The following is a 230,686-nucleotide window of genomic DNA, read 5'->3' on the forward strand; positions in this document are numbered from 1 at the left end:
GGCTGGCTCGTCCGGTCGGTGCAGACCGGCATGTCACCGACCAGCCCCAGCGCCCCCAATATCAGCGCGCCCGAACATTGCGACCCGATCAATTGCCGCGCCGGGTCCAGCCGGATGCGCGCCATCAACGCCGCATCATTGGCCACCTCCAACCGCCGCGCCCCGCTGCCGACCAGCACCACATCCGCCTCCGCCGCCCATTCCAGCGGCTGCTGCGTCCGCACCTCGACCCCGTTCAACGACGTGACCATGGCATCCGGCGCACAAATCTCCGCCCGCCACCCCTTGACCCGGTTCAGCAACGCCAGCGCCACGAAACTGTCCAGCTCATTGAACCCATCAAACGTCAAAACCGCAACCCGCATCAAATCCTCCTGTCGATCCGATGCCCCTACCCCATCGCCAACCACCCCGCCCGATCCGATCCCCAGACATTGGCCCGCAAAACCTTCTCCCCCACGGGGAGAAGGATACGAAGCCTCAGCGGCGCAGCCGCCTAGGCGAAGTTGGAAGAGGGGGCTCAACGCCCCCACCTTGACCCCCAACCATATGAACCATATACGATCCATATCCATTCCATATATCAGGACACTCCATGGGCATCGTAAAAATCGCCGACGACCTCCACGAACAAGCCCGCCGCGCCAGCGCGCCGATGTGCCGCTCCATCAATGCGCAGGCGGAATATTGGATGAAGATCGGCATGTTGGCCGAAGCCAATCCCACCCTCTCCTTCAACGACATCGTCCGCCAGCAATATGCCGCGGCCCATGTCGAACTGGCGCAACGGGCCGCCGCCTGAGATGGTCAAAACCCCCGACGAACTGGCGCTGATGCGGCAATCGGGCCAGCTGCTTGCTGCGGTCTTCACCATGCTCGACCGCCAGCCGCTCGCGGGCCTCTCGACCATGGCCGTCAACGATCTGGTCGAGCGCTATATCACCCTGGACCTCGCCGCCCGCCCGGCGAGCAAAGGGCAGTACGGCTTCCAATATGTGCTGAACTGCTCGATCAACCATGTCGTCTGCCATGGCGTGCCCGATGCCGACACCATCATCCGCGATGGCGACATCATCAATCTCGACATCACGCTGGAAAAAAACGGCTTTATCGCCGATTCCAGCAAAACCTACCTCGTCGGCGATGTCGCCCCCGCCGCCCGCCGCCTCGTCCGCGTCACCCAGGAAGCGCTATGGCAGGGCATCGCCCAGGTCCGCCCCGGCGCGCATCTGGGCGATATCGGCTTTGCGATCGAGCGCCATGCCAAGCGCAACGGCTATAGCGTCGTGCGCGACTATTGCGGCCACGGCATCGGCCGCGAAATGCACGAAGACCCGCAAGTCCTCCATTTCGGCCGCCCCGGCACGGGCCTGCCCTTGCGCGAAGGCATGGTCTTCACCGTCGAACCCATGCTCAACCAGGGCAGCCGCAAAGTCTCGACCCAGGATGATGGCTGGACCGTCACCACCAACGACGGCAAACTTTCCGCCCAATTCGAACACACCGTCGCCGTCACCCGCACCGGCGTCGAAGTCCTAACCCTCCGCCCCGACGAAACCCCACTCTCGGCGCGCCGGGTGTAGTAGAACAAGTTGCACCCACTCACTCCGTTCGTCCTGAGTAGCTATTGAGCTTGTCGAAATAGCGTATCGAAGGATAAGCGCTACGCGGATGCTTCGATACTTGAACAGGTGAACATGCCCCTGGCATGTTCAGGACCATCCGGGGGATGGTCCGGCCTGTTCAACTTCGACTTCGCTCAGCCCCTACTCAGCACGAACGGGCATTTGTAAGTACGAGGCGACAAATCCCACCCCCCAAACCTTCTCCCCCACGGGGAGAAGGATACGCAGCCTCAGCGGCGCAGCCGCCTAGGCGAAGTTGGAAGAGGGGGCTCGACGCTGGCGCATCACCACAACCCCGTTCGGGGCTGAGCCTGTCGAAGCCCTCTTACTCGGTCAAATTTTGCGCAAGCCATCGTTGAAAAGGCAATACCCTCCCCGCTCAGATGCTGACATGTAACAATGCTCACACCATTTAATTTAGGAAGATGGGGAGCTACTGGCCTAAATCGAGTAATCTCCCCTGTGAGTAGATCGAAGCACGGATGAGCGCTGGCTTCAAGAAGGCACTGGCACCTGGAGGAAATCCGAAGGTTATCTACCGCGAAGCTGATCCCGGATCTTCTTCCTCTCCTCGCGAGACGGCGCGCGTGAGTGGTAAATCGTCACAGGCGGCTTCGCGGGTTTAGGGGGTTTGGTCGGCGCTGCGGCTACCTTTACCCAAACTGCTAGGGCCAGTAGCAGTCCGAGAATGCCCATGACGGTATAGATTACACCGTCCTCCCCAATGAATGACCCGACCCATAGAATGGGGATGAGGATAAGAAACATGGCGCAGCCCAGGGTCATTGTGTTGGCGAGAACGCCTTTCACTGCCGCTGCTCCAAAGAGCATGATACAAACGATCAGCACCAACAGCGCAATTAATATCATAACCTTCCCCGCGTTCGCCCGGCTGGAGCCGGAATACGTTCATCCACGCCCCACTCACCCCCCAACCCGTCCCCCCGACCGGGTATAATCGATCCGTATCCGCACCCAACTCCCCACCTGCGGCTTGCCATTCACGCGCGGGGGGCGGACCAGGAATTGCCAGGCGGCCAGCCGGACCGCGCGGGCATAGCCCGACCCCAGCGGCGATTCGCCCAATATCTGGCAGTTTTCCACATGATAATGGTCGACCGTCTTGCACGCGACCAAGCCCCAGCCTTCGGGCGGCGCATTGGCGGGGATGTAGGTGGACAGCTCGCTATTGGTCGGCCGCCGATACCATTCGGCGTTGAACAATTGCACCCCGCCCGGCCCCTCGCCCGGCCCGGCGACCGCCGAACTGTCGCCCTGTCCCGCCGCCGCGCCCTGCGCTGCCTTGGGCATAGTGCCGATGTCCGCCGCCGCCATCTGGTCGCGGCTCATCATCAGGAAGGGAAAGGGCGCGGGCGGTTCCTCGACCGGCTGCTCCGTCGGCCGGGGCGGGCGCACCACCGCCTCGGCCTGTTTGGGCGGGCTGGCCTCGTCCTGCTCGCGCTTCTCCGCCTTGGGCGCGCGTTTCTGCTCCTGCTCGGTCTTGGTCCCCGTCTCGACATCGAACGTCACCGGCAGCCGGTCCTCGACCTTTTTCGGCTCGAACGAGGGCGACAAGGTGAAAAGCCCCAGCAGCAGGATGGCGTTCAGCACCAGCGCAAACGCGATACCGCCCGCGCGCTGCCGCAGCCTGGCCCAGGGAATGGAAGAAAATGTCAAACGCGCGAACCGAACCGAACAGGGGAGAAGGGGTCTTGCCCAGACGGTGCCGCCCCGTCAACGCCGTCGCACCAATTCGCGATAGGCGGTGCCTTATCGTACAGTGGGTCGGCGCTTGGCGTGCCGTCACATAACAGCACCACCCCCTCCCCCGTTCGCCCTGAGCCTGTCGAAGGGCTTTCTTTCTTTGAGGAGAAGGACGGGGCTTCGACAAGCTCAGCCCGAACGGACGCGGGGTTTGCTCTCCCCGCAAAGCGTACATTGTCCCCCCGCAAAGCGTACAACCTCCTCCCACCCCAAAACCCCGCCACCACTGTCCGCATCGCTGACCGTTTCACCCCGCCAAAATCGCTGGCGACCCGCTCCGATCTCGGCTAGGTCGCCGCCCATGCTCAACAGGCTCTATCAATGGACGCTGGCCAAGGCCGCCCATGCCCATGCCGAACGCTGGCTGTTCGTCATTTCCTTCCTGGAATCGAGCTTCTTCCCCATCCCGCCGCATCCGCTGCTCGGCCTGATGTGCCTCGCCCGCCCCGAACGGGCGATCCGCTTCGGCCTCATCTGCACCATCGCTTCGGTGCTGGGCGGAATGCTGGGCTATGCGATCGGTTTCTTCCTCTACGAGACGGTCGGACAGCAATTGCTGAGCGCGCTCGGCCTCGCCGACAAATTCCCCGTCGCCGCCTGCTATCTGCGCGAATATGGTGCGGAGATCATCCTGATCAAAGGCGCGACCCCGATCCCGTTCAAGCTGATCACCATTACCGCCGGTTTCATCGGCCTGCCGCTCTTCACTTTCTTCTGGGCCAGCGTCGTCAGCCGCGCCTTTCAGTTCATGTTGGTCGGCTTCCTGTTCTGGAAATTCGGACGGCCGATCAAAGCCTTCATCGAGAAATATCTCGGCTGGCTCTCCGCCCTGTTCCTGGTGCTGATCGTCGGCGGTTTCCTCGCCGCCTCGATGCTGACCGGCGGCAGCGGCAAGGGCGACAGCTGCAGCCAGGCCACCATGGCAACGATCGGCTGACCGCCCCCATGCGCGCCCTGCTCGATCGTCACCCCCGCCTCGCCGCACTGCTGGCGGGCCTCGCCTCCGCCACCGGCTTCGCGCCGCTGTCGCTCTGGCCGGTCACGCTTCTCGCCCTCGCGCTTCTCATCCACCTGACCCAGAGCGCGCCCGACCGCCGCTGCGCCTTCACCTATGGCTGGCTGTTCGGCGTCGGCCAGTTCACCCTCGCCCTCCACTGGATCGCCCACGCCTTCACCTTTCAGGACGCGATGCCCCATTGGCTCGGCTATGGCGGCGTCCTCCTCCTCTCCCTCTACCTCGCCCTCTTCCCTGCGCTGGCGACGTCAGGGGCGTGGTGGCTGTCCAACCTCGTCATCCCCGCGAAGGCGGGGACCCATCTCCCAACCTTCATCCGGGGGAAGGCGGCAGAGAAGACAGCCCGCCATCGCGGCAAGGATCAACCTTTAGGCACAACCACCCTCCCCCTCCTCCTCGCCGCCCTCTGGATCGCCACCGAATATCTCCGCGCCACCCTCTTCACCGGCTTCGCCTGGAACCCGATCGGCATCATCCTGCTGCCCAGCGGCGCGGCCATCGCCGCCACCCTTGTCGGCACCTATGGCCTGGGCGCCCTCGTCATCCTCGCCAGCGCCGCACTCCTCCTGATCGCCCGGCGGCAGGTCGCGGCCCCCGCCGCGCTGCTCGCCCCGCTCCTCCTCGCCGCGCTATGGGGCTGGCTCTCCCCCGCGCCCGCCACCCCGCCCGGCGCGCCGCGCATCCGCGTCGTCCAGCCCAATATCGGCCAGGATGAGAAATATTCGGTCGAGCGCGAATTTGCCAATTTCCGCAAGCTGACCGCCCTCACTGGCCAGCCCCGCCCCGCCCCGCGCCTCATCTTCTGGCCCGAAGCCGCGATCCCCGCCTATCTCGACATGGAGCCCGACTGGCGCGCCCGCCTCGCCAGCCTGCTCGGCCCCGGCGACCTGCTGCTGACCGGCGCGGACAAAGTCTATTTCAAGCCGGTCGAGCAGGACGGCATCCTCGTCAACAAACTGGCCGGTGCCAATAACAGCGTCTGGATCGTCACGCCCCAGGCGACGATCGCGGCCCGCTACAGCAAGGCGCATCTCGTCCCCTTCGGCGAATATCTGCCGCTGCGCTCGGTCCTCGAACCGATCGGCCTCTCGCGCCTAGTCCCCGGCGATGCCGACTTCTGGCCCGGCCCCGGCCCGCAAAGCCTGACGCTCCCGGCTACCACCGGCCGCCCCGCCCTCAGCATGGGCGTGCAAATCTGCTACGAGATCGTTTTCTCAGGCCAGGTGGTCGATAGCGCCAACCGCCCCGCCTTCCTCTTCAATCCGTCCAACGACGCCTGGTTCGGCCCCTGGGGTCCGGTCCAGCATCTGGCCCAAGCCCGCCTCCGCGCCCTGGAGGAAGGGCTGCCGATCATCCGCTCGACCCCCACCGGCGTCTCGGCGATCATCGACGCCCGTGGCCGGGTCGCCCATGCGCTGGGCCTCAACCGCGCCGGTTTCCTCGATTCCGGCCTGCCGCCACCGCTCCCCCCCACGCTTTTCGCACGGGTCGGGAACTGGGCACCCTTCGCCCTCATGCTGGCGCTCTTTGCCCTCGCCATTGCCATCCGCCCCAGCAGAAGCTAATAGGCACATAAACTATTCTTTATGTCGTTTACCGCCCCAGCATTCTATGGGAGTCCCATGCGCAATCAATTTCTCTTCACCTCGGAATCCGTGTCCGAAGGCCATCCCGACAAGGTCGCCGACCAGATTTCCGACGCCATCGTCGATCTCTTCCTGTCGAAAGACCCCGAAGCCCGCATCGCCTGCGAAACGCTGACCACGACCCAGCTTGTCGTCCTCGCCGGTGAAATCCGCTGCAAGGGCGTTTATGAAAATGGTGCCTGGGCACCGGGCGCACAGGAAGAGATCGAAGCGACCGTCCGCGAAACGGTCAAGCGCATCGGTTACGAGCAGGACGGCTTCCACTGGGAAACCTTCCGCTTCGAAAACAACCTCCACGGCCAGTCCGCCCACATCGCTCAGGGCGTCGATGAAAGCGGCAACAAGGATGAAGGCGCTGGCGATCAGGGGATCATGTTCGGCTATGCGTCGGACGAAACCCCCGACCTCATGCCCGCCACCCTCTATTACAGCCACAAGATCCTCGAACGCCTGGCCCATGATCGCCACAACAAGGTGGTCGACTTCCTGGAGCCCGACGCCAAGAGTCAGGTGACGCTCGAATATATCGATGAAAAGCCGGTCCGCGCCACCGCGCTGGTCGTGTCGACCCAGCATGCCCAGGGCATGGACAATGACGACAGCCGCGCCAAGCTGCGCGCCTATGTCAAAGGCGTGATGACCGAAATCCTGCCCGAAGGCTGGATGCCCGACGACGCCAGCATCTATGTCAACCCGACCGGCCTGTTCGAAATCGGCGGCCCCGACGGCGACGCTGGCCTCACCGGCCGCAAGATCATCGTCGACACCTATGGCGGCGCCTCGCCCCATGGCGGCGGCGCATTTTCGGGCAAAGACCCCACGAAGGTCGATCGCTCGGCCGCCTATATCACCCGCTACCTCGCGAAGAACATCGTCGCCGCCGGCCTCGCCCGCCGCTGCACGATCCAGCTCAGCTACGCCATCGGCGTCGCCGAGCCGCTCTCGCTCTATGTCGATCTGCACGGCACCGGCACCGTCGAAGCCGCCGCGATCGAAGCCGTGCTGCCGACCCTCGTGCGCCTGACGCCCAAGGGCATCCGCACGCATCTCGGCCTCAACAAGCCCATCTACCAGAAGACCGCCGCCTACGGCCATTTCGGCCGCACCCCCGAAGGCGACTTCTTCCCCTGGGAAAAGACCGACCTGGTCAACGCCCTGAAAGCCGCGCTCTGACCTTTAAAGTCATCCTAGATACTCCGTTCGTGCTGAGTAGGGACTGAGCTTGTCGAAGGCCCGTATCGAAGCATCTGGCGCAGCGCCCGATCCTTCGATACGCCATTTCGACTTCGCTCAATGGCTACTCAGGACGAACGGATTGGGGATTATAGCCGGGCTCTAAGCAACCGGCCACCAACGGCAAAAAGGGCGCGGGATCAACCCCCGCGCCCTTTTGCATGTCAGCTCAAAAACAAACTCACCAGATCCGCCGACGAAATCCCTGCCGACCGCAAAAACCCCTGATAAAAATCGCACCCCTCGCGCGCCAGCAGGTCGAGCTGCTGCTCGGTCTCCACCCCTTCGGCGATAACTTTCAGCCCCAACGACTTGGCCATATGGATGACCCCCCGCACGATGATCCGGTCGCGCGCCGTCCCGGCAATATCCTGCGCCAGCCCGCTATCGATCTTCAAATAATCGAGCGGCAGGCTCTTCAAATAAGCCAGGCTCGAATAGCCCGTCCCGAAATCGTCGATCGCCACCGCCAGCCCCTCGGCCCGCAGCGCCCGCAGCAGCGCCGACGCCGCGCCGATATCCTCGATCAGCCCGCTCTCGGTAATCTCGACCGTCAGCCGCGATCTTGGGAAACCGCTGCCATCGACCATGCGTAACAGCTCACTCATGAAGCTCGGCTGGGCGATGTCCGCCGCCGTCACATTGATCGACAGCCGCAGCGCCGACAGCGCCCGTGGCCACGCCGCCGCCTGCCGCAACGCCTCCGCCTGGATATGCGCCGACAGCGGCAGCATATAGTCGGATCGCTCGGCGGTCGCGAACAATATGCCCGCGCCCAGCGGCCCATAATGGGGGTGGTTCCACCGCGCCAGCGCCTCGACCCCGCTGATCTGCGCCGAATGGACCGGATATTGCGGTTGGAACACGATGCCGATCTCGCCCCGGTCCAGCGCCAGCCGCAGGTCCGTCTCCAGCCGGTCGGCATCGACCTGGCGGCTCTGCTTGTCGGCCGACAGGATGCGGATGCCCTCGCCCCCCGCCTGCCGCGCATCGGCCAGCGCCGTGCCCGCCCGGCGCAGCATCAGCGTCGCATCATCGTCGCTCCGCGCCTGCGCAATGCCGCACCGCGCGATCAGGCGGATGAGATGATCGCCCGCACTGAATGGCCGCCCGATCGCCCCGATCAACTGCCGCGCCAAGAAGGTCGCCCGGTCACCCCCCGCCGCCTCGCCGGTCAGCCCGACCAGAAATTCGGTCCCCGCAATCCGCGCCACCATCGCGCCGGGCGCGACATCGTCGACCAGCCGCTCGATCCGCCGCGCGATCCGCCCCAGCAGCGCGTCGCCCACCACTTGGCCATAGGCCGCGTTCATCCGCTCGAACTGGCTGATCGACAGCAGCAGCACGGTCGTCGGCAAACCCTCCCGCTGCTCCAGCCACGCCAGCGCCGCCTGCCGCGATCGCACCCCGGTCAGATAATCGCGCGACGCACTCTCGCGCTCATGCCCCTCAGACAGCCATTCGACATCAGCCGCGACCATCCCTTCCTCGACCCGCAGATGATGGACCAATCGATCGCCCGGCCGTCCAGGCAGCCCATGCGCCAGCGCATCGGGCGTCCCGCTGCGCAGCATCGCCCGCACCGCCGCCAGCACCGCCCGCCGCTCCCCGCGCGGCAAGCGCCGCACCAGCGAGGCAGGCGTCACCAGCGCGTCCGCCAGCCCCAGATGTGCCATCAGCCCCGCGCTCAGCCGCAGCCGCCCGTCGCGCTCCAATTGCCAATAAAGCGCATCGCCCCGGCGGATACGTTGCGCCCGCTGGCTATGCTTGGCCCCGCCACCCAGCCGTTCGACCAGCCGATGCGCCGACGCCAGCACCGCACGCAATCCCGCATCGCCAAAGGGCGCGAGCAGGAAATGCGTCGCCCCCGCCTCCATCAGCGCGGGCACCCGCCCCTCGTCACTCCCGTCGATCAGCACGATCAACGCGCCGCCACCCGCCTCCATCGCCGGGACCAAGGGCGCCATCAACCGCGCGGCGTCACCGCTCTGGCGCATATCGACCAGCGCCACCTGCGCCTCGCTGCGCAGAAAGCGCTGCGGCGCATCGCCCGGCCGCCGTGCCCCGATCGCGCGCCATCCCGCCAGCCGCGCCGCATGGCACAGCCCGTCGCGGTCGCCCGGTGACAGGATGAACAGGCTGCGCTGGCCGTCTGCGGCACTTTCTCCGCTCACTATACTCGTCCCCCGGCGCCGCGCATCGAAACGGCTTAACAGCGATGCGTTACCGACCTCTTGCCCCCGCTGCAACCGGAGCGCTTGCGCCGCTCCTGCCCATCGCCTACCTATCCCCCATGTTTCCGGCCCCTCCCCCGCGCACGCCGCTGACCGACGGCCTTGGTCGCCGGATCAGCTATCTGCGCATTTCGGTGACGGATCGCTGCGACCTGCGCTGCCGCTATTGCATGGCGGAACGGATGCAGTTCCTGCCCAAGAACCAGGTGCTCACCCTCGAAGAAATCGCGCTGCTGGCTGACCTGTTCATCGCGCGCGGCATCACCCGCATCCGCCTGACCGGCGGCGAGCCGCTGGTCCGCCGCGACATTAGCGATCTGGTGCGCCGCATCGGGCGGCATCTGGGTAACGGGCTGGACGAACTCACCCTTACCACCAACGGCACCCGCCTCGCCGATCATGCCGCGACGCTGGTCGATGCCGGCGTCCGCCGCATCAATGTCAGCCTCGACAGCCGCGACCCCGCCCGCTTTGCGCATGTGACGCGCGGCGGCGACATCGCCACCGTCCTGCACGGCATCAGGACGGCTCGCGACGCAGGCCTCGCGATCAAGATCAACATGGTCGCGCTCAAGGGCGTCAATGAGGATGAAATCCTCCCCATGCTGCACTGGTGCGATGCGGAGGGGCTGGACCTCACCCTCATCGAAACCATGCCCTTGGGCGACACCGGCGAGGACCGCACCGACCATTATCTCCCGCTGACGCAGGTCGCCGCCGCGATCGACGCCGCCCACCCGCTGACGCCCGTGCCCGACCGCACCGGCGGCCCGGCGCGCTATCACCGCGTCGATGGCCTGCGCGCCCGGCTCGGCCTCATCACCCCGCTCACCCAGAATTTCTGCGCCGACTGCAACCGCATCCGCATGACCTGCGAGGGCAAGATTTTCATGTGCCTCGGCCATGAGGATCATGTGGATTTCAAGGCCGCCCTGCGCGACGGCGGCCTGGACGCGGTCGAACCACTGATCGACCGCGCGCTCCGCCTGAAGCCTGCCCGCCATGATTTCCGCATCGGCGCGGGCGAAACCGGCCCCGCCACCCGTCGCCACATGAGCGTCACCGGCGGATGATCGACGAGCCGCGGCGCGCGCTCGTCGCGTCCCCCACCAACGCCGCCAGAGCCGCCGAAGAGCGGCTTCGCGCCGCCTATGACTTCGTGCCCATTGAACAGGCCGACATGGTCATCGCGCTCGGCGGCGACGGCTACATGCTGCAAACCCTCCACGCCATGCTGGAAGCGCGGCGGATCGTCCCCGTCTTCGGCATGAACTTAGGCACCGTCGGCTTCCTGATGAACGAATGGCGGCTCGAACGGCTCGACCAGCGGCTGGAAAAAGCCAAGAGCTTCAAGGTCCATCCGCTGCGCATGGTCGTCGATACCGTCGATGGCGAACAATTTTCCATCCCCGCCATCAACGAAGTCTCGCTGCTGCGCGAAACCCGCCAGACCGCCAAGCTTGAGGTGCAGGTCAATGGCCGCGCCGTGCTGCCCGAACTGGTGTGCGACGGCGTGCTGGTCGCCACCCCGGCCGGGTCCACCGCCTACAACCTCTCCGCCCATGGCCCCATCCTGCCGCTGGGCTCGGGCCTGGTTGCGTTGACCCCGATCAGCCCCTTCCGCCCCCGCCGCTGGCGTGGCGCGATCCTGCCCGAAAACACCGTCATCCGCTTCACCGTGCTTGATCCGGTCAAGCGCCCGGTCAGCGCCGTCGCCGACCAGCGCGAAGTGCGTGATGTCGCGCAAGTGGAGGTCCGCATCGACCGCGCGACCCCTTTGACCTTGCTGTTCGACCCCGAACATACGCTGGACGACCGCATCGCCGCCGAGCAATTCATCGCCTGATCGCAAGCCAAAAAAATCATCAGATTAACGCTTGCCATTCCGCAAAACCCGCTGCTATAGGCGCGCTCTGCCCGGTGAGAGCCGGGCTGCTCCCTGATAGCTCAGCGGTAGAGCATTCGACTGTTAATCGAATGGCCGTAGGTTCGAATCCTACTCAGGGAGCCAATTTTTTCCGCTAAGCTGTTGAAAAACAACCTAAATTGGCGAGGGCATGGTTGCCCACCCTAAAACCCTTCATAACATAATTCTGAACGTGGAATCGCATCTACCTTTGATGAAGTGCTTCCCATTCATCGTTTATGAGTGTTCGTTGTGGCAATTCATTCGCACGGCGCTAGGCAAGAAACGACCATCGCTTGCGCAATGGCCCACATCAGCACGTCTTTGGGCACCGGCACGCTGACGCTGACATAACCCACATTGACCGCCCGTCGCGTCCCGTAGCGCCTGATCCATTCCTTCCCATGCTGACGCCATGCGCGCTGGAGCGGAACGACCGGCAGCAGATAACAGACCCCTGACGGCGCGAATGCATAGGCAATGAAGTCGCAGGCCAGCGGCTTCTGCACCCAGCCAGGAATGCGCCGGGCCTCGTCGCTCCATCGCTCCAGCAAAATGTCAGGCCAGTCCTCCATGCGGACCTTCTCGTCCACGGTGTAGGTTCGGCCGCAGTCGAGGGTCAGGACGCGATCGATGCCGCCGCGCTGCGCCCAACCATCGTTGCGCACGGCAATGGCAGAGACGAGCTTGGGGAATGCCCGGCGGTACATGTCGATCCACCACGGCGCATCGGTAAAGCTCTCGGACAGGGCGAGACTGTCATGAAAACGATGGCGACGGGGCCGCGACTCCGAAATGCCCCGATCCTTTCGAACCGGGGCACGTGGGTTGCTCAATGCCGGTAAAGGGCGGCTATTCGGGTTCGCGTTCATATCTCCAATAGCGGACGCCATTAATCCCGATCTGTGCGCAGCCGCCATCCCCAGCTAAGCATCGATCTATAGTGTTATCCTTTTCCAGATCCGCGACCGGGCATCCTGCATAGCCCTGCCAGTCGGCATTCTGACGGTGGAAGTCATCCTCCCCCCTGCTGCCTTCCAGTTCGTCGCCATCGGGGCCAAGGTCAGGATCGCCGTCAAGGTCGTCCATCCGGTCGATGGCCTGTTGAACAAGCCGGGCAAGCGATTGGCGGGGAAGCGACGGGATGACCGCCAGCATGCTTTCGAACGAACCGACAGGCACTATTCGGCGACGATCACGTTTGCGCCGCCAAGGCTGATCGTGACGAAGGCGGTGGCGTGTGACTTGAGAGGCGTTGCTAGCCATGGGCATTCTCCCCCTTCTCATGCGATTCGCCCGTCATTCGACCAGTTCCTTGCCCACGCCCGCCAGAATGATCGCCTTCACGGCATCACGCTGGAGGGGATCGAAGCGGACGCCGCGCTCGTGGGCATGAAGGGCCGCCTCGTCTACATCACCCTTGATAGACCAGTGCAGCCATACCGCGTCACCGATGACGGAATAGCCGCCGCCGAGTTCGACATAGTGAGCAAGCCATTGGGCAGGGTCGAAGACGGCGGATAGGCCTGCCGCTTTTTTGCTAAGGTCCATGGATTCATTCCTCCACGGAACCGGTGCGATACCGGCGTTTCCAGAGTGCTTGGCTTGCTCCCTCTTGAAAGGCGGCACCAACCTTTCCGTGATCTGTATCGATCTCGCAACACATGAAATCGAAGACAGTATCAATCGCGGTTTGCAGCGCCTCCTTCTCCGCTTCGGGCGGCTCTCCGGCGCAATTGGCATGCATGTCGAAGGCATTGACGATGTGGAACTGGAGGATCATCACCTCCTTCCAAATTACCGGCACTTGATGGAGAATGGCGACGCGAAGCGCGTCTGTTTCTCGCGTGAGGGCCTTCAGTGCCTGCGAATAACGGCTCTGGTGGTAATCGTCCTCGTCCTTTCGAGCAGCGCCCTCGGCCTGATCGACGATATTGTACTCCGCCATCGTCTGCTCGTACCGTGCATGCATCGATAGGATGGGCGTCAAATCCAGAAGTTGACTGTCGCGCAAGCTGTCTATCGTGTCGCCGCCAGCTTTTTTAGGCTTGGGCGTGGCTGCCTGTTGTCGGATGCTGCTGATCACAGATCTACTCCTTCGAGTAGGTCGGGGACGACGCTCATCAACTTCGAGCCCCTTGCGATCCCGGCATCAAGCAGCCCCGTCGCCTCGTTCATGATGGTCAGGACATCGCAATCGCATCGAATGCTGTCGCCACTCCCATCGACGCCCGCAAGGTCGAGCTTAGTCAAGCTGTCTGACAGGGTGCGCGCAGGCAGCGCCATGATGACCTGGATTGCCGCCGTGATCGCATCGGTAGCGGCGTCCGCCTGTGCGTTGGTATAATCGTCGCCAAGCGCGTCCAGGGCGCTTTGGACATCGCTCACGTCCTCGAATGCCTTGGACCAGATTGCATCAAGGGGATGCGGCTTTGTAAGGATGATGCAGGTCATCAGTTCGCTCCCGCCAGCCGTTCGATGTCAGAAATTATCCCGGCGAGGAGGTCGTTTGCCTGATCCGACCCGTCGAAAACCCAAAACTGGTGGGCCGAGCGCAGCTTATGCGCGATTGCATCGTAGGTCGGTGCGGGCGTGAGCAGCAGTGCATTGAGCGCTTCATCGTGGGCGCTGCGAAGATTGGCGTAGGCTGCCTCTTCATGCTGAATGGCCTCGAAAGCGGTTTCCCCGCCTCCATCGTTGATCACGCCGGATTGCATATGCAGGGTCCAGTAAGCCTCTTGCTCCTGATAGGCGTCGCGCTCCGCCTGCACGGCGGCATGCCATTTGGGATCAGGCAGGATGGACGAAGGCCTGGCGGCGATGGCCATCGTGGGGACAGCTGCAACGGACAGAGTAGCAAGCGCGCGCATGACATCGCGCCGCGAGGACGTTAGGGTGTGCATAGTCGTTTTCCCTCTTCATCAGGGGTTTCGATCAGGCCGGGTGCGGGAGCTTCCACCTTCCCCATCCGGCCACTCAATTCCTTGAGTGATAACATTGTTATCAATGATGCATCGTTGCGTCAATCGACTTGTGATACTATGGTTATCAGCATGTCACCTGAGCAATCACGAATGGCCCGCGCCGCGCTGGGCTGGTCACTTACAAAGCTAGCCGCCAAGGCAGGTATCGGTCGTGCAACTGTAGCCAGATTTGAACTAGGTGAGTCGGTCCAGAACGAGAACGTTGCATCAATCGCGCGGTCATTCGAAGATGCAGGGCTAAAAATAATTGCCGCAGGAGAGGTTTCAGAATCAGCCGGGGAAGGTGTTCGCTTTCAGACAGTGCATCCGGACTAACCCTAAAATGGCGCAGGCTAGACATCTCCGGCGAAGTTTGAGGATACCAGGGTGCGCGGCACCGTGTCGCCCCCATGATTCTGGCCTTGAATTTCCTGAAGGTCTGAGCGCAGAATGTGTTGACCGAACTTAGCCGCATTCAGCCTTGATCCCCCATCATCCATTTCACCAGGAAGAGACTTCGTAGTTCTCCCCAATTCCGGGGAATATTCCGGCAGGGGCCAATCTCTCTCGGTTCATGGACTATCGGCATCGACGGGTCTTCAGTATGCAAACAGGCGAATCGCGGCGACCCATTGAAGTGAGCGGCCCAGGCGGAGGTGTTCGGTGACGACAGAAATTGCTGTGATCAACCGACTTGGAGTGGCCTTGGCTGCGGACAGCGCAATCACAATCTCCGGCTTCGGAGTTCAGAAGGTTTTTGACACCGGCGACAAACTCTTCGAACTTTGCTGTGATCACCCGGTAGGCATTATGGTCAACGGCAATCTAGATTTCCTCGGCGTGCCTTGGGAAATTATCATTAAGGATTTTCGAAAATCCGAGTTTGACGTGCCGACATCCATCGAAGGATGGGCACAGGCTTTCCTTGCTTTCGTGGTGCAGCACCGCGCCGTGAGTGAGCGCGAGGTCGGCTTGTGGATGCAAAGAACGGTGAGAGTGCAGCTTGACAGCATCCGTGCATCAGTCCGCGCTATAATCGATGAGGCGCTGAGTCGACCGAACCCACCTGCCATAGATCCCGCTGCCATCTATGCCTTCATTATTTCCGAAATTCATCGTCGTCTTCAGGAAGTGGAATCCCGCCCGCGCCTGCACAGTCTCCACGATCTTGTTGGAGGAGGGTTGAACGAAACGATTGAGCCACTCATTGTTAATTTTCTCTCAGAGCTTTTTGCGGACTTGGAATTCACGGCTGACGACCGCGTAGCAGTGGAGCAATTGCTCTCAACCTCGCTACTGGTCGAAATGTCGGACGATCGGAGCACCGGCCTGATCGTTTGCGGCTTTGGTGGCGACGATCTTTTCCCGTCCTTATTTTCCGTTGCAGTTGACGGGGTCGTCTGCGGGAAGCTTCGCTACGAGGTAACTCATAAAGTTGAAATCACTCGCGATCCGTCTGGCCAAGACGGCACATCAAAGGAACTCGGCACGGCAATTTCATTTGCGCAAACCGATGTAATCGATCGATTGCTCCGCGGTGCAGATCATCGGGTTTTTGCTAAGTCCCGTGAATTTATGGAGAACACAATCCGCAATGTATGTGATCAGCTTTTCAACCAGGCTGGTTATCAGATGCAGGGGCCGGATGGTGCCGCCATAGATATTGGAGTTTTTTCATCTTTCCTCGGTGCCAACATTGCTGAGGAATATGACGTGTTCAGCGGCAGGATTGCTGATACCATAGAGAGCGAATTTAAACGGACGATCGCGTTGATGCCTAAACAGGAGTTGATAGAACTCGCGGAGGCTTTGGTCAGCATAACTGCTGTGGAGCGTAAGGCGTCTTACGACGCAGGAACCGTCGGCGGGCCGATTGATGTCGCATTGATAACGCGATCTGAAGGATTTGTATGGATTAAGCGGAAGCATCATTTTCGGGGGGATCTGAACCCTCGGTACATGTCACGTGTTCTGGCATCGAGTAATCAAGGAGGACCGGCACAATGAAACAGTCCCACCATTCGCGTTACGATAGGCATCCGCCTGCCAAAAAGGGCACCTCGCTGGACGACCGTGTCAACGAAGTTACCAGGAATTCTGTTGATCGAGCATCTTCCGAAATTGCCCGCAAGGCAACCAAGGCTCTAGAGAGTTGCCCCGCTTAATCAATGCGTTGCCAGAAAGCCTGTCGGCACCCGGAAGCCTTTCTGCTTGATGTTATGGGCGCTGGCGGTCGTCCTAATCGGGGGATTTGTGGATTAGTCCCCTTAAAAGCTCAGGCAATCGCGACGAGGTAACGGGTTCCGAATGCGCCTCCGTAACGGTCGGAACATGCGCATCTTCTGCGGGTTGGTTGGGTTCAAGCCTAGTAGGAGCGCAAGATGAACACCGAACAAATCCCAGGCGAGAACGATCAGGCTGACATGGCTGGTACGTCCATGAACGATCTGCCCGGCACCGATGCTGACGTTGATGTTGATGTCGATTCGGAGGAAGAGGACGAAAAGGCTGACGCCATGGAAGATGCGCAGGAAGATGCTGCACATGAGCGTGAGGATGAGGGCGGCTATCAGTAACGGCAGCGACCATGGGCTGCAGCCCTCTCCCTTCGCACGGGTGGGTCTCATTCATCGTACGCAGTGGTTGGCTGCGTCGCCTCTGAGGGTTATAAACCTCATCGATATGCACTGGCATATGACTTGCTCCACCCCAAGGAGCATCCGCTATGCCCAGTTCGCTCTCATTCCCCCGTTCACGTCATGATGATTTCCGCCACGTCAATTGCCCCGATGGGGAGCCGCCTAAAGCAAACGGATGGCAAGCACGAAGCCTGGACGCTTCTTCCGGACTCCTTGCCGATGATCGGCCAGACAGTAGAGTAGAGAGGAAGATTCGGGAGGGTGAAATGTCAGGCATGTTCGCACGTTGGAGAGAGGCCCGCCGGATCGCGCGCACGCAACGGGGCTTTGACGATGCCTTCAACGAGGTTTTTGGCGAAGGTGACCGGGTCAACCCCCGCACACTGAAGGATCGCGAGCTTCACGCCCGGCTGGCGCGCCCGGACCTTGGCCCGGTAGCGCGAGGCATGGCCAGTCAGGAACTTCGACGGCGAGAGGCCTGGGCAGCGCCCGCCGGGCGTGCCTACTGGATTTCAGCAGCAGCACTGGTAGTTGCGATCGCAGCATTTGGCGTATCGGTTTTGACCTGATGATGGTCAGACCGCTGCCACCGCCCCCGCGCTGTCCTTCGTCTTGAGGCTGCTATCTGCACTGTCCCAAAAGAGCGTGACCACGCCAGTGGGGGGCGTGGCGACAGAAGCGGCTGCGACGGCGCGCAGATTGATACGGCCGCTCGTCACCAGGGATAACGCCGCCGTCTGCTGCTGCAAAATGGTCCATCCATTTGCCCCATCGCAAACGAACGTGGCCAGATCGCCGATCTCGCGCAAAAGGATAAGCGTTGTGGAGGCAACATTTTTCACCGCGACAGCGCCGGTGCTGGACCCCGCCGCCTTGCGCACGATCGCTATCTCGCCGGATCGCCCGCCGGTCCAGAGCGTGGCGTCGATCGTTGAACCGGATGGGGGCTGCACGTCGATGATGCGACCGGCCAGTGTCCCCGACAATGTCGCGCTCGCGGTGATCGCCGTGCTGTCAGTAACCCGGCGATCGAAGGATGACAGATAGCGCTCAGCGACCGTCCAGCTGCCGACATTCTCGCAAACGAACCAGGCGATGTCATTGATGTCGCGCAGTCGCTCTATTGTCACTCCAGATGGGAGCTTCACGTTCACGAACTTATCGCTCGAACCCGTCCACTTAATGGCCGCCATACGATCGCCGGGCTTGCCATCGGGCAAGGTGATGTCGATATTTGCGGAGGATGGTTGCACGCGGATGATGCGCCCTAGCGGGACGCTCGTCAGGACCGTGCTAGCCGTCCGAACAGACCCGAACAGCGTCCTGACGGGAGAGGCATCAACTCCGCCCATCAGCACTGTTGCTTCGCCCGCAATGTCATATTCGTATCGGGTGAAAGCGCCAGACGTTGTGCCGGGGGAGACAACGTCCACGAGTTTCAACTTGATGTCGTTGTTGTTGCACGTCGCGCCTTCGTCCAGGCCGTTGTAGACGCCAGTGGCAGTGCCGCGAATGACGCAGTCCTGCGTCGGTCGGCCACCATTGGAGACAAGCCGAACCGCATAATGGTCGGATGCCGTTGCGCCTTCTACCCTACCGACAAAATCAACCCGGATGGCCTTGCATCCACCGAGCGATATCATTGCCGCGAGGTCAACCTTAGTCGTGTCGAGCCGATAGCCGAACGTTCCGCCGATCACCGCCCCATTGATATTGGCATCCTCGCAACCGCGCAGATCGATGCACTTGGCTTCCATATTCTCGAATTGCGGTGCGCTAATCGATACCTTGCGCCCCTCGCCGATTTCGGACGCGGGCGTGGTGGCAGGGCCGTTGAAGCACTGGTTGAAATACTCACCGACGCTGCGGATATACTCAAATTCGCGCTTGAACGACCAGGCATTGCGGCAGCCGTAGTATTCGTTTCCGATCAGCAGCGCGCTACGGTTGTCCAGCGATCCATCGACGTTCGCCGAGCCGTAAATAGCCAAGTCAGGCGCGCCCCAGAATCGACACCTTGCAACGGTCACACGGTTTCCGGACGGGAACAGGCAACTATCGCCGCCAGGAGACAGGCTATAGTGCGCGCCAAGGTAGAACCGGCAGCCGATATAATTCTGCTCTGCAAAGCCCGTCGCGTAACACAGGTCATTTGCGGTAAGCGGCAGTCCCTCCTCATTAAAAGATGAAGGCGGCATATATCGCCCATCAAGCCATAGATCCTCGACCGTCAATTTCAGGGATCGCGAAGCGGTTGAGCCAACCGTCGATGAGTTGCGAGGATTTAACAGCCCTGTGTCACAATTCGGCCCGCCGATCAGCGCGCCGTTGCCCATCCCCTTGATGTGCAGATTGCGGCCCTCGCCCGTAACGGGTGCAGAACTGTTGCGGTAGATCGGCTCCGAAATGATGAGAGGATAGCCCAGCTTTGTTGCCTTGAGAACCGCAGCAACGAGGGCGGGACCATCATCGACCAGAACCGATGGCGAGCCGCCGATTTCGGCCGCGACCTGGGCGAGCATAGCAGCGCGCGTGCGGAACGCCGGGTTACTCGATTTGAAGCCGACGCCAATAACCGACTGCACGCCCTCCGGGGTGTAGGTGTCGGGATCATAGCCCAGCAACTCGCGGCCGATGATCGGGATTGCGCTTGCGCCTTGCTGAAAAACCTTAGCCAGCGATTTGCCGATCTTGCCAACTGGATAGTCGGTGCGAGCTTCATCGAATTCGATAATTTCAGCGCCAGATGCGCCAACCAGTGCATAGCGCGCGTCCATGGCCGCCACGGTTGGCTCATAAATCAGTCCAGCATCATACAGACGGCGCTCTGCACCATATCCCTGCGCGCCGCGCTGAATGACGATGGTTGCGCCGGGCATGGCTACCAGCTCGGTGACCGGGAAATTGGGGAGCGAAATCGGCTCATCGACGGGAACGCCAGAGCCTTCATCGACCGTAACCGGAAAACTATGCCGAAAAGTTCCGCCAACCTCCGTGATGTCGCCCCGGAGCGCTCGTGACCGCCCCGCCTCATAAATGGCTGCCGCGTTAGCGCTGGACACCAAGAACGAAACAGAGAAATGATCATCCGCCAACACCCCCGCAACACTCAGGAACGGCTCGCTTGCGCGGGAAAGGCGAAACGAAAGGACAAACGATCGCCCCAACAGATCCTGGCTTTCACCCGCCCCGTTCTGCAAAATCAAAGGCAGGGCCAAGGCTTCGCCGGAACGCACCATGAGCGCTCCGGAGAGCGTGAATCCCGCTTGGTCTGTCATGTTTTATCCCTCAACTCGTCAAGCTGCGCGCGAATGGATGGTGCGATTGCCATGGTAGGTTCCTATTGATGAAGCCGGTGCCCCCGGCAGCACCACGCCGCCGGGGTATAGGTGCGGTCTGGCGTCCGCTGCCTAGTGAGGTGGAGTGCCTTGGTGGCCACTGACCGGACCATGGCGGGCATCTCTTTCTGAGACAGCCGTGGCGGACGTGCCATCGGCCAGCAGCGGCTCTACCCCATAGTATCCCGTCAAGATCAGCGATCGAATGTCCTTGCGCCGCTCGGCAATCCATTCGGGAAGGTAGGCGCTCTGCGCGGTCAGTATTTCCCGCACATCTTCCCGGCTATGGCCGTTGGAGTGAAGGTCCATGGCGGTTGCCGCCATGGCCTGCTGAATAGTCTCCATCAACTTGGACATCCACGCGCTTTCAAGTCGGTCGATCTCGGCGGGGATCATAGGGCTGCCCCTGTGCCAGCCTGTTCTCGCTCCAGTTCCGCAATGCGCGTCCGAAGCCGCTTGTTCTCGGCCTTAAGCGGGTTAACGGCATTGTCGATATATCGGCAAACCAGTTTCATGATGTCCGCGCCGATCGCGCTTGCCTGCTCCATGGGCGTGTCCTTATTCTGAGAGGGGGGGGTTCACGGGCGCAAATCCTTGCCGTCGCGGCCCCGCTTGACGCACAAGGTCCACGCTTTTGAAGCGTCGCCGGGGCGCTCTTTGGTCGCCTCATTGCAGTGCCAGAGCGAACCGCCGTAGGTGGCCGTATTGCCCGGATCATAGGTTTCGCCATCGGCAAAAACGCCGCGATAGATCATCGGCGGTGAAGCCTTTTGGGCTGCCTGCTCCAATCGGACGATCCTCGCGGCCATTTGCTGAACAACGCTTTGCACATCGGTCGTATGGCCAATGGCCAACGCGATTAGGTCTAAAAAGGCCCAGTGGTCCTTTTGCCGGTAGGTGCAGGGAAGGTCGCCCTTTGTGTCATTGTGAACGTCCTGAAAGGCGCTCATCCATTTACCAACATCGGCGCGCATTTTTTGCGCTTCTCGCATCTCAGCATCGTCGTCGCCGTGTGCTAATGCGATCATCGCTCGATATTCTTTTATGCCGATATCATCGCCAGGCTTGGCCTTCCGGCGCGACTTGGGAGCTGTGCGCTTTGTGGTCATACTGGTCAAAGCTGGACGACCTTATGGCGACGGATATTCCCAATTTTCACAACGCGCACCGGCTCCGGAATACCAAGTCGCGCGCGACGCTGCCTAGCTTCCTTCGCGTTGCGCGAATGCACCGTCAGCAAAGCGGCCACCTTGCACTCTTGCTCAGTCAGTCGGACTGTCCTTCCGCCGCGCACTGATTTGAGGCCAGTGATCTTCGCGTCGGGCTGCGCGGGGATCGCGCACGCAGAAAGCTCCAGCCATTCCCACGAGAGGAACCGCGCGCCGCCTTCCGCCATCATCTCATATTCGATCGGGCGAAAACCGATTGAGACGTATTTGCGAAGGCCCGCCTTCAGCAGCGACCATGCCTTATCAACTAGATCCTTTGCAGCGCCAGGTTCGGAAATCTTCTTTATACGTGCGCGGAAACGAATGCCCGTCGCGGTGACCTCTGCAAGCTCGACCTCGCCAACGGCTAACGTGTGGTCGTGGTCCAGCAGGAAAGGGATCGGAAGCTCATAGGCCGCGCCTTGGCTCTCCACGATGTCTCCGGCACGATCGATACGGGGGGTCGAGGCAATGCCCTCGATTATACGCTGGTCCTCATCGACCGATCGGATCTGAAAATTACTGAAAACGCGGTTCATTGGCTGGCCTCATGTTTCCTGCATAATCGGCTATGGCGCGCGCGGGAGAAAGGCACTGACGGTGACTAACGGTGACTCACGGGCACTTCAGAGCGGATTATTTTCGATACTCAGCGCTGCCGATTGGCAAAGATCGACAAGCCCATATTCGACCCGGCGACCGGATCGACGGAAGGGAATGGGGCGGTCCAGCGCGCGACGGTTGCGCAAGGTCGAAACCGCACGGCGTAACAGTCGCGCCGCGTCCGCCTCGCTCACATAGCCGTCCCATGATATAGCAATGCCCATGGCAACGCAGGCCGTGCGCATGGTGACGACCGCCTCAGAAATGCTTGGCGAGTTTGTCGGAGCCTGCGGCCAAGGCCGATTGCAGTGGGGACAACAGGTCATTCGACTGGCCACCCATCGCTACCAATGACAGCCTTTGGTGCCTTCCATCCATTGTCTGCGCGGGTCTTTGCATCGTGGCACGCGACGCAAACCGGCTGTAGGTTCGTGATGTCATAGAGCGGCGCGCCCGGCGGCAAATCCGCGATCTGGGTGATATGATCAGCGATCGTTGCAGCGGTCACGCGCGGCGGGTTCTTTTGAGCGCACAGCCTGCATAGAGGCTCCTGCGCCAATAGCTGCGCGCGCAGTCTGACGTGCTGCGCCCCATAGCCGCGCTGATGGCGGCTCTCCTTGCCGACGTGCTGCCACGCCTTGCGGTTAGACATGGCCAGCATCCTTGCCGCTCTCAGGCGACGCGGCGTCGAAACGCCCTTCGGCCCATGGCAGCGCGTCCGGGACGGCAAGGTCGGCGGTTCGCTCACTCCACCATTGCAACAGCGCGTCGCGATTGCGGGCCCAATCGGCCCTCATATCGGCCATGGCCAGCGCCTGCGCGCTTGCATCCATCTGGTTGAACGTCGCGGTTGTGAGATACCCAACGCCTGCTAATAGGCAGGCGTCCGGGCCTTCCAGCAGTTGCTGGCGGCGATATTCGTCCAGGCGCAGGCTGCGCTTTGCCTTCGTCCGCTTCACCGGCATGGCGGCTCTCCGAACGTCTCCACCGCCCACGGCTTCCGCGCAGGATCAGGCTGCCGCCCCTCCATGAACTGCGCGCCCAAGCGAAGCCATGCAGCTCGCGCCATCGCTTCATCCGGCCGCCCATGCTCATCGAGCAGGACGCCGATGCCGGATAGGTCGCCAAAAAAGTCATATCCTGAATCAAAGGCATCAGCCCACGCCGCCGCCTCTATGGCAGGGTCTATGCGCCGCTTATGGGCGCGTCGCTTGACTGGCATGTCAATCTCTCCTGTTTGAATGAAGGGCGGGCGGACGCTTGCTTTCAGATGGTGCGCCCGCGTCTAGATCGAGTTCCCGAACCAGCCGGGCGTAGGCAATCCGCGCGTCCCGCTCGATCGCGACGGCGGGGTGCGTCTTCAGGTCGCCATTTGCCCCTGTGAAGGTCAATGCGCCATGATCGGCCAGCGCTTGCCGCGCCTGTTGCATCCGGTCCCACGCCTCTGCAGCGGATTGCAACAGGCGGACGTGGTGCGGCTCTAGATCGTAATCGGCGATCACCTGTTGCCACCACTGCGCCGCTTCAACGGACAGGTGCGGCGGCGGTTGTGGCTGGCTATAATCCTTGCTTTGCGGCGCTGCGTTGTGTGGCCGGGCCTCCAGTGTCACCCCTGTCTTACGTCCGGGCTTCGTCATCTCGTTCTCCTTCGTTTTGAGGCTGATTCGCGCGCACGGGACCAACCGGGGCAACGCGCATGTGAAATTAGGGAGGCGGCGGTCCCCTAGGGCTCGGCCCGCCATCGCTTCGATCACCCCCCACCGGTGCGCAGTGCGCAGACAATCAAACACCCGCACCCCGCGCACCTTCGGGCACAAGTCGCGGAATTGCTGGCGTTGGGCCGGTTCGAAGCGGTGCGCAGAATGAAAAGTGCGCACTGAAAATTCATACCGCAGGAAAAAATCCGCGCGTGCGAACGGAGCCGGTGGGCAGGGATGGGGTTGCCCGGACTTTGGGCCGCCCCCCCCCTTTGACCGTAAGGGTCGCAAGGGACGCTTAGGGACGGATAATCCCTATGACCCTCCATGTGCGCGCGTGCGTGTGGGCGATAATCGGAAAGACGCGACCCTATACGACCCTTGCGACCCTTACGCACGGCCAGCATCCCGCCTGAGCAGCGAAATGCCACCATAGGACCGAATGCCGTTGCTCTTGCGATCCCGGAAACCCGCCCTTTTCAGCTTACTGCTCATCGCCCTTTGTGAGCCAGGATCATCGCCAGCGGCGCGGGCATAATCTGCCCAATCATTATAAAGCGGTGTCGGCATTTCCCATTTATTGGCTCCGCATTCGCAGCGATCCGCAATCCACTGCCCGAACAAATCCTGATCCTCGAAGTAATCCTGTGTCGCGGCCGTCACGATCTCCGGGCGCGTCAATCGGTTGCGTTGCCAATCAAGGCACCCCTCGATTGCCCAGCCAAGGATGCGCCCAGCTTCCGCTTTCAGCTTTTCATCCAAGTGCGGGTCAGGATGGACCGGCTTTTGAGTGAATGGTACGATGTTGAAGCGCCTGCGGGCGGCATCATCTACATTGGCAAGCACAGGGGCATGATTTCCAACAATCATAAGCTTGAAGGCGGGCGTGAACTCGAAGAAGTCCTGCCGCATGAAGCGCGCACTGATCTTGTCGCCGCCCGTTATCTGCTTAATCCGGCTCTCTGCCCAAGCACGCCCTTCCTCAGTTTCGCTGGCCGATACCAGCCGCGCGCCTTTGAGCATTGCCAAATCGGTAGGATGCTTGTCGTTCTTGCTTGCTGTGAAAGTTTCCATGCTAGCCGTGGTGGCGTAATCACCAAGGATGTAGGTCAGCATGTTCAGGAACACGGACTTGCCATTGCCGCCAGGGCCGTAGATGAAGAACAATGCGTGCTCATCGGTTAAACCGGTAAGGCAGTATCCCGCGACCTGCTGAAGGAACCGCATCAAATCTTGATCGCCTGCTGTCGCCTCGTGCAGGAACTGGAGCCAGCGCGTCGGCGCTCCCCGTTCCGGTGCAACACCGGCCAGTTTGGTAATATGATCCCCCGGCCGCGAAGCCGAATATTCACCCGCGCGCAAATCGATCGTGCCGCCGGGTGTGCCGAGAAGCATCGGGTCGCTATCCCAAATATCGGATGTCACCGCATGGACAGGATCGGCGCGCGCGAACTTTTCCACGCCGCCAGCAAATGCAGCCTTCCCGCCGCCTCCCTTGATCCGCGCCATGGTCCTGGCGTAGGTGAACGCCCGGTGGCAGCTATCCTTGTGCCACCGCTTGCCGTTCCATTCATACCATGCACCCATGTCATGATCGAAGCGCAGCGTCTCGCCGTGTGCCTGTGTGAAGGCCAGAGCTACATCATCCTCTGACGGCTCATCGGATTTGCGTTTGGGGCGGTTGGCGACATCAAGAGCCGCCGGTGTGAGGCTAAGCGGCTGCACGGCGCGCCTCCTTCCGATATATCATGTTCGGAAGGCGGGCGGGCTTGGACAGGACGGCTAGCAATCTGCGCCCGACCATTTCGTCTGTCTCGACCGCTTCCAACGCTGCCATTTCGCGAATTTCAGGTGCGTTCCAATCCAGGATGCACATGCCATGCCCGGCGCCGGCCATCCATTCCAGCGGGGTTGCGAACAGACGAACTGGCCCGTCATCCCACCGCGGTAAAAGCCAGTCGGTGCCAAGCGCCCAACCGAGACCGGTGCGCCAGAACCAACGAGCGGGATTGGTTGTTCTCCAGGCAATCAGGTCGATCATGTTGCCCATATCGATCACCGGCATCACTACATGCGGCGGACCATCGCCCGGCTGATAGTGGCGCGACGGTTCAGGTAGCGCGTGGGAAATGCCGAATACGGGTTGGATCGCGCCCAAATCCGCGATCGACGCGCCGGGCACTCCAAGGGCAAGTAGCCGATCGATATGCTCTTGGCGGACGCGAGAAATGGACGAAGCCATTTCCGCTTCAAGGTAGGAGCGCGTCATGCCGCACCTCCTGACGGATCGAAGGCAGAGCCAAGGATTTCGTCCAAGGTGAAGCGCGCTGGCCGTCGTGTCGGGTGACGCGCGCCTTGCGCAGCCGCCCGCCGCTGGTTTTCGCGACGCTGTTGCGCAGCGCGCCAGTGACCCACGTCGAGAATGATTGCCGTCCGATCAAACATGGCCCGTCGCTCCGAAAGCGATCGGCGCGATCAACGCGGCGCGATGGATGGAAAGCCCGTGACGCGCAGCCAGATATTGGATGCGTCTACGAGTCGTGCTATGTGCGTCAGTGTCAACCGCCAGAAGACACTCGACGCCTTCACCCTCGCGGGTGGGGGCGTTTCGCTTCGGCATAGTTTTACGCCGCAGCTTTATCGCGGGCGTTAATGCGTTCCCGCACCCAGCCGACAACTTCATCGCGACAGAAGGCAATGCGTTTTTCGCCGACCGGCACGGCGCTCGGAAAGCGACCGTCAGCCCGAAGGCGATTTATCATGGTGCGGCTCAACGAGGTGATTTCACACGCACGGTTGAGACTGATAAGCTGCGGAACATCGGACATTTACCGCTCCCTCCATGTTGGAACGGTTGCCCACTTGGACCATATTAATCGGTTGAAAAATCTCGCGGCGATTTAATATGCATTTTTTTTGGACGGCCTCGCGCATTTGCCGATTTAGTCAGATATTGCCAGTCCGAGGGACGAATGCGGCTTTCCAGCGCCATGATATAAAAATCGTTTGCTGAAAGGGTGTAAAGTTCAGCCAGAGCTAGATTGTCCGCACCAAGGGCTTCCAGTCCGTTTTTGGCATTCCGGTACGCCTCACGCCAACTGACTCTGCCCGCTGCCATATCATCTCGAGTGCGGCGCTCCGCTGCGACGTCGCCAACCCACCAACCTGGGGAAGGAAGGTTTTTGCCGGATTCTGTTTTCTTTAAAATGGCTGTCAAGCGGCGTTCCATCGCATCCTTATCCATTCAGAAAGCCCTCCCACGCCTTCATCAGTTCGCGCCGCTTCTCTAGCGCGTCGCCGCGACGATAAGCCCGCTCTGTCTCGTCGCCGACCGCATGGGCAAGCGCTGCCTCTGCGACTTCGCGCTGAAACGTCGTCGCCTCGCCAACCCAATCGCGGAAACTTGACCGAAAACCATGTACGGTGAAGCCGTCGCCTGCTGCTGCATGGAGCGCTTTCAATAATGTCATGTCCGATAGAGGTCGGACAGATCGCTGGCCAGGGAAGACGTGATCACCCTCCGACCGCGCCTTGGCTTCTGCCAATATCGTAACCGCGCGTTCTCCAAGAGGCACGCGATGAACCTTCCCCGATTTCATCTTGTGTGCGGGGATAGTCCAAGTTGCCGTGGCCGTGTCTATCTCGTCCCAAGTCGCCGCGCGCGTTTCACCGGAACGCGCGGCAGTCAGGACGGTGAATTCCAGCGCCCTCGCTCCCACGGCAGCGCTGTTCCGCAGCTTCGCTATTAACGCTGGCACGTCTACATAGGGCATCGCTGCATGATGCCCGCGCTTCAGCTTGGACGGTGTTGGGAGTATTTGGTCGAGATGCCCTTTCCAAGTCGCCGGGTTATCGCCCTGCCGTAGCCCGCGCGCCTTCGCGTGATCCAGCACCATACGTATGCGGTCGCGCACTTTCGTCGCGGTCTCCGGCTTGCTATGCCAAAGGGTACGCAGGACTTGGACAACATCATCCGTTACAATCTGATCGACCGGCATTTGGCTCAGCGCCTTGGTGTAAGTCGTGGCGAACCTCTGCCAGGCCGCGACCGTCTTCGCTCCGCGCCACTTGGGGGCCATGGTCTCGATATATTCTGCCACAACTTCGCCGAAGGTAGGTGCCCGGTTCGCTGCCTGCCGCTCGGCCATTTCTACTTTCGGGTCGCCGCCAGCCCCGACGATTAACCGCGCTTCATCAGCCTTCCCCCGCGCAATCGCGAGCGACACATGCCCAGCGCCCGCGCCATATCGGCCCAACCCAATCTCCCGCCTGACACCACAGCGACGCCAGATGAATATCCAGCTCTTGCCGCCTGATTTCTGTACGCGCAGATATAAGCCGTCACCATCGCCGTAAACGCCTGGCGCGACCGCCGCCTTCACTCTGCTATCGGTTAGCTTGTTTCGTGCCATTCATAACCCCTACCATAACTTGCATAGTTGCTACTATGGTTAGCCACCATGAACATGATGGCAACAAGGTTATGAAAATCAGGCACATGTTGTCAATAAAGATAGCAATAACAGAGATTTGTTTTCTACTCAGGGAGCCAACATCCTTCTCTTGCGAAGGATCAGCCAGCACCAACGATCTGGCCCGCATCACCCCCCGACGTCGCAATCAATCGCGCCCGCAACCAGGACAAACCCCGGTCGGCCGCCCGCGCGCTATGAAACTGCATCATCTCGCGCATCGCGGGCAGCGGAAAGGGCGGCTCGCACAAGATCAGCGACAGTTGCGGGGCCAGTTCGCGCGCCAGCCGCTCATGCATCAACGCCAGCCGCGTCGTGCCGGGCAGCATCCAGGGCACTTGGGTAAAGGCGGCGCAGATGATCTCGATCCGCCGCTGCCGCCCCTGATCGCGCAGCACATCGTCGATAAACGTCCCGTCCCGCGACACGCTCACCACAATATGCCCGCTATTGTAAAAGGTGTCGGCATCCAGCGGCTGGTGCAGCACCGGGTTGTTGGCGCACCCCACCACCACATGCCGCTCTTCGAACACCAGTTCGCGCGGATGTATGGGACTGAGATATTTTTCCGGCGAGATGATCAGGTCGATGTCGCCATCGTCCAGCCGTTCCAAAATGTCCGATCGCGGCAGCGTGATCTCGATCTGCACCCCCGGCGCTTCGGCCTGCAAAGACCGCAGCGCCGGGCCGAGCAGCACCGTCGTGATATAGTCCGACGCAACGATCCGAAACCGCCGCCGCGACTGCGCCGGATCGAAATGCATCCCGCTCGCCAAGATGCCGCGCAGATTCAGCACCGCCGCCGCGACATGCGGCGCGAGCGACAGCGCGCCCGGCGTCGGCACCATCCGCTTGCCATGCTGCACCAATATGTCGTCGGAAAAAGCCTCGCGCAGCCGTTTCAGCGCTGCGCTCATCGCCGATTGCGTCAGGTTCAGCCGCTCCGCCGCCCGCGTCACGCCGCGCTCCTGAATCAACACGTCGAAGGCGATCAGCAAGTTCAGATCAAATTGGTCGAGCCGCATCCATCAATCCTATTTGTGGAACTGCATTGAAACAAATCGTTATGATAATTTTACCGAACTTGCCACAGGTCAATGCGAAGGCGCTGCCCGATACGACGCGCCGCATGGGAGGATATCATGAAAACATTGCTTCTGGCTGGAACTGCCGCCATCCTGACTTTCGGCATCGCGCAGAGCGCCTCGGCCCAACAGGCCGATGTCGCCGTGCAGGACAGCGCCGAACCCGCCAATGACGGCCTCGCCGACATCGTCGTCACCGCCCAGCGCCGCACGGAATCGCTGCAGCGCGCCGCGCTTGCCGTATCGGCCGTGACCGGTGACGATCTCGCCAAGTCGGGCATCACCGAAACCGCCAATCTCGGCAAGCTGGTCCCCTCGCTGGTCGTCCAGCCGACCGGCGGCACCACCAGCTTCTTCCTGCGCGGCGTCGGCACCAGTTCGCAGAACAGCTTTTCCGAAAACGCCATCGCCTTCAACTTCAACGGCGTCTATGTCGGCCGCCCGACGGCCCCTGCCGGCGTCTTCTACGATCTGGAGCGGGTCGAAGTGGTCAAGGGACCGCAGGGCACGCTTTATGGCCGCAACGCCACCGGCGGCGCCATCAACGTGCTGCCGAAAAAGCCTGAACTGGGCAAATTCGGGGCTGAAGGCCTGTTCGAATATGGCAATTACGACAGCAAGAAGGGCTTTCTGGCGCTCAACGTGCCGATCGGCGACACCGTCGCCCTGCGCGTCGCTGGCCAGATCGTCGATCGCGACGGCTATATCTCGGACGGCTATGACGACGACAAGGGCGAAGCCGTCCGCGCTTCGCTGCTGATCGAACCATCCGATATGTGGTCGATGACACTGGTCGCCGACTATTATCGCCAGCATGGCAAGGGGGCCGGTGCCGTCCTGCTGCCCAGCGCCGCCTTCGCCGTGCCGGACCTTGATGATCGCGTCAGCGTGTCCGACCCGCGCGCCCAGGCCGCGATTGCAGGCTATGCCGCCACCATCTTCGCCCCGCCCTTCTGCGGTGGCTTTGGCGGCTTCGTGCGCAGCGGCTGCGTGGCGCAAGCAGGCTCCGACGGTTTCCTCGACAATAAATTCTACGGCCTCAGCGCAACGATCGTCGGCGACATGGGCTTTGGCACCCTGACCGTCATTCCCGCCTACCGTAAGTCGGACGTGAAGTTCCGCACCTATCTGCCGGGCTTTGCCGGCGATTTCACCGATCTCGCCGAGCAGGCGTCGCTCGAAGTCCGCTTGTCGTCGAAGGAAGATCAGCGACTGCGCTATGTCTTGGGTGCCTTCTATTTCGGCGAAAACCAGGAGACCGAAAACTTCTTCCGCCAGGGCAATATCTCGACCACCCGCTTCACGCCTCGGCTCGATACTGAAAGCGTCGCCGCCTTCGGTCAGCTGACCTTCGACGTGACCGATGCGTTGCGCCTGGTCGCTGGCGGTCGCTACACCCGCGAAGACAAGCGGCAGCTGACCTCGACCGCTGCGGGCGGCCTGCCCGGCCCGATCAATCCGCCGCTCAGCGCACCCTTCACCGGCGACCTGAGCTTCGAGAAATTCACCTGGAAGGCCGGCGTGGAGTTTGACGCAGGCCCGGCCTCGCTCGTCTACGCCAATGTCGCGACTGGCTTCAAATCGGGCGGTTTCTTCGTCGCCCAGCCGCCAAACAACACCTTCGCGCCCGAAACGCTGACCGCCTATACGGTCGGTGCCAAGAACCGCTTTTTCGACAATAAGCTGCAGCTGAACTTCGAAGCCTTCTACTGGGACTATAAGGATCAGCAGATCACCTTCGTCGGCGGCGTGCCCACCGGCAACGGCCTGTTCGCGCAAGGTTCGACCACGGTCAATGCGGGCAAGTCGAAAATCTACGGTGCCGAATTCGAAGCCCGCTTCGCCCCCAGCCGCAACGACCTGTTCAACCTGAACGTCCAGTTCCTCAAGGGCAAATATGACGAGCTGGTCACCGCCAACTTCTCGCCCACCGGCGCGCCGGTGACGACGGGTTGCACCACGCTGGGCAGCCGCCTCGCCAATCCCGGCGTCAACGGTGCGCGCTTCTACGACATCGACTGTTCGGGCAAGCCCACCGCCAATGCGCCGAAATGGGCGATCAATGTCGGCTATGAGCGGACCTTCCCCCTGTCGGACGAGCTGTCGCTGGTTGCGGGCGCACGCGCCAATATCGAATCCAGCCGCTACATGAACACCAACTATCGCGAGGAAGAAAAGCAGGACGGCTTCGTGATGGCGGATGCCTTCCTGACGCTCGACAGCCGCGGTGGCTGGAACATCACCGGCTTCATCAACAACATCACCGACAAGGAAGTCCTGGCCCGCGCGGGAACCCGGCCGATCCTCGACTTCCCGGTCGGCACCCTGCGTCCGCCGCGCACCTATGGCGTCCGCCTCGGGTTCGACTTCTGATGCGCGTGCGTCTCTCCCGGCTGGCCCTTGCGGCACTGATGGCGACCTCTCCCGCCTTCGCGCAGCAAGCGGCGGTCGGGGGAGACGCCTTCGTGACGCTCGGCACGATGGGCGGCCCGGTCCCCAGCCGGGACCGGTCGCAGCCCGCCAATGCGCTGACGCATGACGGGCGCGTCTATCTGGTCGATGCGGGCGACGGCACGGTGCAGCAACTGGCGCGGGCAGGCATCCTCCTGCCAGCGGTCAAGTCGGTGTTCCTCAGCCACCTGCATGTCGATCATACCGGCGGCCTGTCGGCGGTGCTTGGCCTGCGCAACCAGACCAATATCAACGATCCGCTCACCGTCTATGGCCCACCCGGCACACGCGAACTGGTCGCGGGCATGGTCGCCTCGATGCAACCCGCCGCCCGCGTCGGCTATGGCATTCCCGGCAAGCCCTGGACGCCCCCTGCGCAGACCGTGGACGTGATCGAACTCACCGATGGCGAGAGCATCAAGGTCGACGGCATGACCGTCACCGCCGCGCAGAACAGCCATTATGACTTCGCCCCCGGCAGCGTCGAGGATCGCAACTACCAGTCGCTCTCGCTGCGTTTCGACCTGCCCGGCCGGTCGATCGTCTATACCGGCGACACCGGCCCCAGCGCGGCGGTCGAAAAGCTGGCCAAGGGCGCGGACCTGCTGGTCAGCGAGATGATCGACATGGACGGTACGCTGGCCAATGTCGCCCGCAACTCGCCGAACATGCCGGCCCCCGCCAAGCAACAGCTCGAACAGCATCTCTCCACCCATCATCTGACCCCCGACGCGGTCGGGCGGCTCGCGGCTGGCGCAGGCGTCAAGTCGCTGGTGGTCACCCATTTCGCCGCAGGCACGCCCGATCCCGCGCGCACCCGCAGCTATGTCACCCAGATCCGCACGCATTTTCGCGGGCCGATCGCCATCGCCAATGATCTCGACCGTTTCTGAAAGGCACTTCATGCAAGCCTGTAATATCCTCGTCATCGGTGGCGGCATCGGTGGCCTGACCGCCGCCATCGCCCTGCGCGCGCGCGGCTTTGCTGTCACGGTGATCGAACGTGATCCCGACTGGTCGGTCTATGGCGTCGGCATCATCCAGCAATCGAACGTCATCCGCGCCATGTCGCAACTTGGCCTCATCGACGAATATGTCTCGGCCGGCGTCGGCTTCGACGCGGTCGAAATCTACACCCCCACTGGCGTCCGCGTCGCGCGCGTCCCCACCCCCCGGCTGGTCGATGGCTATCCCGCCAATATGGGCATCGGCCGTCCTGCCCTGCACAAGATGCTGGGCGACCGCACGATCGCCAGCGGCGCGCATGTGCTGCTGGGCGTCACCGCGACCGAATGGAACGACGATGGCGAAGGCGTGGACGTCCGCTTCTCGAACGGCTCGTCGGAACGCTACGACCTGGTGATCGGTGCCGACGGCGTCTATTCGCAGACCCGCGCCATGCTCTTCCCCGACGCTCCGCGCCCCGAATTTACTGGTCAGGCAGTCTGGCGCTACAATCTGCCCCGCCCGGCCGATCTCGACGCGCTGCACGTCTATAACGGTCCCACCGGCGTCGGGCTGGTGCCGATCTCCAACGACCTCATGTATATCTATGTGACCACCCCTGAACCCGGCAACCCGCGCTACCCGCGCGAGGGGCAGGCGGCACTGATGCGCTCGAAGATGACCGGCTGCGCGCCCTTCATTCAGCAACTGGCCGAACAGATCGTCGATGATGCAGGCGTCGTCTATCGCCCGCTCGAAGCGATGATGATCGACGGGCCCTGGCACAAGGGCCGGATCGCGCTGCTGGGCGATGCCGTCCACGCCACCACCCCGCATCTCGGCCAAGGCGCGGGCATGGCGATCGAGGACAGTCTGGTGCTGGCCGAAGAACTCGCCACCCATGACGATATCGAAGCGGCCTTGAGCGCCTATCATGACCGTCGGCTGGAGCGCTGCGCCTATATCGTCCGTTCCAGCATCGCCATCTGCATGGGCCAGATCGGCAAAGGCCCGCCGGTCGACAATGCCAAGGCGACCCAGGAGATGTTCGACGTCGTCGCGCAGCCGATCTGACCTCGAAGCAGGAGCAAGGCCGATGCGAGAAGCGACAACCCGCCATGGCGTGATCCTCATGCTGGCGGCGGTGATGCCGACCATGGCGATCATCGCGCTGGTCCCCGTCCTGCCCTTGCTGCTGCGCGAATTTGCCGACGTGCCGGGCGCGGCGGTGCTGGTGCCGATGGCGCTGACCGTGCCCGCCCTCTGCGTGGCGCTGTTTTCGCCGCTCGCGGGCTGGCTGTCCGACCGACTGGGGCGCAAGCGGCTGCTGATCGGCGCGCTGCTGGGCTATGCGGGCTTTGGCTTGCTCCCACTCCTGCTCGACAGCCTCTATGCCATCTTCGCCGTGCGCGTTGCGCTGGGATTGGCCGAAGCGGTGATCATGACCGTCGCCACCGCCATGGTCGGCGATTATTTCGAAGGCGAACGGCGCGAACGCTGGGTGTCGATCCAGATCGCGACCGCCAGCGTCAGCGCCATCGCCCTGATCGCCATGGGCGGCGCGCTGGGCGAACTCTTCGGCTCGCGTGGGCCGTTCTGGATGTATCTGCTGGCCCTGCCGGTAGCCGCAGCCGCCGCCATCATCCTGTTCGAACCGCATCAGGTCGCCAAAGCGCGGTCTGGACTGCCCGACCCATCGGTGCTGCGGAGTATCGGTGGCCTTGTCGCCATCACCTTCGGCATCGGCCTGCTCTTCTACACGATCATCGTGCAACTCGGCCCGGTGATCGAGGCGACCGGCGTAACGTCCCCCGCGCTGATCGGCGTGGCCGGGGCCGCCGCCAATGTCGGCGTCATGCTCGGCTCGCTGCTGTTCGGTCGGGTCAAGGCGCGGCCCGCGCCGCACCTGCTCGCCTGGGGCTTGCCGCTGGTGGCGCTCGGCTATGTCGGCGTCGCCCTATCCACGGATTTCGCCCTGACGGTCGCGTCCGCCGTCGTCATCTGCATCGGCAACGGGCTGATGCTGCCGACCATGTTGGCGTGGGTATTGCGCCGACTGCCGCCCGCCACGCGCGGGCGCGGCACGGGTGTATGGACCGGCGCCTTCTTCCTGGCCCAGTTCATCGCGCCGATCGTGGCAACCGCCTTGTCCAGCCTGCTCGGCGGGATGGCAGGCACCTTTCTTTTCTTCAGCGCAGCCGCAGCGATCGGTGCAGGCATCGCCCTGCTGCGCTACGGACAAGCACAGCCAAATCTTCAAGGAGTAACATCATGACCACCCCCGTTCGCCGCGTCGTGACCGGCCATAATGCCCAAGGGCTGGCCATCATCCAGGAAGATGGCGCTGCGCCGCGCGTCCAGCAGGTCGGCGGCCCGGCAGGACCGATGTTCCACGAAATCTGGAATACGCAGGCAACCCCCGCGCCGATCGACGCCGCGTCGGGCGAACCGGCCGAAGACGGCATCAAGCTCGCCCCGCCCAAGAACGGCACCCGCATCCGCGTGCTGGACATCCCGCCCGAAGGCGACACCATCCGCACCATGTCGCCCGAAGAGGCCCGCGCCCATTTCGCCGAAGTGGGTGCCAGCGACGCCTCCGCCCATAGCGGCGAAACCACCCGCCATGCCCTGATGCACCGCACCGAAACCATCGATTATGGTATCGTGCTGGAAGGCGAACTGGTCTTGATCATGGACGAAGGCGAAACCACCGTCCGCGCGGGCGACATCGTCATTCAGCGCGGCACCAACCATGGCTGGTCCAACCGCTCGGACAGCAATTGCCGCATCGCCTTCATCCTGATCGACGGCACGTTCGAGCCAGATCTGCAGCGGTAATGCGGATCGCCATCACCGGGGCGGCCGGGTTCGTCGGCCAGGCGGTGGTCCGCCAACTGCGCCAGCGCCGCCCCGATGTGGATCTGCTGCTGGCGGATCGGGCTTTCACCGGCCCGTCCGCCTATCTGACGCTCGTCGGCGACCTGACCGACCCGGCGATCGTCCGCGCGCTATGCGGCCCGGAAACCGACGTCCTGCTGCACCTCGCCGCCCTTCCCGGCGGCGCAGCGGAACGCGATCCGCAAGCATCGCGGGCGATCAATCTGGACGTGCCGCTGGCCCTTGTCGAAGCGATGGCGGGCCGCCGCCTGATCCTCGCCGGGTCGATCGCGGTATTCGGCGGCACATTGCCGACACAGGTTGACGATACGACCCCACCAGCCCCGGCCAGCGTCTATGGCGCGCACAAATATATGGTCGAAATCGCCTTCGCCGATGCCGTCCGGCGCGGCGCGATCCAGGGCATGGCCCTGCGCCTGCCCGGCATCGTCGCCCGCCCGGCAGCCGCTGGCGGCTTCGGCTCGGCCTTCCTCAGCGACATCTTCCACGCGGCAAAGGCGGGCACGCCCTATGCCATCCCCGTCGCCCCCGTTGCGACCAACTGGCTCCTGTCCGCCCGCGCCTGCGCCGCCAATCTGGTCACCGCCGCGCTGGGCGATGCGACCGCGCAGGACGCCGTCACCCTCCCGGCCTTGCAGGTCAGGATCGGCGATCTCATCGATATGCTCGCCCGCTTCGGCGACGTACAGCGATTGACCTTCGAAGAGGACGCCACCACCCGCCGCACCTTTGGCAGCTATCCGCCGATCGCCACCCGCTACGCGGATGATCTCGGCTTCCAGCATGACGGCAGCTTGACCCAATTGGTGGAGACCGTGCTTGCAGACCTCTGACCCACTCGCGGCCTTCCGACTGGAGGGCAAGACAGCGCTTATCACCGGCCCGACGCGCGGCATCGGCCACGCCATAGCCCGCCTGTTCGCTGGCGCGGGTGCCAGGCTGGTACTGGCCGATATCGACGCCCCGGCCTGCGACGCGCTCGCGGCGACTCTGGGCGGCCTGTCCCTGCCCACCGATGTCAGCGACGCCGCCGCCCTCACCCGCCTGGCGGACCAGGCCGAAGCCCAAACCGGCGGCATCGATATCTTGGTGTGCAATGCAGGCATCGCCGGAACGCCAGCGCCGATGCACGCCATGGCGGAGTCCGACCGCGACACGCTCTATGCGGTCAACCTCCTCCACCCGCTCCGCCTCACCGGGCTCATCGCCCCCCGCATGGCCACGCGCCGACGCGGCAGCATCGTCCTGCTGTCCAGCATCGCGGGCCTGCGCGGCAATGCGATGCTCGGCCATTATGGCATGACCAAAGCGGCACTGGCGCAGCTCGCGCGTAATCTGGCGGTCGAATGGGGACCATCGGGCGTCCGCGCCAACGCCATCGCGCCGGGCCTTATCGAAACCGAATGGGCGGGCGCGATCCTCTCCAGCCCCGACCGCGCCGAACGCCGCCTCGGCCTCACCCCGCTCCGCCGCGCAGGCTCCCCCAAAGAAGTCGCCGCGACCACGCTCTATTTGGCCAGCGACGCAGGCGGTTTCACCACCGGCCAGACGATCGTGGTCGATGGCGGCACACTGATTTCCGACGGCAGCTGATTACCCCGCCACCACCCGCTGATCGATAACGCCGAAGGGTGATGCCCCCTCGCCTGCGCGCATCGCGACGCGGCTGCCGAAGGGGAGGAAGGCGGTTTTGGGGGCGCCATGGGCGATGATTTCGATCGCGCGGCGTTCGGACAGGCAGGTGGAGCCGACCGTTTCATGCTCCGCATTGGACACGGTGCCGGAGCCGATGATCGTGCCGGCCGGCAGCGATCTCGAACGGGCGGCGTGGGCGATCAGTTCGTGAAAGCCATAGGCCATCGCCGCGCCATTGGGATGACCGAACCATTCCCCGTCCACCTCGACCGTCAGCGGCAAGCAGACGCGGCCATCGCGCCAGGCATCGCCAAGGGCATCGGGCGTCACTGCGAACGGCGCAACGCTGCAGGCGGGCTTGGCCTGCACCCAGCCAAAGCCGGTCTTCATCTCCACTGGAGCGATCGCGCGCAGCGACCAGTCGTTGATCAGGACAACGAACCGGACATGGCCGAGCGCATCGGCGGCGCAGCAGCCCATCGGCACGTCATCGGTGATGACGCCAAACTCGCCCTCGAAATCGATGCCGTCCGCTTCGCTGGGCAAGGGCACATCGTCGGTCGGTGCGATAAACTGGTGGCTCATGCCCTGATACATGAGTGGCAGGTCGGTTTCGATCGGCGGCATGTTGAACGCCGTTTCCATCAATTTGGCGTGGTTGGTGAAGGCCGATCCGTCCAGCCATTGCCAGGCACGCGGCAGGGGCGCAGCGAAATCGGCGGGTGCAACCACTTCGCCCGACGCTGCATCCTGCGCGGCTGCGGTCAGTGCATCTTGCGCCGCGTCCCAATCGTCCAGCGCCGCCTGCAGCGTGGCATAGCCTGTGACCGGTGCGACCCGCGCGCCATCGTCGCTGACCGCTACCAGCGTGCCGTCACGGCCGCCGCGCTTCAATGTTGCCAGACGCATTGCTCAACTCCCCTGCAAAAAAATCGGCGACGGCGGGATCATGGCCCGCCGTCGCATTTATCATGTTGCGATAATCCGCGCGCTTAGCCGGCGTGGCCGTCCAGCGTGTCGGCGAACCAGTCGGCGATATAGTCGCAGCCAAAGCTCATATTGTCGGCCCCGACATGTTCGACCCCGCCTTCCCGCTCGGTGAACAGCTTGAGTTCACGACGTGGCGAATTGACGAGTTGGTCATAGCAATCCTGCGCATAATCGACGCTGATCTGCCGGTCCTTCGCGCCATGGGTGACCAGGAAGGGCACCTTCACGCCATCCATATGGCCGCCATTCAGGTTCATGTCCTTCGCCTTTTCCAGGAAGTCTTCCATGGTGTCGGCACCGAAGGCCCACATGACATGCGCCCAATAATGGGGGACGGGATTTTCGCCTTCGCGGTTCAGCCGCTTTTGCTGCACCTCGGCCCAATTATGATTGGCACCCCAGCAGGCACCGCTGGTGAAGCGCGGTTCATAGGCGACAGCGCGCGGCGCGAAATGGCCGCCCAGCGAAATGCCGGTCATGCCGATACGCTTGGGATCGGCGTCGGGCTGGGTTTCCAGCCAGTCGACCGCCTTGCTCGCCCAATTTTCGCTATGCGGATCGACCGGCAGATTCTGCAAGCGCAACGCCTCGCCACTGCCCGGCTGGTCGACGCTCAGCGTCGAAATGCCGCGCCGTGCCAGCGCTTCTGGCAAATTCGACCAATAGAGCAGTTCCTTGCAGCTATCGAGACCATTGCAATAGACGACGACCGGATGCGGCCCTGGTCCGGGCGCACGGGTATAGAGCGCAGGCATGGTGCCCTGCGCCAGCGGGATTTCCACCCGCTCGCGGTTGATCTTGCCCAGTACCGTCGAGCGATCGAAGATGTCGCGCGCCTTGGCATAGGTTGCTTCGCGGCCCGGAGCGCCATGGCCCTGCATCCGTTCGGCCACGAACAGATAGAGCGCCGCGCGCTCCATCTTGTCGGAGGCGGAGAAAGCGCGCCCGGCGGCGATGTCTTCATCAGCGAGGCCGATCAGCCGCTCGGCCATCGCGACCCACTGGGCCATGAACTGGGGCGTGCCCGCATCCGCACCGGACGCCGCCGCGTCGCGGATCGGCTGGCACATATCGACGATTTCGCCAATCTTGCCGCCGCTTTCCAGCGCGATCGAAACCGACAGATTCCAGATATAGTTGGGGAAATACTCAAACAAAGCCATGGCTTATACCTCTACTGGCTGAAACAGGCCCTTGTCGGCCTCTGGATGGGGCATGGTCTGGGGTCCGCCGACGCCAACGCCCCACTGATCCATCACGGTCGGTCCAGGCACATGGACCTGATCGACATGATGCTCGAAATCGACCTCTTCCAGTTCCGACGTATATTCGACGGCAAAACCATTGGGCGTCGTGAAATAGCTGAACGTGTTGTTCCCGGCGGTATGGCGCCCCGGACCCCACAAAATGTCGGTGCCCTTTTTGCGCAGGCGGCTGATGCCGCGCATCATGTCGTCCACCGTCAGCATGTCATAGGCGACATGGTTGAGGCAGGCCGGCCCCGGCAAGATGGCAATCCGGTGATGCGCGCTGTTACAACGCAGGAAGCACATGAAGTCGCCCAGCCAGTCGCTGACCCGCATGCCGAGCACATCGACGAAGAATTGCACCATCGCCTTGTGATCGGGCGAATGGAGAACGATGTGGCTGATCTTCTGCGGCACGCCGTCCCAGCGGTGCATTTCGCGCGCGGTGCCGCGGGCGACATCGCTAGAAATCTCGAACGGCAGGCCATCGGGCGAGAAGAAGCGGAAGCCATAGCCGCCGCCCAGCGTGGTCAGGTCACGCGGCGCGAAGATGATCTGGCATCCGGCTTCCGTCACCTTTTGATGCAGGGCATCGACATCGGCGCGGCTGTCCGCCGCCAGGGCGATGACATCGACGCGCTTGTCCTCGGCGGCACGCAGGCGGACGACATGATGTTCGTCATTCCCCTCTGCGGCGAAGTGCAGCATGCCATCCTGCATGCCGACATCCTTCAGCCCCCAGACGTCGCGGTAGAAGCTCTGTTCGGCTTCCAGATCAGTGACGGCATAGCCGACAAAGCGAATTTCAGTGACGCGGCTCATAGCGATCCTGCTCCGATAATGATGGGTCGGTTCGTCCACGGACGACCTCGTCGCAAGCATATAGGGCGGTTATGCACGATTGATAAAAGGATTGTTTTGATGCAATTCAATTCATATCGTGAATGGAGAGGCATGTGCGTTTCAAGGGTTTGGACCTCAATCTGCTGGTGGCCTTCGACGCGCTGATGGTCGACCGCAGCGTGTCGCGCGCGGCGCAGCGCGTGAACCTCAGCCAACCCGCGATGAGCAACGCCCTCTCGCGGCTGCGCGCCTATTTCGGCGATGACCTGCTGATCGCGCATAACAAGCGCATGTATCCGACGCCCTTTGCCGAAACGCTGATCCCGCAGGTGCAGGCGGCGCTCGCGACGATGGAAAGCGTGGTGGCGACCTCCCGCCATTTCGATCCCGCAACGTCCAGCCGCACCTTCCGGGTCATGACGTCGGACTATATCGCCACCGCCGTTCTCTTCCCGATGATCACCCGCCTCGCTTCGGCCGCGCCGGGTGTGCGGGTCGAACTGCTCCTACCCAGCCAGAGGCGGATCGAATTGCTCGACAATGGCAATATCGACCTGCTGATCACACTGGAAGCCTATCTCACGCCCGAACTACCGTCCGACTTCCTGCTGGAGGATCGCTACTGGCTGGTCGGCCGGGCCGACCATCCCGCGCTGGTCGAGGGGATCACGCTGGAGACGATGCAGGCCTATGAGCATGTGATGGTCGCGATCGGTGAGGAACGATTGCCGAGTTTCGGCGATGCCTATCTCGACCGGATCGGCATCCAGCGGCGCGTGGCGATGACCGCGCCCAATTTCGCCATGCTGCCCTGGCTGTTGCAGGAAACCGACTGGCTGACGCTGATGCAGGGGCGGCTCGCGCATCTGATGCAGCGCAATTTCGCCATCGAAATCGTCCCGCCGCCAGTGCCGATCCCGCCGCTCGTCGAAATGGCGCAATATCATGTCACGCGCAGCAATGACCCCGGCCTGCGCTGGTTGATCGACACGATCCGGGCGCAGGCGGCGGACACCGCCTGATCCTATACCCCGGTCATGCCCGCCGTGGATGCTCCGTCGATCGCATATTCGCCGCCGGAGATGAACGCCGCTTCGTCCGACCCTAGAAACGCCACCAGCGCGGCGATTTCCTCGACCCGGCCCATCCGGCCCAACGGCGACATCCCTTCATAAGCGGCGCGCGCGGCGTCGGGCGATGGCGACTTGGCGATGATCGCGCTGATCATCTCCGTCTCCACCACGCCGGGCAAGATGGCGTTGCAGCGGATCGGCAGCTTTTCCGTGGCGCAGTGGATGGCGATCGACTTGGCCATCGCCAGCACGGCGGCCTTCGTCACCGAATAGGCCATATAATTGCCCATCACCTTATGCGCCGACATGGACGAATTGATGATGATCGACCCGCATGGCCCGCCCGGATTGGCGCGCATCAAGCCCAGCGCCGTGCGCGCGGTCAGCATCACCCCGGTCTGGTTGACCCCGATGATGCCGTTCCATCCGTCCATCGAGATGGATTCGACGCTGCCGTCGTTGCTTTCGGTCCCGGCATTGGCAAAGACGATATCCAGTCGGCCGAACTCGGTGGCGATCAGGTCCGCGACCCGCGCCCAGTCGGCCTCTTCCTGCACCCGCGCCTTGACGAAGCGCGCGCCCGTCTCCGCGCTCAAGGTCGCGGCGGCATCCTCCTTCGATCCGGTGAACACCAGTTGCGCGCCATCGCGCGCCAGCCGCTGCACCGTCGCGCGTCCGATGCCCGACGTGCCGCCCGTGACCAGCGCCACCTTGCCCGTTAGATCAGCCATGTCGTTTCCTTGTCCTTCAGTCAGCCATCAGCGTGCCGGACGCCCGCGCGATCAGTGCCGTGTCGAAATAATAGGGGGTGATGCCGCAAAATTTGTCGCCGCGCAGGTGAAATACTTCGCATAGCGGCAGGGTCAGACGCTCGCCATTATACCGCGACGTCGCTTTGATCGTCACCATCACGATCGCATGATCGTCCGATACCGTGACATCGCCGGTTTCCAGCGCCGCATCGTCCCAGAAGCTGAACACCTTGGTATAGAGTTCGCGCAGCGCCGCCTTACCCAGATATTCCCCGCCAAAGGGCAGGCTGTCGGCCTCGACGATGCGGAAATCGTCGGTCATCATCGCTTCGGCCGCGTCCCATTGGCCAGAGCCGGTGAGCGCATAAATCTGTTCGACCATCGCCTTGACGGCGGCATAGCGTTGCGGGTCCATCTCTCTCTCCCAAAACAAGGCTGCCCCCGACCATCGGCCGGGGGCGCAACCTATCAGAACCTGGTGCTGAGTTGCACCATCACTGTGCGCGGCAGCGTGCCAAAGCCCAGCTGGTCGGCATGGGCGGGGACTGCCCCGCCCGATGCGCCGCCGGTCGAGGGACCATCGACCACGCCGGTCACATAGAAGCGGTTGGTCAGGTTCTTGCCGATCAACGCCACCTGCCAGCGATCATCCTCAGCCCCGACGCGAATGCCCGCGTCCAGCGTCGCATATTTGCTCTGGCGCGAGTCGGGATTACCAAAGCCGGAGGGCAGATAGGAACCGCTGTAGCGCACGTCGGCATTCAGGCCGAGCATCAGCCCATTACCCATCGGCGTGTCATAAGAAGCCCCGATCGTCCCGGTCCATTCCGGCGCGACCGACAAGGCCTGGCCGCTCAGATCCTGGCGCACGCCGCCGCCCGGCAGCACGATGTTGCACCCTTCGCCCACGCTCTGCCCGGCATAGCAGGGGGCCTGCGGGAAGCTGGTATAGCGGGCGCGGTTATAGTTGATCGACCCATGGATGTTGAGGCCTGCTACGGCGCGTGGCGCATATTCGAAATCGACCTCGACGCCCTTGGTCCGCGCGTCGGCGGTCAAGGTCTGGAAGGCGAAGATGGGCGAGTTGAAGAAGTCGACCTGCAAATCCTTATAGGCATAGCTGTAGATGCTGAGGTTCAAGCGCAGTTGATTGTCGGCCAGCGTCGTCTTGACCCCGCCTTCGAAACCGCGTGCCCGTTCGGGATCGAAGGTCAGATCGGCGACCGGGTCGGCCGACAGCTTGGAATTGATGCCGCCGTTGGAAAAGCCGCCCGACTTATAGGCGGTCTTGTAGGCGCCATAGACCAGCACGCCGTTGACCGGCTTCCAGGTGATCGACGCTTCGGGCGACCAGTTGTTGAACGTCTGATCGGCGGTGATGACGCCCAGGCCATCGGGGTCGTTCTGGTCGCGGAAGATCGCCGCCACACCGGCATTATTATAGGGCTGGGTGAAATGGCTGTCCTTGGTCTCATGGGTGTAGCGCGCACCCACCGCCAGTTCGAGCGTCGGCACGATCTTCCACGTCGCCTGCCCGAACAAGGCAACCGTCTCGCCATCGGTGAAGCTGGTCTTGCGCGTGGCGAGATATTCATCCTCCGGCGCGGCGGCGCTGTTGGTCAGGCCGCCCAGCACGATATATTGGTCGAAGGTCCGCTTGGTCTTTTGATACAAGCCGCCGACCATCAGGTTGACCGGCCCGTCGAAGCTGGTGAGCGCCCGGAACTCGGTCGAAAAGGCGTCGAAGGTCGAATTTTCGGTCGCCCAGTTGGACGCCACGCTCGACTGGAAATCGCAGGCGCAGGCCCAGCGGTTGTTGTTCCAATTATAGTTGGTCACCGACGTCAGCGTGACATCGTCCAGCTCATAATTGATGTTCGCGGTAACCGCCCAGCTCTTGTAGCGATTATAGAGGCTGCCGTCCGATTTGGCATAGGGGATCTGCGCCGCGAACTCGGCGGGCAGTTTGTTCTGATGCGTCACGAAATCGCGGGCGCAGGCATAGCCGTTGAGCTGGCTCTCGCCGCTGGGGCAATTATAGGCGACATAGTTCCAGCTGTTGTTGTTGGTCTTGTTATAGGAACCTGACGCCTTGAGCGTCGCGGTCAGCCGGTCGGTCGGCTCCCATTTCAGCGTGACGCGGCCGAGCAGCTCCTTCTCGCCGGGCTGTTCTTCCGGCGCGGGGTTGGCGACCGCAAAGCCGGTCGCGCCCGTCGCGATGTCGAAGGTGGGATAGTCGATCGGCGTCGAGACGTTACGATAATAGCCGCCATACATTTTCGATGCGCGCACCGCGACGCGCACGCCCAGCGTGTCGGTCAGCGGCCCGGACCCGACAAATTCGGCCTGCGCCTGCTGCGCCTTGAACTCGTAACCGGCGCGCGCCTTGAACTCCGGCGTCGATGTCGGATCGGCGGTGGTCAGCGAAATGACGCCTGCGGTCGCATTCTTGCCGAAGAACAGGGCCTGCGGCCCTTTGAGGATTTCCACGCCGCCAAGGTCGAAAAAGCCTTCGTTAATGATCCGGCCCTGGCCATAATAGACCCCGTCAACCACTACCGCGACCGACTGTTCGATGCCGATGGAGGTGGAGGACGAACCGATCCCGCGCAGCGTCAACTGCGCGCCCGACCCGTTGGAGGCGCGTCCGACATTGAGGTTGGGCGTGCGCGCCGCGATCTTTTCGATCGAGGTCAGATCCTGGCGCTGGATCAGTTCAGCGGAAATGGCCGTGACGGCGACCGGCACATCCTGCACGCTTTCCTCGCGCTTGCGCGCGGTGACGACGATGTCGGTCAGGCCGCCTTCCTGCGTCGCCTGCGTCGCTGCCTGCGGGGCAACATCCTGCGCGAACAGCGGCTGGGCAAGGCCCATCGACAGCGCCATGGCGCTGGTCGCCATCGCATAAGCTGATCGTTGCGCGAAAATCCTGGTCATTATTAAACCCTCACCTGATTATATTCTCGAAATCGCATCGGGATGTGGCACGCCGTAACGGCACGCCTGCCCGTCGGCCCTCAATGCGCGTATCGTCCCAGGAGCGAACCTGCAAAAAACGGCAGGTGAAGCAAAGGCGCGCAGGGCGGACAAGCAGGGGTGCAAAAGACGCGCCCATGTGAGGGCGGAACGGGAAGGGAATGGCTATGGCAGGACGATTGGACGGACGCGTGGCGCTGGTATCGGGCGCGCTTAGGGGGATTGGCCATGCCATCGCGCAATGCCTGGCAGCCGATGGCGCGACCACCATCATCACCGATCTGGACGCGCCCGACAGCCAGCCCGTCACCGACATTCTCGCGGCGATGCCGAACGCCCGCTACCTCCGCCTCGACGCGACCGAGGAGGCGGCATGGCAGGCCGCGCGCGACGCCATCGAGGCCGATCATGGCCGACTCGACATCCTCGTCAACAATGTCGGCGCGGACCTGACCGGCAAGGTGCAGGATATCGAACTGGCGTCGTGGCGGCGGCTGATGACGCTCAACATGGATACGGTATTTCTGGGCACCAAGACGTTCCAGCCGATGCTCGCCCGGACCGGCGCGACAACGCCCTATGGCTCCAGCATCGTCAATATTAGCTCGATCATGGGCCTGGTCGGCATGGGTGAGGTATCGGCCTATAATGCGTCCAAGGGCGCGGTGCGGCTGTTCACCAAATCCAATGCGCTCGAATTTGCCGATGCGGGCGTGCCGATCCGCGTCAACTCCGTCCATCCCGGCTTCGTCGACACGCCCCTGCTGCGCAAGGGCATGGAGCGCTGGGCCGAACGCGACGGCACGGTGACCGCGCAGGAACTGATCGCGCAAATGGCCGAAACCACGCCGGTCAAACGGCTCGCCCAACCGATCGAAATCGGCAAGGTCGTCGCCTTCCTCGCCAGCGACGACGCCAGCTATATGACCGGCAGCGAAGTCGTGGTCGATGGCGGCTGGACCGCGCGCTAAACCAGAAGGATAGTTTATGAGCAATTTCGATTTGACCGGCACGGTCGCGCTGGTGACGGGTGCCAGCGGCGGCATCGGCAGCGCCACTGTCCAGGCGCTCGCCGACGCGGGCGCGCGCGTGATCGCCACCGATATGGCGCAGACGGCCACCGTGGCGGGCGCTACGGACTATCGCCCGCTCGACGTCACCGACGAGGATGGCTGGGCTGCGCTGGCGGCCTATGTCGATGCCACTTATGGGCGGCTCGACATATTGGTGAATAATGCGGGCATTTCCGTCACCGACGCGATCGCCGACACCAGCCTCGCCACCTTCCGCCGCTGCATGCAGATCAATGTCGAGGGCATTTTCCTCGGCACCCGCGCCATGGCCGACCTGTTGGCCAAAAGCGGGGCGGATCGGCGCGGCGGATCGTCGATCATCAACCTGTCGTCGGTCGGGGGATTGGCGGGCGCGCCCTTCATGTCGGCCTATTGCGCGTCCAAGGGCGCGGTGCGGCTCTTCACCAAATGCGCCGCGCTGGAATATGCCGCGCTCAAGCAGCCGATCCGGGTGAACAGCGTCCATCCCGGCGGCATCGACACCAACATGATGGACACCATCTACGCGCGCTATGTCGAAACCGGCGCCTTCCCCGACGAAGAAACCGCCCGCGCCACCGTTTCGGCGGGCCATGCGCTTGGCCGCATGGGCACGCCGCAGGAAATCGCCGACGGCATCGTCTATCTCGCCGCGCCGGCCGCCAGTTTCATGACCGGCTCCGAACTGGTCATCGACGGCGGCATGACTGCGCAATGATCGGCTGCGATGCTATCGGTCCGTTCGTCCTGAGTAGCCATTGAGCGAAGTCGAAATGGCGTATCGAAGGATTGGGCTAGGCGCAGATGCTTCGATACGCGCCTTCGACAAGCTCAGTCGCTACTCAGCACGAACGGTCATTTCAAAGTCAGGGACTTCAGGCCTAAGCCAAAAAAGACCCGGTCGCTCTCAAGCGGCCGGGTCAATTCCTACCCCCTCATGGAGAGCGAGCGGGCGGGAATAGCGCCTGTTGTCAGGTCTGGTGGATGATGGTGAAGGACCGGCTCTGGAAGAACCATTGCCCGTCGCGCTTCACCAGCTTGTCATTGTAACAGGCCCGCGCCCGCTTATCCTTGCCCGTCTCCGGCTCGGCATAGACTTCGGAAAAATAGGCCCGCGCCTCCGCGCTATCGCCATCGACGCGGATCATGCCGGGATTCACCAGGAAACTGAGCTGGGGGTAATGCGGCATTGCGCCCGCCCACAGGGCGACGATCGCGTCCTTGCCCGACACGACGCCCAGCTCGGGATAATGCGACAAATCCCAATGGCTGTCCTCGACCCAGAGCGACGCCCAAAGATCCTGATCGACGCGATTGACCGCATCGGCATAGGTTTCCAGCAATTCGCGGATCGCGATCCGGTCCTCGATCGGCCCGGTAAAATTGGCGGTCAAAACCTCTCTCCTTATCCTGTTTTGTGAGAGGATAGGCGGAGACCGCGCAACCGGAACCTGCCGGAAATCGCAGGTTTTAGCGGCAAATCGGTTGGTGCGATGACTTCAACCCCACCCGTTCGTTTCGAGCGAAGTCGAGAAACGTTGCGCGGCGTTTCTCGACTTCGCTCGAAACGAACGGAGGTTGAGTATTTCGACCCGAAGTCATCGCATTCTATCGATAGTCATCGCGCAGCAGGCGGCGCAATATCTTGCCCGATGGGTTGCGCGGCAGGTCGCTGCGGAACTCCACCGTCTTGGGCGCTTTGTAGGCCGCGATCCGCTCGCGCGCCCAGGCGATGAGCGCGGCAGGATCGGGCCTTTCTCCTTCGACCGGCACGACGATCGCCTTCACCGCCTCGCCCCATTTCGCGTCCGGCACGCCGATCACCGCGACATCGGCGACGGCGGGATGGCTGTAGAGCGCATTTTCGACCTCCGCCGGATAGACATTCTCGCCGCCGGTGATGATCATGTCCTTGATCCGGTCGGCGAGATACAGATAGCCATCGGCATCCATCCGGCCTGCGTCCCCCGTGCGCAACCAGCCTTCGCCATCCAGCGCCTGCGCCGTATCGTCGGGTCGGTCGAAATAGCCGATCATGCAGGCCTGCGACGCCACCATGATCTCGCCAATCTCGCCCACCGGCAGCGTTTCGCCTGCCTCGTTCGCGATCCGCACCCGCACGCCGGGCAATGGCACGCCGATGCCGCGCATCCGCTCGCTGCCCTGCGGGTCATGATCCTGCGGCGGCAGGCCGATGATCGTCCCCGCCGTCTCGGTCATCCCGTACATTTGCGCGAAGCCGCAGCCGATCACCGCGATCGCCTGCCGCAACAGGTCGAGCGGGATCGCAGAGCCACCATAGCAGATGGTCTTGAGGAAGCTGAAATCCGTGTCGGCGGCCTGGGGATGATCGCACAATATGCGCAGCGCTGTGGGCACCAGCATGATCTTGGTAATGCGGAAGGTGACGAGCAGGTCCAGCACCCGCGTCGGGTCGAACTCGCGCACAACCACCCCGGTCGCGCCATGCTGCAAGGTCCATAGCCCCCAGCCCGACCCGCTGATATGGAAGATCGGCATCGCGATCAGCGACACATCTTGCGCCGTCCAGCGATACCAGTCGGGCAGCTCCGCCGCAGGGACCGAGGCGCGCAGGCCAAGCAGGCTGCGGTTGGACAGCATTGCGCCCTTGGGATTGCCGGTGGTGCCCGATGTGTAGAGCATCAGCACCGCCTCGTCATAGCCGACATCGCGGCGCGGATCGGCGGCATCCTGCGCATCGCGCCAGTCGGGAAAGAGCGGATGGCCCTCGCCTGCATCAGTGAGCAGGATGCTCGCCGCGCTGTCCGTCACCCGGTCGAGAAACTCCGGCTCCACGACGATCAAGCGCGGCCGCGCGTCGGCGAGGATATAGGCGACCTCCGGCGGGGCGAGCCGCCAGTTGACCGGCACCATCACCAGCCCGGCCTTCACGGCCCCCAGCCACAAACCGAAATAATCGTCGCGATTCTTGCCGAGATAGGCGATCCGATCGCCCACGCCATAGCCCGCCGCGATCAGGCCATTGGCCACCCGGCTCGCCTGCCTATCCAGCGCAGCATAGCTGGTTTCGCGCCCTTCGAAGATCAGGGCGATGGCGTCGGGCGTCGCGGCGGCATGCGCCCTGACATGGTCCGCTACTCTGATCGCATCCGTCCCCATATACCCTCCATTCAAGGCCGCAGCATAGCGGCAAAAGCCGCGCCGTCCCCCTCTCACAATCGCTAAGGGTCATATCTTGGGCGCCAACGCCCCTGACGCTTTTGCCAGTGCAGCGGCGCCCCTTTGCCGATAAACAGGCGGGCAAATGCAGTGTGAACAGGAAAGGATGCCGTCATGGACATTGGTCTGAAGGGGCGCAAAGCCATTCTCGCAGGCGCCAACGCCAGCATCGGCCGGGCCGTCGCCAAGGTTCTGGCCGCCGAAGGCTGCGACGTGGCGCTGTGCGGGCGGACGCAGGACAAGGTCGACGCCGTCGTGGCCGAAGTGCAGGCGCTCGGCGTGCGCGGTATCGGCGCGTCGGTGGACGTGACCGATGCGGAAGCCTTCCCCAATTGGGTCAGCAGCGCCGCGCAGGAACTGGGCGGCTGCGACATCTTCATTTCCTTCGTCTCGGTCAATCCGGGGGTGGACACCCCCGAAGCCTGGACCACGGTGCTGAACGGCGACATCTTGCCGCTGGTGCGCGGCATCCACGCGGCCCTACCCGCGCTCGAACAGTCCGATGCCGGGTCGATCGTCACCATCTCGTCCACTGGCGCGCTGGAGGAATTTATGGGGCCGCAGCCCTATAATGCGCTGAAGGCCGCAGTCATCAACTACAGCGCCGCGCTGGCGCAGAAACATGCGCCGCAGGGATTACGCGTCAATTGCGTCTCGCCTGGCCCGATCTACACCGACGATGGCCCCTGGGCCTATATCAAGAAGAATATGACCGATTTCCATGACGGCATCCTCCAGCAGATTCCCTTCGGCCGCATGGGCACGGGCGAGGAACTCGCCAAGGCGATCGCCTTCATCGCGTCGCCCGCCTGCCGCTACATGACCGGAGCCAACATCCTGATCGATGGCGGCATCACCAAGGGCGTGCAATATTAAGCGGGGACGATAGCATGAGCGAGACACAGCCCGCCCGCATCAATTGCGTGCTGATCGTCGGCGGCCTTTATCACGACATGGACTTCGCCCGGCTGGAGTTGTTGAAGCTGCTGGGCGAAGACCCGCGCGTGCGGACTCGCGTGTTCGAGGATTATGGCAATCTCGACGCCATCCTCGCCGCCGACATGCTCATCACCTACACCTGCGACGTGGTGCCGCCCCTGCCCGCGCAGGAAGCGTTGCGCCAATGGGTGCGCGATGGCGGCCGCTGGTATGCGCTGCACGGCACCAATTCGGTGCTGCGCCTGTTCGACAATGGCTTGTATGGCAGCCCGCGCTGGGCACCGTTGATGATGGAAACACTGGGTAGCCAGTTCATCGCCCACCCGCCGATCGCCCCCTATCGGGTCGAAGTCGCCGACCCCGATCACCCGCTGACCCGCGGCATCGAACCGTTCGAAACGACCGACGAGCTGTATCTGATGGAACGGCATGGCGATCTCCATGTCCTGCTCGACACCGAATTTGCCGGCGAAGCGACCGGCTTCGACGAGCATCAATGGGCGCAGGACCGGCACCCTGTCCTATATATCAAGGCGCAGGGCGAAGGCGCAGTCCTCTACAACACGCTCGGCCATTGCCGCAGCCATTATGACATGCAGCCCTTCCTCGACTGGTGGCCCACCATCGACCGCTGCGCCTGGGATCTGCCGGTGTTCTACGACCTGCTGCGGCGGGGCATTGCGTGGTGCAAGGGGGAGTAAATTACCTAAAATCCTCCCCTGGCAGGGGAGGTGGCAGGGCGTAGCCCTGACGGAGGGGTGTCGCGCTATCGATAGGGCGACACCCCTCCACCACTTCGTGGTCCCCCTCCCCTTACAGGGGAGGATTTAGCCCCCCGCTTCACCCCAACGGCTTGACCGGCAGATGCTCGGCGCCCGGCGCTTCGTCCGGTACCGCCACCTCGATCCATCCGTCGGCGCTCTCGCGCCATGGGTAGAGTTTGAGCGCCTTGTAACCCGCCCCGCCCAGACATTCGCCATTGTCGAGCTTGAACCGTGCGCCGTGCAGCGGGCACATCACTGCACCGCGCCGCACGCGGCCGCCCGGTGCCAGTTGTGCGGCGGCGTGGCTGCACCGGTTGATGAGGGCATGGACCTGCCCCTCATCCTTGCAGAGCAGCACCGGCCAGCCATTGACGATGAAGGGCATCATCGCCCGCTCCTCGATCGCGCTGGCCTCGACCACCCGATGATAGCTTTCCGTCATGCGCGCGCCTGATCCTCTCGTGCGGCCTTGGTCGTCATCGTCCTATAGGCGTCCATGTCATGATCCACATCGCCAAGCAGCGTGACAAGCGCCATCACCCGCTTGAACGCCTGACCCACCAATAATTCCTCGGTCGTGCCGATGCCGCCATGCAATTGCACCGATTCTTCGCCGATATGCACCGCGCTCTGGGCGATATAGGCCTTGGCGCCGATGATCGCTGCCGCCCGCCCGTCCGCGCCAGCCCCCGCCGCGCGATAGAGTTGCGACCGGCTGAGTTCGAGCCGCGCATAGCAATCGGCCATGCGGTGCTGCAACGCCTGGAAACTACCGAGCGCCTGGCCGAATTGCTGCCGCGTCTTGAGATAGTCGAGCGTCGCGGCGAACATCATTTCCATGAGGCCGAGCAGTTCGGCGCTGACCGCCAGCCGTGCCTGATCCATCACGCCTGCCAGTTCCGCCTCGCCACCCGCCATCGGTTCTGCGGGCGTATCGGCAAAGCGAACATCGGCGGCATGCGAGCCATCGACCAGCCGATAGGGGTCGATGCTGACCCCCGGCGCGCCCGCCTCGACCAGATGCAGCGTCAGCGGTGCGCCGTCGCCTGCGCGCGCGGCGACGATGAACCGATCGGCATGGCCGCCGCCCAGCACCATCTGCTTGATCCCGCTGATGCGGCCGCCGGTCACCCGCGTCCGCAATCGGTCCAGGCCAAAGCGCGCCTGCGTCTCGAACAGCGCCAGCGCGACGATCGCTTCGCCGCCGACGATAGCGGGCAGCAGCGCATCCTTCTGGTCCTGCGTGCCAGCCGCCGCCACCAGCCCCGCGCTCAGGATCAGCGCGGGCAGCACCGGCTCCACCGCAACGAAGCGCCCCAGCGCTTCCATCACCGTGATGATGTCCACCGGCGAACCGCCAAAGCCACCCGCCTCTTCGGGCAGCGCGAACGCCAGCAGGCCCGTTTCGGCCAACATCGCCCAATTGGCGTCGGCAAAGCCGCGCGGTTCACGCAAATAGGCCAGCCGCTTGGCCGCGTCATAGCGGTCCGCCCCGAACCGTTGCACAAGGTCGCGAAGCATGGCCTGCTCATCGCTGAGATCGAAATTCAAGCCACCATCCCCCGGATTGTCATGGCTGGACCGCGCGCTGCGCCGTCCGGCTGTTGCTGTTTCATGACGCATTTATGCACGGGCAGCGGGCAGGGCGTGGACTGGATATTCCGCTAGTTTCACCATGGGCACGCTGCGCCCCGAAAACCTAACGCTAGTCATAGGTTTTTGTCGCTTGCCCGCACCCCCTGCCCATAATAGCATCTGGCCCATGGAGAGATCAGGTGACACGCTCGTCGCCCCCCGCAAGGATGCCGGACAAGCCGCAAAAGTGGCGACCGATTTCCGTTCGGGCAGGCAGGTTCCAACCGCTATTTTCGCGCCCGCCGACATAAGGCCGGCGGCGGAGGCGTTGCGCGATATTGCCCGCGACCTGGGCAATTTCCGCGTCGCGGCCTGCGCCAATATCGCTTCGCGATCGCCGATGACCGACGCGGAAGGCGAAGTGCTGGCCAGCGCCGTGTTCGGCTGGCCCTCGACCAAGGAACAATGGTGGCAAAAGCCGCTACTCGCGCTCAGTTCGCCCCTGCCCTTCGCCTGCCGCTACGAAAATGAACCCTTCTGGGCCAATGCCCATGGCATCCATACCCGCGCGCCCAATCCGCTGCTCGACCAGATTGACCTCAGCCTCTTCGAAGGCGAAGTGAATGCCAAGGCCGTGATCGTCGTGCCGGTGCATATGTCCTTTGGTCAGATCGCGGCGATCAGCTTTTCGCCGATCAACGACAAGCGCGACGACCTGTCGCGCGAGTTCGACCTCTATAGCGACCAGCTCGAATATCATGCCCGCCGCTTCGTCAACGGCTATACCCGCGTCAGCAGCCAGCGCCCCTGGATTCCCAAAAATTGCCGCCTCTCCAAGCGCGAAGTGGAATGTCTGCGCTGGGCGGCGGTGGGCAAGACGGACGCCGAAATTGCGATGATCCTCAGCCGCAGCTGCGCCACCGTGCGCTTCCATATCCACAATGCCGCGATCAAGCTGGAGGCCGTCAACCGCAGCCAGACCGTGTTCAAGGCGACGCAGCTTGGCTATCTCGGCAATGTCGCCGCCGTCATGGTCCCGCATCTGCCGCATGAAACGCAGGCGTCGGCCGCCGCGAAATAAAGTTTCTCCCCCTGAGAAAGTGTGCGGCCAGCCGGGCGACCGGCTGGCCTTTTTTTTTGTGCCCGCGCGTCCAACGACGCTGCCAACCTATGCTTTCTTACAGAAGCCTTCGCCCGTTCCGCTTCCCATAGTGGCCCCACACAAGAATGAGAGGGCTTAGACGTTGGGCGCATCAGCGATAGCGCAGGGACTGTTTCGGGAAACGCCCGAACCGACCCTGATCGGCGGGCGGCACCGGGATACGGGGCGGATCGTCTTTCCCTGCCCGGACGATGCCGCGCGCTGGGAGCCGATCGACCTGCCGCGCCGGGGCACGCTCTGGTCCTGGACGGTCCAGCGCTTCCGCCCCAAATCGCCGCCCTATATCGGGCCGGAAGCATTCACTCCCTTCGCCATCGGCTATGTCGAACTGCCGGGTGCGACGATCGTGGAAACGCAGATCGTGGGCGCGGACTTCGATAGCCTGACGATCGGCATGGCGATGGACCTGGTCACGACCGACTTCGCCACCGCCGCCAATGGCGATGCGATCCGCCTCTACGCCTTTACCCCCGTCACGGAGGCCTGATCGATGCAGGACGTCTATATCGTCGGGATCGGTATCCACCCCTTTGGCCGCACCGAAGGCTTGAGCGGCCTGCAACAAGGGGCCAATGCCGCCCGCGCCGCCATGGCCGACGCTGGCCTTGAGTGGCCCGACATGGAGTTCGGTTTCGGCGGATCGGATTCGGCGGGCAATGCCGACACGATCGTCAACGAGCTTGGCCTGACCGGGCTGCCCTTCATCAATGTCAAAAATGGCTGCGCTACCGGCGGATCGGCGCTGATCGGTTCCTGGCAGGCGATCGCGTCGGGCGCGCATGATGTCGGCATCGCCATCGGCTTCGACAAGCATCCGCGCGGCGCGTTCAACGCCATGCCCGCTGAATATAGCCTGCCGGAATGGTATGGCGAAGCGGGCTTCATGGTCACCACGCAATTCTTCGCGATGAAGCTGCAACGCTATATGGCGCTGCACGGCATCAGCCCGACGTCGCTCGGCCGGGTCGCGGAAAAGGCGTTTCGCAACGCGGTCCATGCCGACCACGCCTGGCGACGGTCGCCGGTCGATCTCGACACCATCCTCAACGCCCCGATGATCAGCGACCCGCTGACCAAATATATGTTCTGCTCGCCCGCCGAAGGCGGCGTCGCGCTGGTGCTGGCCAGCGCCAAGAAGGCGCGCGAACTCGGCCGCGATCAGGTGCGGATCAAGGCGGCGGTCATCCGCACCCGCCCGCCCGGATCGTTCGAGGTCTTCGCCCCGTCGATGGACATAGAACGCGGCGGCGCACCGACCCTGCTCGCCAGCAAGGCTGCCTATGAGATGGCAGGCATTGGCCCTGAGGATATCGACCTCGCCCAGTTGCAGGACACCGAGTCCGGCGCGGAAATCATGCACATGGCCGAAAACGGCTTTTGCGCCGATGGCGATCAGGAAGAATGGCTGGCCAATGGCTGGACCAATGTCGACGGCCGCCTGCCCGTCAACACCGATGGCGGGTGCCTCGCCTGTGGCGAGCCGATCGGCGCGTCGGGCCTGCGCCAGGTCTATGAAAATGCGCTGCAACTGCGCGGGCTTGGCGGCGGGCGGCAAGTGCCCGGCGATCCGCGCACGGCCTATTCCCATGTCTACGGCGCGCCCGGCATTTCCGGCGTGACCATTTTGGAACGATAAGATGGACCTTGATTTCTCTCCTCAGGATCAGGCCTTCCGCGCCGAAGTCCGCCGCTTCCTCGACGACAATCTGCCCCAGCATCTGCGCGAAGGCATGCGCGCGACGCCGGGCGTGTTCGTGGAACCCGACATTGGCGGCGAGTGGCAGGCGATCCTGCGCGCCAAGGGCTGGCTTGCCTATAATTGGCCGACCGACTGCGGCGGCACCGGCTGGACGCCGATTCAGCGCTATATTTTCGAAAAGGAATGCGCGCTCGCCGACGCGCCCAGCCTGCCGGTGCTGAGCCTCAAGCTGCTCGGCCCGGTCATCTGCCATTTCGGCACCGAGGAACAGAAGGCCTATTTCCTGCCCCGTATCTTGGATGGCACGGATTTCTGGTGCCAGGGCTTTTCCGAGCCCGGCTCCGGCTCCGACCTCGCCAGCCTCAAGACGCGCGCCGACCGCAAGGATGGCCATTATGTCGTCAACGGCCGCAAGCTGTGGACCACCCACGCCCATCACGCCTCGCACATCTTCTGCCTCGCCAAGACCGATCCCACCGCCAAGCCGCAGCGCGCGATCAGCTTCCTGCTGATCGACATGGCCCAGCCCGGCATCGAAGTGCGGCCGATCATGGGGCTGGCGGGCGATCATGAGGTGAACGAAGTCTATCTCGACGATGCCACCACCCCGCTCGACCATCTGGTGGGCGAGGAAGGCCAAGGCTGGACCATTGCCAAATTCCTGCTCGAAAATGAGCGCGGTGGTGCCTGCCACGCCCCCAAATTGCTGTCGGACATCGCCAAGCTGCGCACCGCCGCCCTGACGGAACCCGACGGCAAGGGCGGCTGCATGGCCGATGATCCCCTCTACATGGCCCGCCTTGCCCGCGCCGAGCTGGAGGCGCAGGCGCTCGAAATGACCGAAATGCGGGTGCTGGCCGAAATGGCCAAGGGCTTGCCGCCGGGTCCGCAAACCTCGCTGTCCAAGCTGGTCGCCTCCACCCTGCGCCAGCAGGTCGATGGCCTCGCGGTCCAACTGTACGGCTATGCCGGCATCGCGCTGGAGGAACAGCGGCCGCTCTACGGCAATCAGGCGCCGCCCGCGCTCCATGGCAAGCCCGCGCAACTTGCCGCGCCGCGCTATCTTAATTCGCGCGCCTGGACCATCTTTGGCGGGACCAATGAGGTTCAACGCAATATCATAGCCAAAACGGTGCTGGGGCTGTGACCGCCACCGGAGTCGATCGACCAGGAGAAGATAGATGCAATTGAGCCGCGAGGCACTGATCCGGGCCTATCGTCAGATGAAGACGATCCGCCTGTTCGAAGAGCGTCTGCACGATGAGATCGCGCTGGGCGAAATCGCCGGCTTCACCCATCTCTATGCGGGCCAGGAGGCCTGCGCGGTGGGCGTGTGCGAGCATCTGGGGCCGACCGACTATATCATCTCGACCCATCGCGGCCATGGCCATTGCATCGCCAAGGGCTGCGACGTCATGGCGATGATGAAGGAAATCTATGGCTCGCGCGATGGCCTGTGCAAGGGCAAGAGCGGCTCCATGCACATCGCCGACATTGGCGTCGGCATGCTCGGCGCGAACGGCATCGTCGGCGCGGGCGCACCGATCGCGGTGGGTGCTGGCATCACCGCCAAGAGCAATGGCACCGTCTCGATCGCCTTTTCGGGCGATGGCGCGTGCAACCAAGGCACGACATTCGAAGCGATGAACATGGCGGTGGTGCTGAAACTGCCGGTCATCTTCGTGTTCGAGAATAACCATTATTCCGAACATACCGGCGAAGCCTATGCCGTCGGCGCGGAAAGCATGACCGTCCGTTCCGCTGCCTTTGGCATGAAAGCGATCAAGGCCAACGGCATCGATTTCTTCAGCGTCTATGACGCGATGCGCGAGCTGATCGACTATTGCAAGGCAGGCAACGGCCCCGCCTCGATCGAGCTGGATTGCGAACGTTTCTACGGCCATTTCGAGGGCGATCCGCAGCGCTATCGCGGCCCCGGCGAACTTGACCGCATCCGCGAAGAGCGCGACTGCCTCAAGACCTTCCGCACGCGGGTCACCGAGGCCAAGCTGCTCGACGGGGCCGAACTCGACGCGGTCGATGCCGAAGTCACCGACCTCATCGACCGCGCGGTTGCCGAAGCGCAGACCGCCGCCCGCCCCACCGCTGCCGACGTCCTGGAAGACGTCTATATCAGCTACTGACGCCAGAGGGATCGACATATGGCTATCAAGATGATCCGCGACGTCATTCGCGACACGATCGATGCGGAAATGGAACGGGACGACAGCGTCATCATGCTGGGCGAGGATATCGTCGGCGGCCATGGCGCACCCGGCGGCCCCGAAGCGATCGGCGGCATATGGGGCACATCGGGCGGGCTATGGGCCAAATATGGCTCTGACCGCGTCATCGACACGCCCATTTCGGAAAGCGCCATCATCGGCGCGGCGTCGGGCGCGGCGCTGACCGGCAAGCGCGCCATCGCCGAAATCATGTTCGCCGACTTTATCGGCGTGTGCATGGATCAGATCTGGAACCAGGCGGCCAAGTTCCGCTATATGTTCGGCGGCAAGTCGAAATGCCCGCTGGTCATCCGCATGCCCTATGGCGCGGGCTTCAACGCCGCACCCCAGCATAGCCAGGTGATCCATCAATTCGTCACCGCCATGCCGGGGCTGAAGGTCGTCATGCCCTCCACCCCCGCCGATACCAAGGGGCTATTGACCCAGGCGATCCGCGACGATGATCCGGTGATCTTCCTTGAACATAAGGCGCTTTATGGCGTGAAGGGGGTGTAAGCGCAATTTAGAGATGTCACTCCCCGCAATTTAGAGATGTCACAACCGGGACGTCTTGCGGTTCCGGTGGCATGTTCTCCTGCATGCGGGAGGACACGCTTATGACGGTGGTGGCAATGAGCCATGGCGAGCTTTCACGGTACGATACACTGCTTCGTTTCGACCGTGGTGAACTGAGGGTCGAGGATGCAGCGATGCTGCTTGGGGTATGTCGCCGCCAGGTGTACCGGTTGCTCGACCGATTACATACAGACGGCCCTGAAGCACTTGTGTCTTGGAAGCGCGGCCGCCCTAGCAACCGCGCCTTCAAGGAGGACCTTCGCACACGCGTTCTCGACCTGGTGCGCCAGCACTATCATGATTTCGGTCCGACGCTGGCGACCGAATATCTCGCCGAGCGGCACCAGATCACGATTTCGCACGAGACTTTACGCAAGTGGATGATTCAGGCCGGATTCTGGAAGGACCGTGACGCCCGTCGCCCTCGCCCGTATCAACCGCGTTATCGGCGGGACTGCCGGGGTGAGCTGATCCAGATCGACGGCTCAAAACATTGGTGGTTCGAAGACCGCGGCCCACAATGTACTCTGCTGGTCTATATTGACGACGCTACCAGCGAGCTGATGCACCTCCAGATGGTCGAGAGCGAGAGCACCTTCGCCTATATGGAGGCGACGCGCCAATATATAGAGCGACATGGCAAGCCGGTGGCGTTCTATTCCGACAAGCACAGTGTTTTCCGCAATGCCAAAGCCAGCGCAGCGCGCGGGGATGGCATGACGCATTTTGGTCGCGCGCTGGATGCTCTGAACATCGAGATCATCTGCGCCAACTCGCCGCAGGCCAAGGGCCGGGTCGAACGGGCCAATGCCACCTTGCAGGATCGCCTGGTCAAAGCGATGCGCCTGGAAGGCATCTCATCGATCGAGGACGCCAACACCTTCCTCGACAGCTATAGGACCAGGCACAACGAGCGGTTCGCCCGACCCGCCTTCCATGCCCGCGATCTGCACCGCCCCCTCGCCCCACATGACGATCTGTGCTCGATCATGGTCTGGCGGGAGCAGCGGACCGTGACGGCTGCACTGACGCTGCATTACAACAAGGCGATGTTCATTCTGGAACCGAACGATGTCAGCAAAAAACTGGCGCGCAAGCGGGTGACGGTCTGTGAATATCCCGACGGCAGGCTGGAGATCGAGCATGAGGGCCATGTCCTGCCCTATCGTCAGTTCGACAAGATGCGGCAGGTGAACCAACCTGCCATTGTCGAGAACAAGCATCTCGACGCGGCGCTGATGTTGGCCAGACAGATGCAAGCGATCATGCCGCATCACCGTAAACGCAATAATGACGCCCCTGCCCGCCGCGACCAGCCCATGCATATGTTCCCCGAGCCAGAACCGCCCGCGAAGATCGATCGCCGCAAACTGGGTGGGTCAAAGCTCAAGCGCGGTCCCAGGCTGAGCGACGCAGAGTTGCGCGAACGCGGCACGCTCAGGTTCGTGCAGAGGACATGACCGCGCCCACTGCTCACGCAGCGGGTCCATGGTCCACCAGCCCGTGGTCAGCGCATCAGCAGGGTCTGCGCTGCGCTATCCCGAGGGCTCCACGCAGCCCCTGCTGTCCTCAAGCCTGTGACATTTCTATATGGCTCAGATAGTGACTTCTCTAATTAGCAGGAACAGGGGGAAGTGCCCGATGGCGACTATACTATCCCCTTCGGCCATGCCCGGCATGTGACGCAGGGCGACGACATCACCATCCTCGCCACCGGCATGATGGTTGGCTTTGCCGAAAAGGCGGCGGCCCAGTTGGCCCAGGACGGCATCGGTTGCGACCTGCTCGACCTGCGCACCACCAGCCCGCTGGATGTCGAGGCGATCCTCGACAGCGTCGAGCGTACCGGCCGCCTGCTGATCGTCGATGAAGCCCCGCCGCGCTGCTCCTTTGCGACCGACCTGTCGGCGCTGGTGGCGCAAAAGGCCTTCGCCTCGCTCAAGGCACCGATCGAGATGGTGACGCCGCCGCACAGCCCCGTTCCCTTCGCACGGGAACTTGAATCCGCCTATCTGCCCTCGCCCGACAAGATCGTGGCGGCGGCGGTGCAACTCCTATCCTATCGGCGGGGATAAGCATATCATGGCCACTCTGCGCGCATATGCGATGCCCAAATGGGGCATAGAAATGACTGAAGGCGTCGTTGCCGAATGGATGGTCGCCGAAGGCGTGCCGTTCAAGAAGGGCGACCTGCTCGCCCTCATCGAAACCGACAAAATTACCAACGAAATCGAGGCCGAGGCCGACGGGATGTTCCCGCGCCTCATCGCCCAGCAGGGCAGCGCCTATGCCGTCGGTGAACTGATCGCCGTGCTGGCGGGGCCGGACGACAAGGTCAGCGCCGACGAGGTCGATGCCTTCGTCGCCGGGTTCAAGCCCGCCGACACCAAGGTCGCGTCCAAGGCTGGCGCAGCCCCGCCACCGCCCGCTACGCCGGAACCGGAACCAGCACCGGCACCGGCACCGGCACCACAGGTCGCTATCGCCGACGACGCGAATATCAGCCCCGCTGCCCGCGCCTTTGCGCAGGCGAATGGCGTGGACATCACCGCGCTCACCGGCTCCGGTCCCAATGGTCGCCTGACCTTCCAGGACGTGCAGCAGGCCAGCCTGCCCCCGGTCGCGATCGGCGGCGGCGCGGCGGTGGACCTGACGCCCGTCGGCAACGAATTGGGCGAGGTTTTCGCCAGCCCGCTCGCCAAGCGCCTCGCGGTGCAACATGGCGTGGACCTCCATGGTCTGACCGGCACAGGCCCCAAGGGCCGGATCGGCAAGGCGGACGTGCTGGCCAAGGTCAAGCCGGTCGAAGCCCCCGCCGCTGCGCATGCCGCCCAAGCCCCGGCCCCCGCCGACTTTGCCCGGCCACCCGCTGGCAGCGCAGAGGTCGTCAAAATGTCGCCCATGCGCAAGGCGATTGCCAAAGCGCTCAGCCACAGCAAATCGACCATCCCGCATTTCTACCTGCGTTCGGGCGTCAGGATTGACGCAATCCTGGGCCTGCGCGCACAAGCAAAGGCGGCGACCGGCGAAGCGCCCAGCATCAACGACTATCTCGTGCGCGCCTGCGCCCTGGCGCTCGCCCGACATCCCGATGTCAATGTGCAGGTCCATGGCGATGAAATCCATCGCTTCGCCAGCGCCGACATCGCCGTCGCCGTCGCGACCGACAAGGGCCTCATCACCCCGATCGTGAAAGGCGCCGATACCCTCTCCGTCGCCGCCATTTCGCGCACGGTAAAGGCGCTGGCCGACAAGGCCCGCACCGGTAAGCTGCAACCCGACGAATTCCAGGGCGGCAGCTTTTCGATCAGCAACCTCGGCATGTTCGGCATCGACCAGTTCGATGCGATCATCAACCCGCCGCAGGGCGCGATCCTGGCCGTAGGCGCTGGCAACCGCCAACCGATCGAAATCGGCAACGCGCTGGCCTTCGCCACCATCGTCCAGTTCTCCCTCTCTTGCGACCACCGCGCAATCGACGGCGCAGTGGGTGCGGACTTCATGCGCACGCTCAAGGGATTGATTGAGGAACCGACGCTGCTGGTTGGGTAGGCGCCAAAAAACACCGTTCAGGCTGAGCCTGTCGAAGCCTCTTCCTTTCTTCAAGAAGGGAAACCCTTCGACAGGCTCAGGGCGAACGGACCGGGAAGCCAGCCCGGTTCGCTACCGCCCCGCCATCCAAGCCCGCGTCGTCGCCAACATCCGCGCCGCCCGTTCGTTAAGGTCCGGCCACCCCTCCCGCAACGCGATCGACCGTTCCTCGACAGCCACTGGCAGCCCCCGCGGCATCGCCTCCAGCAGCGCCCCGACCGGCAATCCCCCCGCGCCCAGCGCCACGCGCCCGTCGATCGCCTCGGTCAGGATCGCGTCCGCGTCGGCCGGGTCCGCGCCGGGGTTGGGCGCGTCGCATAATTGGACATAGCTCAGCCACGCAGGCGGCACCGCGGCCACCTCCGCCACCGTCCCGCCCGACCGCCGCCAATGCAGCGCGTCGATCAACAGCCCCATCGCCGGATGATCGATCGCACGCAGGATCGCGCTCGCCTGCCCGATCGTCCTGACCTCGGTAAAAATGCCGAATTCCAGATTGATGCGGATCGCATCGCCCGCCCGCTCGGCCAATATCGCCAGCTTGTCGCGCGTCGCCGCATCGTCGGGATCGCTGCTGACGCACAACACATTCCGCGCGCCCAGTTCCATCCCCACATCGACCAGCCGCAGATGATCGGGATCGGGCGGCCCCGGCTTGATCCACACCACTTCGATGTCGATCAGCGGCAGGCCCGTGTCGCGCAACGCGGCCTTCACCTGCCGCGTCGTCGCATCCGTCCACTCCGCCGCCTCGAACCACATGCCGCCATAATCGAAACCGGCCCGTGCCGCTGCCTCCACCAATTGCAGCGGCGTCGCGTCGGGCATGATCCCCGACGCCATGCAGAGTGGTGGCAAACGATCCCGCGTCACGCCCCGGCGGCAGCCATCGCGGCGGCAACTGACGCCTCGATATCCGCCTTGGTCGGATTGGCGCGCAGCGTCAGCCCGCCATTCACCTGCAAATTCTGCCCGGTCATGAAACAGGCGTCACTGGCCAGGAACACGCACGCCTCGGCCACATCCTCAGACGTGCCATAACGGCCCAGCGGATAGCCCTTGCGAAACGCATCCATCAACCCTGGCACCGCCGCCGCATCCGCTGTCATCGGCGTTTCAGTGATGCCGGGCGACACGCTGTTGGCGCGAATGCCCATGCTCCCAAATTCATTGGCGACGGTACGGACCAGATGGTCGGTCCCCGCCTTGGTCGCCATATAGGCGGCATGGTCGTGGAACATGATCGTCGCGGTCGCCGAACTGATCTGGATGATCGACCCGCCGCCGCGCCGCTCCATCGCCGGGATCAGTGCCTGGAAAAACTGGAACGGCCCGCGCAGTTGCAGCGCATACATGGCGTCCAGATCCGCCTGCGTCGTCTCTAGAAACGGCTTGAGCAGCCCCCAGCCGGTCGCGTTGATCGCAATATCGACCCCGCCCAGTGCCGCTTCGGCATCGGACACCGCCGCTGTTATGCTCTGCTGATCGGTCATGTCGCAGGCGACGGCCACCCCGCCAATCTCGTCGGCAAAGGCGGACAGCGCGTCGGCCTTGCGCCCCGCCACCGCAACCCGCGCCCCTTCGGCGGTCAGGCGGCGGGCGATGACCTGCGCCATATTATCCTTGCCCGCTGCACCGACCACCAATGCCGTCTTGCCGTTCAACCTGCCCATCATCTCATCCTTCGCGCGTCTATTTTACGCGCCAAGGTAACGGGCCGGGGCGATGCGCCAAACTCGGCTTTATGCTAGGCCACCCGTCCCAGTCCGGTGAAGCCCGCGCCGACGAAATCCACCATCCGCTCGACCATCGCGTCCAGATCACTGGAGCTGAACCGCCCGCCCGACTGGCGATCCAGCATCCCGCTTTCGGCCAGGATATGCGTGATCATCGCCTGGAAGAAAAAGAAGCCCCACTGCACATCGCCCTCGTCCATCTCCGGGTGCAGCGCGCGCAATGCCTCGACATAGGCGGCGATCACATCGTCGAAATGCTGGCGAAACGGCGATATGAACGCCTCTTGCTGCGGCATGTTCGCCACCAGCGCCATCAGCCGGATATAATTTTTCCACCCCGCCCCGCCGCGCATCGATCGGTCGACGATCGGCGTGATGAAGGCGCGGATGATCGCGCGGCGGCGGGTCGCCTGATCGCCCGCAACCTGCCGCGCCTGCACCAGCGCGTCCGCCATGCCCGCCACATGGGCGTCGGCCCGCCGGTCGATCACCGCGCCGAACAAATCTTCCTTCGACCCGAAATGATAATGGGTCAGCGCCACCTGCACCCCGGCCTGCGTCGCAATGTCGCGCAGCGACACACCATGATAGCCCCGGATCGAAAAGAGCGACTCCGCCGCGTCCAATATCCTGGCCGCCGTGTCCGGTGCCCGCCGCCGATCGAGTTTCGGCGCCGCCGCCCCCTCCGGCCCACCTGTCGTTTCCGCTAGTTTCAACGCTTTCCTGCCCATCGGACAGCTATGGCGAAGATATTGACAGGCAGCAACCGATCGGAGTAAATTTAGTCGATCGTTCAACTAAAAAATAGCGAGAGGGTATCATGACCATCGAGTCTTTCCTGGGCCGCGCCATTGCCGCCTATGATCCGCCCGTGCGCGGTGACCGTATCACGGGCGAACGCTATCATGAAAAACGCTGGGCGGACGCTGAATGGGCGCATGTCTGGACCAAGGCCTGGCATATCGGCGGCATGGCCGCCGACCTTGAGGAAGCGGGCGACTTCCTGACCCATAATATCGGCCGGGAATCAGTCGTCATGCTCTGTCAGGAGGATGGATCGGTCAAAGCCTTCTACAATGCCTGCAAGCATCGCGGCTATCGCCTCGCCTGGACCGAAGTTGGCGGATCGCCCTTTCTCACCTGCGGCTATCATGGCTGGAAATATGCGCCCGACGGCACGCTCGCCCATGTCCAAGACCCCGATGATTTTCCCGGCGGCTCCCCCTGCGGCAAGGTGAAGCTGGAGGAAATTCCCTGCACCGTCTGGGGCGGCTTCGTCTGGTTCACCATGGATCGCGATGCCGCGCCGCTCAAGACATGGCTGGGCGCAGCGGGCGAACAGCTCGAACAATGGCAGATGGGCAAGATGACGCGCGTGCTGGCGCTCAGTTCCGACGTGCCCTGCAACTGGAAGATCATCCGCGACAATTTCAACGAAAGCTATCACCTCCCTAATCTCCACCCGCAAATCGCCGGGTCGATCGATGACGCGCTCGAAGGCACCATCTTCGAGATGAACCCCGAAGGCCATAATTGCATGATCATGCGCGGCCTCAAGCCATCGGGCCGCTATCCCACCTCCGACATCCTCGAAATGCCGCTCGCCCAGGCGCTCGAATATTGGGAGCTGGACCCCAAGGATTATGAAGGCCGCGCCAGCCAGGCGCGCGACGCCATCCTCGCGCAAAAGCGCAAGCTGGGCGCGGAAAAGGGCTATGCCCATTATGCGACCATGGGCGACAGCGAGATTGTGGATTATCACCACTATACGCTCTTCCCCAACATCACCTTCACCATGTGGCCGGACGGGTTCCAGCTATTGCGCTCCGAACCGCACCCGACCGACCCGGAACGCTGCATCTTCGACCATTGGTTCATGGCGCATGCAATGCCCGGCAGTGATGTCGTGATGGGACCGATGGGGCCGACCCCCTTCCAGCATGTCGAGCGTGAAAAGATCGAATTCGGCACCAAGTCGCTGGGCGATGTCGCCGATCAGGATATGAGCGTCGCGATCGGCCAGCAACTCGGGCTCCATTCGCGCGGCTTTACCGGCGGCATCCTGCCCAATCAGGAAAAGCGGGTGCAGATGTTCCATGAGAAACTGAACGACGTCTGCGGCATCCATGACTGATCCCGCGCTGATCGACGCCCTCGTCGCGAAGCAGCAGATTGCCGACCTGACCGCCGCTTATTGCCGGGGCGTCGATCGTGCCGATGCGGCGTTGCTGGGTTCGCTCTTTCATGCCGACAGCCATGTCGAAAGCGGCCCCTTCAACGGCAGCGGCCAGGATTTCGCCCGCGAAATCTGCGCCATCGTCCGCACCGTCTTTACCCAGACCAGCCACGCCAATGCGCATCAATGGGTGGAGGTCGATGGCGACAGCGCAAAGGGCGAAACCTATGTCACCGCGCTCGCCACCCCGCGCGGGCAAGAGGGCGAACCCATCCATATGCTGACCGGCGGCCGCTATCTCGACCGCTTCGTCCGCACCAACGGCACCTGGCAATTCATCGAAAGGCGCTTCGTGTGCGACTGGGTCGTCCGCCAGCCCGCCGGTGGCGGCGACGACCTTTATGCCGGTTTCCTGCGCGGCGCGCAGGGACCGTCCGATCCCGTCCATAGCCTCTGGGGAAACACCGCATCATGACCGCCTCCGTCAATCGCCGTTTCCTCCTCGTCTCCCGCCCCGACGGCTCGCCGCGCGAAAGCGACTTTCGGCTGGAGGACAGCCCGGTCCCCACCCCCGGCCCCGGCGAAATCCTCATCCGCAACCATTATGCCTCGCTGGACCCCGCGATCCGTGGCTGGCTTGACGATGCGCCAAGCTATCTGCCCCCCATCGCGATCGGCGATCCCGTCCGCGCCTCCACCATTGGCACGGTCGAGGCGAGCGGGGTCGATCGCTTCAAGCCCGGCGATTGGGTCATGGGGCTGAACGCGATTGAAGAATTTAGCCTCGTCACCCCCAATGACTTCATGCACCCGATCGACGTGTCGGCGGCCCCGTCGGTTACCAGTTACCTCTCCGCCATGGGCGCGGTCGGTCTCACCGCCTGGTTCGGTGTCAGCGACGCGATGCAGCCCCGTCCCGGCCAGACCGTGCTGGTCAGCGGTGCGGCGGGCGCGGTCGGCTCGATGGTCGGGCAACTCGCCAAGCTGCGCGGCGCGCGCGTGGTCGGCATCGCCGGGGGCGCGACCAAATGCGCGCGGCTGACCGATCGCTATGGCTTCGACGCGGCGATCGACTATCGCGGCAAGGACGAAGCGGCACTCGCCGATGCCATCGCCAGCGCCTGCCCGGACGGCATCGATCATGTCTTCGAAAATGTCGGCGGCGCCTGCCTCGACGCCGCCTTGCGCCACATCAACCAGGACGCACAGATCCTCCTGTGCGGCCTCATCTCCGAATATAATGGCGATCCCCACGGCGCGCGCAACATCTGGCAGCTGATCGTCAAGACCGCCACCATGCGCGGCTTCCTCATCGCCCGCTATGCCGACCGCTTCCCCGAAGGCAGCCAGGCCATCGCCGCGCTGATCGGCGAGGGCAAGCTGGTGTTCGACGAACATATCGAACAGGGCATAGACAACGCCTACCCCGCCTTCATGCGCCTCTTCGACGGCACCAACGACGGCAAGATGATCCTTAAACTCACCTGAAATCCGGCGGCGTAAGGGGGGCGTTGCGCAATGCGCACCGCCCCCCAATTTCGTCATCCCCGCGAAGGCGGGGACCCATCTCCCAACCCAAAATCAGGGCGATAAGGTGGGAGATAGGCTCCCCCCCTCACACCCGCAAAATCTGCTTCCCCCGGTTCGCGCCCGTGAACAGCCGCGCCAACGCCGCCGGGGCCGCTTCGAACCCCTGCTGCTCATCGACCTGCCATCGCAGCCGCCCCGCCAGCACCAGCGCCGCCAGCCGGTCGCGCATCGCGCCCCAGCGTGGCTGTTCGTCCAAAATGATGAACCCCTCCATCCGCGCCCGCCGCAGGATCAGGTTGAAATAATTGCCTGGCCCGGCAATCTCGCCGCCCTGTTCATAACGGCTGATCCCGCCGCACAGCACCACCCGCGCGCCGATCGCGAGTCGGCCCAGCATCGCGTCCAGCACCACGCCGCCGACATTGTCATAGACGATGTCGCACCCCTTGGGGGCCAGCGCCTTGAGCTGCGCCGCGACCTTACCCTCACGATAGTCGATCGCCGCGTCGAACCCGGCCTCCTGCGTCAGCCAGGCGCATTTTTCCGCCCCGCCCGCAATGCCGATGACATGGCAGCCCGCGACCTTGGCCAATTGCCCTGCGACCGATCCGGTCGCCCCGGCGGCGCCCGACACCACCACGACATCGCCCGCCACCGGGCGGCCGATCGCGTGAAAACCGTGCCAGGCGGTCAAGCCCGGTATCCCCAGCACCCCCAGCATCGCATGGGGCGGCAGGTCGGGGTGGCAGACATCGAAGCCCTCGCCATCGCTCACCAGATATTCGGTCCAACCGGTCATGCCCGCAACCATCGTGCCGACCGGCCAGCGGCCATCCCGGCTCTCGACCACCTCGGCGACACCCATGCCGCGCATCACATCGCCCAGCTCGATCGGCGCGACATAGCCGCCGAAATTCTCCATCCACCCCTTTTGCGCGGGCTCGAAACCCAGCCAGCGCACCGCCAGCAGCATCTCGCCCGCGTCCGCTACCGGCATCGGCACCTGCCCCAAGCGAAAGTCGCCATCGGCCAGCGCGCGCCCGATCGGCCTGTCCGCCAATTGCCATTGCCGCATCATCGATTTCCGCTCCATCGTCACGCCTTACCCAAGATGATCTGCGCCGCCCGCCAGCCCAGCGCCATGGCAGGCGCATTGGTATTGCCGCTAATGAGACGCGGCATCACCGAACAATCGGCAACGCGCAGCCTCTCTACCCCATGAACCTTCAACGCCGGATCGACCACCGCATCGTCCGCCGTACCCATCCGGCATGTCCCCACGCCATGCAATCCACTGGTCGACAGCGACCGGAAACTCTCCAGCAGCGCCGCATCCTCCTGCACCGCCGCGCCGGGAATCAGCTCCTCGCCGACATCGCTCGCCAGCACCGCTTGCCCCACATAAGCGCGCATCAGCCGGATCGCCGCAATCGCCGAACCTTTGTCCGCTTCGCTGTCCAGCCAGTTGGGCGTGATCGCCACGCCATCCGCCGGCTCGCGCCCCCGCGCCTGCACTTCCCCCTCGCTGCTCTGTCGCAGCAGGCTGCCCGATACGGTCAGGCCGGGCCGCTTGTCGATATTGCCGAGCGGTACGGCATCGTTCGCATCGCCCAGCGCGAACATATAGCCGCTCAAGTAGAGTTGCAGATCGGTGCGCGGTCCGGTGACGCCGGTGGACAGGAACGCCCCCACCTCGAACGGCCCGGTCGCCATCGGCCCGTCCCGCCGCAGATAATAGCGCGCGACCGACGCCAGCAGCCCCAACCCCTGATAGTGCCCCTGAATGCCGCTGTTCCGCCGCAAGCGGAACGGCATGGAGTAGGACAGATGCTCCAGCATATGCCGCCCGACATGGCGATTATGATGCCGTACCGCGATCCCGCTGGCGGCCAGCGCATCGCCATCGCCGATTCCCGACCGCTGGAGGATCTGCGGGCTTTCGATCGTCCCGGCGCAGACGATCACCTCGCCATCGCAATCCACGCTGAACGGCCCGCGTTCGCCATGGAGCAGTTCGACCCCGACCGCCCGGCCATTGGACAGCCGCACATGGCGCAGCAGCGTGTCGGTCATCACCGTGAAATTGGCGCGTTGCATCGCCGGACGCAGAAACACCTTGGCCCCGCTTTCGCGACGTCCCTTGCGGATATTATGGCAATAATAGCCGACCCGCCCGCCCACCACGCTGTTGAGGTCATCGGTGCGCGGCAGGCCCATCTGCTCGCCCGCCGCGATCAGCCGCTCGGCCAGCGGATAGCGATAGGTGCGCGGCGTCACATGCACCGGGCCACCTTCGCCCCGCAGCGCGCTGCCGCCCAGCCCATGATCCTCGATGGCGCGAAAGGCCGCGATCATCGATCCGGCATTCCACCCGGTCGCGCCCGCCGCTTCCCAATCGTCATAATCCTGCGGCTCGCCACGGCTCCAAATCATGCCGTTGATCGCCGACGATCCGCCCAGCCCCTTGCCCCTGATCCACATCTCCTGCGGCGGTTCGTCCGGGCGGCGCGGCTGGGCGACCGGATAGGCCCAGATATGCGCCGGGTTGGACACCAGCTTGGCAATCCCCTTTGGCATGGCGATGAGCGGCGACCGATCCGGCCCGCCCGCCTCCACCAGCAGCACCCGGTTGCGGGGATCGGCGGACAGTCGCTCAGCCAGCACGCACCCGGTCGATCCCGCGCCGATTATGATATAGTCGAACCGTTCGGGCAGGTCGGCCATGCGTCGCTCCTCTGCGCTGTGGGTTCAGGCCTTGTCGCGATGATCGCGCTTGATCTTCTTGGCCAGGCTCCATTTATGGACTTCGGTCGGCCCGTCATAAATGCGGAAGGCGCGGACCTCGCGGAATATCTGCTCGACGATCGTGTCACCGGTGACGCCCGTCCCGCCCATCACCTGCACGCATTTGTCGGCGATCCGCATCAACGCCTCGGACACCGCGACCTTCGCCATCGAGCTTTCCACGGTGCCGAGCGATCCGCCGTCCAGCACGCTGGCGCACCAATCGATCATCAATTCGCTTTGCTGAATGTCGATCAGATTTTCCGCCAGCATGAAGCCGACGCCCTCATGATCGACCAACGGCTTGCCAAACGCCATCCGGCGGCAGGCATAGTCCGCCGCAATCTCCTGCGCGCGGATGCAACCGCCCAGCCAGCGCATGCAGTGCGACAGCCGCGCGGGCGACAGGCGGATCTGCGCATATTTGAACCCCTCGCCGCTCTGCCCCAACATCTGGTCGGCGGGCACACGCAGATTGTCGATCGTCACGATCGCATGGCCACCGGGCATCGAACTGTCGATCGTGTCCAGCACCCGTTCGATGCGGATCGCGGGATCGGGCAGGTCCACCAGGAACATGCAGGCCCCGTCATCGGACTTGGCCATGACGATCCCGACCATCGCCCCCTGCGCCCCGGTGATGAACGCCTTGCGCCCGTTGATCACCCAATGATTGCCATCGCGCATGCAGGTCGTCTGCATCATCGACGGGTCCGACCCCGCCCCGCCATCGGCCGCCGGTTCGGTCATGAAGAAGGCGGAACGACCACGCCCGTCCAGCAAGGGGGCAAGGAAATGCGCCTTTTGCTCCGCCGTGCCGACCTTGCCCAGCAGATACATATTGCCCTCGTCCGGGGCCATGGTGTTGCAGGCCAGCGGCCCCAAGGGCGAGAGGCCCGACTTGATCAACACGGTCGCCGTCTCGCGCTGGGTCAGGTGCGAACCATCGGGCAGGACATGGGGCGTCAGCACGCCCGCCGCCCGCGCCTTCTCGCGCAATTCCATCACCAACTCGTCGCTCGGCCCATGAAAGCCGCAGCGTGGATCGCCTTCATAGGGCACGACGACGGTACGGACGAATGCCTCGACCCGATCGGCTATTTCCTGCGCGCGCGGCGTACTGAACATGGTTTCTATCCTCTTGGATCAGTTGAACTGGATCGGGCGCAGCGGGTCGGTCCCGTCGAAATCCTGCGCGGCCCGCGCCACCATGGCGTAAAAATCGGTCAGCTGCGGCACCGGCGCATAGAGTTCGGTCATATGCCCCTGCACCGCGACCGTATCGACAAAGGCGAAGACGAAACCGTCATTCATCTCCGCGCGGCAGGCGAGGTCATGGCCCGCCGCCGCGAAGTCCTTGATCGCTACATCCACATCATCGACGAACAGCGCGACATGGTGCAGCCCCTGCGCCCCGGGCTGCGCGAACATGTCGCGAAAGGCGGATGGCCCTTCCCCATTTTGCTGCACGAATTCGATCATGATATCGCCCCACTGGCCATAGGCGGAGCTATGGTCGAGCGGCCGCTCCATCCCGCGATGGACGCAGCGCCGCAGCGGGATATGATCGGCAATGAAATAGGGGCCGGACCCATGGAGCCGATGATGCGCCAATGCGGCAAGGCGCACGTCCGGCACGAAATAGGCCAATTGCCGGATCGCCAGCCGGTTCATCAACGGCCTTGTCCCTGGGCCGTTCGCCGCCCGATCGCCGCCAGTTCGGGCAGCGTATCGACCAGTGACTGCGCTTCGGGCGAGGATGCCGTGCCCCGCGTCATCCGCCCCTTGATGCCATGGATGATCGCCGCGAACCGAAACATGTTGAAAGCGAGGTAGAAGGGCAGATTGTCGATCCCGTCCCGCCCGGTCCGCGCGCAATAGGCCGCAACATAGTCCGCCTGCGACGGAATGTTCAGCGCACCAAGGTCCGCGCCCTTGAATCCGCCGATGATGTGCGGCGGGAGGTGGTACATCATCAGATGATAGGTGAAATCCGCCAGCGGATGGCCGAGCGTCGATAGCTCCCAATCCAGCACCGCCAGGATGCGCGGCTCGGTGGGATGCCAGATCATATTGTCGGCGCGGAAATCGCCATGGACGATGGTCGTCTCGTCACCGGCGGGAATCTGCCCCGGCAACCAGTCGGCCAGCCAGTCCATATCCTCGTTCCGCCCCGCCGCTTCATCCTCGCGATATTGCCGCGACCAGCGCGCGATCTGCCGCGCGAAATAGCTGCCCGGCTTGCCATAGTCGCCAAGGCCGATCGCCTGAGGATCGATCCCGTGCAACTGCGCGATCGCTGCGTTCATCGCGTCGAAATAGGCGGGCCGTTCCTGCAGCGACAGCGCAGGCAGGGTCGAATCCCAGAAGATGCGCCCCTCCACCATGTCCATGACATAGAAGGGCGTGCCGATGACCCCGGCATCCTCGCACAGGCCATGGACCGGGGCGACCGGGAAGCCCGCCTGCCCCAGCGCCGCCAGCACCCGATATTCCCGCTCCACCGCATGGGCACCAGGCAATAGCGTGCCGGGGGGCTTGCGCCGCAGCACATAGGCGCGGGTCGGCGTCACCAGTCGATAGGTCGGGTTGGACTGGCCGCCCTTAAATTGTTCGACCGACAGCGGCCCGGCATAGCCAGCGACATGGGTCTGCATCCACGCATCGAGCGCGGCGACGTCGAACCCATGGCCCGCACGCACCGCGCCAGTCCCTCCGAATCGCTCCTGCCGGTCCTCGCTCACGGCCTCATCCTCTCCTGCGCTGCCTCTTCCCCGACGCAATGGGGCGTCGGGCCGGGCTTGTCCCCTCTCCTTTGTTTCAGGTGCGCGCCCGACCTCTCTAAAATCGCAGTTAGCAAGACCCAGGAAATAGCGCATCCCGAACGATGAAACGAAGCCGCACCAAGCAGGCCATTCGTCAAGCGCCTTAAAGAACGCACAATAGGGGAGAGTATATGCAAAGGAAGCCTTTGGTCCGTCCAGTCATGCTGGCATTGGGCAGCACGCTGCTATGGGCCATGCCCGCCATGGCGCAGGATCAGACCGCGCAGCCCCAGGCCGATGCCCAGGCGATCGATCCCAACGCCATCATCGTCACCGCGCGCCGCCGCGAAGAAAGTCTGCAGGACACGCCGGTCGCGATCACCGCGGTCAACGCCGCCATGCTGGAAAACAAGGCGGCGGTGAATATCGGCGACCTGACCGGCGGCGTCCCCAACCTGCTGATCACCAACCAGAATGCGGGCGCGGCCGCCGCGAACCTCGCCATCCGTGGCCTGACCTATGCCGACGTCGAAAAGTCACAGGAGCCGACCGTCGGCGTCGTTGTCGATGGCGTGTTCATCGGTACCAGCACCGGGCAATTCTTCGACTTTTTCGACATCGAGCAGATCGAAGTGCTGCGCGGCCCGCAAGGCACATTGTTCGGCCGCAACACGATCGGCGGCGTCATCAACATCCGTCGCACCCGCCCGACCGGCGAGTTTGGTGGCAAGATGGAAGTCTCCTACGGCAAGTTCAACACGCTGGCGACCCGCGCGGTCGTCAACGCGCCCTTGTCGAGCGATGGCAGCATCGGCGCCAAGCTCTTCTACTTCCACAATGAAACCGACGGCTGGTATCGCCAGGGGCAGACCGGCGAACGCCGCGGTTTCGGCAATAACGAGAATTTCGGCGGCTCGATCCTGTTCGCGCCGAAGGACAGCGGTTTCGACGCTCTCTTCACGCTGGAAAAGCAGGTCCAGAAATCCGACCCGGTCGTTTCCAACCTGACCCAAACCGGCGAAGTCTTTTGCGGCCTGATCCCGGCCAATGAATGCAACCGCAACAACACGACCGACCTGTACACCGTGTTCGGCTTGCCCAACGAAACCAACTATTCCGCGCCCGCCGCGACGCTGGAAATGAATTATGATGCGGGCGACGTCAAACTCACCTCCGTCACTGGCTGGCGCGATTCGCGCGAGAACCAGACGCAGGATTTCGACGGTTCCTCGACCGACCTCTATTATGTCCGGCGCTTGCAAAATTATGAGCAGTGGAGCCAGGAATTGCGCGCCGCTGGCAAGTTCAGCGACAGTTTCGACTATGTCGTAGGGCTGTTCTATTTCAGCTCCGAATATCGCTTGACCCAGTATAGCCGCGTCTTCGGCTTCGCCCCGACTGTCCCTCCTGAAATCTTCGACACCAACCCCCAGGTCGTGAACGGCAAGACCAAGTCCGTCGCCGTCTTCGGCGATTTCAACTGGGCCTTTGCCGACCAATGGCGCCTGTCCTTCGGCGGTCGCTTCACCCGCGACAAAAAGTCGCTCGACAATAGTTTCGGCGGCATCGAAATCGGCCGTGGCACCGACACGTTCAAGAAATTCACGCCCAAGGTCGGCGTCGATTTCCGCCCGAACGACGATGTCATGCTTTATGGTAGCTGGTCGCAAGGCTACCGGTCGGGCGGCTTCTCGCCCCGCGCGGGCACGGCCGCCAGCGCCGGCATCGCCTATCAGCCCGAAGTGGTCGACAGCTTCGAAGTCGGCGGCAAGTTCGACCTGTTCGATCGCAAGCTGCAATTCAACGTCGCGGCCTTCTATTCCAGCTACAAGGATCTGCACCAGAACAACACGCTCAATTGCCCGAGCTGCGCCACCGGAAACGAGACGATCACCTCGAACGTCGGCTCGGCCAAGATCAAGGGTCTGGAGTTCGACTTCACCGCCCGTCCGACGTCGCAACTGACGATCACCGGTTCGATGGGCCTGCTCGATTCCAAGTTCAAGGGCTTCATCGTCGGCGGTATCTCGCCCGTGTCGGGCGCGGTCGTGCCCTATGATTATTCGCGCAACGACCTCATCTATAATCCGAACATGACCGCGTCGTTGGCGGCCGACTACACGATGCCCACCAGCTTTGGCGAAATCATCGCGAATTTGAGCTATCGCTATATCGGCCGCTATGATCAGCAAATCTCATTGGGGCCAATCTCCGGCGACCTGACCAACGGGCCGATCATCGTCAACGGCAACGATCCGCGCGTGCGGACCGACAAGCAGGGACTGGTGGATGCCAGCGTGACCACCAAGTTCGAACTGGGCGGCACCGAAGCGCGCCTGACCCTGTTCGGCCGCAACCTCGCCAATGATCGTGGTCCGACCCACGGCTTCACCGTCGGCGGCCTGTGGTCCTTCGGCACGGCGCGCGAACCGCGCACCTATGGCGCGACACTGGGCGTCAAATTCTGATCGCCGAAACAGCCTGAAAAGCCAAAGGCCGGGGCGCAATCCCCGGCCTTTCTTTTTGGCAGCCTCTCGCCTTCAGGCACAAAAAAAGGGCGTCGGAGCCATAGCCCCGACGCTCCATCATCCGATCAATCGGGCGTTACAGATCGCCGTTGATATATTTCATGATCGTATTCTGGAACTGACGGATCTGGATTTCCTGATAATTGGCAAGTTGCACCTTGTTGTTAAGCGAGGCCTTCAGGCCCGTCTGCACATGGGGCAGATTTTCCATATCCTGCTCGAACACGTCGCCCAAAATGCCCAGTTCGGGTGCTTCGGTCCATTTCTGGTCGACCGACAGGAATTTCATCGGCGGCGCCTTGGGATGCGCCTGCCCCGGCGGAACGCGGGTCAGGACGCGCACTTCCATCAGGCAATGGTCGACATCGTGCCAGGGCCGCCAGCGATAGACGATATTGGGCTGGAACCCGGCCCAGGGGCTGAAATTAGGAAAGACGTTGTACAGCAGCGCATCCATCATCTCCGCATCGGACGCGAAGCTGACATCATGGCCGAACATGGCGGTGGTGGTATCGCGCAGCGAAGCGCCCAGCGCCGCCCGCGCCGAAACGCCCTCTGGCACCTTGACATTATAACCGCCCGCCGCGGCTTCCTTGTCTTCATAATTGTCGGACGACCGGCCATTATATTTGACGAACTCGTCAACGATCCACTGTTCCGCCTTGTCGGTCGGATCGACATGGGGCGACATGGTGCCGAACGGCGTCACCGTCAGGTTCACATAGTCGCCATAGATATTATACATCGAATTGGCGTCGCCGGTGAACGGCAGCAATTGCGGATGGGTGACGACGGTGTGCCAGCTTTCCATGAAAGCCTCCATCACCACCTTCCAGTTGGCGGGCACCACCTTGCCCACCCACATGGCCGTCGCGCATTCCTCCTGCCGCCAGCGCTTGAAATGCTCCGGCATGGGCGCGAGAAACGCGTCGAGGGTCGGCCCGTCCGCCGCTTCGCGAATGAAGATATAGCCCGCCCAGCGCCCGACGCTGATTTCCGGCAGGGACATCTCCTCATCTTTCAGGTGCGAGAAGTCCCAGCGGCACGGAATCTGCTTGATCGACCCGTCATTATTCCAGGTGAAGCCATGGAACGGGCATTGCAGTTCGGCTGACCAGCCATCGCCGGTCTTGAGCTTGCGCCCGCGATGCAGGCAGACATTGGCAAAGGCCCGAACCGAACCATCTTCCTGCCGGATCAGCAGGAAGGATTTGCCGACATTCTCATAGACGACATGGTCGCCCGGCTCCGGCAATTCCTCCTCGCGCGCCGCGAACTGCCAGGTGCGCGGCCACATCTTCTGCTTTTCCAGCTCGAAAAATTCAGGGCTGGTATAGCGGCTCGCCGGAATCGGGTCCGACCCCAGATTTTCATATTCGTCCGTGTAGAGAAATTCCGGCACCGGATTGGTGTCCGCCAGCATCAGGTCGCGGACACTCGTGCCGGGGCAACGCGGCAGCGGTGCGCCTTTGATCCGGGGATCGCTTTCAGCCATCACTCTCTCTCCTAAATTCTCGCCTGCCCGGCTGCGCCGCAAATGCGGCGCGCCGAATCCTTGGTCGCTTGTTCAAACATAGCGACGCGATCACTGCGCGACCATCCCCCCGTCGACGACAAATTCGCATCCGGTGATGTAGCGCGCATCGTCCGACGCCAGGAAGGCGACCATCGACCCGATGTCGGCGGGTTCGCCCATGCGACCCATCGGGATGGTCGCGACGATCTGGTCGAATATCTCCTTGTTATCGGCGATCGCCACCTGCTGCATGTCGGTCCAGATCATGCCGGGATGCACCGTGTTCACACGGATATTGTCGCGCGCGGTTTCCAGCGCGACCGACTTGGAAAACAGCCGCACGCCGCCTTTACTCGCTGCATAGGCAGCGGTGCCCTGCACGCCCACTAGCCCCGCGATCGAAGACAGGTTGACGATCGACCCGCCATGCCCCTGCGCCCGCATTTGGTCGACGGCGACCTTGGTGCCCAGATACACGCTGTCGAGATTGACCGAAATCTGCTTGTGCCAGTCCGCCGACGTCATCTCGCTCATCGGCCGCAACACGGCGATGCCGGCATTATTGACCAATATGTCGATCTTGCCAAAGGCAGCGATCACCGCCTCGATCACCGTGGTCCAGACCGCTTCGTCGGTCACGTCCTGCGCCATCGCCTGCGCGGCAAAGCCCTGCGCCCGCAATTCCGCGGCCCGCGCATCGACCGCCGCGCCATCCAGGTCGGTCAGAAACAGGCTCGCACCCTGGCCCGCCATCTTGAGCGCGGCTGCAAAGCCCAAGCCATTGGCGGATGCCGCCCCGGTCACTAATGCCACTTTGCCGTTGAGGTCGATCATCATGCGCCAGCTATCCTCTTGTCGAACTGTTTGGGGCGCAGACTGGCCATTATGGCGCACCGTGCAACTAGCGCTAGTCAGAGTCCCCGCCGCGCCGGGCCGCCCTACCTATCACCTTACCGAGTTCCGGCAGGACGCCGCACGCGCTATGCTGCACGCCAAAGCCAATCGGCTATGCCATGAGAGAGGGTTTGCAATGGGCTATCATGACGTCATCGGCGAGGAAGCCGAAAAGATGCTCGAATATGTCGAGACGGGCACCACCCACAGCGCCGCCGACACGATGGAAGTGCCCGCCACCGCCTATACCGACCCCGCCTATTTCGCGCGGGAGAAGGCGGAAATCTTCATGAAGCTACCTTTGCTCGCCGCATTGACCGCCGAAATGCCCAATCCGGGCGATTACAAGGCGATGGAATTGCTCGGCAAACCCGTCCTCATCACGCGCAAGAGCGACGGCACGGTCGCGGCGATGCTGAACGTCTGCACCCATCGCGGCATGATCCTCAAGCCCGAAGGCCATGGCAATGCCAAGCGCTTTTCCTGTCCCTATCATGCCTGGACCTACAGCAATGACGGCAAGCTGATCGGCGTTGCCGAACCGCAGAAGTTCGGCCCCATCTGCAAGGAGGAACGCAACCTCACCGCCCTGCCCGTCGCCGAAGCGGGCGGGATCATCTGGATCTGTCTGACGCCGGGGCTGGAATTCGACATCGCCGCGCATCTGGGCGGCATGCTTGATGACCTCAATGCCTATGGCCTGGGCGATTGGCATTATTGCGGGTCACGCCGCATCTATGGCCCCAATTGGAAGATCGCCTATGACGGCTATCTGGAGGGCTATCATTTCGCCGCCGCGCACCCCACCACCATCCATCCGCGCACCTTCAGCAACATCATGCACTTCACAGCCTTTGGCCCGCATATGCGCGTGGGCTATCCGCAGGTGCGGATCAAGGAAGCGCTGGGCGCGATCCCGCGCGCCGATTGGGGCGAGCATGAGAATGAAGGCTATGACTTCGTCCGCACCATCTTCCCCAACATCTCCATCTTCTTCGCGCCCGAAATCACCCAGGTCGCCCAGCTCATCCCCGGCGACACCCCCGGCAGCAATATCACCAACCTGATGTTCATCCGCCGTGAACCGCCCAAGGACGAAGCGGACGCCGCCGCGATCGAAGGCATGATGGACTGGCTGCGCGACGTCGTGAATGACGAGGATTATGGCGTCGGCCTGCAAGTGCAGAAGGGCTTGGAATCGGGCGCGATAAAATCGGTCATCTTCGGCCGCAACGAGCGCGGCAACCAATATTTCCACAATTATGTCGACTATCTCCAGCGCGCCGACCCGAATGAGACACCACCGGAATTGTAAGGAATATACGAAGGCATCTGACGATGCCCTCATCCCCGTTCGCCCTGAGCTTGTCGAAGGGCCCTTCTTCTTGAAGAGAAGTGGAGGGCTTCGACAAGCTCAGCCCGAACGGAATTAAGGTCAGGCCGAACGGGCCTTGTGCCCCCAACCTACAGCGTCGTCACGCCCTCATTCAGCCGCACCACCGTCTTGCCCGTGGTCACGCCCGACATCAGGTTGATGAAAGCACTCGGCGCATTTTCGATGCCCGTGGTCACATTCTCTTGCGCGATCAGCGCGCCCGACCGAATCCATTCGCCCAATTGCGCCTCGGCCTCCTCCAGCATGTCGAGATGTTCATAGGCCAGGAACCCGCGCATCGTCACCCGGTTGACCAGCACCTGCCACAGGTTGCGGATCGGATAGGGTTCTTCATGATTATTATAATTCGCCATCATGCCGCAGGTCACGATCCGCCCGAAGGCCGCCATGTTGGGCAGCATCGTATCGAGGATCAGCCCGCCGACATTGTCGAAATAGACATTCGCCCCGTCGGGACAAGCCGCCTTGATCGCGGCATCCAGGTCCGGCTCGGCGCGATAGTCGATCGCCGCGTCGATGCCGAACGTGCCGGTAACCAGTTCCGCCTTGTCCTTCGATCCGACGATGCCGACCGATCGGCAGCCCGACAGCTTGGCGACCTGGCACCCCACGCTGCCGACCGCGCCTGCCGCCGCGCTCATGACGACGGTATCGCCCGCCTGCATCTCGCCGATCCGCTTCAACCCGACATAGGCGGTAATGCCCGACCAGCCGAGCGCGCCCATATAGGCGGTCAGCGGCACGCTGGGGTCGACATGGACATTTTCGATCGCGAAATTGCCGGGGTTCAGGATCGAATATTCCTCCCACCCGACAAAACCCCGGCCATAATCGCCTTCCTTGAAGCCCGGATTGCGCGACTGGATCACCCGGCCCAGCACCATGGTCGGAATGATCCCGCCGATCGGCGTCGCGGGCAGATAGCTGTCGTCGCGATCGTCCAACATCCCGCGCACCGCCGGATCGATGGCAAACACCTCGTTCTGGATCAGGATTTCGCCCTCTTCCAATGCGCGCACCTGCCCTTCGACAAGGCGAAAATTCTCCAGCACGGGCACGCCATGCGGGCGCGAGGCAAGGACGATCTGGCGGTTCAACAAGGCAGTTCTCCAGCTTGGGCGCGCGTTGGGCGCGTCTTTGATCCGGCTATGCCCTGCCCCACCCCCCACGCGACACTGGCGAAATGCACAGCTGCCCTGCGGCAAAATCCTCCCCTGGAAGGGGAGGTGGCTGGCCGCAGGCCAGACGGAGGGGTGTCGCCCCATCGATAGGGTGACACCCCTCCACCGGCTTTGCCGGTCCCCCTCCCCTTACAGGGAGGATTTTGACGTGTGCGACGCCTACACGCTGCTCAAATTGCAAACCCGATCCTTAAAAGAAAGCGCGCGAAGCCGGGTGGCTCCGCGCGCTCCAGGAAGTCGCGCTATGGGAGAGGGGGAGATCAGCGCGAAGCGTATTGACGACCCTTGCTGGCGACGGCCCAGCGTTGTGGTGTCGCACCCGGCGCAGCTTCGCGCACGAAGCACTGGCCGCGGCGCGACTGCACGATGCGGCAGGCGCTCATGGCGTCGGCGCGGTTGGCAAAGCCGCTGATCGCGAGGCGATGGAAGGTCTTGCCCTTGACGGTCGCCTGGCTGGTCAGCACGGGGAAGGCCGACAACATCATATTGCCGCCCGCCATCTGCATCCATTTTTCCTTGGCGATGCCCGCGCTGTCATAAGCGCCGAGCTGCACCACCCAATTGCTCGCGCCATTGGCGACCGGCTTGATGAAGGCGACCTGCTGCATCCGCGCGGCAGGGGCGGCGGCGGGCTGCGCCTTGGCGCGGGACTTGGGCGCGATCCGCTTGCCCGACCGATCCTCGATAATGAAGTCGCGGACAGCGACCCGTACAGGCTTGGGGCTGGCTTTGATGACCGGAGCCGTCTCGACCACGGGCGCGGGCGCAGCCTCGGCGACCTGCACGGGGGCCTGCGTCTCGACGACCGGCATCGGATCGGCCTGCGCCATCTCCACTGGCGCAGCCGCAGCGGATGGTACCGATAATGCCAGCGCCACCGGTTGCCCCATATCATTGGGATCGATCGTGACGCCCATCAGCGCCGCGACGCGCATCGGCGCCAGCGAAGGCTCCGCAATCTGCGCCCAGTCGGAAATGCGCTTGTTCGCGGCCAGCGGCTCCATGTCCATACCCGCGACCATGCGTGCATCCTTCCAGCGCCCGGCCAGCGCATAGGCATAGGCCAGGTTCTGCCGCGTGCGCGCCGTCGCCGAGGGATCATGAATCGCTTGCGACAATATCCGCACGCCTTCCTGCGGGTCGCCGGCCATCGCCATGGCCAGGCCATAGTCACCGGCCGGAACCGTAGAGGCGTTCGTTACCAACAGGTTGCGTGCGGCGTCCGACCGCCCCTGCGCCACCTGCACCAGCGCCAGGCTGACGATCGTGCCGACATCGCCATTGCCCAGCGTCATCGCATCGCTCAGTGCCGCTTGCGCCGAGGCAAAGCGCCCGGCCTGCACATAGGCGCGGCCCAGCAGCTGGCGATAGGCACCATTGTCGGGCGCGAGCTGCACGGCGGCTTCGGCGGCGGCAACCGCCTTGGTCGCGTCGCGTGATGCCAGCGCCTTTTCCGCGATGGCCGCCTGCTTGGCGGGATCGCCCTTGGGCTGCCCGACCGAAGCCGACGGACGGAATGCCGCCCCGGTACAGCCCACCATCGTCGTGGCGACGAGCAGCGATGCGATCGCCGCCTTGCCGAATGTCGTGCGCTTCATATGCCTACCCACCTTCTATGCCGTGTCGCCGCGCATCTGCGGCAGCTGCTGAGTCAGCCGGTCGATTTCCGGCAACGTGTCGATGAAGTCATCGAGCGCCTGCGTAACAATCTGTTGCGCCGACCGTCCTGTGACGGCGCAGGCAAGGCGCAGTTTCAAATGGCGTTCAGCCTCCAGCCGCAGCGTGAAGGCAGCCTTGCGACCCGGTGCCGGTGTCGGCGCAGGCACGGCCTTCTTGCGTGGCGCAGGTGCGGCCTTGATCCGCTCGGCTAGTTCTTCGCGCGCCAGCACGACCGGCGGCACAGCCACGGGCGTCGTCATCGGCGTCAGGCCGATCGCGACCGGCGGCTCTTCGACCGGGCTCGGCACCGGCTCCACATCGAAGCCCATGTCGTTCCAGCCCAGATCATCCTGCGGCACCGCATTGCCGACGGCGCGGCCAAAGCCCATCATCGGCCGGCGCATCGCGGGTTGCGCGGCACCCTTGCGCGCGAGCAGGCCCGACGTCAGCGAGGCGAGCGGTTTGGGTTCGGCCATGACGCCTGCCTCCCTTACTGGCCGATCACGCGGCGACCGAAGCCCCCGCCGGTCGGGCGAGCCGCGACGGTGCCGACGCTGCCCTGGGGCACGGAAAAGACCGTGCGGCGGAAATTCTTTTCCAGCCGGTCCGAGACATAGGACCATAGCTGAACCACTTCGGCGGCGGAGCGCCCCTTAGGGTCGACCTCCATCACCGTGCGCCCATCGATCATCGACGCGGCGAAATCGGTGCGGTGATGCAACGTCACCGGCGCGACCGTGCCATGCTGCGACAGGGCGACGGCGGCTTCGGATGTGATGCGCGCCCTGGGCGTCGCGGCATTGACGACGAAGAGCAGCGGCTTGCCCGCCCGCTCGCACAGATCAACGGTCGCGCCCACGGCACGCAGGTCATGCGGGCTGGGGCGGGTCGGCACGACGATCAGTTCGGCGACGGAAATCACGCTCTGGATCGCCATGGTGATGGCGGGCGGCGTGTCGATGACGGCCAGCTTGAAACCCTGTTGCCGCAATGTCTCCAGGTCTGCGGCCAGTCGCGCCACCGTGGTCTGGGCAAAGGCCGGATATTCCGCCTCGCGCTCGTTCCACCAGTCGGCGAGCGAACCCTGCGGATCGATGTCGATCAGCACGACGGGACCGGCGCCTGCCATCTGCGCCTGCACGGCCAGATGACCCGACAAGGTGGTCTTGCCCGATCCGCCTTTCTGCGACGCCAATGCCAAAATCCGCAACGAATATCCCCCCAGAAAATCCAGTTCCGGTCGAGACTGCCACAACTGCACCTAAAAATTGGTTAACCCACGCGCGACTTTGCTTGGGACAAGGGCTGGCCCAGCCAAGTCCCACCCGATCCTGCGCCTTCTTATGCTAACGTGAATTTAACCTTGTTTGCGCATCACCGGCGCAAAGCTGTTCGCGCAGGAGCATGGGACTATGACGTATCTTTGGAAGAGCATGGCGCTGGGGTGCCTGATCGGCTTGGCCGCGCCAGCGATGGCCGACGTCAAAGCGGGCGTCGATGCCTGGCAGCAGGGCGACTATGCCAAGGCGATCGCTGAGTGGCGGCCGCTGGCGCTCGCAGGCGATCCTGATGCGCAATTCAACATGGGCCAGGCCTATAAGCTGGGTCGCGGAGTCCAGCCCGACCTGACGGCCGCGCTCGACTGGTATCGCAAGGCCAGCGCCCAGGGCCATTTGCGCGCCGAGGATAATCTGGGCCTGCTGATGTTCCAGCAGGGCGACCGCGCGAACGCCATGCCCTTCCTCCAGCGCGCGTCGATGCGCGGCGAACCGCGCGCGCAATATATCGTCGGCACGACCCTGTTCAACGGCGACCTGATCGGCAAGGATTGGGTGCGCGCCTATGCACTGATGACCCGCGCATCGGCATCGGGCCTGCCGCAGGCGGCGACCAGCCTGACCGAGATGGACAAGTTCATACCCGAAGATCAGCGCAAGCAAGGCCTGGCACTGGCCGCCAGCCTGGAAAAATCGGAAAAGACGGGTGCGCTCGCCGCAGCGAGTCCTGCCCCGACCAAGCCCGCGCCGATACGGTCCGCCACCTCAGCGGTGCGGACGACGGAACTGCCGCCCTCGACCATCAACCAGCCTGCCCCGGTTGCCACGCCGCCCGCGCCCCGACCTGCACCCAAGCCTGCGCCGCAGGTTGCAGTTGCCAAACCCGCGCCGCGCCCGGCACCCGCCGTCCCCGCCCCCGCCACATCCGGCGGCTGGCGCGTCCAATTGGGCGCGTTCAGCGAAGATGGCCGCGCCCGCGCGCTGTGGAACCAGATGACCGGCAAGGTCAGTGGCCTGTCCGCCTATCAGCCCTATCTGGTCAAGGCCGGCACCGTCACCCGCCTCCAGGCCGGCCCCATCGCCAGCAGCAGCGACGCCACGCGCCTCTGCGCCAAGATCAAGGCCGCCGGTGCGGACTGCATGCCCAAGAAGATGTAAGCCCGTCCGGCATTGGTGGAACCTATAGCTGCTGTTCCCCGGCGAAGGCCGGGGTCCAGTTCCACGCTCTGAACTGGACCCCGGCCTTCGCCGGGGAACAGCATCCATGGATCATCCTCATCGCGCGTTGCTATAACCCCGCGCCTTACCCGACCTGTTCCAGCATCCACGCCCGAAACTGCGCGACGGCGGGGTTGGCCAGTGCATCGGCGGGATAGGCCAGATAATAGGCCCGTTCGCTCGACAAGGGGCGGGCGAAGGGGATGACGAGCGTGCCCGCTTCCAGTTCCGGCTGGATCAGAAAGCTGGGGATCAGCGCTACCCCGGCCCCCGCGGCGGCGGCCTGCGCCAGCATCAGGAAATGTTCGAATGTCGGGCCGGGTTGCAGCGCGTCGGCATCCACCCCCGCCGCCGCGAACCAGCGCGGCCAGGCATCGCGCCGCGAACTTTGGCTGAGCAGCGGCGCATCCAGCAGGTCGGCGGGCGCGCGCAATGGATGCGCTGCCAGCCAGCCCGGCGCGCAGACCGGCACGACATCCTCGCGAAACAGAAAATCCATCACGACGCCGGGCCATTCCTGCGGCAGGCCGAAATGGATCGCGGCGTCGAAATCCTCCTGCGCAAAATCGAACGGCTCGGAGCGTGCCGCGAAATCCACCACCAGTTGCGGATGCCGGGCGCTCAGATGCGGCAGGCGCGGCGCGAGCCAGCGCATCCCGAAACTGGGCAGCGTCGCGATCCGCAAGGCAGATCCCGCCCGCCGCTGCGCCGCCGCGCGGGTCGCGCGCCGGATGGCGTCGAGCGCGGGCGCGAGTTGTACGGCATAAGCGCGCCCGGCCTCATTGAGTTGCACCCGCCGCCCGATCCGGTCGAACAACGGCCGCTGAACCCGCTCCTCCAGCAAAGCGATCTGCCGACTGACCGCGCTCTGGGTCAGGCCGATCTCGTCGCCTGCGCGCGAGAAACTCTCATGCCGCGCCGCCGCCTCGAAACTGGCGAGCGCCGTCATCGGCGGCAGCCATTTGCGCCCCTCACTCATTCCAAAATCGCATCAACTGATGAGGGCTCCCCGTTTGCATCACCCATCCTATCCTGCGATACTGCGCCTGTCACCGGGAGCCTATCCATGTCGAATGAGAATATGCCTGTCATTGCCGCCCTGACCAGAGCCGTGCTGGGCGACGCGGATGGCCAAAAGGCGCTTGACGCGCTGCATATCGCCCCCGCCCTGCTGGCCGAGCGCGGCCCCACCGTGTCGCGCGCCGCCTTTGCGATGGCTATGAACGTTTCGCTGTTCGATAATCTGCTGCGGCGCGTGCCGAGCGGCGCGGCCTATGTCGCCGATACGCTGGCGCAGGGCCGCCGGGTAAACTTCGACCATGGCGCGCTCCGCACCATCCGTCTGCCCAAAGGCCCGACCGGCGCGCTGCCCGGCGGCGAAGACGCCTTCACCCGTATCTTCGTGCCGCTCGGCTATCGCATGGCCACTATCTACCCCCTCGACCGGCTGAAGATGACCGGCCGCGCCTACACTCATGCCGACCATCCCGACGCCATCCCGCAATTCTTCCTGTCCGAACTGCATGTCGACCGCTTCGGCGCCGACTTTGCCGACGCCGCCGCGCGCCTGTTCGGCACTTCGCGCGATCCGCTCGATGCACAGGCGCTGGCGGTGCTGGACGATTTTGCGGCGGGCCGGTCCGTGTCGTTCGCCGACGCCGTGGCCGCGCTGCCCACCATCCTCTCGGCCTTCGACCGTCAGCATGACGCGCCCGATTTTGCCGACTATCAATTGCTGCTGTCCCGCTCCAACGAAGCCGCCTGGATCGCGACCGAGGGCAATGCCTTCAACCACGCCACTGACCGGGTGGATGACGTCGCCACGCTCGCTGAACGATTGCGGGCGGAGCAGCATCCGATCAAGGATCGGCTCGAAGTCTCCGCCACCGGCCGCGTGCGCCAGACCGCCTTGCGTGCCGATAGCGTCGAACGCCGCTTTGCCGATGGGCAGGTCCGCGCCGTCCCGGGCTCCTTCTTCGAATTTATCAGCCGCGACATCGACCCGGCGACAGGTCAGTTCGACCTCGCCTTCGACACCGGCAACGCCACCGGCATTTTCGCCATGACGCGCGCAGGAGCATGACCGCCATGTTGCAATCCTTCGACCCCGCCTCGCGCGCCCTCGTCTGGGAAGGTCCGGTCGCCGACGCCGCCGCCTGCCATGGCGCGATCGCCTCCGCCCGCGCCGCCCTGCCCCAATGGCGCGCGCTGCCGGTGGAGGATCGCATCGCGGTGGTGCGCCGCTATGCTGGCGAGCTTGCCGAACGGCGCGCTGCGCTCGCTGAACTCATCTCGCGCGAAACCGGCAAGCTTTTGTGGGAAAGCGACGCCGAAGTGGGGTCGATGATCGCCAAGGTCGATGTCTCGATCGCCGCCCATGCCGAGCGCACCGGCGAGCGCTCTGCCGCCATGCCCTTTGGCCGCGCGGTGCTGCGCCATCGCGGCCATGGCGTGATGGCGGTGCTTGGCCCCTATAATTTCCCCGGCCATCTGCCCAATGGCCATATCGTCCCCGCCCTGATCGCGGGCAATGCGATCATATTCAAGCCATCGGAAATCACACCCGCCACTGGCGCGGCGATGGCCGACGCCTGGGCCGCTGCGGGTCTGCCGGACGGCTTGCTGACCGTCGTTCAGGGCGGACGCGCCACTGGCGAGGCATTGGTCGCGGGCGACATTGACGGATTGCTGTTCACCGGATCGGCAGGCGCTGGCGCAGCCCTGCGCCGCGCGCTGGTCGATCGGCCCCATGTCATCATGGCACTGGAATTGGGCGGCAATAATCCGTTGATCGCCTGGGACAGCCCGGAGGCCGCCGCCTCGATCATCGTCAATTCCGCTTTCGTCACCACTGGCCAGCGCTGCTCCTGCGCCCGCCGCCTGATCGTGCCCGAAGGGGCGACCGGCGACGCGATCGTCGAGGCGGTCGATGCCATGGCCGCGCGCTTGCCCATCGCCGCCTGGAACGAAGCGGGCGACGCGTTCATGGGCCCGCTGGTGTCGGATGCGGCCGCCGCCGGGGCGCATCGCGCGGTCAGCGACCTGATCGCGCGCGGCGCGCGGGTCATCCGTCCGTTCAGCGGAGTGGAGGGTCGCAGCGCCGCGTTCGTCACCCCCGCCTTGCTCGACGTGACCGGCGTGGACACGCCCGATGCGGAGATTTTCGCACCGGTCCTGTTGATCGTCCGCGTGCCGGATTTCGACGCCGCCATCGCCGCGGCCAACGCGACCAGTTTCGGCCTGTCGGCGGGGCTGATTGCGCAGGATGACCAGCTATGGCAGCGGATGGTGGAGGAAAGCCGGGCGGGCGTCCTCAACCGCAACCGCCCGACGACCGGCGCGGCGGGCAATATGCCCTTTGGCGGCCTTGGCGCATCGGGCAATCACCGCCCCAGCGCCTATTATGCCGCCGATTATTGCGCCTATCCCATCGCCAGTTTCGAGGCGGAGGCAGTGCAGGCCGTGCCGGTGACCGGGCTGCCCTGAACCGCCGCTACAACGCCAAGCGCGATCAGCCGATGCGGTGCATACCGCAAAGCTTATTACCGGCGGGATCGCGCAGATAGGCGAGGTATAATTTGCCAAAAGGGCTCTCACGGACGCCCGGCGGATCCTCGCAGGCCGTACCGCCCGCCGCAATGCCCGCCGCATGCCATGCGTCCGCCTGTTCGGGCGAGGCCATGGTGAAACCGATCGTGCCGCCATTGGCCGAACAGGCCGGGGCACCGTCGATCGGCTTTGTCACCATGAACAATGCGCCGTCATGCATATATACGACACGGCCCTTTGGATCGATCATGCCCGGCTTGGCCTCCAGCACTGCCATGGTCGCATCGTAAAAGGCTTTCGATGCCTCGATATCATTGGCACCGACCATGATGTGGCTGAACATTGCGTCTCCTGTCCTATTTGGCGTGTGAGGCTAATATAGGCGCGCGACACTCTCGATCCGACTTACCCGAAAGGGCAGGCAGACACAGGCGCGCTGCATCGGTAGCTAGGCGTGACCGGTTTTGCAGCGATCCGCCGGATCAGAAGATCGTGTTGTAGAGGAACCAGCCCATGATGAGCAGGCTGGACACGATACAGATACGATCACCGAAGACGTCAATACGAGACATCGAAACACATCCTTCCACTTGCCGGGCGCTCTGCGTCGCCTCTGGGGAAGGATTACATCAGTTTTTACCGTATCGGAACAGGAAAGTTGCGGCCAACCGCCCCATCGGCGGGGTGAACCAACATTCCGCCCCTCTTGACGCCATTTGGTAGCGGTCCCATCCGGCCGCATCCACCGGCCTGCGAAAACCTAGCGGAAATCCGGCCCGCGATGTTTCAGGAAAGCGCGAGTCGCTTCCTCCGGGCCGCAATAGGCTTCCTGAAACTCCGCGCTCCAATATTTCAGCTCGTCCAGGTCGATGCGCGCGCCCGATACGGCGCAGACCACGAACTGGCCCGGCCGTTCGACGTCGAAATGCGGCGTGTCGTAACGCAGCACGGCCAGGCCCTGAATATCCGCCATCAATCGCCCGTCAGGATACGGTCGACCAGTTGCTTGACGGTCGGCACGAAGCCATTGGAGTAGAAGGGGTCCTGCTTGAACTTATAGGCGCCATGGCCCGCGAAGACGAGATTCTTGTCCAGGTCGCCGCCATGCACCGCTTCCTGCAGCGCTTTTTGAATGCAGAAGCTGCGCGGATCGGCCAGCCGCCCGGTCGAATTGGTCTCGCTGTCCATCCAGGACGAGAAGGAACAATGGCTCAGGCAGCCCATGCAATCGGTCTGATCCTTGCGGATCATCGTCTTTTCCGCGTCGCCAACGAACACCAGTGTATTGTCCGGCGTCTTGAGCGCTGAGGTGAAGCCCTGCCCCACCCATTCGCGCGCACGATTGAGGTCGCCCAGCGTCACCCAGAAATTCTTGCCCTTCACGCCCACGTCGAGCTGATGGGTATGGTCGCCCGCCTGTTCGGTGCTGAACGGGATTTGCCGTTCCGACCGGGCTTCCAGCTCGCGCAGGAACGGGTTGCGTACCGCTGAACTGTAAAAGCCGGTCGGCGAGAATTTGTGCAACAAGATATCGCCGGGGTTCAGCTGGGTCAGGAGATCCTTCCAATCCTGCGGGATCGGGCTTTCCTGCGTCAGCAGCGGGCGCGTGCCAAACTGGAAAGCGATCGTCCCCAATTCGGGATTGTCGATCCAGTCGTTCCAGTCCTTGAGCGCCCACACGCCGCCGGCCATCACGATCGGCACCTCGTCCGAAATGCCGCCTTCGCGCATCGTGTCACGCAGCGCCTTGACGCGCGGATAGGGGTCTTGCGGCACTTTGGGATCTTCGGCGTTGGACAGGCCATTATGCCCACCCGCCAGCCAGGGATCTTCATAGACCACCGCCGCCAGCCATTCCGACGCCTTGGAGTATGACCGCTTCCACAGCGCGCGGAACGCGCGGCCGGACGACACGATCGGCAGATAGCTCACACCGTAGGAAGCGGCGATTTCGGACAGTTTGTAGGGCATGCCCGCGCCGCAGGTCACGCCCGCGACCATCCCCTTGGTCTTTTCCAGAACGCCATGCAGGATGCGCTGCGCCCCGCCCATTTCCCACAGCACGTTGATGTTGATCGCGCCCCGGCCATCGGCAATCTCATAGGCGCGCTTCACCTGCTCGACCGCGCCGTCGATCGCATAGGCGACCAGTTCCTCATGGCGGTCGCGGCGGGTGCGGCCGTGATAGATTTGGGGAATGACATTGCCGAAACTGTCATAGCTGTCGGCATTGACGGCGGACACCGTGCCGATGCCGCCAGCCGCCGCCCAGGCACCGGAACTCGCATGGTTGGACACCGCAACGCCCTTGCCGCCTTCGACCAGCGGCCAGACTTCGCGGCCACCATAGACGATAGGCTTCAACCCCTTGAACACCAAAATCTCCTGCGACAAAAAGGCCCGGCCGGTCGACCGGGAATATGCGATCCCAACACAGCCCTTACGGCTCTTGACGAATAGGCGCGGCCCTTAAAGCAAAATCCGGGGGCTGGCCAGAGCCTCTCCATATAATGCAGCATAGGCGGCAACCATTGTTTTTTCGGCATAGTCGCGTGTCGCCCGCTCGCGATTGGCCGCCCCCAGGGTAGCCCGCAAATCCGCATCCGCCGCCAGCGCGCCCAGCGCATCGGCCAGCCCGACTTCGTCGGCCACGACATAGGGCTGGTTCGCGGTCGCGACCATATTGGCGACATCACCCACATCCATCGACGCAACCGGCACGCCCGCCGCCATCGCTTCCACCAGCGAGATCGGAAATTGCTCACTGTCCGACGACAAAGCGAAAATGTCGAACAAGCCGACGAAGCGCCAGGGCCGGTCCATGAAGCCCGCCATATGGATGTCGCCCATCCCCTGCCGCGCCGCCTCCGCCAGGATAGCGTCATGTTCCGGGCCTTCGCCCACCACCACCAGTTGCAACCGGTCCTTGTGCGCGGCGACGGCGCGCACCAGCCGGGGGATATTCTTGACCGGTCGCAGCCCCGCCAGCGTCCCCACCAGCAATTTGCCCGGCGACCGGCGCAGACCGGGAATCGCATCCGGCGCAGGCGGTGGCGCATAGCGCGCGACATCGATGCCGTTGCGGATCAGATGCACTTTATGCGCGGGCTGTTTCCAGACCGTGCGCGCGAGCGTCTCCAACCGCACCGAAGGCACCACCATCCCATGCGACCGCTGCAGCGCGAGGCGGCGAAACAGGTTGCGCTTGGTCTTGAGCCGCACGGCTTCGTCGGCGTTGAAGCCGTCTTCGTGGTGGATCAGCGGCGGCAGGCCCGCCGACGCCCCGGCAAGCCGATGCGCCATCACCGCGTCCATCGACCCCCAATTATAGGTGAGGATCAGGTCGAACCGCTTGAGAAAAGCGGTAATGACCTTGTAGCGCGCCAGCCCCGGCTTCCCCGCAAAGGATGGCCCATCGGGAAAATCAACCGCAACACCGGGGTCGATCGCCGCCCGCGCGCCCATCGCGTCGGGATCGGCGCTGACGATACTGTGCCGCGCCTTGTCGCCCCAGATGTTCATGAGCTGGACGGCGCGCGCCTCCTTGCCGCCCAGATTGAAACTGCCATGGACGTGCAGGATGTGAGGTCGATCAGCCATGCAGCACCCGCGCCAGCAGCCGGTCGATCGCGGCGACGCTCTCCGGCTCGTCCAGCACCGGCGCATGGCCGACGCCCGGCACGGTCACCAGTTCCGCGCCCGGCCCGATCTCCGCCGCCATCCGCTGCGCCGTCGCCGCGCCCAGCAAGTCCGACCGTTCGCCGCGCAACAACAGCGTCGGCAGACCGGAAAACGCCTTCATCACCGGCCACATATCGACCCCCGCCTCGGTGCCCATGGCGCGGATCGGCTCGGCGACTTTCATGTCATAATCCAGCACGATCCGCCCGCCGCTATTGAGCCGATAGAGCCGCTTGGCCATCGCCAGCCAGGCTTGCAGATCATAGCCGGGATAGACATCGCCATTGGCATCCGCCAGTGCGCGCGCGGCATGGACCCAGGTCGGATGCGACTGGTTGACCCCGACATAGGTGCGGATGCGCGCCAGCCCTTCCTCTTCCAGCACTGGCCCGACATCGTTGAGCAGCGCGCCCGCCAGCCATTCGCGATGGGTCGCGGCCATCAACATGGTGATGATGCCACCCAGCGAGGTGCCGACCGCCACGAACCGGGTGATGGCCAGATCCGCGAGCAGGCGGCTGATATCCTGCATATAGGTCAGCGGGACATAGGTCATCGCGTCCTTGGCATAGGCGCTTTCGGCGCGCCCGCGCATGTCGGGACAGATGAGCCGCCATTCGCCTGCCAGCCGCGCGGCAAGCGGCTCGAAATCGCGCGCATTGCGGGTCAGCCCCGGCAAACAGAGCAAGGGCGGACGTCCATCGCCGCCCCCCGCATAATCACGATAATGCAGCCGCAGGCCGTCGGGGGACCACCAATATCCGTCGTTATACACGCTCAAACTTGATCCTTCCGCCTTGCCACCCCCATATCACCTTATGAGCCAGACGCCGCAACCCGCCAAATTTCGCCCCGCGCGCCAAATCGACACGCTGATGCCCGACATCGCCGATCCCGTCGGGGCAGCGGACTTTCCTCAGACCATCCTGCGCTATCGCAACGACAGGGCCGCCGCATCGGTCGGCCTCGATGGCCTGACCGACGATCAATGGATCGCCCATTTCGGCCGTTTTGAACCGCTGGAAGGATCGCTGCCCCGTCCGCTGGCGCTGCGCTATCACGGCCACCAGTTCCGCCATTACAACCCCGACATCGGCGACGGCCGCGGCTTCCTGTTCGCCCAACTGCGCGACGAGGCCGACCGGCTGATGGACCTCGGCACCAAAGGCACCGGGCGGACGCCCCATAGTCGGTCGGGCGACGGGCGCTTGACGCTCAAGGGTGGCGTGCGCGAGATATTGGCCACCGAAATGCTCGAAGCGCTGGGCGTCCCCACCTCGCGCACCTTCTCCATCATCGAAACCGGCGAAGCACTGGAACGCAACGACGAACCATCGCCTACGCGCGGCGCGGCGATGGTGCGCCTGTCCCACTCGCATATCCGCATCGGCACGTTCCAGCGCGCCGCCTTCCACGAAGACCAACAACTGCTCACGCGCCTCACCGACTATGCGCTGACGCAGTTGTACGGCGAAACGCCCGGCGACAATCCGCCCGCGCAACTGCTGGGCCGCGTGGTCGAACGCACCGCCGATCTCGCCGCCAGCTATATGATCGCAGGCTTCGTCCATGGCGTCCTCAACAGCGACAATATCAACGTCACCGGCGAAAGTTTCGACTATGGCCCCTGGCGCTTCACCCCCTTGTGGGACGCGGGCTTCACCGCCGCCTATTTCGACCATCAGGGGTTGTATGCGTTCGGGCGGCAGGCCGAAGCGATCCATTGGGACGTCGCCCAACTCGCCGTTTCGCTCCGCGCGCTGGTGGAGGCCGAACCGCTGATCGCACAGTTGGAGCGCTTCCCCGCCCTCTACGGCCAGGCCATGGCGCGCCGCTTCTGCTGGCGGCTCGGCGTCATCCCCGGCGACGACAGCGACGCCATGATCCAGTCCGCCGTCCGCGCCATGATCACCACCGCCACCCCCATCGACCGCTTCTTCCACGACTGGCGCGGCGGCACCGCACGGATCGGCACCGATTATAGCGACGCCGCCTGGGGCGAATTCCGCGCCGCCATCAGCGGCTTCCGTGCGGTGCCCGGCGCAAAGGACCACGCCTATTGGGCCGACCCACAACCCTGCTCCATGCATATCGAAGAAGTCGAAGCGATCTGGTCCGCCATCGCCGAGAATGATGACTGGGCCCCGCTCCACACCAAGGTCGCCGCGATCCGTCGCATGGGCGAGGCGCATGGTGCTGGACCTGTAACGGACTAGCCGATGGGTTCCTCGATCGATACTGGGGGCTTTGAAAACCACGCCGGACCCTGCGCGGTCATGTGGAAACAATCCTCCATCCGCACGCCCATCGTGCCCGGCAGATACAGCCCCGGTTCGTTGGAGAAACACATGCCGACGTCCAGCCGGGTGGTTTCGCCATGGACCAGGTTGACCGGCTCATGCCCCTCCATGCCGATGCCATGGCCGGTGCGGTGGGACAGGCCAGGGAGCGCATAGCCGGGGCCATAGCCATGGCCTTCATAATGCGCCCGCACGGCGTCATCGACCGCCCCTGCGGGCGTGCCGAGTTTGGCGGCAGCGAAGGCGATCTCCTGCCCCTGCGCCACGTCGTTCCAGACCTTGCGCTGTTGGGTGCTGGGCGTGGCTCCGTAAACGAAGGTCCGGCTGATGTCGGACTGATAATCGCCCACGGTGCAGCCGCAATCCATCAATACGACCTCGCCAGCCCGCACCGCCTGCGGCTTGCCGGAGCCATGCGGATAGGCGGCCGCCTCGCCCAATAGGACGAGGTTGAACTCACTCTTGCCACCCAGCGCAGTGGTCGCGGCAGTCATCAGCGCACCGATATCGGCCGGGGTCATGCCTGCCTTCACTTGGGGGTAGGTCCAGCGATAGGCGGCCATGGTGACATCGGCGGCGGTCTGCATCAGCGCGATTTCGGCGGGCGTCTTGCGCATCCGCAGCGCGCGAGTCACCGGATCGGTGGTCAGCCGCGCCTGCGGCAGCGCCGCCTTGAGGCCATCGACCGCGAAATAGCGCACCGTTTCCTCGATGCCGATCCGGCCCTTCGCCAACCCCTTTTCGGTCAGGAAGGCAGCGACCAGCGCGTGGGGACTTTCATGCTCCTGCCACACCCGCACTTCCGCCGATATGCCAAGCGATTCGTTGATCGAGGGCTTTTCGAAAAAGGGGCAGATGATGAGCGGCGTGCCCGACGCCGGAATGATCATCGCGGTCAACCGCTCGCTGCGCCACCAGCGCACACCGCTATAATAGATAAGGCTCGCCCCCGGCTCGATCAGCAGCGCGTCGATACCCTGAGCCTGCATCATCGCCTGCGCGCGCGCCAAGCGATCGGCGCGTTCGGCCGGGCCGATGGGCTTAATGCCTTGGGTCAGGGACGTCAGCGCTTCCGCCGCCCGCTCCTGCGCGAACAGGCGCGGGGTGACGGCGGCGGCGATGCCAGCGGCGGCATAGCCAAGCAGGCTGCGCCGGTCAGGCGTAAGCATAGGGGCCACCGGCCTGCAACGCAGCCTGATAGGCGGGACGGGCGTGCATCTCGCTGAGCCAGCGCAGGATATTGGGGCGGCTGTCGTTGAGGCCACCCCGCGAACAGGCCGCTTCCAGTGGAAAGCTCATCATCATGTCGGCGGCGGTGAAGCTCTCGCCCGCGAAATAGGGGCGCGTGGCCAGTTCGCTTTCAATCCAGTCGAGATGATCGTCCAGCATCCCCTGCACGGTGGGACGCGCCGGGCGACCCAGCAGGCCGAGCTTGCCGATGATCAGCAGCGCCAGCAGCGGCGGCATCAGCGATCCTTCGGCATAATGGAGGAACTGACGGTAGCGGATCGCGCCGTCCACATCGGCGGGCGGCCCGAAGCGATTGGCGGCGCGCGCGACCAGATAGTCCATGATCGCGCCGGTTTCGATCAGGCGATGGCCATCGACCTCCACCACCGGCGACCGACCGAGCGGATGAATGGCGCGCAGCGACGCGGGCGCGCGCATCGTCTTGCGATCGCGTTCGTAGCGACGCACCTCATAAGCCTCGCCCAATTCCTCCAGCATCCACAGGATACGTTGCGAGCGGCTGTTGTTGAGATGGTGGACGATGATGGTCATGACGGCTCCGATGCTGCGTGGCGGTAAGGGCTAACGCAGCCGGGAACGCGCGACAACATCCGTTCGCTTCGAGCGTGTCGAGAAGCGTTTCTCGACTTTGCTCGAAACGAACGGGCGTTGGTTAAACCGCTTCCAACTCTGCCCCCGCCTTCTGCCTCGCACGATAGGCGTGCAGCAGCGGTTCGGTATAGCCATTGGGCTGCGCGACACCCTCGAACACCAGCGCACGCGCCGCCTGGAACGCCAGGCTCTCTGCCTCGCGCCCACTCATCGGCTGATACAAAGGATCGCCCGCATTCTGCGCATCGACCTTGGCCGCCATGCGCCGAAGCGCGGCATAGACCTGCTCGCCGGTGCAGACGCCATGCAACAGCCAATTGGCCATATGCTGCGAGGAAATGCGCAGCGTCGCGCGGTCCTCCATCAGGCCGATGTCGTGGATGTCCGGCACCTTGGAACAGCCGACGCCCTGGTCGATCCAGCGGACGACATAGCCCAATATGCCCTGCGCATTATTGTCCAGTTCTTGGCGGATCTCCTCTTCCGACCAGTTGCGCCCGGTCGCGACCGGGATAGTCAGCAGTTTTTCGAGCGGCGCGATACCCTCGGCCGCCCGCTCCGCCTGGCGCGCGAACACGTCGAAGCGGTGATAATGGGTCGCGTGGAGCGTCGCGGCGGTCGGCGATGGCACCCAGGCGGTGTTGGCACCGCTCTTGGGGTGCCCGATCTTCTGTTCCAGCATGTCGGCCATCCGATCCGGCGCGGCCCACATGCCCTTGCCGATCTGCGCCCGACCCGACAGGCCGCAGGCGAGGCCGATCTGGACGTTGCGATCCTCATAGGCGGTGATCCAGTCGCTGCTCTTCATCTCGCCCTTACGGATCATCGGCCCGGCCTGCATCGACGTATGCATCTCGTCGCCGGTGCGGTCGAGGAAGCCGGTGTTGATGAAGACGATGCGATCGCGCACGGCATGGATGCAGGCGGCGAGATTGGCCGAGGTGCGGCGCTCCTCATCCATGACGCCGACCTTGAGCGTGTGACGCGCCATCCCCAGCATGTCCTCGATGCCGTCGAACAGACGGTTGGTGAAGGCCGCTTCATCGGGTCCGTGCATCTTGGGCTTGACGATATAGACGCTGCCCGCGCGGCTGTTGCCGCCGTCGCGGGCCAGGTCGTGCAGCGCGATCAGGCTGGTGACGATGCCGTCGAGAATGCCTTCGGGCGCTTGCGAACCATCGGGCAGCAGGATGGCGGGCGTCGTCATCAAATGGCCGACATTGCGGACGAACAACAGGCTGCGGCCGGGCAAGGTGAAGCCACTGCCATCGGGCGCAGTATAAGCGCGGTCAGGGTTCAGCGCCCGCGTCATCATTGCGCCGCCCTTCTCGAACGTCTCGGTCAGGTCGCCCTTCATCAGGCCCAGCCAATTGACATAGGCCGCAACCTTGTCCGCCGCATCGACCGCCGCGACCGAGTCCTCCAGATCGCAAATGGCGGTCAGCGCCGATTCGAGGATGACATCGGATATGCCCGCCGGGTCGGTCGCACCGATGGGGTGGCTGCTGTCGAACACGACCTCGACATGCAGGCCATTGTGGCGAAACAGGCGGCCCTTCTCGCTGCGGCCCAGATATTGGCTGGAATCGGCGAGGATGATCTCGTCTGAAGCCAGGTCGGCCCAACGCCCATTGGCGAGCGGGATGGCATCGTCCAGAAACGCCTTGGCCCAGGCGATGACCTGCGCCCCGCGTGCCGCATCATAGCCCTTCCCCGCCGCCGCGCCGGGAATGGCGTCGGTGCCGTACAGCGAGTCGTACAGGCTTCCCCAACGCGCATTGGCGGCGTTGAGCAGGAAGCGGGCGTTGAGGATGGGGACGACCAATTGCGGTCCGGCCAGCCGCGCGACTTCATCATCGACATTCTCGCTGCCGATCGTGAAGGGCGCGGGTTCGGGAACCAGATAGCCGATGGCGCGCAGGAACGCCTGATAGGCCTGCGCATAATGCGGCTGGCCTGCCCGCTGTTCATGCCAGTCATCGATCTGCGCCTGCATCGCGTCGCGGGTTTCCAGCAGCGCGATATTGTCAGGGGTGAAGCGTGCGAAAATGTCCGCAGCCCCGGCCCAGAAGGCGGCCGGTTCGATCCCGGTGCCGGGCAGTGCCTGATTGTCGATGAAGTCGGCGAGCGATGCCGCGACCTGAAGGCCGGATTTGTCGATCATGTGGTCGGTCATCAATCTGCTCCTAAATCCTGTCGTCATCCCCGCGAAAGCGGGGATCCATCTCCCACCGTAGCGACGGGGGACAGCGCCGGAGATGGGTTCCCGCCTTCGCGGGAATGACGATGATGCTGGACACTGGAATAGCCCATTCCCATTATGTCGTATATTCACTATTATACGAACATAGTCATTCCCATGGTGAACGAATATGATGGACCCCGACCATGAACTGTTCGTCGCGATCGTGGACGAAGGCGGCCTCGCCGCTGCCGGCCGCCGCCTGCATATCTCCCCCGCGATGATGTCCAAGCGGCTCGCCCGGCTGGAGGAGCGGCTGGGCACGCGCCTCGTTCACCGCACCACGCGGCGGCTGGCCCTGACCCCGGCGGGCGAGCGGCTCCATGCCGATCTGCGCGGCATATTGGCGGCGCTGGACGAAGCCGAGCGGCGCGTTTCGGGCACGTCGGCGATCGTCGCGGGACCACTGCGCATCACCGCGCCCACCTCCTTCGGCCGGATGCATCTCGCCCCCTGGCTGCCACGCTTTCTGGACGCCCATCCCCGTGTCGATCTCGCCATCAACTTGTCGGACGATTTCGCCGACCTGATCGACACCCGCGCGGACCTCGCCATCCGCATCACCGCCGATCCGGGGCCGGGCCTGGCCGCACGGCGGCTGGCGACCAACCGCCGCATCCTGTGCGCCGCGCCCGCCTATCTCGACCGCTATGGAACGCCCGCCACCCTGGCCGACCTCAAAAACCACCGCCTGCTCGCCGCCGATGGCCAGATGCCCTGGCGCCTCGTCGGTCCGAAAGGGCCGGTGACGGTCGAGGGCCGCAGCCATGTCCGCACCAACAGCAGCGAAGTGGTGCGCGAACTCGCGCTGGCGGGCGGCGGCATCGCGCTGCGCTCGCTCTGGGATATCAGCGACGCGCTGGCGCGCGGCGATGTTCGGCAGATCGTGCCGGACCATGAAGGGTCGGCGGATGTCGGCCTGTTCGCGGTGCAACTGCCACAGCATAATCCGCCCGCCGCCATCACCGCCTTCGTCGATTTTCTTGTCGGACTATATGCGCCAACGCCCCCCTGGGCGCGTTCCACCATTGCCCTTGCGGAACGCAGCCCGTAAGGCCCATCGCATGGACGATAATACCCGCCGCGCCGCCCTCGACTATCACCGCTTTCCCCAGCCGGGGAAGCTGCGGATCGAGCCGACCAAACGCATGGTCAACCAGCGCGATCTCGCGCTGGCCTATTCGCCCGGCGTCGCCGCCCCCTGCATGGAGATCGCCGCCGATCCCGACAAGGCGCTCGATTATACCGCGCGCGGCAATCTGGTCGCGGTCATCTCCAACGGCACCGCCGTCCTTGGCCTCGGCGCGATCGGCGCGCTGGCATCCAAGCCGGTGATGGAGGGCAAGGCGGTCCTCTTCAAGAAATTCGCCGATATCGACGTGTTCGACATCGAACTCGACACCACCGACCCTGAAAAATTCATCGAAGCCGTCGCCCTGATGGAGCCGACCTTCGGCGGCATCAACCTGGAAGATATCAAGGCGCCCGAATGTTTCGCGATCGAGGCGCGGTTGAAGGAACGGATGAATATTCCGGTCTTTCATGACGACCAGCATGGCACCGCCATCGTCGTCGCCGCCGCCGTGCGCAACGCGCTGGTGATTCAGGGCAAGACGCTGGCCGATGCCAAGCTGGTGACGTCGGGCGCGGGCGCGGCGGCGCTCGCCTGCGTCGATCTGCTCGTGTCGATGGGCCTGCCGGTCGACAATGTCACCATGACCGACAAGGATGGCGTCATCCATTCGGGCCGCGAAGGCATGTTGCCCAATATGGCGCGCTACGCCCGCGTCACCAACGCTCGCACCCTGCCCGACGTGCTGCCGGGGGCCAATCTGTTCCTCGGCCTCTCTGCGCCCGGCGTCTTGAAGCCCGAATGGCTGCCGTTGATGGCCCCCAATCCGCTGATTTTCGCGCTCGCCAACCCCGAACCCGAAATCCGCCCCGAAGCCGCGCGCGAAGTCCGCCCCGACGCGATCATCGCCACCGGCCGCTCGGACTATCCCAATCAGGTCAACAACGTCCTGTGCTTCCCCTATATCTTCCGGGGCGCGCTGGATGTCGGCGCGACCCAGATCAACGAAGCGATGAAGGTTGCGGCGGCCGACGCGATCGCCAGCCTCGCCCGCATGCCCGCGCATGACAGCGTGGCGCAGGCCTATGGCGGGCGCAGGCTGGTCTTCGGCCCCGACTATATCATCCCCACCCCCTTCGACCCGCGCCTGATCGGCGAGATCGCGGTCGCCGTGGCGCGCGCGGCGATGGACAGCGGCGTCGCCCGCCGCCCGATCGACCTGGACGACTATCGCCGCCGCCTGACGCGGCAGAATACCCGGTCCGGCCAGCTCATGCTGCCGGTGTTCGAGGCCGCACGCGGTGGCGCACGTCGCATCGTCTATGGCGAGGGCGAGGATGAGCGCGTGCTGCGCGCCATTCAGGACGCGCTGGACGAAGGTATCGTCCGCCCGACCATCATCGCGCGCCGCCGCATCCTGAACCAGAAACTGCCCGACCTCGGCCTCCGCTTTGAGCTGGGCCGTGATGTCGAGGTGATCGATCCCGAAACCGATCATGAGATCATGACGCAACTGGTCGAGGGCTATCGCGCCGTCGCCTCGCGCCGGGGCGTGCCCGCCGCCGAAGTGCTGCGCCATGTCTATCGCCGCCCCAGCGTCACCGCCGCCATGCTGCTGCGCCTCGGCCATGTCGACGCCGCGCTGATCGGCGGCAATTCGGAATATTGGGGCCAGGTCGAACATGCGCTGCGCATCATCGACCGGGTGCCGGGCCGCAACCGCGTCTATGCGCTGTCGGGGCTGATCCTCGATGCGGGCGCGCTGTTCATCACCGACACCCATATGGTGCCCAATCCGACGCCCGAACAGGTTGCGGAAATGACGCTGCTGGCGGCGACCGAGCTGGAACATTTCGGCCTGGTCCCGCGCGTCGCCCTGCTGTCCCACTCCAATTTCGGTGCCTCGCACAGCGACAGCGCGCGCAAGATGCGCGCCGCGCTCAAACTGGTGCGGCAGGCCGCGCCAGATCTGGCCGTCGATGGCGAAATGCATGCGGATGCGGCGCTCAGCCAGGCGCTGCGCGAGAAACTGATCCCCGATTCGCGCTTCGAAGGGCCAGCCAATCTGCTGGTCATGCCCAATTTGGATGCCGCGAACATCACGCTCACCGCGCTGTCCGCCTCGTCCAGTTCGCCTACGGTCGGCCCGATGCTGATGGGCCTGACCAAGCCCATTCATGTGCTGACCCCCGGCGTCACCTCGCGCGGCATCCTCAACCTCACCGCCATCGCGGCAGCGGAAGTCGCGCGCGAAGGCTGAGCTTAACCTTTTGCCGCTATGACGGACGATGGAGTTCCTCCCCTGCAAGGGGAGGTGGCAGGCGAAGCCTGACGGAGGGGTGTCCCCCCATCGTGACGGCGACACCCCTCCACCACTTCGTGGTCCCCCTCCCCTTACAGGGGAGGAATTTGTTTGAGGATGATATGGCAGCTCTGCTCAAAGCATTGGCGAAAAGCGCCGGTCCCAAGCTGGCGATCGGCGCAGGGCTGGCGGGCATTGGCCTGCTGGTGACCGGCTGGATCGACCGCCCCCGCCGCCGAAGAACCCCCCCGCCTGCGCCCATAGCAAAGGCACACCTGCCCCTGCCCCAGCCCCTGCCCCGAACCCCCCCCGAAAGCCCGCCCTGACGGTCAAGCGAACGACGGCCCGTTCAGCGACCAGCCGATGGCGATCGATCCGCGCGCCCTGACGGTCAAGCGCGTCCTCAAGATCGACGGCCCGTTCCGCCATGGCGACTATGCCTGGGACGAAAGCGGCGCGCCGACGACCGGCCCCGTCATCATTACCGTGGACCTGCGCGCGCAAACGCTATCGGTGTTTCGCGCAGGCTATGAAATCGGCGCGGCCGTCATCCTCTATGGCGCGACCGACAAGCCCAGCCCCTTAGGCGCCTTCCCGATCACGCAGAAGGACGCCGACCATTATTCCAACCTCTACGACAATGCGCCGATGCCCTATATGCTGCGCCTGACCAGCGACGGCGTGGCGATCCATGGCAGCGACGTCCAATGGGGCAAGGCAACCCATGGCTGCATCGGCGTCCCCGTCGCCTTCGCGCAAAAATTGTTCGGCGTGACGAAATTGGGCGACGTCGTCGTCATCACCAACGGCAAGCGGCTCGACGTCAGCAAGGCGCAGGTCGGGACGTAAGCGCCGCGACATTATCCTGCGACGATGGCTTGTATTGCATAACGCGCCGCAGCACTTGCAATAAACTCACGCGCACCCGCCCTTGACCAGCGTTGTCATGAAGCCCATCTGCCGCGCTTCCGCTATTTTGCATTGCAGCATGGAGCAAAGCCATGGGCACCCGCCCCCACCAGGCGCAACCCGCGCTCGTCCTTTTCGCGCTCGCCGTTGGCGCCTTCGCGATCGGGACCACCGAATTTGCGGCGATGAGCCTGCTGCCTTTCTTCGCGCGTGACCTCGGCATCGATGTACCGACCGCTGGCCATGCGATCAGTGCCTATGCGCTAGGCGTGGTCGCCGGTGCGCCGGTGATCGCCGCCTTTGGCGCACGACTGCCGCGTCGCAAGCTGTTAATCGGCCTGATGGCCTTGTTCGCGATCGGCAATGGCTTGTCGGCGCTGTCGCCCAGCTATGGCTGGATGCTTGTCTTCCGCTTCCTGAGCGGCGTGCCGCATGGCGCCTATTTCGGCGTTGCCGCGCTGGTGGCGGCCAAGCTGGTGCCGATCGAAAAGCGGGCACAGGCGATTGCACGGGTCATGTCGGGCCTCACCATCGCCACGGTGCTGGGCGTGCCCGTCGCCAACTGGATGGGGCAAGCGCTGGGCTGGCGGTCGGGCTTTTTCGTGGTGACGGCGCTCGCCATCGCGACGATGACGCTGGTGGCGCTCTACGCCCCGCGCGACGCAGGCGACCCCAAGGCGAGCGCCGCGCGCGAACTGACCGCGCTCGCCAAGCCGCAGGTCTGGCTGACGCTGCTGACCGGCGCGATAGGCTTCGGCGGGCTGTTCGCGGTCTATACCTATGTCGCCTCGACGATGATCGAAGTGACCGGGGTGTCCGAAGTCTGGGTGCCGGTGATCCTGATGATCTTTGGCGTCGGCATGACGATCGGCAACCTCGTCGCCGCGTGGATGGCCGACCGGGCGCTCAACCGCACCGTCATCCTCGTGCTGTTGTGGAGCGCGGGCGCATTAGCGCTGTTCCCATTGATGGCGGGCAATATCTGGACGCTCAGCCTGATCATCTTCCTGATCGGGGCGGGTGGCGGATTGGGTACGCCGTTGCAGGCGCGGTTGATGGACGTGTCGGGCGATGCGCAGACGTTGGCCGCAGCGCTGCACCATAGCGCCTTCAACGTCGCCAATGCGCTTGGCCCCTGGCTTGGCGGCATGGCGATCGCGGCGGGCTATGGCCTGACCTCGACCGGCTGGATCGGTGCCGCGCTGGCGCTGGGTGGCCTCGCCGTCTTCCTCCTGTCGATCGCGCTGCAACAGCGGACCACGCGGATGATCGCGGTTCCGGCCGAATAAGCCGCTTTGCCGCAGCGCTTGTCCCAGATCAGGCTCCCCGATAAGGCAGGGGCATGAGCGATCAGGCAAGAGAAGAGGCGCTGGCCCAGGCCGCATTGGTGGCGCTGCGCGGCGGCGATGCGGCCGAGGCGCGCGCGACGCTGGCGCAGATGGCCGCGCCGCCGCCGATGCTGCTGGCGCAGGTCTGCAACCGGCTGGGCGATCGGGATGGCGAGGCGGAGGCGCTACGCACGATCCTGGCGGGCGATCCCCGCAACCTGCCCGCTTTGCTCGCCATGGGCCATAATGCGCAGGCGCGCGGCGACGATCGTGGCGCAATCATCTGGCGGCGTACCGCGCTGGCGCAGGCGGCGGCCCATGGCGCGCCGCCGCAACTGCAATCGTTGCTGCAACAGGCGCAAGACGCCATCGCGCAATCGAGCCAGCGCTTCGAGGATCATCTGACCGCCGCGATCCGCGACTTGCCACCGCTGCCCCGCATCGCGCTCGCCACCGACCTGCTGCTCGGCAAGCGCGAGATATATCTGCAGCAGCCCAGCATGTTCTATTTCCCCGGCCTGCCCCAGCGCGCCTTTTACGAGCGCAGCGATTTCGACTGGGTCGCGCCAATGGAGGCGATGACCGACGCGATCGTCGCTGAACTAGCCGCGGTGCGCGCGGGTGCGCCGGACTTCGCGCCCTATGTCCAGACATCGAAGGAGCGTCCGGCCCCCAACAACAAGTTGCGCGACGATCCCAGTTGGGGGGCCTATTATTTCTGGCAGAGCGGCGCGCCGGTGGCGGACCATGCCACGCGCTGCCCAGCCGTCATGGCCGCGCTCGACCATGCGCCGATGCCGGTGATCGAAGGGCGATCGCCGACGGCGCTGTGGTCGCTGCTCAAGCCCGGCACCCATATCGCGCCACACCACGGCCTGCTCAACACGCGGCTCATCTGCCACCTGCCGCTGCTGACGCCCCCTGATTGCGCGCTGCGCGTCGGCGCGGAAGCGCGGCCCTGGCACCGGGGCGAGATGCTCATCTTCGACGACAGTATCGAACATGAGGCGTGGAACCGCAGCGCCGACACCCGCGTCATCCTGCTGTTCGAAGTGTGGCGGCCGGAGATCGTGGCAGAGGAACGCGCGGCGCTGACCCTGTTGTTCCAAGCGATCGACCAATATGGCCCGGCGCAGATCGACACCGGCGGATAAGCGCAGCCTCTTGCAGTGGCGCGCGTCCGCTGTATGAGCAGCGGCAGGGCAAGAGGATGACCGGGGCGTAACGCTTGACGGACACGCCATGACTCCCACGCACGCCTTCCCCGCACCCCGCCCGCATAATCTGGCCGAAGATGGCTATGCCATTGCGCTTGGCTGTGCCTTCATCGCCATGGGGCTGATGCTGCTGAAACAGGCCAATCTGGTGACGGGCGGCATGGCGGGCATCGCGCTGCTGCTGTCCTATCTGATCCACTGGTCGCCAGCGACGCTGTTCCTGCTGATCAACATCCCCTTCTTCCTGTTCGCCGGGCGGGCGATGGGCGCGGCGTTCGGGCTCAAAACGCTGTTCGCCAATATCGCGATCATGGGGCTGGGCACGATGATGCCGCTGGCGCTGGAACTGGCGCGGGTCAGCCCGCTCTTCGCCGCCCTGTTCGGCGGGTCGATCATCGGCTTTGGCATCCTCGCCATCGCGCGCCATGGGGCGGGAGTCGGCGGGCTGGGCGTGATGGCGCTGACTTGGCAGAAGACGCGGGGATGGAATGCGGGCCGCACCCAGATGATCGGCGACGCCATCATCCTGGCAGCATCGCTACCGCTGCTGAGCGCCGATCGCTTCGCGCTGTCGGTCCTGTCGGCAGCGGCGATCAATGCCGTGCTGATCGTCAACCACCGGCCGGGCCGCTATATCGGCCATTGATCCAACGCGTTCAGCTCTTGCAGAGCGGGTCGCCACCTGTCCCCTGCGCACGCAAAGCCGTGCCTGCATCACCTGCGATCCGGGGGAAACTGACCCCCTCCAGCGTGGCGCGCCCATCGCATAGCCGCGCACAGGCGAGATCCACGACACCCGGCAGCGCAACCTGATCGCCATCATATTGAGCGACGATGATGCAGCGATCGCCGCCAGCAAAGCGCAGGATCAGCTTGTCGCCCGCACGCCGCGCGGTTCCCTGCCCCCGGCAGGCGAGTTGCTCGCCGAAATTGGCTTCCAGGCCGAAACGCAGCGTCCCCTTGGCCCCTGGAACCACGCACAGCGCATCGCGCCCGGCTTCATGGCGGCGCTGAAACAGGCCGACAGGGGAAATCTTGGCCGCATCGGTGATGACGCCACTTTCGATCGCGGCGCGCTCCAGCCCGGACGCAGGCAGGCCGCCACCCGCCTCGGCCGCCATGTCATTGGAAACGGCGGCAGGCTGGCACGCCGCCAGCATCAGACACAGAGCAAGGCCGGATCGCCGCATCGACGTCCTAATCGACCAGACTCAGGCCATCGCGCCCGACCCGGCGGAAGAAGCAGGAGCGCGCGCCGGTGTGGCAGGTCGGCCCGGCGGGGACTGCCTTCACCCAGACAGCGTCCTGATCGCAATCGATGCGGATGTCGCGCACCACCAGCATGTTGCCCGACGTTTCGCCCTTCTTCCACAGCGCCTGCCGGCTGCGCGACCAGAAATGGGCAAGGCCCGTTTCGACCGTCAACGCCAGTGCCTGCGCATTCATATGCGCGACCATCAGCACGTCGCCGCTGTCCACATCGGTCACCACCGCCGTGATCAGGCCATGGTCGTCATATTTGGGATTGAGGGTCAGCCCTTTGTCGCGCGCATCGGTCATGCCGGGCGCTATAGGGCGCAATCGCGATGCTGCGAAGCCCCTTCCCGCCTGACCGGCAAATATGCGCGGCATCAGGGCGGAAGGAAGAAAATGGGGCGATCGAGGGGTCTTGAACCCCCGACCTCCGGTACCACAAACCGGCGCTCTAACCAACTGAGCTACGATCGCCATGGGGCCATAAGGCCCGCGAGATGTGGGCACATATGCGGCTCATCCCGCCCCGTCAAGCAGGCAAATGCCGCGATCGGCGCTTTCCGCCGCTTACAGCCCCGCCGCGCGCAACTGCGCGCGCAATTTGCGCAGGGTAGCTTCGGGCACGGAGGTGCGCGCCGGTGCCGCCTTGCCCTTGCGCAGCCGGGCGCGATCCTTTTCGGGCGGATCGACCAGCCGCACCCGCACCGGCACATGCCCCTGCGCCCGCACGCCCAATTGCTCGGCCGCGCCGCGCGACAGGTCGATCACCCGCCCGCGCCCGGAAAAAGGCCCGCGATCATTGACCCGCACGACGATGGTGCGTCCGGTGTCCAGCGCCGTCACCTCGATGTAGCTCGGCAGCGGCAGGCTGGTATGCGCGGCGGTCACCCAGCCGGGACGGAAGCGTTCGCCATTGGCGGTGCGATTGCCCGATTCCGATCCATACCAGCTGGCATAGCCCAGCATGTCATAACCCGGATCAGCCGCAGGCGTGTAGGTGACGCCACGCACCACATAGGGCGGGCCGATCTTGACCGGCACATCCCGCACCGGCCGGTATTGACCGCCACCACAGGCCGACAGCAGCAGCGCCATCGCGCCCGCGCCGCACAGCGCGGCAAATCGTCTCATCCTCATGCCGCTTCCCTAACCCGCCTGGCCCAAAAGCAGAAGGGTGAGTGCTGATCCAGCACCCACCCTATTGTCTTGCGCCCATGCGTGCGGCTCAGTTCCCGTTATCACGCACTCTCGATTTTTTCAGGCCGCGACGCCTTTACGGTCGTGCGACGCGGGCATCTGCCTCTTGTGCCGATGCCCGGACCGTCAGTTGACCGAATCCTTGAGGCCCTTGCCGGCCTTGAACTTTGGCTGGGTCGATGCCTTGATGGTCATCGTTTCGCCGGTGCGCGGGTTGCGGCCGGTCGATGCCTTGCGCTGGGTGACGGAGAAAGTGCCAAAGCCGACCAGGCGCACTTCGTCGCCCTTCTTGAGCGCGCCGGTGATGGCATCGAACACGCCTTCCACAGCCTTGGTCGCGTCATTCTTGGTAAGGCCGCTGCTCTCGGCAACCGCGCTGATCAGATCCTGCTTGTTCATGCCTTGGGAACCCCCTGATGCTGTTGGTTAGTTTAGGAATCGCGGCGTAAAGGCGGCAATAAGGCGCAGCTTTGAGTGCCTGTCAAAGAGAAAGCGACGAAGTTCCCGGATCACATGCAATTTCGCAATGCAGCATGAAAATGCCGGAAACCCGTCGCTTTTGCCCTATCGGCCCGTCGATCAATGCCGCAGCGTAGCGTCCCCGTCGCGCCCCTGGCCATTGCTCGGCTGCGCGGCCAGGTCATCCTCTTCGGTCCAGGCGATCGCTTCGGGCACAGACATCAAGGCACGCGCCAGCACTTCATCCACATGGCTGACCGGCACGATTTCCAGCCCGTCACGGATATTGGCCGGAATTTCCGCTAGGTCTTTCTCATTTTCCTGCGGGATCAACACCGTCTTGATGCCACCGCGCAACGCCGCCAGCAGCTTTTCCTTCAAGCCGCCGATCGGCAGGACGCGACCGCGCAAGGTCACCTCGCCGGTCATCGCGACATCCTTGTGGACCGGGATGCCGGTCAGCGTCGACACGATGCAGGTGACCATGCCGATGCCCGCCGACGGCCCATCCTTGGGCACTGCGCCTTCGGGCAGATGGATGTGGATATCCTTGCGGTTGAAGATGCTGGGCTTGATGCCATAGCCGGGCGAGCGCGCCTTCACATAAGAGAAGGCCGCCTGGATCGATTCGGTCATCACATCGCCGAGCTTTCCGGTCGTCTTGATCATGCCCTTGCCGGGCACGGTGACCGCCTCGATCGTCAGCAATTCACCGCCGACCTCGGTCCAGGCCAGACCTGTGACCGCGCCGATCTGATGTTCCTCTTCACCGACGCCATGGCGATATTTACGCACCCCGGCATAGTCCGCCAGCGTCTCCGGCGTGATGACGACCTTTTCATAGACACCTTCGAGGATCTTGCGCAGCGCCTTGCGCGCTAGTCGCGCGACTTCGCGCTCCAGCGTGCGGACGCCCGCCTCGCGGGTATAGTAACGGATGAGGTCGCGAACGGCCTCCTCGGTCACTTCGAACTCGCCTTCCTTGAGGCCATGGGCGTCGATCTGCTTGGCGATCAGATGCCGCTGCGCGATCTCGACCTTTTCATCCTCGGTATAGCCTTCCAGCCGGATAATCTCCATCCTGTCCAGCAAGGCTTGCGGCAAATTCAAAGAGTTGGCGGTCGTCACGAACATGATGTCTGAAAGATCGACGTCGATCTCCAGATAATGATCCTGGAATTTGCTATTCTGTTCGGGGTCCAGCACTTCGAGCAGTGCCGATGCCGGATCGCCGCGGAAATCCTGGCCCAGCTTGTCGATCTCGTCGAGCAGGAAGAGCGGGTTCATCGTCCCCGCTTTCTTCAGGTTGGTCACGATCTTGCCCGGCAGCGAGCCGATATAGGTGCGACGGTGACCGCGAATTTCGGCTTCATCCCGCACGCCGCCCAGCGACTGGCGCACGAATTCGCGCCCGGTCGCCTTAGCGATCGAACGACCCAGCGAGGTCTTGCCCACGCCCGGCGGGCCGACGAGGCACAGGATCGGGCCTTTGAGCTTATTGGTGCGCGCCTGCACCGCCAGATATTCGATGATCCGGTCCTTGACCTTGTCGAGCGCGAAATGATCCTCATCGAGGACATCCTGCGCGCGCTTGAGGTCGTTCTTGACCTTGCCCTTCTTGCCCCAGGGCAAGCCCAGCAGCACGTCGAGATAGTTGCGCACCACGGTCGCTTCGGCCGACATGGGCTGCATGCCCTTGAGCTTCTTTAGCTCAGCGGTCGCTTTCGCCCGCGCTTCTTTGCTCAGCTTGGTCTTGGCGATCTTCTCGGCCAGTTCGGCCAGCTCATCGCCCTCTTCGCCCTCGCCATTGCCCAGCTCACGCTGGATCGCCTTTAGCTGCTCGTTGAGATAATATTCGCGCTGGGTCTTCTCCATCTGCCGCTTCACGCGACCACGGATCTTCTTTTCGACCTGGAGCACGCCCAGTTCGCCTTCCATGAAAGCGAACACCATCTCCAGCCGCTTGACCGGATCAGCCTCGACCAGCAGCGATTGCTTGTCGGATACCTTGACGTTGATATTGGCGGACACGGCATCGGCCAACCGCCCGGCATCCTCGATCTCGCGCAGCTGCACCGGCGTTTCGGCGGGCAGCTTCTTGTTGAGCTTGGCGTAATTCTCGAACTGCTCGGCGACCGAGCGCATCAGCGCGGCGGCTTCCGGCCCTTCGGCAGCAATATCCTCGATCGCTTCGACATCGGCGACCAGATGCGTGCCCGTCTCCGCCATCGTCGTCAGCCGCGCACGATGCTTGCCCTCGACCAGCACGCGCACCGTGCCATCGGGCAGCTTGAGCAATTGCAGCACGACCGCCACGACGCCCGTATCATAGAGCGAATCCTGGCCAGGATCATCCTCGGCCGGGTCGAGCTGCGACACCAGGAAGATTTCCTTATTGCCTTCCATCGCCGCTTCCAGCGCGGAGACGCTCTTGTCGCGACCGACGAAGAGCGGGACGATCATCTGCGGAAAGACGACGATGTCACGCAGCGGCAGAAGGGGATATTGCACAGTCATTCACACTCCGGGCCAAATGGGGCCTGTCCTACGGTTCATCGCCTTTATGGGGATGGCTATCGCGTCAATCAATCAGGGGATGTCATAATGCGGTCACGATGAACCCAGTGTTATTATAGGGCTCTTCGCGCACATCCGCGCTCAGAACGGCAGTTTGAAGCCGGGGGGCAAGGGCAGGCCAGCCGTCATCTTGCCCATTTCGGCATTGCTGACCTCGTCCGCCTTCTTGCGCGCGTCGTTGAACGCAGCGGTCACCAGGTCTTCGAGCATCTGCTTTTCCGACGGTGCCAGCAGGCTGTCGTCGATCGACACGCCCAGGATGCGGCCCTTGGCCGACGCCTTGACCTTGACGAGACCGCCGCCCGCCGCGCCTTCGACTTCCAGCTTGTCGAGATTATCCTGCGCGCGCTGCAATTCTTCCTGCACACGGCTCGCCATGCCCAGGATTTCGTTCAGATCCTTCATTGTCCTACACTCCATTGTTCGAGCCGGTCATCCAGCTCCGCATCGGGAAAGGCCGCCATCGCCGCCTTCACCACCGGGGTTTCAAGAATAGTGGCGCGGGCATTGGCCTGCGCGGCCTGCTCCTGCGCTAATAATGTGGGCTGCGCCTCGCCATCGCTCTGCGCGACGCGCCAGGCAACGCCTGTCACCTCCTTGAGCGCCGGGGCGATACGAGCCGCAAAATCCGCTGATAGCGAAGATGTCGTCTGATACTGTATTTCCGGCGGCGCATAGCGGACCAGCGCGACGCCATCGTGCAGTTCCTGCGCCAACTGCCCCTTGCCGCGCTGCCAGAAGGCCTCGATCAGGTCGGGAAAAGTGGCTGGCAATTGTGCGGCAGGACCATCGCCTGTCGTTGCGGCCACCGCACCCGGCGCCGCCCCAGCGACAGGCCCGCCCTCGCGCAGCATCCGCGCAATCTCGCCCGGATCGGGCATGGTCGCGGCGTGCATCACCCGCAGCAGCGCCATTTCGCAGCTTTCGATCGGCAGCACCGCGCTCGCCACCTCGTCATGGCCCTTGACCAGCAATTGCCACAGCCGATGCAAGGGCGCAAAGCCGATTTGCGAGGCCCAGTCGGCCAGCGCGTCGCGCTCCTCCGCGGACTGGCCGGGGCTGGCAATATCGCGCCCCGCCTTCACCAGTGTCACCGCATGAACCAGTTCCATCAGCCCGCGCATCAGCGCCAGCGGCTCGACACCCAGCGCATATTGGTCCCGCACGGCGACCAGCAGCGCGGCGGTATCACCTGCCAGCAACAGCCCCAGCAGACGACGCACCGCCCCGCGATCCGACAGGCCCAGCATATCGCGCACCTGCGCCGCCGTGACGACCGGCTCGCCCTCCCCCATCTCCGCATGGGCGATCGCCTGGTCGAGGATTGACAGACCATCGCGCGCCGACCCTTCGGCGGCCTGCGCGATCAGCGATAGCGCATCCGGCTCCGCCGCGACCTTTTCGGCCTCCACCACATAGGCGAAATGGCTGGCGAGCAGCTCTGCCGGAATACGCCGCAGGTCGAACCGCTGGCAGCGCGACAGGACGGTGACCGGCACCTTGTTCACTTCGGTCGTCGCGAACAGGAATTTCACATGGGCGGGCGGCTCCTCCAACGTCTTCAACAGCGCGTTGAAGGCGTTTTTGGAGAGCATATGCACTTCGTCGATGATGTAGATTTTGTAGCGCGCGGAAACGGCGGCATAGCGCACCGCCTCGATAATCTCGCGCACATCATCGACGCCGGTATGGCTGGCCGCGTCCATCTCGACCACGTCGATATGCCGACCCTCGGCGATCGCGGTGCAGGGTTCGCAGACGCCACACGGGTCGATCGTCGGCCCGCCCTGCCCGTCCGCGCCGATGCAGTTGAGCGCCTTGGCGATCAGCCGCGCGGTCGATGTCTTGCCGACCCCGCGCACGCCCGTCATCAAAAAGGCATGGGCCAGCCGCCCGCGCCGGATCGCATTGCCCAGCGTCTGGACCATCGCGTCCTGCCCGATCAGCTCATGAAAGCTGCGCGGTCGATATTTGCGCGCGAGGACGCGATAGGGCTGCTGGGAATCGGACATCGGTCTGGTCTAGCCGTTCGGGCCGCCATTGTCGAAGCGGGATGATGGCTGGAAGGTGGGAGCCGGAACGACCCGTGACGAAATCACTGTGGCTGCTTCCGTCAGGACCTGACCCGGTTCGCGACGATCACGTCCGCCCGACTCCCGCCGCGCATATGGCGAAAGGGTGACATAATGGCAAGGGGCAACCAAAACCGTTCGCTTCGAGCGAAGTCGAGAAGCGGCGACCTTGGCGCAAGCGTGTCTCGACTTCGCTCGACACGAACGGAACGGTGGAATACTCCTATTCCAGCCCGCTCTTTTGCGCCTGCCCGACAAATTCCAACGCAGCCCGCGCCGTCTCGGCAATCGCTGCCTCGGCCTTCTTGGCATCGACCGTCGGCCGGTCGAGATAGACCGCCAATATATATTCATCGCCCGCCGGCGACTTGACCAGCGCCACGTCATTATAAGCGGTGCCGCAGCTGCCGGTCTTGCTGCCCGACGTCCAGCCTTCGGGCAGGCCCGCCTTGATCCGCTTGTCGCCCGTGCTGCTGGCGTTCAGCCAGCCGCGCAGCCGATCGGCGCTCTCCCCCTGCATGTCGCGGAACAACAGCCGCCCCATCAGCCCGGCCATCGCGGCGGGCGTGGTCGTGTCGCGCGGGTCGCCCTCGGCATTTTCGTTCAGGTCCGGCTCGTTACGATCCAGCCGGGTCACGCTGTCGCCATGCGCGCGCATGAAGGCGGTCAGCCCCTGCGGCCCGCCCAGCATCGGCAGCAGCAGGTTCGCCGCACTATTGTCGCTCACTTCGACCGCCGCCTGCGCCAGTCCGGCCATGCTCATCCGGCCGCGCTTGCGGTTTGCCTTCACCACCGGCGCATAATCGAGAATATCGTCCTTGCTGAAGGATATCTCTCCTTCCAGCCCGAACTTACCGCCCTCCGCGCCGATCAGCACCGCCGCCGCCAATGGCGCCTTGAAGGTCGAGCACATCGCGAACGGCTCGTCGCGGTTGAAGCCCAGCAAGAGCGCGCCCTGCTTATCGACCAGCGCGACACCCAGCCGCCCGCCGGTTTCCTGCTCGATCTCCTTGGGATTGCGCACCTGCGCCAGCGCCGATTGCGGCACCAGATAGCGCGGCGCAGGCGGCAGCAGCGAATCGAGTTGCCCGGTCGGCACCGGCTCCTTGGTCTTTTTCTGCTTCTCGGCGGCGCTGGACGGCGCGGCGATCAGCAGCAGCAAGGCAAGCGCGGACAAGCGTTTCATCGGCTTCACATACCCTGCATATTGTAGGATTCGGGCGGAATGCGCACCGTCAACTGGTCCAGCCCATCAGCCAGGATGATCTGGCATGACAGGCGGCTGGTGCGCGTGGCGGACGCGGCGAGGTCGAGCATATCCTCCTCATCCTCGCTGGCGCGGCCGAGGCGCGGAAAATCGGTGGCTTCGACGATGACATGGCAGGTGGAACAGGCCATCTGCCCCTCGCATGTCCCTTCGAGCGGCTGGCCCGCCGCCTGTGCGATGTCGAGCAGCACCGATCCCGCCGGGGCATCGACCTCCTGTCGCCGTTCCCCGTCAGCGCTGATGAAGGTAACCCTGGTCATGATGGTGCGACGCTCCCTTTTTTACAGCGCCGCTTGTGCGGCTGCTGCCTTGTTCAATGCCTCCGCAGCGCTCTCCAGTTCGGCCGATGTCGTATATCGGCCAAAGCCGATCCGCACCGATCCACGCGCCTGTGCGTCTGTCAGCCCCAGTGCGCGCAGCACATGGCTAGGCCTGCCGGACCCGCTTGCGCAAGCGCTGCCGAGCGAAAAAGCGATATTGCGGCAATCCGACAACAATCGCGCGCCATCGATTCCGGCGCGGCGCAGGTTGAGATTGCCCGGATAACGCGCGGTCATGCTGCCATTGATCGTCCAGTCGGCGAAAAGGGATCGGGCAAGGTCGGACAGCGATTCGACATGGGCGCGGTCGGCCTCCGCCCGTTCGCGCATCAATCGCGCGGCAACCCCGAATCCGGCGCACAGCGCGGGCGAGAGCGTGCCGGAACGCAATCCGCCCTCCTGCCCGCCGCCATGGATGAGCGGCGCAAGACTGACCCCATCGCGCAGCCACAAGGCTCCCACCCCTTTAGGCCCATGGATCTTATGCGCGCTGATCGCCACCATGTCGCATATGTCGGGGATCGGCACCCGGCCATAGCCCTGCACCGCATCGCACAGCAGCAACGCCCCCGCGCGATGTGCCAGTTCGGCCAAAGCCGCGACGGGCTGGATCAAGCCGATCTCATTATTGACCAGCATCACCGCCACCAGCGCCACGCCGGGCCGTATCGCCTGCGCGGCCGCGTCCAAGTCCACGACACCATCCGCGCCGACCGGCAGCACCGTCACCGTCCGCCCCGCGCGCGCCAAGGCCTCCACCGTATCCAGCACCGCCGCATGTTCGGTCGCAATCGTCACGATATCGCCCTTGGGCGCACCCTGAATGGCGATGTTGAGCGCCTCGGTCGCGCCCGACGTGAACAGCAACCGCCCACCGGACGGCAACAATGCGCCGACCGCCTCGCGCGCCACCTCGACCTGTGCCGCCGCCGCCCGGCCCGGTCGATGCGCGCTGTGCGGATTGGCGAACTGGTCGCGCAGCAACGGCACCATCGCGTCGAACGCTTGCGGAGCCAGCGGCGTCGTCGCCTGATAATCGAGATAGATCATCGTCGCGCCCGCGCGGCCATCGCCGTCCAGGCGGCCAGGAAGCGATCGACATCGCCCTCGTGCGTCTGCGGCCCGAAACTCACGCGCACCACCTCGCTCGCCACCGCCTCGTCCCAGCCCATCGCGTGCAGCACATGGCTGGTCTTGAGCGACCCCGACGAACAGGCGCTGCCCGCCGACACCGAAATGCCCGCCATATCAAACTGAATGAGTTGCGCGCGCGCCGACAGGCCCGGCATCCGATAGCTGGCGATGGCCGGGATACGCGGCGCATCATGCGCGACGATCACACCGCCCGCCGCCTCGATCCCCGCGTCGAGCCGCGCGCGCAGCAGCGCAGCGCCCGGCAACCAGTCCGCCCGCGCCTCCAGCGCCGCCGCCATCGCCAGGATCGCAGGCAGATTCTCGGTCCCCGCGCGATAGCCCTGCTCCTGCCCGCCACTCGCCTCGATGAGCGCCAGATCGCGGATCAGCAGCGCGCCGATGCCGGGCGGACCGCCGAATTTATGCCCGCTGATCGCGATCATGTCGGCATCGGGCAGCGGCAGCTTGCCCGCGCTCTGCGCGCAATCGGCGAAGAGGATCGCGCCATGGCGGTCGATCTGGTCGAGCGGCTGAATGACGCCGGTTTCATTATTGACGTGCTGGATGGCGAAAACTGTTGCCTCCCCGTCATCCCCGCGCAGGCGGGGATCCATCTCCCCCGCTATATCCGTGGCGAGGCTGGGAGATGGGTTCCCGCCTGCGCGGGAATGACGAATCATATGGGCGCGACCATCCCCATCCACCGCCAGCCGCTCGGCCCCCTTCGTCACCCGCAGCACCGCATCATGCTCCACCGCCGACGTCACGATCCGCCCCGCCTTCGCCCGGCCAAGCCCGATCGCGATCGCCTCGCTCGCCCCCGACGTAAAAATGACATGGCCGTTCCAGCCCAGCGCCGCCGCGATCCGGGCGCGGGCCTCCTCCAGCGCGGCGCGCGCGGCGCGGCCATCGGCATGGGGGCTGGACGGGTTGGCCCAATGGCCCATGGCGGCGACCATCGCCGCCTGCGCCTGGGCCAGCATCGGTGTCGTCGCGGCATGATCGAGATAGAGACGGTCGGCGGCCAAGGGGGGCTACTCATTGATTGCGGAAATGGCGGCGGCTTCTATATAGGCGGTCTGCCGCGCTGCGCCAGCACATCCCTTGGCGTGCCCGACGCGACTCCATTTGCCGCCCTGCCCATCCGGGCCGAGTGGCCCAGAACGATAACAGGTGCCATGCCCGACGTAATCTTTACCGGACCCGAAGGCCGTCTCGAAGGCCGTTTCAGCCCCCCGCCCCGCCCGCGTGCGCCGGTCGCCATGATCCTGCACCCGCATCCGCAGGGCGGCGGCACCATGAACGACCGCATCACCCAGGCGCTCTACAAGACCTTCGTAAAGCGCGGCTTTGCCGTGCTGCGCTTCAATTTCCGGGGCGTCGGCCGCAGCCAGGGGACGTTCGACAATGGCATCGGCGAACTGTCCGATGCCGCAGCGGCGCTCGACTGGGTCCAGAGCTTCCATCCCGAAGCGCAGACCACCTGGATCGCGGGCTTCTCCTTCGGCGCCTGGATCGGCATGCAATTGCTGATGCGTCGCCCGGAAATCCGTGGCTTCATCTCGGTCGCACCGCCCGCCAATATGTACGACTTCTCCTTCCTCGCGCCCTGCCCTTCATCGGGCATCATCGTGCAGGGAACGTCGGACGAAGTCGTGACCGCCAGCGCCGTCCAGAAACTGGTCGACAAGCTGCGCGCGCAAAAGGGCATCACCATCCACCATGATGAAATCCGTGGTGCCAACCACTTCTTCGAACATGAACTCGACCAGCTGATGAAGTCGGTCGACAATTATCTCGACATGCGCCTGTCCCCGGATTCGCCGATCCGTTGAGGGGCAACGCCCGCGAAACAGAAAAAGGGGCTGCCGCAAGGTGGCCCCTTTTTCTTTGGGCAAAGGCAAAGCCAGACTTTCAACGGGCCTGATTATTCGGCGTGGCATCCTTCGCTTCCGCCCGTTAGCGCAGCGATCATGTCCGACACGCCCGAACCCAAACCCCGCATGGTCTGGAGCCGCTATTATAGCAGTTTCATACCCGCCCCGCCCGGTCCCGGCTTGCTCGACCGGATCAAGGCCGCCAGCGGCGCAATCGGCGGGATCGCGATCACCGGACTGCTATGCGGCCTGATGCTCGGCAATGGCCTGGCCCATCCGCTGCTGGTGGCCCCCATGGGCGCGTCGGCCGTGCTACTGTTCGCGGTGCCCGCCAGTCCGCTGGCGCAACCCTGGCCAGTGCTGGGCGGCAACATCATCTCCGCACTGGTCGGCATCGCCATCGCCCACATCATCCCCAACCCGACCATGGCAGCGGCCGTGGCGGTCGGCGGGGCGATCGCGATCATGTCGCTGCTGCGCTGCCTCCACCCGCCCGGCGGCGCAGTCGCGCTCTCGGCCGTGCTGGCCGGAAACGATACCGGCTATCTGTTCGCCCTGACGCCGGTGGGCGCGAACACGCTGCTGCTCTTGATCGTGGCGATGCTGTTCCACCGCATGGTCGGCCAAAGCTATCCCCATGTACCGCCCAAGGCGCCGTCGCCCCACGCCACGACCGATCCCGCGCCCATGCTGCGCGCCGCCCCCAGCGCGCAGGATATCGCCGACGCGCTCCATGGCTTTGGCGCACGGCTGGACGTGGACGAGGCGGACCTCCGCCCTTTGCTGGCCGATGCCCAGTTGCGCGCGGCCGAACGCACGCATGGCGCGATGCGGTGCGATGAGATCATGGCGCGCGATGTGCTGCATGTAGCGGCCAGTCAGACCGTGGCAGAGGCCCGCACGCTGATGCAGGCGCGCAATCTCCTGTCGCTGCCGGTGCTGGACGATGCTGGCCGGTTGCAGGGGATGATCAATGCGCGTGACCTGCTGCAGGACGGCATACTTGTCGCCGACGTCGCCCACCGGCCGCTCTTCGTCCATGCCGATACGCCGGTCGCGCGCCTGATAGGTCCGTTCAGCAGCGGTGTGCGCCATGCTGCGGTGGTGGTCGACACCGATCATCGCCTGCTGGGACTGGTGACGCAGACCGATCTGCTGGCGACGCTGGCGCTGCGGCTCAGCGGCGTTCCAGCCCCGGCAAGTCCGGCCCCGGTATGGCCGAGATCGCGACATTGCCGAACATCACCAGCCCTGCGATGATCATCAGCGCGCCGCGCTTGCGGTCGCGCAACTTGACTATCACATAGAGGCCGCCGCCGGTCAGCAACAGCCCGGCCAGCATCAGGATGGAGAGGATCGTGCCTGTCATGCCTCTGCCCATAAGGGCGGCGGACCAAGGTGGCAATCCACCGCTTCTGCCCCTAAGAGGCGCGGGAACGAATCACCCCATCGGTGAAGGGACGAACAGCAGATGAAAATCGCCATCGCATCCGACCATGCCGCCATCGACCTGAAGGCGGAACTGGCGCAATGGCTGCGCGACGAAGGACATGAGGTTAAAGACCTTGGCCCGGCGACCGCCGACCGCGTCGATTATCCCGATTATGGTTACAAACTCGCGACAGCGGTTGCATCTGGCGCGGCGGATCGCGGCATTGCTTTGTGCGGGTCGGGCATCGGCATTTCGATCGCGGTCAATCGCAACCCGGCGTGCCGCTGCGCGCTGGTCGGCGAGCCGCTGTCCGCTGCCCTGTCACGCGAGCATAATGACGCCAATGTGCTGGCCATGGGCGCGCGCCTGACCGGCGTGGACATGGCCAAGGCCTGCGTCATCGCGTTCCTCACCACTGATTTTGGCGGAGGCCGCCATGCCGGCCGCGTCGACAAACTATCCCAGCCCGCGCTCTGAAAGGATATTTCGATGAGCATCGACACCCTCAGCCCGGCCATCCGTCAGGACGGCTTCTTCAGCGAATCGCTTAGCAGCGCGGACCCCGAAATCTTCGGCGCGATCGAACATGAATTGAAGCGCCAGCAGGACAAGATCGAACTGATCGCATCCGAAAATATCGCGTCGAAAGCCGTGCTGGAAGCCGCAGGCTCGATCTTCACCAACAAATATGCCGAAGGCTATCCCGGCAAGCGCTATTATGGCGGCTGCGAATATGCCGACGTCGTCGAAACGCTGGCGATCGAGCGGGCGAAGGAACTGTTCGGCGCGAAATTCGCCAACGTCCAGCCCAATAGCGGCAGCCAGATGAACCAGGCCGTGTTCCTGGCGCTGCTCCAACCGGGCGACACCTTCATGGGCCTCGACCTGTCGTCGGGCGGCCATTTGACCCACGGGTCACCGGTCAACATGAGCGGCAAGTGGTTCAACCCCGTCGCCTATGGCGTGCGTGCCGACGATCATATGATCGACATAGACGAAGTCGCCCGCATCGCGCGCGAGAGCAAGCCCAAGCTCATCATCTGCGGCGGCACCGCCTATTCGCGCCACTGGGATTTCGAACGTTTCCGCGAGATCGCCGACGAAGTGGGTGCCTATCTGCTCGCCGACATGTCGCATTTCTCCGGCCTGGTCGCGGGCGGCGCGCACCCCTCGCCCGTCCCCCACGCCCATGTCACCACCACCACGACGCACAAGTCGCTGCGTGGTCCCCGTTCGGGCATCATCCTGTGCAATGACGAGGCACTGGCCAAGAAGTTCAACAGCGCCATCTTCCCCGGCCTGCAGGGCGGTCCGCTGATGCACATCATCGCCGCCAAGGCGGTAGCGTTCAAGGAAGCACTGACGCCTGAGTTCAAGGCCTACGCCCACCAGATCGTCGCCAACGCCAAAACGCTGGCCGCGACGCTGGCCGATGCTGGCCTGTCGATCGTGTCGGGCGGCACCGACAATCACCTGATGCTGGTCGACCTGCGCGCGAAGAACACCACCGGCAAGGCCGCGGAGAAGGCGCTCGACCGCGCCTACATCACCTGCAACAAGAATAATGTGCCGTTCGATACCGCCAGCCCGTTCGTCACGTCGGGCGTGCGCCTCGGCACCCCCGCCGGCACCACGCGCGGTTTCGGCGAAGCGGAATTCCGCGAGATCGGCGAGTTGATTGCCGAGGTCGTGGAAGGCCTCAAGCGCAATGGCGATGACGGCGACGGCCAGGTCGAAGCGCATGTGCGCGAGAAGGTGCTGGCGCTGACCGGGCGGTTCCCGATTTATTGACAGTAACTTGCTTTAACCCGTTCGTCCTGAGTAGGGGCTGAGCTTGTCGAAGACCCGTATCGAAGGGTCTTGCAGAACCTGTCCTTCGATACGCCATTTCGACTTCGCTCAATGGCTACTCAGGACGAACGGAGTTGAAGAGTCCATGCGCTGCCCCTTCTGTTCCCATGAAGACAGCCAGGTGAAGGACAGCCGGCCGACGGAAGATGGTGCCGCCATCCGCCGTCGCCGCCAGTGCGAAGCGTGTGCCGCGCGCTTCACCACCTTCGAGCGCATCCAGCTCCGCGACATCTGGGTGGTCAAAAGCGAGGGCCGCAAGGAAGCGTTCGAGCGCGACAAGCTCGCCCGCTCGATCGGCATCGCCTGCCGCAAGCGCCCGATCGACCCCAGCCGCATCGAAAAACTCATCTCCGGCATCCAGCGCCAGCTCGAAACCAGCGGCGACACCGAAGTCCCCGCCCGCGCCATCGGTGAAATGGTGATGGAAGGCCTCAAACGCCTCGACAGCGTCGCCTATATCCGCTTCGCCAGCGTCTATAAGGACTTCACCGACGCCAAGGATTTCGAGGATTTCGCCGGAACGGTGAAGGAAGTGGGCGGGTGAACACGCTCCTGCCTCCGTTCGCCCTGACCACACACCACCTCCGTTCGGTTCGAGCGCTTCCCATATCCGTTCGTCCTGAGTAGCCATTGAGCGAAGTCGAAATGGCGTATCGAAGGACCGCGCAATGACGTTCCACACCTACATGCTGCATTGCGCCGATGGCAGCTATTATCTCGGCCACACGGACAATCTGGAGCAGCGCGTCGCGCAGCACCAGTCAGGCGAAATTCCGGGATACACGCAGAGCCGTCGCCCGGTCGCCCTGGTCTGGAGCCAGGATTTCGGCACACGAGATGAAGCGCTTTCCGCCGAACAGCAGATCAAAGGCTGGTCGCGCAAGAAAAAGGAAGGGCTGATCGCCGGGGACTGGGACGCCATCCGGCTCGCGGCGCGCAAATCCTTCGATACGGGGCTTCGACAAGCTCAGCCCCTACTCAGGACGAACGGTAATATGATAGAACATGCACCCCCACCCCCCGTGATCGTCCTCGTCCGCCCCCAACTGGGCGAGAATATCGGCAAGGCCGCGCGTGCGATGCTCAATTTCGGGCTGACCGAGATGCGGCTGGTCACCCCCCGCGACGGCTGGCCCAATCCCGACGCAGGCCCATCGGCGGCCGGTGCGGACTTCATATTGGATCAAGCGCAGGTCTATGAAACGCTCGCCGACGCCGTCGCCGACTGCGCCCATGTCTACGCCACGACCGTCCGCAAGCGCGGCGTCACCAAGCCCGTGGTCACGCCCGAAGAGGCCGCGCGGGAAATCCATGCCGCCCAGGGCCGCTGCGCCTATATTTTCGGCCCCGAACGCTCCGGCCTGGAGACCGAGGATGTCGCGCTCGCCCGCAAAATCCTGACCGTTCCGATCAACCCGGAATTCGGCTCCTTGAACCTCGCGCAAGCGGTCATCCTGTGCGCCTATGAATGGTCGAAACAGGCGAACCTCGCCCAGCCCACCATCACCGACCTAGGCGTCCCCGCGCCGCAGGAGGAGTTGGAGGGCATGATCGACCAGTTCACCACATTGCTTGAAAAGGTCGGCTATTTCTTCCCGCCCGACCGCGCGCCCGCGACCAAGCTGACGCTGCGCAATCTGCTGACCAAGCCGGGCTGGAATCATCTGGAGGTGCGGACGCTGCGCGGGGTGATCTCGCACCTCAACCGGCCGCGCGAACGCTGACCGGCGGCGGGGGTGTCAGATGCCCCCGGCCGTCACGGGCCAACCGCCCGCTTCGAGGCCTTCGGACAATGCCGTGACGCACGCATCGAGCTTGTCGCCATCGGTCGATCGCACCACAAAATTCGCGCCCGTGCGCCCTTCGCGGAAGAAGGGATAGCTGCCGATCTGGCAGCCCTCATGCGCGCGTTCGGTCGCGCCCAGCAGGTCGGCAATCTCGCTTTCCGCGACCCAGCAGCCCACCGTCGCCGATTGCACCGGCACGCCGCCCTCCAGCGTCCCGGTCAGCTTGTCCAGCATCCCGGCGGTGATATGCGGCACGCCTGCCATGATGAAGATATTGCCATGCCGGATGCCGGGCGCACCCGACATGCGATTTTCGATCAGGCTCGCGCCCGCAGGCACCCGCGCCATGCGGAGCCGCGCATCGGTCAGCCCACCACGTGTCTCATAATAGCCCGCCAGCATCGCCCGCGCCTGCGGATGGATTTCCACCGCCACGCCCAGCGCCGCCGCGATCGCATCGACCGTGATGTCGTCATGAGTCGGCCCGATGCCGCCGGTGGTGAACAGATAGTCGTTGCGCACCCGTAATATGTTGACCGCCTCGACTATCGCATCCTGATCGTCGGCAACGACCCGCACTTCGCGCAGGCGGATGCCCTGGACGTTGAGCCACAGCGCGATCTGCGCCACATTCTTGTCCTGGGTCCGGCCAGACAATATCTCGTCGCCGATGACGATCAGCGCTGCGGTCCAGATGCGGGTGGTATCGGCCATGGCGGCTGCATAGCCTGCGCTGGTCGCGCTGCCTAGCCGCCCTCTCGCATTATCGCGCATCTGCCCCTATAGTCATGCCATGACCGAATATATGACGATGACGGCGGACGCGCCGATCTCCCGCTCGACTGCGATCAAATTGTATGACGCAGCCGGTTTTGCTGGCATGCGCAAGGCCGGACGGCTCGCCGCCGAGATACTCGACGCGCTGGTGCCGCATGTCGTGCCGGGCGTCACCACCGGCGAACTGGACGACATCGTCCGGCGCATGACGCTCGACGGCGGCGGTGTACCGGCCACTCTGGGCTATCGCGGCTACACCCATAGCTGCTGCACATCGATCAACAATGTCATCTGCCATGGCATCCCCGGCGACTATCGACTCAAGGATGGCGATATCGTCAATATCGACGTCACCCCCCTGGTCGATGGCTGGCATGGCGACACCAGCCGCATGTTCATCGCGGGCGAAGCGCCGATCAAGGCGCGCCGCCTGGTCGAAGTGACCTATGAATGCCTGATGCTGGGCATCGAACAGGCCAAGCCCGGCAATCATCTGGGCGACATTGGCGCGGTGATTCAGCGCCATGCCGAAAAGCACCGCTATGGCGTGGTCCGCGACTTTTGCGGCCATGGCCTGGGCCGTGTCTTCCATGACAGCCCGGAGGTCGTCCATGTCGGCCGGCCCGGCACTGGCCCTGAATTGAAGCCAGGCATGTTCTTCACCATCGAACCGATGATCAACATCGGCAAGGCGGGCGTGAAGATGCTGGACGATGGCTGGACCGCGGTGACGCGCGACCGCACCCTGTCGGCCCAGTTCGAACATAGTATCGGCATCACCGAAACCGGCTGCGAGATTTTCACCAAAAGCCCCGTTGGCCTCGACGCGCCGCCCTATCTGTGAGCCAATCTTTTACTGCTTAAAAAACGGGCAGCACCACAGGAAATTGCCCTGAATCCGGGCAATATGGACAAAGATTGCGCCATCGCCGAAAGCATATCCTGGCGATTCGCCACTTGGCACGGTAATTGAAGAAATAGAGGGACGACGCAGGCCAAGGGGGGCATGATGTTCGTCTCTCGCACGGGAGAGAGGGATGCGGATCGACCGTATCCTGTCGGGCGTCATGGTTGGGATTACGAGTGATGAAAAAGATCGAAGCGATCATCAAGCCGTTCAAGCTGGACGAAGTGAAGGAAGCACTCCACGAAGTGGGCGTGTCGGGTATCACCGTGACCGAAGCGAAGGGCTTTGGCCGCCAGAAGGGCCATACCGAACTCTATCGCGGCGCCGAATATGTCGTCGACTTCCTGCCGAAGGTGAAGCTGGAGGTCGTCGTCGACGACGCGCTGGCCGACCGTGTGGTCGAGGCGATCTGCGCCGCGGCGCAGACCGGCCGCATCGGCGACGGCAAGATCTTCATCTCCAACATCGAGGGCGCCGTCCGCATCCGTACCGGCGAGCGGGACAGCGACGCGATCTGATGGTTCTCCGCCAGCCCGACTTGCAGGCTGGCACTATGTAAGTTTCTGCCCGGTTCTTCGCGGACCGGAACATGATGGGCATCCACCTTACCCCTTCGGGGGGGTATTTTGAGAGAAGGGCAACTGCACATGGCCAATACGCCAAAAGACATCCTGAAGATGATCGAAGAAAAGGAGATCGAATGGGTCGATGTCCGCTTCACCGATCCCAAGGGCACCTGGCATCACCTCACCATGTGCGCCAACGTCATTGGCGAAGATGAACTGACCGACGGTCTGATGTTCGACGGCTCCTCGATCGAGGGCTGGAAGGAAATCAACGAATCGGACATGATCCTCAAGCCGGATCTGGACGCGGTCTTCTTCGATCCGTTCAGCGCGACGCCGATGATGATCCTGGTGTGCGACATCGTCGAGCCGCTCGACGGCTCGCTCTATTCGCGCGACCCCCGCTCGACCGCCAAGCGCGCCGAAATGTTCCTGCAGTCGACCGGCCTTGGCGACACCGTCTATATCGGCCCGGAACCCGAATTCTTCATGTTCGACAGCGTTGAATTCGACAACACCTATGCCTCGTCCTTCTACAAGCTGGACGATGTCGAACTGCCGACCAACACCGGCACCAGCTATGACGGCGGCAATATGGGCCACCGCCCCCGCGCCAAGGGCGGCTATTTCCCGGTCGGCCCGGTCGACGTGACCACCGACATCCGCGCCGAAATGGTGACCACGCTGATGGAAATGGGCCTGCCCATGGACAAACATCATCATGAAGTCGCGGGCAGCCAGCACGAACTGGGCCTGACCTTCGGCAAGCTGGTCGAAACCTGCGACCGCATCCAGATCTACAAATATGTCGTGAAGATGGTCGCCCAGGCCTATGGCAAGACCGCGACCTTCATGCCCAAGCCGATCAAGGCGGACAATGGGTCGGGCATGCACACGCATATCTCGATCTGGAACAAGGGTCAGAACACCTTTGCCGGTGACGGCTATGCCGGCCTGTCGGAAACCTGCCTGTTCTTCATCGGCGGCGTGATCAAGCATGCCAAGGCATTGAACGCCTTCACCAACCCGACCACCAACAGCTACAAGCGTCTGGTGCCGGGCTTCGAAGCGCCCGTGCTGCTCGCCTATTCGGCGCGCAACCGTTCGGCGTCGTGCCGCATCCCCTATGGTGCCGGCACGAAGGCGAAGCGCGTCGAATTCCGCTTCCCCGATCCGCTCGCCAACTCCTACCTCGCCACCGCCGCTTTGCTGATGGCGGGCATCGACGGCATCGAGAACAAGATCCACCCCGGCGAGGCGATGGACAAGAACTTGTACGACCTGCCGCCGGTCGAACTGGCCAAGGTGCCGACGGTCTGCGGTTCGCTCCGCGAAGCGCTCGAAAGCCTGGAAAAGGATCAGGACTTCCTGCTCAAGGGCGGCGTATTCACCAAGGACCAGATCGACGCCTATATGGAGCTGAAGTGGCCCGAAGTGTATCGCTGGGAAATGGCCCCTTCGCCGGTCGAATTCGACATGTATTATAGCGGCTGATCCTTTCAGTCCTACCTCACACAAAAGGCCCGGCCGCTTAGCAGCGGCCGGGCCTTTTGCTTTGGCGTACAGAGTGGTGAACACGGCACTCCACCCATCGCAACCCCATCCACCACCCTTCCTTCCTTAACCTTTTCCCTCCATATCAGGGTCGTATGACCACGCCGCTCACGTCCTATGAACCCGCCACCGGCGTCCTGCTTTGGCAGGGTGAGGCGGGCGACGTGGAGGCGGAGGTCGCGCGTGCCTGTGCCGCCTGGCCGCGCTGGGCGGCGCAGCCCATCGCGGTGCGCATCGAAACGCTGCGCCGCTTCGTCAATGTCGTGCGCCGGAACGAGGATGCGCTGGCGGACCTCATCGCGCGCGAAACCGGCAAGCCGTTATGGGACGCCCATGCCGAAGTCGCCGCCGTGATGGCCAAGGTTGACATCTCGGTCGCCGCCTATTCGGAACGCACCGGACAGAAGCGACTGGAGGCAGCGCTCGGCGCGCGGCAATCGGTCCGGCACAAGCCCCACGGCGTGATGGCGGTGCTTGGCCCCTATAATCTTCCCGCCCATCTGCCCAATGGCCATATCATCCCCGCGCTGCTGGCGGGCAATGCGGTCGTCTTCAAGCCGTCGGAAAAGACGCCTGCGGTCGGCGAGATGCTGGTCAAACTCTATCATGAGGCCGGCGTCCCGTTCGACGCGCTGCGCCTGCTGCTGGGCGGGCCGGACACCGGCAAGGCGCTCGCCGCCCATCCCGATGTCGGCGGCATCCTGTTCACCGGGTCGGCCCAGACCGGCATCGCCATCAACCGCCAGTTCGCGGCCCAGCCGTCCAAGATTCTGGCGCTGGAAATGGGCGGCAACAACCCCATCGTCGTCTGGGACACGCCCGAAATCAACGCCGCCGCCGTGCTGGTCGTCCAGTCCGCCTTCCTGAGCAGCGGCCAGCGTTGCACCGCCGCCAGCCGCCTGATCGTCAAGGATGCCATCGCCGACCGGTTCATTGCCGAGGTCAAGAAACTGGCTGACCGGCTGATCGTCGATCACCCCCATGCCAACCCGACGCCCTATATGGGGCCAGTCATCGACAATGCGACCGCCGACGGACTGACCGAAAGCTTCCTCTGGCTGATGAGCAATGGCGGCAAGCCGATCAAACATATGGTGCGCCCCAAAAAGGGCCTGCCCTTCCTCAGCCCCGCGATCATCGACGTGACCGCCATGGCCGAACCACCCGATGTCGAACTGTTCGGCCCGCTGCTCCAGGTTGTCCGCGTCGCCGAGTTCAGCGATGCGATCGCGCAGGCCAACGCCAGCCGCTATGGACTGTCCGCCTCGCTGATCGGCGGATCGCCCGACCAATATAATCAATTCTGGGCCAATGTCCGCGCGGGCGTCATCAACTGGAACCGCCCGACCAACGGTGCCTCCTCCGCCGCGCCGTTCGGCGGCGTCGGCATTTCGGGCAATCACCGGCCGAGCGCTTATTATGCGGCGGATTATTGCGCCTATCCGGTCGTGTCGGCGGAAATAGAAACCCCCCGCGCCGCCATCGGCGTGGGCCTCAAGGACATCGACGTCAGCGCCATGGGCGACTGATCCGCCCCCCGCCAAAACATTTCCTACCCCCGCCCATATGCATTCTGAATTGAACTCCCCCCGCGCTTTGGCCACATGGCAAGCATGGCTGACACTTCACCTGCTACCGTCCACCTGGTGGGCGCGGGTCCGGGCGATCCGGAACTGCTGACGATCAAGGCCGTGCGCCTGATCCGCGACGCGCGGTTGATCGTGCATGACGGGCTGGTGTCGGACGAAATTCTCGCGCTCGCCTCCCCCGACGCTGAACTGATTTCCGTTGCCAAGCAACGCAGCCGCCATTCGATGCCGCAGGACGCGATCAACGCGCTGCTGGTCCGCTGCGCGCTGGCGGGCGAAGCGGTGGTGCGGCTGAAAGGCGGCGATCCCTTCATCTTCGGCCGTGGCGGCGAGGAAGTCGATGCCTGCCGCGCAGCAGGCGTGCCCGTCGAGGTCGTGCCCGGCATCAGCGCCGCCATCGGCGCCGCCGCACAGGCGCAATTGCCACTGACCCACCGCGATGCGTCGAGCGCCGTCACCTTCGTCGCCGGCCAGTGCAAAGGATTGACCGATCAGGACTGGTCGGGCCTTGCAGGCAAGGGCCGCACGCTCGTCATCTATATGGGCGTGGCGACCGCCGCGCAGATCGCCGACAAGCTGATCGCCGATGGTGTATCGCCCGACCTGCCGGTCGCCGTGCTGGAAAACGGCACCCGCGCCGACATGCGCACGCTGCGCACCCTGCTCGCCGACTTGGGCGATATGGTGGAGCGCGAAGCCGTGATCAGCCCGGCGCTGATCGTGGTCGGCGATGTGGCGAGCCATGCCTTGGCGCAGGACGTGTTGGTCGGCTGGGCACAAAGACAGAGTAATGGAGCGGAGATGCGTTCGTGAAGATTTTGACGGGTAATGATCTGGCGTCCGGCGACGTCATCTGGTGGGCGGGCGATGGCTGGTCGCGCCAGGTCGGCGATGCCGCCGATGTCGGCGCGCAGGGCGACGATCTCGCCCGTGCAGAGGAAGCGGCGCTGCGCGTCGTCGGCGCCTATGTCATCGACGCGACCATCACCGACGATGGCGTGCGCCCCGCCCATATCAAGGACCGCATCCGCGCGCTGGGGCCGACCGTGCGCCCCGACCTGACCCTGAAACCGAACGATGCCGATGCCGGCAACTGGGTGATCTGAACCATGTATCGTTATGACAGCTATGACCAGTCGATCGTCGATGCCCACGTCGAGGAATTTCGCGACCAGACCCAGCGCCGCCTCGCCGGTGCGCTGACCGAGGACCAGTTCAAGCCGCTGCGGCTGATGAACGGCCTCTACCTGCAACTCCACGCCTATATGCTGCGCGTCGCCATCCCCTATGGCACATTGTCGGGCACGCAGATGCGCAAGCTGGGCGAGATTGCGGGCAAATATGACAAGGGCTATGCCCATTTCACCACCCGCCAGAACCTGCAATATAATTGGATCAAGCTGGCCGACGCGCCCGACATCCTCGCCGAACTGGCGACGGTCGAGATGCACGCCATCCAGACATCGGGCAATTGCATCCGCAACATCAGCTCCGACCAATATGCCGGCGTCAGCGCGGACGAGGTGGCGGACCCCCGCCCCTGGGCCGAATTGCTGCGCCAATGGTCGAGCTTTCACCCCGAATTCACCTATCTGCCGCGCAAGTTCAAGATTGCGGTCATCGCGTCGGACGATGATCGCGCGGCGATGCGCCTGCATGACATCGGCCTCAAGCTGGTCGAGTGTGACGGTGTCGTCGGCGCGGAAGTCTATGCCGGTGGCGGTATGGGCCGCACGCCGATGGTCGCGCCCCTGATCCGCGACTTCGTGGCCGAGGATGAGATCATCTCCTATCTCGAAGCCTGCCTGCGCGTCTATAATCGCCACGGTCGTCGCGACAACAAGTACAAGGCCCGGATTAAGATCCTGGTCCATGAGATCGGCGTCGAGGAATATAAGCGCCAGGTCGAGGAAGAGTTCGCCCATATGCGGACGCTTGGCCTCAACCCACCGGTCGAGGAACTGGCCCGCATTCGCGCCTTCTTCGCGCCGCCCGCTTATGAGGCCGGTCTGTCCGACACGATCGACCGCAGCGACCGGGCGTTCGCGCTCTGGCTCGACCGGCAGGTCGCGGCGCATAAGGTGCCCGGCTATGCCATCGTCAACATCAGCCTGAAACCGATCGACGGCATCCCCGGCGACGCATCGGCCGAGCAAATGGCGCTGGTGGCGGACCTGGCCGAAAGCTATTCGTTCGACGAACTGCGCGTCACCCATGCGCAGAACCTCGTCCTGCCCCATGTGAAGAAAGCGGACCTTTACGCCATCTGGCAAAAGCTGGCAGCGGCGGGGCTGGCCGAAGCCAATCTCGACCTCATCACTGACATCATCGCCTGCCCAGGGCTCGATTATTGCGCGCTCGCCAATGCCCGCTCCATTCCGCTGGCGCAGAAGATCGCGGCGCGCTTCGCTGATGCGGAGCGGCAGGCGGACTTGGGCGAATTGAAGCTCAAAATTTCGGGCTGCATCAACGCCTGCGGCCATCATCATGCCGGGCATATCGGCATTTTGGGCGTGGACCGGCGCGGCGTCGAGAATTTCCAGCTGCTGCTCGGCGGCTCCGGCGCGGAGGACGCCTCTCTGGGTCAGATCACCGGCCCCGGTTTCTCCGAGGATGGCGTGGTCGATGCGATCGAAAAGGTCACCGACATCTATCTGGCGGAACGCACCGATGGCGAACGCTTCCTCGACACCTATCGCCGCATCGGCATGACGCCCTTCAAGGAGGCGATTTATGGTTGATCATAAGCAACAGCCGTTCGTGTCGAGCGAAGTCGAGACACGGCTAGGGCACGCTTCTCGTTTCTCGACTGCGCTCGAAACGAACGGAGATTTTCGTCATGGTTGAATTTCTCTCCTTCCGCGACGGCGAATCAACGCAGGAACCCGCCGTGACGGTCGAGGCCTTCACCGGCCAGTCCAACGCCACCGCCGTCCGCATCGAACCTGGTGAAGACGCCCGCGAATTGCTGCCGCACCTCGATCGCATCTCGCTGGTCGAAGTGAACTTCCCCGGCTTTGGCGACGGGCGCGGCTATTCGGCGGCGCGCATCCTGCGCGAGGCGGGCTATCAGGGCGAGTTGCGCGCCGTCGGCGACGTGCTGGTGGACCAGATCGTCGCGATGCGCCGCTGCGGCTTCGACAGCTTCCACCCGGCCAAGGCGCTGGACGATGCCGCCGTCGATCGCGCGCTCACCCGCTATGCAGACGTCTATCAAAAGACGATCGATGGCCGCGCGCCCATTTGGGCCAAGCGGCACCCGGAGACACAGAATGGCTGAAGCCGCCCGCACGCTCGACATCATCGACACTCGCCCCGCCTTCGTTCAGGCGGACGCGGACGCACTCAACGCGCGGTTCGAGGGTGTGGGCACGCTGGACATGCTCAAGGCCGTCTTTGCCGAAGGGCTGGCCGGCAATGTCGCGGTCGTCTCGTCCTTCGGCACCGAAAGCGCCGTGCTGCTGCATCTGGTGGCGCAGGCGGACCCGACCGTACCGGTGATCTTCGTCGACACGCTCAAGATGTTCGCCGAAACCCTCACCTATCGCGACACGCTGATGGACGCTTTCGGCTTCACCGACAGCCGCACCGTGACGCCGATCGCCGAGGTGATCGCCAAGAAGGACGAGACCGGCCTGCGCTGGTCCTATGATCCCGACGGCTGCTGCGAAATCCGCAAGGTCGAACCTTTGAAGCGCGCCAAGGATGGCCTCGACGCCTGGATTTCCGGGCGGAAGGCGTTCCAGTCGGTCACCCGCCAGAACCTGCCCCGGTTCGAGGTCGAGGACGGGCGGCTCAAGATCAACCCGCTGGGCGACTGGACCAAGGATGATCTGGAGGCCTATTTCGCCGACCACGTCCTGCCCCGCCACCCGCTGGAGGCGCAAGGCTATCTGTCGATCGGCTGCGAACCCTGCACGTCGAAAGTGCTGCCCGGCGAAGACCCGCGCGCGGGCCGCTGGCGCGGCTGGGACAAGGTCGAATGCGGCATCCACTCGCCCGTCACCCCCATCCCCGTGGTCGACCCGGAAGACCCCGCGAACATGCCAGTATTCTGAGCTTGGTTGCCGCCAACAAACTCCGTTCGTCCTGAGTAGCCATTGAGCGAAGTCGAAATGGCATATCGAAGGATCAGGCGCATCGCTTGATGCTTCGATATGAGCCTTCGACAAGCTCAGTCTCTACTCAGCACGAACGGGTTATTCTGGCCTAACCCGCCGCCCTGACGATCTCCGCCCAGGCTTCCTCGCTGATCACCTCGATCCCCAGCGCGCTCGCCTGCTTGAGCTTGCTCCCCGCCCCCGGCCCCGCGACCACCAGGTCCGTCTTGGCACTGACCGATCCCGCCGCCTTAGCCCCCAACCGCTCCGCCTGCGCCTTGGCCTCATCCCGGCTCATCGTCTCCAGCTTGCCCGTGAACACGATCGTCTTGCCGGTCACCGCGCTGGCGGTGGTTTCCACAACATAAGGCGGCGGCGATACTTCGCTCAGCAGATCCTCCCACGCCGTCACATTATGCGGCTCATGGAAGAAATCGGCGAGCGCATGGCCGACCGCCGCGCCGACATTCTCCACGCCGATATGCTCGGCAATCGCCTTGTCGCGCTTGGCCTGCGTCTCGCCCTCCGGCGCAGCCTCACGCAGCGCCATGATCTCCTGCGCCAGCGCGCGCACCCCTTCCAGCGTCGTGTAGCGCTTCAGCAAATCGCGCGCCGTCACCGCGCCGATATGGCGGATGCCCAGCCCGAACAACAGCCGCGCGGCATCGGGCGCACGCTTCACCTCGATCGCGGCGAGCAGATTGTCGACCGACTTTTCCTTCCACCCCTCGCGGCCCACCAGTTCGGCGCGATGGTGTTTCAGGCGAAAAATATCGGCCGGTTCGGTGATCCAGCCGAGATCCAGAAACTCCTGAATCGACTTCTCCCCCAGCCCTTCGATATCCAGCGCCGCCCGGCTGACGAAATGCCGCAACCGTTCGAACCGCTGCGCCGGGCAGATCAGCCCGCCAGTGCAACGATAATCGACCTCGCCCTCCTCGCGCACCGCCTCCGACCCACAGCCGCCCGACTCAGGAGGGCAGTGTGTGGGAAACACAAAGGCCTCTCGTACCTCCTCCTGCGTCAGATTCTCGACCACCTGCGGGATCACATCGCCCGCCCGCTGCACCACGACCCGATCGCCCGGCCGCACGCCCAGCCGCGCAATCTCATCGGCATTGTGCAGCGTCACATTCGACACCACCACGCCGCCGACCGTCACCGGCGTCAGCCGCCCCACCGGTGTCAGCTTGCCGGTGCGGCCGACCTGAATGTCGATTGCCTCCAGCGTCGTCTGCGCCCGTTCGGCCGGAAATTTATGCGCGATCGCCCAGCGCGGCGCTTTCGCTACAAAGCCCAGCCGCTGCTGCCAATCGAGCCGGTCGACCTTATACACCACCCCATCGATATCGAACGGCAGGTCCGCCCGCGCCCGTTCGATTCTGCGGTAATGTTCCAACGCCTGCTCCAAGCTTTCTACCCTTGCAAGCAAGCTAGAAACTTTCAATCCCATCGCGGTGATTGCAGTCATTGCCTCATATTGCGTGTCGGCTGGCATGACAGACACGTCACCCCAACCGTGCGCAAAAAATCCAAGGGGGCGCTCTCTAGTGATTTCTGCATTCAGCTGGCGCAATGAGCCAGCAGCCGCATTACGCGGATTTGCGAAAACCTTCCCCTCCGCTTCACGTTGTCGCGCGTTTAAGTCTGCAAATGCAGATTTCGACATATAAACTTCGCCGCGGATCTCAAACACATCGGGAGGTGTAGGAAATAAATTGCCTCCCGTTTTTAGTACAGGTGTCACATCCTGTATCGTGCGGACATTTTCTGTGACGTCTTCACCAACAGTGCCGTCACCTCGCGTCAGTGCGCGAATCAAAAGCCCTTTTTCAAAGCGTAACGAGCAGGACAGCCCATCAATCTTTGGTTCAGCAGTAAGCGCCACAGGCGCATCCTTCGCCAAGTTCAAAAAACGGCGAATCCGCGCCACGAATTCTGAAATGTCCTCATCATTAAAGCCATTGTCGAGGCTCATCATCCGTTGCGCATGCGCGACTTTCTTGAGCGCCGAGGTCGGCGCCGCCCCGACCTGCGCATTGGGCGAATCGGCCCGCACCAGATGCGGAAACGCCGCTTCAATGGCGTTGTTCTCGGCGATCAGCGCATCATAAGCCGCATCGCTAATCTCCGGCGCGTCCGCGTCATGATAAAGCCGATTATGCTTCGCCACCTCGCGCGCCAGGCGCATCAAACGGTTGGCGGCGTCGGCGTCGGAAAGGGTAGCAGGATCGATCATGAAGATGCTTTAACTGTTGTCGTACTCCGGCGAAAGCCGGAGTCCAGGGTCGAACGTCCTGCGGTGCATCCTAGGCTCCCGCTTTTGCGGGAGCACCCTATTTCATGTATTTTTCGTATCAGCATGTTCGATTGATGCCGTCAACGACGGCGCGCTATGGTCGTGTAGCCCTCAGCTACGCTACCTTCCTCGCAAACCAGATATGATGGCAATCGTCGATGCTACCGGCATAAGCGGGCACCCGCACGGCCTCGACATCGAACCCGGCTCGTTCCAGCCTGCGGTCAAAACCCCGCGCCGGATAGGCCGACCAGATCGCCAGCACGCCCCCGGATCGCAGCGCGCCATAAGCGGAGCGCAGCCCCCAGTTGCAATACAACCGCTCATTTTCGGCCTGGATCAACCCGTCGGGGCCATTGTCGACATCCAGCAGGATCGCGTCGAACCGCTCGCTGGCCGCCGCAATCACATCATGCACATCGGCGACGTCGATCGTGACGCGCGGGTCGGACAGACGATCGGCAAAGACATGCGCCAACGGTCCCCTGGCCCACTCCACGATCTTGGGTACCAGTTCCGCCACGACTATGGCTGCATGCGGCGACCAGGCATCCAGCGCCGCGCCGAGCGTAAAGCCCATGCCCAGCCCCCCGATCAGCACCTGCCCATCGCAGTCTGCCAGCCGCTCGCACGTCAGCCGTGCCAGCGCCTCTTCCGACACATAGTCGCAACTGCCCATCAATTCTTCCGACCCGAACTGGATCGAAAAATCAGCGCCGCTTTTCAGCAGCCGCAATTGCCCACCGCCGGGAATCTCGGCGATATCGATGACTTCGATCGGATGGGAAGAATCCGCCGCATAAGGGGCGGCATGTAAAGGCAGGACGGGGTCGGCGCGATAGATCGGCGCATGGGCACTGTGCAACTGGTCCAGAAATCATCCTTCAAATGCGGCCGCCAACGGCGCAGGGCGGGCAGCGATGTAGCCGACAGCCGCCCTGCGCCTTATCTTATTTGCGGGCCTTGCGCGCCGCATAGCGGGCATCGCGCGCCGCCTTGCGTTCGGCTTCCGTCATGGCTGGCGGCGGCAGCGCAGCCTCGGCTGCCGCCTCGCGCTCGGCCTTGCGCGCGGCCTCGGCTTCTTCTCTCTCGCGCAGCTTGGCTTCACGCCGTTCGCGCGCAGCCGCTTCCTTGGCCAGGCGATTCGCCAGCTTTTCGGCCTGCTCGGCTTCATCGACCGGTGGCTTGGCCTTCAGCTTTTCCAGCGCCTTCGTCTTGGCATCCTTGGCCGCGGCGACCCTGTCCTGAAAACCGGGTTCTCTATATCCTCGCATAAATTCGTCTTAATCCTGTCAATGTCGCGATGCGGCCAGCCGTCTGGCGGAAATCCAGCAAGCGTCCCTGGCTTGCACCCAAAAGCCCACCCGCCTGGAAGAACCCACGCGGGACGATATTGACGCGCTTCCACAGGGGATATCCCGGCCCGCAAGGCCAAAGGACTGGTGCCGCTTACAGGACTCGAACCTGTGACCCCCGCATTACGAATGCGATGCTCTACCAACTGAGCTAAAGCGGCTTGCGGCGGGCAGATAACAGCGGTTGGGGCGCAGGACAAGCGGGCTTTTCAACGAAAGCGCACATCCACGCCCCTGTTCACCCCAAATTTACCATCCGCTGCCACTGTCGAGTCCCAGATGAAGCGCTTTTATCTGTTTTAGGGACAGGCCGAATGGACACTCTATGGGGACTCGATGTCGCCAACGACCGGGACGACGTCGACCATAGCGAAGACGCCGCGATCGACGCGCCGCTGATGGTGGTGTCCGACGAACGGCGGATGCAGGTGCGTGCCTATAATTATTGGGCCTCGCTGCTGGGCGACCGCGCCTTGCCCTCGATCGAGGATCTCGCGCCCGAAGAGCTGGACGATTTCGGCCCCTACAGCATCCTGCTCGATTTCAGCACGGGTCTCGAAAACCCTTCGGTCGTGTATCTGGGCACCGCATTGCGGCAGGAATGCGAGATCGAAGGATCGATCACCTATATCGATGACGTGCCCGCCCGATCGCTCGTCTCGCGGCTGACCGACCATTATCTCCAGATCATCGCCAATGCCGCGCCGATCGGCTTCGAGGCCGAGTTCGTCAATCAGCGCGGATCAGACATCTTGTATCGCGGCATATTGATGCCCTTCTCGTCCGACGATGAAACGATCGATTTCGTGTTCGGCGTGATCAACTGGAAGGAATTGGCGAACGCCCCGATGCGCGCCGCGCTGGAAGAGGAAGTGGGCGACGCCCTGCGCACCGCGCCGCTGCCCGGCCCGACCAGCGCGGTGTGGGCGGACGGTCCCACCCCGCCGAAACACCCGCCCCCGCGCTCGTGACAGCGCAGGATGACGACGAAATTCTCGACCTGTCCGGCATGGAAGCGCCCGACGAAGCAGCCCCGCTGGCCGACTGGCTGGCGATCGCCCGCGACGGCGCGGAACGGGTGCGCGTCAGCGAAGCGCGCAGCCATGCCGCCCTCTATCGCGCCATCGGCCTCGCCTATGATTTCGCGCTGGTGGCAAAGGCCCGCCCGGACGATTATGCCACATTGCTGGCCGACCACGGCCTCAAGGTGCAGGCGCGCAGCCCGATGACCGCGATCATCAAGCTCGTCTTCGGCGGCACCTATGACAAGACGCGGATCACCGAATATGCGACCGCGCTTGACCATGGCTGGGCGACGGGCCTGGGGGTCGGATCGCTCGCCGACTATCTCGCCAATTATGCAGGCGGCCTCAAGGCGCTGGTCCGCGACGAACGTGCGCTGCGGCGCGCCGAAGCCCCGCCCCGCCCCGACCGCCGCCACAAGGCGCGCACCGCCATGCAGGCGGCCAGCGCGCTCGCCCCGGACGCCATCGCCACCGATGCCGATGGCCTGGCCGTCGTCATCGCCCGGCGCGAGGCGGACGGATCGCTTGCTTTGGTCGCAGCGCTGCCGCAGGATTCGGACCTGGGGCAGAAGGTGATCCTCGCCGCTGCCCGTTGATCCAACGGCACGGCCACGCACCCATCGGCTTCAACGCGCAGCAAAATACTGGAAAATATCCCCTAAACCCGCTCGACATGCCATCGGGCCGGGCCGATAGTCATCCTCCGCAGCAGGAACGACACATCATCATATTATTTCAATTTTCAGAAACTTTATTCCACAGCCTGGGTTGAGCCTCCGTTGAGGCGGAGGCATAAAGGCGATCCTAAGCCGGGGAGTCGCATGGCGGCGTCCAGCCTCTCCTCCGTTCCATGAAAGCGGGAATGTACCCGCTGGTGAGAGGTAGGCGAATGACGACGCTGGCTGACGCGAAGATAAAAGAAGTCGATACGGGCATCCGTGAGGCGCTGGAAACGGCGCTGGCGCGCGGCGCGCTGCCGGGCGAGCGGGAAGGGTTCGACGAAGCGGCACTGGCCGCCGCCGCGCTGTTCGTGGGCCGCACCGCCAACGGGCGTCAGGCGGGACAACCCGCCATCGCCATCGAAACGCTGGGCGAAGGCGCCAATGGCCGCTTCATGCGGATCGCGCTCATCAACGACGACATGCCGTTCCTGGTCGATTCGATCGCCAATGCACTGGCCGCCGCCGACATCACCATCCACCGGCTGCTCCACCCCATCCTGTCGATCACCCGCAACATCGAAGGCGCGCTCGCCGCGATCCTCGACGATGACGCGCCCGGTGCCCGCCGCGAATCTATGATCTATATCGAGGCCGACCGGGCCGACGCGAAAGCGCGCCGCGCGCTCGAAAAGGCGCTGGCCGAAACGCTGGCCGATGTGCGCGCCGCCGTCGCCGACTGGGCACCGATGCAGGCCGCGATGCAGGCCGATGCCGACGCCGTCCCCGATGAGGAAGGCGCGGCGCTGCTGCGCTGGTTCCTGGCGCGTCATTTCACCCTGACGGGTCACGAAATCATCCATCGCGACGGCAGCAGCCATGCTTCGCTCGGCATCTGCACCCGGCATGACAAGCCGCTGATTGCCCCGGCCTCGCTCGATGCTGCCTTCGCCTGGTTCGAGGAAGGCAAGCGCAACCCGCTCATCATCAAGTCCAACCGCCTGTCGCGCGTGCATCGCCTGGTGCTGCTCGATCTCGTCATCGTGCCGGTGCGCGAGGGCAAGGAGGTCAAGGCGCTCTCCATCCATGCCGGCATGTGGACCAGTTCGGGCCTGACGGCGACGCCGGACAAGGTGCCGGTGCTGCGCTCGGCGCTGTCCGCGCTGATGGACAAGTTCGATTTCGATCCACAGGGTCATGCCGGCAAGACGCTGGTCCATGCCCTGACCACCCTGCCCCATGACATCCTCATCGGCTTCGATCGCGACACGCTGGAGCGGCTGGCGCTGACCTTCATGTCGCTGACCGACCGGCCACGGCCCAAGCTCGCGCTGGCGAGCAGCCCGCTCGCGCGCCATCTCTATGCCTTCGTCTGGCTGCCGCGCGACGAAGTCTCGACCGCGCGCCGCTTCTCGGTGCAGGAAATGCTCTCCATGGCCGCCAATGCGCCGGTGCTGAGCTGGTCGATCGCACTGGAGGAAGGCGGCCTCGCCTTGCTGCGCATCACGCTCGACCTGCGCGAAGGCGGCATCATTCCCGACGACGTCCTGCTCGACCGCCAGTTGAAGCAGATGGTGCGCGGTTGGGCGCCCGCCGTCGAAGAAGCCTTGGCCAAGACCGAGGATGCCGGCCGCGCCGCCGCGCTGGCGCAACGCTATGCCGGTGGCTTCCCGATGGTCTATCGCAATGGCGCTGGGCCGGATGAAGCGGCGATCGACATCCGCCTGATCCACGGCCTGTCCGGGCCGGGCGACAAGTCGATCCGCATCTATCGCAATCCCGAAGATTGCGACGAACGGCTGCGGCTCAAACTCTACAGCCATCATGGCATTGCGCTGTCCGAAGTCGTGCCCGCCTTCGAGAATTTCGGGTTCCGCGTGATCGAGGAAATGACGACCGCGCTGGATGGCGGCCGGTTGGGCAATGTCCAGCGCTTCGTGCTGGAACTGCCCGCGGGCGGCGATGCGCAGGCCGTCGTGGACCGCGCCACCATCGTCACCGAAGCCATCGCCCAGGTGCTCGAAGGGCGCGCCGAAAATGACCGGTTCAACGAACTGATCGTCACCGCCGCGCTTGCCCCGCGCTCGGTCGTCCTGTTCCGCGCGCTGTTCCGCTATCTGCGCCAGACCGGCATGGCCTATGGCATGGCGACCTTCGCCGAAACGCTGCGCCGCGCACAGGGCGTCACCGCCAGCCTCGCCAGCCTGTTCCAGGCGCTGCACGATCCGGTCGGTCGCGAAGGCGCGGAAGAGCGGATCGCCGCGGCCCAGGCAGACATCGACGCCGGCCTCGAAGCCGTCACCGCGATCGACGAGGATCGCGTGCTGCGCCTGCTGCGCGCCGTCATCAACGCAACGCTGCGCACCAATTTCTACAGCGACGCCGCCACAGAGGCGCTGGCGTTCAAGCTCGACAGCGCCCAGATTCCGGGCCTCCCCGCCCCGCTCCCCTGGCGCGAAATCTGGGTCTATTCGCCGCGCGTCGAGGGTATCCATCTGCGCGCGGGTCCGGTCGCGCGCGGCGGGCTGCGCTGGTCCGACCGGCGCGACGATTTCCGCACCGAAATATTGGGGCTGATGAAGGCGCAGCGCGTCAAAAATGCCGTCATCGTGCCAACCGGCGCAAAGGGCGGCTTCTACCCCAAACATCTGCCCAACCCGCAGGTCGATCGCGACGCCTGGCTCGCCGAAGGCACCGAAAGCTACCGCATCTTCATCCGCGCGCTGCTGTCGGTCACCGACAATATCGTCAATGACCATGTGCGCCACCCGGCCAAGGTGGTCGTGCGCGATGGCGACGATCCCTATTTCGTCGTCGCGGCCGACAAGGGCACGGCGACCTTCTCCGACGTCGCCAACGCGATCGCGCTCGACCGCAAATTCTGGCTGGGCGACGCTTTCGCCAGCGGCGGCTCCAACGGCTATGACCATAAGGCGATGGGCATCACCGCGCGCGGCGCGTGGCTCTCGGTCCAGCGTCATTTCGCCGAAATGGGCGTCGATGTGCAGAGCGAGTCCGTCACCGTCGTCGGTTGCGGCGACATGTCGGGCGACGTGTTCGGCAACGGGATGCTGCTGTCCAAGGCGATCAAGCTGGTCGCCGCCTTCGACCATCGCCACATCTTCTTCGACCCCACGCCCGACCCGGCCAAAAGCTGGGAAGAGCGCAACCGCATGTTCCATCTGCCCCGGTCGAGCTGGGAGGATTATGACAAGGCGCTCATTTCTCCGGGCGGCGGCGTCTTCTCCCGCGCGCTCAAGCGCATCCCGCTGACGCCGGAAATCCAGCAGATTTTGGGCGTGACCGAAACGGAGATGGAGCCGGGTGCGCTCATCTCCGCCATCCTCAAGGCCCCTGCCGACCTGCTCTGGTTCGGCGGCATCGGCACCTATGTCAAATCCGCGGCGCAAAGCCATGGCGATGTCGGCGACCCGGCCAATGACCGGCTGCGCGTCAATGCCGAACAATTGCGCGTCAAGGTGCTGGGCGAAGGCGCGAACCTGGGCATCACCCAGGCGGGGCGCATCGCCTTCTCGCTCCATGGCGGCCGCATCAATACCGACTTCATCGACAATAGCGCCGGCGTCGATTGTTCGGATAATGAGGTCAATATCAAGATCGCGCTGAACAAGGAAATGGCCGAAGGCCGCCTGTCCTTCGACGCGCGCAACAGCTTGCTCGAAAGCATGACCGACGCGGTCGGCGATCTGGTGCTGGAGGATAACCGCCTGCAGGCGCTCGGCCTGTCCATCGCCGAAAGCGGCGGCGCGGCCGACCTTGCCAGCTATGTCCGGCTGATCGAAACCTTCGAGGAATCGGGGCGGCTCGACCGCGCCGTCGAGGGGCTGGCCGCCAACGACCAGTTGCTGCGGCGCGGACAGGATGGCCAGGGCTTCACCCGCCCCGAACTCGCGGTCCTGCTCTCGACCGCCAAGCTCGCGCTGCAGGATGCGATCGAACATGGCGAGCTCGCCACCGATCCCAGCATGGGCGCCGAACTCATGGCCGCCTTCCCCGCCGCGATGCAGGACAAGGAGGCGGACGCCATCGCCGCCCACGCCCTGCGCAAGGAGATCATCGCCACCAAGGTCGCCAACCGCATCATCAACCGCCTTGGCATCATTCACCCGTTCGAACTGGCGGAAGAAGAAGGCTGCTCGCTCGCCGACCTCGCCAGCGCCTTCCTGATCGCCGAACGGCTCTACGACATCCGCGCGCTATGGGCGGATATCGATGCCGCCCATATGTCGGAGGATGCCCGCCTCGCCCTGTTCGGCGACATCGCCAACGGCATGCGCGCCCAGATCGCCGATATCTTGCGCAGCGTGCCCGCAGGCACCCTGCCCGCCGCCGGGCACGACCTGTTGGCAAAGGGCGTCGGCACGCTGGCCGTGCAGGTCGACGACCTGTTGACCAGCGAGGCCCAGCGCCGCACCAATGCCGTGACCGATCGTCTGCTCGGCCTTGGCGCACCCGAAGCCCTGGCGCATCGCGCCGCTGGCCTGTTCAAGCTCGACGGCGCGGTCGGCATCGCCGCGCTCGCCGGACGGATGGGCGTCGATGAGGTCGAACTGACCCGTGCCTTTACCCATCTCGGCGAAGCGGTCGGCATCGATTGGGTCCAGTCCGCCGCCGCGCGCATGGAACCGACCGATCCGTGGGAACGGCTGCTCATCTCCGGCGTCGCCCGCGACATGCAGCAGGTGCGGCTCGACTTCCTGGCGCAATGCACCGCGAATTGCGACGCCAGCGACGTCGCCGCCCATGTCGAAAGCTGGTTGCAGAAAAAGGGCGACCGCGTCCGCCAGTTCCGCACCCTGGTCCAGCGCGCCAAGGCCGCCGCCAGCCCCAATGTCGCGATGCTCGCGGAGATTGCGGGCCAGGCGCGCGGCCTACTGGGGCGCTAAACCGATAACCGGGTCATGTCCGCATGGCAGACATGACCCGGTCCATCATTCCGGAGCGGTTTCCGGCAGCGGCGCGCTATCGGGCACCGCACTGGCATCCTTGGCCTTGCCCGGTATGCCCAGGCCCGGCCCGTACATCGGCACGACCGGCTCCTCGCTCACGCGCCCGTGCAACGCCTCGATCTCCGCCTTGCGCTGCTTGAGATACAGGTCGCGATAGGTGCCATAAGGGTCTTCCTGCGCTCGGATATCGGTGATCCGCTCGTCGAACGCGGCCCGTTCCCCCAATTGACGCAGGATGTTGGCGGGAATCACATAGGCCGCCTGGTTGAACGGCTTGCCCAGGACGAAGGGCGTCACGATGCCATCGACGCCATAGCCGACGAGATCGCGCAGCGTCGTCGGCCCGATCACCGGCAAATACATATACGGCCCCGGCCCGACCCCGTAAAAGCCCAGCGTATTCGCCAGGCCATTGGGCCGATAGGGCAGATGGAAGGGCTTGCGCTTGGCCACGTCGAACAGGCCGACAAAGCCCAGCGTCGAATTGATCGCGAACCGCCCCGCCGTCTCCGCCGCCTTGCCGGGCTTGAGCTGCAGCAGATAGGCCGCAAACACCACCGGCTCCTGCAGGTTGGAGAAGAAGTTGCGCAATCCCTTGCGCGCCGGTCGCGGCAGGCCCTTATTATAGGCCTTGGCCATCGGGCCGACGACATTCTTGTCCACCGCCTGCACCGCCTCGAAGCTCTGGGCGTTGATCTCTTCCAGCGGATCCCCCTTGGGCGGCGCGCGGTCGCCGGTCACGACGATGTCCTGAACCTCATCCTCCGCCTGTGCAGGCGGCGTGGCCGGTGCCGTTTCCACCACCGGCTCGACCGGCAATTGCGGCGCAGCCCCGGCCTGCGTCCCGATCAACATCATTCCTGCGGCAACGCCCGACAGCAGCATAATTTTATCCTGATAGCGACACCCGCCCCCTCTCCCATGAGCAGGGCCGACCCGATGCCTTGACGTCCCGGTGATCGCTCGCCCGTATGCCGTCCCTCTTGCGGCTAGGGCCAGCGTCGCTTGCGGTCAATAGTCTCAATCTGCAACCGGTCGCGGCGATCATCCCCTTCATCACACTTTATTACATTTTTCTTCCTGCGACTCGTTTGCAATTGAGAGTCGTTCGCGATATGCGATCATCCTCACTTCAGCAGGACCAGTCCCCATCCCGATGCACGGAACCGCCCGCATCCCTTCGCAAAAGAAAAAGAGCGCCAAGGCGTTCTGGCTCAAACAATTGCACACCTGGCATTGGGTCAGCTCGGCGATCAGCCTCATCGGCCTGCTTCTCTTCGCCTTCACCGGCATCACGCTCAACCATGCCGCCGATATCGAGGGATCGCCGCAAACCGTCGAAAAAGCGGCGACCCTGCCCGCCAACCTGCGCGCCCAGATCGCCCCCGACGATCAGCCCGATGCCAAGAAACCCCTGCCCGCCCCCGTCGCCGCCTGGATCGAACAGGCCGTGGGCCAGCGTGGCACCGGCGAGGCCGAATGGTCCGCCGACGAAATCTACCTAGCCTTGCCCCGCCCCGGCGGCGACGGCTGGGTCTCGATCGACCGCGCCGACGGCACCGTCACCAGCGAAGCGACCAGCCGCGGCTGGATCAGCTACCTCAATGACCTGCATAAGGGGCGCAATGCCGGAACCGTGTGGAAGTGGTTCATCGACATTTTCTCGGTCGCCTGCTTCCTCTTCGCCCTGACCGGCCTCGTCCTGCTCCAGCTTCACGCCAAGAAGCGGCCTTCCACCTGGCCGCTGGTCGCCGCGGGCCTCGCTCTGCCCGCCATCCTCGCCATCATCTTCATTCATTAAGGGGGACTATCCATGCAGATCCGCTACCGCCTGGCCCTGACCGGCACGGCTGCGCTCGGCGCGGTGGGCACGCTCGCCGCACCCGCCACCGCGCAAACGCTGAACCTCTCGGTCGCCATCCCGCGCCTCTCGGTCGCCGAATATCACCGCCCCTATGTCGCCATCTGGATCGAAAAGGAGGGCGCAACCCCTCGCAGCCTGTCGGTCTGGTATGATTATGACATGAAGAATGGCGAGGGCGCCAAATGGCTGCGCGATGTGCGCCAATGGTGGCGCGCCTCCGGCCGTGCGCTGAAACTCCCCGCCGATGGCGTCTCCGGCGCGACCAAGGCACCCGGCGCACACAAAGTCAGCTTCACCGCAGGCAAAGGCCCGCTGGGCGCGCTTGCCCCCGGCAACTACACGCTCTTCATCGAGGCCGCGCGCGAAGTCGGCGGCCGCGAAGTCGTCCGCCTGCCCTTCGCCTGGCCGCCAAAGCCCGGCGCGACCGTCAAGGCGCAGGGCAGCACTGAACTGGGCGCCGTCGCCCTCACCTTCGGCAAATAAAGGGGATTGGACCATGAAAGCCACATATCTGATCGCGGGCGCGCTTGCCGCCCTGATGCTGCCCGCCACCGCGCAAGCCCATCGCCAATGGATGCTGCCATCCTCCACAACCCTGTCGGGCAACGACAGCTGGGTGACGGTGGACGCCGCCATCTCCAATGACGTTTTCTACTTCGAACATTTCCCGATGGCGACCGACGGCATCGCCGTGACCGAGCCGGACGGCAGCACCGGCAGAATCGAAAACGCCGCCAAGGGCCGCTATCGCTCGACCTTCGACGTGCATCTGACCAAGCCCGGCACCTATCGCATCGCCAATGTGTCGACCGGCGTGATGGGCAGCTATATGCTGAACGGCAAGCAGGAACGGCTGCCGCGCGGGACGACCAAGGACAAGCTGGCCAGCGTTATTCCGGCCGGCGCGACCGATGTGCAGACCGCCGAAATGTCCAACCGCAACGAGATTTTCGTGACGCTGGGCGCGCCGACCACGACCATCTTCAAACCCACCGGCACCGGCATCGAAATGGTCCCCGTCACCCACCCCAATGATCTGGTGTCGGGCGAAGCGGCGACCTTCCAGTTCCTGCTCGACGGCAAGCCCGCAGCGGACCTCAAGGTGACCATCATCCCCGGCGGCATCCGCTATCGCGACGCGCTGGGCCAGATGGACCTGACCGCCGACAAGGATGGCAAGGTCGTCGTCACCTGGCCACAGCCCGGCATGTATTGGGTGAATGCCAGCATCGGCGGCGGGCGCGAAGGCGGCCCTGGCGGGATGGGCGGTCCAGGCGCAGGCGCTCCTGGCGCAGCGCCCACGCCCCCGGCACGTCCCGCTGGCCCACCCCAGCGCCGCGCCGCCTATGTGTCCACGCTCGAAGTGCTGGCCCCCTGACGGTCGGCATCCGCATCGCCATCCCGCCCGGCCTGTCGCCCGACCTCTTCGTCGGGCGACAGCGGACGGGCCGCGTCACGACACTCGGTGGCCCGACCATGGGCACCAGCTGGTCGGCGCATATCGTCGATCCGCCCGCTGGCTGCGCGGCGGCAATCGAAGCTGTGCTGGCCCGCATCATCGCGCAGATGAGCAATTGGGCGCCGGACTCGGTCATCAGCCGCTTCAACCGCGCGCCCCTCGGCACCTGGATGCCGCTGCCCGCCGACATGCTGACCGTCCTGCGCGCAGGGCTCGACATGGCCCGGCTCTCGGACGGCGCGTTCGATCCCGCCATCGGCCATCAGGTCGACCGATGGGGCTTCGGTCCCGCCCTCCTCCCCGCCCCGATGCCGCGCCAACGACCCCGCCCTGGCAGGCAATCGAGATCGACGGCAAACAGGCCCCCGCGTCGCCCCGGTCTCGCTCGATTTCTCCGGCATCGCCAAGGGATTCGCCGTCGATGCCGTCGCCGCCCGCCTGCGCGCCATGGGCCTCGCCAACTTCCTCATCGAGATCGGCGGCGAACTGCGCGGCGAAGGCATCAAGCCCGACATCCAGCCCTGGTGGGTCGATGTCGAATCGCCACCGGACCTGACTATCCCGGTCCTGCGCGTCGCCCTGTCCGGCCTGTCGGTCGCGACGTCGGGCGACTATCGCCGCTACCGCCTGGAAGATGGCCGCCGCCTCTCACACAGCATCGATCCGGCCACCGGCTCCCCCGTCGCAACCGGCGTCGCCTCGGTCACCGTCCTGCACGACAGCGCGATGCAGGCCGACGCCTGGGCCACCGCCATCACCATCCTCGGCCCTGCCCGCGGCATGGCCCTCGCCACCCGCCACGCCCTCCCCGCCCGCCTGGTCCTGCGCACCGCCACCGCCGCGCAGGAATATATGACGCCGAAATTGGCGGCGATGCTGGAGTGATTAAAAGGGAGCCGCAGCACATCGTCGTCAGCCGTGGTTTGCGGGCTGGTCGATTACCCCCTCTCCCCGGTGGGGGGATCGTTGCGAAATGCCGATTGCGCACGAATCATCGTCATTCTCGCGAAGGCGGGAATCCATCTCCCACCTTATCGTCTTGATTTTTAGGTCCGGAGATGGATCCCCGCCTTCGCGGGGATGACGTGAAAATCTGTGGGTGATGAATTTCACGACGATCCCCCGTGGGGGAGAGGGCTGCGCAGACTTGGCAGCTTGCTGCCTAGTCGAAGCTGGGTGAGGGGGTCATAGCCTCCCGCCATTGTGCCACATAAACGCATCTCCCTTGCATTCCTGACACGGCCGGGGCACCCGCCGGGGATGCACACAGAGACTGATCTGGAAACCACTCTATTGGGGCCAGTCCTGCCCGATCGCGCCTGCGGCGATTGCACGGCCTGCTGCACCATACTCACTGTCGACACGCCCGATTTCCAGAAGCCACCCGGCATCCCCTGCATCCACCTCGGCGCGCAGGGGTGCAGCATTCATGCCGATCGCCCGCCCATCTGCCGAACCTGGTTTTGCGTCTGGCGCAGGGTCGCGCGCTTGCCCGATGCGGCGCGCCCGGACCGGTCCGGCATCCTGTTGTCGCTCGATTTCGTCCACGAACCGCGCAACTGTTTCGAAGGCGTCTCAATCATGGTCCGCATGGAGCCGGGCAGCGACGCGATCAACAATGGCATGGCCGCCACCATCCTCGATGCTCTGTGCGATCAACTGATACCCGTCTGGTTCAGCGACGGGTCCAGAAAGATGCTGATGCACCCCGACGATAACGTCGCCAGCCTCGTCCTGTCAGGCGACCCCGCGCCGGGTTACTTGAAGGAAGAAGTGGCGGCTTGGCGAGAGCGATACAGCGCGTTCGCGACCAAGGGGTAGTCGCGGGCGATTTGCGGCATTGAGTGATTTGCCGTCAGGCAGCTTAGGGCAATCCGTTACATAATGCCGACACGACTCGATCACCGACCACGTCGAATGTCACGGATATTACGCCGCACCCCGCGTCCATTCCCTGAGGAAGATCATGATATTCCACCCATTCACGCCCAGGCCGTTCACTTTGGACAAATTGCGCCTCAACCAACTTCTGGCCTTGTTCGGACATGCTGTAGGCATAGTATCTGTAGTAATTAGATACACCCTCCCATCCTTCGGGCAGTTTGGCAGTCGCCTCAATTCTGTCCATGATATAAGCGCGCCTTTGCTGCTCCGACGAACCGCAATTTGTCAGCACAAAGAGACATAGGACTGTCGTGAAGCGGTGCATCGCTACAGCCTATCGAAGCAAAGTCCATCCGTATATCATAACCGGCCGATACGCCGCCTCATTACACACATGTCCGAACATCGGTGCCCCGCTTCAACCCCACACCCCTTCCAATGTAGGATTTTCTCTGGTCTATCCTGATGGATGACGCCCACGGCCCCTTCCAGTCCCCCTATCCGCTCCCCAGACACGTCGCGTCGCCGACGCGTAGGGGACGCGTGTGTGTCGCGTCACCGTCGCGTCGATGATACACAGGTGGCACGTCGCGACCGCTTCGGCGATACGATTGACGCAAATTGCTGTGCAATGGCCCGACGACGGTGTGAACTTCGCGGTGTGACCCTCATGGCGCGTCTTGTATGCCTGAAAGCCCATACCGACCGGACTCAACGCCGCGCCGAATCCCCTCAGCCGGCCGCCCCGCGCGTTCCCACCGCGATCAAGCAGAGGCCACCCTCACACGCTGTCGGCGCACCCCGGACCAGTGTCCGCTTCGCTGGCCGCATCGCTTCGCTGCTGCAGGGCGGAGGCAAAAATCCAGCAGCGTATCGCACTGGCGAGATTGGGCGGATCGGCGGCCTTCATCCGCATCACGTCGATCTGCGCAATGAGGGCATTGATGGGCAGGTCCGCCCGCTTCGCCGCATCTCGCAGCGCGTCCCAGAAGATCGGCTCCAGGCTGATCGCGGTCTGATGGCCGGCGATCGTCACGCTCCGTTTGACCGGAGGGGCAAAGGGCGACCCCATCGGCCCGTCCGAGCCATCAACAGGGTCGCCCATGTGCATCAATACATATGCTGCCCGCCGTTGAGCGACAATGTTGTGCCGGTCACAAAGCCCGCATCCTCGCTGCACAGAAAGGCGACGCCGCGCGCAATTTCGCTCGCTTGGCCCAGGCGACCGACCGGGATCTTGGCGACGATCTTTTCCAGCACGGCAGGGGGCACGGCTGCGACCATGTCGGTGTCGATATAGCCCGGCGCGATGGCATTGACGGTGACGCCTGCCTTCGCCCCTTCCTGCGCCAGCGCCTTGGTGAAGCCGTGGATGCCCGACTTGGCGGCGGCATAGTTGACCTGGCCATATTGGCCTGCCTGCCCGTTGATCGACCCGATATTGACGATCCGGCCCCAGCCGCGCTCGCGCATGCCGCCAAAGGTCGCCTTGGCCATGTTGAAGCAGCCGCCGAGGTTGATGCGCATGACTTCGTTCCAATCGTCGAAGCTCATCTTGGCCAGCACGCCGTCGCGGGTGATGCCCGCATTGTTGACGACGATGTCGACCGGACCAAGCTGCTCGGCCACGGCGGCGCAACCATCGAGACAAGCCTGATGATCACCCACATCCCATTTGAAGGCGGCGATGCCGGTGCGCTCGGTAAAGGCCTTCGCCTTTTCGTCATTGCCGCCATAATTGGCCGCAACGGTATAGCCCATGTCCCGCAACGCCAGGCTGATCGCCTCGCCAATGCCCCGCGTACCGCCGGTCACGATCGCTACTCTCGCCATATGCGCATCCTCTTCCTACCTAAGCGGGCTGGTCGATCCAGCCCGAAAGCTCTCGGCCGATCAGCCTCTGGTAAAAAGTGATAGCGTCGGGCGACGCATTTAGACAGGGTAAATAGGCAAATTTTTCGCCACCGGCAGACAAAAAGGCCTCTTTTGCGCGCAGCGCGATTTCTTCCAAGGTTTCAAGGCAGTCGGCGGAAAATCCGGGCGTTACGACAGCAATATTTCGGACACCATCGCGTACCAATCCGGCAAGGGTTGCTTCGGTCTCCGGCTCCAGCCATTTCGCCCGGCCAAAGCGCGACTGGAAACTCATATGGACCGGCAGCGTCAGTGCTTCGCGCAGCAGGCGGACGGTCTTGACCGACTGGCAATGATAGGGATCCCCCAGATGCAAGGTGCGTTCGGGCATGCCATGGAAGCTGGCGAGAATGGCGTCCGGGGCGAAATCGAGCGCGGCGACATGCGCGTCGATCGCGGTCTTGAGCGCCGCGATATAGGCCGGGTCGTCATGATAGGGCGGCAGGGTACGGATGGCGGGCTGCCAGCGCATCGCCTTGAGCGCCGCGAAGGCTGCGTCATTGGCGGTCGCCGTGGTCGCCCCGCTATATTGCGGATAGAGCGGCGCGAGCAGGATGCGGTCGCAGCCCGCCTTCTTCATCGCCGCCAGGCGCGAGGCGATCGACGGATTGCCGTAGCGCATGGCCCAGTCGACCGTAACCCCCGACCCCATCGCTTCGGCAAGCGCCAGCGCCGTATCGCGGGTATGGAAGGCGAGCGGCGATCCCTGGTCGGTCCACACCTGTTGATAGGCATGGGCCGATTTCTTGGGCCGGGTGGTCAGGATGATGCCGCGCAAGATCGGCTGCCACAGGATCGGCGGCAGTTCGACCACGCGGCGGTCGGACAGGAATTCGCCGAGATAGCGGCGCACCGATCCGGCGTCGGGCGCATCGGGCGTGCCGAGGTTGATGAGGAGGACGCCGACTTTGGAGGTCGGAATGGCGGGATGGTTGGGGGGCAGTGTCATGTCGTAGCCAATAGCGGCAGGTTGCGCAAACGCTGACCTGTCCATGTGTACAATGCATTGGCGATAGCAGGGGCAACCAGCGGCGCAGCGAGATCACTGACGCCGACCGGGGATGCGGTGCTGCGGATCAGTTCGACCGTCACTTCACCGATATCGGCGAGGCGTGGCAAATTCATGCGGCCCAGGATGGCGCGGGTCGGCAGGCCGCGTGCATAGGGCACGGACGCCCCCATCGCGAAGGCGAGGCCATAGATGAGGCCGCCCTCGACCTGCTGCCGGGCAATGTCGGGATGGACCTGATCACCGACATCGACCGCCGCGATCATGCGGCTGACGCTCAGCCGGTCGCCGCGCATCGATGCTTCGACCAACACGGCGGCATAGCCGCCTTGCATAGCGTGCGCGGCAAGCCCCTGCCCGCTGCCCGCTATGCCGCCCTGCCAGCCACCCATCGCCGCCGCCGTCGACAGGCAATGGGCAAGGCGCGGATTGCCGCCCAGCATCTGGATACGAAAGGACATCGCCTCCATCCCCGCCAGATGCGCCAGTTCATCGACGAAACTTTCGGTGAAGAAAGCGCCATGCAGATGCGCGTTGCCCCGCGTGAAACCCAGCGCTAGGCCGACATCGGCGGGATAATGATCCACCGCCCAGTTGGGGATCGCATAAGGCGGGGCCATCCCCGCCACGGCCAGCCGGGATGCCTTATCCGCCGTCTGCGCTGCCGCCGCATGGGGCAGCGCGCCATCGGCGATCCGCGCCCAGGTCTGGGTCATGGCGCAGGGGGCCGCGACTTTCGCCAGCCAGCCCTCAATCGCGCCGTTTCGTCCGATCTTCGCGGCCATGCGCGCTTGCGCGGGTGCACTGGGCCGGTCCTGCACCACATCCTCCAGCCGTGACCAGAGCAGTTGCACCGGGCGGCCGACATCCCGCGCGATCAGAGCGGCCTGCACGCCGACGTCCCAGTCCATCTTGCGCCCGAAGGAACCGCCCGCGTGCAGCGGATAGAGGGTGACGGCGGTTTCGAGGAAGCCCAGGGCATCGGCAATGGCGGCACGCGCCAATCCGGGTGCCTGCGTCGCCATCCACACTTCCGCGCTATCCTGCCCGACCCGCGCCGTGGCGCAGAGCGGTTCGAGCGCCAAGTGCAGCCCCGCCTCGACCCGATATTCGCTGGCCACTATCGTCGCGCCCTCGAACACCGGCAGCAGGTCGCCCTGTGCATAGAGGCGACGCCCTGTCGAGCCGGAAAAGGCCGCTTCCAGCGCCGCGTCAATCGACGCGCTATCCACCGGCTTCCCGCGCAGGGTGAAGACAGGATCGGCGAGGTCCAACGCCTTGTTCGCTGCCCACCAGTTGGTCGCGACCGCGGCGACCCAGCGTTCGGTGCGGACCAGTTTGAGGAAGCCCGTGACATTGCTTGCCGATCGCTCGTCCAGCCCGGCGAGGATCGCGTCGCCTATCGGCCCTTGCCGGATCGAGGCATGGACCATGTCGGGCAGGCGAATGTCGGCGGCGAAATTATGGCTGCCGTCGATTTTCGAGGGAGTGTCGAGCCGGGCGACGTCTTGGCCCGACAAACGGCCGTCCTGCCCCTGGCGCAATGGCAGGATGGCGGGGAGGTCGAACTGCGCCGCTTCCTCGACCAGTTCGCCGATCTTGAGCCGCCGCTCGCTGCCGTCGGAGACCAGCCCGTCGATGACATCGCAGCTTTCCCACGGCACCGACCAGCGCGCCGCCGCCGCCTTGCACAGCAGGATGCGCGCCGCTGCACCGGCATCGCGATAGGCGTCGTGGAACATCGGGACGGATGTGCCGCCGCCGGTCAGCATCAGGCCGCTGCGCGTCGCATATTGGCCGATCGCCCAATCGCCCGCGTCCCCCAGCAAGCGCGTCCAGTCGCTCGCCAGCCATTCGCGCGCCAACAAGGTGTTGGCATAGAGCGGGCTGATCGGTGCGCTTTGGACAGCGACCGTGCGCCAGTCGGCACCCAGTTCATCGGCCAATATCTGCGGCAGGACCGTGGTCACCCCCTGCCCCGTTTCGGTTTGCGGCACGATGACGATCACCTGCCCTGTCCGGTCGATCTTGAGGAAGGCGTTGACGATCGTTTCGCCGGGACCGGCATTGAGGTTGGGCTGGTAGCTACGCGGCCAAACGCCCCAGGCGATAAGCAACCCCGCCGCAGCGCCGCCGCCGACCAGTAGGGTGCGCCGGTCGATGCCCTTGCTACGGTCAGATATTGTGCGCGGGGGGCGAGCCATGGCCCGACTGATAGGGGCGCGATGGCCGGGTGGAAAGCGTTAATCGGCGCTGACCGGCGCGATGCCCAGACGGGGTATTTCGATTGCCGGGCAGCGGTCCATCACCACTTTGAGGCCCGCCGCTTCGGCGCGGGCGGCGGCGGCTTCATCGATGACGCCGAGTTGCATCCACACCGCCTTAGCGCCAGCGGCGATGGCGTCGTCTACGGCCTCTCCGGCGGCTTCGCTGCGCCGGAAGATATCCACCATGTCGATCGGTTCGCCGATGTCGGACAGCCGGCCCCAGACAAATTCGCCATGGACATGTTCGCCCGCAATCTGTGGATTGAACGGCAGGACGCGATAGCCATGGTCCTGAAGGACAGCCATGACGCGATAGCTGGCCCGTTCCGGCCTGTCGGAGATGCCGACCAGCGCGATGGTGCGGGTTTCGGTGAGCAGGGTGGCGATGTCCTGCGGGGCGGTCAGCGGCATGGAAATTCTCCTTATGCAGCTAGGACGAGCCAAGGACCGGGACGTTCCCGATGATGGAGACGGATCGCTTAACTTCGCACATTTCCCGCTGATTTCGACATATTCTTGCGCGTCCCTGATCCTATCGCAAAGTCACTGTGCCCCGACATCCGACCATAGCCTGTTGTCCCGCTGTAGGACAGTCAAAGGACAGTCAAGCCGCACCATCGAGCCATGCCGCCACCTTCTGCGCGATGGCCCGGAAGGCGTCGGCATGGACGCCCTCGCCAGCGGCGGGTGGATCGCCCGCGTCGGACTGGCGGCGGATATCGATGGCGAGCGGAATGCGGCCAAGGAAGGGCATCCCCATCTCGCCTGCCGCCGTCTCCGCGCCGCCAGTGCCGAAGGGATCAGAGATTTCGCCGCAATGCGGGCAGGCATAGCCCGCCATATTTTCAACGAGGCCGATCATCGGCACGCCCGCCTGGGTGAACAGGCTGACCGCGCGGGTCGCGTCGATCAGAGCAAGATCCTGCGGCGTCGAGACGATCACCGCGCCGACGGGCTTATGCTTCTGCACCATCGTCAATTGAATGTCGCCGGTGCCCGGCGGCATGTCGACCACCAGCAAGTCGGTCTTGCCCCAATCGGCGTCGATCAGTTGCGACAGGGCATTGCCGACCATCGGCCCGCGCCACGCCAGCGCCTTGCCGGATTCGACCAGATGCGCCATCGACAGCATTGGAATACCGAGCGTGCCGGTGACCGGGATCATCTTCTTGTCGCGGGCCTGGGGTTTTTGATCCTCGCTGCCCATCAATCGCGCCTGCGACGGGCCATAAATATCGGCATCGACCAAACCGACCCGGTGGCCGAGGCGATGCAGCGCAACGGCGAGATTGGCCGACAGGGTGGATTTCCCCACCCCGCCCTTGCCCGACGCCACGGCGATGATGCGCAACGATTTGCGTTCCGCCGTCTGGGCGATGCGGACATCAGTGACGCCCGGCACGGTCAGGCCGCCCTCGCGGATTGCGGCAACAAGGCCGTCGCGCCGATCGGGCGACAGGCCGCCGACATCCAGGGCGATCGTCATGATCCCGTCCTTGACGCGCGGCGTGCTGGCGCGGCCATCGGTCAGAGCGGTCAGGCGGGCGGTAAAATCGGCAATATCGGTCATGACGACGCCCTGTAGGAAATAATCGCTCCTAAGGGCACTGTTTTTCGCGGGCCAGCCTTCCTATAGAAGGTGACATGAAAAGATTATTCGGGTGGATGCCCGGCATCGTGAGCATGGCGCAGGGCCCTTGGGGCGGCAAAAGCGACGGGCCGGAGAGTAATGACGGTTCGGGCGGAAAGGGTGCGGGCGGCGATGGCGGCCCACGCAATCCCTGGACCCAACCAGGTCGGCCGGTCGGGCAGAAGGGTCCGTCCGCGATCGAGGAAATGTTGCGGCGGGGCCGCGACAGCTTTGGCCAGGGTGGCGGCAATGGCGGCTTTGGCGGCCTGCCCCAGCGTCCCAATGGCAAGGCGCTATGGCCGATCGGGATCGCGATCCTGGTGGTCCTGTGGCTCGTCTTGACCAGTTTCCACCGGGTCGGCCCGCAGGAACGCGGCGTCGTCACCTATCTCGGCAGTTACAGCCGCACCCTGACCCCCGGTATCAGCCTGACCCTCCCCGCCCCCTTCGCGGCGGTGACGATCGTCGATGTCGAGGAAATCCGCACCATCGACGTGGGATCGACCACGGCCGAGAATGAAAATCTGGTGCTGACCGGCGACCAGAATATCATCGACCTCGCCTATTCGGTGCGCTGGAATATCCGCAATCCCGAACTGTACCTGTTCCAGCTGTCCAACCCCGATGCCGCCGTGCGCGAGGTTGCCGAGAGCGCGATGCGCGCCGTGCTGGCAAGCGTCAGCCTGGACGATGCATTGGGCGCGGGCCGTACCGCGATCGAACAGCAGGTCGAGCAGCGGATGCAGGAGATTCTGGACGGCTATCGCTCCGGCATCCGCATCCAGGGTATCGCGATCAAGCAGGCCGATCCGCCAGCCGCGGTCAATGATGCGTTCAAGGCCGTGTCGGCCGCGCAGCAGACCGCGCAGACCTACCTCAACGAAGCGCGTGCCGCTGCCCAGCAGGTGACGGCCAAGGCGCAGGGCGAGGCCGCATCCTTCGACAAGGTGTATGAACAATATCGCCTGGCCCCGGACGTGACCCGCCGCCGCATGTATTATGAAACGATGGAGGGCGTGTTGGCCAATGTCGACAAGACCATCGTCGAAGGGACTAATGTGACACCCTATCTGCCGCTGCCTGAAATCAAGCGGCGTGCCGCGCAGGCTGCGCCTGCGGCCCCGGCCGTCTCTAGCACGGAGGGTCAGTGATGCCCGCATTTCTGCGCAACCCCGTAACCCTGGCGCTGTTCGTGCTGGCGTTGCTCATTTTACTGGGCAGCACGATCGCCATCGTGCCGGAAACCAAACAGGGCGTGATCGTCCGTTTTGGTGATCCCAAGGCGATCATCAACCGCTATCGCCAGAATGAAACCTTCGGCAATACAGGGGCCGGCATCATCATGCGCTGGCCCTTCGTGGATCAGGTCGTGTGGATCGACAAGCGCGTGCTGTCGGTCGAAATGGAGCGCCAGCAAGTGTTGTCCACCGACCAGTTGCGTTTGCAAGTGGATGCCTTTGCGCGTTATCGCATCGTCGATCCCCTGCGCATGTATATCGCCGCCGGTAGCGAGGAACGGGTGTCAGAGGCTCTGCGCCCGATCCTGGGTTCGGCATTGCGCAACGAACTGGGCAAGCGGCCCTTTGCAGCGTTACTCAGCCCGGAGCGGGGCCAGGTGATGCAGAATATCGAGGCGGGCCTGGATCGCGTCGCGCGCCAATATGGCGCCGAGATCGTCGATGTGCGGATCAAGCGCGCCGACCTGCCCGATGGTACGCCGCTCGACAGCGCTTTCACCCGCATGCGGACAGCGCGCGAGCAGGAAGCGCTGACCATCCGGGCGCAGGGCGCGAAGCAGGCGCAGATCATTCGGGCCGAGGCGGACGCCAATGCCGCGCGCATCTATGCGGCGAGCTATGGCAAAGACCCGGCATTTTATGATTTCTATCGGGCGATGCAGAGCTATCGCTACACCTTCTCGCCCGACCGGGCGGGGGAGACCAACATCATCCTTTCGCCCAATAATGAATTCCTGCAGCAGTTTCAGGGGCGGCGTTGAGCCGCGCCTGTTTCTCTCCCGATCATTACGGAACCAGCGTCATTCAATGAGGGTTAAGGGAAGGCGGCGCATTTCAGGGCTTCGTCAAAGTCCCGCCTTCCAATTCCTTCGCAGTTCATGAGAGGACCGTCACGAGTGCGTTACGCTTATGCCATCACCGGCGCCCTGTTGCTGGGCGGCACCGCCATTGCCGTTACCACCAGTACCAATGTCGGCGCCCAGACCGCACAGAATGAAGGCCTGACCGCCGCCGCCCCGCAGGGCGCGCCGGCAAGCCTGGCTGATATGGTCGAGAAATTGCAGCCCGCCGTGGTCAATATTTCGACCAAGCAGCGGGTGCAGGTCCAGAATCCCTTCGCGGGCACGCCCTTTGGCCAGTTGTTCGGCCAGGGCGGCAGCCAGCCGCAGACCCGGCAGGCGCAGTCGCTGGGGTCGGGCTTCCTGATTTCGGCGGACGGCTATATCGTCACCAATAATCATGTGGTGTCGGCGGGCGCCGAAGGCGCATCGGTGGACTCGATCACCGTCACGCTGACCAACAAGACGGAATATACCGCCAAGCTGGTGGGTCGTGATCCCGCGACGGATCTCGCCGTATTGAAGATCGATTCGCCCAAGCCCCTGCCCTTCGTCAAATTCGGCGACAGCACCAAGGCGCGGGTCGGCGACTGGGTGGTCGCGATCGGCAATCCCTTCGCCCTGTCGGGCACCGTGACCGCCGGGATCATTTCCGCCGTTCATCGCAATACCGGCGGCGGTTACGAGAAGTTCATTCAGACCGATGCGTCGATCAACCAGGGCAATTCCGGTGGCCCGATGTTCGACATGCGCGGCAATGTGATCGGCATCAACAGCCAGATTTTGTCGCCGTCGGGCGGCAATGTCGGCATCGGCTTTGCTATCCCGTCCGAACAGGCGGCCCCGATCGTGGAAACGCTGCGCAAAGGCGAGACTGTCCGTCGCGGCTATCTGGGCGTCCAGATCAGCCCGCTGGGTGAAGATCTGGCCGAATCGCTGGGCCTCGCCAAGAATCGCGGCGAGTTCGTACAGGGTGTCGAGCCGGGCAAGGGCGCGGAGAAGGCCGGGATCAAGGCAGGCGACGTGATCGTCAGCGTCGCGGGCCAGGAAGTCAGCCCCGAACAGAATCTCTCCTCCATCGTCGCGTCGCAGCCCATCGGCTCGCGCGTGCCGATCGTGCTGATCCGCAATGGTCAGCGCCAGACGGTCAATGCCGTGGTGGGTGAGCGTCCGAGCGAGGACGAACTGACCAACTTCGCGCCGCAGCAGGATGAGGATTTCAGCCAGCAGCAGCAAAATCCGGGTCAGGCGGCACAACAGTCGCTGGGCATCTCCGCAATTCCCTTGACGCCGGGCATCATCCGCCAGTTGGGCATCGCCGCCGATACGCGCGGCGTCGTCATCACTGGCGTCGATCCGTCGACCGATGCGGGCACCAAGGGTCTGCGCCGTGGCGATGTGATCATCACCGCCAATAATCGTCCGGTGGCGAGCCAGGCGGAACTGGATGCCCAGGTGAAGGCCGTGGCGGGTCAGAATCGCAACGCGATCCTGCTGCAGGTTCTGCGTCGCGGTCAGCCGCCCATCTTCCTGCCAGTGCGCCTGCGCGACAAGTAAGCCGCTTCCGCGCTTGCGGAAGGTGCCAAACTCTGCCTAATTTTCGTCACCCCCGCGCCTGTGGGGGTGACGTTTTTTTTGGGGGCAGCGGCACATGAGCGACGGCATTTTCATCGGGCTGGGCGCGCCAGACAAGGATGGCGGCGTGCGCCAGTTGCTCAACCTGCGTCGCGCCAATCGCCATGGGCTGATCGCGGGGGCGACAGGCACCGGCAAGACGGTGACGTTGCAGGGGATTGCCGAGAGTTTTTCGGCGCTGGGCGTCCCGGTGTTCCTGTCCGATGTGAAAGGCGACCTGTCGGGCATTGCCATGGCGGGTTCGCCGACGTTCAAAAATGCCGACAAGCTAGTCGCGCGGGCGGCCGAGATCGGGCTGGCCGACTATAGTTATAGCGACAATCCGGCGATCTTCTGGGATCTCTATGGGGAACAGGGCCATCCGGTTCGCACCACCGTCAGCGAGATGGGGCCGCTGCTGCTGGCGCGGCTGATGGGGCTCAATGAAACGCAGGAAGGCGTGTTGACCATCGCCTTCCGCTACGCCGACGAGGAAGGGCTGCTGCTGCTCGACCTTGGCGATTTGCAGGCGATGTTGGCTTATTGCGCGGAGAATGCCGCGACGCTGTCGGCGCGCTATGGGAATGTGACCAAGGCGAGCGTCGGCGCGATCCAGCGGCAATTGCTGCAACTCGAAGCGCAGGGCGGGGACCATTTCTTTGGGGAACCCGCGCTCGACATCAACGACATGCTGCGGGTGGATGAGCAGGGACGCGGCTATATCAACATATTGGCCGCCGACCGGCTGATGCAAAGCCCGAAACTCTATGCGACCTTCCTGTTGTGGCTGTTGTCCGAACTGTTCGAGACGCTGCCGGAGGTCGGCGATCCGGACAAGCCGGTGCTGGTCTTCTTCTTCGACGAGGCGCATCTGCTGTTCGATGATGCGCCCAAGGCGCTGACCGACAAGATCGAGCAAGTGGTGCGGCTGATCCGGTCCAAGGGCGTGGGCGTCTATTTCGTGACCCAGAACCCGATCGACATACCCGAAGAAGTGGCGGGGCAGTTGGGCAACCGGGTGCAACATGCGCTGCGCGCCTTCACCCCGCGCGACCAGCGGGCGATCCGCGCGGCGGCGGAGACGTTCCGCATCAATCCCGACCTGGATGTCGAGACCGCGATCACCGAATTGAAGGTCGGCGAGGCGCTGGTGTCGCTGTTGCAGGAGGATGGGTCGCCCGGCATCGTCCAGCGCACGCTGATCGCCCCGCCCCGATCGCGGCTTGGCCCGGTAAGCGCGAAGGAGCGCGCGATCATCCAGTCGATTTCGCCGTGCGACGGCACATATGACACCGCCGTCGATCGGGAGTCGGCCGAAGAGATATTGGCGGCACGCGGCGAAGCGGCGGCGGCCGCTGCGCTGGCGAGCAGGGCGCAGGCGGAGGCCGACAAGGCCGCCGCCGCGCAGGCCAAGGTCGAGGCCAAGCAGCGCGAGGCGGCAGCGCGGGAAGCGGCCAAGCCCTCCACGATCGACAAGGCGGTGCAGTCCGCCGCCCGGTCGGCAGCGTCTTCCGTCGGGCGGCAGGTGGCCAACGAACTGGGCAAGGCCGTGTTCGGGTCCAGCCGACGCAAGGCATCGGGCGGCGGGATAGCGGGCAAATTGATGCGGGGAATATTGGGCGGGCTGTTCAAATAAGGTAGGTTTGCAAAACGCTTACCCCCCCCCCGTTCGGGCTGAGCCTGTCGAAGCCCTATCCTTCTTCTCAAGAAGTGCAGCCCTTCGACAAGCGCAGGGTGAACGGTAATTGGAGAGACGCGGCAAAGCCATGGCATGGTGTGGCCAAGAAAAGTTGCGCCGTTTGCTTGCCTCCATCGTTGCCTGGTCGCCGGGACAGAGGCTAAAGCGCTGGCCATGACCGCCCCTTCCCTGCCCCGGCACCCGCTGCATTTTCCCAATTTCCGGGCTTATCTCGTCGGGCGGTGCGCGGCGGTGTTGGCGCAATATGGCATGATGATCGTGCTGGGCTGGCAGGCCTATAATATCGCGCGGGAGACGATGACGACGTCGGGCGCGGCGGCGCAATTGGGGTTGATCGGGCTGGCGCAGTTTCTGCCGCTCTTCTTCCTGACGCCGGTGACGGGCTGGGTCGCGGACCATTATGACCGGCGGATGATTTCGCGCACGACGCTGGCGGCGCTGACGCTGGCGGCGGGGCTGCTGGCCTTTGCCACTTATGAGGACTGGGTCAGCCTGCCGCTGATCTTTGGCATTGCCGTGGTCGTGGGGATTGCCCGCGCCTTCAACGGCCCGGCCTATGGCGCGCTCGCGCCCAATCTGGTGCCGCCCGCCGTGCTGCCCAACGCCATCGCCATATCGGCGGTGGTATGGCAAGCCGGGTCGATCGTGGGGCCTGCGCTGGGTGGCTATGCCTATGCGGCGACGCCCTGGGGTGCCTATGCACTGGCTGCCCTGCTCTATGCCGTCGCGTTCGGAGCCATGATGATGATCGGCCCGGTACCGCAGCCGCCGCGCGACCGGACCCGCCACCCGATCCGCCAGATGATCGACGGGCTGCATTATGTGCGGACCAATCGCCTGGTGCTGGCGACGATCACGCTGGATCTGTTCGCGGTGCTGCTGGCGGGCGCGACCGCGTTGTTGCCGGTCTATGCGCGCGACATATTGCAGGTCGGGTCGACGGGCCTTGGCCATCTGGCCGCTGCACCGGGCATCGGCGCGGGGCTGGTCGCGCTGTGGTTTTCGATCCGGCCGATGAAGCGTGAGGTCGGCCTCAAGATGCTGGCTGCCGTCATGATATTCGGCCTGGCCACCATCGTCTTTGGCTGCACGGCTTTCCTACCGCGCAGCTTTGCGATGGAGGTCGGGCTTGGCGCGCTGGTGGTGCTGGGGGCGGCCGACATGGTGTCAGTGTTCGTGCGCCAGTCGCTGGTCCAGTTGCACACCCCCGATGCGATGCGCGGGCGGGTGTCGAGCCTGTCGCAGTTGACCATATCGGCGTCGAACGAACTAGGCGAGGCCGAGTCCGGTTTTCTCGCCGCGCTGGTCGGGCCGGTTGTCGCTGTCATTGGCGGGGGCATTGGTGCTATCGTCATCACCCTGTTCTGGGCGCGGCTCTTTCCCGAATTGCGCCTTGCACGCACCTTCGACCCACCCGACATAAGGGCGGCGGACCATAGCCAGGAGAAGGCCCCATGAAAGTCACCTCGATACTCGAAACCATCGGTCACACGCCGCATATCCGCATGGCGCGCCTGTTTGGCGATGCGCCCGAAGGCAGCGAAGTGTGGATCAAGTCGGAACGGTCCAACCCCGGCGGGTCGATCAAGGACCGGATCGCGCTGGCCATGATCGAAGCGGCCGAGGCGTCGGGCGAGTTGCAGCCGGGCGGCACGATCATCGAGCCGACATCGGGCAATACTGGCGTCGGCCTCGCCATGGTGGCGGCGGTCAAGGGCTATAAGCTGGTGCTGGTCATGCCCGAAAGCATGTCGATCGAGCGGCGGCGGCTGATGCTGGCCTATGGTGCGAGTTTCGATCTGACCCCGCGCGAAAAGGGGATGAAGGGCGCGATCGAGCGCGCGCTGGAGCTGGTGGCGCAGACGCCGGGTTCCTGGATGCCGCAGCAGTTCGAGAACCCCGCCAATATCGCGGTCCATGTTCGGACCACTGCGCAAGAGATATTGGCCGACTTCGCCGAAACGCCGATCGATGCACTGATCACCGGGGTCGGCACCGGCGGGCATATCACCGGCACGGCGGAGGTGTTGAAGGCGGTCTGGCCGGGCATCAAAATCTATGCGGTCGAGCCGACTTTGTCGCATGTCATCAGCGGTGGCCAGCCGGGGCCGCATCCGATCCAGGGCATCGGCGCTGGCTTCATTCCGGCCAATTTGCACACCCAGTTGCTCGACGGGGTGATCCAGGTCGATCCCGCCGACGCCAAGGACTATGCCCGGCGCGCGGCGCGCGAGGAAGGGATGCTGGTCGGCATTTCTTCGGGGGCTACGTTGGCGGCGATCGCGCAGAAATTGCCGGATTTGCCTGCAGGCAGCCGCGTGCTGGGCTTCAACTATGATACCGGCGAGCGTTATTTGTCGGTGCCCGATTTCCTGCCGGAATAAGCGGTCGGCACGACACTCGTGAAGAAGAGCGATACGCCTCACCCCTTGGCGATGGCCTTCTGGGCGCTGATGTTCGTCGGCCTGCCCATGCTCGTGGCTGGCTGGGACAGTCGGCAGAGTGTGACGGGTGATCCGTTACGCTTTGCGGCGGAGGCCGAAGGGCGCGCGGTGCGGCCGCCCAGCCCGCCGCCGCCGGTCGAGCCAGTGGCGGTCTATGCGCTGGATGCCGACCGGGCGCGGGCGGTGAATGCCGCCATTCCCTTTTCGCGGCTTGCCAATCCCCCGGCTAAGCCTTTCCTGCTTTCGGGGTCGGAAACGGATCTGGCGCGGGCGGTCGATTGCTTGGCGGCGGCGGAACTCTATGAGGCGGGCGACGATGCCTTGGGCGAGCAGGCGGTGGCGCAGGTGGTGCTGAACCGCGCGCGCCATCCTGCCTTTCCCAAGACGGTGTGCGGCGTGGTGTTTCAGGGGCAGGAACGGCGGACCGGGTGCCAGTTCACCTTCTCCTGCGATGGCGCGCTGACGCGGACGCCGTCGCAGGCGGCGTGGGAACGGGCGCGGGCGATTGCGCGGGCAGCGCTGGCGGGGCGGGTGTTCGCGCCGGTCGGCCATGCGACCCATTATCATACCAATTGGGTGGTGCCCTATTGGAGCGGGAGCCTCGACAAGATCGGGGCTGTGGGCACGCATCTCTTCTTTCGCTGGCGCGGATGGTGGGGGACGCCGCCTGCCTTTCGCAGGGGGAGCGCGGGGGACGAGCCGCTGATCGGGCGGATCGCCAAATTGTCGCTGGCGCATCAGGGGGGCGAGGATGGGCTGCCCGACGGGACGGCTGCGCCCGTCGAGGGGATTGCTGCCAGTGCGCTGGCGGCGCAGCCCAAGCAGGCGATCGGCGAGGCAATGCTGGGGCGGACGATCGCGGGCGTGCGGCTGGCGGTGCTGGGGCCGGATGGCACCAGCTTCCTGGTCGAATTGCCGCGCAGTGGCGCGCCCGACCAATGGCCGGACCTTGCCAAGACCTTTTGCGCGGGGCGGCCCGAATGCCGGATCATGGCGTGGAGGGCAGGCTCTGCCCCGACCAAGATCCCCTTGAGCGACGGACAACTCGAAACGATGAGCTTTGCCTATATCCACAATAGCGCGAGCGGGTTGCAGCGGGCGCTGTGGAACTGTGCGCAGACACCGCGCAGCAGCAAGGCGGAATGTATGCGCCAGCGGGTGCCGACCGCCGCCCCTGCCCCGTCGCCCGACGCGGCGCTGGCCGGGGTGCGGCGCAAGGAGCGGTTCGAGACGGTGAAGATCGCGCCGATGGGGTCAGCGAACAGTACAACGACCCGGACAAACTAAACGCATAGCGGGATGGTCACATTCGTTCGTTATGATATGCTGTTACATATTGATGTGAGGACGGTATATGGTGACGCGGCGGGCATTTCTGGGCAGCGGCGGGTTGGCGGTTGGCGGCGCGATGGGGCTGGCTGTGGGCGGCGGAACGGCGCGGGCGCAGGCGGTCGTTACGGATATGAAATGGCCTGAGGAAGCACCGTTTCGCTTTGTCGGCGACATGGCCGATTTCGACGCGGCACAAATGGCGCTGGCGAAGCTGTATGCCGTCAATCGCGATGTCGCGACGTTCGATGCGGCCTATTATGGCGCGATGACCCTGCCCGTACAGGCGGCCTATGCGGCGCGGTCCAATTGGGTCAACCACAACCATGCGCTGTTCCTGCGCAATGGCGCGCCGGGTCATCCGCGCGATGTCGAACTGGACAAGTCGCGTGCGGCGGTGGCGAGGATGCTGGGCGCGTCGGTCGAAGAGATCGCGCTGGCGGGCGGCGGGACCGAGGCGTTGTACGCTTTGATCGCCAATTATGCGCGGCTCAAGGCGGGCGACGCGGTCATCTATGCCGATGTCGATTATGACGAGATGCAATTTGCCTGCGACTATCTGGAGCAGAGCCGGGGTGCGCGCATCGTCCGCTTCGACTTGCCCGAACCGCATACGGAGGCGAACATCCTGGCCGCCTATGAGCGGGTGTTGAAGGATACGCCGCGCGCGAAACTGCTGCTGCTCACGCATCTGTCCAACCGCAATGGGCTGGTGCCGCCGGTCAAGGCGATCGTCGCCATGGCCAAGGCGCGCGGGGTCGATGTGATCCTCGACAGTGCGCAGGCGGTCGGCCACCTGCCCTTCACGGTCGAAGAGACGGGTGCGGATTTCATCGGCTTTTCGTTGCACAAATGGCTGGCCGCGCCCTTGGGGACCGGGGGCATCTATATCCGCAAGGACCGGTTGCAGGACATAGCGCCATGGCTGGGCAACCGCATCCATGGCGCGGACGATATTCGCGCGCGCATTCCGACGGGCACGGTCGATTTCGCCGCGCGGTTGACGGTGCCCTATGCGATCGCAGTGCAGGAGGCGATCGGCCTACCAGCGAAGCATCGCCACCTGCTGGCGCTGCGCGATTATTGGATCGATCGGGTCCGCGATGTGCCGGGCGTACAGATCCTATTGCCCGAACTGCCGGGGCGGCATGGCGCGGTGGCGGCGTTCCGTTTGCCGGGCATGGGCGGGCCGGACGATGCGAAGAAGGCGGCGGCGCTGTTCCTCAAAAAATATGGCCTGCTGGTGGTGGCGAAGGCAGGGCTGGCATCGGGGCCGGTGCTACGCGTGACCCCGGCCCTGTTCAACAGCAGCGCCGAACTCGACCGGCTGGTGGCAGCGATCCGCGCGGAGCGCGGGCTGTTTGCCTGACACCCCCTTCCCAAAGCCGGACAAGCAGACTATATGGGTGGCAATCCGGTCGTCCTGTCGCCAGTCTTGGCAGTGGGTCGACCGTCTCCCGTATCGTTCGGGGACCGGGGCCGGTTAGCGCGTGGCCAAGGGCAGTATTGGACGAAAACGGCGAGTCATCAGGTGCTGACAGTGCGGATCGGACAGTCCCGACCCGCACTTTTTTGCGTGGAATGAAAGGGTGCGAATCACCCCTTTCTCCATCGCGCTTCGACTGAATTTTCGCTGCGATGCGGAAAAACGCGACGAATGAAGGCAAGGACCAAGCATGGCGACCAAAGCTCTCCCCCCGATCAGTAACACCGGCGCGAAGAAGCGCATCCGCAAGGTGTTCGGCGACATCCACGAAGTGGTGCAGATGCCGAACCTGATCGAAGTGCAGCGGGAGAGCTATGAACAGTTCCTCCGTTCGGACCACTCGATCGGTTATGTATCGGGCCTGGAAAAGACGCTGCGCAGCGTCTTCCCGATCCGCGATTTCGCGGGCACCGCCGAAATGGACTTCGTCCATTACGAGCTGGAAGACCCCAAATATGACGTCGAGGAATGCCGTCAGCGCGGCATCACCTATGCAGCGCCGATGCGCGTCACCCTTCGCCTCATCGTGTTCGAAGTCGATCAGGACACCGAAACCCGCTCCGTGCTCGATATCAAGGAGCAGGACGTCTATATGGGCGACATGCCCCTGATGACGGGTAACGGCACCTTCATCGTCAACGGCACCGAGCGCGTGATCGTCAGCCAGATGCACCGTTCGCCGGGCGTCCTGTTCGACCATGACCGCGGCAAGACCCATTCGTCGGGCAAATATCTGTTCGCCGCGCGCGTCATTCCCTATCGCGGTTCGTGGCTGGACTTCGAGTTCGACGCCAAGGACATCGTCAACGTCCGTATCGACCGCAAGCGCAAGCTGCCGGTCACGGCGTTGCTGTTCGCGCTGGGCCTCAATGCCGAAGAAATCCTTGGGCATTTCTACAACAAGGTGACCTTCGTCCGTGGCGAAGGCGGCTGGCAGATTCCCTATACGCCCGAAGCATGGCGCGGGCAGAAGCCGTCGTTCGACATCGTGGATGCCAAGTCGGGCGAAGTCATCTTCCCGTTGGGCACCAAGATTTCGCCCCGCGCCGCCAACAAGGCGGAGAAGGACGGCCTGACCCAGTTGCTGATCCCGACCGAGGAAGTCTATGGTCGCTACAGCGCCTATGACCTGGTCAATGACGCGACTGGCGAAATCTATGTCGAAGCCGGTGACGAAATCAGCCCGGAAAATCTGGAAAAGCTGGATCAGGCGGGCATCGACCGTCTCGAGCTACTCGACATCGACCATGTCACCACCGGTCCGTGGATCCGCAATACGCTCAAAGCCGACAAGGCCGAAGAGCGCGACCAGGCCCTGAGCGATATCTATCGCGTCATGCGCCCCGGCGAGCCGCCAACCAAGGAAACCGCCGAAGCGCTGTTCGCGGGCCTGTTCTTCGATCCCGAACGCTACGACCTGTCGGCCGTGGGCCGCGTGAAGCTCAACATGCGTCTTGAGCTGGATGCCGAAGACACGGTCACCACTCTGCGCGTCGAGGACATCCTCGCCGTCGTCAAGGAACTGGTGAACCTCAAGGACGGCAAGGGCGAAATCGACGATATCGACAACCTCGGCAACCGTCGTGTGCGTTCGGTCGGCGAGCTGCTGGAAAACCAGTATCGCGTCGGGCTGCTGCGCATGGAGCGCGCCGTCAAGGAGCGTATGTCGAGCGTGGACGTGTCGACGGTGATGCCGAACGACCTGATCAACGCCAAGCCAGCCGTGGCGGCCGTGCGTGAATTCTTCGGCAGCTCGCAGCTGTCGCAGTTCATGGATCAGACCAACCCGCTGTCGGAAGTCACCCACAAACGCCGCGTGTCGGCGCTTGGGCCGGGTGGTCTGACGCGCGAGCGTGCAGGCTTTGAAGTCCGCGACGTTCACCCGACCCATTATGGCCGTATCTGCCCGATTGAAACGCCGGAAGGCCCGAACATCGGCCTGATCAACAGCCTCGCGACGTTCAGCCGCGTGAACAAATATGGCTTCATCGAAACGCCCTACCGCAAGGTCATCGACGGCGTGGTGAGCGATGACGTCGTCTATCTGTCGGCGATGGAAGAGGCCAAGCACACGATCGCGCAGGCGAACGCGGAGCTGAACCCCGACCACACGCTGGCCGAAGACCTGATCTCGGCGCGTGAAGCCGGCGAGTTCCTGATGGCGCCCAAGGATCACATCACGCTGATGGACGTCAGTCCCAAGCAGCTGGTGTCGGTTGCGGCCTCGCTCATTCCGTTCCTGGAAAATGATGACGCCAACCGCGCACTCATGGGATCGAACATGCAGCGCCAGGCGGTGCCGCTCGTCAGTGCCGAGGCCCCGTTCGTGGGCACCGGCATGGAAGGCACGGTTGCGCGCGATTCGGGCGCGGCCATCGCCGCCAAGCGTCCCGGCATCGTCGATCAGGTCGATGCGACCCGTATCGTCATCCGTGCGACCGGCGACATCGAACCCGGCCAGTCGGGCGTCGACATCTACACGCTGCAGAAGTTCCAGCGGTCGAACCAGGATACCTGCATCAACCAGCGTCCGCTGGTGAATGTCGGCGACCTGATCGAAGGCGGCGACGTGATCGCCGATGGCCCGTCGACCGAGTTCGGCGAGCTGGCTCTTGGCCGCAACACGCTCGTCGCGTTCATGCCCTGGAACGGCTACAACTATGAGGATAGTATCCTCATTTCCGAACGTATCGTGAAGGATGACGTCTTCACCTCGATCCATATCGAGGAGTTCGAGGTCATGGCACGCGATACGAAGCTGGGGCCAGAGGACATCACCCGCGACATCCCGAACGTCGGCGAGGAAGCGCTGCGCAACCTCGACGAAGCGGGCATCGTCTATATCGGCGCCGAAGTGGAGCCGGGCGACATCCTGTGCGGCAAGATCACCCCCAAGGGTGAATCGCCGATGACGCCGGAAGAAAAGCTGCTGCGCGCGATCTTCGGTGAAAAGGCGAGCGACGTGCGCGACACGTCGCTGCGTCTGCCGCCGGGCGTTGCGGGCACGGTCGTCGAAGTGCGTGTGTTCAACCGTCACGGCATCGACAAGGACGAGCGCGCCATGGCGATCGAGCGGGAGGAAATCGACCGTCTCGCCAAGGATCGCGAGGACGAACGCGCCATCCTCAACCGCGCGACCTTCAACCGTCTGCAGGAAATGCTGACGGGCCAGGTGGCAACGGCGGCGCCCAAGGGCGTCAAGAAGGGCGTCGAAATCGACGAGGCTCTGCTGAGCGAAGTCGAGCGGCATGAATGGTGGAAGTTCGCGGTTGCGGACGACATTCGTCAGGCCGGCATCGAAGCGGTCAAGGCGCAATATGACGAAGCGGTGAAGTCGATCGTCGACAAGTTCGAGGATCGCGTCGACAAGCTGCAGCGTGGTGACGAACTGCCGCCGGGCGTGCTCAAGATGGTCAAGGTCTTCGTGGCGGTGAAGCGCAAGCTGCAGCCGGGCGACAAGATGGCCGGTCGTCACGGTAACAAGGGTGTTATTTCGCGCATCCTGCCGGTCGAGGACATGCCGTTCCTGGAAGACGGCACCCATGTCGACATCGTGCTCAACCCGCTCGGCGTGCCGTCGCGCATGAATGTCGGGCAGATCTTCGAAACGCATCTGGGCTGGGCTGCCCGTGGCATCGGCCAGCAGCTCAAGCACGCGCTGGAAGATTGGCGCGAGGCCAATCCCAACCCTGAGCCGGGCGTTATGCCCGACGCGGTGCGGGACCGGTTGCTGACCGCTTATGGTCCGCAATATGCCGACGAGATCAACGCCCGCACGGCCGAGCAGATCGTCGATCTGGCCGAACATCTCCAGCGCGGCGTGCCGATGGCGACGCCGGTGTTCGACGGCGCCCGCGAAGCGGACGTGTCGGCGATGCTGGAACTGGCGGGGCTGAACACATCGGGTCAGAGCGACCTGTATGACGGCCGCACCGGCGACAAGTTCGACCGCAAGGTCACGGTGGGCATCATCTATATGTTGAAGCTCCATCACCTTGTCGATGACAAGATCCATGCCCGTTCGATCGGCCCCTATTCGCTCGTCACGCAGCAGCCGCTGGGTGGTAAGGCGCAGTTCGGTGGCCAGCGCTTCGGGGAAATGGAGGTCTGGGCGCTCCAGGCCTATGGTGCCGCCTATACGCTGCAGGAAATGCTGACGGTGAAGTCCGATGACGTGGTCGGCCGCACCAAGGTCTATGAGGCGATCGTCAAGGGTGACGACACGTTCGAGGCCGGTATCCCCGAAAGCTTCAACGTGCTGGTCAAGGAAATGCGCTCGCTGGGCCTCAACGTCGAACTCGCGACGATGGACGCGATCGCCGACGAGGACGACGGCTTCGCGGCGGCGGCGGAGTAGGACTGAATGTGGATCAAGCTGGGCATTCTGGCCGTCTGGATCGCTCTCGTCTTTGACGTTGAGCGTACGGGGATGACTGGAACGCCTAGCAGGTACGCAATCTATGCGGCTTTGCTGCTGCTACAGATCGGACTGCTTCGGCAGATGATCCAGCAACGCAGAGCCGCTCAGGATTTTTCCCCGGAGGGAATTGAAAAATGAATGAACTGACCAACTTCGCCAATCCGGTCGCCAAGACCGAGACGTTCGACCAGATCCAGATCGGCCTTGCCTCGCCAGAGCGCATCCGGTCCTGGTCCTTCGGCGAGATCAAGAAGCCCGAAACCATCAACTATCGCACGTTCAAGCCCGAACGCGATGGCCTGTTCTGCGCGCGCATCTTTGGTCCGATCAAGGATTATGAATGCCTGTGCGGCAAGTATAAGCGCATGAAGTATAAGGGCATCGTCTGCGAAAAGTGCGGTGTCGAAGTCACGGTGAGCAAGGTGCGTCGCGAGCGCATGGGCCATATCGAACTGGCCGCGCCGGTTGCGCATATCTGGTTCCTGAAGTCGCTGCCGTCGCGCATCGGCCTGCTGCTCGACATGCAGTTGAAGCAGTTGGAGCGCGTCCTTTACTTCGAAAGCTATATCGTCACCGAGCCGGGCCTGACCCCGCTAGAGAAATATCAGCTTCTCAACGAAGACGAGCTGCTCGACGCGCAGGATCAATATGGCGAGGACGCCTTCACCGCCGGGATCGGCGCGGAAGCGGTCAAGATCATGTTGATGGATCTCGACCTTGAGGGCGAGAAGAAGATCCTGCTCGAAGAGCTGGCGACGACCAAATCGGAGCTGAAGCCCAAGAAGATCATCAAGCGCCTGAAGGTCGTCGAAAGCTTCCTGGAATCGGGCAACCGTCCCGAATGGATGATCCTGGACGTCGTTCCTGTGATCCCGCCAGAGCTGCGCCCGCTGGTGCCGCTGGACGGTGGTCGTTTCGCGACGTCGGATTTGAACGATCTCTATCGCCGCGTGATCAACCGTAACAACCGCTTGAAGCGCCTGATGGAATTGCGTGCGCCGGACATCATCGTCCGCAACGAAAAGCGCATGTTGCAGGAAGCCGTCGACGCCCTGTTCGACAATGGCCGTCGTGGCCGCGTCATCACCGGTGCCAACAAGCGTCCGCTCAAGTCGCTGTCCGACATGCTCAAGGGCAAGCAGGGCCGCTTCCGCCAGAACCTGCTCGGCAAGCGCGTCGATTATTCGGGTCGTTCGGTCATCGTGACCGGTCCTGAACTGAAGCTGCATCAGTGCGGTCTCCCTAAGAAGATGGCGCTCGAACTGTTCAAGCCGTTCATCTACGCCCGTCTGGATGCCAAGGGTCTGTCCATGACCTTGAAGCAGGCCAAGAAGTGGGTCGAGAAGGAGCGCAAGGAAGTCTGGGACATCCTGGACGAAGTGATCCGCGAGCATCCCGTGATGCTGAACCGCGCGCCGACGCTTCACCGTCTGGGCATACAGGCGTTCGAACCCGTGCTGATCGAAGGCAAGGCGATCCAGCTTCACCCGCTGGTCTGCTCGGCCTTCAACGCCGACTTCGATGGCGATCAGATGGCCGTCCACGTTCCGCTGAGCCTTGAGGCCCAGTTGGAAGCGCGCGTGCTGATGATGTCGACCAACAACATCCTGTCGCCCGCGAACGGCAAGCCGATCATCGTGCCGTCGCAGGACATGGTGCTGGGCATCTATTATCTGTCGATGGAGCGCGAAGGCGAGCCGGGCGAAGGCATGCTGCTCGCTGACATGCAGGAAGTGCATCAGGCACTGTTCGCCAAGGCCGTGACCCTGCACAGCAAGATCATCAGCCGGGTGCCGCAGACCGATGAGGCCGGCAACAGCTACCTCAAGCGTTACGAGACAACGCCGGGCCGCATGTTGCTGGGCGAATGTCTGCCCAAGGCGCATAAGGTGCCGTTCGACGTCGTCAATCGCCTGCTCACCAAGAAGGATGTGGGCGACGTGATCGATGAGGTCTATCGTCACACCGGCCAGAAGGACACGGTGCTGTTTGCCGACGCCATCATGGCGCTGGGCTTCAAGCACGCGTTCCAGGCGGGCATTTCGTTCGGCAAGGACGACATGGTCATTCCTGACTCGAAGGAAGGCACCGTTGCCGAAACCAAGGCGCTGGTGGCCGACTATGAGCAGCAATATCAGGACGGCCTGATCACCCAGCAGGAAAAGTATAACAAGGTGATCGATGCCTGGTCGCAGTGCGGCGACAAGGTGGCGAACGCCATGATGGACGAGATCCGCGCCCAGCCCAAGGACCCCAAGACGGGTCGTCTGGCGCAGATCAACTCGATCTACATGATGGCGCACTCCGGTGCCCGTGGTAGCCAGGCGCAGATGAAGCAGCTGGCCGGTATGCGCGGCCTGATGGCCAAGCCGTCGGGCGAGATCATCGAAACGCCGATCATCTCGAACTTCAAGGAAGGCCTGACCGTCCTTGAATATTTCAACTCCACCCACGGCGCCCGTAAGGGTCTGGCCGACACCGCGCTCAAGACGGCGAATTCGGGGTATCTGACCCGCCGTCTGGTCGACGTCAGCCAGGATTGCACGATCGTCGAGGAAGATTGCGGCACCGAAAAGGCGCTGGAGATGAAGGCAATCGTCCAGGGCGGCTCGGTCATTGCGTCGCTTGGCGAACGTATCCTGGGCCGCACCACGGCCGAGGACATCGTTGACACCAAGGATGGTTCGGTCATCGTGCCGATCGGCACGCTGCTCGACGAAGCGCTGATCGTGCAGATCGAGGCAATCGGTACGCAGGCGGTCAAGATCCGCAGCCCGCTGATCTGCGAGAGCAAGATGGGCGTCTGTGGCAAATGCTATGGTCGTGACCTTGCCCGCGGCACCCCGGTCAATATCGGCGAAGCGGTCGGCGTCATTGCGGCGCAGTCCATCGGCGAACCGGGTACGCAGCTCACCATGCGGACCTTCCACATCGGCGGCGCGGCGAACTTCAACGAAACGTCGAACCTGGAATCGATGGCGGACGGCACGATCGAACTGCGTGACATGCCGACCATCACCGACAAGCAGGGCCGTCGCCTGAGCCTCGCCCGCAACGGCGAGATCGCGATCATCGACAGCGAAGGGCGCGAACGCGAAACCCATCGCCTGCCTTATGGTGCCACCATCCTGTTTGCCGATGGCGACACGATCAAGAAGGGCGACCGCTTTGCGGAGTGGGATCCCTTCACCATGCCGGTGATCACCGAGCGTCCGGGTATCGTCAAATATGTCGACCTGATCGACGGCAAGACGCTGGCCGAACAGACCGACGAAGCGACGGGCATCGCCCAGCGCGTCGTCACCGAACATCGTGGTGCCGCGCGCACTAAGGAGGATCTGCGTCCGCGCCTGACCCTGCTGGATGATGGTTCGGGCGAAGCGGCCCGCTATATGCTGGCGGTCGGTGCGACCCTGTCGGTCGAGGATGGTGCCACGGTGTCGGCCGGTGACGTGCTGGCGCGTGTCAGCCGGGAAGCGGCCAAGACCCGCGACATCACGGGCGGTCTGCCGCGCGTGGCGGAGCTGTTCGAAGCGCGCAAGCCCAAGGACAATGCCATCATCGCCAAGGTTTCGGGCCGCGTCCAATTCCTCAAGGATTATAAGGCGAAGCGCAAGATCGCCATCAATCCCGAGGATGGCGGCGAGCCGGTCGAATATCTGATCCCCAAGAGCAAGGTGATCGACGTCCAGGAAGGCGATTTCGTCAAGCGCGGCGACAATCTGATCGGCGGTTCGCCCGATCCGCATGATATTCTCGAAGTACTCGGCATCGAGCCGCTGGCAGAATATCTGGTCGCCGAAATCCAGGAAGTCTATCGTCTGCAGGGCGTGAAGATCAACGACAAGCATATCGAGACGATCGTTCGTCAGATGCTGCAGAAGGTCGAGATCATCGAGTCCGGCGATACCACCTTGCTGGTGGGCGAACAGGTCGACCGCGAGGAAATGGACGAGATCAACAGCAAGCTGGCACCGGGCTTCCTGCCCGCCGCTGGCAAGCCCGTGCTGCTTGGCATCACCAAGGCGTCGCTGCAGACCCGTTCGTTCATCTCGGCAGCGTCCTTCCAGGAAACCACCCGCGTCCTCACCGAGGCAGCGGTTCAGGGGAAGAAGGACACGCTCATTGGCCTGAAGGAAAATGTCATCGTCGGCCGCCTGATCCCGGCGGGTACGGGCGCTGGCATGAACCGGATGCGGGTTGCCGCTTCGTCGCGTGACGCAGCGATGCGCGCCTCGCTGCGAGCCGCCAGCCAGATCGACCTGATCGCGCCCAAGACGACGGCGGCCGAACATGCCGCCGAACTGCGCCAGGGGCCGGAAGCGGCGATCGGCGACGATCCACTGGGCGCCGTGCAGGGTGAAGACTTCACCACGCAGGACGCGGAGTGATCCGATAGGGTGCAGGGGCCACATGCCGTTCCGGCTGTGGCTCCGGCGCTGACGGTGCCTTGAGCGCCTAAGAAAAAGCCCGCCGGAGCGTTTGACGCTGCGGCGGGCTTTTTCGTGGGGTATGGCAGGGATGGTAGTCCCCTGCCCTGCCCGATCAGCGGTCGATGGTCACATCGTCGAAATAGACGGTCTGGTGGCCCTTGGCATCGGCAGAGCGGTAGCTGCCAAGTTCGACGCCCAGTTTCGGGCTGACGGCATAGGTGGCGGGGTTGAAGCCCCATTGCACCGGCCGGTCGAACTGCTTTTGCCCGTCCTGCCAAAAGCCTATGCGGCCCTGCATCGTGCCGCGCTGGTCGGCCGATTGCAGCACGAAGGAAAAGCGGTTCCATTCGCCCTTGCGCACCTTGCCGCGGTAAAGGACGCCCTTGTCGCGCTGGTCGAAATAATAGAGGTTTTCGGCCTGCGGATTGCGGACGGCGATGATGAATTCCTGCACATCGGGCGACTTGTCCTTGCGCCGCGACAGCGGCACGGTGCGCAGCGACAAGATGGGGCCGCCGGGATTGGCATTCTTCACCTTGGACGGACGGCCAGCCATCTTGGGCTGAAACACCTGGAAATGGATCATCTGATGCGGCGGCGTGTCATAGCGCTGGTCCAGCTTCATGGCGAAGCTGATCCGCGTGGTCCCCTTGTCGCCAATCTGCATCCGCCCCTGCTCGCCGCCGGGCAGCGGTTTGTAATGCGACCAGAAGCTGTACATGATCTTGTTCTTGGCCGCGCCCTGGGCGCTGGGGTCCATCGAGATGCGCAGGCAACTGGGCGGCGTGAAGCATCCCGTGGACACGACCTGCGGCCGGTCTGCGGCCTTGGTGCCCTTGTCGGTCGTAGCGTTGAAGGTCAGGTTGCTGCGCGGATCGACGATCGTATTGGAACCCTTGGCCTTCATATGCTGGCCCTGGTCGAAATCGACCGAGAGGCGGCGTTGGGGTTCGGCGGAAGCACCCATCGCGGTGCCGAAGACTGCCGCGAGCAGCGACCAGCGCAAGATTGTCATCCGATGCGCCATCCTATCATCATCCTTCTATATGTTGCACACGCGAATATCGTAACGTGCCATGTGCAACCGCGATCCATGAAACGTCTTAACGCCACCATGTTGCACCTGTGATGAACCGCCTTTTCATTCCCAAGGCGATCCGATATGCTCCTGTGCAGTGCAACAAACAGTGTTGGTGATCTTCGTTTCTTTTTCCTGTTGCAGCAGACGATAAGGTAGGTGAACCGGCGATGGCAAAGAAAGCACAGACACCGGACGGTGTCGCTTCGACCAATCCTTACGAAGATCTGCCCAAGAAGGCCTTCTGGCGGCCCGCCATCGCCGAACGATCGATGTTCGACATTGAAGAATTATGGTCGCCCAAATTTCGCATTGCGCCGCGCGCCCCGGTGGCGACCTTTGGTTCCTGCTTTGCGCAGCATATCGGCAACGCACTGAAAAATCGCAAATTCAATTGGATGATAGCTGAAACGCCGCCGGTCGGGATGAGTGAGGAAGGCGCAAAGCTGTTCAATTATAATATTTTTTCGGCGCGCACGGCCAATATCTATACCACATCCCTATTGCGGCAGTGGACCAGTTGGGCATTGGGGCATAGCAGCCCGCCAGAGGAATATTGGGAGAAGAACGGGCGTTTCTACGACCCCTTCCGCCCGGCGATCGAGCCCAATGGTTTCGCGACCCTGGAAGAGATGCTGCTGTCGCGCGAAGAGACGATCAAGGCCTTTCGCACCTGCATCACGGACTCGCACTTCTTCGTGTTCACACTGGGTCTGACGGAAAGCTGGTTCAACCAGGAGCATGGATATGAATATCCCATGTGCCCCGGCACGGTCGCAGGGGAATTCGACGCCGAGAAGCATCAGTTCCGCAATCAGGCCTTTGAGGATGTGCGATCGGCGCTGATGGACTCGATCCGCATGATGCGCGCCGTCAATCCGAAACTGAATTTCATCCTGACGGTCTCACCAGTGCCACTGACGGCCACCAAATCGCCGCAGCATGTGCTGGTGGCGACGATGTATTCCAAATCGGTGCTTCGCGCCGTGGCCGGGCAAATCGCCATGCATCACAAGATGGTCGATTACTTCCCGTCCTACGAAATCATCAATAGCGCCGTCTTCAAGGGCACCTTCTTCGAACCCAACATGCGCGGCGTAAACAAACGCGGCGTCGATTTCGTGATGGACCATTTCTTCCAGGGGTTGGTCCGCAGATTCGGCGATTATTTTACAGCGCAGACGCGCAAGGCATCTGCTCCCTCCAAAAAACTGGATGAAGTATGCGAAGAGGAATTGCTGGGCGCATTCGGCGACGCCAAAAAAGGATGAAAATAGCGGTCATCGGCAATAGCCATATTGGCTCGCTCAAACGCGGCATGGATATGATGAAGGCAAAGGAGGTCTTGTACGATCTCTGCTTCTTCGGCGCGCGCGGCGATGGGTTGAAAAGCCTGACGGTCGAGGACAGCAGTCTTGTGCCGAGCGACGAAGGCACCGCCGATGCGATCGCCTTCACATCGGGCGGCGAACGGAGGATCGATACGGACGGTTATGACGCCTTCCTCCTCTATGGCATGGAGGCAAGGCCCTTTTTCATCGCCGAAGATCGCTATTATTCGAGCGCCTTACTCGATCGTGCAGTCGATGATGTCGTGGCGGGTAGTTTGTCCTACAGCACGCTCCAAAAACTGCGGACCATTACGGACAAGCCTATTTATATCGGCCACAATCCCATGCGCGGCGCAAGGCGTAACGAGGGACCACAGGATGTCGGGCCCTATGAACGCGGCATCGCGCTATTGAATGCCAAAAAATATGCTGCCGTAGGTGCCACCCTGCTACCCCAGCCGGCGACGACGATCGTCAACGGCAATAGTACGGCGATGCCCTTTGCCCAAGGATCGAAATCCCTCGCCATCGGCGACGTCCATGACAACGCCTTGCATCCCAGCGTCGATCTCAATCACATGAACGATGACTTCGGCCGACTTTGGTTGACCCAGTTCTTCGCACATCTTTCTTGATAAATAATCGCGTCGTGGATAGCAAACCGCGTCCGCTAGAAGGTAATCGCTAGGCCGATGGCATATCGCCTGACCCTTCCCCGCGCGATTGTGCCCCAATAAGGAGATTAGGTGCTTGGCGAAGTTCATCGTTCATATTGGTGACGGCAAGTGCGGCAGTTCGTCGATGCAAGCGGCCCTGTTCGACGCGCGCGACCGCCTACGCGAAATGGGTTTGGCCTACGCTTCGCACCATCGGACCAGCGGCAATTTTTGTTTCGGTACGCTGCTCGGCAAAAATACGCGCGGCAACGCCGAACAGCAGCGGGGTTTTGCGCTCCAAGCTATCAAGATGTTGCAATCGCAGTTGGATCACAGCGATTACATCATCATATCGTCCGAAGCCTTTTTAACGCTGGACCCGGAAGAAGTCGTCGAGATTCTGCAATTCATCACGCTCGACATTGAGCGGATCGACGTGATTGCTTATGTTCGCGACCCGTTGGGCATGTATCTGTCGATGGCCCAGCAACTCATCAAATCCAGTCACCGCTTTCCCCGGCCGGATACCTACGTCCGGTCGCTGGATAGGATGCTTGATAACTGGAACAGTTTTCCCATGATCAGCAGCGTGACTGTTCGCATGTTCGATCGCAATAGCCTGGTCGGTGGGAACGCCGTCGCGGACTTTGAACATGTGGTGAAGAGCCTGACGGGCAAGGATCTTGGGCTCGAACATATCAATGAGAATAGTTCGCTTTCGACCGAGCAAATGGTCGTGTTGCAGGATTATCGCGCGCAGTTCTGCCGGGATAGCGACGGTAAGATGATACCGCCCAGTACCCGACTGATCGATTTTTTTGCGATGATGAACGAATCCGGCATGGTCGGGACCAAGGCCGTTCTTTCGCCCCCCGCCGCTGCGCTGGTGGGGAACAACAACGCCGATATTGTCGAGCGACTGAACAAACGACATGGTTTCGCGATGCGCTGTCCCCGCCCGACACCGGAAGACCTGCCACCAGCCAACACAGACTGGTCCCGAATTTCCAGCATATTGACCGAAGTCAAACCGGCCTATGTTCACAATTTGAAGATGCTGGTACCCGCTTTCAATCCTGCGCTGAAAGACGGTGACATGGACAAAGGGCTACGTGCCCTCAACAAACTCGTCGAGATGGAGCCGGACAAAAAGTCGGCAATAGAGCGGGCAACGAAGAATTACTGGACCACTGAGTCCCTTGCAGGAATGATCGCCAATTAAGGCAGCGTCGATAACAGGAGCGCAGCGAAGGCTCTTTCCTGTTATCGACCCTTAGCCTGCTTCAACCCGCTTCGGCGACCGGTTCGCTCTTGGCCTCGATCTTCGCGCGCCAGCAGGCGATGCTCTTTCCATCCAGTTCCGGGCGGTCGATCTGATAGTCAGCGACGATGAACCCGTCCTTCGCATAATGATCAACGTCGTCGCCCGGAAACACGTCGTTCCAGCGTGCGGCATAGCTGTAGCGGTTGTGGGTGATGAAGCGGCCGCGGCCCTTGGTGCGGCCTTCATGATGGGTGACGGTGGACGCGGCGACATATTCGAACACATTGGCGCCATGGCCGACGCGATAGCAGAGGTCGATATCTTCCTGCCCGTTGATGAACACCGGATCGAAGCCGCCGACCGCCGCGAAGTCCGTGGCGCGCATCGCGAAACAGGCGCCGGTGATGGCGCGGAAGCGACGGTTTTGCGTAACCAGCGGGGAGTCGGCGGCCTCATCGACATAGATGGGGTAGCCGAGCGGCGTCTTGCCGGAGAAGACCACGCCCATGCACTGGAGGCGACCATCGGGGTAGAGCAGCTTGGGCTGCGTGCCCTTGACGTCCGGGTCGGCGAGCGGCGCGAGCAGCGGCTCCATCCAGCCGGCCTTCACTTCGGTATCATTGTTGAGGAAGATGACGCGCGCGCCCTGCGAGGCGGCAAAGCCGATATTATTGCCGAGCGAGAAGTTGAGATTGTCGAAATTGTGGATGACGGTGACACGCCCGTCCCGCTCCGCCCAACTGTCGAGCAGGCCCGACGTTTCTTCATCACTGCCATTATTGACCATGATGAATTCGACCTTCGCCCGGCCGCAATGGCGCGCGAGCGCGTTGAGGCATTTATTGGTCAGCGAATATTGGTTGAAGACGCACACGATGATCGAGACGAGATCGGGGTCGCGCTGTGGCGCCTGCCCGCGGATCGTGTGCCAGTCGATCACCATCTTGTTGAGCGAGAGGAAGCGCTTTTCCGGTCCGGCGCGATAGCCGGGGCGATCGGTCGGTTCGCCGACCGGCGCGTTGTGCCACGCAGGCTGCGTGGGCACGGGTGCGCCCTCGAACGCCTTGGCCGAAAGCGCGCGCAGCGCCTTCATCCGGCCCGACCCGAAGGCGGATTTTACCCGGCGGGCATAGTCGGGATAGCGTTGGTGGACGATTTCCATCGCCGTCTTGATGAGGCCATCCTTTTCGCCGCCGAAGCTGGCGGTGCGCTGGTGGAAGACATAGGCATGGGGGGTGATGAAATTCTTCCACCCGGCCTTCATCGTGCGCATGCAGAAATCATTTTCCTCGCCATAGCCGCGCGGGAAAGTCTCTTCGTCGAACAGGCCGATATGATCCATCAGATCACGGCGGATATAGAGGCAGAAGCCATTGCCGGTCGGCACGTCAATCGGTTCGGAGACCTGGGTGAAGGCGATGATCCGCTTGGCCCATTCGTCGTGGCTCATATCGTCGGGCTTGGCATTGACGATATTGGCGACCGGGAAGGAGAAGCTGCCCGAATTGTCGCCCATCGCCGTCACCGTGCCCGCCTTGGGCGTGCCGAAGGCGACCTTGCGCATGCCGTCGATCCAGCCGTCATGGACGATCGTATCGCTGTTGAGCAGCAGAATATCGTCGCCCTCGGCCCAGCGGATGCCGCGATTGATGGTGCGGGTATAGCCCATATTCTGCGGGTTCACGAGCAGGTGGAAACCCGGATGGCGGGCAAAGCGATCCAGCAGGGGCTGCACCAGTTCGTTGCTGCTGCCATCATTGATCATCAGCACGCGATCACGGGTGAGATCGGTTTTCGCCAGCACCGAGGTCAGGCAGCGCTCGACCGCTTCGGGCGCGTTATAGACCGGCACGATGATGGTGAGGCGGCGGGTCTCATCGTCCCGTAATGGGACGTCTTCCGCAAGAATAGCCGAGAGGGCGTGGCGCAGATTGTTGCGCAGCACGACGGGCGAGAATTGGCGGATGATCTTTTCGCGCCCGGCGGTGCCCATGGTCGCGATCAGGCCAGGGTCCTTGCACAGCGTATTGACGCGCGCGACCACCGCCTCGACATCCTTGTAACCGACCAGGAAGCCGGTCTGGCCATCATCGATCAGTTCGGGCACCGCGCCCCAGCGATAGCCGATCACCGGACGGCGCGCGGCCTGCGCCTCGGCCACGGTGCGGCCGAAGGATTCCGCGAAGTGGGACAGCGCCATCACGACGTTGAGCTGCGCCATCGCCTCGGCCGGGCTGTCGGCATAGCCCGCAAATTCCAGATTGCCGGGCAGTCCGGCTTCTTTCAATTCTTCGACATAGGCATTTTCCGGGCCGATGACGCGGAAGCGGGCGTTGGGCACCAATTCCTCCGCCCGGCGCGCGACCTCCACGAAATCGGCGATGCCCTTTTTGGGGATGTTGGAGCTGACGATGCCGAACACCACATGTTCGCCCACGACATTGGGCATGTCGAGCGAATCGACCTTGGCGACATTGGGGACGTGGAAGCTGCGACGGCTGTGCGCGAACAGCTTTTGCGTCGCGGCCGAATTGGCGATGACATAGTCGGTCTGGTGCAGGATGCGCTTGATGATCCCGGCCGCGTCCATGCCCATGCGGTCGCACAGATGTTCGTCATGGTCGATCAGTTCGCGTGCATGGATCGCGGTCAAGCGTCCGGCGCGGCGCGCGGCAATCAGTGGATCGACGAGGACGATGGTGTTGCAATAGACCAGGGCAATGTTGCGCTGCTCGATGATGTGGATGAAATCCTCGATCGAGGTTTCGTCGGGTCCGCGATTCTTCGTCCATTGATAATAGGGGAAGGAATAGAGGCCGCAGCTCTTTTGCCGCAGCAGGTCGATATAGTCGGGATTGCCTTCGCGCGGGACGGCGACATAGACGTTGAGCTTCATCTGCGCGAGCGCGTCGAGCATGTCGATGAAACTGCGTTCGCCGCCGAACATCTGCGGATTCACTTCATGCGCGCACAGCAGCACCGAGGGCGCATCTTCGATGACATCGATCGCGCCCTGACGCCAGGCGGCGGGGTCGGCCGCGCGGCGGCGCGGCGCGATCTTGCGGCCTTCGCGCTGGCCGTTCTTGGCATAATGGGCCAGCGGATTCGCGCCTGCGTCGCGGACGTCGGGATTGACCTCGAAATAGCCGCTCGTGCTGAAATGGGGCGAGGGATCGCGGTTCAGCCGCGCGCCAAGCCAAAGATAATGTTCGACCGGGTCCATGTTAAGAATGGCGACATCGGGATAGGTCCGAACATACCATTCCTCGTCAAACAGGCCCGAATCCTTAATCCGCGCAACATCCTGCGCGGACACAGCGGTCGCTACACTGATCTGACTCACCTAATTTCCCCCGTACAATCCAAATCGATTCACCGGCATCGAAATGCCAACCGGCACGCTCCCCTGTGCAACCCGTATGGCCTTGCTCTTTCCGTAGCGAAAAGACACGCATTGTTATCAAGGCGAAAGGATAACCCGGACCGGCCGGAAGATCAACGCAGTTGCGAAGAGACTGCCCTATAGCATCCTGCGGGAAAATCAGGACGTCATTGCCGCTGCCGCGCCAATGACACATTGACCGTTTAGCGCAATCATCTGCATATCTTGCTGCACTGCGCCAAAATTCTGGCCAGAGCAGACTGGACGGTTGACCGCATTTATATATCAAGGGGATGCAAATCTCCCTTCCCGTTCGGCAAGTGATTTGCTTGCGTGACGACAATCAGAGTGGATGTATGAACGATATCCTGACCCAGAGCCCGCCTCCTTCCGACGAGGCGACCCTAATGCGGACTTTCATCGGACATATTGATGAGATCAAGGGCGGCGCCGTCATCGGCTGGGTAAAGGCGGAAGGGATTGACGATCCGCTGACGATCGACATTCTGATCGAAGGGATGCCCGTCGCCACCAATGTGTCAGCGAATGTCGAGCGACAGGATGTCGTCGACGCCGGCTTTCCCCAAGCCCATTGCGGATTTATCGGAACATTGGCGAACGGCCTGCCCGACGGGTTGACGCTGGAAGAGGGCATGCCGGTTCTGGTGGAAGTTGTTCTGACGTCCGATAGGACGCCCGCGTTGAGCGGGATGGTGGCCCCCACGGCGGGCGAGACGGCAACCGACGCGCAGAGCGAAGCGGCGGCAGCCCCAGAGACCGATCCTGCGCTCATAGCCTCTGCACCAGTCAATCAAGAGCCTGTCTATTCCTGCAAGTCCCGGATCGAAAGCATATCCAAGACAGAATTGCGCGGTTGGGCTGTTAATACGCTCGATCAGAAGGATTGTTTTCTTGTCGATATTTTGATCGATGGCACTTTTTTCAGCACGATCCGCAATGAATATCGTCGCAACGACCTGCTGCGCGCCGGCTTGTCTGACGGTATCGGGGGCATTCGTGCGCCTCTGCCACTCGCGGAGTTGGGCGCGGGAACCTATACGATCGCTATGCGCCTGCCCGACGGGAAGATCGAGGAGAAGGACATAACGATCGACGGCGAGAAGCGCCAAATTCGTCGTCACAGCTATGCCTCATTCATTAGTCCATCCGATACAGCGATCATTGTCCCGGTCTATAATGCGTATGATGATGTCGAAAATTGCATAAACAGGCTGGCCGCGTTCACGCCCGATGACGTCGAGATTCTGTTCATCGACGATGCGTCTCCCGATGATCGGATAGGCATGTTGATGGAGCGCGCCAAAGCTCATGCCAACATGCGCGTGTTGCGTAACGAAACCAATATGGGCTTCACTCGGACAGTCAATCGCGGCATCGCAGAAGTTGGGGAAAAGCATGCGATCCTGTTGAACAGCGATGCACGGGTAACGCCCGGTTGGCTGGAAGGCATGTTGACGGCGGCCAGTTCCCGGCCCCGTGTCGCGACGGTAACGGCCATGTCGGATCGCGCGGGCGCCTTTTCTGCGCCCAACATCGGCAACGACAATGAATTGCCGCCGGGCGTCGATGAAATCACCTATGCGCGGGCGTTTCGACGTCGGAGCATGGGGCTGTATCCGATTGTGCCTACAGGCAACGGCTTTTGCATGTTCGTCAATCGCGCCTGCATCGACGAGATTGGCGGCCTCGACGAAGTCGCCTTCCCCCGTGGTTATGGCGAGGAAAATGATTTCTGCATGCGAGCGGGTCGGGCCGGATGGGCCAATCTGATCGATGATCGCACCTATGTGTATCATGATCGGTCAAAGAGTTTTGGTGAGGCCAAGACCGACCTGATGAAGGCAGGGCGCGCCGTCATCGATGCTCGATATCCAGAATATAAGACCGCGATCCGAATTTTCTCAAGCGGGGCAGATATCGCGCTTGCTCGCCTTCTAGGTGGCATGGCGCAACGCGACTGCGCCGCCCCCCGCGAAACGCAGCCAAGATTGTTGTTCGTGGTTGCCACCCAGACAGGCGGAACGCCCCAAACCAACCTTGATCTCATGGGGGCGATCGCTGACGGCTTTGACTCTTGGTTGATGCGCTGCGACAGTAAACACCTGTTCCTGATGCGCCGCGAAGGAGACAGTTTTGAGGAAGTCGCGCGCCACGAACTTCAAGAACAATTGGAACCTATCCGCCACGTGTCGTCCGAATATGACGCGGTTGTCGCGGAATGGCTTCGCTGCTACGACTTTGAACTGGTACATATCCGACATCTTGCTTGGCATAGCTTGAACTTACCGCGTGTTGCCAAGGCGCAAGGCTGCACAGTCGTATTTTCGTTCCACGATTTTTACGCCCTTTGTCCCTCCATCAAGCTATTACGTGCCGATGGGACATTTTACGGTGGCGACCTTGAAAAGCTTGATGGCCTAGCCCTTCCAGAATTATGGCCGGTAGAAAGCATGCCGCCCGTCGACACGCAATGGATCAGCTATTGGCGCGCGCGTTTCGAGAAAGCACTTGCGCCATGCGATGCTTTTGTGACGACATCAGAAAGCGCCCGTAATACGATTCTGACGCATTTACCGGGCATTGCGGCCGAGCGTTTTCATGTAATCCCGCATGGTCGTAATTTCTCGGAACTGTCATTCTTACGCAAACGCCCACGCCATGGAAATCCGCTGCGTATCCTTGTTCCCGGCAATATCAGTATGGCCAAAGGACTGGGCATCATACGGGATCTGTTGAATGAAGACCGAGCAGGCCTGATCGAATTCCACGTACTCGGCAAGATCGACAGCACGCAAGGGATTACGCACCCACGCCTCATCGTCCATGGCACCTATAAGCGGGATGAGTTTGCGCAGCGCGTGAAGGCGCTGAACATCCATCTCGGTGCGGTCTTTTCTGTGTGGGATGAGACTTATTGCCATACGTTGACCGAATTATGGTCGGTCGGTATTCCGCCCTTGGTGTTCGATTTCCCGACCGTCGCAACGCGTGTACGCAAAAGCGGCGCAGGATGGGTGCTGCCGCACGCGGACATCCAACACCTGTACACACAGATCGTAACGCTGGCTTTCGATCCGAATGAACAGGATCGCGTCGATTCCGCGGTCGTCGGTTGGCAGGATATGACAGGGTCGGGCGAAACCACACAACTGATGGGTGGCCGCTACATCAACGTATATCGCCAAGCACGTGGGATGAAACCCGCACCGATAATCGCAGTGACGGCACCATCAAACCGGCGACTACAGGGGAAGGACGTGTCCACTGATGTACGCCTGTGGGAGCGCACCCGTAATGGGTTCGAGCGCGAAGCCATTTTCGTGCGGATGACGCCCGACAGCCTGCTCGCCAATTTGCAGGCAAAATCAATCGACGGGGCCATCATTCAACGTAATGTCATTCCCGTAACTATGATTGACCCGCTCATGGCGGCTTTCAAGACCGCTGGGGTTGGCTATGCAGTCGACCTGGACGAGGATTTACTCGATGTTTCTGCCGACAAGGAACCGACGGGCAGTGGTCAGGCTTATGCCCCTTATCTGCGCCGCTTGTTAACCCAAGCGAAGGGGATAACCGTATCCACACCCCAGTTGATGACCGGTTTGGCGAGCGTCAATGAACAGGTTCATCTACTGCCGGATCGGCTAAGCGATCCGCTTTGGCGGGGCTATAGCGAAGAAAGGCGCGCTGATAATGACATACGCGCGCTCTATTTCGATAGCCTGACTCATGGCGAAAGCCTGTCGATGATCCAACCTGCGATCGACGAAATCGTTGCTCGATATCCAAATTTCCGTCTGGCCGTAGTTGGGATGCAAAATGATCCGATGCCAGATTGGGCCGAACGGATTGCAGTGCCGATTGGCGTCGAAAATTATGGGTATTTCGTCCCCTGGTTGCGGGAAAAGGCGAAGGATTTTGATTTCGCGGTGGTGCCGTTGATCGATACCCAGTCGAATCGCAACAAGGGCGAACTCCATGTCATGGAAGGCGCCGCGCTCGGCCTACCAGTCTTGGCTTCAAATGCCGCTTTCCTGCAAAATATGGCCGCGCAGATGGAGAGCCTGACACTTATCGACAATAATGTCGATGCATGGACGGCGGCACTAGAATCAGCTGTCACACAGGTGGATTCCAACCGGTCGAAGCGCGATGCGATCAAGAGGAACGCTTTGCAATCGTTCGGTCTGCAACAGACCCTTCCTCAATATGATGCTATGATATTGAACATTTTGATGTGACGTGCTTGATCCACTTTCGGAAATATTAAAATTATAATGGCTTGCAGCAAATGACTGATAATCAGATGTTCAAAGTAGAAGATGCCGCGACGTGTGGAGCGACTCTTCGTTCTCTTGCGCGCGCGCAGATCTACCCCAGCATGATGCCGCAGTTCGCGAATGCCGAACAACTCAAAGGCCATTGGCAAAGCCGGACAGAAACCGTCCTCAAGCGCGATATTGCACGGCTGCCATTGGCGTTCCTGGCGACGATGCGCAATGCGGTTGTTTTCCAGAATGGTTTTGTGCGTTCGGAACAGGGCATCATTGTCCAAGAAACAATCGTTGGCGCACCCGATGTCACGCCCCCCCAGGAAGATCGGGTGGTTCGTCATGAGTCTCGACCGACAGCGTTGTTGCGTAAAGCGGGCGACAGCAATTTTGCCCATTGGCTTGCTGAATTGCTGCCACGCATACGCGAATTTCGAGCGATGTTTCCCCAGCAAGCGATACAGTTTGCTGTCCCTGCTTCGCCGGCTGACATGCGCCCGATGCGCCAACGCACGCTGGAATGGATGGGTGTGCGGGATGATGAAATACTTTGGCTGGGTACAGAGCCGACACGCTTCGACCTCCTTCATTTCATTACGGTCAACTCAATCCACAGCCATACACATGATTTTACCGGCCTGCGCCATGTGTCGGCGCAGGCGCGGGCAAAGGTACCGCATGGCAAAGTACATCGTCGCCTCTATATCAGCCGAGATGGTGCGATGAGGCGTAGGTTATTGAACGAACCTGATATTGTGAACCAGTTGACAAAGCGCAATTTCACTATCGTTGCGCCGCAGTCGATGAGCATCGATGAACAGGTCGCCCTGTTTGCAGAGGCTGAAATGGTCGTGGGCACGACCGATGTGACGATGGCCAATATCCTATGGGCACCCGTACATTGTGAGGTGGTGGCGCTCAGCCCCGACTACGGCCATGAATTTTTCTATTGGGATATGGCGGGCATCCGGGAGCAGCCATTCTCCTTCCTTTTCGGTGATAGTGCAGACCCTGCCCAATTGGGCAACGCCGATTTTACAGCAGACCCTGGCCTGCTATGCAGGATCGTCGATGCAGGATTGGCGCGGATAGCCCGGAGACAAGGGAAACAGCCAGCTTAACCAGCCGGGTTTCCCTATTTTACGGCTACCGATGGGGATCAGGCATGTCGATAAGCACATAGATCCTGTTTTTACTGCCCCAATGCGGCCTGACGCAATGCTTCCGTCGCGGCGTTGGGCGAACGGCCTTCAGCAAGGCCATGGTGAATGAAGTGCAGCACAGGGTCCATGCCGACCTCTGACACGTCCGTATAATGGGCCAGATACCAGTCCGGATCAAACTGTGCATAATCTTCCACTATGCGGCGCTGGCGTTGCTCGGTCCTCTTACCGGTCAGCGCCGGGAAGGGCAGCTTCGCCTGCGCCAGCATAGTTTGGAGCGTCTTCGACATTTGATGGTAGACATGCAGGCTGGCGGCGCAGGCCTCATCGATCTTTCGATCCCGCTCACTCAGTTCCGCCCGATTGGCGAGCATTGTCGCGCGCAGCATCTCCTTTTGCCGGCCCGCCTCCTCTCTCGCCCTTTCAAGATTGGCTAATAGAGCTTGATGGGCCTCTTCGGCTTTCATCAGCCGTTGATTTCGATCCTGCAAAGTCTCTTGCGCCTGATCCATCTGTTCGCGCCGCTTGGCAAGTTGCTCCGTGGCGTCGTCCAACTCGGTACGCAATTTGGCCTTCTCGGCCTGTTCTTGCGCAATCAGACGTTGATGCTCCGCCAAACCATCCTGCAATCGTGACATTTGCAGATAGCGTTTGTTGGCTTCATTCTGATTATCATTGATTATGGCGGACAGCTGTTTGACGCGTGCGCCATTTTGCTCCGCCAAAGCCCGCTCCGTTTCAAGCGCCTGGCGCGCCGCATCAAGATCTTGCGCCGCATCGGCCAGCTTCGCGCTATGCTGTTGCAATTCTGTGCTGAGATCCTCGACTTGCGCGCCACGCTCGCTTGCCACTCGCTCCATCTGATCGAGCGCCTGACGCTGCCTATCCAATTCGTCCTCGGCCGCCGCCAACTTGGCGCGCCGCTCCTCCAACACCGTTTCCAATTCGGCGACGTGAGCGTCCCGGTCACCAACCGCAGCGCGCATGCCCTCAAGCGCTTTGCGATCGCGTTCCAGCGAGACCTTCACAGCGTCCAGTTCCGTGGACTGATCCGCGACCGTTACCTCCAGATCCAGGATGCGTGCCTGGCGTTCATCGGCCGTCCGGCTGATCGTCTCCAGCGCGCGCGCATGGTCCTTGACCGCCGCTGACAATGCGGCTTCACGCGCACGGATCTGCTCCTCCAGTTCCATGACTTTCGCATCGCGGTCGCCGACGGCAGCGCGCAAGTCCTCCAACATTTTGCGATCATGTTCGAGCGAGGCTCTTACCGCGTCCAACTCCGTCGACTGACCCGCGACGGTCGTTTCCAGGTCCACGATACGGACTTGCCGTTCGTGCGCTGTCCGGCTGATCGTCTCCAGCGCACGCGCATGGTCCTCGACCGCCGCTGACAATGCCGCCTCGCGCGCACGGATCTGCTCCTCCAGTTCCGTGACTTTCGCATCGCGGTTGCCAACAGTGGCGCGCAAGTCGTCCAGCATTTTGCGGTCATGTTCGAGCGAGGCTCTTACCGCATCCAACTCCGTGGCCTGACCCGCGACGGTTGTTTCCAGATCGAGGATCCGCGCCTGTCGTTCATGGGCCGTCCGGCTGACCGCTTCCAGCGCGCGCGCATGATCGTCCAGGGCAAACTTCGCGGCTGACAAATCGCTTTCTCGCAACGCCAGTTGTTCGCTGATGAGCGCGATTTCACCGAAACGAGTCTGAAGCGCGGCCTCTGTCTCGGCGCGGCGCCGATCCAGTTCAGCCGCCTTTCGCCCTGCTTCGGCGAGCTGATTTTGAAGGGCAGTCTGGCGGTTGTTCCAATCAGCGCGATCCTCATGCGCCTGTTTGCTGGCGGCAAGCAGAGCTTCTGCAGCTTGTTCCGTTTCGAGCTGACGCTGGCGCAGAGCGCTTTCGGTTTGCGCCAGCCTGTTCTGCAACTCCGCGATGTCGGCTTCACTCGCAGCGCGCAATGCTTTGAGCTGTTCGTCCTGTTGACGGGACTTGTCTTCCCATTCGCGGGCGATCTGCTCGGTCTGATTGAGCTTCATCTGCCCGTCGGCGACGGCCTGCTCTGTCGCCGCCAACGCTTGAGTCAAGCCAGCCAGATCGCGATCGCGGCTTGCAATCGCATCGTCCTTTTCCGCCAATTGCCGATGCAGGGAATCGATTGTCTGGTTGCGTTCGGCAAGAGCGGCGCGGATGGCGTCCCTATCCTGCCGGGCGACCTGATAGTCATTTTCCAGCGCGGCCTGGGCGTGCTCCAGTGCGTCGGCTCGCTTGGCCTCGGTTCCCAAATTCGTTTCGAGCGCGCTATTGGCCGCACTCAAAGCCTCGCGCTGCTGACGCACTTCAGCCATCGCCTGTTCCAGCGCCAAGGCTTGCGCCTCCAACGCCGCAACTTCCTTCAGCGCCGCCGCCTTATCCGTTGCCAACATTGCGCGCTCGTCGCGCAGTGAATCGCGCTCGGTTTGCGTTACAAGATGCTGTTCTTCCAGAATGCGTTTTTCTTGCTGAACTGCCTGGGTCTGCTGCCGGGCGGTGGCGAGTTGCGCTTCCAGCCGGGCGCGTATTTCCCTCAGACCATCGCGATCCTTTTGCGTAGCGAGATGACGCTCCTCCAGCGCCAGCTTTGCCTTCTCGATCCCACTGGCCTGCTGCTGAGCGGCGGCAAGTCGGGTTTCCAGTTCGGCGCGACTGGACATCAATTCAGCCTGCTTCTCATGCGCTTGCGCGACGGCCTGCTCCAGCGCACGCTTCTCTGCGGCGAGCGCCTCATTCTGCTTTGCCGCTTCGACCTGTTCCGCTTCCAGCCGGGCGCGGGCCTCCCTCAAACCATCGCGCTCCTTTTGCGTGGCGAGATGTCGCTCTTCCAACGCCAATTTGGCGCGCTCGATCGCCCCTGCCCGTTCCAGCGCGGCAGCCGCCTGCGCTTCAGTCTCCGCGTGCAGACTCTTGAGCGCATCGCGGTCGTCACTGGTTTCGGCGAGCATGGCTGCTAGAGCCTGCTTCTCCGCCGAAAGCGCGGCCTGCTGCTTGGCGGCTTCCGCCTGTTCGGTTTCCAGCCGGGCGCGCAAGTCCCTTAGGCCGTCCCGTTCCTTCTGCGTCGCGAGATGCCGCTCTTCCAACGCTGTCTTTGCCCGCTGGATCGACTCCGCGCGTTCCAGCGCAGCGACAGCCTTGGCCTCGATCTCCGACTGGCGCGCCTCAAGCGTATTGCGATCGGTGTGGATTTCAGCAAGTTTGGTTTCCAGCGCCTCGCGATCCGCGCTGAGTTGCGCAAGGGTCGCGGTCATTGCCTCGCCCTGGTCGAGGAGGGCGTCGCGTTCCTGTGTCGCGGCCTGCAACTGCTTTTGCAGCGCGGTGACCGTGGCCGTTGCATCATCCCTTGCCTTTGCGGCGCTGGTGATTCGCGTTTTCAGGTCTACCGCGTTCCGTTCAAATTCCTCGCTCTTGCGGCGCGCCTCGGCAACGGCTGCTTCCAGCGCCTTTTTCTCCGCCAGCAGCGTTTCCCGCTGACCCTGGCCCGCGCGCTGGCGCTGCTCGATCTCCGCCTTAGCGCTTTTGACGCGCTCGACATCGCTGGCCAGCGTGGCCGTGCGCTGTTCCAATTCGACCTTGGCCTGGCGCAGCTTATCCAGTTCGGCCTTTGCAGCAGCGGCTTCGCGTTCGGCCTCGATTTGCTTGGCGGCGATCTCGTCCCGCTCCGCATGCAATTTCGTCAATTGGGCGTAGCGCTCGTCATTATCCTTGGCGATGGCCCCCATGGCGTTGCCCGCTGCCGTAAACTCGGCATGGACCGCATCAAGCGCCGAACATCCGGCCGCATCCTCGCCATGTTCGGCAAAGCCGCGCAGGACTTCATAGGTGGTTTCAACCCACTTCGCCGCATAGTCCAGCGTCCGCAGCGATTTACCGTCAACACGGTGATGGCGCAGATCAGAAGTCAGGAAGCCGGCCAGCTCGCGGCGTAGCTTTTCGGAATTTCGTGGCCAGAACAGGCCTAACGTCTCCTGCGACCGATCGATAAAGCCGACATAATCGTCCATCAAATCGTCATAGGTGGTGAAGAATCGGCGCAGGCCGCGCGTCCCGCGTTCGCCCTCCAACGTATAGCGCAGCCACAGCAACAAACCCTTGGGCTGCAGGAACTTGTTGCGCCGTTCCAGCGACTGGGCCACTTCGATCGGGTTGCGCAGCGTGTGAATAACGACCGGTTCGATGTCCATCGATTCAAAGACGCTGCGCCAGAAGGGCATAAGCAGGCTAAGCCGCGGATCCTTGATCACGAACAGGTTGGACTTGCCGAATTCCGCTTCGATACAAGCGACTGCGCGCTCGCGAAAACGGTCCATCGCCGAAGAACGGAACCAATTGGGGTTGAATTCCATCCATTCGGCCCAGCCCCCGCCGCCGGAACTCAATATCTTCTCGTTCAACTCATAGATGGGGCGGGATTCCCAATAGCCCGATTCATTATATTCGTCCGCACCCATGAGGTTGGGCGATGATTCACAGCCAAGCAGATTGAGCGTGCGAGACAGGGCGCTGGTGCCGGAGCGATGCATCGCCACGACCAAAACTGCAGTCCGTTTCGCGACCGTTGTCTTTGATGGAGCAGGCTGCGGCGTTGCAGCGACGGCGCGGCCACGCGGTGCTTTACCTGTTGCGTCCGCATCCTTAGTCGAAACCGTATCGTTCACCTAAAGCCTACCCCTGATTGCCCTGGTCGTTATATCTCTGACCGCTACACTTTTTATGTCAATGCCAAACGCCCACCCGCCAGCCTGTCCGAAGCCTAGCGCCCATAGCATGGCGATTTGTGTCCGGACATAAGCGCAACAGCCTGCAAGATGCCTTCTGCCGACGGCGGTTTCCTATCCTATTGGGACATATGCCGCATCGCAACATCGCCTTGCAATCGTAACCGGCGCAATTTACACCCGCATTCGCCTTTCATGGGGAGTGATACGTGCGCAAGGGAATAATATTGGCGGGTGGTTCCGGCACAAGACTATATCCACTGACCAAGGGTGTCTCGAAGCAGTTGATGCCCGTTTATGACAAGCCGATGATCTATTATCCGCTCTCGACGCTGATGTTGTCGGGGATTCGCGATATCATGATCATCACGACACCCCATGATGCACCGTCTTTCCAGGCATTACTCGGCGATGGCAAGGAATTGGGCATCAACCTGACCTATGCGGTGCAGCCGGAGCCCAAGGGTCTGGCGCAGGCCTATCATATCGGCGCGGATTTCATCGGCAGCGATCCGTCGACGCTCGTCCTGGGCGACAATATCTTCTACGGCCATGGCTTGGTTGATCTACTGAAACGGGCCGGCGAGCGTGAAACCGGTGCCACGGTCTTTGGCTATTATGTCAGCGATCCCAAGGCCTATGGCGTGGTGTCCTTCGATGCGAACGGCCGCGCCGAGACGATCGAGGAAAAGCCCGAAGAGCCCAAGTCCAACTATGCCGTCACTGGCCTCTATTTCTACGATGGCCGTGCGGTGGACATGGCCCGCGACTTGGCCCCCTCGCCGCGCGGCGAGCTGGAAATCACCGACCTCAACCGCCTCTATCTGGAGGAAGGTTCGCTGTCGGTCGAAATCATGGGCCGCGGCTATGCCTGGCTCGACACTGGGACGCATGGGTCGCTGCTCGACGCAGCGCTCTATGTGCGGGTCACCGAAGACCGGCAGGGATTGAAGATCTGCTGCCCCGAAGAAATTGCCTGGCGGCAGGGCTTTATCGATGATGCCCAGTTGGAAGCCGTGGCATCGCCGCTGCGCAAGAGCGGCTATGGCAATTATCTGATGGACCTTCTCAAGGGCAAGGGTGCGATCGCATGAACATCGTTGAAACCGCCATCCCCGGCCCGTTGATCATCGAACCGCGCGTGTTCGGCGACGATCGAGGATTTTTCTACGAAAGCTGGAATGCGGACGCCTTCAAGGCGGCCGGGCTGGATCTGGACTTCGTGCAGGACAATCACAGCAAGTCGGCGCGCGGCGTGCTGCGCGGGCTGCATTTCCAGAACCCCAATCCGCAGGGCAAGCTCGTCCGCGTGGTCGCTGGGCGGGTGTGGGACGTTGCGGTCGATATCCGCAAGTCCAGCCCGCATTTCGGCAAATGGGTCGGGCTGGAACTGTCCGCCGCGAACAAGAAGATGTTCTGGGTGCCGCCGGGCTTTGCGCATGGCTTCATCAGCCTGGAGGATGGCACCGAATTTCTCTACAAATGCACCGCCACCTATGATCCGTCGGCCGAACATTCGCTGATGTGGAACGACCCGGCGGTGGGCATCGAATGGCCGCTGGAAGGGATCGAGCCGATCCTGTCGGGCAAGGACGCGCAGGGTCAGGCACTGGGCGAGATCGAGGCCTTCGCATGAAGGCGGTCATCGTCGGGGCCAAGGGCCAGCTGGGGCGTGGTTTGCAGGCGACAGCACCGGCCGAAGCCGTGCTGAGCTGTGTAGACGTCGATGAACTCGACATCACCCAGGCTGACGCGGTGCAGGCCTATCTGGCGCAGGAAAAACCGGACCTGTTGCTCAACGCCGCTGCCTATACGGCGGTGGACAAGGCGGAGCAGGACGAGGCGCTGGCCTTGGCGATCAATGGGACGGCGGTCGGAACGCTGGCCGATGCCGCGCGGGCCGTTGGTGCGCGGTTCGTCCATGTCTCGACCGATTTCGTGTTCGATGGGCTGGCGGGCGTGCCCTATGCGCCCGATGCGCCAACCGCCCCCTTGAGCGCCTATGGCCGCACCAAGCTGATCGGCGAGCAGCTGGCTGGCCCTGATGCGCTGATCGTGCGGACGGCATGGGTCTATGCGCCGACCGGCGGCAATTTCGTCCGCACCATGTTGCGGCTGATGGCGGAACGGCCCGAAGTGCGCGTCGTCGCCGATCAGATCGGGACGCCGACCTATGCGCCGGGCCTTGCCGCAGCGCTGTGGACGATGGCGGGCGCAGGCGTGACCGGCCTGCATCATTATACCGATGCCGGGGCGGCAAGCTGGTATGATTTTGCCGTCGCGATCCAGGAGGAAGCGCTGGCGATTGGCCTGCTGACGCAGAAGGCGACGGTCATTCCAATCCCCACCAGCGCCTATCCGACGCCCGCGACGCGGCCGCATTATTCGGTGCTGGACAAGGCATCGACCTTCGAAGCGCTGGGCGGACCGACGCCGCATTGGCGCGACAATCTGCGCGTCATGATGGCGCAGATCAAAGAACAGGGTTGAAGGCAAAAGCCCCGGTCGGTCAGGCCGGGGCTTTTTTCTGTTCCAGACCCAATGCCCGCAGCAGGATGGCGACGCTGTCGCCCCATTCTTCTCCAACCGGCATTGGCGGATCAGCTTCCTGCAATGTGGTCAGGATGCTGTCGGCAAGCGCCGCGGGGCTGTCGTCATCGAAATAAAAGAGCCCCGGCCGCGCCAGTTCCCGGAAAACCGGAAGATCGCGTGCCAGCACCTTGCGCCCCTGGCGCAGCGCTTCAACGATCGGCAGGCCGAAGCCTTCGCCGCGGGAGGGCATGACGACGAGGGCCGCGCGGGCATAGAGCGCGGCGAGCAGTTCGTCGGAGGCTTGGCTGAGCCAGGTCAACCGATGCTCTGCCCGCCCCTCCAACGCCGCGAGGCGGGCCTGCATCGCTTCGGTGCGCCAGCCCGGCCGCCCGACGATCAGGACATGCGGAGCGTTCTTGGGCTGCGTCCGCCACAGATGCTCCATGGCATCGAGAACGCAATCATGGCCTTTGCGCGGTTCGATGGTGCCGACCATCAACAGGGTACGGGTATTTTGCGCGCGCGCGATCGCTGCACGCCCCTTGTCGCCGATACCGCGGCTGGGGTTGGTCGCATCGACGGCACCGCTCAGCGGCATGACGGTCACCTCAATGGCATCGCGCCGCGCGACCCTGTTGGTCGTAAGCCACGTGTCGAGATCCGACGCGACCTGGTGCGAGATGCAAATGGCCCGATCCGCCAGGCGACTGACCACGCCTATCCATTTTGCGAAATTTCGTCCTGTGCTGCGGGGAAACCAGTGCGGGTGCTGGAGCGGCAGCAGATCATAGATGACGATATTGATAGACGCGCCAGAGCGACGCCAGCGCGCCAGTTGCCGCTGATGCCGCGACAAGCGATGCGCGGCGAGGTCCAGCCCAAGGAAAATGTCTCCGGCGCTGGCTTGGATCAGCGGTGCATTGGGGGATGGTAGAGACAAATGGCCGTCTGTGGGATCAACCTCTGCAATGGCATAGCCCCGCTTGGCGGTCGCCGCGATTGGCAGGACGGTGATATTGCCCAGATCCAGGTCCATCAAGTGCAGCCAAATGGCGCGGACGACCCGTTGGATGCCTGTGCCGGCATCCTGTTGGGCGATAGTGGACATATCGACCAGCAAGCGACAAGGGGCGGCTGGAACCTGGTCCGTCCGCTGGGCCTTCGAAAGGATCAACCAATCGAGCAACCCGGCTATCCAGTTCATTCCCGTTCATGCGCCTTATAAAAGGCGTAAGCTTCATCCATGTCAGCGAAATTCGTTAGCGTCTGTTGCGCCAGAACGCCCGCTCGATCGCAATGTTCGCGGATATAGCCGTCATTGTGCGACACGATGATCATGGAGCGGTCACGTCGCTTGACGAACAGTTCATCATGACATTTTTGCTGAAAACGCGCGTCACCGACAGCGACGATTTCGTCGATGAGGAAGCAATCAAAATCTACCGCCAGGGATACGCCGAAACCCAGCCGGGCGCGCATACCCGCAGAATAGCTTTTGATTGGCTCGTTCATATATGCGCCCAGTTCGGCGAAATCATCAACGAGAGCGATGACATCATCGACATTCTTGCCATAAACGCGACAGATAAAGCGCACATTGTCGGCCCCCGTCAGCGATTGCTGAAACGCACCGGAAAAGGCCAGCGGCCAGCTGATCGACATATCCGTGACGATCCGGCCTTCGTTCAACATCTCAATGCCGCTGATCATGCGGATGAGGGTCGATTTTCCAGCGCCATTGCGCCCCAATATCCCGATCTTCTCGCCCCGCCCGATAGTCAGGTCGACATTACGGAAAACCCAGCGAGGACCACGACGGGTTTCATAGGCTTTTCCGATATTCTGTAGCTGGATCATGCTGGCACCAGATTACGGCTTGCGCGTCGTATCTCCGCCAAAGCGAATAGGGAAAGGCCAAGATTGCATAGGGCCATATAACCGATGTCATAATAGGGGGTGAATTGCGATCCGAAGAAGCCGTCGCGGACACATTCTACCCCGTGCACCATCGGCAAATATAAAATCCATTCCCGAAATCCAGAAGGCAAGGACTCTACAAGAAAGGCAGCGCCGGAGAGAGGGAATAGAAGATAGGCCGCCGGATGCCAAAATTTATCGATCAGTTCGCTGCGGTTCGACAGGGCACCCAGGAACATGCCCAGAGACGAGCCGAACCACACCAACATCACCCAACCCAACACGACCTTGAGCGGGTCTTCAGGCAATTGAAGCCAACCAACCGCAGCGAAGAACAAGGTCAGGATGAAAAAAGAGATGCCAACGCCAACGGCTTCAAGCAAAAGTCGGGCAGCGAATATATCGATTATCTTGACGTTGCGATGGTACATCAGCGACAAATTTGGTTCGATCGAACCGACAAGGCGCGACGGCATATTGCGCCAGACCAGCACGCTGGAATAGCCGGTCAAGGCAAAGGCCGAGATGGGGAGGTCTGACCCGTGAACCGCTTTGGTAGCGGTCCAGATCAGCGTGACGCCGATGGTAAAAACCATCGGTTCCACGAACAGCCAGAGAAAGCCGATATTATGCCTGCCATAGCGGGTGATCACCTCGCGCATCAATAATGCGCCTATCACCCGTTGCTGGATTGCCCAGGACCGCAGGAAACTGGTCGGGCTTGGTTCCTGCATCTGCGTCATCAGTCGCGATGTTCCTTGACGCCGCTGACCAGCATCGACAGCACAGCCCAAATCACCAACCCAACGACGAAAGTGCTCAATATGCCGCGTAAACGGCGCGGCTCGAGCGGATAGTCGGGCTTGCTGGGTTCAACGATCCGTTCGACATAAGCCCGCTTGCGACGCGCTTCGTTCCGCGCTTCCTGAAGCGAACTGATCGCTGCACCAAGCTGACGGTCCGCCAATTGGCTTTCGAGTTGCAGGCGCTGGAACTGCGCCGCCGTAGCGGCCAGCGATTTCTGGTTACCCGCGACCAGGCCGGTTTGCTTGTCAATTTCACGGCTCAAAGACTGCACGCGATTCTGCAACACAGGGATTTGGGGGTTTTGCGGCGTGAAGGCGCGCAATTGAATCAACTGCGTTTGCGTCGCGATCATCTCGTCCTGCAATTTGGAGATCATCTGCAGTTGGACAGTCGCCTGCTTTTCGGGATCGACCACCCCTTCGCGGTTGCGATAATCAGACAATGCCAGAGCGGCTGTCCGTGCCAGGGCCTTCGCTTCGTCCAGCTCGTCATTGGCATAATTGATCAAGTCGGAACGGGCGCGGCCATTCAGCTTGTTGACCAGCGCTTCTGCCTGAACAAGCAGTCGTCTATTGATCTCATGCGCGTCTTCAGGCGTAAAGGCCCGCACGCTCAAAACCGTGATCGAAGAGGCAACATCATGGGTCACCTCCACCTTCTTGGTATAATATTTATAGAGCTTTTCTTTCACGCCGCCCCGGTTGAACGGATTGAAGCGGTTGAGAATGGACACATTTTCGTTGCCATAGGCATTTGAAACGAGATTGTCGCGATTTAGCGCCGCGAGGGCGTCGCGCGAAACCATGTAATCCTTAGTCGCGTAGCCTTCGTTGGCGTCGTTCGACATCCCGCCGGCCCGGAATAAAGCGCCTAGACCGGTATTATTGCTCTTTTCCGGGCTACGAACGACAAAACGCGATTCCGACATATAGACGTCGGAACTCATTGTGAAATAAACAGCAGAAATCATCGTGGGTACAAGTACCGCCGCGACGAAGAGAGTCGGCAATTTGCCGATACGTTCAGGAATTTTGATCATCGGTACCCGGCATGCCTATGGTTCGCCCTCGTGTTAGGAGGTGCGTTTCTCAAAGTCCAGCGGATTGAAACCACGGTACTGCGGCTTGCGACGGCCGGAATGCCGTATCATGGCGTCCCTTTATAATGTCTAAATCTCATGCTAGGGCGAAGCGTTGTCATACAACGGGGACCGTTTCAAACTATGAAAATCACGATGATCGGCACGGGGTATGTGGGCCTTGTGTCAGGGGCCTGTTTTGCGGATTTTGGCCATGATGTGGTCTGTGTCGATAAGGATGCGGGCAAGATCGCGGCGATCGAAGCGGGGCGGATGCCGATTTTCGAGCCGGGGCTGGACAAGCTGGTCGGCGACAATGCCGCATCGGGCCGCCTGACCTTCACCACGGATCTGGCCGCGGGCGTCAAGGGCGCGGACGCGATCTTCATTGCCGTCGGCACGCCTTCGCGCCGGGGTGATGGCCATGCCGATCTCTCCTATGTCTATGCTGCAGCGCGGGAAATCGTCGCCGCGCTCGATGGTCCGGCGGTCATCGTCACCAAGTCGACCGTGCCCGTGGGCACCGGCGACGAGGTCCAGCGAATCGCGCGGGAATTGAAGCCCGCCCTCGACATCCAGGTCGTGTCCAACCCCGAATTCCTGCGCGAAGGCGCGGCGATCGGCGATTTCAAGCGGCCCGACCGCGTCGTCGTCGGCACCACCGGCTCGGAACGCGCCATCGCGGTGATGAGCCAGGTCTATCGCCCGCTCAACCTGAACCAGGCACCGCTGATGTTCACCGGCCGCCGCACCGCTGAACTCATCAAATATGCCGCCAATGCCTTTCTGGCGACCAAGATCACCTTCATCAACGAGATGGCGGACCTGTGCGAAGCGGTCGGCGCGGATGTGCAGGACGTGTCGCGCGGTATCGGCCTCGACAATCGCATCGGCAGCAAATTTCTCCACGCAGGGCCGGGCTATGGCGGCTCCTGCTTCCCCAAGGATACGCTGGCGCTGGTCAAGACCGGCCAGGACCATGATACGCCGATCCGCATCGTCGAGACGGTGGTGCAGGTCAACGACCTGCGCAAGCGCGCCATGGGCCGCAAGATCGTCAAGGCGCTGGGGGGCGATGCGCGCGGCAAGAAAGTCGCGCTGCTGGGCCTGACCTTCAAGCCCAATACCGACGACATGCGCGATGCGCCAAGCCTCGCCATCGTCCAGGCGCTGGAGGATGCGGGCGCGAAGATCGTCGCCTATGATCCCGAAGGCATGGACGTCGCCGCACCGATGATGCCCAGCGTCACCATGGCCAAGGACGCCTATGAAGCCGCCGAAGGGGCCGATGTGCTGGTGCTGGTCACCGAATGGGACATTTTCCGCGCACTCGACATGAAGCGCCTTGCCAGCGCGATGAACGGCAATGCGCTCGTCGACTTGCGCAACATCTATCCGCTCGCCGAAGTCACCGAGGCTGGCTTTACGCTCGCGCGCGTCGGCGCGGCGAGCTGAGAAGCCGCACCTGTGGCGTTAGGTACGGAACGCCCAAGGACGTGTCGACTGCACTGTTTCTCATTAGCTGCCGCATCCATCACAGGTTCATGTGCGTTGACTGAGTTAGGCGTTCGAGCATCTTGCTTCGGCATAGCGACAACGTCTGTGGGTGCGTTGGGGATCAGGTGACAGACGGGCGATCGAGCGATATGTAGCGTTCATTCGGCCGTGAGCCATTGTTAGAATTGACGGCATCTCCAAGGTCTGTGCCAGGAGTGTCGGGTCGAGCCGAAGGGCATTTGGAGAATTCATGAACTGCTTGTCGCATCTTCGGAACGGCGCTCGCCTTCCCCGCCTCTGCCTACTTGCTGCGCTGCTTGCCACGACCGCCTGCACCTCAATCGGGCCAGGAACGGGGCGGGTCGTCAATGTCGGCAAGGACCAAGATGCCGCAATCAAGGGCATACAGGTCATCAATCTGGACGAACGATCGCTGGTCGAACTGCCTCGCGTCACCACCCCTGATTTCGCAACCGGGCTTGGCTATTCCGATGCGGTTGGCGAGACCGTGGGATCGGGTGACGTCCTCAACGTCACCATCTGGGAAGCGCCACCTGCTGTATTGTTCGGTACCAGTGCCCCAACCGGAATGTCGGTTCAGACCAGTGGCGTAACGGCGCTGCCGGAATTTCTCGTCGGTCCCTCTGGCCGAATTTCCATACCCTTTGCCGGCCTGGTTCAGGCGGCCGGGCGGACCTTGCCCCAAATAGAGCAGGACATCATCACGCGACTGCGCGGCAAGGCCCATTTGCCGCAGGTCGCCGTTCGCTTGCTGCGCAACCTGAGCGCCAACGTGTCCGTGGTGGGTGAAGTGGCCAACAGCACCCGCATGCCCCTGACTCCCAAGGGGGAAACCATATTGGATGCCATCGCAGCAGCGGGTGGAACCAAACAGCAATCGGACAAGATGACGATCCAGGTCAGTCGCGGCGGGCAGGTCTATTCCATGCCCTTTTCCGCCGTGATCAACGATCCGCGCCAGAATATCGTCCTGAAGACAGGCGACGTCGTGACCGCGCTGTTCCGTCCCTATAGCTTCACCATGCTTGGCGCTGCGGGCCAAAACCAGGAAGTGCCTTTCGAGGCAACCGGCCTGTCGCTTGCGCAGGCCATGGGCCGTGTCGGCGGCCTGGCAGAGGGGCGCGCCGATCCCAAGGGGGTCTTCGTGTTCCGCTGGGAAGATCCGGCGATGGTCGTCAATCGCAATGCCACCGTGTCACCCCGTTCGGACGGGCGCATTCCGGTCGTCTATCGCGTCGACATGCGCGATCCGGCCACCTATTTCGCCATGCAGAATTTCGCCATTCATGATCGCGATGTGCTCTATGTCTCCACCAACCCCGTCGCCGAATTTCAGCGCGTCATCGGCCTGATTGCCTCTACGGCACTGCCGATCGTGGCCATCGACAACGCGATTACCCGGTAATCGAACGACCGTAGCGCAGATCATGATGGAATTGACTAAAGCCGCTCGCAAATTGCGGCCTCGTCGCGTGGCGAAGCCATGGGGCCGAGTGGACTTGCCGGTCACGTTTGGCCCGTCTGGACCAGAGCCGATCGGTGAAATTTGGTATGAAGATGAGGTTGGCGACGGCAATCTGCCCCTGCTCGTCAAGCATATCTTCACCAGCGAGCGGTTGTCGATCCAGGTTCACCCCGACGACGCGGCAGCGGTGGCCGTGGGGTTGCCAGGCGGCAAAGAGGAAATCTGGTACATATTGGATTGCGAGCCAGACGCGCGGCTGGGCATAGGCCTCAAGCGGCCGATCAGCCCGGCTGAGTTTCGTGCCGCGGCGCTTGACGGCTCGATCGAGCAGCTGATCGACTGGAAGCCCGTCAAGCCGGGTGACTGTTATTTCATCCCGGCGGGCACTGTCCATGCCATCGGGGCGGGAATTGTGCTGGCCGAAGTTCAGCAGAATGTCGATGTGACCTATCGCCTGTATGATTATGGTCGTCCGCGCGAACTGCATCTGGATGAGGGCGAGGCCGTCAGCCATCTCCTTCCCTATGATCGACAAGTCATTCATGCACCGCTGGGCCAGGATGCTGGACGTATTTCTCCGCCCGATGCGCCTTTCCGGCTTGAATTGCGCCACTGGAAGGCCGGGGCGGAGGCGATCCTTCCCGATGCGTCCCGCATATGGTTTACACCGCTGGGCGGAAGCGGGACGATCGATGGCGCGCCATGGGCGGAGGGCGATTGCTGGCTGATAGATGCAGACAGCCAATTGCGGATCGACACGCCCTGTTCGGCTCTTCTTGCTACCCTATGATGATGACGCCCGCCTCATCTCGTGAATAGAGGCGCGCAAATCGACATCGGGCATCTTAAAGGTCTGTGACACGCGCTTTCTGGCGGTGCCGATGGAACATCGGTGCCAAGGCGCAACCTGCTTCCCGCAAAAAAGGCTGTTCGCGGCCTTCGCCTATGGATATGGCTTTGGTCATGGGGCGTGAAAACATCGCGGTTGCCATGTCGGGGGAATGGAATGGATTGGTTGCACGCGGTCGCCGGGCTGTTCGTTGGTGTCATGGTGGGCATGACCGGCGTGGGTGGCGGGTCGCTGATGGCACCGATCCTGATCCTGCTGTTCGGCGTCGCCCCGGTCACCGCCGTCGGCACCGACCTTTGGTTCGCAGCGATCACCAAAGCGGTGGGCGGGGTCGTCCATCATCGCCATGGCGGGGCGGAAGGCGGGCCTGATTATGAGGTGATCCGCCGCCTTTGCATCGGCAGCCTGCCCGCTGCGGTTATCGTTTTATTGCTCTTGTCGCAGGTCGATACGCATCAGGTGAAGAGCGGCTTCATCATGACCGCGCTGGGCATCGTGTTGATCTTTACCGCCATCGCCACCCTGTTCCGGGGCCGGTTCCACCACTGGGCGGTCCATGCCCGGACCGATACCGCCAGCCGTTTCCTGCGCTATCAGGCGGGGCTGACCGTCGTGGCGGGGGCAGCGCTCGGCATCATGGTCACGCTGACCTCGGTCGGGGCCGGCGCGTTGGGGGCGACTTTGCTGCTGCTGCTCTATCCGTTGCGGATGCGGCTGCAGAAGCTGATCGCGACCGATATCGTCCATGCCGTGCCGCTGACGCTGGTTGCGGGCATCGGCCATTTGTGGATCGGCAATTTCAACGGGATGCTGCTGCTCAACCTGCTGATCGGATCGATTCCAGGGATCATCATCGGATCGATGCTGGCGTCCAAAGTGCCGGAAAAAGTGCTGCAACCGTTGCTGGCGATCGTGTTGATCATCGCGGGCTGGCGCCTGATCGCCTAGGCGATGGCCAGCACGCTCGTCAGAACGATCCGCACCAGTTCCGCCTGCCCCCGCGCACCCGTCTTGGCATAGATGCGCTTGGAATAGTTGCGCGCGGTTTCCACCGTCAGGCCGAGCGTCTCCGCCGCATCGCTGATCGGGATGCCTTGGGCGATGACCCAGGCGAGCCGCGCTTCGCTGGGCAGAAGACCGAACAGGTCGACCAGCTGGTCGCAGCGATCGGCCTGCGACCAGCGATCGCCGCTGAGATAAGCGATGGCGACCGGGGTCGATCCCGCCGCGACCGACCCACCCCGCATCGGCGCGACCAGCATGTCCATCCAGGGGTCACGGCTGAGGTTCAGGGCCTTGGGCCGGACATCGGGATCGGCGGCGAAATGCTTGATGAGCGCGGTCAGTTCGCGATCCAGCGCGGGCGACGCCGGGGTCAGCCGGTCGTAGCGGCCGCGCCGCAACAGGCTGGTGCGCTGGAACAATTGTTCGACATGGGCCGTCATGTCGACGATGCGGCAGCGCGCGTCCAGCGTCAGCCAACCAAAATTCAGCCGTCCAAAGGCTTCAGACGTCAGGGTCGATCGCAATTTCTCACGCTCCAGCGCGACGAAAGCCCGCAAAGCGATGCGCAGATGCGGCGCCAGCGCGGTCAGCAGCGCGCCGACCGCCGATCCGATCGATCGGCCGCCTGCGCAACTGAGCCAGGCATCGACGCCGCTCGGCTCGGTCACGCGGACCGATCGCATGTCGCTCATCCCCTGCGGCACCATCAAGTCGGTCAGGAAGGATTGATGGACGACATTATCCGCCTCGATCAATTCGGCCAGCGCATAGACCCGCCCTTCGCGCATATGGCGATAGGGAAAGGGATCGCGCCGATATTTTTCCACGAACAGATTGTGGATATGCGCGGGCGGCGGCGGCCCGGCGTGCAGCTCGACGATCGCATCCTCGTCGATGGGGCGGAAGACCAAGGTGGTATAGACCGCGCCCGTTCGCTGGCGCAGCCGTTCAAGAAAATCCTGCCACAGGGGCTGCTGGAACATCCCTTCATGCAGGGCCGTCAGCAGGCCTGTATCGTCCAATCGCATCGGTCATTGCTATACCCTCCCATTTGGGAGGTCCATCGATTCGTGCGTGCTGCCATAGGATGGCGCACAAAGATTGCGAGGATTGCATGGTGGACGCAAAAACCCTGACCCATTTGGAGCGACTCGAAGCCGAGAGCATCCACATCCTGCGGGAAGTGGTGTCGGAGGCAGAAAAGCCGGTGATGCTCTATTCCGTCGGCAAGGACAGCGCGGTGATGCTGCATCTGGCGCGCAAGGCCTTCTACCCCTCGCCCCCGCCCTTCCCGCTGCTGCATGTCGACACAACCTGGAAATTCCAGGAAATGTACAAGCTGCGCGACCGGATGGCGCAGGAAAGCGGCATGGAACTGCTGGTCTATCGCAATCAGGAAGCCATGGATCGCGGGATCAACCCGTTCGACCATGGCGCGCTGCACACCGACATGTGGAAGACCGAAGGGTTGAAGCAGGCGCTCAACCTCTATGGTTTCGATGCGGCATTCGGCGGCGCACGGCGCGACGAGGAAAAGAGCCGCGCCAAGGAGCGCATCTTCTCCTTCCGCACCGCCAGCCATGGTTGGGACCCCAAGAACCAGCGGCCCGAATTGTGGAACCTCTACAATGCGCGCAAGAGCAAGGGCGAGAGCATCCGCATCTTCCCGATCAGCAACTGGACCGAGCTGGACATCTGGCAATATATCCACCTGAACGACGTGCCGATCGTGCCGCTATATTTCGCGGCCAAGCGCCCGACGGTGGAGCGCGACGGCATGTTGCTGATGGTCGATGACGATCGCTTCCCGCTCGAACCCGGCGAAGTGCCGGTCGACCGCTCGATCCGCTTCCGCACGCTGGGCTGCTACCCGCTGACCGGCGCGGTGGAGAGCGAGGCGGCGACCTTGCCGGAGGTGATCCAGGAAATGCTGCTGACCACCACATCCGAACGCCAGGGCCGCGCGATCGACAAGGATGCGGGCGGGGCCGGCATGGAGAAGAAGAAGCAGGAAGGCTACTTCTAACGAAGCCTCCTCTTCCGTTCGGGCTGAGCTTGTCGAAGCCCAGTCCTTTTCTTCAAGAAGTATAGCCCTTCGACAAGCTCAGGGCGAACGGTGAAAGAAACCGACATGACTGACGTTTCCACAGACCCCATCTACAAGACCGACGCCCTCATTGCCGAGGATATCGATGCCTATCTGAAGGTGCATGAGCATAAGACGATGCTGCGCTTCATCACCTGCGGGTCGGTGGATGACGGCAAGTCGACGCTGATCGGCCGCCTGCTCTATGACAGCAAGATGATCTTCGAGGATCAGCTCGAAGCGCTGACCGCAGACAGCAAGAAGATGGGGACGCAGGGGCAGGAGATCGACTTCGCTCTGCTCGTCGATGGCCTCGCCGCCGAGCGCGAACAGGGCATCACGATCGACGTCGCCTATCGCTTCTTTGCCACCGAAAAGCGCAAGTTCATCGTCGCCGACACGCCCGGCCATGAACAATATACCCGCAACATGGTGACGGGTGCGTCCACCGCCGACCTCGCCGTCATCCTGATCGACGCGCGCAAGGGCATCCTGACCCAGACGCGCCGCCACAGCTATCTCGCGCATCTGATCGGCATCCGCAACATCGTGCTGGCCGTCAACAAGATGGACCTGGTCGGCTATGATCAGAGCGTGTTCGACACGATCGTCGCCGACTATACCGAATTCGCCAAGTCGATCGGCATCACGGCGTTCACGCCGATGCCGATTTCCGGGTTCAAGGGGGACAACATCACCGGCCCGTCGGAAAATACGCCCTGGTATACTGGCCCGGCCCTGATCGAACATCTGGAGACGGTCGAGGTCAACAGCGCGACCGACGCGGAAAAGCCGTTCCGCATGCCGGTGCAGTGGGTCAATCGTCCCAATCTCGATTTCCGGGGCTTTTCCGGCCTGATCGCGACCGGCACGGTCAAGCCGGGCGACGCGATCCGCGTGCTGCCATCGGGCAAGACCAGCACCATCAGCCGCATCGTCACGCTGGACGGTGATCTGGACGAAGCTGTGGCGGGCCAATCGGTCACGCTCTGCTTCGCCGACGAGATCGACTGTTCGCGCGGCGACGTCATCGCGCTGGCCGACAATCCGCCCCAGGCCGCCGATCAGTTCGAAGCGACCATTGTGTGGATGGCGGACGAGGAAATGCTGCCGGGCCGCTCCTATTGGCTCAAGATCGGCACGCAGATGGTCACCGCCACCGTCCAGCAGCCAAAATATCAGGTCAACGTCAATACGATGGAGCATCTGGCGGCCAAGACGCTGGAATTGAACGCCATCGGTGTCGCCAACTTGTCGACCGACAAGCAGATCGTGTTCGAACCCTATGAACAGAACCGGACGCTGGGCGGCTTCATCTTGATCGACAAGATCAGCAATGCCACCGTTGCGGCGGGCATGCTGCACTTCTCGCTGCGCCGGGCACAGAATGTCCATTGGCAATCGACCGACGTGTCGCGCGATTTCCACGCCAACCTCAAGAACCAGAAGCCTGCCGTGCTGTGGTTCACCGGGCTTTCCGGCGCGGGCAAGTCGACCATCGCCAATCTGGTCGAAAAGCGGCTGGCGCGGATGAACCGGCACACCTATCTGCTGGACGGCGACAATGTGCGGCATGGCCTGAACAAGGATCTGGGCTTTACCGATGCCGACCGGGTGGAAAATATCCGCCGCGTGGGCGAAGTCGCCAAGCTGATGACCGATGCGGGGCTGATCGTGATCACCGCCTTCATCTCGCCCTTCCGATCGGAACGCGACATGGTGCGGCAGATGATGCAGCCGGGCGAGTTTTTCGAGGTCTATATCGACACGTCGCTCGCAGAAGCGGAGAAGCGCGACGTCAAGGGCCTGTACAAGAAGGCGCGGGCCGGGGATCTGAAGAACTTCACCGGGATCGACAGCCCCTATGAAGCGCCGGTGGACCCCGAAATCCATATCGACACGCTGACCATGACGGCGGAAGAAGCGGCCGATGCCATCGTCACGCGGCTGATCCCATGACCGGGATGAGCGACGCGGCGCTGGCCGCCCATCTGGCGGAGGTGGCCGGGCGCATCCTGGTCGAGGTCCGCGAGTCCGGGGTGTTCAGTGCCAAGGCGCTGGGCAAGGCGGGCGACCAGACCGCCAACCAGTTTCTGTGCCACGCGCTGCGCGAAGTGCGGGGCGAGGATGGTTTGCTGTCCGAAGAAGAGAAGGACTATGAGGACCGGCTCGCCCAGTCGCGTGTCTGGATCGTCGATCCGGTCGATGGCACGCGCGAATATGGCGAGGCGCGGGCGGACTGGGCGGTGCATGTCGGGCTGGCGATCGATGGCGCGCCGGTAATCGGCGCGGTCGCCTTGCCGGGGTTTGAGGGCGGCGTCGTGCTGCGGACGGATGAACCGCGCGTCGTCCCGCCTGCGCCGGAAAAGCTGCGCATGGTGGTGTCGCGCACGCGGCCTGCCGCCGAAGCGGTGGCGATCGCGCAGACGCTGGACGCGGAACTGGTGCCGATGGGATCGGCCGGGGCGAAGGCGATGGCGATCATATTGGGTCAGGCCGACATCTATCTTCATTCGGGCGGCCAATATGAATGGGACAGCATGGCCCCTGCCGCCGTCGCGCTGGCGCATGGTCTGCATGCCAGCCGCATCGATGGCAGTCCGCTCGTCTATAATCAGCGCGACGTCTATCTGCCCGACCTGTTGATCTGTCGGCAGGAACATGCGGAGATGGTGCTGGGGCATATTGCGGCACTGGCGCAGGACGCCGCCTGATTGCGCTGTCGCCGGGCGGTCAGGATCGCCCGGCGAGCAGGTGATTGGCGAGATCACGCCACCCTTTGGATACCGCCTCCAGACCGAAGGCCTCGATCCGGTCACCGGGGCGAAGGCGGGTCGCCGGGGTAATCTGACGCGCCAGCGCATCCGCCATCGCGCGGGGATCGGCTGGATCGACCAGCAGGCCATGACGCCCGCCGTCGAGCAAGTGCGCCGCATTGCCCGCGCTGCGCGACGCGACGCAAGGCGCATTCACCGCCATCGCCTCCAGCAGCACATTGGCCGACCCTTCCCACCAGGAGGGCAGCACGAAAGCGTCGCAGCGCGCCAGCCAGGGAAAGACATTGGCGACCGTGCCAGGCAGCGCCAGATCGTCGGCGATGCCAAGCGCTGTGGCCTGGGCGCGCAACCGCGTGCAGGCATCGTCGCGGCTTTCGCCCAGGATGATGAGGCGCGCGGGCCGGGTCTTGCGCAGATGGGCGAAGGCGGCGAGCAGGGTCGCGAAATTCTTTTGCGGGGCGAGGCGGCCGATGGCGAGGATCACCGGCACAGGGCCACCAAACCAGGGGTGCGGAGCCGTGTCACCAATATGTTGGCGCGCGGCGGCGGCATCGATCCCGTTGGCGATCACCGTCACGCGCCCTGCGCGCGTTGCTGCGTGAAAGGCCGGGGTGTCGGCCAGCGTCGGCGATACCAGCACCAGATGCGCGACATCGGCAGCGATCAGCCGCGCCATGGCGGCGCGGCCCCAGCGCTTGATGCCGCCCGATGGCGCGCCGGGGATGGCGCGCATGATGTCATTGCTGATGCGATAGACGCGCTGCGTGGCCCCCACCCCGCGACTGCCTGCCCAGACGGTGCCATGGCCGTGATTGCCCGCCGAGATCAGCAGCGCCGGGCAGGTGGCGCGCAGATGGCGGCGTAAGGCCCATGCCGCGCGCAGCTTTTCCCACAGGCGCGATCGGCCTGCGCGAGGCAGCAGGGCATGATGGACGACGCCCGACACTCCCTCCCCGCCCGGCAGCGCGGTGACCAGTTGCACCTGATGCCCCTGCGCGGCAAGATCGGCGGCGATCAGCCGGGCATTGCGGACCACGCCGGTCGCGACCAGCGCGTGGACATAGACGCAGATCACGCCCGCCGCCGGTCCCATTCTATCGCGCGGGCGGCGCACCAGGCTTGCGCAGGCAGTCGGTCGAGATGGTGGCGATAGAGCGCGCCCAGCCGCATGTCCGCGACCCCGCGTCCCTCCACCAGTTGCAGGATGTCGGTGCCGGGGTTCCAATTGCCCTCGACCAACATAGGCCCGGCGTCGGTCAAGCCGACATCCCAGCCGATGACCGTGAAGCCGGTGCGAAAGACATGGTGCGCGTTCAGCGCCAGCGCGATCGCGGCGGGGAGGTCGGGTAGGATAAAGCGCTCGATCGGCGCGCCTGTCTTGGGGTGGTGCGCATGGACGCTTGGCGCGCCTGCACCGCCGCCCAGCCAGGCGGGACCGCAGCGTCCGGCGGCATCGACGCCCAGCACGAGATTGCCCGCATTGAAATTATCGACCGGACGGATGCCCCCGGCCGACAGCCGCAGCGCGAGGCCGCAAGCTTCGGGCAGGCCATCTTCATCAAGGCAGGTCATCACGCGCAGCGTCGGCAGTGCGCCGGGCGACAGGTCGGCAAGCGCCGCATGGGTCGGCAGGCGGCGCTGGATCACGCCGCCCTCGCGCCACACCCGCAGCAACCGCGCTCGTAGCAGGTCGCCGCCGATGGGGCCATCACAGCCGCGCCAATGCTCATCACGCCAGAAACGCTCGACCCCCTGGCCCTTCGAGCGGAAACTGGGCTTGGCGATGATGTCGCGCTCGGCTGCCAGCCAGGCGGCCAGATCGTCGCGATCGGGATTACAGGCTGGCGCGATCGTCAGGCCCGCCGCCTGTGCGACTTGCGCGAAAAGTTGTTTATTCTTCAACGGATTGCTGGCGAAAGGAAAGGCACCCGGATTGAGCAGCCGGTGCAGCCCCTTGCGGTCGCGCATGCTCAGCCCCCGCTGCCGCACCGCATCGGACAGGAGATGCCGCTCGGCCGGGGTCCAGCCGCCCTGCCCGGCTCCCGCGAGCAAGCGCGCCAGCAGGTGCCGACGCATCGGCCAGTGCCGGGTCAGCCCCGCCCGATAGGCGGCGAGCAGGTCATTGTCGCCCCGACCGGGCAACGCGCGCAGCGTGGGCAAATTCTATTCCGCAGCCTGGGCGATGGTGACGCGGCGACCAAGCACCTCGCTCGCCACCCCGCGCGTGCGGGCGTTATCGACGTCGATCGCGACCGCGCCATCGGACAAGATCACGGGGGCGATGGTCAGGCGGAAGCGGCGTGAAAAGCGGGCGAAGGTCGCGGCCAGCGTGCCGATACCGAAGCGAAAACGCAGGAGATTGAGCAGGCCGAACGCGCCGATGATGCGCAGCGGATGCTTGACGAACTGGCCGCCCGACCGGAAGGTTTCGGCGGCGGCCAGTGCGGCTTTGTCTTTGAGCCAATAGCTGTTGCAGTTGGAATAGCTGTCATCGGCAAAGGCGTAGAATTTGCGCTGCCCCTCCGGGTGGGCGGCCAGCACCGATGCGCGCCGGGCGAAGGCAACGGCGGCGTCTGCCCCTTCGGCGACGCAGCCATCCAGCATCTCGGCGATGGCGGGCGGGGTCAGCAGCACATTGTCAGCGGTGGTGATCAGCAGCGGAAAGCGCGCGCCGTCCGCCGCCGCCAGCACCGAATCCACCAGATTGGGCCGCGCGCCGATCGCCACCAGCCGTCCGCTGGCGATCAGGCCGCGCAGTTGCGGCAGACCCGCCAACACGTCCGGTTCCTCGATCGCGACACGGATTTCGCCGATCCGCTCGCTCGCCGCCAGCGCGTCGATGACATGGACCAGCATCGGCTGGTCCAGTACCGGCACCAGGCATTTATGGGTGACGCCCGCTTCCAGCGCGAGCGGATCGGTCGCGCCGTCGCGCTTGCCCGCCAGCACCAGTGCGGTGGTGCGCCCACCCATCAGGCCGCAACCCGCATCGGCACTTCGGTCAACAGACCCTGCCGTTCCAGGCTATGGCCGATGATGGTTTCCACCAGCGTCTGATGATCGACACCGATGGACGCGGCCGAGCGCGAAATCGTCTTTTTCGACCAGAGGTTGCAGGACAGGTTCACTTCCATGAACTGCACCGCGCCGGTCGCCGGATCATAGCGGAACTCGAACCGGCCATAGTCGAACGGCCATAATTCGGGCAGCAAGCGACGGGTCAGGTCGTCGAGCCGGGCGAGCAGGTCGCGGTCCTCGACCAGCACCAGCGGATCATCACCCGCATCGATCAGGCCGCGCTTTTCCTCATGGCTGCGCGCGCGATGGGGATCGGCGGGGACATACATCATCGGCGGCAATATCCAGGGCTGGCCGCTGCTGCCGCCCACCACCGGCACGGCGATGTCGAGCAGGGGTGCCCAGGCCTCCACCAGCGCATCATGGCCGAGTGCCTGAAGATGATCGACATGGGCCAGCGCCTCATCCCAGCTATCGACCATGGCCAGCCCCCAGGAGGCGGAGGAAGCGTTGGGCTTGACCACCAGCCGTTCGGCCGCAAAGCCGGGCTGCGCGGGCAGGCCGCCGCGCCGAAATATCTGCGCCGCCATGGTCGGGACGCCATGCGCCTGCGCGATCAGCTTGGAGAGATATTTGTCGTCGGACACGCCGCGCAATATGGGGCTTGCGCCCATATGCGGCATGGCGCGCCAGCTGAGCAGCAGCGGCGCGAGCATCTCGCTATTCTGAAAGCCGCCGCGATTGAGCAGGGTCACCACGAAATCGACATCGGGCCGGTCGAACAGCGCTTCATAGCTGTCGGCGACGCGGACATGCAGGCCGATCGCCTCCAGCGTCGATCGCATCTCATGATGATAGAGGGCGTGATTGCCATCGACCGCATCGGGCTGGCCGGATGCGCGGGCATGTTTGGCGAGGAAGAGCAAACGCAACCGGGCCTTGTCGGCCGGGGAAATGCGGATGCAGCGGTCGATATGGGTCAGCATGACACCCTATCTAGCCGCCTGCGATGACAGGGTGGCGACCGCGCGATGACGATGATGCGACGGTCAGGCGGCGGCGATATGACGGCGCGATGACCGATCCAAGTCAGGCGGCGACGATCGCCTTCGCCACCGCTTCGGCCACCTTGATCCCGTCGATCGCGGCGGACAGGATGCCGCCAGCATAACCCGCGCCTTCGCCCGCCGGATAGAGGCCAGCGACCGAGAGGCTCTGGAAATCCTTGTCGCGGGTGATGCGGATGGGGGAGGATGTGCGCGTCTCCACACCCGTCATCACCGCGTCGGGATGGTCATATTGCGCGAGTTGCCGACCGAATATGGGCAGCGCCTCGCGAAACGCCTCGACCACGAAATCGGGCAGGCAGCGCGACAGGTCGGTCGGGGTGACGCCCGGCTTATAGGACGGCGTGACCGATCCCAATGACGTTGACGGACGCCCGGCCAGGAAATCGCCAACCGTCTGCCCCGGCGCCCAATAAGAAGAGCCGCCCGCCACATAGGCCTGCGATTCCCAATGGCGCTGGAAATCGATCCCCGCGAGTGGCCCATCGGGATAATCGCGTGCCGGGTCGATGCCGACCACAAGTCCCGAATTGGCGTTGAATTCGGCGCGGCTATATTGGCTCATGCCGTTGGTGACGACGCGCCCTTCCTCCGACGTGGCGGCGACGACGCGGCCGCCCGGACACATGCAGAAGCTATAGACGGTGCGGCCATTGGCGCAGTGATGCGCCAGGCTATAGGCCGCCGCGCCCAGGTCCGGGTGGCCCGCGCAACTGCCATAGCGGGCCTTGTCCACCCAGCTTTGCGGATGTTCGATGCGCACGCCGATGGAAAAGGGCTTGGGTTCGATATGCACGCCCCGGCCATGGAGCATGGTGAAGGTTGGCCGCGCGCTATGCCCGACCGCAAGCACGACATGATCGCTTTCGATCACGCTGCCATCCTGAATGACGATGCCGCGCAATTGCTGCGAGCCGTCGCTCCGCCGCTCCAGCACCAGATCATCGACGCGCGTCTGCCAGCGATATTCGCCGCCCAGCGCCTCGATCTGGCGGCGCATGGATTCGACCATGGTGACGAGGCGGAAGGTGCCGATATGGGGGTGCGCTTCCCACAATATATCGTCAGGCGCGCCCGCCGCGACGAACTCCGCCAGCACTTTGCGGCCGAGAAAACGCGGGTCTTTCACCCGGCAATAGAGTTTGCCGTCGGAGAAGGTGCCCGCCCCGCCTTCGCCGAACTGGACATTGCTGTCGGGGTTCAGCTCACCGCGCCGCCACAGGCCCCAAGTGTCCTTGGTCCGCTCCCGCACCACCTTGCCCAGATCGACGATGATCGGGCGGAACCCCATCTGCGCCAGCAGCAGCCCGGCGAACAGGCCGCATGGCCCCGCCCCGATCACGACCGGCCGCTTGCCCTGCCAGCCATCCGGCGCATGGGTCACGAAATCATAGCTGGTGTCGGGCGTCGGGCGGACGTCATGGTCATGGGCGAAGCGCGCCAGCACCGCCGCTTCGTCGGCGACATCGACGTCGAGCGTGTAGACGAGCTGGATCGCGCTGCGCCGCCGCGCATCATTGCCGCGTCGCACGAGGCTATGGCCGCGCAGCTCTTCGGGTTGCAGGCCAAGGCGCGCGCATATCGCAGGCGGCATCACCTCGGCAGGATGGTCGAGGGGCAGTTTCAGGCCGGAAAGGCGGATCATGCGCTGCCCATAGTCGCTCTGTGCCCCAAACGGAAGCGGCGTCAGGAGGGGCGCATCTTCCCAAACAGCCATTCGCCCGCCAGTGCCACAATCATGCTGAGGCCGGTCAGCGGGAACAGCGCCCCCAGCAGCAGCATCGTGGCGGCGACGACCCGTTCCGCGCGCCCTGTCGCGCGCGGTGGTGCGGTCAGGCGGCCCTGTTTGCGCCGCTTCCACCACAGGACGGGCGCGGTCAGGCACAAGGCGAGCAGACAGACACAGCCCGCGAGCATCAGCAGCCGGTTGATCTCGCCATATTGCTGGCCCTGATGGGTGGCGATGCCCCATTCGACCGCCTTTGCGCCGGGGCCGAACATGCGCCAGTCCATATCCTGCACCACCGCGCCGCTGGCCGCATCGATGGTGATGGCGCGGGAGTCGGCGGCGCGCGTGACGAGGGTGACGACCAGATAGGGCGCGCCAGGGGAAGCGGGCAGGATGAGTTGATAGCCGTCCGCCAGCCCGCGCTTCGCCGCGATTCCCGCGACGGCATCGACGCCGATGTCGCCCGCCGCGCCCTTTGCCACCCCACCTTCGCGCAGAGTCCAGGGCAGCGCATCCTTGGCCGGGGCCGTCCAGGGAATGACCGCCATCTTCGGGCGGCCCCAGTCATTCGCCGCCACCACCGCGCGCAGGCCCCCGCCCCAGACATCCGTCCAGGGCATGCCGGTGATTGCGAGGAACAGGATGACGCCCGCCGACAGGAAACCCAACGTCCCATGCAGGTCGCGCCAGAAGAGCCGCCCCTTCACCGCGCCCCTTATGGCGATGGCGGGCTGGCCGCGCCGGGGCCAGCGCAGATAGAGGCCCGTGATACACAGGAGGATCGCCCAGCCTGCCACCACCTCGACCAGCCGGTTGCCGACCGCGCCGGTGAGCGCGAGGCTGTGCAAATCCTTGACCGTCTTCATGAGGCCGCCGCCCTGCATGACGCCCAGCAGGCGGCCGTCATGCGGATCGACGAAATGGACGGTGGCCGCGCCATCGGCGGCCTTGGTTGTCACCCGCCAGCTTTGGGTGGCGCTGGCGGGATGGGTGATCTGGGTCGCCTGTTCACCGCTCGCCTGTTCGACCTCGGCGATCAGGCGAGCGGGAGGCAGCGTCGGCACCCCCGGCTTGGCGGCGATCTCGACCGGATAGAGAAATGCCTCCATCTCCGGCTTGTAGAGATAGAGCGCGCCCGTCACCGCCATCAGCGCGAGGATCGGCAGGACGATGATCCCGGCATAGAAATGCCAGCGCATCATCGCCCGATAGAAGGCACCGTCTGTCATCATCCTGTCCTCCCCCTGAGCTTTAGAAACGCGCGCGCACGCCGCCATAGATGGCGCGGCGTTCGAGCGGATAGAAAGCGACGCTGCCTTCATCCGCTGCGGTGGCGATATTGTCGGCGGCGTAGCGGACGAGCGCGCTGATGTCGCCGACGGCGCGCTTCTGCGTCAGGTTGCGCGCGTCGAGGAACAGGGTCACGCCGTCGCGCAGTTGCGCCTGCGCACCGAGGTTGAGCAGCGCATAGCTCCCGACCCGCTTGCTGTTAACATAATCCACCCACGCCCCCTGCGGCAGCCATTCGACCGAGGGCGACACGCTGATCCGGTCATTGCCCAGCCGCAGTTCGGCGCGATAGAAATGGCGCGGCACCACTGGCAGGCGATTGTCGCCATAGACCGCATCGTTGCGGAAGCGAAAATCGCTATATTGATAGACCTGCCGCAGCGATGCCCAGGGGGTGAAGGCCAGTTGCAGGCCCGCCTCGATCCCCTGATGCCGGGTCTTGTCGGCGTTGAAGGTGGCGGCCGGGATGACGCCCGCGATCACGCTATATTGCAGCATCTCGCCCTTGATGTCGGCGCGGTAGAGGCTGATGTCCCAAGCGGCGATGCCGATGCGGCCACGCGTGCCGATCTCCGCCGTCCACGCCTTTTGCGCGCGGACGGGCGTGAAACCGGGCGCGCCGCCAGCGGGCGTTTGGCTGAGTTCGCTAAAGCCCGGCAGTTCGACCGAGCGGCTGTAATTGGCGAAGAATTGCAGTGTTTCGCTCGGTTCGTAAAGCAGGCCGATCTTGGGCGCGAAAGCATCGAAGCTGGCGTCGCCGCGGCGCGCCGGGGCGAAGCGGTTGTCGATCTTGCGCTCGCCATGGGTGTAGACGCCGCCGCCGATCAGCCACAGGCCCGGCATCGGGGCAATGCGCGCTTCGCCATAGCTGTTGATCGTCTGCGCGCGCTGCTGGACCAAAGCGGTTGGGGCACCACGGTCGCCTGCGATATTAACGAACTGGCGTGCGGTCACCTTGCCGAAGCGCGCCTGGCTGCCGAGTGTCACTTCCACCGGCATCCCACCCAGATCGCCCGCCAGGTCAAGGCTGGCGAACGCGCCGCGATCCTCCGATTTCTGGTCGATCACCTGAAAGATCGGATGGTAAAGATCCTTGGCGTTGAAGAAGAGGCCGAAGGCGAGCGTGCCATTGCCAAGCGCGATGGTGGTGCGGTTTTGCAAGCGGATCGAATCAATGTCGCGCGCCTGATCGCCGACGAAATTGCCCCTGGTCGGATTGGTCAGCACTGATTTTTCGGACAGCGACCCGGACAGCTTCTGACGAATAGTCTGGGCGCTGGCGTAGAAGCGGGTTTCGACATTTTCGCTGATCTTGACCCCGACATTGCCGTTGAAGCGATAGGATCGACGCTTGCCATGGTCGCGGTCGCCATCCGACCGATCCGTGGTGATCGCGGCCCAGGCGTCGCCCCGTTCGTCGGCATAGCCATAGGCGGCCTTTGTGCGGATCGTGTCGAAGCTGCCGCCGTCGACGCGCAGGTCTACGCCCGGCGCGCTGCGCCCGGTCGGCGTCACGGCGTTGATCGCGCCGCCCAGCGTCGATCCGCCAAAGCGCAGCGCATTGCCGCCGCGATAGACCTCGATATGCTGAAAGACCTGCGGGTCGAGTTCCTGAAAATCGCCATTATCGTCGGCGAGGTTGAGTGGAATGCCGTCCTGCAACAGGGTCAGGCCGCGCATGTGGAAGCCGCGCGACAGGCCCGATCCCCGGATCGAGATGCGGACCTCCTGTCCGAACCGGGGTTGGGTATAGACGCCGGGCGAAAAGGTCAGCGCATCGCGCAGCGAGACGGCGACCTTATCCTCGAAGGCGTCGGCCGCGACGACATCGACGCCGCCTGGGGTGCGCTGGACGCGGGCGGTGGCGGCTTCGATCATCGGGCTGGCGGTGACGATGATGCGGCTCTGGTCCGCCTCTTCGGCGAAAGCGGGGACGGACGACAAAGCGAGGGCACACAGCGATATGCTGCGCAGGCCGGAATGATGGCGCATGGATTTAACCTATTGATAATGTTATTTTAATCCAGCGACCTACTGTTTGATCGGCTGGATGGGGGCTGGACAGACACGATCCTCCCCTGACAGGGGAGGTGGCTGGACGCAGGCCGGACGGAGGGGTGTCACCCTATCGATGGCGGCGACACCCTTCCGTCACGCCTTCGGCGTGCCACCTCCCCCACAGGGGGAGGATGTCAAAGGGCTGTCGGCGGCCCGGAGGACGGTGGGGGTGGCGCGGCTAGGCGGGCGATCAGGCCGGTCTTGAGCGCGAAGGCAATCGGGCCAAAGGCCAGCGTCCAGGCCGGCAGCGTGAGATCGGCGAGGATCAGCGGCGGGACGATCGGCTGGACCGATGCGGCAAAGGGGCAATGTTGTTGGCTGCCCATGGCGTCATCGGGTTGATGATCGCCCTGCCCCGGTGCCTGGTCGCGGTTCACCACGACATTGACCGCGCCCTGCCCGGTACAGAGCGTCACGACGACGCCTTGCGCCGTGCGCACAGGCATGAAGCCGGGCGGCACGATCATCTGGATGGCAAGGACGAGCAGCGCTAACGCCGCCAGCAGGCCGCGCGCACCCTCCGATCGTCTGATTGCCCCCATGGTCACGTTGCGCGCTTAACCGATGATCGGCGACCTGTCACCGACACAAATTGTCCCAGCCAACCCACTCACCTTGACGTAAACGTAAAGTGCCATTATCTCTATCCCCATGGACAATCGCAGCAGCATCGCGGGCATCGAATTGCCCGACCATAGCGACCGGCAGAGCTACAGCATCACTGACCTGTCGGAAGAATTCGGCGTCACGGCGCGCGCGCTGCGCTTCTATGAGGATGAAGGACTGATCTCGCCGGAGCGGCAGGGTCTGGCGCGCATCTATTCGCGGCGCGACCGGGCGCGGCTGGCCTGGATCTTGCGCGGCAAGCGGGTGGGGTTCAGCCTCACCGAAATCCGCGAGATGATTGACCTCTACGACGCCGACGAAGCCCATGAGGAACAGCGCCGCGTGACGGTCGCCAAGTGCAAGGCGCGCATCGACCTGCTCAACCGGCAGAAGGACGATATCGACGCCGCCATCGCCGAACTGGATGCCTTCGTCGCCACCATTGCCCACTGAATACCAACTGCCTCTCATAAAAAACTCGCAGGAGAAGATCATGCCCAGTTATACCGCCCCCGTTCGCGACACCCGTTTCGTGCTGGACCATGTGGTCGGGCTGGAGCGCTACGCCAATCTGCCCGGCTTTGAGAATGCCACGCCTGACCTCGTCGACGCGATCCTGACCGAAGGCGGCAAGATGGCCGCCGAAGTCCTGTTTCCGCTCAATGCCGTGGGCGACAAGGAAGGCTGCACCCGTCACCCCGACGGCAGCGTAACCACGCCGACCGGCTTCAAGGCGGCGTTCGACCAGTTCGTCGCAGGCGGTTGGACCACCATCCACGGCCCGGTCGAATTTGGCGGCCAGGGCCTGCCCAGCGTCTTGGCGACGGCAGTGGACGAATATGTCCTGTCGGCCAACCAATCGTTCGAAATGTATCATGGCCTGACCGCGGGTGCGGTCGCGGCGCTGATCGCCAAGGGCAGCGACGAGCTGCAGCAGCGCTACATCCCCAAGATGGTGTCGGGCGAATGGACCGGCACGATGAACCTGACCGAACCGCATTGCGGCACGGACCTCGGCCTCATCAAGACCAAGGCGGTTCCCAATGCCGATGGCAGCTATGCGATCACCGGCACCAAGATCTTCATTTCGGCGGGCGAGCATGACCTGTCGGACAATATCATCCACCTCGTCCTCGCCAAGACGCCGGATGCACCGGAAGGCAGCAAGGGCATTTCGCTGTTCGTCGTGCCCAAGATGATGGTGCATGACGATGGATCGCTGGGCGATCGCAATGCCGTGTCGTGCGGGTCGATCGAACATAAGATGGGCATTCACGGCAACGCCACCTGCGTCATGAATTATGACGGCGCGACCGGATGGATGGTGGGCGAGGAGAATAAGGGCCTCGCCGCCATGTTCATCATGATGAACGCCGCGCGGCTGGGCGTTGGCCTGCAGGGGCTGGGCCAGGCGGAGATCGCTTTCCAGAATGCCGTCCATTATGCCCGCGACCGGCGGCAGGGCCGCGCGCTCACCGGCCCCAAGGAGCCGGAAGAGAAGGCCGACACGCTGTTCGTCCACCCCGACGTGCGCCGCATGCTGATGGAAGCCAAGGCGATGACCGAAGGGCTGCGCGCGCTCATCCTGTGGGGCGCGCTCCAGGCCGACCTGTCGCATCATGCCGAAACCCCCGAAGAGCGGCAGGCGGCCGACGACATGCTGTCGCTGCTGACCCCGGTGATCAAGGGCTATGGCACCGACCGCGGCTTCGACATCGCCGTCGCCTGCCAGCAGGTGTTTGGCGGCCATGGCTATATCTGGGAAAATGGCGTCGAACAATATGTGCGCGACGCGCGCATCGCCCAGATTTACGAAGGCACCAATGGCGTGCAGGCGATGGATCTGGTCGGCCGCAAACTGGCGATGAATGGCGGCCGCGCGCTGCAGGCCTTCCTGAAGGTCGTGGCCGACGAGGTGGCCGAGGCCAAGGGGAATGAGAAGCTCGCGCCTTTTGCCGAATCGCTGGAGAAGGCGAGCGCGCAACTAGGCGCGGCGACCATGTGGTTGATGCAGAACGCCATGAAGAACCCGGACAATGCCGGGGCCGGCGCGCATCATTATATGCACATAGTGGGCATCGTCGCGACCGGCCTGATGTGGTTGCGGATGAGCAAGGCGGCAGCGACGTTGCTGGCGGCGGGGGAAGGCGACGCCAAGTTCCTGGAAGCCAAGCTGGTCACGGCGCGCTTCTTTGCCGAGCGGATCATGCCCGACGCGGGATCGCTGCGCCGCAAGATCGAAGGCGGGGCCGACGCGCTGATGGCGCTCGACCCGGACATGTTCCTGGCGGCCTGAGGCGAGACACGAAAAAGGGGCTCCGTGACATGTCACGGAGCCCCTTTTTTTGTCTGCCGAACAAACACTGATAGCTGTGTGCGCTGATCCGTAGCGACTGTTCATGTTCCCCGGCGCAGGCCGGGGCCCAGATCAGAGCTTGGAACTGGACCCCGGCTTTCGCCGGGGAACAGGTCCGTGGATCTCGTCAGGGCAGTTCAGACATTAGTCTTCGCCATTATCCTTGACGCCGACGGTCGGCACTTCGACCGTCTTTTCCTCGGTGCCAACGACGACTTCCTTCGAATCGACATCGACATTGGGCAATGCGCCGCCATCGACGCTGACTTCGGGCATGTCGCCGCCGCTCACGTCGGCCTTCCAGAAGCCGGTGGCGAACAGGATGCCGACGATCGCAAGAATGGCGATCAGCACAATCGCGATTGTGCGGCCCGGCCCCTTCTTTTCCACGATAACCCGGCGATCGTCATATCCATCATTACGAACGTCAACCATGTAAAACCCTCCTCATGTCGTTGTGGAGGGAGAAACGGTCTGGCAATCTTATTGGTTCCAGCGGTCAGACGTTGGTGCTTTCGGACAGGACGAAGGTCGGGACAATGTCCGGCGTCAATCGCCCCACAAATCCTTGATCTTGCCGAAGAAACCAGTCGAGGCCGGACATTCTTCGCCGGTTTCGGTTTCGCGGAAGGCTTCGAGCAATTCCTTTTGCCGGGCGGTCAGCCGGGTCGGCGTTTCGACGTCGATCTGCACGACTAGATCGCCTTGCCCGCGCCCGTTCAGCACCGGCATGCCAGCACCACGCTGGCGGATCTGCTTGCCCGACTGGATACCGGCCGGGATCTTGATCTCATGCCGCACGCCATCGAGGCCCGGCACTTCGATCGACCCGCCCAGTGACGCCGTGGTGAAGCTCACCGGACAGCGACAGAAGAGCGTCGTGCCCTCGCGCTCGAACAAGCTGTGCCGCGTCACGTGCAGGAAGATGTAGAGGTCGCCCGCAGGAGCCCCGCGCGCGCCCGCTTCGCCTTCGCCGGTCAGGCGAATGCGCGTGCCTTCGTCCACGCCCGCCGGTATGTTGACCGACAGCGACTTGGGCTTGTCCACCCGGCCTTCACCGCGACAGGCGCGGCAGGGGCTTTCGATAACCTGCCCTGCACCATGGCAGGATGGGCAGGTGCGTTCGACCATGAAGAAGCCCTGCTGCGCCCGCACCTGGCCATGGCCCTTGCAGGTGCCACAAGTCTTGACCCCGGTGCCGGGCTGCGCGCCCGACCCTTCGCAGGTGTCGCAGGCGGCGGACACTTCGATTTCGATCTGCGTCTGCTTGCCATGATAGGCTTCGTCGAGGCTGATTTCGAGGTCGTAGCGCAGGTCCGCGCCGCGCCGCTGCTGCTGACGACCACCGCCGCCTCCGCCAAAGCCGGACTGGCCGAAGATGGTCTCGAAGATATCGCCAAGGTCGGAAAATCCGCCCGCATTGGCGCGATGGCCACCGCCGCCGCCCTGCTCATGCTGGGTGTAGGCGGCATGGCCGAAGCGATCGTAAGCCGCGCGCTTTTGCGGGTCTTTCAGGCACTCATAGGCCTGCGACACCGCCTTGAACTTGGCTTCGCTTTCGGCACATCCCCCCGTCTTGTCGGGGTGATATTTCATCGCGAGCTTGCGATAGGCGCTCTTGATCTGCGCACCATCGGCGGTGCGCTCGATTTCGAGCAGCGTATAATAATCGATTTCGGTCGTCATTCGGACCCCCGCCCACCTCTTCCCTCACCCCGACCATGGCCGGGGTGAGGGATATGGGGCATCGGCTTACGCCTTGTTGTCATCCACTTCGGAGAATTCGGCGTCGACGACATCGTCATCGGCCTTGGGCGCATCCGCACCCGGAGCCGCGGCCGAAGCCTGCTCCTTCTCGTAAATGGCCTGGCCCAGCTTCATCGCGATCGTCGCGAGTTCCTGCGCCTTGCTCTTCATCGCTTCAGCATCGCCGCCTTCGATCGCCAACTTGGTCGCGGCGATCGCGGTTTCGATCTCACCCTTCAGCGCCGCATCGACCTTGTCGCCATGTTCGGCCAGCTGCGCTTCCGTGGTGTGGACCAGGCTTTCGGCGTTGTTCTTCGCCTCGGCTGCCTCACGGCGCTTCTTATCCTCTTCGGCGAAGCGTTCGGCATCCTTGACCATCTGGTCGATGTCCGAATCGCTCAGGCCACCCGACGCCTGGATGCGGATCTGCTGTTCCTTGCCGGTGCCCTTGTCCTTGGCCGACACATTGACCAGACCGTTGGCATCGATGTCGAACGTGACTTCGATCTGCGGCACGCCGCGCGGCGCTGGCGGGATGCCGACGAGGTCGAACTGGCCGAGGATCTTGTTGTCCGCCGCCATTTCGCGCTCGCCCTGGAACACGCGGATGGTCACCGCCTGCTGATTGTCGTCGGCGGTCGAATAGACCTGGCTCTTCTTGGCCGGGATGGTCGTGTTGCGATCGATCATGCGGGTGAACACGCCACCCAGCGTTTCGATGCCCAGCGACAGCGGCGTCACGTCGAGCAGCAGCACGTCCTTGACGTCGCCCTGCAGCACGCCCGCCTGAATGGCGGCACCCATGGCGACGACTTCGTCAGGGTTCACGCCGGTATGCGGTTCCTTGCCGAAAAATTCCTTCACGGCTTCGCGCACCTTGGGCATGCGGGTCATGCCGCCGACCAGGACGACTTCGCTGATGTCCGCTGCCGAAACGCCGGCGTCCGCCATCGCCTTCTTGCAAGGCTCCATCGTGCGCTTGATGAGATCGGCGACCAGGCGCTCCAGGTCCGACCGGGTAATGGTCTTAACGAGATGCTTGGGGCCGTTCTGATCGGCGGTGATGAAGGGCAGGTTGACTTCGGTCGACTGGGCCGAGGACAGTTCGATCTTCGCCTTTTCAGCGGCTTCCTTCAGACGCTGAAGGGCCAGCTTATCCTTGGTCAGGTCGATGCTCTCGGTCTTCTTGAAGTCGTCGGCCAGGAACTGCACCAGCTTGGCGTCGAAATCTTCACCGCCCAGGAACGTGTCGCCATTGGTCGACTTCACTTCGAACACGCCATCGCCGATTTCCAGAATGGAAATGTCGAACGTGCCGCCGCCAAGGTCATAGACCGCGATCGTCTTGCCGTCCTGCTTGTCGAGGCCATAGGCCAGCGCAGCCGCCGTCGGCTCGTTGATGATGCGCAGGACTTCGAGGCCTGCGATCTGGCCGGCATCCTTGGTCGCCTGACGCTGGGCATCGTTGAAGTAGGCAGGAACGGTGATGACTGCCTGCGTAACCGTTTCGCCCAGATAGCTCTCGGCGGTTTCCTTCATCTTCTGCAGGGTGAAGGCCGAAATCTGCGCGGGGCTGTAATCCTGACCACCGGCGCGGACCCAGGCGTCGCCGTTCGGACCCTTGGCGATGTCATAGGGGACGAGTTCCATGTCCTTCTTGGTCATGGGATCGTCGAAGCGGCGGCCGATCAGGCGCTTGACCGCGAAGATCGTGTTGTCGCCATTGGTGACCGCCTGGCGCTTGGCCGGCTGGCCGATCAGGCGCTCGCCATCCTTGGCGAAGGCGACGATGGAGGGCGTGGTGCGCGCGCCTTCCGCATTTTCAATAACCTTGGGCTTGCCACCGTCCATGACGGCGACGCAGCTGTTGGTGGTGCCAAGATCGATACCGATTACTTTTGCCATTGTGTCCTCTTTGAACCCCAAATTTCATTCAGCGGTTGACGGCCCCATACCCCACGAAAGCGCCAAGGCAAGGCCGGTCTGCATGGGCGATATAGGCGTGCTTTTGCTTGGCACAAGAAGCAGCGGCCATTAGCTATGTCATCGACCGGAAACGAGACAGTCATGGAGTGACCAATGCGCGCGCCCTTCGCCCTTATCGCCCTCGCGGCCCCGCTGGCGCTGACCGCGTGCGGCGACCCTGCGCCAAGCTACATCGACCAGGCCTGGGTGCGGCTGTCGCCCAACAAGGAATCGCCCTCGGCCGGCTATTTCGTCGCGCATGGCGGCGATGCGGGCGTGCAGATACGCGGCGTGCTGACCGCCTATGCCGTCCGCGTCGAAATGCATGAAAGCGTAATGGACAAGGGCGTCATGACGATGAAGCCGATCGACAGCGTGGACGTGCCCGCCAAGGGCGAGGTCGCCTTTGCGCCCGGCGGCAAGCATCTGATGCTGTGGGGCATCAACGATGCGGCAATCAACCAGGGCAAGATGGAACTGACCTTCCTGATGAGCGATGGCAAACGCCTGCTGGTGGACGCGGTGATTCGCAAGACGGAGGCGGCGGGCGCGGCTGCAACCAAACCCGCTGCGCATGAGGGCCATTGAGCAGCCGTAGCCTGACGCCCGATGAAATCGCGCTTGCCCGCGTCATGTTCGGGCGGGCGATCGCCTATGATCGGGTGCGGGTGCATAACCGCAAATGGTGGCCGTTTCAGCCGAGCCGGGTGACGATGGCGCCCGATGGCCATTTGTGGTTTCACCCGCAAGGCGGCCTGTTCTGCGCCGATTTCTGCGACAGCCCGCTCCATACCCAAGCGCATTTCATTCACGAAATGACCCATGTGTGGCAGGCGCAACGCTCAGGGAAATGGTGGCTGCCGCTGATGCGCCACCCCTTTTGCCGCTATGACTATGCGGTTCTGCCGGGCAAGCCCTTCGCGCATTATGGCATCGAGCAGCAGGCCGAGATCGTGCGCCATGCGTTTTTGTTGCGACAGGGTGTGGCGGTGGCGGGGAAACCAGGGCTGGACGTCTATGAGGCGTTGCTGCCGTTCGGTTGAAGTGACTACCAATATTTGGTAAGATGGTAGCATGAGCAGCAAGACCACCTCCGTCGCCTTGGGCGACCATTTCCGCGAGTTCGCCGAACGCAAGGTCAGCGAAGGCCGCTACGGATCGACCAGCGAAGTGATCCGCGCGGGATTGCGGATGCTGGAGTCGGAAGAGCAGAAGCTGGAAGCGCTCAGGGCGGCGATTCAGGAAGGGCTGGATAGCGGGCCTGGGCAAGAGTTTGACTTCGATGCATTTTTGGCCGCAAAAAGATCCGCTCGGTGATGCGTCAAATAGTCCTTCGGCCGCAAGCGCAGGATGATATCGACAAAATTTGGGATTATAGCGCCGAGCAATGGGACATGGATCAGGCGGACGCCTATGTTGGCGACATCCGCGCGGCCATACGATTCATTGCTACCAGCCCGTTCATAGGCACTGACTGCGCGCATCTGGCGCGCGGATTACGAAAATTCAATTCTGGTTCGCATGCGATCTTTTATCTGCATGGAAACGAACGCATTGATATCGTCCGCATCCTGCATCAGCGCGCGGATCATCTGAACCATCTGGAATGAAAAAAGGCGGACCTTTCGGCCCGCCCTCTTCATCGTCATCCCTGATCGCGGATCAGTATACCCGCGCCTTGGGCTGCACATATTCGGCTTCGTCGGTCAGCGTGTAATCATGGACCGGGCGATAATCGAGCTTCACTTCGCCGCCGGAACCACCCCAGCCGTCGAACCAGCTGATCGTGTGCTTCATCCAGTTTTCGTCATCGCGGTTCGGGAAATCCTCATGTGCGTGCGCGCCACGGCTTTCCTTGCGGTTTTCCGCGCTGACCATAGTGCAGACGGCCTGGGACATGAGATTGTCCAGCTCCAGCGTCTCGACAAGGTCGGTGTTCCAGATCAGCGAACGATCCGACACGCCGACATCCTGCATGCCCGCATAGACATTGTGCATCTTGTCGACGCCCTCGGCCAGCAGCGCGCTGTCGCGGAACACGGCGGCGTGCTTCTGCATCGTGTGCTGCATTTCGAGGCGCAGCTTCGCGGTCGGCGTGCCGCCGGTCGCGTTGCGATATTTGTCGAGGCGGCTGAGCGCCAGGTCGGCGGCATCCGACGCCAGCGGCTTGTGGCTGCCATTGGGCTTCAGATTGTCCTTGAGGAACAGACCCGTCGCCCGGCCGAACACGACCAGATCGATCAGCGAGTTGGAGCCGAGGCGGTTGGCACCATGGACCGATACGCAGGCCGCTTCGCCGACCGCGAACAGGCCGGGGACCACGACTTCGGGATCGCCGTCCTTCTTGGTCAGCACCTGGCCATGATAGTTACAGGGAATGCCCCCCATATTATAATGGACCGTCGGCGTGACGGGCAGCGGCTGGCGGGTCAGGTCGACACCGGCAAAAATCTTGCCGCTTTCGGTGATGCCCGGCAGGCGCTCGGCCAGCACCTTGGGATCGATATGGTCGAGGTGCAGGAAGATATGATCCTTGTTCGGACCAACGCCACGCCCTTCGCGCATTTCCATCGCCATCGATCGCGACACGACATCGCGCGAGGCCAGATCCTTGGCCGACGGGGCGTAGCGCTCCATGAAGCGCTCGCCTTCGGAGTTGGTGAGATAGCCGCCCTCCCCGCGCGCGCCTTCGGTGATCAGCACGCCAGCGCCATAGATCCCGGTCGGGTGGAACTGCACGAACTCCAGATCCTGGAGCGGAAGCCCTGCGCGCAACACCATGCCGCCGCCGTCGCCAGTGCAGCTGTGCGCCGAAGTCGCGGAGAAATAGGCGCGGCCATAGCCGCCCGTCGCCAGCACCACTGCATGGGCGCGGAAGCGATGGATCGATCCATCTTCCATGCACAGGGCGATCACGCCGCGACATTCGCCATTTTCCATGATCAGGTCGATGGCGAAATATTCGATGTAGAAGTCCGCGTCATATTTCAGCGACTGCTGATAGAGCGCGTGCAGCATCGCGTGGCCGGTACGGTCAGCGGCGGCGCAGGTGCGCTGCACCGGCGGGCCGGCACCCATATTCTGCATATGACCGCCGAAGGGACGCTGGTAGATCGTCCCATCCTCGTTGCGGCTGAACGGCACGCCCGCATGTTCCAGCTCGATGACCGCCGCAGGCGCTTCGCGCACCATATATTCGATCGCGTCCTGATCACCCAGCCAGTCCGACCCCTTGACGGTGTCGTACATGTGCCAGGTCCAGTGATCGGGCGAATTGTTGCCAAGGCTTGCCGCGATGCCGCCCTGCGCCGCGACCGTGTGGCTGCGCGTCGGGAACAGCTTGGTGATGCACGCGGTCTTGAGGCCCGCTTCAGCGCTGCCCATGGTCGCGCGCAGGCCCGAACCGCCCGCGCCCACGACCACGGTGTCATAGGTATGATCGATGATCTTATAGGCTTGCGTCATTATTCGACGACCCCTGTGAAGGCGATCTTGGCGATCGCGAAGACGCCTGCGGCCGCGCCGCCAAAGGCATAGAAGTTAAGCAGCAGCATCGAGAAGAAAGCCATGCCCTTATCGTGGACATAATCCTCCAGCATCACCTGCATGCCGAGGCGCAGATGCCAGAAGATGCTGACGATCATCAGCATCATCGGCACTGCCACCAGCGGGTTGGCGATCCACAGCACGACGCTCTCATAATCGAGGCCGGGCAGGCTAATCAGGCTGAAAATCAGCCACAGTACCAGCAGCAGGTTGCCGACGGCGGTGTAGCGCTGCGCCAGCCAGTGATGCGCGCCGTGCTTGGCCGAACCCAGCCCGCGAACGCGGCCGATACCCGTTCCGTTGCCCATCAGAAACCCTTTCCGAAGATATAGAGCCACAGCAGGGCGGTCACGGCCAGCGACGCCGCGAAGGTCGCGATCGACCAGCTCTTGTTGCTGCGCAGTTCATATCCCGCGCCCAAATCCAGCACGAAATGGCGTAGGCCGGAGAAAAGATGCTGGAAGAAGAACCAGCTAAGCCCGATCATCACCAGGTAGCCGATCGGTGACGTGGCGCAGGCGACGAAGGTCGCATAGGCTTCCGGCCCGGTCGCGGCGGCCATCAGCCACCAGATGAGGCCCAGCGCACCGGCCGTCGCCAGACCGTTGCCGGTCACGCGATGGATGATGGAGACGGTCATGGCCGGTCCCCATTTCCATATGGTCAAATGCGGCGAGAGCGGCCGGCTGTTGGATCGCGCCATATCTACCCTTGTCCCTGCTATATTCCTTGATCCCGCCCCCCTTAAGAGCGAACGCACAGGAGGGCAAGCCGCGCCGGGCATGGCTGCCCCAATGTCCGTGCCGGATTTGGGCGTTTGCGCATAAGAAGTGATTAACCAAATCACGCTAGGACAGGCTGAGAGTATCGCACATCCCACCAACAGGGGCCGTCCAGCCATGTCGTCCTTCGTTTCTCCTGCCGAAACCGCCTCTGACTATGTGGCGGGCATTGACCCCGACGGGACGATTGCCCGTAACGCAAAAGAAATCGGCCTGTTGATCGAGGCGGACATCGATCAGGTCGCGGCGGCATTCTTCGACAGCTATATGCGGGAAACCGGGTTGATCGATCGTCTGGCCCAGTCCGTGATCGACAAGATCCGGGCCGAATCGCGTGTCTATGCCGCCCATAAGCTGATGCATTTCCAGGAGGCACGCTGGACCCGCTCTGCGGCCGATTGCGTGCGCCACGCCCGCAAACACGGCGTGCCGGTGCGTTCTGTGCTGGTGGCTGTCGGCAAGGCCAACGACACGATCATGAATTTGCTGTGGGAACGGTGCCGCGACGATGATGCGCGCCTGCGCCGGTTGATGGCCACGGTCCTGGAAATCAGCATGCTCGACGCGGGCTTCATGAGCAACGTGCTGTCGTCCGATCAGGCCGAAGCGCAACGCGCCGAACGGCAGCGTTATGGCACCTTGTTCGAACAGCGGATCATGGGCGAACTGGACGGCGCGACTCGCCTGGGCGAATCGCTGCGCGAACAGGCCAAGGATGCGTCCGCCGCCACACGCGGCATGCTGGGCAAGGCGTCGGAAGTCGCCGCCGCCGCCGAACAATCGGCGCTCGCGATGCGCGAAGCGGCCCGCACCTCCGCTGGCCTTATCCGCGCGATCGACGATGCGCGCACCGAAGTCGAGGGCGCTGCCGGGGTGGCCCAGCGGGCCGCGCAGCAATCGGGCGATGCCGTCACCATGTCCGCCACCCTGTCCGACCATGCCAAGTCGATCGAATCGATCCTGGGCCTGATCCGCGACATTGCCGGCCAGACCAATCTGCTCGCGCTCAACGCCACGATCGAGGCAGCGCGCGCGGGCGATGCCGGGCGCGGCTTTGCCGTCGTTGCGCAGGAAGTGAAGAGCCTCGCCAACCAGACCGCGCGCGCGACCGACGAGATTGCAAGCAAGATCGCCGACATCCAGGCCTCGACCCGCCAGTCGGTGGAAACCAACGAACGCATCCGCGACACGGTGGGCGAAGTGCAAGCGAGCGCCGAGCGCATCCGCCATGCCATGGACGCGCAGGCGCAGACCGTCACCATGATCACCGCCGCCGTCGATCAGACCGCGCTGGCCGCCGATTCCATGTCGACCACCATTTCGGCGATCCGCCAGGACACCGAAGTGGTCGCGTCGGAAATCGACCAGCTCGAACGCGGCTTCGTCAGCGTGGAGGGCAAACTCGCCAGCCTGCGCAATGCCTCGACCGACTTTGGCCGCCAGGTCGCCTGACACCACGCCTTGGCCCGTCATAGCGCTCCGTTCAGGAAACCCGCATAGGTAGAGCCAATGGATCCTGACTTTCGTCAGGATGACGCAGAGGCTTAAGGATCGGCTGCCAAACGCTTCCCCTCCCTGCCCTGCTGCTCTAAAGGCGGGAGGATGAACGATGCTACCACCCCAGCGGTCCAAAGCTGGAAAGTCACCCTGCCCTGCACCCGCGCCGAGGCCGAAGCGCTGGACGGGGACATTGCCGCCTTTGCGATGATGGACCGGCCGCCCGTGCTGATGACCAGCGAGGCGGAACCCGATGATGAGGATGCCTGGCGGCTCGACGCCTATTTCGAAGGCAAGCCCAGCCCCGCCGCGATCAAACTGCTGCGATCGATGGTGCCCAGCGCCGCGCGGACCAAGCCAGTCGTCGAAGCGCTGCCCGACGAGGATTGGGTGACGATCAGCCAGCAGGGTCTGGAACCGGTCACGGCCGGGCGCTTCCATGTCCGCAACCTCGCCAGCGATCCCGAACAGCCCGGCCAGGTCAACCTGCTGATCGCCGCCAGCCGCGCCTTTGGCACCGGCCAGCATGAAACGACGGCCGGCTGCCTTGCCATGCTCGACCGGATGCGCCGGGTTGGCATGCGGTTCGGCAATGTTGCCGACATCGGTACCGGCACCGGGCTGCTCGCCTTTGCCGCGCTGCATCTGTGGCCGCGCGCCTATGCCACAGCGTCGGACATCGATCCGGTCGCGGTGGAGATCAGCGCGGAAAATGCGCTGGCCAATGGCATGGCCGTCGGTCGGGGACAGGGGCAGGTCGCGCTCTACGCCGCCGCCGGGGTCGATCATGCCGCGATCATCACCCGCGCGCCCTATGACCTGCTGATCGCCAATATCCTGGCCGGGCCGCTGATCGAATTGGCGCCCTCGCTCTGTGCGATGGTCGAGGAAGGCGGCACCATCCTGCTGGCGGGCCTGCTCAACGAACAGGTGGACGCGGTGCTATCTGCCTATCGGGCGCAGGGGATGCGGCTGGCCGAGCGCGCCGATCGGGGCGATTGGCCGACGTTGCGCCTGCGCAAGCGGCCCGTCATCGGCTGGAAACGCCCCCGCCGCTTGAACCCCGCCGCACGCGGCGAAGCGCCCGGTTTCGGGAGTATCTAAAGCAGTATCTAAAGAGGAGCGCCGCCATGACCATCACCCGTCGCATCACCCTGCATGATGGCCCGGACGGCCCGTTCGAAAGCGTGGCCGTGGTCGATACCGCCGCCGGGCCGCGGCCGGGCATCTTGCTCTTCCCCAATGTGCTGGGCACCAAGGAAGCCGACTTCGCCTATGCGGAAAAGGTCGCGGCGCTGGGCTATGCCGTGCTGGTCGCCGATGTCTATGGTCAGGGCAAGCGCACTACCCGTGCCGACGCCAATCCCGCGCTCTACATGAACGCGCTGAATGCCGC

General features: G+C 63.4%; 203 protein-coding genes, 3 tRNA genes, 1 other RNA gene and 5 pseudogenes (2 of these 212 cut by a window edge). 106 read left to right on the forward strand and 106 right to left on the reverse strand.

The annotated features are described in order from the left end of the window. Positions 1-365 carry the 5' portion of a DJ-1/PfpI family protein gene (locus tag OVY48_RS22395; protein WP_313924512.1) on the reverse strand. 247 nt of this gene lie to the left of the window's left edge, so 365 of the gene's 612 nt are visible here — the first part of the coding sequence; it begins with the start codon at positions 363-365; its stop codon lies beyond the left edge, outside the window. Between the two features lie 230 nt (positions 366-595). Here OVY48_RS22395 and OVY48_RS22400 point away from each other — a divergent pair, with 230 nt between their 5' ends. Both OVY48_RS22400 and map (OVY48_RS22405) read left to right on the forward strand, forming a co-directional pair. Further along, entirely contained in the window at positions 596-802 is a 207-nt protein-coding gene (locus OVY48_RS22400; RefSeq protein WP_313924513.1) for a ParD-like family protein, read from the forward strand. Position 803: 1 nt separating this feature from the next. Beyond that, positions 804-1,583 carry a type I methionyl aminopeptidase gene (map, locus tag OVY48_RS22405; RefSeq protein WP_313924514.1) on the forward strand — a complete coding sequence of 260 codons (780 nt, stop codon included), beginning with the start codon at positions 804-806 and terminating at the stop codon, positions 1,581-1,583. 966 nt (positions 1,584-2,549) lie between these two features. Here map (OVY48_RS22405) and OVY48_RS22410 read toward each other — a convergent pair. Beyond that, positions 2,550-3,302 carry a hypothetical protein gene (locus OVY48_RS22410; protein WP_313924515.1) on the reverse strand — a complete coding sequence of 251 codons (753 nt, stop codon included), beginning with the start codon at positions 3,300-3,302 and terminating at the stop codon, positions 2,550-2,552. 388 nt (positions 3,303-3,690) lie between these two features. On the opposite strand from OVY48_RS22410, the gene OVY48_RS22415 reads away from it, so the two are divergent. The 3 genes from OVY48_RS22415 to metK are packed head-to-tail and all read left to right on the forward strand — an operon-like array spanning position 3,691 to position 7,223. After that, positions 3,691-4,326, forward strand: a complete 636-nt coding sequence (locus tag OVY48_RS22415; protein WP_313924516.1) for a YqaA family protein — start codon at positions 3,691-3,693, stop codon at positions 4,324-4,326. An 8-nt stretch (positions 4,327-4,334) separates the two neighbouring features. Then, entirely contained in the window at positions 4,335-5,969 is a 1,635-nt protein-coding gene (gene lnt, locus OVY48_RS22420; RefSeq protein ID WP_313924517.1) for an apolipoprotein N-acyltransferase, read from the forward strand. Positions 5,970-6,026: 57 nt separating this feature from the next. Next, entirely contained in the window at positions 6,027-7,223 is a 1,197-nt protein-coding gene (metK, locus tag OVY48_RS22425; protein WP_313924518.1) for a methionine adenosyltransferase, read from the forward strand. A gap of 224 nt (positions 7,224-7,447) precedes the next feature. Here the strand turns inward: metK and OVY48_RS22430 are convergent, their stop codons facing one another. Beyond that, positions 7,448-9,457, reverse strand: coding sequence for a putative bifunctional diguanylate cyclase/phosphodiesterase (locus tag OVY48_RS22430; RefSeq protein ID WP_313924519.1), 2,010 nt, complete (start codon positions 9,455-9,457; stop codon positions 7,448-7,450). A gap of 119 nt (positions 9,458-9,576) precedes the next feature. On the opposite strand from OVY48_RS22430, the gene moaA reads away from it, so the two are divergent. The 3 genes from moaA (at position 9,577) to OVY48_RS22445 (ending at position 11,528) form a co-directional block, all read left to right on the forward strand. Then, a complete protein-coding gene (gene moaA / locus OVY48_RS22435; protein WP_313924882.1) occupies positions 9,577-10,590 on the forward strand; it encodes a GTP 3',8-cyclase MoaA in 1,014 nt (337 codons plus the stop codon). Continuing rightward, positions 10,587-11,363: an NAD kinase gene (locus OVY48_RS22440; protein ID WP_313924520.1), complete on the forward strand. Its 777-nt coding sequence runs from the start codon at positions 10,587-10,589 to the stop codon at positions 11,361-11,363. The genes moaA and OVY48_RS22440 overlap by 4 nt, the downstream gene beginning before the upstream one ends. A 90-nt stretch (positions 11,364-11,453) precedes the next feature. After that, positions 11,454-11,528, forward strand: a tRNA-Asn gene (locus OVY48_RS22445). A 155-nt stretch (positions 11,529-11,683) separates the two neighbouring features. Here OVY48_RS22445 and OVY48_RS22450 read toward each other — a convergent pair. Genes OVY48_RS22450 through OVY48_RS22475 form a run of 6 tightly spaced genes read right to left on the reverse strand, consistent with a single transcriptional unit; the run spans position 11,684 to position 14,251 of the window. After that, positions 11,684-12,259 carry a hypothetical protein gene (locus OVY48_RS22450; RefSeq protein ID WP_313924521.1) on the reverse strand — a complete coding sequence of 192 codons (576 nt, stop codon included), beginning with the start codon at positions 12,257-12,259 and terminating at the stop codon, positions 11,684-11,686. A 16-nt stretch (positions 12,260-12,275) separates the two neighbouring features. After that, entirely contained in the window at positions 12,276-12,689 is a 414-nt protein-coding gene (locus OVY48_RS22455) for a hypothetical protein (RefSeq protein ID WP_313924522.1), read from the reverse strand. A 33-nt stretch (positions 12,690-12,722) separates the two neighbouring features. Further along, on the reverse strand, positions 12,723-12,974 hold the full coding sequence (locus OVY48_RS22460) for a hypothetical protein (RefSeq protein WP_313924523.1): 252 nt from the start codon (positions 12,972-12,974) through the stop codon (positions 12,723-12,725). Positions 12,975-12,978: 4 nt separating this feature from the next. Beyond that, positions 12,979-13,509 (reverse strand): hypothetical protein, encoded by a 531-nt coding sequence (locus OVY48_RS22465; protein ID WP_313924524.1) that lies wholly within the window; start codon positions 13,507-13,509, stop codon positions 12,979-12,981. Beyond that, entirely contained in the window at positions 13,506-13,877 is a 372-nt protein-coding gene (locus tag OVY48_RS22470) for a hypothetical protein (protein ID WP_313924525.1), read from the reverse strand. Before OVY48_RS22470 ends, OVY48_RS22465 begins: the two co-directional genes overlap by 4 nt. Continuing rightward, positions 13,877-14,251 (reverse strand): hypothetical protein, encoded by a 375-nt coding sequence (locus tag OVY48_RS22475; RefSeq protein WP_313924526.1) that lies wholly within the window; start codon positions 14,249-14,251, stop codon positions 13,877-13,879. The genes OVY48_RS22470 and OVY48_RS22475 overlap by 1 nt, the downstream gene beginning before the upstream one ends. Positions 14,252-14,407: 156 nt before the next feature. Between OVY48_RS22475 and OVY48_RS22480 the strand changes: the two genes are divergently transcribed. The 4 genes from OVY48_RS22480 to OVY48_RS22495 all read left to right on the forward strand — a co-directional run bounded on the left by OVY48_RS22480 (position 14,408) and on the right by OVY48_RS22495 (position 17,594). Then, positions 14,408-14,722: a helix-turn-helix transcriptional regulator gene (locus OVY48_RS22480; RefSeq protein ID WP_313924527.1), complete on the forward strand. Its 315-nt coding sequence runs from the start codon at positions 14,408-14,410 to the stop codon at positions 14,720-14,722. Between the two features lie 327 nt (positions 14,723-15,049). After that, positions 15,050-16,393, forward strand: a complete 1,344-nt coding sequence (locus OVY48_RS22485) for a hypothetical protein (RefSeq protein ID WP_313924528.1) — start codon at positions 15,050-15,052, stop codon at positions 16,391-16,393. Positions 16,394-16,767: 374 nt separating this feature from the next. Next, positions 16,768-16,962 carry a hypothetical protein gene (locus OVY48_RS22490; RefSeq protein ID WP_313924529.1) on the forward strand — a complete coding sequence of 65 codons (195 nt, stop codon included), beginning with the start codon at positions 16,768-16,770 and terminating at the stop codon, positions 16,960-16,962. A gap of 329 nt (positions 16,963-17,291) precedes the next feature. Beyond that, positions 17,292-17,594, forward strand: coding sequence for a hypothetical protein (locus tag OVY48_RS22495; RefSeq protein ID WP_313924530.1), 303 nt, complete (start codon positions 17,292-17,294; stop codon positions 17,592-17,594). A 6-nt stretch (positions 17,595-17,600) separates the two neighbouring features. Here the strand turns inward: OVY48_RS22495 and OVY48_RS22500 are convergent, their stop codons facing one another. From OVY48_RS22500 to OVY48_RS22575, 16 genes are all read right to left on the reverse strand, one after another. Beyond that, positions 17,601-20,303 (reverse strand): hypothetical protein, encoded by a 2,703-nt coding sequence (locus tag OVY48_RS22500; protein ID WP_313924531.1) that lies wholly within the window; start codon positions 20,301-20,303, stop codon positions 17,601-17,603. 132 nt (positions 20,304-20,435) lie between these two features. Next, on the reverse strand, positions 20,436-20,759 hold the full coding sequence (locus OVY48_RS22505; protein ID WP_313924532.1) for a hypothetical protein: 324 nt from the start codon (positions 20,757-20,759) through the stop codon (positions 20,436-20,438). Beyond that, entirely contained in the window at positions 20,756-20,911 is a 156-nt protein-coding gene (locus OVY48_RS22510; RefSeq protein WP_313924533.1) for a hypothetical protein, read from the reverse strand. The genes OVY48_RS22505 and OVY48_RS22510 overlap by 4 nt, the downstream gene beginning before the upstream one ends. A gap of 30 nt (positions 20,912-20,941) precedes the next feature. Then, positions 20,942-21,481, reverse strand: coding sequence for a hypothetical protein (locus OVY48_RS22515; protein WP_313924534.1), 540 nt, complete (start codon positions 21,479-21,481; stop codon positions 20,942-20,944). Next, positions 21,478-22,110 (reverse strand): HK97 family phage prohead protease, encoded by a 633-nt coding sequence (locus OVY48_RS22520; protein ID WP_052027665.1) that lies wholly within the window; start codon positions 22,108-22,110, stop codon positions 21,478-21,480. The genes OVY48_RS22515 and OVY48_RS22520 overlap by 4 nt, the downstream gene beginning before the upstream one ends. An 87-nt stretch (positions 22,111-22,197) precedes the next feature. Beyond that, positions 22,198-22,419, reverse strand: coding sequence for a hypothetical protein (locus tag OVY48_RS22525; protein ID WP_052027666.1), 222 nt, complete (start codon positions 22,417-22,419; stop codon positions 22,198-22,200). A gap of 77 nt (positions 22,420-22,496) precedes the next feature. Continuing rightward, positions 22,497-22,826, reverse strand: a complete 330-nt coding sequence (locus OVY48_RS22530) for an HNH endonuclease signature motif containing protein (RefSeq protein WP_313924535.1) — start codon at positions 22,824-22,826, stop codon at positions 22,497-22,499. Further along, a complete protein-coding gene (locus OVY48_RS22535; protein ID WP_313924536.1) occupies positions 22,819-23,139 on the reverse strand; it encodes a hypothetical protein in 321 nt (106 codons plus the stop codon). Before OVY48_RS22535 ends, OVY48_RS22530 begins: the two co-directional genes overlap by 8 nt. Next, positions 23,130-23,396: a hypothetical protein gene (locus OVY48_RS22540; protein WP_052027667.1), complete on the reverse strand. Its 267-nt coding sequence runs from the start codon at positions 23,394-23,396 to the stop codon at positions 23,130-23,132. The genes OVY48_RS22535 and OVY48_RS22540 overlap by 10 nt, the downstream gene beginning before the upstream one ends. Position 23,397: 1 nt before the next feature. Continuing rightward, the gene (locus OVY48_RS22545) at positions 23,398-23,811 is read right to left on the reverse strand and encodes a P27 family phage terminase small subunit (RefSeq protein WP_313924537.1); all 414 of its coding nucleotides are present in this window, start codon (positions 23,809-23,811) and stop codon (positions 23,398-23,400) included. 450 nt (positions 23,812-24,261) lie between these two features. Continuing rightward, positions 24,262-25,596, reverse strand: a complete 1,335-nt coding sequence (locus tag OVY48_RS22550; protein WP_313924538.1) for a phage/plasmid primase, P4 family — start codon at positions 25,594-25,596, stop codon at positions 24,262-24,264. Continuing rightward, positions 25,583-26,140, reverse strand: a complete 558-nt coding sequence (locus tag OVY48_RS22555) for a hypothetical protein (protein WP_313924539.1) — start codon at positions 26,138-26,140, stop codon at positions 25,583-25,585. The genes OVY48_RS22550 and OVY48_RS22555 overlap by 14 nt, the downstream gene beginning before the upstream one ends. A gap of 355 nt (positions 26,141-26,495) precedes the next feature. Then, the gene (locus OVY48_RS22560) at positions 26,496-26,699 is read right to left on the reverse strand and encodes an AlpA family phage regulatory protein (RefSeq protein ID WP_313924540.1); all 204 of its coding nucleotides are present in this window, start codon (positions 26,697-26,699) and stop codon (positions 26,496-26,498) included. A 44-nt stretch (positions 26,700-26,743) separates the two neighbouring features. Then, positions 26,744-27,115: a hypothetical protein gene (locus tag OVY48_RS22565; protein WP_313924541.1), complete on the reverse strand. Its 372-nt coding sequence runs from the start codon at positions 27,113-27,115 to the stop codon at positions 26,744-26,746. Continuing rightward, positions 27,108-28,283, reverse strand: a complete 1,176-nt coding sequence (locus OVY48_RS22570) for a phage integrase central domain-containing protein (RefSeq protein ID WP_313924542.1) — start codon at positions 28,281-28,283, stop codon at positions 27,108-27,110. The genes OVY48_RS22565 and OVY48_RS22570 overlap by 8 nt, the downstream gene beginning before the upstream one ends. A gap of 161 nt (positions 28,284-28,444) precedes the next feature. Further along, a complete protein-coding gene (locus OVY48_RS22575; protein ID WP_313924543.1) occupies positions 28,445-29,368 on the reverse strand; it encodes a LysR family transcriptional regulator in 924 nt (307 codons plus the stop codon). A 117-nt stretch (positions 29,369-29,485) separates the two neighbouring features. Here OVY48_RS22575 and OVY48_RS22580 point away from each other — a divergent pair, with 117 nt between their 5' ends. Genes OVY48_RS22580 through OVY48_RS22610 form a run of 7 tightly spaced genes read left to right on the forward strand, consistent with a single transcriptional unit; the run spans position 29,486 to position 37,315 of the window. Then, positions 29,486-31,801 (forward strand): TonB-dependent receptor, encoded by a 2,316-nt coding sequence (locus OVY48_RS22580; protein WP_313924544.1) that lies wholly within the window; start codon positions 29,486-29,488, stop codon positions 31,799-31,801. Positions 31,802-31,839: 38 nt separating this feature from the next. After that, complete coding sequence (locus OVY48_RS22585; protein ID WP_313924545.1) at positions 31,840-32,772, forward strand: MBL fold metallo-hydrolase; 933 nt, start codon at positions 31,840-31,842, stop codon at positions 32,770-32,772. Between the two features lie 10 nt (positions 32,773-32,782). Beyond that, entirely contained in the window at positions 32,783-33,898 is a 1,116-nt protein-coding gene (locus OVY48_RS22590) for an FAD-dependent oxidoreductase (RefSeq protein WP_313924546.1), read from the forward strand. A 22-nt stretch (positions 33,899-33,920) separates the two neighbouring features. After that, positions 33,921-35,099, forward strand: coding sequence for an MFS transporter (locus OVY48_RS22595; protein ID WP_313924547.1), 1,179 nt, complete (start codon positions 33,921-33,923; stop codon positions 35,097-35,099). Next, on the forward strand, positions 35,096-35,662 hold the full coding sequence (locus tag OVY48_RS22600; protein ID WP_037475330.1) for a cupin domain-containing protein: 567 nt from the start codon (positions 35,096-35,098) through the stop codon (positions 35,660-35,662). Before OVY48_RS22595 ends, OVY48_RS22600 begins: the two co-directional genes overlap by 4 nt. After that, entirely contained in the window at positions 35,662-36,555 is an 894-nt protein-coding gene (locus OVY48_RS22605) for an NAD-dependent epimerase/dehydratase family protein (RefSeq protein ID WP_313924548.1), read from the forward strand. The genes OVY48_RS22600 and OVY48_RS22605 overlap by 1 nt, the downstream gene beginning before the upstream one ends. Next, positions 36,542-37,315: a glucose 1-dehydrogenase gene (locus OVY48_RS22610; RefSeq protein ID WP_313924549.1), complete on the forward strand. Its 774-nt coding sequence runs from the start codon at positions 36,542-36,544 to the stop codon at positions 37,313-37,315. Before OVY48_RS22605 ends, OVY48_RS22610 begins: the two co-directional genes overlap by 14 nt. Here OVY48_RS22610 and OVY48_RS22615 read toward each other — a convergent pair whose 3' ends face one another. From OVY48_RS22615 to OVY48_RS22625, 3 genes are all read right to left on the reverse strand, one after another. After that, positions 37,316-38,266: a fumarylacetoacetate hydrolase family protein gene (locus tag OVY48_RS22615; protein ID WP_313924550.1), complete on the reverse strand. Its 951-nt coding sequence runs from the start codon at positions 38,264-38,266 to the stop codon at positions 37,316-37,318. Positions 38,267-38,349: 83 nt separating this feature from the next. Then, the gene (locus OVY48_RS22620; protein WP_313924551.1) at positions 38,350-39,510 is read right to left on the reverse strand and encodes an alpha/beta hydrolase; all 1,161 of its coding nucleotides are present in this window, start codon (positions 39,508-39,510) and stop codon (positions 38,350-38,352) included. Positions 39,511-39,513: 3 nt separating this feature from the next. Next, positions 39,514-40,416, reverse strand: a complete 903-nt coding sequence (locus OVY48_RS22625) for a VOC family protein (RefSeq protein ID WP_313924552.1) — start codon at positions 40,414-40,416, stop codon at positions 39,514-39,516. Between the two features lie 134 nt (positions 40,417-40,550). Between OVY48_RS22625 and OVY48_RS22630 the strand changes: the two genes are divergently transcribed. Continuing rightward, positions 40,551-41,459, forward strand: a complete 909-nt coding sequence (locus tag OVY48_RS22630) for a LysR family transcriptional regulator (protein ID WP_313924553.1) — start codon at positions 40,551-40,553, stop codon at positions 41,457-41,459. A 2-nt stretch (positions 41,460-41,461) separates the two neighbouring features. On the opposite strand, the gene OVY48_RS22635 is transcribed toward OVY48_RS22630, so the two are convergent. The 3 genes from OVY48_RS22635 to OVY48_RS22645 are packed head-to-tail and all read right to left on the reverse strand — an operon-like array spanning position 41,462 to position 45,199. Beyond that, positions 41,462-42,241, reverse strand: a complete 780-nt coding sequence (locus OVY48_RS22635; RefSeq protein WP_096060520.1) for an SDR family NAD(P)-dependent oxidoreductase — start codon at positions 42,239-42,241, stop codon at positions 41,462-41,464. 16 nt (positions 42,242-42,257) lie between these two features. Further along, positions 42,258-42,677 carry a nuclear transport factor 2 family protein gene (locus OVY48_RS22640; RefSeq protein WP_313924554.1) on the reverse strand — a complete coding sequence of 140 codons (420 nt, stop codon included), beginning with the start codon at positions 42,675-42,677 and terminating at the stop codon, positions 42,258-42,260. Between the two features lie 53 nt (positions 42,678-42,730). Further along, a complete protein-coding gene (locus tag OVY48_RS22645; protein WP_313924555.1) occupies positions 42,731-45,199 on the reverse strand; it encodes a TonB-dependent receptor in 2,469 nt (822 codons plus the stop codon). A gap of 206 nt (positions 45,200-45,405) precedes the next feature. Between OVY48_RS22645 and OVY48_RS22650 the strand changes: the two genes are divergently transcribed. Both OVY48_RS22650 and OVY48_RS22655 read left to right on the forward strand, forming a co-directional pair. Further along, positions 45,406-46,209, forward strand: coding sequence for an SDR family oxidoreductase (locus tag OVY48_RS22650; RefSeq protein ID WP_313924556.1), 804 nt, complete (start codon positions 45,406-45,408; stop codon positions 46,207-46,209). A 16-nt stretch (positions 46,210-46,225) separates the two neighbouring features. Next, positions 46,226-47,008 carry an SDR family oxidoreductase gene (locus OVY48_RS22655; protein WP_313924557.1) on the forward strand — a complete coding sequence of 261 codons (783 nt, stop codon included), beginning with the start codon at positions 46,226-46,228 and terminating at the stop codon, positions 47,006-47,008. 253 nt (positions 47,009-47,261) lie between these two features. Here OVY48_RS22655 and OVY48_RS22660 read toward each other — a convergent pair whose 3' ends face one another. After that, the gene (locus tag OVY48_RS22660) at positions 47,262-47,684 is read right to left on the reverse strand and encodes a nuclear transport factor 2 family protein (protein ID WP_313924558.1); all 423 of its coding nucleotides are present in this window, start codon (positions 47,682-47,684) and stop codon (positions 47,262-47,264) included. Positions 47,685-47,898: 214 nt separating this feature from the next. Beyond that, positions 47,899-49,431 carry a long-chain-fatty-acid--CoA ligase gene (locus tag OVY48_RS22665; protein WP_313924559.1) on the reverse strand — a complete coding sequence of 511 codons (1,533 nt, stop codon included), beginning with the start codon at positions 49,429-49,431 and terminating at the stop codon, positions 47,899-47,901. A 174-nt stretch (positions 49,432-49,605) separates the two neighbouring features. Between OVY48_RS22665 and OVY48_RS22670 the strand changes: the two genes are divergently transcribed. Next, a complete protein-coding gene (locus OVY48_RS22670) occupies positions 49,606-50,367 on the forward strand; it encodes an SDR family NAD(P)-dependent oxidoreductase (protein ID WP_037476054.1) in 762 nt (253 codons plus the stop codon). A gap of 14 nt (positions 50,368-50,381) precedes the next feature. Then, a complete protein-coding gene (locus OVY48_RS22675; RefSeq protein WP_313924560.1) occupies positions 50,382-51,131 on the forward strand; it encodes a ThuA domain-containing protein in 750 nt (249 codons plus the stop codon). Positions 51,132-51,270: 139 nt separating this feature from the next. Here OVY48_RS22675 and OVY48_RS22680 read toward each other — a convergent pair whose 3' ends face one another. Then, positions 51,271-51,636, reverse strand: a complete 366-nt coding sequence (locus OVY48_RS22680) for a Rieske (2Fe-2S) protein (RefSeq protein ID WP_037476058.1) — start codon at positions 51,634-51,636, stop codon at positions 51,271-51,273. After that, the gene (locus tag OVY48_RS22685) at positions 51,633-52,745 is read right to left on the reverse strand and encodes an acyl-CoA dehydrogenase (RefSeq protein ID WP_313924561.1); all 1,113 of its coding nucleotides are present in this window, start codon (positions 52,743-52,745) and stop codon (positions 51,633-51,635) included. Before OVY48_RS22685 ends, OVY48_RS22680 begins: the two co-directional genes overlap by 4 nt. A gap of 211 nt (positions 52,746-52,956) precedes the next feature. Between OVY48_RS22685 and OVY48_RS22690 the strand changes: the two genes are divergently transcribed. The 9 genes and pseudogenes from OVY48_RS22690 (at position 52,957) to OVY48_RS22730 (ending at position 61,983) form a co-directional block, all read left to right on the forward strand. Then, positions 52,957-53,850 carry a helix-turn-helix transcriptional regulator gene (locus OVY48_RS22690; RefSeq protein ID WP_313924562.1) on the forward strand — a complete coding sequence of 298 codons (894 nt, stop codon included), beginning with the start codon at positions 52,957-52,959 and terminating at the stop codon, positions 53,848-53,850. A 163-nt stretch (positions 53,851-54,013) separates the two neighbouring features. Then, on the forward strand, positions 54,014-54,418 hold the full coding sequence (locus OVY48_RS22695; RefSeq protein WP_313924563.1) for an OB-fold domain-containing protein: 405 nt from the start codon (positions 54,014-54,016) through the stop codon (positions 54,416-54,418). A gap of 3 nt (positions 54,419-54,421) precedes the next feature. Next, positions 54,422-55,567 (forward strand): thiolase family protein, encoded by a 1,146-nt coding sequence (locus tag OVY48_RS22700; protein ID WP_313924564.1) that lies wholly within the window; start codon positions 54,422-54,424, stop codon positions 55,565-55,567. Position 55,568: 1 nt separating this feature from the next. Next, a complete protein-coding gene (locus OVY48_RS22705; protein WP_313924565.1) occupies positions 55,569-56,777 on the forward strand; it encodes an acyl-CoA dehydrogenase family protein in 1,209 nt (402 codons plus the stop codon). Positions 56,778-56,811: 34 nt separating this feature from the next. Then, positions 56,812-57,774 carry a thiamine pyrophosphate-dependent dehydrogenase E1 component subunit alpha gene (locus OVY48_RS22710; RefSeq protein ID WP_069065020.1) on the forward strand — a complete coding sequence of 321 codons (963 nt, stop codon included), beginning with the start codon at positions 56,812-56,814 and terminating at the stop codon, positions 57,772-57,774. 18 nt (positions 57,775-57,792) lie between these two features. Then, positions 57,793-58,365 (forward strand): annotated as a pseudogene (locus tag OVY48_RS22715) (alpha-ketoacid dehydrogenase subunit beta); the annotation flags it as partial. Positions 58,366-58,472: 107 nt separating this feature from the next. Continuing rightward, positions 58,473-59,891, forward strand: coding sequence for an ISNCY family transposase (locus OVY48_RS22720; RefSeq protein WP_313921885.1), 1,419 nt, complete (start codon positions 58,473-58,475; stop codon positions 59,889-59,891). A 168-nt stretch (positions 59,892-60,059) separates the two neighbouring features. Continuing rightward, positions 60,060-60,506, forward strand: a pseudogene (locus OVY48_RS22725) (transketolase C-terminal domain-containing protein); the annotation flags it as partial. Between the two features lie 7 nt (positions 60,507-60,513). Further along, positions 60,514-61,983, forward strand: a complete 1,470-nt coding sequence (locus tag OVY48_RS22730) for a 2-oxo acid dehydrogenase subunit E2 (RefSeq protein ID WP_313924566.1) — start codon at positions 60,514-60,516, stop codon at positions 61,981-61,983. A 111-nt stretch (positions 61,984-62,094) separates the two neighbouring features. Here OVY48_RS22730 and OVY48_RS22735 read toward each other — a convergent pair whose 3' ends face one another. The 3 genes from OVY48_RS22735 to OVY48_RS22745 form a co-directional block, all read right to left on the reverse strand. Beyond that, a complete protein-coding gene (locus OVY48_RS22735; protein WP_313924567.1) occupies positions 62,095-62,850 on the reverse strand; it encodes a TIM barrel protein in 756 nt (251 codons plus the stop codon). Between the two features lie 41 nt (positions 62,851-62,891). Further along, on the reverse strand, positions 62,892-63,695 hold the full coding sequence (locus OVY48_RS22740; protein WP_313924883.1) for an SDR family oxidoreductase: 804 nt from the start codon (positions 63,693-63,695) through the stop codon (positions 62,892-62,894). A gap of 74 nt (positions 63,696-63,769) precedes the next feature. Next, on the reverse strand, positions 63,770-64,474 hold the full coding sequence (locus OVY48_RS22745; protein WP_313924568.1) for a TetR family transcriptional regulator: 705 nt from the start codon (positions 64,472-64,474) through the stop codon (positions 63,770-63,772). A 104-nt stretch (positions 64,475-64,578) separates the two neighbouring features. On the opposite strand from OVY48_RS22745, the gene OVY48_RS22750 reads away from it, so the two are divergent. Genes OVY48_RS22750 through OVY48_RS22760 form a run of 3 tightly spaced genes read left to right on the forward strand, consistent with a single transcriptional unit; the run spans position 64,579 to position 67,422 of the window. Further along, positions 64,579-65,892 (forward strand): aromatic ring-hydroxylating dioxygenase subunit alpha, encoded by a 1,314-nt coding sequence (locus OVY48_RS22750; RefSeq protein ID WP_313924569.1) that lies wholly within the window; start codon positions 64,579-64,581, stop codon positions 65,890-65,892. Continuing rightward, positions 65,885-66,409, forward strand: a complete 525-nt coding sequence (locus OVY48_RS22755; protein WP_313924570.1) for a nuclear transport factor 2 family protein — start codon at positions 65,885-65,887, stop codon at positions 66,407-66,409. The genes OVY48_RS22750 and OVY48_RS22755 overlap by 8 nt, the downstream gene beginning before the upstream one ends. Next, positions 66,406-67,422 (forward strand): NADP-dependent oxidoreductase, encoded by a 1,017-nt coding sequence (locus OVY48_RS22760; protein WP_313924571.1) that lies wholly within the window; start codon positions 66,406-66,408, stop codon positions 67,420-67,422. Before OVY48_RS22755 ends, OVY48_RS22760 begins: the two co-directional genes overlap by 4 nt. A gap of 127 nt (positions 67,423-67,549) precedes the next feature. On the opposite strand, the gene OVY48_RS22765 is transcribed toward OVY48_RS22760, so the two are convergent. From OVY48_RS22765 to OVY48_RS22785, 5 genes are read right to left on the reverse strand one after another with little or no spacing between them, the layout of a single operon-like run. After that, a complete protein-coding gene (locus OVY48_RS22765; RefSeq protein WP_313924572.1) occupies positions 67,550-68,557 on the reverse strand; it encodes an NADP-dependent oxidoreductase in 1,008 nt (335 codons plus the stop codon). 2 nt (positions 68,558-68,559) lie between these two features. After that, a complete protein-coding gene (locus OVY48_RS22770) occupies positions 68,560-70,188 on the reverse strand; it encodes a GMC family oxidoreductase (RefSeq protein ID WP_313924573.1) in 1,629 nt (542 codons plus the stop codon). 24 nt (positions 70,189-70,212) lie between these two features. Continuing rightward, positions 70,213-71,376: an acyl-CoA dehydrogenase family protein gene (locus OVY48_RS22775; protein WP_313924574.1), complete on the reverse strand. Its 1,164-nt coding sequence runs from the start codon at positions 71,374-71,376 to the stop codon at positions 70,213-70,215. Between the two features lie 18 nt (positions 71,377-71,394). Continuing rightward, on the reverse strand, positions 71,395-71,922 hold the full coding sequence (locus tag OVY48_RS22780) for a VOC family protein (protein ID WP_313924884.1): 528 nt from the start codon (positions 71,920-71,922) through the stop codon (positions 71,395-71,397). Beyond that, complete coding sequence (locus tag OVY48_RS22785) at positions 71,922-72,992, reverse strand: phosphotransferase (protein WP_313924575.1); 1,071 nt, start codon at positions 72,990-72,992, stop codon at positions 71,922-71,924. Before OVY48_RS22785 ends, OVY48_RS22780 begins: the two co-directional genes overlap by 1 nt. A 212-nt stretch (positions 72,993-73,204) precedes the next feature. Between OVY48_RS22785 and OVY48_RS22790 the strand changes: the two genes are divergently transcribed. Beyond that, complete coding sequence (locus OVY48_RS22790; RefSeq protein ID WP_313924576.1) at positions 73,205-75,481, forward strand: TonB-dependent receptor; 2,277 nt, start codon at positions 73,205-73,207, stop codon at positions 75,479-75,481. Between the two features lie 136 nt (positions 75,482-75,617). On the opposite strand, the gene OVY48_RS22795 is transcribed toward OVY48_RS22790, so the two are convergent. Both OVY48_RS22795 and OVY48_RS22800 read right to left on the reverse strand, forming a co-directional pair. Next, positions 75,618-77,036 (reverse strand): aromatic ring-hydroxylating dioxygenase subunit alpha, encoded by a 1,419-nt coding sequence (locus OVY48_RS22795; protein WP_313924577.1) that lies wholly within the window; start codon positions 77,034-77,036, stop codon positions 75,618-75,620. Between the two features lie 90 nt (positions 77,037-77,126). Next, a complete protein-coding gene (locus OVY48_RS22800) occupies positions 77,127-77,894 on the reverse strand; it encodes an SDR family NAD(P)-dependent oxidoreductase (protein ID WP_409593608.1) in 768 nt (255 codons plus the stop codon). 145 nt (positions 77,895-78,039) lie between these two features. On the opposite strand from OVY48_RS22800, the gene OVY48_RS22805 reads away from it, so the two are divergent. Then, a complete protein-coding gene (locus tag OVY48_RS22805; RefSeq protein WP_313924578.1) occupies positions 78,040-79,266 on the forward strand; it encodes an aromatic ring-hydroxylating oxygenase subunit alpha in 1,227 nt (408 codons plus the stop codon). 149 nt (positions 79,267-79,415) lie between these two features. On the opposite strand, the gene OVY48_RS22810 is transcribed toward OVY48_RS22805, so the two are convergent. From OVY48_RS22810 to OVY48_RS22825, 4 genes are all read right to left on the reverse strand, one after another. Then, positions 79,416-80,447 carry an NADP-dependent oxidoreductase gene (locus tag OVY48_RS22810; RefSeq protein WP_313924579.1) on the reverse strand — a complete coding sequence of 344 codons (1,032 nt, stop codon included), beginning with the start codon at positions 80,445-80,447 and terminating at the stop codon, positions 79,416-79,418. A gap of 341 nt (positions 80,448-80,788) precedes the next feature. Next, on the reverse strand, positions 80,789-82,126 hold the full coding sequence (locus OVY48_RS22815) for a tetratricopeptide repeat protein (protein WP_313924580.1): 1,338 nt from the start codon (positions 82,124-82,126) through the stop codon (positions 80,789-80,791). Positions 82,127-82,141: 15 nt separating this feature from the next. Further along, on the reverse strand, positions 82,142-82,663 hold the full coding sequence (locus OVY48_RS22820) for a hypothetical protein (RefSeq protein WP_313924581.1): 522 nt from the start codon (positions 82,661-82,663) through the stop codon (positions 82,142-82,144). Between the two features lie 14 nt (positions 82,664-82,677). Further along, the gene (locus OVY48_RS22825) at positions 82,678-83,397 is read right to left on the reverse strand and encodes a ParA family protein (protein WP_096063526.1); all 720 of its coding nucleotides are present in this window, start codon (positions 83,395-83,397) and stop codon (positions 82,678-82,680) included. A gap of 202 nt (positions 83,398-83,599) precedes the next feature. On the opposite strand from OVY48_RS22825, the gene OVY48_RS22830 reads away from it, so the two are divergent. Continuing rightward, a complete protein-coding gene (locus OVY48_RS22830; RefSeq protein ID WP_313924582.1) occupies positions 83,600-84,622 on the forward strand; it encodes an SPOR domain-containing protein in 1,023 nt (340 codons plus the stop codon). Between the two features lie 145 nt (positions 84,623-84,767). Here OVY48_RS22830 and gcvA read toward each other — a convergent pair whose 3' ends face one another. Continuing rightward, positions 84,768-85,661 (reverse strand): transcriptional regulator GcvA, encoded by an 894-nt coding sequence (gene gcvA, locus OVY48_RS22835; RefSeq protein ID WP_313924583.1) that lies wholly within the window; start codon positions 85,659-85,661, stop codon positions 84,768-84,770. Positions 85,662-85,748: 87 nt separating this feature from the next. Between gcvA and OVY48_RS22840 the strand changes: the two genes are divergently transcribed. After that, the gene (locus OVY48_RS22840) at positions 85,749-86,765 is read left to right on the forward strand and encodes a 2-oxoadipate dioxygenase/decarboxylase family protein (protein WP_313924584.1); all 1,017 of its coding nucleotides are present in this window, start codon (positions 85,749-85,751) and stop codon (positions 86,763-86,765) included. Further along, on the forward strand, positions 86,762-88,168 hold the full coding sequence (gene astD, locus OVY48_RS22845; RefSeq protein ID WP_313924585.1) for a succinylglutamate-semialdehyde dehydrogenase: 1,407 nt from the start codon (positions 86,762-86,764) through the stop codon (positions 88,166-88,168). The genes OVY48_RS22840 and astD (OVY48_RS22845) overlap by 4 nt, the downstream gene beginning before the upstream one ends. Before the next feature lie 25 nt (positions 88,169-88,193). On the opposite strand, the gene OVY48_RS22850 is transcribed toward astD (OVY48_RS22845), so the two are convergent. From OVY48_RS22850 to OVY48_RS22870, 5 genes are all read right to left on the reverse strand, one after another. Further along, positions 88,194-88,574: a VOC family protein gene (locus OVY48_RS22850; protein WP_313924586.1), complete on the reverse strand. Its 381-nt coding sequence runs from the start codon at positions 88,572-88,574 to the stop codon at positions 88,194-88,196. Between the two features lie 417 nt (positions 88,575-88,991). Continuing rightward, entirely contained in the window at positions 88,992-89,204 is a 213-nt protein-coding gene (locus OVY48_RS22855; protein WP_313924587.1) for a DUF2093 domain-containing protein, read from the reverse strand. Next, entirely contained in the window at positions 89,204-90,607 is a 1,404-nt protein-coding gene (locus OVY48_RS22860) for a nitronate monooxygenase family protein (RefSeq protein WP_313924588.1), read from the reverse strand. The genes OVY48_RS22855 and OVY48_RS22860 overlap by 1 nt, the downstream gene beginning before the upstream one ends. A gap of 93 nt (positions 90,608-90,700) precedes the next feature. Then, positions 90,701-91,831 carry a glycosyltransferase gene (locus OVY48_RS22865; protein ID WP_313924589.1) on the reverse strand — a complete coding sequence of 377 codons (1,131 nt, stop codon included), beginning with the start codon at positions 91,829-91,831 and terminating at the stop codon, positions 90,701-90,703. Beyond that, positions 91,824-92,693, reverse strand: a complete 870-nt coding sequence (locus OVY48_RS22870; RefSeq protein WP_313924590.1) for an alpha/beta hydrolase — start codon at positions 92,691-92,693, stop codon at positions 91,824-91,826. The genes OVY48_RS22865 and OVY48_RS22870 overlap by 8 nt, the downstream gene beginning before the upstream one ends. A gap of 37 nt (positions 92,694-92,730) precedes the next feature. Here OVY48_RS22870 and OVY48_RS22875 point away from each other — a divergent pair, with 37 nt between their 5' ends. Then, a complete protein-coding gene (locus OVY48_RS22875; protein ID WP_313924591.1) occupies positions 92,731-94,128 on the forward strand; it encodes a protein adenylyltransferase SelO family protein in 1,398 nt (465 codons plus the stop codon). On the opposite strand, the gene OVY48_RS22880 is transcribed toward OVY48_RS22875, so the two are convergent. From OVY48_RS22880 to OVY48_RS22890, 3 genes are all read right to left on the reverse strand, one after another. Beyond that, entirely contained in the window at positions 94,125-95,381 is a 1,257-nt protein-coding gene (locus tag OVY48_RS22880) for a Xaa-Pro peptidase family protein (protein ID WP_313924592.1), read from the reverse strand. The genes OVY48_RS22875 and OVY48_RS22880 overlap by 4 nt on opposite strands. Continuing rightward, positions 95,368-95,994: a glutathione S-transferase gene (locus OVY48_RS22885; RefSeq protein WP_313924593.1), complete on the reverse strand. Its 627-nt coding sequence runs from the start codon at positions 95,992-95,994 to the stop codon at positions 95,368-95,370. The genes OVY48_RS22880 and OVY48_RS22885 overlap by 14 nt, the downstream gene beginning before the upstream one ends. A 121-nt stretch (positions 95,995-96,115) precedes the next feature. Beyond that, on the reverse strand, positions 96,116-98,230 hold the full coding sequence (locus tag OVY48_RS22890) for a malate synthase G (protein ID WP_313924594.1): 2,115 nt from the start codon (positions 98,228-98,230) through the stop codon (positions 96,116-96,118). A 196-nt stretch (positions 98,231-98,426) separates the two neighbouring features. Between OVY48_RS22890 and OVY48_RS22895 the strand changes: the two genes are divergently transcribed. The 7 genes and pseudogenes from OVY48_RS22895 (at position 98,427) to OVY48_RS22925 (ending at position 105,770) form a co-directional block, all read left to right on the forward strand. Further along, positions 98,427-99,350: a LysR family transcriptional regulator gene (locus tag OVY48_RS22895; RefSeq protein ID WP_313924595.1), complete on the forward strand. Its 924-nt coding sequence runs from the start codon at positions 98,427-98,429 to the stop codon at positions 99,348-99,350. A 10-nt stretch (positions 99,351-99,360) separates the two neighbouring features. After that, the gene (locus OVY48_RS22900; protein ID WP_313924596.1) at positions 99,361-101,628 is read left to right on the forward strand and encodes an NADP-dependent malic enzyme; all 2,268 of its coding nucleotides are present in this window, start codon (positions 99,361-99,363) and stop codon (positions 101,626-101,628) included. 164 nt (positions 101,629-101,792) lie between these two features. Further along, the gene (locus tag OVY48_RS22905; protein ID WP_313924597.1) at positions 101,793-101,996 is read left to right on the forward strand and encodes a hypothetical protein; all 204 of its coding nucleotides are present in this window, start codon (positions 101,793-101,795) and stop codon (positions 101,994-101,996) included. A 25-nt stretch (positions 101,997-102,021) separates the two neighbouring features. Beyond that, positions 102,022-102,519 (forward strand): annotated as a pseudogene (locus OVY48_RS22910) (L,D-transpeptidase family protein); the annotation flags it as partial. 152 nt (positions 102,520-102,671) lie between these two features. After that, complete coding sequence (locus tag OVY48_RS22915; protein ID WP_313924598.1) at positions 102,672-103,868, forward strand: MFS transporter; 1,197 nt, start codon at positions 102,672-102,674, stop codon at positions 103,866-103,868. A gap of 53 nt (positions 103,869-103,921) precedes the next feature. Next, positions 103,922-105,061, forward strand: a complete 1,140-nt coding sequence (locus tag OVY48_RS22920; RefSeq protein ID WP_313924599.1) for an aspartyl/asparaginyl beta-hydroxylase domain-containing protein — start codon at positions 103,922-103,924, stop codon at positions 105,059-105,061. A gap of 88 nt (positions 105,062-105,149) precedes the next feature. Continuing rightward, positions 105,150-105,770, forward strand: a complete 621-nt coding sequence (locus OVY48_RS22925; protein WP_096061494.1) for a YitT family protein — start codon at positions 105,150-105,152, stop codon at positions 105,768-105,770. A gap of 10 nt (positions 105,771-105,780) precedes the next feature. On the opposite strand, the gene OVY48_RS22930 is transcribed toward OVY48_RS22925, so the two are convergent. The 13 genes from OVY48_RS22930 to OVY48_RS22990 all read right to left on the reverse strand — a co-directional run bounded on the left by OVY48_RS22930 (position 105,781) and on the right by OVY48_RS22990 (position 116,432). After that, positions 105,781-106,314 carry a hypothetical protein gene (locus OVY48_RS22930; RefSeq protein WP_313924600.1) on the reverse strand — a complete coding sequence of 178 codons (534 nt, stop codon included), beginning with the start codon at positions 106,312-106,314 and terminating at the stop codon, positions 105,781-105,783. A gap of 7 nt (positions 106,315-106,321) precedes the next feature. Further along, positions 106,322-106,684: a phosphoribosyl-AMP cyclohydrolase gene (gene hisI, locus OVY48_RS22935; protein ID WP_313924601.1), complete on the reverse strand. Its 363-nt coding sequence runs from the start codon at positions 106,682-106,684 to the stop codon at positions 106,322-106,324. Positions 106,685-106,775: 91 nt separating this feature from the next. Then, a tRNA-His gene (locus OVY48_RS22940) sits at positions 106,776-106,852 on the reverse strand. Positions 106,853-106,945: 93 nt separating this feature from the next. After that, entirely contained in the window at positions 106,946-107,515 is a 570-nt protein-coding gene (locus OVY48_RS22945; RefSeq protein WP_313924602.1) for a septal ring lytic transglycosylase RlpA family protein, read from the reverse strand. A 186-nt stretch (positions 107,516-107,701) separates the two neighbouring features. Continuing rightward, positions 107,702-107,974 (reverse strand): HU family DNA-binding protein, encoded by a 273-nt coding sequence (locus OVY48_RS22950; RefSeq protein WP_037477523.1) that lies wholly within the window; start codon positions 107,972-107,974, stop codon positions 107,702-107,704. A gap of 180 nt (positions 107,975-108,154) precedes the next feature. Next, entirely contained in the window at positions 108,155-110,551 is a 2,397-nt protein-coding gene (gene lon, locus OVY48_RS22955) for an endopeptidase La (protein ID WP_313924603.1), read from the reverse strand. A gap of 141 nt (positions 110,552-110,692) precedes the next feature. Continuing rightward, the gene (locus tag OVY48_RS22960) at positions 110,693-111,016 is read right to left on the reverse strand and encodes a YbaB/EbfC family nucleoid-associated protein (RefSeq protein WP_037477519.1); all 324 of its coding nucleotides are present in this window, start codon (positions 111,014-111,016) and stop codon (positions 110,693-110,695) included. Further along, positions 111,013-112,623 (reverse strand): DNA polymerase III subunit gamma/tau, encoded by a 1,611-nt coding sequence (locus OVY48_RS22965; RefSeq protein ID WP_313924604.1) that lies wholly within the window; start codon positions 112,621-112,623, stop codon positions 111,013-111,015. Before OVY48_RS22965 ends, OVY48_RS22960 begins: the two co-directional genes overlap by 4 nt. Before the next feature lie 51 nt (positions 112,624-112,674). Further along, an RNA gene (ffs, locus tag OVY48_RS22970) (signal recognition particle sRNA small type) lies at positions 112,675-112,772 on the reverse strand. A 134-nt stretch (positions 112,773-112,906) separates the two neighbouring features. After that, a complete protein-coding gene (gene blaSGM, locus OVY48_RS22975; RefSeq protein ID WP_313924605.1) occupies positions 112,907-113,869 on the reverse strand; it encodes an SGM family class A beta-lactamase in 963 nt (320 codons plus the stop codon). A 5-nt stretch (positions 113,870-113,874) separates the two neighbouring features. Beyond that, positions 113,875-114,210, reverse strand: coding sequence for a 2Fe-2S iron-sulfur cluster-binding protein (locus tag OVY48_RS22980; RefSeq protein WP_037477515.1), 336 nt, complete (start codon positions 114,208-114,210; stop codon positions 113,875-113,877). 21 nt (positions 114,211-114,231) lie between these two features. Further along, positions 114,232-115,320 (reverse strand): cysteine desulfurase family protein, encoded by a 1,089-nt coding sequence (locus tag OVY48_RS22985; RefSeq protein WP_313924606.1) that lies wholly within the window; start codon positions 115,318-115,320, stop codon positions 114,232-114,234. Next, complete coding sequence (locus OVY48_RS22990) at positions 115,317-116,432, reverse strand: aminotransferase class V-fold PLP-dependent enzyme (protein ID WP_313924607.1); 1,116 nt, start codon at positions 116,430-116,432, stop codon at positions 115,317-115,319. The genes OVY48_RS22985 and OVY48_RS22990 overlap by 4 nt, the downstream gene beginning before the upstream one ends. A 150-nt stretch (positions 116,433-116,582) precedes the next feature. Here OVY48_RS22990 and OVY48_RS22995 point away from each other — a divergent pair, with 150 nt between their 5' ends. Then, positions 116,583-117,239 carry an alpha/beta hydrolase gene (locus OVY48_RS22995; RefSeq protein WP_313924608.1) on the forward strand — a complete coding sequence of 219 codons (657 nt, stop codon included), beginning with the start codon at positions 116,583-116,585 and terminating at the stop codon, positions 117,237-117,239. A 138-nt stretch (positions 117,240-117,377) separates the two neighbouring features. Further along, the gene (locus OVY48_RS23000) at positions 117,378-118,541 is read left to right on the forward strand and encodes an HPP family protein (protein ID WP_313924609.1); all 1,164 of its coding nucleotides are present in this window, start codon (positions 117,378-117,380) and stop codon (positions 118,539-118,541) included. Here OVY48_RS23000 and OVY48_RS23005 read toward each other — a convergent pair. Continuing rightward, a complete protein-coding gene (locus OVY48_RS23005; protein ID WP_313924610.1) occupies positions 118,459-118,650 on the reverse strand; it encodes a hypothetical protein in 192 nt (63 codons plus the stop codon). The genes OVY48_RS23000 and OVY48_RS23005 overlap by 83 nt on opposite strands. A gap of 102 nt (positions 118,651-118,752) precedes the next feature. Between OVY48_RS23005 and rpiB the strand changes: the two genes are divergently transcribed. From rpiB to OVY48_RS23025, 4 genes are all read left to right on the forward strand, one after another. Next, positions 118,753-119,190, forward strand: a complete 438-nt coding sequence (gene rpiB / locus OVY48_RS23010; protein ID WP_313924611.1) for a ribose 5-phosphate isomerase B — start codon at positions 118,753-118,755, stop codon at positions 119,188-119,190. A gap of 12 nt (positions 119,191-119,202) precedes the next feature. Further along, positions 119,203-120,504, forward strand: a complete 1,302-nt coding sequence (gene glyA / locus OVY48_RS23015; RefSeq protein ID WP_313924612.1) for a serine hydroxymethyltransferase — start codon at positions 119,203-119,205, stop codon at positions 120,502-120,504. A 145-nt stretch (positions 120,505-120,649) separates the two neighbouring features. Continuing rightward, complete coding sequence (gene nrdR / locus OVY48_RS23020; RefSeq protein WP_037477501.1) at positions 120,650-121,108, forward strand: transcriptional regulator NrdR; 459 nt, start codon at positions 120,650-120,652, stop codon at positions 121,106-121,108. Positions 121,109-121,232: 124 nt separating this feature from the next. After that, positions 121,233-122,288: a TrmH family RNA methyltransferase gene (locus OVY48_RS23025; RefSeq protein ID WP_096063414.1), complete on the forward strand. Its 1,056-nt coding sequence runs from the start codon at positions 121,233-121,235 to the stop codon at positions 122,286-122,288. A 15-nt stretch (positions 122,289-122,303) separates the two neighbouring features. On the opposite strand, the gene OVY48_RS23030 is transcribed toward OVY48_RS23025, so the two are convergent. Then, positions 122,304-123,065, reverse strand: a complete 762-nt coding sequence (locus OVY48_RS23030; protein WP_313924885.1) for a molybdopterin-binding protein — start codon at positions 123,063-123,065, stop codon at positions 122,304-122,306. 79 nt (positions 123,066-123,144) lie between these two features. On the opposite strand from OVY48_RS23030, the gene map (OVY48_RS23035) reads away from it, so the two are divergent. The 9 genes from map (OVY48_RS23035) (at position 123,145) to OVY48_RS23075 (ending at position 131,802) form a co-directional block, all read left to right on the forward strand. Further along, complete coding sequence (gene map / locus OVY48_RS23035) at positions 123,145-123,972, forward strand: type I methionyl aminopeptidase (protein WP_313924613.1); 828 nt, start codon at positions 123,145-123,147, stop codon at positions 123,970-123,972. 242 nt (positions 123,973-124,214) lie between these two features. After that, positions 124,215-124,553: a P-II family nitrogen regulator gene (locus tag OVY48_RS23040; RefSeq protein WP_037476853.1), complete on the forward strand. Its 339-nt coding sequence runs from the start codon at positions 124,215-124,217 to the stop codon at positions 124,551-124,553. A 129-nt stretch (positions 124,554-124,682) separates the two neighbouring features. Continuing rightward, positions 124,683-126,095, forward strand: coding sequence for a type I glutamate--ammonia ligase (gene glnA / locus OVY48_RS23045; RefSeq protein WP_069065066.1), 1,413 nt, complete (start codon positions 124,683-124,685; stop codon positions 126,093-126,095). 155 nt (positions 126,096-126,250) lie between these two features. After that, on the forward strand, positions 126,251-127,684 hold the full coding sequence (astD, locus tag OVY48_RS23050) for a succinylglutamate-semialdehyde dehydrogenase (RefSeq protein ID WP_313924614.1): 1,434 nt from the start codon (positions 126,251-126,253) through the stop codon (positions 127,682-127,684). Between the two features lie 84 nt (positions 127,685-127,768). Continuing rightward, positions 127,769-128,557 carry a uroporphyrinogen-III C-methyltransferase gene (gene cobA, locus OVY48_RS23055; protein WP_037478923.1) on the forward strand — a complete coding sequence of 263 codons (789 nt, stop codon included), beginning with the start codon at positions 127,769-127,771 and terminating at the stop codon, positions 128,555-128,557. Continuing rightward, positions 128,554-128,850, forward strand: coding sequence for a DUF2849 domain-containing protein (locus OVY48_RS23060; protein ID WP_037476856.1), 297 nt, complete (start codon positions 128,554-128,556; stop codon positions 128,848-128,850). The genes cobA and OVY48_RS23060 overlap by 4 nt, the downstream gene beginning before the upstream one ends. Positions 128,851-128,853: 3 nt before the next feature. Beyond that, complete coding sequence (locus OVY48_RS23065; RefSeq protein WP_313924615.1) at positions 128,854-130,485, forward strand: nitrite/sulfite reductase; 1,632 nt, start codon at positions 128,854-128,856, stop codon at positions 130,483-130,485. A gap of 98 nt (positions 130,486-130,583) precedes the next feature. Further along, complete coding sequence (locus OVY48_RS23070) at positions 130,584-131,024, forward strand: DUF934 domain-containing protein (RefSeq protein WP_037476858.1); 441 nt, start codon at positions 130,584-130,586, stop codon at positions 131,022-131,024. Then, on the forward strand, positions 131,017-131,802 hold the full coding sequence (locus OVY48_RS23075) for a phosphoadenylyl-sulfate reductase (protein ID WP_313924616.1): 786 nt from the start codon (positions 131,017-131,019) through the stop codon (positions 131,800-131,802). The genes OVY48_RS23070 and OVY48_RS23075 overlap by 8 nt, the downstream gene beginning before the upstream one ends. 151 nt (positions 131,803-131,953) lie before the next feature. On the opposite strand, the gene ligA is transcribed toward OVY48_RS23075, so the two are convergent. The 4 genes from ligA to OVY48_RS23095 form a co-directional block, all read right to left on the reverse strand. Continuing rightward, a complete protein-coding gene (ligA, locus tag OVY48_RS23080) occupies positions 131,954-134,083 on the reverse strand; it encodes an NAD-dependent DNA ligase LigA (RefSeq protein WP_313924617.1) in 2,130 nt (709 codons plus the stop codon). A gap of 175 nt (positions 134,084-134,258) precedes the next feature. Next, positions 134,259-134,966, reverse strand: coding sequence for a spermidine synthase (locus tag OVY48_RS23085; protein WP_409593729.1), 708 nt, complete (start codon positions 134,964-134,966; stop codon positions 134,259-134,261). A 127-nt stretch (positions 134,967-135,093) separates the two neighbouring features. Next, entirely contained in the window at positions 135,094-135,417 is a 324-nt protein-coding gene (locus tag OVY48_RS23090) for a DUF6481 family protein (protein ID WP_037476861.1), read from the reverse strand. 166 nt (positions 135,418-135,583) lie between these two features. Further along, a tRNA-Thr gene (locus tag OVY48_RS23095) sits at positions 135,584-135,659 on the reverse strand. A gap of 153 nt (positions 135,660-135,812) precedes the next feature. Between OVY48_RS23095 and OVY48_RS23100 the strand changes: the two are divergent. Further along, positions 135,813-137,119: pseudogene (locus OVY48_RS23100) on the forward strand (hypothetical protein). A 293-nt stretch (positions 137,120-137,412) separates the two neighbouring features. Then, positions 137,413-142,089 carry an NAD-glutamate dehydrogenase domain-containing protein gene (locus OVY48_RS23105; RefSeq protein WP_313924618.1) on the forward strand — a complete coding sequence of 1,559 codons (4,677 nt, stop codon included), beginning with the start codon at positions 137,413-137,415 and terminating at the stop codon, positions 142,087-142,089. A gap of 45 nt (positions 142,090-142,134) precedes the next feature. Here OVY48_RS23105 and OVY48_RS23110 read toward each other — a convergent pair whose 3' ends face one another. After that, positions 142,135-143,037: a VacJ family lipoprotein gene (locus OVY48_RS23110; RefSeq protein WP_083217080.1), complete on the reverse strand. Its 903-nt coding sequence runs from the start codon at positions 143,035-143,037 to the stop codon at positions 142,135-142,137. Between the two features lie 271 nt (positions 143,038-143,308). Between OVY48_RS23110 and OVY48_RS23115 the strand changes: the two genes are divergently transcribed. From OVY48_RS23115 to OVY48_RS23135, 5 genes and pseudogenes are all read left to right on the forward strand, one after another. Continuing rightward, entirely contained in the window at positions 143,309-143,953 is a 645-nt protein-coding gene (locus OVY48_RS23115; protein WP_313924619.1) for a PepSY-associated TM helix domain-containing protein, read from the forward strand. A 12-nt stretch (positions 143,954-143,965) separates the two neighbouring features. Then, positions 143,966-144,499, forward strand: a complete 534-nt coding sequence (locus OVY48_RS23120) for a DUF2271 domain-containing protein (protein ID WP_313924620.1) — start codon at positions 143,966-143,968, stop codon at positions 144,497-144,499. Between the two features lie 13 nt (positions 144,500-144,512). Beyond that, positions 144,513-145,394 carry a DUF4198 domain-containing protein gene (locus OVY48_RS23125; RefSeq protein WP_313924621.1) on the forward strand — a complete coding sequence of 294 codons (882 nt, stop codon included), beginning with the start codon at positions 144,513-144,515 and terminating at the stop codon, positions 145,392-145,394. 98 nt (positions 145,395-145,492) lie between these two features. Continuing rightward, a pseudogene (locus OVY48_RS23130) lies at positions 145,493-146,360 on the forward strand (FAD:protein FMN transferase). A 375-nt stretch (positions 146,361-146,735) separates the two neighbouring features. Continuing rightward, complete coding sequence (locus OVY48_RS23135; RefSeq protein WP_313924622.1) at positions 146,736-147,296, forward strand: YkgJ family cysteine cluster protein; 561 nt, start codon at positions 146,736-146,738, stop codon at positions 147,294-147,296. 844 nt (positions 147,297-148,140) lie between these two features. Here the strand turns inward: OVY48_RS23135 and OVY48_RS23140 are convergent. The 6 genes from OVY48_RS23140 to OVY48_RS23165 form a co-directional block, all read right to left on the reverse strand. Further along, on the reverse strand, positions 148,141-148,470 hold the full coding sequence (locus OVY48_RS23140; RefSeq protein ID WP_313924623.1) for a ribbon-helix-helix domain-containing protein: 330 nt from the start codon (positions 148,468-148,470) through the stop codon (positions 148,141-148,143). After that, complete coding sequence (gene phbB, locus OVY48_RS23145) at positions 148,470-149,192, reverse strand: acetoacetyl-CoA reductase (protein ID WP_313924624.1); 723 nt, start codon at positions 149,190-149,192, stop codon at positions 148,470-148,472. Before phbB ends, OVY48_RS23140 begins: the two co-directional genes overlap by 1 nt. 19 nt (positions 149,193-149,211) lie before the next feature. Continuing rightward, on the reverse strand, positions 149,212-150,222 hold the full coding sequence (gene hemH, locus OVY48_RS23150) for a ferrochelatase (RefSeq protein ID WP_313924625.1): 1,011 nt from the start codon (positions 150,220-150,222) through the stop codon (positions 149,212-149,214). Further along, positions 150,219-152,486, reverse strand: coding sequence for a molybdopterin cofactor-binding domain-containing protein (locus OVY48_RS23155; RefSeq protein ID WP_313924626.1), 2,268 nt, complete (start codon positions 152,484-152,486; stop codon positions 150,219-150,221). Before OVY48_RS23155 ends, hemH begins: the two co-directional genes overlap by 4 nt. 39 nt (positions 152,487-152,525) lie before the next feature. After that, complete coding sequence (locus OVY48_RS23160) at positions 152,526-152,960, reverse strand: CoA-binding protein (RefSeq protein WP_313924627.1); 435 nt, start codon at positions 152,958-152,960, stop codon at positions 152,526-152,528. A gap of 193 nt (positions 152,961-153,153) precedes the next feature. Beyond that, entirely contained in the window at positions 153,154-154,119 is a 966-nt protein-coding gene (locus OVY48_RS23165; RefSeq protein ID WP_313924628.1) for an Mrp/NBP35 family ATP-binding protein, read from the reverse strand. A gap of 74 nt (positions 154,120-154,193) precedes the next feature. Here OVY48_RS23165 and hflK point away from each other — a divergent pair, with 74 nt between their 5' ends. The 11 genes from hflK to rpoC all read left to right on the forward strand — a co-directional run bounded on the left by hflK (position 154,194) and on the right by rpoC (position 173,639). After that, entirely contained in the window at positions 154,194-155,330 is a 1,137-nt protein-coding gene (hflK, locus tag OVY48_RS23170) for an FtsH protease activity modulator HflK (protein ID WP_313924629.1), read from the forward strand. Then, positions 155,330-156,178 (forward strand): protease modulator HflC, encoded by an 849-nt coding sequence (gene hflC, locus OVY48_RS23175; protein WP_313924630.1) that lies wholly within the window; start codon positions 155,330-155,332, stop codon positions 156,176-156,178. The genes hflK and hflC overlap by 1 nt, the downstream gene beginning before the upstream one ends. Positions 156,179-156,313: 135 nt before the next feature. Continuing rightward, positions 156,314-157,813: a Do family serine endopeptidase gene (locus tag OVY48_RS23180; RefSeq protein ID WP_313924631.1), complete on the forward strand. Its 1,500-nt coding sequence runs from the start codon at positions 156,314-156,316 to the stop codon at positions 157,811-157,813. A gap of 94 nt (positions 157,814-157,907) precedes the next feature. After that, complete coding sequence (locus OVY48_RS23185; RefSeq protein WP_313924632.1) at positions 157,908-159,506, forward strand: helicase HerA-like domain-containing protein; 1,599 nt, start codon at positions 157,908-157,910, stop codon at positions 159,504-159,506. A gap of 216 nt (positions 159,507-159,722) precedes the next feature. After that, positions 159,723-161,027: an MFS transporter gene (locus OVY48_RS23190; protein WP_313924633.1), complete on the forward strand. Its 1,305-nt coding sequence runs from the start codon at positions 159,723-159,725 to the stop codon at positions 161,025-161,027. Next, positions 161,024-161,953, forward strand: coding sequence for a cysteine synthase A (gene cysK, locus OVY48_RS23195; protein WP_313924634.1), 930 nt, complete (start codon positions 161,024-161,026; stop codon positions 161,951-161,953). The genes OVY48_RS23190 and cysK overlap by 4 nt, the downstream gene beginning before the upstream one ends. A 51-nt stretch (positions 161,954-162,004) precedes the next feature. After that, positions 162,005-163,300: a cell wall hydrolase gene (locus OVY48_RS23200; protein WP_313924887.1), complete on the forward strand. Its 1,296-nt coding sequence runs from the start codon at positions 162,005-162,007 to the stop codon at positions 163,298-163,300. 121 nt (positions 163,301-163,421) lie between these two features. Further along, positions 163,422-164,711, forward strand: a complete 1,290-nt coding sequence (locus OVY48_RS23205) for an aminotransferase class V-fold PLP-dependent enzyme (RefSeq protein ID WP_409593731.1) — start codon at positions 163,422-163,424, stop codon at positions 164,709-164,711. A 307-nt stretch (positions 164,712-165,018) separates the two neighbouring features. Beyond that, positions 165,019-169,185: a DNA-directed RNA polymerase subunit beta gene (rpoB, locus tag OVY48_RS23210; RefSeq protein ID WP_313924636.1), complete on the forward strand. Its 4,167-nt coding sequence runs from the start codon at positions 165,019-165,021 to the stop codon at positions 169,183-169,185. 6 nt (positions 169,186-169,191) lie between these two features. Beyond that, positions 169,192-169,386 carry a hypothetical protein gene (locus tag OVY48_RS23215; protein WP_037473705.1) on the forward strand — a complete coding sequence of 65 codons (195 nt, stop codon included), beginning with the start codon at positions 169,192-169,194 and terminating at the stop codon, positions 169,384-169,386. Then, positions 169,383-173,639, forward strand: a complete 4,257-nt coding sequence (rpoC, locus tag OVY48_RS23220; RefSeq protein ID WP_313924637.1) for a DNA-directed RNA polymerase subunit beta' — start codon at positions 169,383-169,385, stop codon at positions 173,637-173,639. The genes OVY48_RS23215 and rpoC overlap by 4 nt, the downstream gene beginning before the upstream one ends. Positions 173,640-173,793: 154 nt before the next feature. On the opposite strand, the gene OVY48_RS23225 is transcribed toward rpoC, so the two are convergent. Further along, on the reverse strand, positions 173,794-174,696 hold the full coding sequence (locus tag OVY48_RS23225; protein ID WP_313924638.1) for a hypothetical protein: 903 nt from the start codon (positions 174,694-174,696) through the stop codon (positions 173,794-173,796). Positions 174,697-174,929: 233 nt separating this feature from the next. Between OVY48_RS23225 and OVY48_RS23230 the strand changes: the two genes are divergently transcribed. The 3 genes from OVY48_RS23230 (at position 174,930) to OVY48_RS23240 (ending at position 177,968) form a co-directional block, all read left to right on the forward strand. Then, positions 174,930-176,030, forward strand: coding sequence for a GSCFA domain-containing protein (locus OVY48_RS23230; protein ID WP_313924639.1), 1,101 nt, complete (start codon positions 174,930-174,932; stop codon positions 176,028-176,030). After that, a complete protein-coding gene (locus OVY48_RS23235; RefSeq protein WP_313924640.1) occupies positions 176,027-176,725 on the forward strand; it encodes a hypothetical protein in 699 nt (232 codons plus the stop codon). Before OVY48_RS23230 ends, OVY48_RS23235 begins: the two co-directional genes overlap by 4 nt. Before the next feature lie 115 nt (positions 176,726-176,840). Beyond that, entirely contained in the window at positions 176,841-177,968 is a 1,128-nt protein-coding gene (locus tag OVY48_RS23240) for a hypothetical protein (protein ID WP_313924641.1), read from the forward strand. A gap of 61 nt (positions 177,969-178,029) precedes the next feature. On the opposite strand, the gene OVY48_RS23245 is transcribed toward OVY48_RS23240, so the two are convergent. Continuing rightward, positions 178,030-181,353, reverse strand: a complete 3,324-nt coding sequence (locus tag OVY48_RS23245; RefSeq protein ID WP_313924642.1) for a glycosyltransferase — start codon at positions 181,351-181,353, stop codon at positions 178,030-178,032. A 395-nt stretch (positions 181,354-181,748) separates the two neighbouring features. On the opposite strand from OVY48_RS23245, the gene OVY48_RS23250 reads away from it, so the two are divergent. After that, complete coding sequence (locus OVY48_RS23250; RefSeq protein ID WP_313924643.1) at positions 181,749-185,654, forward strand: glycosyltransferase; 3,906 nt, start codon at positions 181,749-181,751, stop codon at positions 185,652-185,654. Positions 185,655-185,704: 50 nt separating this feature from the next. Continuing rightward, complete coding sequence (locus OVY48_RS23255) at positions 185,705-186,805, forward strand: glycosyltransferase family 61 protein (RefSeq protein WP_313924644.1); 1,101 nt, start codon at positions 185,705-185,707, stop codon at positions 186,803-186,805. A gap of 71 nt (positions 186,806-186,876) precedes the next feature. Here OVY48_RS23255 and OVY48_RS23260 read toward each other — a convergent pair whose 3' ends face one another. Continuing rightward, entirely contained in the window at positions 186,877-191,406 is a 4,530-nt protein-coding gene (locus tag OVY48_RS23260) for a hypothetical protein (protein WP_313924645.1), read from the reverse strand. A gap of 398 nt (positions 191,407-191,804) precedes the next feature. Between OVY48_RS23260 and rfbA the strand changes: the two genes are divergently transcribed. Genes rfbA through rfbD form a run of 3 tightly spaced genes read left to right on the forward strand, consistent with a single transcriptional unit; the run spans position 191,805 to position 194,085 of the window. After that, positions 191,805-192,689 (forward strand): glucose-1-phosphate thymidylyltransferase RfbA, encoded by an 885-nt coding sequence (gene rfbA, locus OVY48_RS23265; RefSeq protein ID WP_313924646.1) that lies wholly within the window; start codon positions 191,805-191,807, stop codon positions 192,687-192,689. Further along, on the forward strand, positions 192,686-193,231 hold the full coding sequence (gene rfbC, locus OVY48_RS23270) for a dTDP-4-dehydrorhamnose 3,5-epimerase (RefSeq protein ID WP_069065107.1): 546 nt from the start codon (positions 192,686-192,688) through the stop codon (positions 193,229-193,231). Before rfbA ends, rfbC begins: the two co-directional genes overlap by 4 nt. Further along, entirely contained in the window at positions 193,228-194,085 is an 858-nt protein-coding gene (gene rfbD, locus OVY48_RS23275) for a dTDP-4-dehydrorhamnose reductase (RefSeq protein WP_313924647.1), read from the forward strand. The genes rfbC and rfbD overlap by 4 nt, the downstream gene beginning before the upstream one ends. Before the next feature lie 19 nt (positions 194,086-194,104). Here the strand turns inward: rfbD and OVY48_RS23280 are convergent, their stop codons facing one another. Genes OVY48_RS23280 through OVY48_RS23295 form a run of 4 tightly spaced genes read right to left on the reverse strand, consistent with a single transcriptional unit; the run spans position 194,105 to position 197,890 of the window. Then, the gene (locus tag OVY48_RS23280) at positions 194,105-195,331 is read right to left on the reverse strand and encodes a glycosyltransferase family 1 protein (protein ID WP_313924648.1); all 1,227 of its coding nucleotides are present in this window, start codon (positions 195,329-195,331) and stop codon (positions 194,105-194,107) included. Continuing rightward, entirely contained in the window at positions 195,328-195,984 is a 657-nt protein-coding gene (locus OVY48_RS23285; protein WP_037473724.1) for an ABC transporter ATP-binding protein, read from the reverse strand. Before OVY48_RS23285 ends, OVY48_RS23280 begins: the two co-directional genes overlap by 4 nt. Next, positions 195,981-196,778 (reverse strand): ABC transporter permease, encoded by a 798-nt coding sequence (locus OVY48_RS23290; protein WP_409593733.1) that lies wholly within the window; start codon positions 196,776-196,778, stop codon positions 195,981-195,983. The genes OVY48_RS23285 and OVY48_RS23290 overlap by 4 nt, the downstream gene beginning before the upstream one ends. 8 nt (positions 196,779-196,786) lie before the next feature. Then, on the reverse strand, positions 196,787-197,890 hold the full coding sequence (locus tag OVY48_RS23295; RefSeq protein ID WP_037473726.1) for a capsule polysaccharide export protein: 1,104 nt from the start codon (positions 197,888-197,890) through the stop codon (positions 196,787-196,789). A gap of 183 nt (positions 197,891-198,073) precedes the next feature. Here OVY48_RS23295 and OVY48_RS23300 point away from each other — a divergent pair, with 183 nt between their 5' ends. The 4 genes from OVY48_RS23300 to OVY48_RS23315 all read left to right on the forward strand — a co-directional run bounded on the left by OVY48_RS23300 (position 198,074) and on the right by OVY48_RS23315 (position 202,710). Beyond that, positions 198,074-199,384 carry a UDP-glucose/GDP-mannose dehydrogenase family protein gene (locus tag OVY48_RS23300; RefSeq protein WP_313924650.1) on the forward strand — a complete coding sequence of 437 codons (1,311 nt, stop codon included), beginning with the start codon at positions 198,074-198,076 and terminating at the stop codon, positions 199,382-199,384. Positions 199,385-199,676: 292 nt separating this feature from the next. After that, positions 199,677-200,852, forward strand: coding sequence for a polysaccharide biosynthesis/export family protein (locus OVY48_RS23305; RefSeq protein ID WP_313924651.1), 1,176 nt, complete (start codon positions 199,677-199,679; stop codon positions 200,850-200,852). Positions 200,853-200,877: 25 nt separating this feature from the next. Next, positions 200,878-201,702, forward strand: coding sequence for a class I mannose-6-phosphate isomerase (locus OVY48_RS23310; RefSeq protein ID WP_313924888.1), 825 nt, complete (start codon positions 200,878-200,880; stop codon positions 201,700-201,702). Positions 201,703-201,918: 216 nt separating this feature from the next. Then, positions 201,919-202,710, forward strand: coding sequence for a sulfite exporter TauE/SafE family protein (locus tag OVY48_RS23315; RefSeq protein WP_069065113.1), 792 nt, complete (start codon positions 201,919-201,921; stop codon positions 202,708-202,710). On the opposite strand, the gene OVY48_RS23320 is transcribed toward OVY48_RS23315, so the two are convergent. Continuing rightward, positions 202,707-203,795, reverse strand: coding sequence for a helix-turn-helix transcriptional regulator (locus tag OVY48_RS23320; RefSeq protein ID WP_313924652.1), 1,089 nt, complete (start codon positions 203,793-203,795; stop codon positions 202,707-202,709). The genes OVY48_RS23315 and OVY48_RS23320 overlap by 4 nt on opposite strands. An 86-nt stretch (positions 203,796-203,881) precedes the next feature. Between OVY48_RS23320 and cysD the strand changes: the two genes are divergently transcribed. From cysD to OVY48_RS23335, 3 genes are all read left to right on the forward strand, one after another. Beyond that, complete coding sequence (gene cysD, locus OVY48_RS23325) at positions 203,882-204,793, forward strand: sulfate adenylyltransferase subunit CysD (RefSeq protein ID WP_313924653.1); 912 nt, start codon at positions 203,882-203,884, stop codon at positions 204,791-204,793. Positions 204,794-204,898: 105 nt separating this feature from the next. Further along, on the forward strand, positions 204,899-206,812 hold the full coding sequence (gene cysN, locus OVY48_RS23330; RefSeq protein WP_313924654.1) for a sulfate adenylyltransferase subunit CysN: 1,914 nt from the start codon (positions 204,899-204,901) through the stop codon (positions 206,810-206,812). Positions 206,813-206,817: 5 nt separating this feature from the next. Further along, positions 206,818-207,567, forward strand: coding sequence for a 3'(2'),5'-bisphosphate nucleotidase CysQ (locus tag OVY48_RS23335; RefSeq protein ID WP_313924889.1), 750 nt, complete (start codon positions 206,818-206,820; stop codon positions 207,565-207,567). A gap of 19 nt (positions 207,568-207,586) precedes the next feature. Here the strand turns inward: OVY48_RS23335 and OVY48_RS23340 are convergent, their stop codons facing one another. The 8 genes from OVY48_RS23340 to OVY48_RS23375 form a co-directional block, all read right to left on the reverse strand. Then, positions 207,587-208,723 carry a glycosyltransferase gene (locus tag OVY48_RS23340; RefSeq protein ID WP_313924655.1) on the reverse strand — a complete coding sequence of 379 codons (1,137 nt, stop codon included), beginning with the start codon at positions 208,721-208,723 and terminating at the stop codon, positions 207,587-207,589. Next, entirely contained in the window at positions 208,702-209,790 is a 1,089-nt protein-coding gene (locus OVY48_RS23345) for a sugar-transfer associated ATP-grasp domain-containing protein (protein WP_313924656.1), read from the reverse strand. Before OVY48_RS23345 ends, OVY48_RS23340 begins: the two co-directional genes overlap by 22 nt. A gap of 3 nt (positions 209,791-209,793) precedes the next feature. After that, a complete protein-coding gene (locus OVY48_RS23350; RefSeq protein WP_313924657.1) occupies positions 209,794-210,603 on the reverse strand; it encodes an NTP transferase domain-containing protein in 810 nt (269 codons plus the stop codon). After that, positions 210,603-211,634, reverse strand: a complete 1,032-nt coding sequence (locus OVY48_RS23355) for a phosphoribosylglycinamide synthetase (RefSeq protein ID WP_313924658.1) — start codon at positions 211,632-211,634, stop codon at positions 210,603-210,605. Before OVY48_RS23355 ends, OVY48_RS23350 begins: the two co-directional genes overlap by 1 nt. Positions 211,635-211,737: 103 nt before the next feature. Continuing rightward, entirely contained in the window at positions 211,738-213,360 is a 1,623-nt protein-coding gene (locus OVY48_RS23360) for an NAD(P)/FAD-dependent oxidoreductase (protein WP_313924659.1), read from the reverse strand. 41 nt (positions 213,361-213,401) lie between these two features. Beyond that, positions 213,402-214,673, reverse strand: coding sequence for a PepSY domain-containing protein (locus OVY48_RS23365; RefSeq protein ID WP_313924890.1), 1,272 nt, complete (start codon positions 214,671-214,673; stop codon positions 213,402-213,404). 22 nt (positions 214,674-214,695) lie between these two features. Next, positions 214,696-216,726 carry a TonB-dependent receptor gene (locus OVY48_RS23370; RefSeq protein WP_313924660.1) on the reverse strand — a complete coding sequence of 677 codons (2,031 nt, stop codon included), beginning with the start codon at positions 216,724-216,726 and terminating at the stop codon, positions 214,696-214,698. A gap of 200 nt (positions 216,727-216,926) precedes the next feature. Beyond that, positions 216,927-217,334 carry a DUF2946 family protein gene (locus OVY48_RS23375; RefSeq protein WP_037475477.1) on the reverse strand — a complete coding sequence of 136 codons (408 nt, stop codon included), beginning with the start codon at positions 217,332-217,334 and terminating at the stop codon, positions 216,927-216,929. Positions 217,335-217,443: 109 nt separating this feature from the next. On the opposite strand from OVY48_RS23375, the gene OVY48_RS23380 reads away from it, so the two are divergent. Both OVY48_RS23380 and OVY48_RS23385 read left to right on the forward strand, forming a co-directional pair. Beyond that, positions 217,444-217,851, forward strand: a complete 408-nt coding sequence (locus OVY48_RS23380) for a MerR family transcriptional regulator (RefSeq protein WP_037475474.1) — start codon at positions 217,444-217,446, stop codon at positions 217,849-217,851. A gap of 40 nt (positions 217,852-217,891) precedes the next feature. Next, positions 217,892-219,694, forward strand: coding sequence for an acyl-CoA dehydrogenase C-terminal domain-containing protein (locus tag OVY48_RS23385; protein WP_313924661.1), 1,803 nt, complete (start codon positions 217,892-217,894; stop codon positions 219,692-219,694). Between the two features lie 204 nt (positions 219,695-219,898). Here OVY48_RS23385 and OVY48_RS23390 read toward each other — a convergent pair whose 3' ends face one another. From OVY48_RS23390 to dnaK, 3 genes are all read right to left on the reverse strand, one after another. Next, positions 219,899-220,189, reverse strand: a complete 291-nt coding sequence (locus tag OVY48_RS23390; RefSeq protein ID WP_037475469.1) for a hypothetical protein — start codon at positions 220,187-220,189, stop codon at positions 219,899-219,901. A 114-nt stretch (positions 220,190-220,303) separates the two neighbouring features. Then, on the reverse strand, positions 220,304-221,440 hold the full coding sequence (gene dnaJ / locus OVY48_RS23395) for a molecular chaperone DnaJ (protein WP_313924662.1): 1,137 nt from the start codon (positions 221,438-221,440) through the stop codon (positions 220,304-220,306). A gap of 66 nt (positions 221,441-221,506) precedes the next feature. Next, the gene (gene dnaK, locus OVY48_RS23400; protein ID WP_313924663.1) at positions 221,507-223,405 is read right to left on the reverse strand and encodes a molecular chaperone DnaK; all 1,899 of its coding nucleotides are present in this window, start codon (positions 223,403-223,405) and stop codon (positions 221,507-221,509) included. 174 nt (positions 223,406-223,579) lie between these two features. On the opposite strand from dnaK, the gene OVY48_RS23405 reads away from it, so the two are divergent. Genes OVY48_RS23405 through OVY48_RS23420 form a run of 4 tightly spaced genes read left to right on the forward strand, consistent with a single transcriptional unit; the run spans position 223,580 to position 225,075 of the window. Then, the gene (locus OVY48_RS23405) at positions 223,580-224,053 is read left to right on the forward strand and encodes a copper chaperone PCu(A)C (RefSeq protein WP_313924664.1); all 474 of its coding nucleotides are present in this window, start codon (positions 223,580-223,582) and stop codon (positions 224,051-224,053) included. Next, positions 224,050-224,508: a vgr related protein gene (locus tag OVY48_RS23410; protein ID WP_313924665.1), complete on the forward strand. Its 459-nt coding sequence runs from the start codon at positions 224,050-224,052 to the stop codon at positions 224,506-224,508. Before OVY48_RS23405 ends, OVY48_RS23410 begins: the two co-directional genes overlap by 4 nt. A 31-nt stretch (positions 224,509-224,539) precedes the next feature. Beyond that, positions 224,540-224,782 carry a type II toxin-antitoxin system ParD family antitoxin gene (locus OVY48_RS23415; protein ID WP_069065127.1) on the forward strand — a complete coding sequence of 81 codons (243 nt, stop codon included), beginning with the start codon at positions 224,540-224,542 and terminating at the stop codon, positions 224,780-224,782. Then, entirely contained in the window at positions 224,782-225,075 is a 294-nt protein-coding gene (locus OVY48_RS23420; RefSeq protein ID WP_313924891.1) for a type II toxin-antitoxin system RelE/ParE family toxin, read from the forward strand. Before OVY48_RS23415 ends, OVY48_RS23420 begins: the two co-directional genes overlap by 1 nt. Positions 225,076-225,127: 52 nt before the next feature. Here OVY48_RS23420 and sdhA read toward each other — a convergent pair whose 3' ends face one another. Genes sdhA through sdhC form a run of 3 tightly spaced genes read right to left on the reverse strand, consistent with a single transcriptional unit; the run spans position 225,128 to position 227,714 of the window. After that, positions 225,128-226,930, reverse strand: coding sequence for a succinate dehydrogenase flavoprotein subunit (gene sdhA, locus OVY48_RS23425; protein WP_043151571.1), 1,803 nt, complete (start codon positions 226,928-226,930; stop codon positions 225,128-225,130). After that, positions 226,930-227,319: a succinate dehydrogenase, hydrophobic membrane anchor protein gene (sdhD, locus tag OVY48_RS23430; RefSeq protein ID WP_313924666.1), complete on the reverse strand. Its 390-nt coding sequence runs from the start codon at positions 227,317-227,319 to the stop codon at positions 226,930-226,932. The genes sdhA and sdhD overlap by 1 nt, the downstream gene beginning before the upstream one ends. Next, positions 227,319-227,714, reverse strand: coding sequence for a succinate dehydrogenase, cytochrome b556 subunit (sdhC, locus tag OVY48_RS23435; protein ID WP_037476149.1), 396 nt, complete (start codon positions 227,712-227,714; stop codon positions 227,319-227,321). Before sdhC ends, sdhD begins: the two co-directional genes overlap by 1 nt. Positions 227,715-227,910: 196 nt before the next feature. Here sdhC and OVY48_RS23440 point away from each other — a divergent pair, with 196 nt between their 5' ends. The 3 genes from OVY48_RS23440 to OVY48_RS23450 all read left to right on the forward strand — a co-directional run. Beyond that, positions 227,911-229,245 carry a methyl-accepting chemotaxis protein gene (locus OVY48_RS23440; RefSeq protein WP_043151574.1) on the forward strand — a complete coding sequence of 445 codons (1,335 nt, stop codon included), beginning with the start codon at positions 227,911-227,913 and terminating at the stop codon, positions 229,243-229,245. Positions 229,246-229,395: 150 nt separating this feature from the next. Continuing rightward, positions 229,396-230,394, forward strand: a complete 999-nt coding sequence (locus tag OVY48_RS23445; RefSeq protein ID WP_313924667.1) for a 50S ribosomal protein L11 methyltransferase — start codon at positions 229,396-229,398, stop codon at positions 230,392-230,394. Positions 230,395-230,420: 26 nt separating this feature from the next. Next, positions 230,421-230,686, forward strand: the 5' end (the start) of a protein-coding gene (locus OVY48_RS23450; RefSeq protein WP_313924668.1) for a dienelactone hydrolase family protein. It continues 451 nt past the right edge of the window; 266 of the gene's 717 nt are visible here — the first part of the coding sequence; it begins with the start codon at positions 230,421-230,423; the stop codon falls past the right edge of the window.

The sequence above is a fragment of the Sphingobium sp. SA2 genome (genome assembly GCF_032227065.1).
Taxonomy (GTDB): Bacteria; Pseudomonadota; Alphaproteobacteria; order Sphingomonadales; family Sphingomonadaceae; genus Sphingobium.

Excerpts from the sequence above, each read along its gene's own strand:
- OVY48_RS22400 (WP_313924513.1), top strand. The coding sequence starts at position 596 with ATGGGCATCGTAAAAATCGCCGACGACCTCCACGAACAAGCCCGCCGC.
- map (WP_313924514.1), top strand. The coding sequence starts at position 804 with ATGGTCAAAACCCCCGACGAACTGGCGCTGATGCGGCAATCGGGCCAG.
- OVY48_RS22415 (WP_313924516.1), top strand. The coding sequence starts at position 3,691 with ATGCTCAACAGGCTCTATCAATGGACGCTGGCCAAGGCCGCCCATGCC.
- lnt (WP_313924517.1), top strand. The coding sequence starts at position 4,335 with ATGCGCGCCCTGCTCGATCGTCACCCCCGCCTCGCCGCACTGCTGGCG.
- metK (WP_313924518.1), top strand. The coding sequence starts at position 6,027 with ATGCGCAATCAATTTCTCTTCACCTCGGAATCCGTGTCCGAAGGCCAT.
- moaA (WP_313924882.1), top strand. The coding sequence starts at position 9,577 with ATGTTTCCGGCCCCTCCCCCGCGCACGCCGCTGACCGACGGCCTTGGT.
- OVY48_RS22440 (WP_313924520.1), top strand. The coding sequence starts at position 10,587 with ATGATCGACGAGCCGCGGCGCGCGCTCGTCGCGTCCCCCACCAACGCC.
- OVY48_RS22455 (WP_313924522.1), bottom strand. The coding sequence starts at position 12,689 with ATGGCTAGCAACGCCTCTCAAGTCACACGCCACCGCCTTCGTCACGAT.
- OVY48_RS22460 (WP_313924523.1), bottom strand. The coding sequence starts at position 12,974 with ATGGACCTTAGCAAAAAAGCGGCAGGCCTATCCGCCGTCTTCGACCCT.
- OVY48_RS22470 (WP_313924525.1), bottom strand. The coding sequence starts at position 13,877 with ATGACCTGCATCATCCTTACAAAGCCGCATCCCCTTGATGCAATCTGG.
- OVY48_RS22475 (WP_313924526.1), bottom strand. The coding sequence starts at position 14,251 with ATGGCCATCGCCGCCAGGCCTTCGTCCATCCTGCCTGATCCCAAATGG.
- OVY48_RS22490 (WP_313924529.1), top strand. The coding sequence starts at position 16,768 with ATGAACACCGAACAAATCCCAGGCGAGAACGATCAGGCTGACATGGCT.
- OVY48_RS22495 (WP_313924530.1), top strand. The coding sequence starts at position 17,292 with ATGTCAGGCATGTTCGCACGTTGGAGAGAGGCCCGCCGGATCGCGCGC.
- OVY48_RS22500 (WP_313924531.1), bottom strand. The coding sequence starts at position 20,303 with ATGACAGACCAAGCGGGATTCACGCTCTCCGGAGCGCTCATGGTGCGT.
- OVY48_RS22505 (WP_313924532.1), bottom strand. The coding sequence starts at position 20,759 with ATGATCCCCGCCGAGATCGACCGACTTGAAAGCGCGTGGATGTCCAAG.
- OVY48_RS22510 (WP_313924533.1), bottom strand. The coding sequence starts at position 20,911 with ATGGAGCAGGCAAGCGCGATCGGCGCGGACATCATGAAACTGGTTTGC.
- OVY48_RS22520 (WP_052027665.1), bottom strand. The coding sequence starts at position 22,110 with ATGAACCGCGTTTTCAGTAATTTTCAGATCCGATCGGTCGATGAGGAC.
- OVY48_RS22525 (WP_052027666.1), bottom strand. The coding sequence starts at position 22,419 with ATGCGCACGGCCTGCGTTGCCATGGGCATTGCTATATCATGGGACGGC.
- OVY48_RS22530 (WP_313924535.1), bottom strand. The coding sequence starts at position 22,826 with ATGTCTAACCGCAAGGCGTGGCAGCACGTCGGCAAGGAGAGCCGCCAT.
- OVY48_RS22535 (WP_313924536.1), bottom strand. The coding sequence starts at position 23,139 with ATGCCGGTGAAGCGGACGAAGGCAAAGCGCAGCCTGCGCCTGGACGAA.
- OVY48_RS22540 (WP_052027667.1), bottom strand. The coding sequence starts at position 23,396 with ATGCCAGTCAAGCGACGCGCCCATAAGCGGCGCATAGACCCTGCCATA.
- OVY48_RS22545 (WP_313924537.1), bottom strand. The coding sequence starts at position 23,811 with ATGACGAAGCCCGGACGTAAGACAGGGGTGACACTGGAGGCCCGGCCA.
- OVY48_RS22555 (WP_313924539.1), bottom strand. The coding sequence starts at position 26,140 with ATGACGCGCTCCTACCTTGAAGCGGAAATGGCTTCGTCCATTTCTCGC.
- OVY48_RS22560 (WP_313924540.1), bottom strand. The coding sequence starts at position 26,699 with ATGTCCGATGTTCCGCAGCTTATCAGTCTCAACCGTGCGTGTGAAATC.
- OVY48_RS22565 (WP_313924541.1), bottom strand. The coding sequence starts at position 27,115 with ATGGATAAGGATGCGATGGAACGCCGCTTGACAGCCATTTTAAAGAAA.
- OVY48_RS22570 (WP_313924542.1), bottom strand. The coding sequence starts at position 28,283 with ATGGCACGAAACAAGCTAACCGATAGCAGAGTGAAGGCGGCGGTCGCG.
- OVY48_RS22575 (WP_313924543.1), bottom strand. The coding sequence starts at position 29,368 with ATGCGGCTCGACCAATTTGATCTGAACTTGCTGATCGCCTTCGACGTG.
- OVY48_RS22580 (WP_313924544.1), top strand. The coding sequence starts at position 29,486 with ATGAAAACATTGCTTCTGGCTGGAACTGCCGCCATCCTGACTTTCGGC.
- OVY48_RS22585 (WP_313924545.1), top strand. The coding sequence starts at position 31,840 with ATGGCGACCTCTCCCGCCTTCGCGCAGCAAGCGGCGGTCGGGGGAGAC.
- OVY48_RS22590 (WP_313924546.1), top strand. The coding sequence starts at position 32,783 with ATGCAAGCCTGTAATATCCTCGTCATCGGTGGCGGCATCGGTGGCCTG.
- OVY48_RS22595 (WP_313924547.1), top strand. The coding sequence starts at position 33,921 with ATGCGAGAAGCGACAACCCGCCATGGCGTGATCCTCATGCTGGCGGCG.
- OVY48_RS22600 (WP_037475330.1), top strand. The coding sequence starts at position 35,096 with ATGACCACCCCCGTTCGCCGCGTCGTGACCGGCCATAATGCCCAAGGG.
- OVY48_RS22605 (WP_313924548.1), top strand. The coding sequence starts at position 35,662 with ATGCGGATCGCCATCACCGGGGCGGCCGGGTTCGTCGGCCAGGCGGTG.
- OVY48_RS22615 (WP_313924550.1), bottom strand. The coding sequence starts at position 38,266 with ATGCGTCTGGCAACATTGAAGCGCGGCGGCCGTGACGGCACGCTGGTA.
- OVY48_RS22620 (WP_313924551.1), bottom strand. The coding sequence starts at position 39,510 with ATGGCTTTGTTTGAGTATTTCCCCAACTATATCTGGAATCTGTCGGTT.
- OVY48_RS22625 (WP_313924552.1), bottom strand. The coding sequence starts at position 40,416 with ATGAGCCGCGTCACTGAAATTCGCTTTGTCGGCTATGCCGTCACTGAT.
- OVY48_RS22635 (WP_096060520.1), bottom strand. The coding sequence starts at position 42,241 with ATGGCTGATCTAACGGGCAAGGTGGCGCTGGTCACGGGCGGCACGTCG.
- OVY48_RS22640 (WP_313924554.1), bottom strand. The coding sequence starts at position 42,677 with ATGGACCCGCAACGCTATGCCGCCGTCAAGGCGATGGTCGAACAGATT.
- OVY48_RS22645 (WP_313924555.1), bottom strand. The coding sequence starts at position 45,199 with ATGACCAGGATTTTCGCGCAACGATCAGCTTATGCGATGGCGACCAGC.
- OVY48_RS22650 (WP_313924556.1), top strand. The coding sequence starts at position 45,406 with ATGGCAGGACGATTGGACGGACGCGTGGCGCTGGTATCGGGCGCGCTT.
- OVY48_RS22655 (WP_313924557.1), top strand. The coding sequence starts at position 46,226 with ATGAGCAATTTCGATTTGACCGGCACGGTCGCGCTGGTGACGGGTGCC.
- OVY48_RS22665 (WP_313924559.1), bottom strand. The coding sequence starts at position 49,431 with ATGGGGACGGATGCGATCAGAGTAGCGGACCATGTCAGGGCGCATGCC.
- OVY48_RS22670 (WP_037476054.1), top strand. The coding sequence starts at position 49,606 with ATGGACATTGGTCTGAAGGGGCGCAAAGCCATTCTCGCAGGCGCCAAC.
- OVY48_RS22675 (WP_313924560.1), top strand. The coding sequence starts at position 50,382 with ATGAGCGAGACACAGCCCGCCCGCATCAATTGCGTGCTGATCGTCGGC.
- OVY48_RS22680 (WP_037476058.1), bottom strand. The coding sequence starts at position 51,636 with ATGACGGAAAGCTATCATCGGGTGGTCGAGGCCAGCGCGATCGAGGAG.
- OVY48_RS22690 (WP_313924562.1), top strand. The coding sequence starts at position 52,957 with ATGGAGAGATCAGGTGACACGCTCGTCGCCCCCCGCAAGGATGCCGGA.
- OVY48_RS22700 (WP_313924564.1), top strand. The coding sequence starts at position 54,422 with ATGCAGGACGTCTATATCGTCGGGATCGGTATCCACCCCTTTGGCCGC.
- OVY48_RS22705 (WP_313924565.1), top strand. The coding sequence starts at position 55,569 with ATGGACCTTGATTTCTCTCCTCAGGATCAGGCCTTCCGCGCCGAAGTC.
- OVY48_RS22710 (WP_069065020.1), top strand. The coding sequence starts at position 56,812 with ATGCAATTGAGCCGCGAGGCACTGATCCGGGCCTATCGTCAGATGAAG.
- OVY48_RS22720 (WP_313921885.1), top strand. The coding sequence starts at position 58,473 with ATGACGGTGGTGGCAATGAGCCATGGCGAGCTTTCACGGTACGATACA.
- OVY48_RS22730 (WP_313924566.1), top strand. The coding sequence starts at position 60,514 with ATGGCCACTCTGCGCGCATATGCGATGCCCAAATGGGGCATAGAAATG.
- OVY48_RS22735 (WP_313924567.1), bottom strand. The coding sequence starts at position 62,850 with ATGCCCGACGCGACGCCGCTGCAATTGGTGGAGGCAGCGGCACGGGCC.
- OVY48_RS22740 (WP_313924883.1), bottom strand. The coding sequence starts at position 63,695 with ATGGGCAGGTTGAACGGCAAGACGGCATTGGTGGTCGGTGCAGCGGGC.
- OVY48_RS22750 (WP_313924569.1), top strand. The coding sequence starts at position 64,579 with ATGACCATCGAGTCTTTCCTGGGCCGCGCCATTGCCGCCTATGATCCG.
- OVY48_RS22755 (WP_313924570.1), top strand. The coding sequence starts at position 65,885 with ATGACTGATCCCGCGCTGATCGACGCCCTCGTCGCGAAGCAGCAGATT.
- OVY48_RS22760 (WP_313924571.1), top strand. The coding sequence starts at position 66,406 with ATGACCGCCTCCGTCAATCGCCGTTTCCTCCTCGTCTCCCGCCCCGAC.
- OVY48_RS22765 (WP_313924572.1), bottom strand. The coding sequence starts at position 68,557 with ATGGAGCGGAAATCGATGATGCGGCAATGGCAATTGGCGGACAGGCCG.
- OVY48_RS22770 (WP_313924573.1), bottom strand. The coding sequence starts at position 70,188 with ATGGCCGACCTGCCCGAACGGTTCGACTATATCATAATCGGCGCGGGA.
- OVY48_RS22775 (WP_313924574.1), bottom strand. The coding sequence starts at position 71,376 with ATGTTCAGTACGCCGCGCGCGCAGGAAATAGCCGATCGGGTCGAGGCA.
- OVY48_RS22780 (WP_313924884.1), bottom strand. The coding sequence starts at position 71,922 with ATGAACCGGCTGGCGATCCGGCAATTGGCCTATTTCGTGCCGGACGTG.
- OVY48_RS22790 (WP_313924576.1), top strand. The coding sequence starts at position 73,205 with ATGCAAAGGAAGCCTTTGGTCCGTCCAGTCATGCTGGCATTGGGCAGC.
- OVY48_RS22795 (WP_313924577.1), bottom strand. The coding sequence starts at position 77,036 with ATGGCTGAAAGCGATCCCCGGATCAAAGGCGCACCGCTGCCGCGTTGC.
- OVY48_RS22800 (WP_409593608.1), bottom strand. The coding sequence starts at position 77,894 with ATGATGATCGACCTCAACGGCAAAGTGGCATTAGTGACCGGGGCGGCA.
- OVY48_RS22805 (WP_313924578.1), top strand. The coding sequence starts at position 78,040 with ATGCTGCACGCCAAAGCCAATCGGCTATGCCATGAGAGAGGGTTTGCA.
- OVY48_RS22815 (WP_313924580.1), bottom strand. The coding sequence starts at position 82,126 with ATGAAGCGCACGACATTCGGCAAGGCGGCGATCGCATCGCTGCTCGTC.
- OVY48_RS22820 (WP_313924581.1), bottom strand. The coding sequence starts at position 82,663 with ATGGCCGAACCCAAACCGCTCGCCTCGCTGACGTCGGGCCTGCTCGCG.
- OVY48_RS22830 (WP_313924582.1), top strand. The coding sequence starts at position 83,600 with ATGACGTATCTTTGGAAGAGCATGGCGCTGGGGTGCCTGATCGGCTTG.
- gcvA (WP_313924583.1), bottom strand. The coding sequence starts at position 85,661 with ATGAGTGAGGGGCGCAAATGGCTGCCGCCGATGACGGCGCTCGCCAGT.
- OVY48_RS22840 (WP_313924584.1), top strand. The coding sequence starts at position 85,749 with ATGTCGAATGAGAATATGCCTGTCATTGCCGCCCTGACCAGAGCCGTG.
- astD (WP_313924585.1), top strand. The coding sequence starts at position 86,762 with ATGACCGCCATGTTGCAATCCTTCGACCCCGCCTCGCGCGCCCTCGTC.
- OVY48_RS22850 (WP_313924586.1), bottom strand. The coding sequence starts at position 88,574 with ATGTTCAGCCACATCATGGTCGGTGCCAATGATATCGAGGCATCGAAA.
- OVY48_RS22855 (WP_313924587.1), bottom strand. The coding sequence starts at position 89,204 with ATGGCGGATATTCAGGGCCTGGCCGTGCTGCGTTACGACACGCCGCAT.
- OVY48_RS22865 (WP_313924589.1), bottom strand. The coding sequence starts at position 91,831 with ATGGCTGATCGACCTCACATCCTGCACGTCCATGGCAGTTTCAATCTG.
- OVY48_RS22875 (WP_313924591.1), top strand. The coding sequence starts at position 92,731 with ATGAGCCAGACGCCGCAACCCGCCAAATTTCGCCCCGCGCGCCAAATC.
- OVY48_RS22880 (WP_313924592.1), bottom strand. The coding sequence starts at position 95,381 with ATGCTTACGCCTGACCGGCGCAGCCTGCTTGGCTATGCCGCCGCTGGC.
- OVY48_RS22885 (WP_313924593.1), bottom strand. The coding sequence starts at position 95,994 with ATGACCATCATCGTCCACCATCTCAACAACAGCCGCTCGCAACGTATC.
- OVY48_RS22890 (WP_313924594.1), bottom strand. The coding sequence starts at position 98,230 with ATGACCGACCACATGATCGACAAATCCGGCCTTCAGGTCGCGGCATCG.
- OVY48_RS22895 (WP_313924595.1), top strand. The coding sequence starts at position 98,427 with ATGATGGACCCCGACCATGAACTGTTCGTCGCGATCGTGGACGAAGGC.
- OVY48_RS22900 (WP_313924596.1), top strand. The coding sequence starts at position 99,361 with ATGGACGATAATACCCGCCGCGCCGCCCTCGACTATCACCGCTTTCCC.
- OVY48_RS22905 (WP_313924597.1), top strand. The coding sequence starts at position 101,793 with ATGGCAGCTCTGCTCAAAGCATTGGCGAAAAGCGCCGGTCCCAAGCTG.
- OVY48_RS22915 (WP_313924598.1), top strand. The coding sequence starts at position 102,672 with ATGGGCACCCGCCCCCACCAGGCGCAACCCGCGCTCGTCCTTTTCGCG.
- OVY48_RS22920 (WP_313924599.1), top strand. The coding sequence starts at position 103,922 with ATGAGCGATCAGGCAAGAGAAGAGGCGCTGGCCCAGGCCGCATTGGTG.
- OVY48_RS22925 (WP_096061494.1), top strand. The coding sequence starts at position 105,150 with ATGACTCCCACGCACGCCTTCCCCGCACCCCGCCCGCATAATCTGGCC.
- OVY48_RS22930 (WP_313924600.1), bottom strand. The coding sequence starts at position 106,314 with ATGCGGCGATCCGGCCTTGCTCTGTGTCTGATGCTGGCGGCGTGCCAG.
- hisI (WP_313924601.1), bottom strand. The coding sequence starts at position 106,684 with ATGACCGATGCGCGCGACAAAGGGCTGACCCTCAATCCCAAATATGAC.
- OVY48_RS22945 (WP_313924602.1), bottom strand. The coding sequence starts at position 107,515 with ATGAGGATGAGACGATTTGCCGCGCTGTGCGGCGCGGGCGCGATGGCG.
- OVY48_RS22950 (WP_037477523.1), bottom strand. The coding sequence starts at position 107,974 with ATGAACAAGCAGGATCTGATCAGCGCGGTTGCCGAGAGCAGCGGCCTT.
- lon (WP_313924603.1), bottom strand. The coding sequence starts at position 110,551 with ATGACTGTGCAATATCCCCTTCTGCCGCTGCGTGACATCGTCGTCTTT.
- OVY48_RS22960 (WP_037477519.1), bottom strand. The coding sequence starts at position 111,016 with ATGAAGGATCTGAACGAAATCCTGGGCATGGCGAGCCGTGTGCAGGAA.
- OVY48_RS22965 (WP_313924604.1), bottom strand. The coding sequence starts at position 112,623 with ATGTCCGATTCCCAGCAGCCCTATCGCGTCCTCGCGCGCAAATATCGA.
- blaSGM (WP_313924605.1), bottom strand. The coding sequence starts at position 113,869 with ATGAAACGCTTGTCCGCGCTTGCCTTGCTGCTGCTGATCGCCGCGCCG.
- OVY48_RS22980 (WP_037477515.1), bottom strand. The coding sequence starts at position 114,210 with ATGACCAGGGTTACCTTCATCAGCGCTGACGGGGAACGGCGACAGGAG.
- OVY48_RS22985 (WP_313924606.1), bottom strand. The coding sequence starts at position 115,320 with ATGATCTATCTCGATTATCAGGCGACGACGCCGCTGGCTCCGCAAGCG.
- OVY48_RS22995 (WP_313924608.1), top strand. The coding sequence starts at position 116,583 with ATGCCCGACGTAATCTTTACCGGACCCGAAGGCCGTCTCGAAGGCCGT.
- OVY48_RS23000 (WP_313924609.1), top strand. The coding sequence starts at position 117,378 with ATGTCCGACACGCCCGAACCCAAACCCCGCATGGTCTGGAGCCGCTAT.
- OVY48_RS23005 (WP_313924610.1), bottom strand. The coding sequence starts at position 118,650 with ATGACAGGCACGATCCTCTCCATCCTGATGCTGGCCGGGCTGTTGCTG.
- rpiB (WP_313924611.1), top strand. The coding sequence starts at position 118,753 with ATGAAAATCGCCATCGCATCCGACCATGCCGCCATCGACCTGAAGGCG.
- glyA (WP_313924612.1), top strand. The coding sequence starts at position 119,203 with ATGAGCATCGACACCCTCAGCCCGGCCATCCGTCAGGACGGCTTCTTC.
- nrdR (WP_037477501.1), top strand. The coding sequence starts at position 120,650 with ATGCGCTGCCCCTTCTGTTCCCATGAAGACAGCCAGGTGAAGGACAGC.
- OVY48_RS23025 (WP_096063414.1), top strand. The coding sequence starts at position 121,233 with ATGACGTTCCACACCTACATGCTGCATTGCGCCGATGGCAGCTATTAT.
- OVY48_RS23030 (WP_313924885.1), bottom strand. The coding sequence starts at position 123,065 with ATGGCCGATACCACCCGCATCTGGACCGCAGCGCTGATCGTCATCGGC.
- map (WP_313924613.1), top strand. The coding sequence starts at position 123,145 with ATGACCGAATATATGACGATGACGGCGGACGCGCCGATCTCCCGCTCG.
- OVY48_RS23040 (WP_037476853.1), top strand. The coding sequence starts at position 124,215 with ATGAAAAAGATCGAAGCGATCATCAAGCCGTTCAAGCTGGACGAAGTG.
- glnA (WP_069065066.1), top strand. The coding sequence starts at position 124,683 with ATGGCCAATACGCCAAAAGACATCCTGAAGATGATCGAAGAAAAGGAG.
- astD (WP_313924614.1), top strand. The coding sequence starts at position 126,251 with ATGACCACGCCGCTCACGTCCTATGAACCCGCCACCGGCGTCCTGCTT.
- cobA (WP_037478923.1), top strand. The coding sequence starts at position 127,769 with ATGGCTGACACTTCACCTGCTACCGTCCACCTGGTGGGCGCGGGTCCG.
- OVY48_RS23065 (WP_313924615.1), top strand. The coding sequence starts at position 128,854 with ATGTATCGTTATGACAGCTATGACCAGTCGATCGTCGATGCCCACGTC.
- OVY48_RS23070 (WP_037476858.1), top strand. The coding sequence starts at position 130,584 with ATGGTTGAATTTCTCTCCTTCCGCGACGGCGAATCAACGCAGGAACCC.
- OVY48_RS23075 (WP_313924616.1), top strand. The coding sequence starts at position 131,017 with ATGGCTGAAGCCGCCCGCACGCTCGACATCATCGACACTCGCCCCGCC.
- ligA (WP_313924617.1), bottom strand. The coding sequence starts at position 134,083 with ATGATCGATCCTGCTACCCTTTCCGACGCCGACGCCGCCAACCGTTTG.
- OVY48_RS23090 (WP_037476861.1), bottom strand. The coding sequence starts at position 135,417 with ATGCGAGGATATAGAGAACCCGGTTTTCAGGACAGGGTCGCCGCGGCC.
- OVY48_RS23105 (WP_313924618.1), top strand. The coding sequence starts at position 137,413 with ATGACGACGCTGGCTGACGCGAAGATAAAAGAAGTCGATACGGGCATC.
- OVY48_RS23110 (WP_083217080.1), bottom strand. The coding sequence starts at position 143,037 with ATGCTGCTGTCGGGCGTTGCCGCAGGAATGATGTTGATCGGGACGCAG.
- OVY48_RS23115 (WP_313924619.1), top strand. The coding sequence starts at position 143,309 with ATGCACGGAACCGCCCGCATCCCTTCGCAAAAGAAAAAGAGCGCCAAG.
- OVY48_RS23120 (WP_313924620.1), top strand. The coding sequence starts at position 143,966 with ATGCAGATCCGCTACCGCCTGGCCCTGACCGGCACGGCTGCGCTCGGC.
- OVY48_RS23125 (WP_313924621.1), top strand. The coding sequence starts at position 144,513 with ATGAAAGCCACATATCTGATCGCGGGCGCGCTTGCCGCCCTGATGCTG.
- OVY48_RS23135 (WP_313924622.1), top strand. The coding sequence starts at position 146,736 with ATGCACACAGAGACTGATCTGGAAACCACTCTATTGGGGCCAGTCCTG.
- OVY48_RS23140 (WP_313924623.1), bottom strand. The coding sequence starts at position 148,470 with ATGCACATGGGCGACCCTGTTGATGGCTCGGACGGGCCGATGGGGTCG.
- phbB (WP_313924624.1), bottom strand. The coding sequence starts at position 149,192 with ATGGCGAGAGTAGCGATCGTGACCGGCGGTACGCGGGGCATTGGCGAG.
- hemH (WP_313924625.1), bottom strand. The coding sequence starts at position 150,222 with ATGACACTGCCCCCCAACCATCCCGCCATTCCGACCTCCAAAGTCGGC.
- OVY48_RS23155 (WP_313924626.1), bottom strand. The coding sequence starts at position 152,486 with ATGGCTCGCCCCCCGCGCACAATATCTGACCGTAGCAAGGGCATCGAC.
- OVY48_RS23160 (WP_313924627.1), bottom strand. The coding sequence starts at position 152,960 with ATGCCGCTGACCGCCCCGCAGGACATCGCCACCCTGCTCACCGAAACC.
- OVY48_RS23165 (WP_313924628.1), bottom strand. The coding sequence starts at position 154,119 with ATGACCGATATTGCCGATTTTACCGCCCGCCTGACCGCTCTGACCGAT.
- hflK (WP_313924629.1), top strand. The coding sequence starts at position 154,194 with ATGAAAAGATTATTCGGGTGGATGCCCGGCATCGTGAGCATGGCGCAG.
- hflC (WP_313924630.1), top strand. The coding sequence starts at position 155,330 with ATGCCCGCATTTCTGCGCAACCCCGTAACCCTGGCGCTGTTCGTGCTG.
- OVY48_RS23185 (WP_313924632.1), top strand. The coding sequence starts at position 157,908 with ATGAGCGACGGCATTTTCATCGGGCTGGGCGCGCCAGACAAGGATGGC.
- OVY48_RS23190 (WP_313924633.1), top strand. The coding sequence starts at position 159,723 with ATGACCGCCCCTTCCCTGCCCCGGCACCCGCTGCATTTTCCCAATTTC.
- cysK (WP_313924634.1), top strand. The coding sequence starts at position 161,024 with ATGAAAGTCACCTCGATACTCGAAACCATCGGTCACACGCCGCATATC.
- OVY48_RS23200 (WP_313924887.1), top strand. The coding sequence starts at position 162,005 with ATGGCCTTCTGGGCGCTGATGTTCGTCGGCCTGCCCATGCTCGTGGCT.
- OVY48_RS23205 (WP_409593731.1), top strand. The coding sequence starts at position 163,422 with ATGGGGCTGGCTGTGGGCGGCGGAACGGCGCGGGCGCAGGCGGTCGTT.
- rpoB (WP_313924636.1), top strand. The coding sequence starts at position 165,019 with ATGGCGACCAAAGCTCTCCCCCCGATCAGTAACACCGGCGCGAAGAAG.
- OVY48_RS23215 (WP_037473705.1), top strand. The coding sequence starts at position 169,192 with ATGTGGATCAAGCTGGGCATTCTGGCCGTCTGGATCGCTCTCGTCTTT.
- rpoC (WP_313924637.1), top strand. The coding sequence starts at position 169,383 with ATGAATGAACTGACCAACTTCGCCAATCCGGTCGCCAAGACCGAGACG.
- OVY48_RS23225 (WP_313924638.1), bottom strand. The coding sequence starts at position 174,696 with ATGACAATCTTGCGCTGGTCGCTGCTCGCGGCAGTCTTCGGCACCGCG.
- OVY48_RS23230 (WP_313924639.1), top strand. The coding sequence starts at position 174,930 with ATGGCAAAGAAAGCACAGACACCGGACGGTGTCGCTTCGACCAATCCT.
- OVY48_RS23235 (WP_313924640.1), top strand. The coding sequence starts at position 176,027 with ATGAAAATAGCGGTCATCGGCAATAGCCATATTGGCTCGCTCAAACGC.
- OVY48_RS23250 (WP_313924643.1), top strand. The coding sequence starts at position 181,749 with ATGAACGATATCCTGACCCAGAGCCCGCCTCCTTCCGACGAGGCGACC.
- OVY48_RS23255 (WP_313924644.1), top strand. The coding sequence starts at position 185,705 with ATGACTGATAATCAGATGTTCAAAGTAGAAGATGCCGCGACGTGTGGA.
- rfbC (WP_069065107.1), top strand. The coding sequence starts at position 192,686 with ATGAACATCGTTGAAACCGCCATCCCCGGCCCGTTGATCATCGAACCG.
- rfbD (WP_313924647.1), top strand. The coding sequence starts at position 193,228 with ATGAAGGCGGTCATCGTCGGGGCCAAGGGCCAGCTGGGGCGTGGTTTG.
- OVY48_RS23280 (WP_313924648.1), bottom strand. The coding sequence starts at position 195,331 with ATGAACTGGATAGCCGGGTTGCTCGATTGGTTGATCCTTTCGAAGGCC.
- OVY48_RS23285 (WP_037473724.1), bottom strand. The coding sequence starts at position 195,984 with ATGATCCAGCTACAGAATATCGGAAAAGCCTATGAAACCCGTCGTGGT.
- OVY48_RS23290 (WP_409593733.1), bottom strand. The coding sequence starts at position 196,778 with ATGCAGGAACCAAGCCCGACCAGTTTCCTGCGGTCCTGGGCAATCCAG.
- OVY48_RS23295 (WP_037473726.1), bottom strand. The coding sequence starts at position 197,890 with ATGATCAAAATTCCTGAACGTATCGGCAAATTGCCGACTCTCTTCGTC.
- OVY48_RS23300 (WP_313924650.1), top strand. The coding sequence starts at position 198,074 with ATGAAAATCACGATGATCGGCACGGGGTATGTGGGCCTTGTGTCAGGG.
- OVY48_RS23305 (WP_313924651.1), top strand. The coding sequence starts at position 199,677 with ATGAACTGCTTGTCGCATCTTCGGAACGGCGCTCGCCTTCCCCGCCTC.
- OVY48_RS23310 (WP_313924888.1), top strand. The coding sequence starts at position 200,878 with ATGGAATTGACTAAAGCCGCTCGCAAATTGCGGCCTCGTCGCGTGGCG.
- OVY48_RS23315 (WP_069065113.1), top strand. The coding sequence starts at position 201,919 with ATGGATTGGTTGCACGCGGTCGCCGGGCTGTTCGTTGGTGTCATGGTG.
- OVY48_RS23320 (WP_313924652.1), bottom strand. The coding sequence starts at position 203,795 with ATGCGATTGGACGATACAGGCCTGCTGACGGCCCTGCATGAAGGGATG.
- cysD (WP_313924653.1), top strand. The coding sequence starts at position 203,882 with ATGGTGGACGCAAAAACCCTGACCCATTTGGAGCGACTCGAAGCCGAG.
- cysN (WP_313924654.1), top strand. The coding sequence starts at position 204,899 with ATGACTGACGTTTCCACAGACCCCATCTACAAGACCGACGCCCTCATT.
- OVY48_RS23335 (WP_313924889.1), top strand. The coding sequence starts at position 206,818 with ATGAGCGACGCGGCGCTGGCCGCCCATCTGGCGGAGGTGGCCGGGCGC.
- OVY48_RS23340 (WP_313924655.1), bottom strand. The coding sequence starts at position 208,723 with ATGGGACCGGCGGCGGGCGTGATCTGCGTCTATGTCCACGCGCTGGTC.
- OVY48_RS23350 (WP_313924657.1), bottom strand. The coding sequence starts at position 210,603 with ATGGGTGGGCGCACCACCGCACTGGTGCTGGCGGGCAAGCGCGACGGC.
- OVY48_RS23355 (WP_313924658.1), bottom strand. The coding sequence starts at position 211,634 with ATGCTGACCCATATCGACCGCTGCATCCGCATTTCCCCGGCCGACAAG.
- OVY48_RS23360 (WP_313924659.1), bottom strand. The coding sequence starts at position 213,360 with ATGATCCGCCTTTCCGGCCTGAAACTGCCCCTCGACCATCCTGCCGAG.
- OVY48_RS23365 (WP_313924890.1), bottom strand. The coding sequence starts at position 214,673 with ATGACAGACGGTGCCTTCTATCGGGCGATGATGCGCTGGCATTTCTAT.
- OVY48_RS23370 (WP_313924660.1), bottom strand. The coding sequence starts at position 216,726 with ATGCGCCATCATTCCGGCCTGCGCAGCATATCGCTGTGTGCCCTCGCT.
- OVY48_RS23375 (WP_037475477.1), bottom strand. The coding sequence starts at position 217,334 with ATGGGGGCAATCAGACGATCGGAGGGTGCGCGCGGCCTGCTGGCGGCG.
- OVY48_RS23380 (WP_037475474.1), top strand. The coding sequence starts at position 217,444 with ATGGACAATCGCAGCAGCATCGCGGGCATCGAATTGCCCGACCATAGC.
- OVY48_RS23385 (WP_313924661.1), top strand. The coding sequence starts at position 217,892 with ATGCCCAGTTATACCGCCCCCGTTCGCGACACCCGTTTCGTGCTGGAC.
- OVY48_RS23390 (WP_037475469.1), bottom strand. The coding sequence starts at position 220,189 with ATGGTTGACGTTCGTAATGATGGATATGACGATCGCCGGGTTATCGTG.
- dnaJ (WP_313924662.1), bottom strand. The coding sequence starts at position 221,440 with ATGACGACCGAAATCGATTATTATACGCTGCTCGAAATCGAGCGCACC.
- dnaK (WP_313924663.1), bottom strand. The coding sequence starts at position 223,405 with ATGGCAAAAGTAATCGGTATCGATCTTGGCACCACCAACAGCTGCGTC.
- OVY48_RS23405 (WP_313924664.1), top strand. The coding sequence starts at position 223,580 with ATGCGCGCGCCCTTCGCCCTTATCGCCCTCGCGGCCCCGCTGGCGCTG.
- OVY48_RS23415 (WP_069065127.1), top strand. The coding sequence starts at position 224,540 with ATGAGCAGCAAGACCACCTCCGTCGCCTTGGGCGACCATTTCCGCGAG.
- OVY48_RS23420 (WP_313924891.1), top strand. The coding sequence starts at position 224,782 with ATGCGTCAAATAGTCCTTCGGCCGCAAGCGCAGGATGATATCGACAAA.
- sdhA (WP_043151571.1), bottom strand. The coding sequence starts at position 226,930 with ATGACGCAAGCCTATAAGATCATCGATCATACCTATGACACCGTGGTC.
- sdhD (WP_313924666.1), bottom strand. The coding sequence starts at position 227,319 with ATGGGCAACGGAACGGGTATCGGCCGCGTTCGCGGGCTGGGTTCGGCC.
- sdhC (WP_037476149.1), bottom strand. The coding sequence starts at position 227,714 with ATGGCGCGATCCAACAGCCGGCCGCTCTCGCCGCATTTGACCATATGG.
- OVY48_RS23440 (WP_043151574.1), top strand. The coding sequence starts at position 227,911 with ATGTCGTCCTTCGTTTCTCCTGCCGAAACCGCCTCTGACTATGTGGCG.
- OVY48_RS23445 (WP_313924667.1), top strand. The coding sequence starts at position 229,396 with ATGAACGATGCTACCACCCCAGCGGTCCAAAGCTGGAAAGTCACCCTG.